222 protein-coding genes, 3 tRNA genes and 3 pseudogenes (1 of these 228 only partly in view) are annotated in these 223,532 nt (G+C 71.3%); 138 read left to right on the top strand and 90 right to left on the bottom strand.

All coding sequences use genetic code 11. The features are described from left to right. Positions 1-739 precede the first annotated feature (739 nt). Both nrdR and AB0J88_RS19220 read left to right on the top strand, forming a co-directional pair. Entirely contained in the window at positions 740-1,243 is a 504-nt protein-coding gene (nrdR, locus tag AB0J88_RS19225; RefSeq protein WP_364342480.1) for a transcriptional regulator NrdR, read from the top strand. Between the two features lie 38 nt (positions 1,244-1,281). Then, positions 1,282-4,185: a vitamin B12-dependent ribonucleotide reductase gene (locus AB0J88_RS19220; RefSeq protein ID WP_364342483.1), complete on the top strand. Its 2,904-nt coding sequence runs from the start codon at positions 1,282-1,284 to the stop codon at positions 4,183-4,185. 314 nt (positions 4,186-4,499) lie between these two features. Here AB0J88_RS19220 and AB0J88_RS19215 read toward each other — a convergent pair whose 3' ends face one another. Further along, positions 4,500-4,802: a DUF6582 domain-containing protein gene (locus tag AB0J88_RS19215; protein WP_364342486.1), complete on the bottom strand. Its 303-nt coding sequence runs from the start codon at positions 4,800-4,802 to the stop codon at positions 4,500-4,502. A 29-nt stretch (positions 4,803-4,831) separates the two neighbouring features. Then, the gene (locus AB0J88_RS19210; protein ID WP_364342489.1) at positions 4,832-5,131 is read right to left on the bottom strand and encodes a hypothetical protein; all 300 of its coding nucleotides are present in this window, start codon (positions 5,129-5,131) and stop codon (positions 4,832-4,834) included. A 163-nt stretch (positions 5,132-5,294) separates the two neighbouring features. On the opposite strand from AB0J88_RS19210, the gene AB0J88_RS19205 reads away from it, so the two are divergent. The 3 genes from AB0J88_RS19205 to AB0J88_RS19195 all read left to right on the top strand — a co-directional run bounded on the left by AB0J88_RS19205 (position 5,295) and on the right by AB0J88_RS19195 (position 7,384). Then, positions 5,295-5,474, top strand: coding sequence for a DUF5522 domain-containing protein (locus AB0J88_RS19205; RefSeq protein ID WP_364344516.1), 180 nt, complete (start codon positions 5,295-5,297; stop codon positions 5,472-5,474). 10 nt (positions 5,475-5,484) lie between these two features. Next, positions 5,485-6,669 carry an L-2-hydroxyglutarate oxidase gene (lhgO, locus tag AB0J88_RS19200; RefSeq protein ID WP_364342491.1) on the top strand — a complete coding sequence of 395 codons (1,185 nt, stop codon included), beginning with the start codon at positions 5,485-5,487 and terminating at the stop codon, positions 6,667-6,669. Positions 6,670-6,841: 172 nt separating this feature from the next. Further along, positions 6,842-7,384 (top strand): hypothetical protein, encoded by a 543-nt coding sequence (locus AB0J88_RS19195; protein WP_364342494.1) that lies wholly within the window; start codon positions 6,842-6,844, stop codon positions 7,382-7,384. 728 nt (positions 7,385-8,112) lie between these two features. Here the strand turns inward: AB0J88_RS19195 and AB0J88_RS19190 are convergent. After that, positions 8,113-8,796, bottom strand: a complete 684-nt coding sequence (locus tag AB0J88_RS19190; protein WP_364342497.1) for a metal-dependent transcriptional regulator — start codon at positions 8,794-8,796, stop codon at positions 8,113-8,115. Positions 8,797-8,886: 90 nt separating this feature from the next. Between AB0J88_RS19190 and AB0J88_RS19185 the strand changes: the two genes are divergently transcribed. The 3 genes from AB0J88_RS19185 to AB0J88_RS19175 all read left to right on the top strand — a co-directional run bounded on the left by AB0J88_RS19185 (position 8,887) and on the right by AB0J88_RS19175 (position 13,544). Continuing rightward, positions 8,887-9,729, top strand: a complete 843-nt coding sequence (locus tag AB0J88_RS19185) for a sulfurtransferase (RefSeq protein ID WP_364342500.1) — start codon at positions 8,887-8,889, stop codon at positions 9,727-9,729. Between the two features lie 25 nt (positions 9,730-9,754). After that, on the top strand, positions 9,755-10,933 hold the full coding sequence (locus tag AB0J88_RS19180) for an acetoin utilization protein AcuC (protein ID WP_364342503.1): 1,179 nt from the start codon (positions 9,755-9,757) through the stop codon (positions 10,931-10,933). 67 nt (positions 10,934-11,000) lie between these two features. Next, positions 11,001-13,544 carry a GNAT family N-acetyltransferase gene (locus AB0J88_RS19175; protein ID WP_364342506.1) on the top strand — a complete coding sequence of 848 codons (2,544 nt, stop codon included), beginning with the start codon at positions 11,001-11,003 and terminating at the stop codon, positions 13,542-13,544. A gap of 22 nt (positions 13,545-13,566) precedes the next feature. On the opposite strand, the gene sigB is transcribed toward AB0J88_RS19175, so the two are convergent. Beyond that, positions 13,567-14,523, bottom strand: a complete 957-nt coding sequence (gene sigB / locus AB0J88_RS19170; RefSeq protein WP_364342509.1) for an RNA polymerase sigma factor SigB — start codon at positions 14,521-14,523, stop codon at positions 13,567-13,569. Between the two features lie 198 nt (positions 14,524-14,721). Between sigB and AB0J88_RS19165 the strand changes: the two genes are divergently transcribed. After that, a complete protein-coding gene (locus AB0J88_RS19165; RefSeq protein ID WP_364342512.1) occupies positions 14,722-15,510 on the top strand; it encodes a sporulation protein in 789 nt (262 codons plus the stop codon). Here the strand turns inward: AB0J88_RS19165 and dtd are convergent. Further along, positions 15,507-15,929 carry a D-aminoacyl-tRNA deacylase gene (dtd, locus tag AB0J88_RS19160; protein ID WP_364342515.1) on the bottom strand — a complete coding sequence of 141 codons (423 nt, stop codon included), beginning with the start codon at positions 15,927-15,929 and terminating at the stop codon, positions 15,507-15,509. The two genes, AB0J88_RS19165 and dtd, sit on opposite strands and share 4 nt — an antisense overlap. Next, on the bottom strand, positions 15,926-17,386 hold the full coding sequence (locus AB0J88_RS19155; protein ID WP_364344519.1) for a methyltransferase: 1,461 nt from the start codon (positions 17,384-17,386) through the stop codon (positions 15,926-15,928). Before AB0J88_RS19155 ends, dtd begins: the two co-directional genes overlap by 4 nt. 76 nt (positions 17,387-17,462) lie before the next feature. Here AB0J88_RS19155 and AB0J88_RS19150 point away from each other — a divergent pair, with 76 nt between their 5' ends. After that, positions 17,463-17,828 carry a VOC family protein gene (locus AB0J88_RS19150; protein ID WP_364342518.1) on the top strand — a complete coding sequence of 122 codons (366 nt, stop codon included), beginning with the start codon at positions 17,463-17,465 and terminating at the stop codon, positions 17,826-17,828. Between the two features lie 39 nt (positions 17,829-17,867). Here the strand turns inward: AB0J88_RS19150 and AB0J88_RS19145 are convergent, their stop codons facing one another. Continuing rightward, positions 17,868-19,484: a M28 family peptidase gene (locus AB0J88_RS19145; protein WP_364342521.1), complete on the bottom strand. Its 1,617-nt coding sequence runs from the start codon at positions 19,482-19,484 to the stop codon at positions 17,868-17,870. A gap of 113 nt (positions 19,485-19,597) precedes the next feature. Continuing rightward, positions 19,598-20,026: a cupin domain-containing protein gene (locus tag AB0J88_RS19140; RefSeq protein ID WP_364342524.1), complete on the bottom strand. Its 429-nt coding sequence runs from the start codon at positions 20,024-20,026 to the stop codon at positions 19,598-19,600. Between the two features lie 58 nt (positions 20,027-20,084). Between AB0J88_RS19140 and AB0J88_RS19135 the strand changes: the two genes are divergently transcribed. Beyond that, positions 20,085-20,726, top strand: a complete 642-nt coding sequence (locus AB0J88_RS19135; protein ID WP_364342526.1) for a PadR family transcriptional regulator — start codon at positions 20,085-20,087, stop codon at positions 20,724-20,726. Further along, positions 20,726-21,391, top strand: a complete 666-nt coding sequence (locus AB0J88_RS19130) for a class I SAM-dependent methyltransferase (protein ID WP_364342529.1) — start codon at positions 20,726-20,728, stop codon at positions 21,389-21,391. The genes AB0J88_RS19135 and AB0J88_RS19130 overlap by 1 nt, the downstream gene beginning before the upstream one ends. Here AB0J88_RS19130 and AB0J88_RS19125 read toward each other — a convergent pair. Continuing rightward, entirely contained in the window at positions 21,383-21,670 is a 288-nt protein-coding gene (locus AB0J88_RS19125) for a hypothetical protein (protein ID WP_364342532.1), read from the bottom strand. The genes AB0J88_RS19130 and AB0J88_RS19125 overlap by 9 nt on opposite strands. 136 nt (positions 21,671-21,806) lie before the next feature. Here AB0J88_RS19125 and AB0J88_RS19120 point away from each other — a divergent pair, with 136 nt between their 5' ends. Next, on the top strand, positions 21,807-22,379 hold the full coding sequence (locus AB0J88_RS19120; protein ID WP_364342535.1) for an HhH-GPD-type base excision DNA repair protein: 573 nt from the start codon (positions 21,807-21,809) through the stop codon (positions 22,377-22,379). A 311-nt stretch (positions 22,380-22,690) separates the two neighbouring features. Next, positions 22,691-22,936: a hypothetical protein gene (locus tag AB0J88_RS19115; protein WP_089248483.1), complete on the top strand. Its 246-nt coding sequence runs from the start codon at positions 22,691-22,693 to the stop codon at positions 22,934-22,936. Between the two features lie 99 nt (positions 22,937-23,035). Here the strand turns inward: AB0J88_RS19115 and AB0J88_RS19110 are convergent, their stop codons facing one another. The 3 genes from AB0J88_RS19110 to AB0J88_RS19100 all read right to left on the bottom strand — a co-directional run bounded on the left by AB0J88_RS19110 (position 23,036) and on the right by AB0J88_RS19100 (position 26,658). Beyond that, positions 23,036-24,784, bottom strand: coding sequence for a DEAD/DEAH box helicase (locus tag AB0J88_RS19110; RefSeq protein ID WP_364342538.1), 1,749 nt, complete (start codon positions 24,782-24,784; stop codon positions 23,036-23,038). Positions 24,785-25,735: 951 nt separating this feature from the next. Next, positions 25,736-26,368, bottom strand: a complete 633-nt coding sequence (locus AB0J88_RS19105) for a TRIC cation channel family protein (protein ID WP_364342541.1) — start codon at positions 26,366-26,368, stop codon at positions 25,736-25,738. A 14-nt stretch (positions 26,369-26,382) separates the two neighbouring features. Beyond that, complete coding sequence (locus AB0J88_RS19100) at positions 26,383-26,658, bottom strand: DUF3039 domain-containing protein (protein ID WP_364342543.1); 276 nt, start codon at positions 26,656-26,658, stop codon at positions 26,383-26,385. Between the two features lie 58 nt (positions 26,659-26,716). Here AB0J88_RS19100 and AB0J88_RS19095 point away from each other — a divergent pair, with 58 nt between their 5' ends. Together AB0J88_RS19095 and AB0J88_RS19090 are read left to right on the top strand one after the other, a co-directional pair. Continuing rightward, the gene (locus tag AB0J88_RS19095) at positions 26,717-27,616 is read left to right on the top strand and encodes a pseudouridine-5'-phosphate glycosidase (protein ID WP_364342546.1); all 900 of its coding nucleotides are present in this window, start codon (positions 26,717-26,719) and stop codon (positions 27,614-27,616) included. Between the two features lie 14 nt (positions 27,617-27,630). Further along, positions 27,631-28,854, top strand: a complete 1,224-nt coding sequence (locus tag AB0J88_RS19090; RefSeq protein WP_364342549.1) for a carbohydrate kinase family protein — start codon at positions 27,631-27,633, stop codon at positions 28,852-28,854. 155 nt (positions 28,855-29,009) lie between these two features. On the opposite strand, the gene AB0J88_RS19085 is transcribed toward AB0J88_RS19090, so the two are convergent. The 3 genes from AB0J88_RS19085 to AB0J88_RS19075 are packed head-to-tail and all read right to left on the bottom strand — an operon-like array spanning position 29,010 to position 30,273. Beyond that, positions 29,010-29,675, bottom strand: coding sequence for an NAD-dependent epimerase/dehydratase family protein (locus AB0J88_RS19085; protein WP_364342552.1), 666 nt, complete (start codon positions 29,673-29,675; stop codon positions 29,010-29,012). Beyond that, entirely contained in the window at positions 29,675-29,986 is a 312-nt protein-coding gene (locus AB0J88_RS19080; protein ID WP_364342555.1) for a hypothetical protein, read from the bottom strand. Before AB0J88_RS19080 ends, AB0J88_RS19085 begins: the two co-directional genes overlap by 1 nt. Before the next feature lie 2 nt (positions 29,987-29,988). Then, entirely contained in the window at positions 29,989-30,273 is a 285-nt protein-coding gene (locus AB0J88_RS19075; RefSeq protein ID WP_364342557.1) for a hypothetical protein, read from the bottom strand. Positions 30,274-30,346: 73 nt separating this feature from the next. On the opposite strand from AB0J88_RS19075, the gene AB0J88_RS19070 reads away from it, so the two are divergent. Next, a complete protein-coding gene (locus tag AB0J88_RS19070) occupies positions 30,347-30,706 on the top strand; it encodes a DUF3099 domain-containing protein (RefSeq protein ID WP_364342560.1) in 360 nt (119 codons plus the stop codon). A gap of 11 nt (positions 30,707-30,717) precedes the next feature. Here the strand turns inward: AB0J88_RS19070 and AB0J88_RS19065 are convergent, their stop codons facing one another. Then, positions 30,718-32,298 carry an RNA polymerase sigma factor gene (locus AB0J88_RS19065; protein ID WP_364342563.1) on the bottom strand — a complete coding sequence of 527 codons (1,581 nt, stop codon included), beginning with the start codon at positions 32,296-32,298 and terminating at the stop codon, positions 30,718-30,720. 269 nt (positions 32,299-32,567) lie between these two features. On the opposite strand from AB0J88_RS19065, the gene AB0J88_RS19060 reads away from it, so the two are divergent. Then, positions 32,568-33,389, top strand: coding sequence for an inositol monophosphatase family protein (locus tag AB0J88_RS19060; protein WP_364342566.1), 822 nt, complete (start codon positions 32,568-32,570; stop codon positions 33,387-33,389). A gap of 28 nt (positions 33,390-33,417) precedes the next feature. On the opposite strand, the gene AB0J88_RS19055 is transcribed toward AB0J88_RS19060, so the two are convergent. Next, positions 33,418-33,933 (bottom strand): LytR C-terminal domain-containing protein, encoded by a 516-nt coding sequence (locus AB0J88_RS19055; RefSeq protein ID WP_364342569.1) that lies wholly within the window; start codon positions 33,931-33,933, stop codon positions 33,418-33,420. Between the two features lie 403 nt (positions 33,934-34,336). Between AB0J88_RS19055 and AB0J88_RS19050 the strand changes: the two genes are divergently transcribed. Further along, complete coding sequence (locus AB0J88_RS19050) at positions 34,337-34,633, top strand: DUF4193 domain-containing protein (protein ID WP_089248459.1); 297 nt, start codon at positions 34,337-34,339, stop codon at positions 34,631-34,633. A gap of 120 nt (positions 34,634-34,753) precedes the next feature. Beyond that, positions 34,754-35,587, top strand: coding sequence for a hypothetical protein (locus AB0J88_RS19045; protein WP_364342572.1), 834 nt, complete (start codon positions 34,754-34,756; stop codon positions 35,585-35,587). Here AB0J88_RS19045 and AB0J88_RS19040 read toward each other — a convergent pair. After that, positions 35,565-36,038, bottom strand: a complete 474-nt coding sequence (locus AB0J88_RS19040) for a DUF3093 domain-containing protein (RefSeq protein WP_364342575.1) — start codon at positions 36,036-36,038, stop codon at positions 35,565-35,567. The genes AB0J88_RS19045 and AB0J88_RS19040 overlap by 23 nt on opposite strands. A gap of 89 nt (positions 36,039-36,127) precedes the next feature. Between AB0J88_RS19040 and dut the strand changes: the two genes are divergently transcribed. From dut to AB0J88_RS19020, 4 genes are all read left to right on the top strand, one after another. Next, on the top strand, positions 36,128-36,616 hold the full coding sequence (gene dut, locus AB0J88_RS19035; RefSeq protein ID WP_364342577.1) for a dUTP diphosphatase: 489 nt from the start codon (positions 36,128-36,130) through the stop codon (positions 36,614-36,616). Continuing rightward, positions 36,613-37,383 carry a DUF3710 domain-containing protein gene (locus AB0J88_RS19030; RefSeq protein WP_364344522.1) on the top strand — a complete coding sequence of 257 codons (771 nt, stop codon included), beginning with the start codon at positions 36,613-36,615 and terminating at the stop codon, positions 37,381-37,383. The genes dut and AB0J88_RS19030 overlap by 4 nt, the downstream gene beginning before the upstream one ends. A 123-nt stretch (positions 37,384-37,506) precedes the next feature. After that, entirely contained in the window at positions 37,507-37,887 is a 381-nt protein-coding gene (locus AB0J88_RS19025) for an OB-fold nucleic acid binding domain-containing protein (protein WP_364342580.1), read from the top strand. Then, on the top strand, positions 37,884-38,564 hold the full coding sequence (locus tag AB0J88_RS19020) for a DUF3159 domain-containing protein (RefSeq protein WP_364342583.1): 681 nt from the start codon (positions 37,884-37,886) through the stop codon (positions 38,562-38,564). Before AB0J88_RS19025 ends, AB0J88_RS19020 begins: the two co-directional genes overlap by 4 nt. On the opposite strand, the gene AB0J88_RS19015 is transcribed toward AB0J88_RS19020, so the two are convergent. Further along, positions 38,527-39,828, bottom strand: a complete 1,302-nt coding sequence (locus AB0J88_RS19015) for an MFS transporter (protein WP_364342586.1) — start codon at positions 39,826-39,828, stop codon at positions 38,527-38,529. The genes AB0J88_RS19020 and AB0J88_RS19015 overlap by 38 nt on opposite strands. A gap of 95 nt (positions 39,829-39,923) precedes the next feature. On the opposite strand from AB0J88_RS19015, the gene AB0J88_RS19010 reads away from it, so the two are divergent. Beyond that, positions 39,924-40,802, top strand: coding sequence for a LysR family transcriptional regulator (locus tag AB0J88_RS19010; protein ID WP_364342589.1), 879 nt, complete (start codon positions 39,924-39,926; stop codon positions 40,800-40,802). Here the strand turns inward: AB0J88_RS19010 and AB0J88_RS19005 are convergent. Both AB0J88_RS19005 and AB0J88_RS19000 read right to left on the bottom strand, forming a co-directional pair. Then, entirely contained in the window at positions 40,795-41,487 is a 693-nt protein-coding gene (locus AB0J88_RS19005; protein ID WP_364344525.1) for a TrkA family potassium uptake protein, read from the bottom strand. The genes AB0J88_RS19010 and AB0J88_RS19005 overlap by 8 nt on opposite strands. Then, the gene (locus AB0J88_RS19000) at positions 41,484-42,149 is read right to left on the bottom strand and encodes a TrkA family potassium uptake protein (protein WP_364342592.1); all 666 of its coding nucleotides are present in this window, start codon (positions 42,147-42,149) and stop codon (positions 41,484-41,486) included. The genes AB0J88_RS19005 and AB0J88_RS19000 overlap by 4 nt, the downstream gene beginning before the upstream one ends. A 118-nt stretch (positions 42,150-42,267) precedes the next feature. On the opposite strand from AB0J88_RS19000, the gene AB0J88_RS18995 reads away from it, so the two are divergent. Together AB0J88_RS18995 and AB0J88_RS18990 are read left to right on the top strand one after the other, a co-directional pair. Then, entirely contained in the window at positions 42,268-44,373 is a 2,106-nt protein-coding gene (locus AB0J88_RS18995) for an APC family permease (protein ID WP_364342595.1), read from the top strand. Continuing rightward, positions 44,370-45,572: a TRAM domain-containing protein gene (locus AB0J88_RS18990; protein WP_364342598.1), complete on the top strand. Its 1,203-nt coding sequence runs from the start codon at positions 44,370-44,372 to the stop codon at positions 45,570-45,572. Before AB0J88_RS18995 ends, AB0J88_RS18990 begins: the two co-directional genes overlap by 4 nt. 51 nt (positions 45,573-45,623) lie before the next feature. Here the strand turns inward: AB0J88_RS18990 and AB0J88_RS18985 are convergent, their stop codons facing one another. Further along, positions 45,624-45,845, bottom strand: a complete 222-nt coding sequence (locus AB0J88_RS18985) for a hypothetical protein (RefSeq protein WP_364342601.1) — start codon at positions 45,843-45,845, stop codon at positions 45,624-45,626. A 469-nt stretch (positions 45,846-46,314) separates the two neighbouring features. Here AB0J88_RS18985 and dxs point away from each other — a divergent pair, with 469 nt between their 5' ends. The 7 genes from dxs (at position 46,315) to AB0J88_RS18950 (ending at position 54,401) form a co-directional block, all read left to right on the top strand. Beyond that, the gene (gene dxs, locus AB0J88_RS18980; protein ID WP_364342604.1) at positions 46,315-48,276 is read left to right on the top strand and encodes a 1-deoxy-D-xylulose-5-phosphate synthase; all 1,962 of its coding nucleotides are present in this window, start codon (positions 46,315-46,317) and stop codon (positions 48,274-48,276) included. Between the two features lie 12 nt (positions 48,277-48,288). Continuing rightward, positions 48,289-49,542 carry a PQQ-binding-like beta-propeller repeat protein gene (locus AB0J88_RS18975; protein ID WP_364342607.1) on the top strand — a complete coding sequence of 418 codons (1,254 nt, stop codon included), beginning with the start codon at positions 48,289-48,291 and terminating at the stop codon, positions 49,540-49,542. Between the two features lie 6 nt (positions 49,543-49,548). After that, positions 49,549-50,934: a PQQ-binding-like beta-propeller repeat protein gene (locus AB0J88_RS18970; protein ID WP_364342610.1), complete on the top strand. Its 1,386-nt coding sequence runs from the start codon at positions 49,549-49,551 to the stop codon at positions 50,932-50,934. 44 nt (positions 50,935-50,978) lie between these two features. Continuing rightward, positions 50,979-51,650: a response regulator transcription factor gene (locus AB0J88_RS18965; protein ID WP_364342613.1), complete on the top strand. Its 672-nt coding sequence runs from the start codon at positions 50,979-50,981 to the stop codon at positions 51,648-51,650. Further along, positions 51,647-52,858: a HAMP domain-containing sensor histidine kinase gene (locus tag AB0J88_RS18960; protein ID WP_364342615.1), complete on the top strand. Its 1,212-nt coding sequence runs from the start codon at positions 51,647-51,649 to the stop codon at positions 52,856-52,858. The genes AB0J88_RS18965 and AB0J88_RS18960 overlap by 4 nt, the downstream gene beginning before the upstream one ends. A 31-nt stretch (positions 52,859-52,889) precedes the next feature. Next, the gene (locus AB0J88_RS18955; RefSeq protein ID WP_364342618.1) at positions 52,890-53,270 is read left to right on the top strand and encodes a VOC family protein; all 381 of its coding nucleotides are present in this window, start codon (positions 52,890-52,892) and stop codon (positions 53,268-53,270) included. Positions 53,271-53,378: 108 nt separating this feature from the next. Continuing rightward, complete coding sequence (locus AB0J88_RS18950) at positions 53,379-54,401, top strand: hypothetical protein (protein WP_364342621.1); 1,023 nt, start codon at positions 53,379-53,381, stop codon at positions 54,399-54,401. A gap of 52 nt (positions 54,402-54,453) precedes the next feature. Here the strand turns inward: AB0J88_RS18950 and AB0J88_RS18945 are convergent, their stop codons facing one another. Next, the gene (locus tag AB0J88_RS18945) at positions 54,454-56,451 is read right to left on the bottom strand and encodes a 3-hydroxyacyl-CoA dehydrogenase NAD-binding domain-containing protein (RefSeq protein WP_364342623.1); all 1,998 of its coding nucleotides are present in this window, start codon (positions 56,449-56,451) and stop codon (positions 54,454-54,456) included. 73 nt (positions 56,452-56,524) lie between these two features. Beyond that, the gene (locus tag AB0J88_RS18940) at positions 56,525-57,718 is read right to left on the bottom strand and encodes an acetyl-CoA C-acyltransferase (protein WP_364342626.1); all 1,194 of its coding nucleotides are present in this window, start codon (positions 57,716-57,718) and stop codon (positions 56,525-56,527) included. 105 nt (positions 57,719-57,823) lie between these two features. Here AB0J88_RS18940 and galE point away from each other — a divergent pair, with 105 nt between their 5' ends. Next, on the top strand, positions 57,824-58,825 hold the full coding sequence (gene galE, locus AB0J88_RS18935; RefSeq protein WP_364342629.1) for a UDP-glucose 4-epimerase GalE: 1,002 nt from the start codon (positions 57,824-57,826) through the stop codon (positions 58,823-58,825). A gap of 11 nt (positions 58,826-58,836) precedes the next feature. On the opposite strand, the gene AB0J88_RS18930 is transcribed toward galE, so the two are convergent. Then, on the bottom strand, positions 58,837-60,174 hold the full coding sequence (locus tag AB0J88_RS18930) for a ribonuclease D (RefSeq protein ID WP_364342632.1): 1,338 nt from the start codon (positions 60,172-60,174) through the stop codon (positions 58,837-58,839). A gap of 271 nt (positions 60,175-60,445) precedes the next feature. Here AB0J88_RS18930 and AB0J88_RS18925 point away from each other — a divergent pair, with 271 nt between their 5' ends. The 5 genes from AB0J88_RS18925 (at position 60,446) to hemQ (ending at position 65,349) form a co-directional block, all read left to right on the top strand. After that, entirely contained in the window at positions 60,446-61,417 is a 972-nt protein-coding gene (locus tag AB0J88_RS18925) for a trypsin-like peptidase domain-containing protein (RefSeq protein ID WP_364342635.1), read from the top strand. A 92-nt stretch (positions 61,418-61,509) separates the two neighbouring features. Further along, complete coding sequence (hemE, locus tag AB0J88_RS18920; protein WP_364342638.1) at positions 61,510-62,550, top strand: uroporphyrinogen decarboxylase; 1,041 nt, start codon at positions 61,510-61,512, stop codon at positions 62,548-62,550. Positions 62,551-62,642: 92 nt separating this feature from the next. After that, a complete protein-coding gene (locus tag AB0J88_RS18915) occupies positions 62,643-63,206 on the top strand; it encodes a DUF3000 domain-containing protein (RefSeq protein WP_364342641.1) in 564 nt (187 codons plus the stop codon). 25 nt (positions 63,207-63,231) lie between these two features. Further along, entirely contained in the window at positions 63,232-64,632 is a 1,401-nt protein-coding gene (gene hemG, locus AB0J88_RS18910; protein ID WP_364342644.1) for a protoporphyrinogen oxidase, read from the top strand. A 15-nt stretch (positions 64,633-64,647) separates the two neighbouring features. Beyond that, positions 64,648-65,349 carry a hydrogen peroxide-dependent heme synthase gene (hemQ, locus tag AB0J88_RS18905; protein WP_364342647.1) on the top strand — a complete coding sequence of 234 codons (702 nt, stop codon included), beginning with the start codon at positions 64,648-64,650 and terminating at the stop codon, positions 65,347-65,349. On the opposite strand, the gene AB0J88_RS18900 is transcribed toward hemQ, so the two are convergent. From AB0J88_RS18900 to AB0J88_RS18890, 3 genes are read right to left on the bottom strand one after another with little or no spacing between them, the layout of a single operon-like run. Further along, entirely contained in the window at positions 65,346-65,807 is a 462-nt protein-coding gene (locus tag AB0J88_RS18900) for a group II truncated hemoglobin (RefSeq protein WP_364342650.1), read from the bottom strand. The two genes, hemQ and AB0J88_RS18900, sit on opposite strands and share 4 nt — an antisense overlap. A 10-nt stretch (positions 65,808-65,817) precedes the next feature. Next, a complete protein-coding gene (locus tag AB0J88_RS18895) occupies positions 65,818-66,261 on the bottom strand; it encodes a GNAT family N-acetyltransferase (protein WP_364342653.1) in 444 nt (147 codons plus the stop codon). A 15-nt stretch (positions 66,262-66,276) separates the two neighbouring features. Next, positions 66,277-66,537: a Prokaryotic metallothionein gene (locus tag AB0J88_RS18890; protein WP_364342656.1), complete on the bottom strand. Its 261-nt coding sequence runs from the start codon at positions 66,535-66,537 to the stop codon at positions 66,277-66,279. 186 nt (positions 66,538-66,723) lie between these two features. Here AB0J88_RS18890 and AB0J88_RS18885 point away from each other — a divergent pair, with 186 nt between their 5' ends. Then, the gene (locus AB0J88_RS18885) at positions 66,724-67,008 is read left to right on the top strand and encodes an isoamylase early set domain-containing protein (protein WP_364342659.1); all 285 of its coding nucleotides are present in this window, start codon (positions 66,724-66,726) and stop codon (positions 67,006-67,008) included. A 23-nt stretch (positions 67,009-67,031) separates the two neighbouring features. After that, a complete protein-coding gene (locus AB0J88_RS18880; RefSeq protein ID WP_364342662.1) occupies positions 67,032-67,940 on the top strand; it encodes an aminoglycoside phosphotransferase family protein in 909 nt (302 codons plus the stop codon). Here AB0J88_RS18880 and msrB read toward each other — a convergent pair. Continuing rightward, complete coding sequence (gene msrB, locus AB0J88_RS18875) at positions 67,927-68,358, bottom strand: peptide-methionine (R)-S-oxide reductase MsrB (RefSeq protein WP_364342665.1); 432 nt, start codon at positions 68,356-68,358, stop codon at positions 67,927-67,929. The two genes, AB0J88_RS18880 and msrB, sit on opposite strands and share 14 nt — an antisense overlap. A 68-nt stretch (positions 68,359-68,426) precedes the next feature. Here msrB and AB0J88_RS18870 point away from each other — a divergent pair, with 68 nt between their 5' ends. The 7 genes and pseudogenes from AB0J88_RS18870 to AB0J88_RS18840 all read left to right on the top strand — a co-directional run bounded on the left by AB0J88_RS18870 (position 68,427) and on the right by AB0J88_RS18840 (position 75,032). Beyond that, positions 68,427-68,966: a hypothetical protein gene (locus AB0J88_RS18870; RefSeq protein ID WP_364342668.1), complete on the top strand. Its 540-nt coding sequence runs from the start codon at positions 68,427-68,429 to the stop codon at positions 68,964-68,966. Positions 68,967-69,077: 111 nt separating this feature from the next. Continuing rightward, entirely contained in the window at positions 69,078-69,788 is a 711-nt protein-coding gene (locus tag AB0J88_RS18865; RefSeq protein ID WP_364342671.1) for a chaplin family protein, read from the top strand. 208 nt (positions 69,789-69,996) lie between these two features. Then, positions 69,997-70,173, top strand: a pseudogene (locus AB0J88_RS18860) (GNAT family N-acetyltransferase); the annotation flags it as partial. Between the two features lie 141 nt (positions 70,174-70,314). Beyond that, complete coding sequence (gene dgt / locus AB0J88_RS18855) at positions 70,315-71,826, top strand: dGTP triphosphohydrolase (protein WP_364342674.1); 1,512 nt, start codon at positions 70,315-70,317, stop codon at positions 71,824-71,826. A gap of 16 nt (positions 71,827-71,842) precedes the next feature. After that, entirely contained in the window at positions 71,843-72,343 is a 501-nt protein-coding gene (locus AB0J88_RS18850) for a DUF456 domain-containing protein (protein ID WP_364342677.1), read from the top strand. A gap of 20 nt (positions 72,344-72,363) precedes the next feature. Next, entirely contained in the window at positions 72,364-73,482 is a 1,119-nt protein-coding gene (locus AB0J88_RS18845) for an ATP-dependent DNA ligase (RefSeq protein ID WP_364342680.1), read from the top strand. Continuing rightward, positions 73,479-75,032 (top strand): alpha/beta hydrolase, encoded by a 1,554-nt coding sequence (locus AB0J88_RS18840; RefSeq protein ID WP_364344528.1) that lies wholly within the window; start codon positions 73,479-73,481, stop codon positions 75,030-75,032. The genes AB0J88_RS18845 and AB0J88_RS18840 overlap by 4 nt, the downstream gene beginning before the upstream one ends. Here the strand turns inward: AB0J88_RS18840 and AB0J88_RS18835 are convergent. After that, positions 74,986-75,438, bottom strand: coding sequence for a potassium channel family protein (locus tag AB0J88_RS18835; RefSeq protein WP_364342683.1), 453 nt, complete (start codon positions 75,436-75,438; stop codon positions 74,986-74,988). The genes AB0J88_RS18840 and AB0J88_RS18835 overlap by 47 nt on opposite strands. A 77-nt stretch (positions 75,439-75,515) precedes the next feature. On the opposite strand from AB0J88_RS18835, the gene AB0J88_RS18830 reads away from it, so the two are divergent. Continuing rightward, positions 75,516-75,974 (top strand): GNAT family N-acetyltransferase, encoded by a 459-nt coding sequence (locus AB0J88_RS18830; RefSeq protein WP_364342686.1) that lies wholly within the window; start codon positions 75,516-75,518, stop codon positions 75,972-75,974. Here AB0J88_RS18830 and ligD read toward each other — a convergent pair. Beyond that, a complete protein-coding gene (ligD, locus tag AB0J88_RS18825; protein WP_364342689.1) occupies positions 75,971-77,005 on the bottom strand; it encodes a non-homologous end-joining DNA ligase in 1,035 nt (344 codons plus the stop codon). The two genes, AB0J88_RS18830 and ligD, sit on opposite strands and share 4 nt — an antisense overlap. A gap of 107 nt (positions 77,006-77,112) precedes the next feature. Between ligD and AB0J88_RS18820 the strand changes: the two genes are divergently transcribed. Next, positions 77,113-78,303 carry a hypothetical protein gene (locus AB0J88_RS18820; RefSeq protein ID WP_364342691.1) on the top strand — a complete coding sequence of 397 codons (1,191 nt, stop codon included), beginning with the start codon at positions 77,113-77,115 and terminating at the stop codon, positions 78,301-78,303. A gap of 7 nt (positions 78,304-78,310) precedes the next feature. Here the strand turns inward: AB0J88_RS18820 and AB0J88_RS18815 are convergent, their stop codons facing one another. Further along, complete coding sequence (locus AB0J88_RS18815; RefSeq protein ID WP_364342694.1) at positions 78,311-78,682, bottom strand: carboxymuconolactone decarboxylase family protein; 372 nt, start codon at positions 78,680-78,682, stop codon at positions 78,311-78,313. A 165-nt stretch (positions 78,683-78,847) separates the two neighbouring features. Beyond that, a complete protein-coding gene (locus AB0J88_RS18810) occupies positions 78,848-79,360 on the bottom strand; it encodes a hypothetical protein (RefSeq protein ID WP_364342697.1) in 513 nt (170 codons plus the stop codon). A 104-nt stretch (positions 79,361-79,464) separates the two neighbouring features. On the opposite strand from AB0J88_RS18810, the gene AB0J88_RS18805 reads away from it, so the two are divergent. From AB0J88_RS18805 to AB0J88_RS18795, 3 genes are all read left to right on the top strand, one after another. Continuing rightward, positions 79,465-80,076, top strand: coding sequence for a TetR/AcrR family transcriptional regulator (locus AB0J88_RS18805; protein ID WP_364342700.1), 612 nt, complete (start codon positions 79,465-79,467; stop codon positions 80,074-80,076). An 82-nt stretch (positions 80,077-80,158) separates the two neighbouring features. Continuing rightward, positions 80,159-80,956 carry a YndJ family transporter gene (locus AB0J88_RS18800; protein ID WP_364342703.1) on the top strand — a complete coding sequence of 266 codons (798 nt, stop codon included), beginning with the start codon at positions 80,159-80,161 and terminating at the stop codon, positions 80,954-80,956. Beyond that, a complete protein-coding gene (locus AB0J88_RS18795; protein ID WP_364342706.1) occupies positions 80,953-81,441 on the top strand; it encodes a DUF1990 domain-containing protein in 489 nt (162 codons plus the stop codon). The genes AB0J88_RS18800 and AB0J88_RS18795 overlap by 4 nt, the downstream gene beginning before the upstream one ends. Here AB0J88_RS18795 and AB0J88_RS18790 read toward each other — a convergent pair. Next, positions 81,438-82,349 (bottom strand): DNA-3-methyladenine glycosylase 2 family protein, encoded by a 912-nt coding sequence (locus AB0J88_RS18790; protein WP_364342709.1) that lies wholly within the window; start codon positions 82,347-82,349, stop codon positions 81,438-81,440. The two genes, AB0J88_RS18795 and AB0J88_RS18790, sit on opposite strands and share 4 nt — an antisense overlap. Continuing rightward, complete coding sequence (locus AB0J88_RS18785) at positions 82,346-83,218, bottom strand: fused MFS/spermidine synthase (protein ID WP_364342712.1); 873 nt, start codon at positions 83,216-83,218, stop codon at positions 82,346-82,348. The genes AB0J88_RS18790 and AB0J88_RS18785 overlap by 4 nt, the downstream gene beginning before the upstream one ends. Before the next feature lie 62 nt (positions 83,219-83,280). On the opposite strand from AB0J88_RS18785, the gene AB0J88_RS18780 reads away from it, so the two are divergent. Both AB0J88_RS18780 and AB0J88_RS18775 read left to right on the top strand, forming a co-directional pair. After that, positions 83,281-83,784: a SigE family RNA polymerase sigma factor gene (locus AB0J88_RS18780; protein ID WP_364342715.1), complete on the top strand. Its 504-nt coding sequence runs from the start codon at positions 83,281-83,283 to the stop codon at positions 83,782-83,784. Then, a complete protein-coding gene (locus AB0J88_RS18775; RefSeq protein ID WP_364342718.1) occupies positions 83,781-85,097 on the top strand; it encodes a hypothetical protein in 1,317 nt (438 codons plus the stop codon). The genes AB0J88_RS18780 and AB0J88_RS18775 overlap by 4 nt, the downstream gene beginning before the upstream one ends. On the opposite strand, the gene AB0J88_RS18770 is transcribed toward AB0J88_RS18775, so the two are convergent. After that, positions 85,082-85,840: a pyrimidine reductase family protein gene (locus AB0J88_RS18770; protein ID WP_364342721.1), complete on the bottom strand. Its 759-nt coding sequence runs from the start codon at positions 85,838-85,840 to the stop codon at positions 85,082-85,084. The genes AB0J88_RS18775 and AB0J88_RS18770 overlap by 16 nt on opposite strands. A 92-nt stretch (positions 85,841-85,932) precedes the next feature. On the opposite strand from AB0J88_RS18770, the gene AB0J88_RS18765 reads away from it, so the two are divergent. The 6 genes from AB0J88_RS18765 to AB0J88_RS18740 all read left to right on the top strand — a co-directional run bounded on the left by AB0J88_RS18765 (position 85,933) and on the right by AB0J88_RS18740 (position 93,506). After that, entirely contained in the window at positions 85,933-86,478 is a 546-nt protein-coding gene (locus AB0J88_RS18765) for a plasmid pRiA4b ORF-3 family protein (protein ID WP_364342724.1), read from the top strand. A gap of 86 nt (positions 86,479-86,564) precedes the next feature. Continuing rightward, positions 86,565-88,328, top strand: a complete 1,764-nt coding sequence (locus AB0J88_RS18760) for an ATP-binding protein (protein WP_364342727.1) — start codon at positions 86,565-86,567, stop codon at positions 88,326-88,328. Between the two features lie 12 nt (positions 88,329-88,340). Then, the gene (locus AB0J88_RS18755) at positions 88,341-89,486 is read left to right on the top strand and encodes an exonuclease SbcCD subunit D (RefSeq protein WP_364342730.1); all 1,146 of its coding nucleotides are present in this window, start codon (positions 88,341-88,343) and stop codon (positions 89,484-89,486) included. Beyond that, on the top strand, positions 89,483-91,960 hold the full coding sequence (locus AB0J88_RS18750) for an SMC family ATPase (RefSeq protein WP_364342733.1): 2,478 nt from the start codon (positions 89,483-89,485) through the stop codon (positions 91,958-91,960). The genes AB0J88_RS18755 and AB0J88_RS18750 overlap by 4 nt, the downstream gene beginning before the upstream one ends. Continuing rightward, positions 91,957-92,922 (top strand): hypothetical protein, encoded by a 966-nt coding sequence (locus AB0J88_RS18745; RefSeq protein WP_364342736.1) that lies wholly within the window; start codon positions 91,957-91,959, stop codon positions 92,920-92,922. The genes AB0J88_RS18750 and AB0J88_RS18745 overlap by 4 nt, the downstream gene beginning before the upstream one ends. 29 nt (positions 92,923-92,951) lie before the next feature. Then, positions 92,952-93,506, top strand: a complete 555-nt coding sequence (locus tag AB0J88_RS18740; RefSeq protein ID WP_364342739.1) for a Uma2 family endonuclease — start codon at positions 92,952-92,954, stop codon at positions 93,504-93,506. On the opposite strand, the gene AB0J88_RS18735 is transcribed toward AB0J88_RS18740, so the two are convergent. Beyond that, positions 93,503-94,987, bottom strand: a complete 1,485-nt coding sequence (locus tag AB0J88_RS18735; protein WP_364342742.1) for an NAD(P)/FAD-dependent oxidoreductase — start codon at positions 94,985-94,987, stop codon at positions 93,503-93,505. The genes AB0J88_RS18740 and AB0J88_RS18735 overlap by 4 nt on opposite strands. 96 nt (positions 94,988-95,083) lie before the next feature. Here AB0J88_RS18735 and AB0J88_RS18730 point away from each other — a divergent pair, with 96 nt between their 5' ends. Continuing rightward, positions 95,084-96,280, top strand: coding sequence for a PucR family transcriptional regulator (locus AB0J88_RS18730; protein ID WP_364342745.1), 1,197 nt, complete (start codon positions 95,084-95,086; stop codon positions 96,278-96,280). Here the strand turns inward: AB0J88_RS18730 and AB0J88_RS18725 are convergent. After that, the gene (locus tag AB0J88_RS18725) at positions 96,277-97,101 is read right to left on the bottom strand and encodes a DUF6745 domain-containing protein (protein ID WP_364342747.1); all 825 of its coding nucleotides are present in this window, start codon (positions 97,099-97,101) and stop codon (positions 96,277-96,279) included. The two genes, AB0J88_RS18730 and AB0J88_RS18725, sit on opposite strands and share 4 nt — an antisense overlap. A 135-nt stretch (positions 97,102-97,236) precedes the next feature. On the opposite strand from AB0J88_RS18725, the gene AB0J88_RS18720 reads away from it, so the two are divergent. After that, positions 97,237-97,851 (top strand): zinc-ribbon domain-containing protein, encoded by a 615-nt coding sequence (locus AB0J88_RS18720; protein ID WP_364342750.1) that lies wholly within the window; start codon positions 97,237-97,239, stop codon positions 97,849-97,851. Here the strand turns inward: AB0J88_RS18720 and AB0J88_RS18715 are convergent. Genes AB0J88_RS18715 through AB0J88_RS18705 form a run of 3 tightly spaced genes read right to left on the bottom strand, consistent with a single transcriptional unit; the run spans position 97,848 to position 101,915 of the window. After that, a complete protein-coding gene (locus tag AB0J88_RS18715; protein ID WP_364342753.1) occupies positions 97,848-98,588 on the bottom strand; it encodes a GNAT family N-acetyltransferase in 741 nt (246 codons plus the stop codon). The genes AB0J88_RS18720 and AB0J88_RS18715 overlap by 4 nt on opposite strands. A 28-nt stretch (positions 98,589-98,616) precedes the next feature. Next, positions 98,617-99,327 (bottom strand): SDR family oxidoreductase, encoded by a 711-nt coding sequence (locus AB0J88_RS18710; RefSeq protein ID WP_364342756.1) that lies wholly within the window; start codon positions 99,325-99,327, stop codon positions 98,617-98,619. Positions 99,328-99,365: 38 nt separating this feature from the next. Further along, on the bottom strand, positions 99,366-101,915 hold the full coding sequence (locus AB0J88_RS18705) for a DUF4062 domain-containing protein (protein WP_364342759.1): 2,550 nt from the start codon (positions 101,913-101,915) through the stop codon (positions 99,366-99,368). Positions 101,916-102,198: 283 nt separating this feature from the next. Between AB0J88_RS18705 and AB0J88_RS18700 the strand changes: the two genes are divergently transcribed. From AB0J88_RS18700 to AB0J88_RS18675, 6 genes are all read left to right on the top strand, one after another. Further along, entirely contained in the window at positions 102,199-103,494 is a 1,296-nt protein-coding gene (locus AB0J88_RS18700; protein ID WP_364342762.1) for an extracellular solute-binding protein, read from the top strand. An 84-nt stretch (positions 103,495-103,578) separates the two neighbouring features. Continuing rightward, positions 103,579-104,544, top strand: coding sequence for a sugar ABC transporter permease (locus tag AB0J88_RS18695; RefSeq protein ID WP_364342765.1), 966 nt, complete (start codon positions 103,579-103,581; stop codon positions 104,542-104,544). An 11-nt stretch (positions 104,545-104,555) separates the two neighbouring features. Beyond that, complete coding sequence (locus tag AB0J88_RS18690) at positions 104,556-105,398, top strand: carbohydrate ABC transporter permease (protein WP_364342768.1); 843 nt, start codon at positions 104,556-104,558, stop codon at positions 105,396-105,398. Beyond that, a complete protein-coding gene (locus AB0J88_RS18685; protein ID WP_364342771.1) occupies positions 105,395-106,759 on the top strand; it encodes a GH1 family beta-glucosidase in 1,365 nt (454 codons plus the stop codon). The genes AB0J88_RS18690 and AB0J88_RS18685 overlap by 4 nt, the downstream gene beginning before the upstream one ends. A gap of 23 nt (positions 106,760-106,782) precedes the next feature. Beyond that, a complete protein-coding gene (locus AB0J88_RS18680) occupies positions 106,783-107,829 on the top strand; it encodes a LacI family DNA-binding transcriptional regulator (RefSeq protein ID WP_364342774.1) in 1,047 nt (348 codons plus the stop codon). Beyond that, positions 107,829-108,359 carry a GrpB family protein gene (locus tag AB0J88_RS18675; RefSeq protein WP_364342777.1) on the top strand — a complete coding sequence of 177 codons (531 nt, stop codon included), beginning with the start codon at positions 107,829-107,831 and terminating at the stop codon, positions 108,357-108,359. The genes AB0J88_RS18680 and AB0J88_RS18675 overlap by 1 nt, the downstream gene beginning before the upstream one ends. 4 nt (positions 108,360-108,363) lie before the next feature. On the opposite strand, the gene AB0J88_RS18670 is transcribed toward AB0J88_RS18675, so the two are convergent. From AB0J88_RS18670 to AB0J88_RS18650, 5 genes are all read right to left on the bottom strand, one after another. Then, positions 108,364-109,158 carry an arginase family protein gene (locus tag AB0J88_RS18670; RefSeq protein ID WP_364342779.1) on the bottom strand — a complete coding sequence of 265 codons (795 nt, stop codon included), beginning with the start codon at positions 109,156-109,158 and terminating at the stop codon, positions 108,364-108,366. Between the two features lie 9 nt (positions 109,159-109,167). Next, a complete protein-coding gene (locus AB0J88_RS18665; RefSeq protein ID WP_364342782.1) occupies positions 109,168-109,482 on the bottom strand; it encodes a hypothetical protein in 315 nt (104 codons plus the stop codon). Continuing rightward, on the bottom strand, positions 109,479-109,643 hold the full coding sequence (locus tag AB0J88_RS18660) for a GNAT family protein (RefSeq protein ID WP_364342785.1): 165 nt from the start codon (positions 109,641-109,643) through the stop codon (positions 109,479-109,481). Before AB0J88_RS18660 ends, AB0J88_RS18665 begins: the two co-directional genes overlap by 4 nt. Before the next feature lie 2 nt (positions 109,644-109,645). Beyond that, complete coding sequence (locus AB0J88_RS18655; RefSeq protein WP_364342788.1) at positions 109,646-110,194, bottom strand: Uma2 family endonuclease; 549 nt, start codon at positions 110,192-110,194, stop codon at positions 109,646-109,648. 98 nt (positions 110,195-110,292) lie between these two features. Beyond that, positions 110,293-110,874, bottom strand: coding sequence for a GNAT family N-acetyltransferase (locus tag AB0J88_RS18650; RefSeq protein ID WP_364342791.1), 582 nt, complete (start codon positions 110,872-110,874; stop codon positions 110,293-110,295). A gap of 63 nt (positions 110,875-110,937) precedes the next feature. Here AB0J88_RS18650 and AB0J88_RS18645 point away from each other — a divergent pair, with 63 nt between their 5' ends. Beyond that, on the top strand, positions 110,938-111,666 hold the full coding sequence (locus tag AB0J88_RS18645; protein ID WP_364342794.1) for a glyoxalase: 729 nt from the start codon (positions 110,938-110,940) through the stop codon (positions 111,664-111,666). Here AB0J88_RS18645 and AB0J88_RS18640 read toward each other — a convergent pair. Then, positions 111,659-112,873, bottom strand: a complete 1,215-nt coding sequence (locus tag AB0J88_RS18640) for an acyl-CoA dehydrogenase family protein (RefSeq protein WP_364342797.1) — start codon at positions 112,871-112,873, stop codon at positions 111,659-111,661. The genes AB0J88_RS18645 and AB0J88_RS18640 overlap by 8 nt on opposite strands. Beyond that, positions 112,873-113,901: a phosphotransferase family protein gene (locus tag AB0J88_RS18635; RefSeq protein ID WP_364342800.1), complete on the bottom strand. Its 1,029-nt coding sequence runs from the start codon at positions 113,899-113,901 to the stop codon at positions 112,873-112,875. The genes AB0J88_RS18640 and AB0J88_RS18635 overlap by 1 nt, the downstream gene beginning before the upstream one ends. 127 nt (positions 113,902-114,028) lie before the next feature. Here AB0J88_RS18635 and AB0J88_RS18630 point away from each other — a divergent pair, with 127 nt between their 5' ends. From AB0J88_RS18630 to AB0J88_RS18610, 5 genes are all read left to right on the top strand, one after another. Beyond that, positions 114,029-114,736, top strand: coding sequence for an amino acid-binding protein (locus tag AB0J88_RS18630; protein WP_364342803.1), 708 nt, complete (start codon positions 114,029-114,031; stop codon positions 114,734-114,736). A gap of 41 nt (positions 114,737-114,777) precedes the next feature. Then, positions 114,778-115,818 (top strand): GNAT family N-acetyltransferase, encoded by a 1,041-nt coding sequence (locus AB0J88_RS18625; protein WP_364342806.1) that lies wholly within the window; start codon positions 114,778-114,780, stop codon positions 115,816-115,818. Positions 115,819-116,234: 416 nt separating this feature from the next. Further along, complete coding sequence (locus AB0J88_RS18620) at positions 116,235-116,735, top strand: GNAT family protein (protein ID WP_364342809.1); 501 nt, start codon at positions 116,235-116,237, stop codon at positions 116,733-116,735. A gap of 34 nt (positions 116,736-116,769) precedes the next feature. Then, positions 116,770-117,507, top strand: a complete 738-nt coding sequence (gene bioD, locus AB0J88_RS18615; protein WP_364342812.1) for a dethiobiotin synthase — start codon at positions 116,770-116,772, stop codon at positions 117,505-117,507. Further along, on the top strand, positions 117,507-118,151 hold the full coding sequence (locus tag AB0J88_RS18610) for a 50S ribosomal protein L11 methyltransferase (RefSeq protein WP_364342814.1): 645 nt from the start codon (positions 117,507-117,509) through the stop codon (positions 118,149-118,151). The genes bioD and AB0J88_RS18610 overlap by 1 nt, the downstream gene beginning before the upstream one ends. Before the next feature lie 133 nt (positions 118,152-118,284). Here the strand turns inward: AB0J88_RS18610 and AB0J88_RS18605 are convergent, their stop codons facing one another. The 5 genes from AB0J88_RS18605 to AB0J88_RS18585 are packed head-to-tail and all read right to left on the bottom strand — an operon-like array spanning position 118,285 to position 123,110. Beyond that, the gene (locus AB0J88_RS18605) at positions 118,285-119,340 is read right to left on the bottom strand and encodes a zinc-dependent alcohol dehydrogenase family protein (RefSeq protein ID WP_364342817.1); all 1,056 of its coding nucleotides are present in this window, start codon (positions 119,338-119,340) and stop codon (positions 118,285-118,287) included. A 49-nt stretch (positions 119,341-119,389) separates the two neighbouring features. Beyond that, positions 119,390-119,965 (bottom strand): TIGR03086 family metal-binding protein, encoded by a 576-nt coding sequence (locus AB0J88_RS18600; RefSeq protein ID WP_364342819.1) that lies wholly within the window; start codon positions 119,963-119,965, stop codon positions 119,390-119,392. 50 nt (positions 119,966-120,015) lie between these two features. Next, a complete protein-coding gene (locus AB0J88_RS18595) occupies positions 120,016-121,029 on the bottom strand; it encodes a DUF695 domain-containing protein (RefSeq protein WP_364342822.1) in 1,014 nt (337 codons plus the stop codon). 8 nt (positions 121,030-121,037) lie between these two features. Beyond that, positions 121,038-122,240, bottom strand: coding sequence for an MFS transporter (locus AB0J88_RS18590; RefSeq protein ID WP_364342825.1), 1,203 nt, complete (start codon positions 122,238-122,240; stop codon positions 121,038-121,040). 6 nt (positions 122,241-122,246) lie between these two features. Then, entirely contained in the window at positions 122,247-123,110 is an 864-nt protein-coding gene (locus tag AB0J88_RS18585; protein WP_364342828.1) for a hypothetical protein, read from the bottom strand. A gap of 280 nt (positions 123,111-123,390) precedes the next feature. Between AB0J88_RS18585 and AB0J88_RS18580 the strand changes: the two genes are divergently transcribed. Continuing rightward, complete coding sequence (locus tag AB0J88_RS18580) at positions 123,391-123,681, top strand: helix-turn-helix transcriptional regulator (RefSeq protein WP_364342831.1); 291 nt, start codon at positions 123,391-123,393, stop codon at positions 123,679-123,681. Here AB0J88_RS18580 and AB0J88_RS18575 read toward each other — a convergent pair. Continuing rightward, positions 123,678-124,130, bottom strand: a complete 453-nt coding sequence (locus tag AB0J88_RS18575; protein WP_364342834.1) for a zinc-binding dehydrogenase — start codon at positions 124,128-124,130, stop codon at positions 123,678-123,680. The two genes, AB0J88_RS18580 and AB0J88_RS18575, sit on opposite strands and share 4 nt — an antisense overlap. Before the next feature lie 4 nt (positions 124,131-124,134). Here AB0J88_RS18575 and AB0J88_RS18570 point away from each other — a divergent pair, with 4 nt between their 5' ends. Further along, the gene (locus AB0J88_RS18570) at positions 124,135-124,425 is read left to right on the top strand and encodes a hypothetical protein (protein ID WP_364342837.1); all 291 of its coding nucleotides are present in this window, start codon (positions 124,135-124,137) and stop codon (positions 124,423-124,425) included. Between the two features lie 48 nt (positions 124,426-124,473). On the opposite strand, the pseudogene AB0J88_RS18565 reads toward AB0J88_RS18570, so the two are convergent. Next, a pseudogene (locus tag AB0J88_RS18565) lies at positions 124,474-124,641 on the bottom strand (alcohol dehydrogenase catalytic domain-containing protein); the annotation flags it as partial. A 415-nt stretch (positions 124,642-125,056) separates the two neighbouring features. Between AB0J88_RS18565 and AB0J88_RS18560 the strand changes: the two are divergent. From AB0J88_RS18560 to AB0J88_RS18530, 7 genes are all read left to right on the top strand, one after another. Further along, positions 125,057-126,670, top strand: a complete 1,614-nt coding sequence (locus tag AB0J88_RS18560) for an ABC transporter substrate-binding protein (RefSeq protein ID WP_364342840.1) — start codon at positions 125,057-125,059, stop codon at positions 126,668-126,670. Next, positions 126,663-127,763, top strand: coding sequence for an ABC transporter permease (locus tag AB0J88_RS18555; protein WP_364342843.1), 1,101 nt, complete (start codon positions 126,663-126,665; stop codon positions 127,761-127,763). The genes AB0J88_RS18560 and AB0J88_RS18555 overlap by 8 nt, the downstream gene beginning before the upstream one ends. After that, positions 127,760-128,596 (top strand): ABC transporter permease, encoded by an 837-nt coding sequence (locus tag AB0J88_RS18550; RefSeq protein WP_364342846.1) that lies wholly within the window; start codon positions 127,760-127,762, stop codon positions 128,594-128,596. Before AB0J88_RS18555 ends, AB0J88_RS18550 begins: the two co-directional genes overlap by 4 nt. Then, the gene (locus AB0J88_RS18545; RefSeq protein WP_364342849.1) at positions 128,593-129,588 is read left to right on the top strand and encodes an ABC transporter ATP-binding protein; all 996 of its coding nucleotides are present in this window, start codon (positions 128,593-128,595) and stop codon (positions 129,586-129,588) included. Before AB0J88_RS18550 ends, AB0J88_RS18545 begins: the two co-directional genes overlap by 4 nt. Continuing rightward, positions 129,585-130,568 (top strand): oligopeptide/dipeptide ABC transporter ATP-binding protein, encoded by a 984-nt coding sequence (locus AB0J88_RS18540; RefSeq protein WP_364342852.1) that lies wholly within the window; start codon positions 129,585-129,587, stop codon positions 130,566-130,568. The genes AB0J88_RS18545 and AB0J88_RS18540 overlap by 4 nt, the downstream gene beginning before the upstream one ends. 1 nt (position 130,569) lies before the next feature. After that, on the top strand, positions 130,570-131,514 hold the full coding sequence (locus tag AB0J88_RS18535) for an NAD(P)-dependent oxidoreductase (protein WP_364342854.1): 945 nt from the start codon (positions 130,570-130,572) through the stop codon (positions 131,512-131,514). 64 nt (positions 131,515-131,578) lie between these two features. Further along, positions 131,579-132,412, top strand: a complete 834-nt coding sequence (locus AB0J88_RS18530; protein ID WP_364342857.1) for a metal-dependent hydrolase — start codon at positions 131,579-131,581, stop codon at positions 132,410-132,412. Here the strand turns inward: AB0J88_RS18530 and AB0J88_RS18525 are convergent. Beyond that, positions 132,400-133,326: an SMP-30/gluconolactonase/LRE family protein gene (locus tag AB0J88_RS18525; protein ID WP_364342859.1), complete on the bottom strand. Its 927-nt coding sequence runs from the start codon at positions 133,324-133,326 to the stop codon at positions 132,400-132,402. The two genes, AB0J88_RS18530 and AB0J88_RS18525, sit on opposite strands and share 13 nt — an antisense overlap. Positions 133,327-133,386: 60 nt before the next feature. Between AB0J88_RS18525 and AB0J88_RS18520 the strand changes: the two genes are divergently transcribed. Beyond that, positions 133,387-133,827, top strand: coding sequence for an Lrp/AsnC family transcriptional regulator (locus AB0J88_RS18520; RefSeq protein ID WP_364342862.1), 441 nt, complete (start codon positions 133,387-133,389; stop codon positions 133,825-133,827). A gap of 50 nt (positions 133,828-133,877) precedes the next feature. Then, entirely contained in the window at positions 133,878-135,062 is a 1,185-nt protein-coding gene (locus tag AB0J88_RS18515; RefSeq protein ID WP_364342865.1) for a hypothetical protein, read from the top strand. Positions 135,063-135,065: 3 nt separating this feature from the next. On the opposite strand, the gene AB0J88_RS18510 is transcribed toward AB0J88_RS18515, so the two are convergent. Together AB0J88_RS18510 and AB0J88_RS18505 are read right to left on the bottom strand one after the other, a co-directional pair. Then, on the bottom strand, positions 135,066-136,085 hold the full coding sequence (locus tag AB0J88_RS18510) for an SRPBCC family protein (RefSeq protein ID WP_364342867.1): 1,020 nt from the start codon (positions 136,083-136,085) through the stop codon (positions 135,066-135,068). Continuing rightward, on the bottom strand, positions 136,082-136,408 hold the full coding sequence (locus tag AB0J88_RS18505) for a hypothetical protein (RefSeq protein WP_364342870.1): 327 nt from the start codon (positions 136,406-136,408) through the stop codon (positions 136,082-136,084). Before AB0J88_RS18505 ends, AB0J88_RS18510 begins: the two co-directional genes overlap by 4 nt. Positions 136,409-136,523: 115 nt before the next feature. On the opposite strand from AB0J88_RS18505, the gene AB0J88_RS18500 reads away from it, so the two are divergent. The 8 genes from AB0J88_RS18500 (at position 136,524) to AB0J88_RS18465 (ending at position 144,793) form a co-directional block, all read left to right on the top strand. Next, positions 136,524-137,201, top strand: a complete 678-nt coding sequence (locus AB0J88_RS18500) for an HAD-IA family hydrolase (protein WP_364342873.1) — start codon at positions 136,524-136,526, stop codon at positions 137,199-137,201. Between the two features lie 42 nt (positions 137,202-137,243). Continuing rightward, positions 137,244-139,001: a cellulose binding domain-containing protein gene (locus AB0J88_RS18495; protein WP_364342876.1), complete on the top strand. Its 1,758-nt coding sequence runs from the start codon at positions 137,244-137,246 to the stop codon at positions 138,999-139,001. A gap of 93 nt (positions 139,002-139,094) precedes the next feature. Next, positions 139,095-140,822 (top strand): PHP domain-containing protein, encoded by a 1,728-nt coding sequence (locus AB0J88_RS18490; RefSeq protein WP_364342879.1) that lies wholly within the window; start codon positions 139,095-139,097, stop codon positions 140,820-140,822. 1 nt (position 140,823) lies between these two features. Continuing rightward, on the top strand, positions 140,824-141,333 hold the full coding sequence (locus tag AB0J88_RS18485) for a hypothetical protein (RefSeq protein WP_364342882.1): 510 nt from the start codon (positions 140,824-140,826) through the stop codon (positions 141,331-141,333). A 103-nt stretch (positions 141,334-141,436) separates the two neighbouring features. Beyond that, the gene (locus AB0J88_RS18480) at positions 141,437-142,180 is read left to right on the top strand and encodes an ABC transporter ATP-binding protein (protein ID WP_364342885.1); all 744 of its coding nucleotides are present in this window, start codon (positions 141,437-141,439) and stop codon (positions 142,178-142,180) included. Next, the gene (locus AB0J88_RS18475) at positions 142,170-142,916 is read left to right on the top strand and encodes an ABC transporter permease (protein ID WP_364342887.1); all 747 of its coding nucleotides are present in this window, start codon (positions 142,170-142,172) and stop codon (positions 142,914-142,916) included. Before AB0J88_RS18480 ends, AB0J88_RS18475 begins: the two co-directional genes overlap by 11 nt. A gap of 9 nt (positions 142,917-142,925) precedes the next feature. Next, positions 142,926-144,167: a sensor histidine kinase gene (locus AB0J88_RS18470; protein WP_364342890.1), complete on the top strand. Its 1,242-nt coding sequence runs from the start codon at positions 142,926-142,928 to the stop codon at positions 144,165-144,167. Then, positions 144,164-144,793: a response regulator transcription factor gene (locus AB0J88_RS18465; RefSeq protein WP_364342893.1), complete on the top strand. Its 630-nt coding sequence runs from the start codon at positions 144,164-144,166 to the stop codon at positions 144,791-144,793. Before AB0J88_RS18470 ends, AB0J88_RS18465 begins: the two co-directional genes overlap by 4 nt. 118 nt (positions 144,794-144,911) lie before the next feature. Here AB0J88_RS18465 and AB0J88_RS18460 read toward each other — a convergent pair whose 3' ends face one another. From AB0J88_RS18460 to AB0J88_RS18450, 3 genes are read right to left on the bottom strand one after another with little or no spacing between them, the layout of a single operon-like run. Further along, positions 144,912-145,277: a DsrE family protein gene (locus AB0J88_RS18460; protein WP_364342896.1), complete on the bottom strand. Its 366-nt coding sequence runs from the start codon at positions 145,275-145,277 to the stop codon at positions 144,912-144,914. A gap of 38 nt (positions 145,278-145,315) precedes the next feature. Then, entirely contained in the window at positions 145,316-147,901 is a 2,586-nt protein-coding gene (locus tag AB0J88_RS18455) for an AAA family ATPase (protein ID WP_364342899.1), read from the bottom strand. A 32-nt stretch (positions 147,902-147,933) separates the two neighbouring features. Continuing rightward, the gene (locus AB0J88_RS18450) at positions 147,934-148,647 is read right to left on the bottom strand and encodes an aldo/keto reductase (RefSeq protein WP_364342902.1); all 714 of its coding nucleotides are present in this window, start codon (positions 148,645-148,647) and stop codon (positions 147,934-147,936) included. 75 nt (positions 148,648-148,722) lie between these two features. Here AB0J88_RS18450 and AB0J88_RS18445 point away from each other — a divergent pair, with 75 nt between their 5' ends. Next, a complete protein-coding gene (locus AB0J88_RS18445; RefSeq protein ID WP_364342905.1) occupies positions 148,723-149,736 on the top strand; it encodes a LysR family transcriptional regulator in 1,014 nt (337 codons plus the stop codon). A gap of 385 nt (positions 149,737-150,121) precedes the next feature. Here AB0J88_RS18445 and AB0J88_RS18440 read toward each other — a convergent pair whose 3' ends face one another. After that, the gene (locus AB0J88_RS18440) at positions 150,122-150,460 is read right to left on the bottom strand and encodes a VOC family protein (protein ID WP_364342907.1); all 339 of its coding nucleotides are present in this window, start codon (positions 150,458-150,460) and stop codon (positions 150,122-150,124) included. An 84-nt stretch (positions 150,461-150,544) separates the two neighbouring features. On the opposite strand from AB0J88_RS18440, the gene AB0J88_RS18435 reads away from it, so the two are divergent. Continuing rightward, on the top strand, positions 150,545-151,348 hold the full coding sequence (locus AB0J88_RS18435; RefSeq protein WP_364342909.1) for an AraC family transcriptional regulator: 804 nt from the start codon (positions 150,545-150,547) through the stop codon (positions 151,346-151,348). A gap of 111 nt (positions 151,349-151,459) precedes the next feature. On the opposite strand, the gene AB0J88_RS18430 is transcribed toward AB0J88_RS18435, so the two are convergent. Genes AB0J88_RS18430 through AB0J88_RS18410 form a run of 5 tightly spaced genes read right to left on the bottom strand, consistent with a single transcriptional unit; the run spans position 151,460 to position 156,350 of the window. Continuing rightward, the gene (locus tag AB0J88_RS18430) at positions 151,460-152,116 is read right to left on the bottom strand and encodes a hypothetical protein (RefSeq protein WP_364342911.1); all 657 of its coding nucleotides are present in this window, start codon (positions 152,114-152,116) and stop codon (positions 151,460-151,462) included. Then, entirely contained in the window at positions 152,113-152,946 is an 834-nt protein-coding gene (locus tag AB0J88_RS18425; protein WP_364342914.1) for a carbohydrate ABC transporter permease, read from the bottom strand. Before AB0J88_RS18425 ends, AB0J88_RS18430 begins: the two co-directional genes overlap by 4 nt. After that, positions 152,946-153,929, bottom strand: coding sequence for a sugar ABC transporter permease (locus AB0J88_RS18420; RefSeq protein ID WP_364342917.1), 984 nt, complete (start codon positions 153,927-153,929; stop codon positions 152,946-152,948). The genes AB0J88_RS18425 and AB0J88_RS18420 overlap by 1 nt, the downstream gene beginning before the upstream one ends. A gap of 3 nt (positions 153,930-153,932) precedes the next feature. Continuing rightward, entirely contained in the window at positions 153,933-155,291 is a 1,359-nt protein-coding gene (locus AB0J88_RS18415; RefSeq protein WP_364342920.1) for an extracellular solute-binding protein, read from the bottom strand. Between the two features lie 6 nt (positions 155,292-155,297). Then, positions 155,298-156,350 (bottom strand): LacI family DNA-binding transcriptional regulator, encoded by a 1,053-nt coding sequence (locus AB0J88_RS18410; RefSeq protein WP_364342923.1) that lies wholly within the window; start codon positions 156,348-156,350, stop codon positions 155,298-155,300. A gap of 213 nt (positions 156,351-156,563) precedes the next feature. Here AB0J88_RS18410 and AB0J88_RS18405 point away from each other — a divergent pair, with 213 nt between their 5' ends. The 8 genes from AB0J88_RS18405 (at position 156,564) to AB0J88_RS18370 (ending at position 167,878) form a co-directional block, all read left to right on the top strand. Further along, the gene (locus AB0J88_RS18405; protein WP_364342926.1) at positions 156,564-157,871 is read left to right on the top strand and encodes a Gfo/Idh/MocA family oxidoreductase; all 1,308 of its coding nucleotides are present in this window, start codon (positions 156,564-156,566) and stop codon (positions 157,869-157,871) included. A 14-nt stretch (positions 157,872-157,885) separates the two neighbouring features. Further along, the gene (gene uxaC, locus AB0J88_RS18400; protein WP_364342929.1) at positions 157,886-159,292 is read left to right on the top strand and encodes a glucuronate isomerase; all 1,407 of its coding nucleotides are present in this window, start codon (positions 157,886-157,888) and stop codon (positions 159,290-159,292) included. Continuing rightward, positions 159,289-160,575: an enolase C-terminal domain-like protein gene (locus AB0J88_RS18395; RefSeq protein ID WP_364342932.1), complete on the top strand. Its 1,287-nt coding sequence runs from the start codon at positions 159,289-159,291 to the stop codon at positions 160,573-160,575. Before uxaC ends, AB0J88_RS18395 begins: the two co-directional genes overlap by 4 nt. Continuing rightward, complete coding sequence (locus AB0J88_RS18390; protein WP_364342935.1) at positions 160,566-162,047, top strand: mannitol dehydrogenase family protein; 1,482 nt, start codon at positions 160,566-160,568, stop codon at positions 162,045-162,047. Before AB0J88_RS18395 ends, AB0J88_RS18390 begins: the two co-directional genes overlap by 10 nt. Beyond that, a complete protein-coding gene (locus tag AB0J88_RS18385; RefSeq protein WP_364342938.1) occupies positions 162,044-163,180 on the top strand; it encodes a Gfo/Idh/MocA family oxidoreductase in 1,137 nt (378 codons plus the stop codon). Before AB0J88_RS18390 ends, AB0J88_RS18385 begins: the two co-directional genes overlap by 4 nt. Before the next feature lie 156 nt (positions 163,181-163,336). Continuing rightward, entirely contained in the window at positions 163,337-164,647 is a 1,311-nt protein-coding gene (locus tag AB0J88_RS18380; RefSeq protein WP_364342941.1) for a pectate lyase, read from the top strand. A gap of 68 nt (positions 164,648-164,715) precedes the next feature. Continuing rightward, positions 164,716-166,317 carry a family 16 glycoside hydrolase gene (locus tag AB0J88_RS18375; RefSeq protein ID WP_364342943.1) on the top strand — a complete coding sequence of 534 codons (1,602 nt, stop codon included), beginning with the start codon at positions 164,716-164,718 and terminating at the stop codon, positions 166,315-166,317. 10 nt (positions 166,318-166,327) lie between these two features. Further along, positions 166,328-167,878, top strand: coding sequence for a right-handed parallel beta-helix repeat-containing protein (locus AB0J88_RS18370; RefSeq protein ID WP_364342946.1), 1,551 nt, complete (start codon positions 166,328-166,330; stop codon positions 167,876-167,878). Positions 167,879-167,891: 13 nt separating this feature from the next. Here AB0J88_RS18370 and AB0J88_RS18365 read toward each other — a convergent pair whose 3' ends face one another. The 5 genes from AB0J88_RS18365 to AB0J88_RS18345 are packed head-to-tail and all read right to left on the bottom strand — an operon-like array spanning position 167,892 to position 172,759. Then, on the bottom strand, positions 167,892-168,836 hold the full coding sequence (locus AB0J88_RS18365) for an inositol-3-phosphate synthase (protein ID WP_364342949.1): 945 nt from the start codon (positions 168,834-168,836) through the stop codon (positions 167,892-167,894). Further along, complete coding sequence (locus AB0J88_RS18360; protein ID WP_364342952.1) at positions 168,833-169,696, bottom strand: PmoA family protein; 864 nt, start codon at positions 169,694-169,696, stop codon at positions 168,833-168,835. Before AB0J88_RS18360 ends, AB0J88_RS18365 begins: the two co-directional genes overlap by 4 nt. Continuing rightward, positions 169,693-170,493: a sugar phosphate isomerase/epimerase family protein gene (locus tag AB0J88_RS18355; protein WP_364342955.1), complete on the bottom strand. Its 801-nt coding sequence runs from the start codon at positions 170,491-170,493 to the stop codon at positions 169,693-169,695. The genes AB0J88_RS18360 and AB0J88_RS18355 overlap by 4 nt, the downstream gene beginning before the upstream one ends. Next, positions 170,490-171,611: a dihydrodipicolinate synthase family protein gene (locus tag AB0J88_RS18350; protein WP_364342957.1), complete on the bottom strand. Its 1,122-nt coding sequence runs from the start codon at positions 171,609-171,611 to the stop codon at positions 170,490-170,492. Before AB0J88_RS18350 ends, AB0J88_RS18355 begins: the two co-directional genes overlap by 4 nt. Continuing rightward, on the bottom strand, positions 171,608-172,759 hold the full coding sequence (locus tag AB0J88_RS18345) for a Gfo/Idh/MocA family oxidoreductase (protein WP_364342960.1): 1,152 nt from the start codon (positions 172,757-172,759) through the stop codon (positions 171,608-171,610). Before AB0J88_RS18345 ends, AB0J88_RS18350 begins: the two co-directional genes overlap by 4 nt. A gap of 87 nt (positions 172,760-172,846) precedes the next feature. On the opposite strand from AB0J88_RS18345, the gene AB0J88_RS18340 reads away from it, so the two are divergent. Beyond that, positions 172,847-173,839 (top strand): LacI family DNA-binding transcriptional regulator, encoded by a 993-nt coding sequence (locus AB0J88_RS18340; RefSeq protein ID WP_364342963.1) that lies wholly within the window; start codon positions 172,847-172,849, stop codon positions 173,837-173,839. Here AB0J88_RS18340 and AB0J88_RS18335 read toward each other — a convergent pair. Both AB0J88_RS18335 and AB0J88_RS18330 read right to left on the bottom strand, forming a co-directional pair. Beyond that, complete coding sequence (locus AB0J88_RS18335) at positions 173,836-174,354, bottom strand: GNAT family N-acetyltransferase (protein ID WP_364342965.1); 519 nt, start codon at positions 174,352-174,354, stop codon at positions 173,836-173,838. The two genes, AB0J88_RS18340 and AB0J88_RS18335, sit on opposite strands and share 4 nt — an antisense overlap. 72 nt (positions 174,355-174,426) lie before the next feature. Further along, complete coding sequence (locus AB0J88_RS18330) at positions 174,427-175,008, bottom strand: DinB family protein (protein WP_364342968.1); 582 nt, start codon at positions 175,006-175,008, stop codon at positions 174,427-174,429. A 59-nt stretch (positions 175,009-175,067) separates the two neighbouring features. Here AB0J88_RS18330 and AB0J88_RS18325 point away from each other — a divergent pair, with 59 nt between their 5' ends. Beyond that, positions 175,068-175,550: a hypothetical protein gene (locus AB0J88_RS18325; RefSeq protein ID WP_364342971.1), complete on the top strand. Its 483-nt coding sequence runs from the start codon at positions 175,068-175,070 to the stop codon at positions 175,548-175,550. Here the strand turns inward: AB0J88_RS18325 and AB0J88_RS18320 are convergent. After that, positions 175,547-177,025, bottom strand: a complete 1,479-nt coding sequence (locus AB0J88_RS18320; protein WP_364342974.1) for a GGDEF domain-containing protein — start codon at positions 177,023-177,025, stop codon at positions 175,547-175,549. The two genes, AB0J88_RS18325 and AB0J88_RS18320, sit on opposite strands and share 4 nt — an antisense overlap. A 248-nt stretch (positions 177,026-177,273) precedes the next feature. Here AB0J88_RS18320 and AB0J88_RS18315 point away from each other — a divergent pair, with 248 nt between their 5' ends. Both AB0J88_RS18315 and AB0J88_RS18310 read left to right on the top strand, forming a co-directional pair. Next, positions 177,274-177,507 carry a DUF397 domain-containing protein gene (locus AB0J88_RS18315; protein ID WP_364342977.1) on the top strand — a complete coding sequence of 78 codons (234 nt, stop codon included), beginning with the start codon at positions 177,274-177,276 and terminating at the stop codon, positions 177,505-177,507. A 103-nt stretch (positions 177,508-177,610) separates the two neighbouring features. Further along, a complete protein-coding gene (locus tag AB0J88_RS18310; RefSeq protein WP_364344531.1) occupies positions 177,611-178,477 on the top strand; it encodes a helix-turn-helix transcriptional regulator in 867 nt (288 codons plus the stop codon). Between the two features lie 2 nt (positions 178,478-178,479). Here AB0J88_RS18310 and AB0J88_RS18305 read toward each other — a convergent pair whose 3' ends face one another. Further along, positions 178,480-180,660: a tetratricopeptide repeat protein gene (locus tag AB0J88_RS18305; protein WP_364342980.1), complete on the bottom strand. Its 2,181-nt coding sequence runs from the start codon at positions 180,658-180,660 to the stop codon at positions 178,480-178,482. After that, the gene (locus AB0J88_RS18300; protein ID WP_364342983.1) at positions 180,657-181,079 is read right to left on the bottom strand and encodes a hypothetical protein; all 423 of its coding nucleotides are present in this window, start codon (positions 181,077-181,079) and stop codon (positions 180,657-180,659) included. The genes AB0J88_RS18305 and AB0J88_RS18300 overlap by 4 nt, the downstream gene beginning before the upstream one ends. Before the next feature lie 120 nt (positions 181,080-181,199). On the opposite strand from AB0J88_RS18300, the gene AB0J88_RS18295 reads away from it, so the two are divergent. After that, positions 181,200-181,817: a TetR/AcrR family transcriptional regulator gene (locus AB0J88_RS18295; protein WP_364342986.1), complete on the top strand. Its 618-nt coding sequence runs from the start codon at positions 181,200-181,202 to the stop codon at positions 181,815-181,817. 43 nt (positions 181,818-181,860) lie between these two features. Further along, positions 181,861-182,949, top strand: coding sequence for an aldo/keto reductase (locus AB0J88_RS18290; RefSeq protein ID WP_364342989.1), 1,089 nt, complete (start codon positions 181,861-181,863; stop codon positions 182,947-182,949). Between the two features lie 58 nt (positions 182,950-183,007). Here the strand turns inward: AB0J88_RS18290 and AB0J88_RS18285 are convergent, their stop codons facing one another. From AB0J88_RS18285 to AB0J88_RS18270, 4 genes are all read right to left on the bottom strand, one after another. Continuing rightward, entirely contained in the window at positions 183,008-183,649 is a 642-nt protein-coding gene (locus AB0J88_RS18285) for an HNH endonuclease family protein (protein ID WP_364342992.1), read from the bottom strand. 79 nt (positions 183,650-183,728) lie between these two features. Continuing rightward, positions 183,729-184,220 (bottom strand): pyridoxamine 5'-phosphate oxidase family protein, encoded by a 492-nt coding sequence (locus AB0J88_RS18280; RefSeq protein WP_364342995.1) that lies wholly within the window; start codon positions 184,218-184,220, stop codon positions 183,729-183,731. 63 nt (positions 184,221-184,283) lie between these two features. Beyond that, positions 184,284-184,895: a hypothetical protein gene (locus AB0J88_RS18275; protein ID WP_364342998.1), complete on the bottom strand. Its 612-nt coding sequence runs from the start codon at positions 184,893-184,895 to the stop codon at positions 184,284-184,286. Positions 184,896-185,461: 566 nt separating this feature from the next. Further along, positions 185,462-186,820 carry an aromatic acid exporter family protein gene (locus AB0J88_RS18270; protein ID WP_364343001.1) on the bottom strand — a complete coding sequence of 453 codons (1,359 nt, stop codon included), beginning with the start codon at positions 186,818-186,820 and terminating at the stop codon, positions 185,462-185,464. Positions 186,821-187,101: 281 nt separating this feature from the next. Here AB0J88_RS18270 and rpmJ point away from each other — a divergent pair, with 281 nt between their 5' ends. Beyond that, positions 187,102-187,224 carry a 50S ribosomal protein L36 gene (rpmJ, locus tag AB0J88_RS18265; protein ID WP_089248164.1) on the top strand — a complete coding sequence of 41 codons (123 nt, stop codon included), beginning with the start codon at positions 187,102-187,104 and terminating at the stop codon, positions 187,222-187,224. Here rpmJ and AB0J88_RS18260 read toward each other — a convergent pair. After that, positions 187,205-187,945 (bottom strand): class I SAM-dependent methyltransferase, encoded by a 741-nt coding sequence (locus AB0J88_RS18260; protein ID WP_364343005.1) that lies wholly within the window; start codon positions 187,943-187,945, stop codon positions 187,205-187,207. The genes rpmJ and AB0J88_RS18260 overlap by 20 nt on opposite strands. Before the next feature lie 148 nt (positions 187,946-188,093). On the opposite strand from AB0J88_RS18260, the gene AB0J88_RS18255 reads away from it, so the two are divergent. From AB0J88_RS18255 to lepB, 13 genes and pseudogenes are all read left to right on the top strand, one after another. Next, a tRNA-Gly gene (locus AB0J88_RS18255) sits at positions 188,094-188,166 on the top strand. A gap of 21 nt (positions 188,167-188,187) precedes the next feature. After that, positions 188,188-188,258, top strand: a tRNA-Cys gene (locus AB0J88_RS18250). A gap of 17 nt (positions 188,259-188,275) precedes the next feature. Continuing rightward, positions 188,276-188,347 (top strand) — tRNA-Val (locus AB0J88_RS18245). Between the two features lie 899 nt (positions 188,348-189,246). Next, complete coding sequence (locus AB0J88_RS18240) at positions 189,247-190,794, top strand: glycosyltransferase family 39 protein (protein ID WP_364343008.1); 1,548 nt, start codon at positions 189,247-189,249, stop codon at positions 190,792-190,794. Further along, positions 190,794-192,113 (top strand): glycosyltransferase family 2 protein, encoded by a 1,320-nt coding sequence (locus AB0J88_RS18235; protein ID WP_364343011.1) that lies wholly within the window; start codon positions 190,794-190,796, stop codon positions 192,111-192,113. Before AB0J88_RS18240 ends, AB0J88_RS18235 begins: the two co-directional genes overlap by 1 nt. Further along, complete coding sequence (locus AB0J88_RS18230) at positions 192,106-193,239, top strand: glycosyl hydrolase (protein ID WP_364343014.1); 1,134 nt, start codon at positions 192,106-192,108, stop codon at positions 193,237-193,239. Before AB0J88_RS18235 ends, AB0J88_RS18230 begins: the two co-directional genes overlap by 8 nt. A gap of 12 nt (positions 193,240-193,251) precedes the next feature. After that, positions 193,252-194,505 (top strand): hypothetical protein, encoded by a 1,254-nt coding sequence (locus tag AB0J88_RS18225; RefSeq protein WP_364343017.1) that lies wholly within the window; start codon positions 193,252-193,254, stop codon positions 194,503-194,505. A gap of 11 nt (positions 194,506-194,516) precedes the next feature. Beyond that, complete coding sequence (locus AB0J88_RS18220) at positions 194,517-194,678, top strand: hypothetical protein (protein WP_364343020.1); 162 nt, start codon at positions 194,517-194,519, stop codon at positions 194,676-194,678. After that, the gene (locus AB0J88_RS18215) at positions 194,675-196,192 is read left to right on the top strand and encodes a hypothetical protein (RefSeq protein WP_364343023.1); all 1,518 of its coding nucleotides are present in this window, start codon (positions 194,675-194,677) and stop codon (positions 196,190-196,192) included. Before AB0J88_RS18220 ends, AB0J88_RS18215 begins: the two co-directional genes overlap by 4 nt. 727 nt (positions 196,193-196,919) lie before the next feature. Further along, positions 196,920-197,270, top strand: a pseudogene (locus AB0J88_RS18210) (hypothetical protein); the annotation flags it as partial. A gap of 568 nt (positions 197,271-197,838) precedes the next feature. Beyond that, a complete protein-coding gene (locus tag AB0J88_RS18205; RefSeq protein WP_364343026.1) occupies positions 197,839-198,489 on the top strand; it encodes a response regulator transcription factor in 651 nt (216 codons plus the stop codon). Next, positions 198,486-199,691 (top strand): ATP-binding protein, encoded by a 1,206-nt coding sequence (locus AB0J88_RS18200; RefSeq protein ID WP_364343029.1) that lies wholly within the window; start codon positions 198,486-198,488, stop codon positions 199,689-199,691. The genes AB0J88_RS18205 and AB0J88_RS18200 overlap by 4 nt, the downstream gene beginning before the upstream one ends. Before the next feature lie 217 nt (positions 199,692-199,908). Continuing rightward, the gene (gene lepB / locus AB0J88_RS18195) at positions 199,909-200,400 is read left to right on the top strand and encodes a signal peptidase I (RefSeq protein ID WP_364343032.1); all 492 of its coding nucleotides are present in this window, start codon (positions 199,909-199,911) and stop codon (positions 200,398-200,400) included. Positions 200,401-200,521: 121 nt separating this feature from the next. Here lepB and AB0J88_RS18190 read toward each other — a convergent pair whose 3' ends face one another. Next, entirely contained in the window at positions 200,522-201,748 is a 1,227-nt protein-coding gene (locus tag AB0J88_RS18190; RefSeq protein WP_364343035.1) for an endo-1,4-beta-xylanase, read from the bottom strand. A 194-nt stretch (positions 201,749-201,942) separates the two neighbouring features. On the opposite strand from AB0J88_RS18190, the gene AB0J88_RS18185 reads away from it, so the two are divergent. The 5 genes from AB0J88_RS18185 (at position 201,943) to AB0J88_RS18165 (ending at position 208,152) form a co-directional block, all read left to right on the top strand. Then, entirely contained in the window at positions 201,943-203,232 is a 1,290-nt protein-coding gene (locus AB0J88_RS18185; RefSeq protein WP_364343038.1) for an extracellular solute-binding protein, read from the top strand. Positions 203,233-203,324: 92 nt separating this feature from the next. Next, positions 203,325-204,263 carry a sugar ABC transporter permease gene (locus AB0J88_RS18180; RefSeq protein WP_364343041.1) on the top strand — a complete coding sequence of 313 codons (939 nt, stop codon included), beginning with the start codon at positions 203,325-203,327 and terminating at the stop codon, positions 204,261-204,263. A 3-nt stretch (positions 204,264-204,266) separates the two neighbouring features. Next, a complete protein-coding gene (locus tag AB0J88_RS18175; protein WP_364343044.1) occupies positions 204,267-205,124 on the top strand; it encodes a carbohydrate ABC transporter permease in 858 nt (285 codons plus the stop codon). A gap of 262 nt (positions 205,125-205,386) precedes the next feature. Continuing rightward, positions 205,387-207,474, top strand: coding sequence for a M14 family zinc carboxypeptidase (locus tag AB0J88_RS18170; protein WP_364343047.1), 2,088 nt, complete (start codon positions 205,387-205,389; stop codon positions 207,472-207,474). 84 nt (positions 207,475-207,558) lie between these two features. Continuing rightward, on the top strand, positions 207,559-208,152 hold the full coding sequence (locus AB0J88_RS18165) for a fasciclin domain-containing protein (protein ID WP_364343050.1): 594 nt from the start codon (positions 207,559-207,561) through the stop codon (positions 208,150-208,152). Between the two features lies 1 nt (position 208,153). Here the strand turns inward: AB0J88_RS18165 and AB0J88_RS18160 are convergent, their stop codons facing one another. Next, positions 208,154-208,801: a pentapeptide repeat-containing protein gene (locus AB0J88_RS18160; RefSeq protein WP_364343053.1), complete on the bottom strand. Its 648-nt coding sequence runs from the start codon at positions 208,799-208,801 to the stop codon at positions 208,154-208,156. A gap of 79 nt (positions 208,802-208,880) precedes the next feature. Beyond that, positions 208,881-209,498 carry a VOC family protein gene (locus AB0J88_RS18155; RefSeq protein WP_364343056.1) on the bottom strand — a complete coding sequence of 206 codons (618 nt, stop codon included), beginning with the start codon at positions 209,496-209,498 and terminating at the stop codon, positions 208,881-208,883. A gap of 127 nt (positions 209,499-209,625) precedes the next feature. On the opposite strand from AB0J88_RS18155, the gene AB0J88_RS18150 reads away from it, so the two are divergent. Then, positions 209,626-210,918 carry a DUF1800 domain-containing protein gene (locus AB0J88_RS18150; RefSeq protein ID WP_364343059.1) on the top strand — a complete coding sequence of 431 codons (1,293 nt, stop codon included), beginning with the start codon at positions 209,626-209,628 and terminating at the stop codon, positions 210,916-210,918. Between the two features lie 11 nt (positions 210,919-210,929). Next, the gene (locus tag AB0J88_RS18145) at positions 210,930-212,132 is read left to right on the top strand and encodes a DUF1501 domain-containing protein (protein WP_364343061.1); all 1,203 of its coding nucleotides are present in this window, start codon (positions 210,930-210,932) and stop codon (positions 212,130-212,132) included. On the opposite strand, the gene AB0J88_RS18140 is transcribed toward AB0J88_RS18145, so the two are convergent. Both AB0J88_RS18140 and AB0J88_RS18135 read right to left on the bottom strand, forming a co-directional pair. Then, a complete protein-coding gene (locus tag AB0J88_RS18140) occupies positions 212,119-212,940 on the bottom strand; it encodes an alpha/beta hydrolase (protein ID WP_364343064.1) in 822 nt (273 codons plus the stop codon). The genes AB0J88_RS18145 and AB0J88_RS18140 overlap by 14 nt on opposite strands. A 33-nt stretch (positions 212,941-212,973) precedes the next feature. After that, positions 212,974-214,569 carry a serine/threonine-protein kinase gene (locus AB0J88_RS18135; RefSeq protein ID WP_364343067.1) on the bottom strand — a complete coding sequence of 532 codons (1,596 nt, stop codon included), beginning with the start codon at positions 214,567-214,569 and terminating at the stop codon, positions 212,974-212,976. Between the two features lie 112 nt (positions 214,570-214,681). Here AB0J88_RS18135 and AB0J88_RS18130 point away from each other — a divergent pair, with 112 nt between their 5' ends. The 3 genes from AB0J88_RS18130 to AB0J88_RS18120 all read left to right on the top strand — a co-directional run bounded on the left by AB0J88_RS18130 (position 214,682) and on the right by AB0J88_RS18120 (position 217,257). Next, entirely contained in the window at positions 214,682-215,167 is a 486-nt protein-coding gene (locus AB0J88_RS18130; protein ID WP_364343070.1) for a hypothetical protein, read from the top strand. A 53-nt stretch (positions 215,168-215,220) separates the two neighbouring features. After that, complete coding sequence (locus tag AB0J88_RS18125) at positions 215,221-215,994, top strand: hypothetical protein (RefSeq protein ID WP_364343073.1); 774 nt, start codon at positions 215,221-215,223, stop codon at positions 215,992-215,994. A gap of 93 nt (positions 215,995-216,087) precedes the next feature. Continuing rightward, complete coding sequence (locus AB0J88_RS18120; RefSeq protein WP_364344534.1) at positions 216,088-217,257, top strand: threonine synthase; 1,170 nt, start codon at positions 216,088-216,090, stop codon at positions 217,255-217,257. Here AB0J88_RS18120 and AB0J88_RS18115 read toward each other — a convergent pair. Together AB0J88_RS18115 and AB0J88_RS18110 are read right to left on the bottom strand one after the other, a co-directional pair. Continuing rightward, positions 217,243-218,145 carry an AraC family transcriptional regulator gene (locus AB0J88_RS18115; protein ID WP_364343076.1) on the bottom strand — a complete coding sequence of 301 codons (903 nt, stop codon included), beginning with the start codon at positions 218,143-218,145 and terminating at the stop codon, positions 217,243-217,245. The genes AB0J88_RS18120 and AB0J88_RS18115 overlap by 15 nt on opposite strands. A 10-nt stretch (positions 218,146-218,155) precedes the next feature. Then, positions 218,156-218,752, bottom strand: a complete 597-nt coding sequence (locus tag AB0J88_RS18110; protein WP_364343079.1) for an isochorismatase family protein — start codon at positions 218,750-218,752, stop codon at positions 218,156-218,158. 136 nt (positions 218,753-218,888) lie between these two features. Between AB0J88_RS18110 and AB0J88_RS18105 the strand changes: the two genes are divergently transcribed. The 3 genes from AB0J88_RS18105 to AB0J88_RS18095 are packed head-to-tail and all read left to right on the top strand — an operon-like array spanning position 218,889 to position 222,711. After that, positions 218,889-220,547 (top strand): FAD-dependent oxidoreductase, encoded by a 1,659-nt coding sequence (locus tag AB0J88_RS18105; RefSeq protein WP_364343082.1) that lies wholly within the window; start codon positions 218,889-218,891, stop codon positions 220,545-220,547. Then, a complete protein-coding gene (locus AB0J88_RS18100) occupies positions 220,544-222,037 on the top strand; it encodes an ATP-binding protein (protein ID WP_364343085.1) in 1,494 nt (497 codons plus the stop codon). Before AB0J88_RS18105 ends, AB0J88_RS18100 begins: the two co-directional genes overlap by 4 nt. Next, positions 222,034-222,711 (top strand): HAD family hydrolase, encoded by a 678-nt coding sequence (locus tag AB0J88_RS18095; RefSeq protein WP_364343088.1) that lies wholly within the window; start codon positions 222,034-222,036, stop codon positions 222,709-222,711. The genes AB0J88_RS18100 and AB0J88_RS18095 overlap by 4 nt, the downstream gene beginning before the upstream one ends. Here the strand turns inward: AB0J88_RS18095 and AB0J88_RS18090 are convergent. Next, positions 222,697-223,532 carry the 3' portion of a hypothetical protein gene (locus AB0J88_RS18090; RefSeq protein WP_364343091.1) on the bottom strand. Its footprint extends 262 nt past the window's final position, so only the last 836 of its 1,098 coding nucleotides appear in the window; its start codon lies beyond the right edge, outside the window — the gene reads right to left on this strand; its stop codon occupies positions 222,697-222,699. The genes AB0J88_RS18095 and AB0J88_RS18090 overlap by 15 nt on opposite strands.

Genomic DNA, 223,532 nt, shown 5'->3' with positions numbered 1-223,532 from the left:
GCGCCTGTGCGGGTTCGTGTGGCGGCCCTGCGGGCCTTGCTGCCGTGCGGCTCTGCGGGACCGTGCAGCCCTGCGGCCTTGCTTGCCGTGCGGCCCTGAAGGGCCTTGCAGCTGCGGCGCTCGAGGCTCGGCCTAGGCGGCTACATGGCTTCGGCTGTCTCGCTGTTTCGGCGCCATGTCCTGTCGGGGAGGCGGCGCTAGTTGCCGCGAGGGCTGAGTGGAGTTGTTCTGGGTGGTCGTTTCGCTGGATTGGGGGTCCGCGTCGCTTGATCGGGTGCTTCGGCCCGATGTTTGCGTCCGCCCGCGGAAGGGGCTCATGATGGGCGGCTTGCGGGCCTCCCGAGGGGTGCTCGCTCGGGTCGGAAACGTCCGCTTCCGGCAGCCGCCGGACCCTCTCGCGGCGAGTCACAGGAGCCACTCCAACCACGTTGAGACAGAAACGTGGCAGGAGCGACACGCCCGCCCAACTTGACCCCGGGACGTGGGCGGCCTACGGTCGAACCCCTAGATGTAGTAGTTACAGCTCTGTAAGTTGTCCACAGGTAGGGGTAGACTCAACCGAGTTACCCACACCTTTCCCACAAGTTGTGCACAGCGGCACCCGCCGGAGGTGGTTTGCCGTTGTCCACAGGCGTGCGCGGAATCGGCTGCGGGAGCGGCGTGTCCGCACCACCAAAAAAGTGTCAGAGGGTCGCACTAGCGTGACCCGCGAGATCAGTTCAGGAGAGGAGGGTCGGCGATGCGCTGTCCTTACTGCCGACACCCCGACTCGCGGGTCGTCGACTCGCGCGAGGCCGACGACGGCCAGCTGATCCGGCGGCGACGCTCGTGCACCGAGTGCAGCAAGCGGTTCACCACCGTTGAGGAGGCGGTCCTCGCGGTGGTCAAGCGCAGCGGTGTGACCGAGCCGTTCAGCCGCACCAAGATCGTCACTGGCGTGCGCAAGGCCTGCCAGGGGCGGCCGGTCGATGACGACTCCATCGCGCTGCTGGCTCAGAAGGTCGAAGAGACCGTTCGGGCCAAGGGGGCCGCCGAGGTCCCCAGCCACGATGTGGGGCTCGCCATCCTCGGCCCGCTGCGCGACCTCGACGAGGTGGCCTACCTGCGCTTCGCGAGCGTCTACCGCTCGTTCGAGTCGCTGAGCGACTTCGAGCGCGAGATCGAGACGCTCCGCGCGGCCGCCGCCGCGCGACTAGAGGGCACCGCCATCGCGGCTGTCAACGCGGAAACGCGTACCAAGTAAAGCTTTTGTTTGTGTTCGTAAACGAGGGGGCGGGTGACATGGCGGGCGACGTTGCCGCTGGCAAGAGTCGAGCACGGGCCGTGGGGGCGACCGGGCTCAAGGTCGAGCGGGTGTGGACGACCGAGGGTGTCCACCCTTACGACGAGGTGGCGTGGGAGCGCCGCGACGTGGTGATGACCAACTGGCGTGACGGCTCGATCAACTTCGAGCAGCGTGGCGTCGAGTTCCCGGAGTCGTGGAGCGTCAACGCGGCCAACATCGTCACCACGAAATACTTCCGCGGCGCGGTGGGCACCGCGGAGCGTGAGTGGTCGCTCAAGCAGCTCATCGACCGCGTCGTGAAGACCTACCGCAAGGCGGGCGAAGACAACGGCTACTTCGGCAACGCGGCCGACGCCGAGCTCTTCGAGCACGAGCTGACCTACATGCTTCTGCACCAGGTGTTCAGCTTCAACTCGCCGGTGTGGTTCAACGTCGGCACGCCGTCGCCGCAGCAGGTCAGCGCCTGTTTCATCCTGGCCGTCGACGACTCGATGGACTCGATCCTCGACTGGTACAAGGAAGAGGGTCTGATCTTCAAGGGTGGCTCCGGCTCCGGGGTCAACCTGTCGCGCATCCGCTCGTCCAAGGAGCTGCTCTCCTCCGGCGGCACCGCGTCCGGGCCGGTCAGCTTCATGCGCGGCGCCGACGCGTCGGCAGGCACGATCAAGTCCGGTGGCGCCACCCGCCGTGCCGCCAAGATGGTCATCCTCGACGTCGACCACCCCGACATCGAAGAGTTCGTGCAGACCAAGGCCCGTGAGGAAAACAAGATCCGGGCGCTCCGCGACGCCGGCTTCGACATGGACCTCGGCGGCTCCGACATCGTCAGCGTGCAATACCAGAACGCCAACAACTCGGTGCGGGTCACCGACGAGTTCATGCGCGCTGTCGAGGAGAACGGCTCGTTCGACCTGCGCGGGCGGCTCGACGGCTCGGTGATCGAGTCGGTCGACGCCGGCAAGCTGTTCCGCACGATCGCGCAGGCCGCGTGGGAGTGCGCCGACCCCGGTCTGCAGTACGACGACACGATCAACGACTGGCACACCTCCCCCGAGACCGGTCGGATCACCGCGTCCAACCCCTGCTCCGAATACCTGCACCTCGACAACTCGTCCTGCAACCTGGCGTCCCTCAACCTGATGAAGTTCCTCCGTGCCGACGGTGGCTTCGAGGTCGAGCGGTTCGTCAAGTCGGTCGAGTTCGTCATCACGGCGATGGACATCTCGATCTGCTTCGCCGACTTCCCGACCGAGAAGATCGGTGAGACCACCCGCGCCTACCGCCAGCTCGGCATCGGCTACGCCAACCTCGGCGCGCTGCTGATGGCGTCCGGCCTGCCCTACGACTCCGAGGGCGGCCGTTCGCTGGCCGGGGCGATCACCTCGCTGATGACGGGCACCGCCTACCGCCGCTCGGCCGAGATGGCCGGCGTGGTCGGCGCCTTCGACGGCTACGCCCGCAACGCGGAGCCGCACAAGCGGGTCATGCGCAAGCACGCCGCCGCCAGCGACGACATCAAGCCGTCCGGTTCGGTCGCGACCGCGATCGCCCGCGAGGCGTCGAAGCAGTGGCAGCAGGGCATCAAGATCGGCGAGAAGTCGGGCTGGCGCAACGCGCAGGCCTCGGTGCTCGCCCCGACCGGCACGATCGGCCTGATGATGGACTGCGACACCACCGGTGTCGAGCCCGACCTGGCGCTGGTCAAGTTCAAGAAGCTGGTCGGCGGCGGCTCGATGCAGATCGTCAACCAGACCGTGCCGCGCGCGCTGCGCAGCCTCGGCTACCCCGAGGAGCAGGTCGAGGCGATCGTCGAGCACATCGCCGACCACGGCCACGTCGTCGACGCGCCGGGCCTCAAGCCCGAGCACTACGCGGTGTTCGACTGCGCGATGGGCGAGCGCTCGATCGCGCCGATGGGCCACGTGCGGATGATGGCGGCCGTGCAGCCGTTCATCTCGGGCGCGATCTCCAAGACGGTCAACATGCCGGAGTCGGCGACCGTCGAAGACGTCGAGAAGATCTACTTCGAGGGCTGGAAGCTCGGCCTCAAGGCGCTCGCGATCTACCGCGACAACTGCAAGGTCGGCCAGCCGCTGTCGGCGGCCAAGCCGGCCAAGGCTGCGGCCGAGGTGCCCGCGGTGGTGGAGAAGACGGTCGAGAAGGTCGTCGAATACCGTCCGGTCCGCAAGCGCCTGCCGAAGAAGCGCCCGTCGGAGACGGTGTCGTTCTCGGTCGGCGGCGCCGAGGGCTACCTCACCGCGTCGTCCTACCCCGACGACGGCCTGGGCGAGGTCTTCCTCAAGATGTCGAAGCAGGGCTCGACCCTGGCCGGCGTCATGGACGCGTTCTCGGTGGCGATCTCGATCGGCCTGCAGTACGGGGTGCCGCTGGAGACCTTCGTCGCCAAGTTCACCAACATGCGGTTCGAGCCGGCGGGCATGACCGACGACCCGGACGTCCGCATGGCGGCGTCGGTGATGGACTACATCTTCCGCCGGTTGGCGCTCGACTTCCTGCCCTACGAGCGCCGTGCCGAGCTCGGCATCTTCACCGCCAAGGAGCGCGCGGCCCAGATCCGCGCCGAGGCGGAGGCCGAGGCCGCGATCGACCTGACCCAGATGGCGTCGTCCGCTCCGATCGAGGCCAAGCCGACCGTGGCCGACGCCGAGGACAAGGCAACGGAAGAGAAGACCGAGGCGGAGCCGACGGCCAAGGCCGACGACATCCCGGTCCAGATCGCGGCCCCGTCGCCGCGGGTCGGCTCCTCGACCGAACTGCTCGAGGCCGTGATCGGGAGGTCCGCCGACGCGCCGCTCTGCTTCACCTGCGGCACGAAGATGCGCCCAGCGGGCAGCTGCTACGTCTGCGAAGGGTGCGGCTCGACCTCTGGCTGCAGCTGATCACGAAAGACGGCCGCGACTGATCGCTTTGTAAACGATCGAGTCTGAGCAGCAGCGACCGCCCGGTCCTCGCGGGACCGGGCGGTCGCTGCTGCTCCGGCCCCGACGGCGAAAGCCGCCGACTACCGGTTTCACCACCGTCAGGGCGGGTCGGTTCCGAGACCGAACTGCTCGAAGGGCCCGGCGGGCCGGCGGTGATGCTGACCTTCGCTGACGGGTCCTTGATCGGCAACGGCCGCGACCGATCGCACGGCGGGCAATCTGAACAGCGACCACGCACACCGCAGCCGGTCGCGGTCAGCCGGACCGCGTCGCTACTGCTTCGGGTTGTCGGTGTGGGGCCGCTTGCCCAGCTGATGCCAGTCCGTCTCCGCCATGTCGATGTCGAAGTGCTTCGCGGCCTTCTTCAGGTTCGCGAACGCCTGGTCGCGTTCCTTGTCACTGACGCCCTTGACCTGGTCGAAGCGCGCGATCGCGTTTCGGACGTGGTCGGCGTCCGTGAGCGGCTCCTTGCGCGACTCGGGAAAGGCGAACGCCGAATCTGGGAGGCTGCGCTTCTCGCCACTCGACAGGGTGCCGCTCTCGTCCTCGTTCACAGGCTTCCAGGTGGTCTCCATACGACCACCGTTACCCAGCCAACCTGCGGCTATGCGGCGCAGGCGGTCCAGTCGACCAGGACCCGATCCGGACGTTGGGGGTCGATTCGGGCGGCGAACGCCAGGCCGTCCTGAGCGCGGGCAAGGAAGGGCTCGGCGATCGGTCCCAGGTACATGGCCGGGTACGGCGGCCCGCCGTCCACCCGCCGGACCGACATCAGCACCTCGAGCACCGGCTCCCGGTCGACGAACGCGCCGGTCTCTCGCAGGTCGAACGGCTGGGCCTGGCCCGGTACGCCGCTGCTCGCGAGGTCGGTCAGGTCGTCGCGCTGGAGCTCGGTGGTGGTCATGCCGGTGGCGCCCTCTCGTCGTGCGGATGATGCCTCTTGGGATATAACCGGCGAAGGTCATTCAGGCAGCGGACGACAGGTCCGATAGGTCCGATAGGGTACGGGTGGTGGCGTGGCGACAGCAGACAGTGAACGCGGACTGCGTGAACCGCACCCCAGCCGGATGCCTGCCGATCCCGCGTACCAGGCCGAGATCCTCAAGGTCCACGACGGCGCGCTCGCTGCCGGTTCGGCGGGATATCTCGACCCGCGGACGGGGTTGTTCGTCCTTTCGGCCGGGTTCCTCGCGGCGCGCGGCACGTGTTGCGGTCGTGGCTGCCGGCACTGTCCATATGTGAAATAGGGTTCGCGCCATGACTCGGTATGTCGTCATCGGGGCTGGCATCGTCGGCCTGGCCACCGCGCATCGGCTCACGCTGGATCACCCGGATGCGTCGGTCACGGTGATCGACAAGGAGCCGCGGGTCGCCGCGCACCAGACCGGCCACAACTCGGGCGTGATCCACGCGGGGGTCTACTACAAGCCCGGCAGTCTCAAGGCGCGGCTGTGCTCGGCCGGGCGGGCATCCATGGTCGACTTCTGCGCCACCCACGGCATCCCGCACGAGGTCTGCGGCAAGCTCATCGTGGCGGCCGACGAGTCCGAGGTGCCCCGCCTGCACGCGCTGCACGAGCGCGCGGTCGCCAACGGCCTGCCGGCGCGGTTGGTCAGCGCGGCCGAGGCCAAGGAGTTCGAGCCGGAGCTGCGCTGCGTCGAGGCGTTGCGGGTCGAGTCGACCGGCATCGTCGACTTCACCGCCGTCTGCACCACGCTCGCCGACCTGGCCGAGAAGGCGGGGGCCACGCTGCGGCTGGGCACCGCGGTGACCGGCATCGAGGCGCGCGGCAGCGAGCAGATCGTCCGCACGACGGCCGGCGAGGTGGTCGCCGACGTCCTGATCAACTGCGCGGGGCTGCACGCGGACCGGGTGGCACGCCTCGCGGGCGTCGAGCCGCCGGCGCGGATCGTGCCCTTTAGGGGTGAATATTATGAATTGACGCCAGAGCGGCGCGGTCTGGTCCGCGGGCTGATCTACCCGGTGCCGGACCCGCAGTTCCCGTTCCTGGGCGTCCACCTGACTCGCATGATCGACAGCACCGTCCACGCCGGACCCAACGCTGTGCTCGCGCTGGCCCGCGAGGGCTACCGCTGGAGCAAGATCAACCCGAGGGACATCGCGGACTTCATGGCGTACGCAGGACTGTGGCGCCTGGCTCGCCGGCATTTCCGGTACGGGCTGACCGAGGTGCGCCGCTCGCTGAGCCGCCGCCTGTTCGCCGAAAGCCTGGCCCGCCTCGTGCCCGCGGTCACAGCGGCCGACCTGGTGCCGGCCGGCGCCGGCGTACGGGCCCAGGCGATCGCCCGCGACGGCGCCCTGGTCGACGATTTCCTGATCGTCGCTCGCGACCGCCAGGTGCACGTGCTCAACGCACCGTCACCCGCGGCGACCAGCTCGCTGGAGATCGCGAAGCACATCGTGGCCCAACTCCCGGCCTGACCGACGGACAACCCGGACTTCCGCGCGCCCCGACGAAGCCGTATCTTTTCGGGCGGCGCACTCCTGTGCTGATCCGAGCGTCGATCGAGGAGTTGTTGTGGTCCTGCCGCGTAGCCGCCACAGCGACCGACCGTCCAGGGTGGATGGCCGCCGGGCGTACCGGCTGCTCTGCGTGGGCGCGGCCCTGATTCTCACCGGCGGCATCGCGGCCTGCGACGAAGAGCCGGCCCCGGTGCAAACCCTCCCGCCGGCCCGCGCGGACTTCCCGGCCGCGACCGCCGGCGGCGCCTGCGTGTACTTCGACTACGAGGCCATCGAGAAGGCCATCGGCGTGCGGTTCGGCATCTCGGCCGCGAGCCGCAGCGGGCAGACCAACACCTGCGTGGTCCAGCCGGAGGAGGGCGAACTGCCCGACCTCGCCCTGACGATCACCAAAACCACCGCCGACGCCGCCGTCTTCAAGGAGGACGTGGTCCCCGACAAAGGCGCGACGGCGGTGAAGGGTCTGGGGTTGGCGGCCTACCAGGCACCGTTCGCGGCGACGGAGAAGGCCGGCCCGGGGCTCGAGCTCTGCTGGCTCACGAAGGACAAACGCCTCATGTCGCTGCGCTTCACCGACCTCCTGGACGCCCCAGCGCCGGCGAAGGAACTGGCCACGCAAATGGTCGCGCTCGCCAAACACGTCGAATCGGTAAAGCCACCCAAGAAGTCCTGATCGACGCGGTACGCCATTCGGCGGCCGCCGATCGCGGTCGAACACGAGGGATTCGGGCTCCAGCCGTCCCGCGAAGAAGAGGCCGCCTCAGCCGAGTCTGGCGCGGTCGAGACGCGCGGTCTCCAGCTCAGCGAGCCCTTCCCGCCGAGATCCCGATAGATCGTTCGGTGCTGGACCAATCGCTCCGCGATGGCGAAATTCACCGCTTGGAGTGACGAGGCAACACGAAGGACTGGCGGCAACGCACCGCGGAGGCCCATATCTGAAGGCCAACCGAAAATAGGCCGCCGTGCGACGCGTCGGCCGAGGATGGAAGCCGGCCTTCGGAAGGCCTGACCCGCGGCGGAGGCCGGTGTTGGAAGGACCTGACGGGCGGGGAAGCCGGTGTTCGAGGCCCTGACTGGCATCGAGAGCCGGCGCGCGGAAGGGTCAACCAGCGGCGGAGGCCGGAAACTCAGCAGGGTCGCCCCGGGGAGAAGCCGGCGTCCGGGAGGGTTAGCCGAAGACTAAGCAGCGGCCTTAGCCTGGTCCGATCACCCGGCGAGGATTGTCCGGGGATCGCCAGCCGCGTAGGCAGGCGTCCTGGAGGGCCGGCCGACGGAGCTAGGCGCCGTCGCAGGGCCAATGGACGAAGAACAGCGGTGTCCGGAGAAGGCCGACCAACGACGAAGGCCGACCAACGACGACGGCCGACCCCCGAAGGAGCCGGCCTTTCGAAGATCCAGAGGTCAGTGAGCCGCGACGAACACCCGGGAGGCGACCTCGCGCGGCAGGCGAACCCGATCGCCCGACCGGTCGATCATGACGCCGTCGCGCTCCTGAGCCACAGTCACCGTCGCGCCGGGGTCGACCCCAGCCGCGTGGAGCTGACGGAGGACATCGGCGTCGGTCTGGACGCTCTCGCAGATTCGGCGGACGATCACCTGGCCCGTCAGGCCCGGGAACGCCAGGTTGCGCTCCTTGTTGTCGAAGCCGTCGGCCTCCGCCGGCAGGTCGCCCAGGGCGTCCAGGCCCGGGATCGGGTTGCCGTAGGGCGAGCGGGTCGGGCGGTTGAGCAGGTCGTAGACCTTCTGCTCGACCGCGTCGCTCATCACGTGCTCCCAGCGGCACGCTTCCTCGTGGGCCTCTTCGTAGGGCATGCCGATCACGTTGACCAGCAGCAGCTCGGCCAGCCGGTGCTTGCGCATCACGGAGACCGCCTGCTCGCGGCCCAGACCCGTCAGGTGCAGGTGGCGGTCGCCCTCGACGGTGAGTAGTCCGTCACGCTCCATGCGGGCCACGGTCTGGCTCACGGTCGGGCCGCTCTGGTGCAGCCGCTCGGCGATGCGGGCGCGCAGCGGCGGCACACCTTCCTCTTCCAATTCGAGGATGGTGCGCAAATACATCTCGGTCGTGTCGACAAGGTGATTCACGGCAGAAGGCCCTCCTAGCTGTCGATATTACCTCGCCACACCGACAACCCGGCGCCGCGAAAGGCGTCGGGCGGGTGTTCACTGGAGCGCGTGGTTTCCGCCGATGATCTCACGATCGACCCTGATGAGTTGCGCTCCGGCCTCGAAGGCCCCGCCGGCATAACCGTGCTCGATGCCCGCTGGCGGCTCGCCGGCCGGCCGGGCCGTGAGGACTACGTCGAGGGTCACATTCCGGGCGCCGTCTTCATCGACCTCGACACCGAACTGGCCGGCGCACCCGGCCCCAACGGCCGCCATCCGCTGCCGGACCCCGCAACGCTCCAGAGCCGGCTGAGGGCCAAGGGCGTCACAACCGACAAACCAGTCGTCGTGTACGACGCCGGCGACGGACAGGCCGCCGCCCGGGCCTGGTGGATCCTCCGCTGGGCCGGCCACCGCGACACCAGAGTCCTCGACGGCGGCTTCGCGGCCTGGACCAAGCTGGGCTATCCGGTGACCACGCGGGAGCCAACCATCGAAGAGGGCGACATAGAGGTCAAACCCGGCAGCCTGCCGAGCCTGACGGCCGACGAGGCCAACGAGACAGCACAGAAAGGCACCCTGGTCGACGCTCGCGTCGCACCGAGGTTCAGGGGTGAGGTCGAGCCGATCGACCCCGTCGCCGGCCACATCCCAGGCGCTGTCAACCGCCCGACCACCGAGAACGCCGACAGCGACGGCCGGCTGAGAACGGCGGAGGAGATCAGGGCCGGCTTCGCCAGGCTGGGCGTCCGCGACGACGCACCCGTTGGCGCGTACTGCGGCTCCGGCGTCACCGCCGCGCACACCGTGCTGGCCCTGCACCGCGCCGGGCGTACCGACGCCGCTCTTTATGTCGGATCTTGGAGCGATTGGGTGACCGACCCCACCAGGCCCGTGGCGACCGGCGACTAGCCTGACCGCATGGCACGATGACGCCATGCCGGACGGCGCCGTAGTGGTGTGGGACGAAGACCTGCTCGGGTACGACCTGGGTGATCATCCGTTGAACCCGGTCAGGGTCGAACTGACCATGGCACTGGCCCGTGAGCTGGGCGTTCTCGACCGAGCCGGTGTGAAAGTGGTCAAGCCCACCCCGGCCGACGACGACGCGCTGGCCCGGGTGCACCGTGCCGACTACATCGACGCCGTGAAGGTCGCCCCCCACGACCCGTTCTTCCGGGGGTACGGCTTCGGCACCCCGGACAACCCGGTCTTCGACCACATGCACGAGGCTTCCGCCCTGGTCGCCGGCGCCACGGTCACAGCCGCGGAGGCGGTCTGGCGGGGTGAGGCACGACACGCCGTCAACGTCGCCGGCGGGCTGCACCACGCGATGCCGGGTCGGGCCTCGGGTTTCTGCGTCTACAACGACCCGGCCGTCGCCATCGCCCGGCTGCTCGACCTGGGCGCCGAGCGGATCGCGTACGTCGACATCGACGTCCACCACGGCGACGGCGTCCAGGCGATCTTCTGGGACGACCCGCGGGTGCTCACGATCTCGCTGCACGAGTCGCCGCTGGCGCTGTTCCCCGGCACCGGCTTCCCGGACGAGATCGGTGGCCCCGGCGCCGAGGGGAGTGCGGTCAACGTCGCACTGCCACCGGGTACGGGCGACCGCGGCTGGCTGCGCGCCTTCCACGCCGTGGTGCCGGGCGTGCTGCGCGCGTTCCGTCCGCAACTCCTGTTCAGCCAGTGCGGCGCCGACAGCCACCGGCTGGACCCGCTCGCCGACCTGCGCCTGACCGTCGACGGCCAGCGGGCCGCACACCTCGCGATGCGCGACCTGGCCGAGGAGCTGTGCGAGGGCCGCTGGGTGGCCACGGGCGGCGGCGGCTACGCCCTGGTCGAGGTGGTCCCGCGCACCTGGACCCACCTGCTCGCGACCGCCACGGGAGACCCGCTGGACCCGTTGCTGCCGACCCCGGCCGGCTGGCGCGCCCTGGCGGCGACCCGGCTGCCCGGCCGGGAGATCCCGCTGCGCCTCACCGACGACGGCGACACCGACTTCGAGCCCTGGCAGCCGGCCAGCGAGGACGCGGTCGACCGGGCGGTGACCCAGACCCGCATGGCGGTCTTCCCGCTGCTCGGCCTCGACCCGCTCGACCCGCGCGACTGAAGTTCACGAGCCGAACCGGCCCAGCCCATAGGGTGGGAAACGGGAGACCGAGTCAACCGGAGCCGACGTGACCGACAGAGCGGCGGACGTCCTGCTGAGTGACGGCACCACCGTCCATGTGCGACAGATCGAGCCGACCGATGCGCCGGCGATCGTCGAGACCCATGCGCGTTTCTCCGAGCGGACCCGGTATCTGCGCTACTTCTCGCCGTACCCCCGGATACCCGAACGTGATCTGCATCGGTTCGTCACCGTCGATCATCGCGACCGGGAGGCCTTCGTCGTCGAGGTCGGCGGTCGGATCGTCGCGATCGGGCGGTACGACCGGCTCGGCCCCGACGCCGGTGACGCCGAGGTCGCGTTCGTGGTCGAGGACGCGTACCAGGGCAGGGGCATCGGCCCGCTGTTGATGGAGTATCTGGCCGCGGCGGCACGGGAGACCGGCATCACCCGGTTCGTCGCGGAGGTGCTGCCCGCCAACGCGACCATGCTGCGCGTCTTCAGCGATTTCGGGTACGAGGTCGAGCGCAGGTACGCCGACGGTGTCGTGCACCTCGCGTTCCCGATCGCGCCGACCGAGAGCTCGCTCGAGGTGCAGTGGCGGCGGGAGCACCGCACCGAGGCGCGGTCGATCGCCCGGCTGCTCGCGCCGCGCGGCGTCGCGGTCTACGGTGCCAGCTCCAGCGGCCACGGCGTCGGCGCGGCCGTGCTCGGGCACCTGCGCGACGGCGGGTTCGCCGGGCCGGTGGTGCCGGTGCACCCGAGCGCGCCTCGGGTCGGTGGCCTCGCGGCGGTCAGCCGGGCGTCGGACGCCGGGGTGCCGCTCGACCTGGGCATCGTCACGGTGCCGCCGGAGAAGATCGACGAGGTCGTCGACGACGCGGCCCGGGCGGGGCTGCACGCGCTGGTCGTCGTCAGCGCGGGGTTCGCCGAGGCGGATCAGGCCGGCGCCGCGGCGCAGGCGGAGCTGATCCGCCGGGCACACGCGGGCGGCATGCGGGTGGTCGGGCCGAACTGCCTGGGCATCGCCAACACCGACCCGGCCGTGCGGCTCAACGCCACGCTCGCCCCGCGGCTCCCGGCGCCGGGCCGGATCGGCTTCTTCAGCCAGTCCGGTGCGCTCGGGGTCGCGCTGCTCGCGGAGGCGGACCGGCGCGGGCTGGGCCTGTCGACCTTCGTCTCGGCGGGCAACCGGGCCGACGTCTCGGGCAACGACCTGCTCCAGTACTGGCGGGACGACCCCGGCACCGACGTGATCCTGCTGTACCTGGAGTCCTTCGGAAACCCGCGCAAGTTCGCCCGGCTGGCCCGCGGCATCGGCCGGAACAAGCCGATCGTCGCGGTCGCGTCGCCGGTACGCCCGCCGGGCAGCACCGAACGCGGCCTCGACCCGGCGTCGGTCCGCGCGCTGTTCGCCCGCAGCGGCGTGATCCGCGTCGACACGGTCGGCGAACTCTTCGACGTCGGCGCGCTGCTGGCGACCCAGCCACTGCCCGGCGGCCCCCGGGTCGGCATCGTCGGCAACTCGCCCGCGCTGACCACCCTGGCCGAGGCCGCCTGTGTGGCCAACGGACTGGTGGTCGCCGACGGCTACCCGCGTGACGTAGGGCCGGTGGCCGGCGCGCACGAGTTCGGCGACCGGCTCGCCGAGGCCTCCGCCGACCAGGGCGTCGACGCGCTGGCCGTGGTGCTCGCTCCGCCGCTGCCGGGCCAGCTCCAGGCTGACGACGCCGACTTCGCCGCGACGATCGCGGGTGTCGCGCTGACCGGGGACAAGCCGGTGGTGGTGACCTCCCTTGTGGACCGGGTGCCGCTTGGGATTCCCGCGTACCCGTCGGTCGAGGAGGCGGCCCGCGCGCTCGGCCGGGTCGCCCACTACGCCGAGTGGCGCCGGCAGCCCCCGGGCACGGTGCCGCCGCTGTCCGGAGTGGACACCGACGCGGCGGCGGCCGCGGTGGGCCACGACGATCGGGAAGGGCTGCTCGCCGCGTACGGCATCCCGCTCGTGCCCGACGCCCTGGTCGACTCGGCACCGGAGGCGGTGGCCGCGGCGCGCCGGCTCGGCCTGCCGACCGCGCTCAAGGCCGCGGGCATGTCGCTGCGCCACCGCATCGACCTCGGAGCGGTCCGCCTGGACCTGCGCGACGAGGAGGCGGTCCGGGTGGCGTACCGCGAGCTCGCCGAGTCGTTCGGCCCGCAGGTGCTGGTGCAGCCGATGGTCCCGGCCGGGGTGGCGTGCGTCGTCGAGATGATGGAGGACCCGGCTTTCGGGCCGGTGGTCGGCTTCGGCCTGGCCGGCGTGGCCACCGAGCTGCTCGGCGACCGGGCCTGGCGCCCGGCCCCGCTCAGCGACCGGGCCGCCGCGGCGCTGGTCGACGAGCCGCGGGCCGCCCCGCTGCTGAAGGGCTACCGGGGCGCCGCGCCGGTCGACCGCGACGCCTTGGTCGACCTGCTGCTGCGGGTCGGCCGGCTGGCGGACGAACAGCCGAGGGTGCGGTCGCTGTCACTGCACCCGGTGCTCGCCCGCCCCGACGGACTCTCGGTCCTCCACGCCACGATGACCTTCGGCGACTCGGGCACCCGCCCCGACACCGGACCCCGCCACATCTGACGGAGGCCCGGTGGGGAGGGGTTCAGCAGGCGTACGCCTCGAGGCGCTGCGCCCGCGACGGGTGGCGGAGCTTGAGGAGCGTGACCTTCTCGATCTGGCGGATCCGCTCGCGGGACAGGCCGAACTCGCGGCCGACCTCGTCGAGGGTGCGCTGGCGGCCGTCGTCGAGGCCGAAACGCAGCCGGATCACCGCCTGTTCGCGTGAGGAGAGCGTGGACAGCACGATCTCGACCTCGTTGCGCAGCATGCCGTTGGAGACCTCGTCGGCCGGCTCCTGCCGGGCGTCGACGCCGACGACGAAGTCGCCGAGGGCGCTCTCGCCGTCCTCACCGACCGCCTGGTCGAGGCTGACCGGCTCACGGTCGTACGAGATGAGCTCGATGACCTGGAACTCGGGCATGCCGACCGCGGCGGCGACCTCGGCGACGGTGGGCTCCCGGCCGAGCGTGACGGCCAGGTCGCGGCGCGCCCGGACCATCCGGTTGACCTGCTCGACCATGTGCACCGGGATGCGGATCGTGCGCGACTGGTCGGCCATCGCGCGGGTGATCGCCTGGCGGATCCACCACGTCGCGTACGTCGAGAACTTATAGCCCTTGGCGTAGTCGAACTTCTCGACGGCCCGGATCAGACCCAGGTTGCCCTCCTGGATCAGGTCGAGAAAGGCCATCCCGCGGCCCGTGTAGCGCTTCGCGATGCTGACCACGAGCCGCAGGTTGGCCTCCAGCAGGTGGTCCTTCGCGGCGTGCCCCTCCAACGCGATGATGTCCAGATCGGCCCGGAGGCCATCCGGTGTGTCCGCCCTGGCGAGCTTCTCCTCGGCGAACAACCCGGCCTCGATCCGCCGCGCCAGCTCGACCTCCTCGACGGCGGTCAGCAGCTTGGTGCGGCCGATGCCGTTGAGGTACGCACGTACGAGGTCGGCGGAGACGCCCCGTTCATCGGTGGCGTCAAGGTCGATCTGGTCGTAGTCGTTCATTTCTAGCTACCCCGCTTCCCGGCAACGCTCCGTGGTGCCGTGCGAAGAGCTTCTCGCAATGGGCGTGAAGCGGGGGTGAGGAGAATCGTCGGGTGGCATGAATCCGGGAGGGCCTTCGCCCGACTCGCCCGTTTTGCGAGGCAACCCGTTGCAGCCTGTCGCTAGTCTGCTCGCAACTCCACACCAGAAAGGCACGTCGTGGTCTTCAAGCGAATGATGCAGGCGTTGGGCGTCGGCGGCCCGTCCGTCGAGACGGTGCTAAGCAACCCCAACTGCCGCCCCGGCGGTTTCCTCGAGGGCCAGATCCACGTCGTCGGCGGCGACCACCCGGTCGACATCGAGTACGTGGCCCTCGGCATGGTCACCCGGGTCGAGGTGGACAGCGGCGACTCCGAGTACGACTCGACGACCGAGTTCCACCGCCAGCGCGCCACCGGTGCCTTCCGTCTGGAAGCGGGGCAGCGCTACGACGTCCCGTTCCGCTTCGACGTGCCCTGGGAGACCCCGATCACCGAGGTGTACGGGCAGCACCTGCACGGCATGACGATGGCCCTGCGCACGGAGCTCGAGGTGGCCCGCGCGGTCGACAAGGGCGACCTGGACGCGGTGGCCGTGCACCCGCTGCCGGCCCAGGAGCGCATCCTCGAGGGCCTGCTCCGGCTCGGCTTCCGGTTCGCCCGCGCCGACGTCGAGAGCGGCCGGCTCTACGGCGTGCAGCAGAGCCTGCCGTTCTACCAGGAGATCGAGTTCCACCCGTCGCCGCAGTTCGCGTCGGCGATCAACCAGCTCGAGGTGACCTTCGCGGCGACGCCGCAGCACCTGCAGGTGATCCTGGAGCTGGACAAGCGCGGCGGCCTGTTCGTCGAGGGCCGCGACGCGTTCGGGCACTTCAACGTCGACTACGCGTCGGCCGAGCAGACCGACTGGGCCGCCCAGCTGCACAGCTGGCTGGAGCAGTCCCTCCGCAAGCGCGGCCTGTTCCGCTAGAGCTCCAGCAGCACGGTTCGCGGGCCCACGTTGACGCTCTCGACGAGCATGTGGGCCCGGAACGTGCCCGTCTCGACCTGAGCACCGCGAGCCCGGAGGGCGTCGGCGAAGGCGGTCACCAGCGGCTCGGCCACCTCGGCCGGCGCCGCGGCGGACCAGCTGGGCCGGCGCCCTTTGCGCGCGTCCGCGTACAACGTGAACTGGCTGACGACCAGGACCGGCGCACCGACGTCGCTGGCCGACTTCTCGTCGTCCAGGATGCGGAGCTCCCAGACCTTGCGGGCCAGGGTGTCCGCCAGTGTGGCCGTGTCGGAGTGGGTCACGCCGAGCAGCACCAGCAGGCCGTCGGAGATCTCGCCGACGACGGTGCCGTCGACGGTCACCGACGCGCGGGAGACCGTCTGGACCAGCGCCCTCACGCGACCGGCTCCACGATGCCGCGCTCGACCAGGTGCGCGACGATCGGCCCGGCGGCGTCGGCGAGGTCGTCCTCCGCCACCTCGTGCGCGGCGGCCAGCAGGGCGAGCTGGTCCCGCAGCGGCACCTGCCCGTCGGCGCCGCTGACCAGGGCCAGCACCAGCGGGTCGACCTCCTCCGACCAGCGCAACCCTTCCGGCATCACCAGCACCTGGCGGTCGACGGCCCAGCCCTCGTCGCCGAGCGTCGCCTCCTGTTTGAGCTGGAGCCCCGGCGCGGTGCGGTAGCGGGCGGCCAGCAGGTCGGCGTCCCGCACGAAGTCCTGCCGGTCGAACCAGCCGGCGATCTGCTCGCCGAGCGGCTGCTGGACCTGCTGGCGGAGGTCCTCCACCCGTACCACCGGATCGTCGTGCCCACCGCGACGCAGCGTGACGAGGCCGAAACCGATCGCCTCGACGTCGTTGGCGTCGAACCAGTCGAGCCAGGCCGCGGCCCGGGCGGGGTCGCCGTCCTCGTTGGCGTCGGCCAGCCAGAGACCGACGTACGACATCGGGTCGGCGACCTCGCGCTGGATCACCCAGGCGTCCAGTCCGGTGCCCTCGAACCAGCCCGCGACCCGGTCACCCCAGTCCTCGCCGGTGACGTGCTCCCAGTTGGCCAGGAACTGCATCACGCCGCCCTCGTTGAGCAGCCCCGGGGCGGCCGCGGCGAGCTCCGCGCAGACGGCGTCGCCGGCCCGGCCGGAGTCGCGGTACGTGTGCGTCGTGGTGCCCGGCCCGATCACGAACGGCGGGTTGCTGATCACGAGGTCGAACCGCCGGTTCTTGACGGGTGCGACCAGGTCGCCGCGCAGCATCTCCCACTCCTGACCGCTGAGCGCGGCGGTGGTGGCGGCGAACCGCAGCGCCCGCTCGGAGAGGTCCGTCGCGGTGACCTCGCCGGAGTGGGTGGCGAGATGCAGCGCCTGTACGCCACACCCGGTGCCGAGGTCGAGCGCCGTGGCCACGGGCCGGCGGATCGCGGCGCCGACCAGGGTCGACGAGGCCCCACCGATGCCGAGCACGTGGTCGGGCCGCAGCGGCTCGTTCGGCCGGACCGAGGAGGGCACGTCGGAGAGGACCCACCAGCTCTCGCCGTACGGCTCGAGGTCGACACCCTGCCGCACCAGCCCGCCGGGAGCCGCCTCGACCAGGCCGGCGTCGAACGCCTCGGCGAAGTCGAGTGGCGCGAGCGCGGCCGCGACCGCCTCGACCTCCTCGCTCTGCGCGCAGACGAACAGCCGGATCAACGTGGCGAGCGGATCCCGGTCCTCGGTGATCCGCAACGCGGCACGAAAGTCGTTGCGGGCGACCGCGGCGGTGGCCGCCGGCCCGAGCCGTTCGGCGATCCCCGCCGAGGTGAAGCCGGCGGCCCGGAGCGCGTCCCGCAACCGCGCGACACCATCGGGGGAGAGGAGCATGTCGGACACGTACGGCATCCTGCCATGGCGCCCCCGCCACCCAGTGATCATGGTGTCCCGGTGTCAGGCTGACGGGATGGTGAGCCGCTTCGCGCAATGGACCCTGGACGTGCGCAACCCCTCCCGAATGGCGGCGTTCTGGTCGGCCGCCCTGGGCTACGAGATCGACGAGGACGGACAGCACCTGCGGCCACCGCGGGACGCACCGCCCGGATCGCTGACGGTCTGGCTCCAACCGTCGGCCGGCGTCAAGGAGAAGAAGAACCGCACCCACCCGGACCTGTACGCCCCATCGGGTGACGTGGCCGCGGAGGTGGATCGCCTGCTCACCCTGGGCGCCATCCGCACCGACATCGGCCAGACCGGAGACGAGGGCTTCACGGTCCTGGCCGACCCGGAAGGCAACGAGTTCTGCCTGATCCACCACCCCTGGCACCGCTGAAGACCCCGCCCACGTGGACGGGGCCTTCAGGCAGCGGTGCTAGATCGAGCCTTCCTTGCCGATGTACGTCGGACCCGCGCTGCGGGCCGTGGCGGCTGTCGTGCGGGCCGGGAGGGACGACGTGTCGAGGGCGAACGTGAGGACCGCCGTCGCGATCGCGTCGGAGTTCACGTCCAGGGCCTCTAGGTTGAGGTTGCCGAACATGTCGTACTGCCGGTCCAGTTCCTTGTAGAGGGCCGCGTCCGCTCCGTCGCGGACCGGGAACAGGCTGTCGCACGGCTCGTGGTAGCACGGGTCGTACTGCTCACCCTCCACGCCGCCGTAGTCAGCCACGTCCTGTGCCGTCTTCAGGACCTCCGCGCCGGTGAAGAGGCCGCCCGACGGGATGTCGACGCCGGCCGCGATGAACGGGCCGTAGTCGGACCTGCCGGTGAAGTCGGCCGCCCGGGTGGGCAGGCCACGGTCGGCGAAGAAGTCCTGGAAGACCGCCTCGATCTCGGCCGATCCCGGCGGACCCGCGGGCGAGCCCTGGGCGGCCGAGTCGTCGCCGTCGTACACGCCGAGGATGTAGTTCGGCGACGCGATCATGTCGAAGTTGAGGTAGAGCGCGATGTCGGCCCGCTGCTCGGGAGTGAGCGAGTTGACGTAGAACGTCGAGCCGACCAGGTTGGCCTCCTCGGCGCCCCACCAGGCGAACCTGGTCTTGTTGGGCGTCTTGGTCTTGGCCAGCTGCAACGCGATCTCGAGCAACGCGGCCGAGCCGCTGCCGTTGTCGTTGATGCCGACGGTGTCGGGCTCCGCGTCGAGGTGCGCACCGGCCATGACGACGCTGCTCGCGTCGCCCTTGCGGGACTCGGCGATCACGTTCTCGGTCTGGCGTACCTCCGACGTGGTGTCGGCGGTGATCCGCACCGTCAGGCCGGGCGTGTTCGCGAGCGCCTCGCCGGTGGCGTAGGAGACGCCGATCGCGGGGATGCCGACCGGCGCGCCCAGCGTGCCGAGCAGCAGGTTGTAGCGGTCCGGGTTGGCTTCCGGCGTGCCGTTGCCCTGGTTCATGATGATCGCGGCGGCCGCGCCGGCGGCCTCGGCGTTCGCCACCTTGATCCCGAACGAGCAACCGGTGCCGCCGCGCTGCATCAGCACGACCTTGCCGGTCACCGCGGCCGGGTCGAAATCGCTCGCCTCGCATCCCGACGTCGACGCGCGTGGTGGCACGAGCGCCAGGTCGACGGGTACGACCTGGGCCGTCACGTCGCCGCTGCCGGAGTAGTCCATGAGGTCGTAGTCGGTGCCGTCCACGTACGTCGTCGGTGTCGGTGCTGTCTGTGCGAACGACGAGCCGAACTCTTCGAAGAAGTTGAAGGGGAACGGTTGGCGGGTCACCTGGTAACCGGCCAGCTTCAGCAGCGTCGCGACATAGTCGGCGCTGCGGTCGTGGCCGGCCAGACCGGAGCCTCTGTTGCCCCCGCTCAGGCTGCCGATGGCCTGGAAGGCGATCTCGTGCTTGAGCACGCCGCCGACCGTGACCGCCTTGGTGAGCTTGCGGACGGAGTTGTTGTTTCCGGTGGCCTGCGCCGGGTTGGCCAGCGCCAGGGCACCCACAAGACTGGCCGCGCCTATCGCCGCCAGGGTTTTGCGGACGGTGCGGAACACCACGATGTGCACTCTCCTCGCCGTTCGCCGCGCCCGGCCTCACTTGCCCCCGTGCCGGGCGCCCCGACCATCGCATAGACGGACGAAGATCGACACGGACCGTTCGGTCGAGCGGATCACACCATTCTGAAATCGGCGAAGTCGAATCCGGGAGCTACCACGCAACTGACCAGGACCGGGTCGTCGGTCAGTGGTGCCGCTGACTGCCACACCCCACCGGGTACGCGCAGCTGCGGCCGCGCGCCGCCGGCCAGGTCCGGGCCGAGCACTGTGGACTCCACCGTCGCCGCGGGCTCGTCGCCGTCGCCGCCGAGGTGCAGGGCCAGCGGGCCGCCGGCGTGCCAGAGCCAGAGCTCGTCGGAGCGGACGACATGCCAGGCGGACTCCTCGCCGGGGAACAGCGCGAAGTAGATGCCGGTGGCGGCCGAGCGCGGGCCGGCGTACCCGCTGGGCACGAAGGTGTGTGCGGACCGCCAGGTCTCGGCGAACCAGCCGCCCTCGGGGTGGGGCTGCAGGCCGAGCTCCGTGATCCAGGGATGCCTCATGGTTCCATATTATTTACTCGCGTGCGTATACTAGCTTGCGAGTAAAGGAGTCCCGACCATGCCGCCACGCAAGATCACCAATCTGCTCGCCCTCGCCGTCCTGGCCACGCTGATCGAGCGACCGATGCATCCCTACGAGATGGCGTCGCTGATGAAGGCCCGCGGCAAAGAGCAGGACATGGAGATCAAGTGGGGCTCGCTCTACCGGGTCGTGGAGAACCTGGTCAAGCACGGCTTCATCGAGCCCGTGCAAAGCGAGCGGCGGGGCGGCCGGCCCGAGCGCACCGTCTATCGGATAACCGACGCCGGCCGGGCGGAGCTCGTCGACTGGACCCGGGACCTGGTGGCGGTGCCGGACCGCCGGCCCGGCCCGTTCACCGCCGGCCTCTCCGTGCTGGGGGTGCTGGCCCCGGACGACGTGGCCGTGCTGCTCGGGGAGCGGGCCGACCGGCTGGCCGCTGAGATCGCGGCGTCCGAACGCGAGCTGGCCGGCTACGACGTCCCGCGGCTGTTCCTGGTCGAGGGGGAGTACGAGCTGGCCATGCGCCGCGCCGAGCTGGCCTGGGTGCGCTCGTTCCGGGCCGAGATCACCGAAGGCACGTTGCCGGGCGTCGCCGAGTGGCGCGCCTATCACGAGACCGGCGAGCTGCCGCCCGATGTCGCGGAGCTGGCCGCCCGAGGCAGGGAGGAATCGCAGTGATGGAGACCAAGAGGCGCAAGATCGTCCCGGAGATGGAAGGACCGATGGCCCGCTGGTACGCGAAGCAGCGCGGCTCGGAGCCCCAGCTGGCCCAGTGGCGGCGGCAGGCTTCGTCGCTCGCCGCCGATTTGGCACCCGGCGCTTCGGTGCTGGAGGTCGCCCCCGGTCCCGGTTACCTGAGCATCGAGCTGGCCCGGCTCGGGTTCGCGGTGACCGGCCTGGACATCAGCCACACCTTCGTCTCGCTGGCCGCCGCGCGAGCCCGGGCCGAGGGTGTCACCGTCGACTTCCGCCACGGCGACGTGGCCGACCTGCCGTTTGCCGACGACAGCTTCGACCTCGTGGTCTGCCAGGCGGCGTTCAAGAACTTCAGCAGCCCGGTGACCGCTCTCGACCAGATCCACCGGGTGCTGCGCCCGGGCGGGCAGGCCGTGATCCACGACATGAACCGCGGCGCCACCGGTGACGACATCCGGGCCGACGTGGCCGGCATGCGCCTCAACGCGTTCAACAGCTCGGTGACGCGGCTGACGTTGGGCTGGCTGCGTCGCCGTGCCTACTCGGCCGCCGACTTCGAGCGGGTCGCCGCCGACAGCGCCTTCGGCGGCAGCGCGGCCCACGCCGACGGGATGACCCTGGAGGTGCGGCTGACCAGGTCAGCGTGATCCGCCCCGGAGCTGGTCGGCGGCGACACGGACATCACGGAAGTCGACGACCGCCGCGAGCGCTACGTGGACGAGCGTCCTCAGGTCGCCCTCGGAGCAGAGCAGCACATCGTCGACCACGTCGGGCGGGATCGCGAGGTCGCGGGGGCCGTAGCAGTCGTGCCAGGCCATGTCGGCCAGGTGCAACAGGTCGAGGGCGGCCTCCATGTCGGCCGCCCCGAACCGGTCCACGACGGCGGGACGGCGCTCTTGGCGGCGGGCCGCGCTACCGATGGCCATGGCGTACCTCCGTCGTCGTGGGGTTCCGCTCCGACAGTGACATCGGGCCGCCACCCCGACCGGGTGGCCGCGGCTTTGTGGCGAGAGCGGGTCCGGCGATTTCGTGCACCGGTGGCGGTCGGCCAAGATGGAACGCATGACGTTCTCGCTGCCCATCGCACCGGAGGCCAACGCGCTGCTCGATCGCGACCCGTTGGCGCTCCTCGTCGGCATGGTGCTCGATCAACAGATTCCGCTGGAAAAGGCGTTTTCGTCCCCGTACGTGCTGGCGCAGCGGCTGGGGCACGAACCGACCGCGCAGGAGCTCGCGGAGTTCGATCCCGAGGAGCTGTTGAAGATCTTCGCGACGCCGCCGGCGTTGCATCGGTTTCCGAAGGCGATGGCCGCCCGTACGCAGGAGGTCTGCCGGCAGATCGTGGCCCGCTACGACGGCGACACCGCGCGGCTGTGGAGCGAGGCGACCGACGGCCGGGACCTGTTCCGCCGGGTCGCCGAGCTTCCCGGGTTCGGGCGGCAGAAGGCGCAGATCTTCGTGGCCCTGCTGGGCAAGCAGTACGGGGTGCGCCCGGAGGGTTGGCGCGCCGCGGCGGGGGCATATGGAGACGAGGGATCCCACATGTCGGTGGCCGACATCGTCGACGAAGCGAGCCTGACGAAGGTGCGCGACTACAAGAAGTCGGTGAAGGCGGCTGCGAAGTCTGTCGGGTAACCGCCGGATCCCTCGTTTGGGCGTGTCTGGCCGGTGCCACACAGGCGCTGTCAGGATACCGTGGCAAAGGCGCTCAGCCCAACGCTGAGTCATCTTTTCGACACGTAGCGTCAATAGATCCACGTCAGAAGCGGGTTGTCCGACCGAGATCATTGACGCGGACCCCTTGGGTGCCGGCACACTGTCATCAACCAAGGTGTGACCTGGGTCCCCCGGGGGCACAGTGGGAAGGCCGCAGCACCTGCGGGTGTTGCACGATAGGTGAGCAAAGACCGAAGAAGGATGTTCATCGGTGACGAAGGAGGAAGGCGATGACCCCCACTCTCACGCCGCCGCCTGGCACGGTGGTTCCCCCAGCAACCGATGAACGGTGCGATCGGTGCAACGCGGCCGGCAAGCTCCGCATCACGATGGCTGGCGGGGGCGAGCTCGTGTTCTGCGGGCACCACGCGAACAAGTACGCCGACGACCTGGTGAAGATCACCGTTCAGTTCGCGGCGGACCCGGACTTCGAGTGGCGCGGCGCCGACCTCATGGCGTCGAACTCGTCCAACTGATCCGACCACTTACGTAACCGGCCGGAACCCCGCGAGGGGCTCCGGCCGGTTCTTTTCGCCCGAGCGCCGGCCGGAAACCCCGAGCCGGCGCTTTCGGGCTCAGAGCGTCTGAACGGTCGCGATCCGTTCCTCGAGCTGCTCGATCGTGGCCTGGGCGCTGGGCGGACCCCCGCAGATTCGCCTCAGCTCCGCGTGGATCTTGCCGTGGGGCTGTCCGGTGCGGTGATGGTGCGCGGCGACCAGAGCGTTGAGCTGACGGCGCAGGACGACCCTTCGCTCGCCGGCCGAGACGGGTCCCGGCGGTGCCGCGGTCATTCCGGCCACCCGGGCCCCACCGGCCCCGTCCGCCTGCGCCGGGGCCACCGACCGCCGCTTCTGCGCCGCGAGTTGGTCAGCCTGACGCTTGTTGAGCAGCGTGGCCACCTGTTCGGCCGTGAGCAGGCCGGGCAGACCGAGGTACTCCTCCTCCTCGGGCGTGCCGGCCAGCGCCCCCGTGCCGAACGAGGCGCCGTCGAAGATCACCTGGTCCAGCTCGGCCGTCGCCGAGAGCATCTCGTGCCGCTTGGTCAGCTCGCCGCTGGCGTCCTCGGTCTGCTGCGCCCGCTCGAGCAGCGCGTCGTCGAGGCCGTCGTCCTCCTTGGGCGCGCCGAGCACGTGGTTGCGCTCGGCCTCCATCTCGCTGGCCAGCCCGAGCAGGTGCGGCACGCTCGGCAGGAAGACGCTGGCCGTCTCGCCGGGGCGGCGAGCGCGGACGAACCGGCCGATCGCCTGCGCGAAGTAGAGCGGGGTCGAGGCGCTGGTCGCGTACACGCCGACGGACAGCCGCGGGATGTCGACGCCCTCGGACACCATCCGGACCGCGACCATCCAGCGTTCGTCGGACGCCGCGAAGGACGCGATCCGGGCTGACGCGCCGGCGTCGTCGGAGAGGACCACGACGGCCTTCTCGCCGGTCACCCGCTCGATCAGCTTCGCGTACGAGCGAGCGTTCTGCTGGTCGGTCGCGATCACCAGACCACCGGCGTCGGGCATCCCACCGGCCCGCTTGACCTGGAGCCGCGCGTCAGCGGCCCGCAGCACCTGGACCATCCAGTCGCCGGTCGGGTCGAGCGCGGTGCGCCAGGCCTGCGCCACGAGGTCCTGGGTCATCGGCTCGCCGAGGCGGGCTGCGAGCTCGTCGCCGGCGCTGGTGCGCCAGCGGGTCTCACCTGAGTAAGCCAGGAAGATCACCGGTCGTACGACACCGTCGCGGAGCGCGTCGGCGTAGCCGTAGACCGAGTCGGCCCTGGACCGCTGGAGGCCGTCGCCGCCGCGCTCGTACGTGACGAACGGGATCGGGTTGTCGTCGGACCGGAACGGCGTGCCGGTCAGCATCAGCCGCCGCGTGGCGTTCTCGAACGCGGCCTTGACCCCGTCGCCCCACGTACGCGAGTCACCGGCGTGGTGGATCTCGTCGAGGATGACGAACGTGCGCCGGGTCATCGTGCGCCGGCGGTGCACCTGCGGTGCCATGCCGACCTGGGCGTAGGTGACCACCGCACCGTGAAAGTCAGCCGACGAGTGCAGATCGGCGTTGCGGAAGGCGGCGTCGAGCTGGATGCCGACCCGTGCCGCGGCCTGCGCCCACTGGGTCTTCAGGTGCTCGGTCGGCGCGACGACGGTGACGGCGTCGACGGTCCCGGCGACCAGCAGCTCGGCGGCGAGCCGCAGGGCGAACGTCGTCTTGCCGGCGCCGGGCGTCGCGACCGCCATGTAGTCCTCGGACGGCCGCCGCAGGTAGCCGACCATCGCCTTGCGCTGCCACGACCGCAGCGGCGGGAACGCCTCGAGCGACGGCTTCGCCACCAACCTTGTCGCCCCCCTCGCGTCACGAAAAACGCCCCCGCCGCGAGGCGAAGGCGATCCTCAGCATAACCACGCGCACACCGTGATCCCCAGCAGACACAAGGGTGATGATTGTCCTGCCGCGAAGCGGTCAACCCCGATGACTCGGGTCCGCGCCGTTCCTCCCGCGAGAGACCGCTCCGCTGCCAAGTCCGCGGTCGACGCGCCGCAAACCCCGCACCGGCGACCGATCGGGCCGGGATCATCCCCCGGTTGTGCGGTGGGGATGTCAGCGGCCTGGGTTGGCCCTCAACGCCGCGGACGGCCGGCCTTGTGCGAGGTGGGCCAGACCGCGTCGGCGTGCCGGTTTGGAGCTGCTGGTTGGCCTGACCTCGATCCGAAGCAGCCAATGTCGTGGGACGCGGTAGACGGCGTGGCGGACAAGATCGCCCGACCGCGAGCAAACGGTCAACCGCGGGCGTCGCGCCGGGGTCGGTTGGGCTGCCGGCATCGCAGCGGCGACGCGAGCGGCAGCCGGAGGCGGCGTCGGTTGGGCTGCGGGCACCGCGGCAGCGACCCGCGAGCGGCAGCCGGAGGCGGCGGCGGTTGGGCTGCGGGCACCGCGGCGGCGACCCGCGAGCGGCATGACGACGTGGACGTGTTCGCGTTCGGGCTGGCCGGCGCGCGAGCAGGGCGCGTGCGGCTCGGCCGGCGTACAGAGAGAGCGGTCCGATCGTCATGATCGTGTGCGTCTCGTCAACAAGCTGAGCCGCTTTTGCCATGATCGGGTGCACCTGGTCTGGGAAACCATCGGAGTGTCGCCCAGACCTACTGCACCCGATCATGTTCTGGCTGCCCCACATACCTGATGGGCCGCACACGATCATGACAGCGGCGGTGCACCGAGCTCATGCGTCACGGCGACCTGCAGGTAATGGACCGAGCCCGGTCCGCGCCGCCGTGGCGTCGGGTGCGTTACGCCGGGAGGTCGTGGCGGTCGTCCGGTCTCGGGGTCGCGTTCCAGTTTCGGCGCAGGGCCACCAGCCGGATCGCGAAGACCAGGACGCCCGCGCCGACCATCGGCCAGCCGGTCATGCCGGCGCGGTGCAGGGCCATCACCAGGACCGCGCCCGCCAACGCCGCGACCGCGTAGATCTCTCGGCGCAGGACGATCGGGATCTCGCCCAGCAGCAGGTCCCGGGCGACGCCTCCGCCGATCGCGGCGATCATGCCGAGTAGGCAGGCGCCGACCGGCGGTACCCCGGCGCGCAGCGCGACCAGGGTGCCGGTGACGGTGAACAGCGCCAACCCCGCCGCGTCGAGGACGACCACGACGCGGCGGAGGCGGGCCAGCTGAGGGTGGAAGAAGAAGACGGCGACCGCTGTGAGAGCTGCCACAACCGCGTAGCGCCAGTCGTCGAAGGCCAGCGGAGGCGCCTGGTCGACGACGAGGTCACGGACGATGCCGCCACCGAGAGCCGCGACAAACCCGACAAAGCACACGCCGAACAGGTCCAGTCGCTTGACCACTGCGGCGGATGCGCCGGATGCGGCGAAGACGGCTACGCCGAGGAGGTCGGCGAACAGGAGTGCGGCGGTGGCTGACACCGCCGAACTCTAGATCACCCCTCGGGCTTGGGCTCCTTGTCGTAGAACCGGTTGTCGTCTTCGAAGATCTCTTTGCACTCGGGGCAGACCGGGAAGCGGCTCGGGTCGCGCGAGGGGACCCAGACCTTGCCGCACAGTGCCTTGACCGGGGTGCCGAGGACCATGGCCTCGGTGATCTTGTCGCGGTCGGCGTAGTGGGAGAACCGCTCGTGGTCGCCCTGCTCGAACGGCGTCTCGACGGGACGCTCGAGAATCGTGCCGCTGGTGTCGGGAGCCATAGGACTGGTCACCAATCAAGTCTGCCAGGTAGGTGCGGTTGCCGCACCTGGCCACCCGTACGGTGACAACGTGAACGACTTGGTATTAGCGCCGGACGTGGCGGAAGCGCTCGCCACCGGAAAGCCCGTGGTCGCGCTGGAGAGCACGATCATCGCGCACGGGCTGCCCCGCCCCGAGAACCTCAAGGTCGCCCGCGAGATCGAGACGACGGTACGGGCGGCCGGCGCGGTTCCGGCGACCATCGCCGTGCTCGGCGGCCGCGTGCACGTCGGGCTCGACGACGCCCAGCTGACCCGGCTCGCGGAGGCCGACGGGGTGGCCAAGCTGTCGGCGCGGGACCTGGCGGTGGCGGCCGCGAAGGGCATCGACGGCGCGACCACGGTCGCCGCGACCAGCGCGGTGGCGGCGGCGGCCGGCATCCGGGTGTTCGCCACCGGGGGGCTCGGCGGCGTCCACCGCGACGCGCCCTATGACGAGTCGGCCGACCTGGTGACGCTCGCGCGTACCCCCATCGCCGTGGTCTGTGCCGGGGTCAAGTCCATCCTCGACGTCGGTGCCACGCTCGAACGCCTGGAGACCCTCGGCGTCGCGGTCGCCGGCTACCGCACCCTGCGCTTCCCCGGGTTCTACCTGACCGACAGCGGCTTCCCGGTGGACTGGTCGCTGGACTCGCCCGAGGAGGCCGCCCGCGCGGTCACCGCCAGGGCCGCCCAGGGCGTGCACCGCGGCGCGCTGGTGGTGGCCAACCCGCTGCCCGCGAACGAGCAGCTAGACCCGGCCCTGCACGACCGCACGCTGGCCGAGGGCATGGCCGCGCTGGAGGAGCAGGGTGTGACCGGCAAGGCGGTCACGCCGTTCCTGCTGGGCTGGTTCCACGAGCACACCGGCGGGGCCAGCCTGGAGGTCAACGTAAAGATCATCCTGCGCAACGCCGACCTGGCCGCCCGGATCGCCGCTGCGGCCGCATGAGCAGGAGCGGCGGCGTGCCCGTCCGGGTCGCCGTGGTCGGGGACGCGGTCACCGACGTGGTCGCCGTGCTGGCCGGCCCGCCGGCAGCGGACACCGACACCGCGGCCGCGATCCGCTTCACCGGTGGCGGGCAGGCGGCCAACACCGCGGCCTGGCTGGCGGGGCACGGCGTGCCCGTCACGCTGCTCGCGTCCGTCGGCGCCGACGAGGCGGGCGCTTCGCGGCTGGCCGAGCTACGCGCGGCGGGCGTCGACTGCCCGCTCCCGCCACGCCCGGAGGCGCCGACCGGCACGGTGATCGTGCTGGCCGAAGGCGGCCGGCGAACGATGGTCACGGACCGCGGCGCCAGCCTGCTGCTCGACCCGGACGAGGTGGCTCTGGCCCTCGCTGCGGCGGGTGCGGGCCACCTGCACCTGTCGGGCTACCCGCTGCTCGACGACCGCTCCCGCCCGGCCGGGCTGCGCGCCCTCGCGGCGGCCCGCGAGCTCGGCCTGACGATCAGCGTCGACGCGGCGTCCGCGGCCCCGCTGCGGGAGGTGGGCGGTCCGGCGTTCCGCTCCTGGGTAGGCGGAGTCGACCTACTGCTGGCCAATGCGGACGAAGCCGCCGTGCTCGCCGCCGACCTCGCTGTGGACTCCGCCGATTCGGGTCGTTCGTTCCAGTCCGACGCGGGCTCCGCCGCCCGGTCGGGGCGGCCGCCGGCCGAGGTCGGAGCGCAACCGGCTCGCCAGGCGGCGGTCGAGGGCGCGCCGGCCTCCGGTCCTCGGCCAGGGTTGGCGGCGACCGGGTCCGGAGCGGTTCCGGGTCGCGCGGCGGCGGACCCCGCTCACGGGGCGATGGTGGCGGCGGCCGATGGCGCGCCGGAGTTCGGCCCTCGGTCAGGGTTCGCGGCGACCGGGGCCGGAGCGGTCTCGGCTCGCGCGGCGGCGGACCCCGCTCACGAGGCGATGGTGGCGGCGGCGGACGCCGCCCGCCAAGCGCAGGCGCTCGCGGCGGAGCTCGGCGCGGTCGTGGTGGTCAAGCTTGGTGCCGCCGGTGCGGTCTGGGCCGAGCCGGACGGCACGGTGGTCACGGCACCGGCCGTGACCGCCGTCGTGGTCGACCCGACCGGAGCCGGTGACGCGTTCGCCGCCGGCCTGCTCGCCACCCGCCTGGCGGGCGGCGACCCCGAGGCCTGTCTGAAGGCCGCAGCCGCCGCCGGTGCCCGCGCCGTGGTCGCCGTAGGCGCCCGGCCCTGAACCGCGCCTGACGGCGCCTACGCGCCGCACGCGCGCCGCACGCCTGATGGCGCCTACGCGCCGCACGCTTGACCGCGCCCTGGGCGCCGCACGGGCGCTGCACACGGTGCGCCGCACCGGCGCCGCACGCCTGACGGCGCCAAGGCGCGCCGTGGCTAGGCGCCGGCGCGGGCCAGGGCTGCGATGTCAGGGTTGTTGAGGACGTGCTTGGGTGCGCCCGACCGGGCGACCTGCAGCATGGCGAGGCCGACCTCCTCGGTGGTGACGACCTGGTTCGGCGCGAGGCGCCGGAAGATCGGGATCAGGAAACCGCCGACCGTCAGCGCGATCCGGTAGCCGCGGCTCGACGGGCGGATGCCGTGCAGCGGCTGGATGAAGCCCGGCCGGAACATGTAGCCCTTCGGGAAGCGTTCCATGAGCTCGCGCTCCGTGCGGCCCTTCACCTGCGCCCAGCGTTGCCGGGAGGTCTCCGAGGTGCCGGCGCCCGAGACGTAGACGAACGTCGGGTCGGGGGAGTGCGCGGCGAGCGCGTCCGCGACACCCATCGTCAGGTCGTGCGTGAGCCGGAAGTACGTCTCGGCGCTCATCCCCACCGACGACACACCGAGGCAGAAGAAGCAGGCGTCGATGCCGACCAGCGCCTCCGAGGCGCCGTCGAGGTCGAACAGGTCCGTCACCACGATGGAGCGCAGCTTCGGGTGTTCGGTGTTCAGCGGCGAACGGCCGAGCGAGACCACTTCGGACACGTCGGGCGCGAGCAGGCACTCGCGCAGCACCCCTTGGCCGACCATCCCGGTCGTGCCCGTGAGCAGGACGCGCATCAGGCCGCGTTGTTGCGGGGCAGGGTGGCCAGCGCGCGCCGCAGGTCGGCCAGCGACACCGTCGCCGAGTCGTCGAGGTCGGCCAGGCCGGCCTCGATCCACTGGCGCATCAGCGTGGTGACGCCGATGCCGCGCGCGTCGGCCGCGGCCCGGACCCGTTCGTAGGTGTGCAGCGGGAGCCGCACCGACCGGCTGACCATGGGCTGCTCGGTGTCGGGCACCGGCAGGTCACCCGGCGTGCCCTCGCTGATCAGGTCGGCGAAGTCGTCGCCGCCTTCGTGGAACCGCTTGATGGCCTGGTCTCTGTCCACGGCTATCGCCTCCACCCACGAAGCACCTCTTCGTAGCGTTTCACTTCGCTGTCGCTCATGTCGCGCGCCGAGAGGATGTCGAAGTCGTGGTCGCCGTGGCCCGGCTCTCCGAGCAGGACCACGAGCCGCCGGCCGCGCCGGCTGACGGCGTAGACCACGGTGAGCTCGCCGAGGTGCCGGATGACCCGCCGGGAACCGTGCAGGGCCTCCCAGACCTCGCCGGGCGTCACGTCGTAGACCGCGAGATTGCTCAACGCGTCGTCGGTGAAGCTGTACCGGCGGCCCACACCTGCAACGTACCACGCACGTAACACGGGCAGCCGCTGCGCATTCACGACGAGCTGGTGACAGGATGGAAGGGTGAAGCGTTCGGCGGATCGACCCGTACTGATCACCGACGCCGCGCGCAGCCAGGACGACCAGCTGCGTAGCAGGACCCGACGCTACGTGCTGATGATGATGGTCCGGGCCGTCTGCGTGGTGGTCTTCGCCGTGCTCATCACGACCCGGCCCCCGCTGCTCTGGCTCTGGCTCGTGCTCTGTGGCGCCGGCGCTGTCGTGATCCCGTGGTTGGCCGTCATCCTCGCCAACGACCGCCCGCCGAAAGAGAAATACCGGCACTTCCACAAGGGCGAGAAAACCCCGCAGCCGAGCCTGCCGACCCAGCCGATGCCCGAGGGTTCGGCGCCGCCGCACAAAACAATCGACGCCGAACCGTAATAAAAAGCCGGTCAGTCCAGGTAGTCGCGGAGCACCTGGGAACGCGACGGGTGGCGCAGCTTCGACATCGTCTTGGACTCGATCTGGCGGATCCGCTCGCGGGTCACGCCGTAGACCTGGCCGATCTCGTCGAGCGTGCGCGGCTGGCCGTCGGTGAGGCCGAACCGCAGCCGGACCACGCCCGCCTCGCGCTCGGACAGCGTCTGCAGCACCTGCTGGAGCTGGTCCTGGAGCAGCGAGAACGAGACCGCGTCGACGGCCACGACCGCCTCGGAGTCTTCGATGAAGTCGCCGAGCTGGCTGTCGCCCTCGTCGCCGATGGTCTGGTCGAGCGAGATCGGCTCCCGGGCGTACTGCTGGATCTCGAGGACCTTCTCCGGCGTGATGTCCATTTCCTTGGCGAGCTCTTCGGGGGTGGGCTCGCGGCCCAGGTCCTGGAGCAGCTCACGCTGGATGCGGCCGAGCTTGTTGATGACCTCGACCATGTGCACCGGGATGCGGATGGTGCGTGCCTGGTCGGCCATGGCCCGGGTGATCGCCTGGCGGATCCACCACGTCGCGTACGTGGAGAACTTGTAGCCCTTGGTGTAGTCGAACTTCTCGACCGCGCGGATCAGACCCAGGTTGCCTTCCTGGATCAGGTCGAGGAAGGCCATGCCGCGGCCGGTGTAGCGCTTGGCCAGCGAGACGACCAGTCGCAGGTTGGCCTCCAGCAGGTGGTTCTTGGCGCGCTCTCCGTCGCGGGAGATCCAGCCGAGGTCGCGGTGCATCTGGATCGCGAGCTTCTCCTCGCGCTCGTCGGCGGCCCGCAGCTGCTCGGAGGCGTAGAGGCCGGCCTCGATCCGCTTGGCCAGCTCGACCTCCTGCTCGGCGTTGAGCAGCGGGACCTTGCCGATCTGCTTGAGGTAGGCACGGACGGAGTCGGCGGAAGCGGTGAGCTCCGCGTCGCGGCGGGCCTGCTTGAGCGCCTCGGACTCTTCGTCGTCCCACTCGAAGTCGTTGTCGGTCGCGGTGGAGGCGGCATCGCTCGCGGCGGCCCGGACGAGCTCGGCCGGCTCCTCGACCACCACGTCCTCGATCTCGGCGGCCAGTGCCTCGGGATCGAGCTCTTCGCCGTCGGGGCCGTCACCGGGCTCGGCGGCGCCCTCGTCGCCCTGCTTGCCCGTGGCCTTGGTCGCCTTCGCGGCGGTCTTGGCGCGGGTCGCCTTCGCCGGGGCGGCCGGCTTGGCGGCGCCCGCCGCCACGGGCGCGCCGTTGGCCGCAGCGGCCTCGTCGGCGGCCGGAGCCTGCTTGGGGGGTGCCGCCTTCTTGGCCGCGGTGGCCTTGGCGGTGGTCGCCCGCGAAGCCGGCGTGGTCGAGCGGGCCGCGGTGACCTTGCGCCGGGTGCTCGCCGAGCCGTCGACGACCACGGTGATGCCGGCATCGACGATCGCGCGGATGATCTTCTTGGCCTGGGCCGGGGTCACATCGGCCGACTCGACCGTGCGCTGGACCTCCGCCGACGTGATGTGGCCGCCTCCGCGCTGGGCGTGGGCGATCAGAATCTCGGTGATCGAGCGTACGTCTGCGCCGGTTTGGCGTGGCTCTGTCACGAATGACCTTCCGGAGGCGATCGAGCGGGCATAGCCGGCAAAAAACCAGCGATGCGGTGGGCCAGGTTTCAAAGGTAGTGGGCCCCCGAGCCACGAACCGGCCTGCGCGGGAAGTTCGTGACAGGTGGGCAGGCGTGAATTGTAACGCCGTCTGCGGCGAAACATCGCGCGGCGCACGCCGTCTGACGGCCTGGCCGCTCGTGGCGGCTGCCGGAGGAAAGCAAACGATGGACTTTGTCAGAATCGTAACCGGAGAGAAGGGGGACCAAATGACCGACACGACGCCTGATTTCGGGGCTCAGCCGGACGAGCTTCTGGCCATCGCGGTGACCGTCGCCAGGGAGGCCGCCGACACCGCCCGGAGCATGCGAGCGGAGGGCGTCTCCGGTGTCACGACCAAGTCGACCGACACCGACGTGGTCACCGCCGCGGACCGCGCGGTGGAGCGCCAGGTGATCGCCGCGCTGGGCGCGTTGCGGCCGGGCGACACGGTCCTGGGCGAGGAGTACGGGGGCACCGAGGGCGATTCCGCGGTCCGCTGGGTCGTCGACCCCATCGACGGGACGGTCAACTACCTTTACGGTCTCCCGCAGTACGCCGTCTCGCTGGCCGCCGAGGTCGACGGGGTGGCTGTGGCCGCTGTGGTGCGCAACGCCGCGACCGGCGACGAGTGGACCGCGACGCGCGGGGGCGGCGCGTTCCACGGCAAGCGGCGCCTGAGCGGCTCGGCCCAGACCGACCTGGCACAGGCGCTGGTGGCCACGGGCTTCGGCTACGACGCGAAACGCCGGGCTCACCAGGCGGAAGTGCTGACCCGGCTGATCACCCGGGTCCGGGACATCCGCCGGTTCGGCGCGGCGTCGCTCGATCTGTGCCTGGCGGCCGACGGCGGTGTCGACGCGTACTTCGAGAAGGGGCTCAACCCCTGGGACCACGCGGCCGGCGGCCTGATCGCGGCCGAGGCGGGTCTCGTGGTGGGTGGCCTGGACGGACAACCGGCGGGCCTCGACATGCTCGTCGCGGCACCGCCGGCGCTCTTCGGCCCGCTGGCCGACCTGTTGTCCGAGTTCGACGCCGCGGGCGGTCCGTAGCGGGCCTGCGGCGACGGCCCGGTGCCCGTCAGGGCGCCGGGCAGGTCTGCGGCGGCAGTTTCGGCTCACCGAGCGAGGCGAGCTCCACAAGCGACTGGTTGACCTCGGTCGTGGTGGCGAGCTGCTTGAACTGGTCGCCGATGACGACGTCGACGATGTCGTCGGTGCGGGCCGGGTCGTACACGGGGTCGGCCTCGTCGAGGAAGTAGGCCCGGATCACGTGGGCGCTGGCGACCGCCTTCGGTCCGAAGCGGATCTGCGCCACCCCGTCGACCGCGGTCTTCGAGTTGCCCTTCTTCAGGACCTGGAACTTGCGGTTGGCGAAGTCGCTGCCGACCGACTCCGCGCGACCCACCGCGTCGGTCGCGTTGAAGACATTGATCTTGATGTCTTCGGCCTTCTTCAGTGTCAGATCGACGACCGGCCAGCCCTCTGGACACTGCGCCGCGAGGGTGCGGCCCTTCTGTGAGTCGTCGACGAGCGCGTAGACCACAAAGGCCACGGCCAGCACGGCGAGCGCGCTCACGACAACGAGCGCTCGCACTCGCGCAAAGGTCATAGTTCCGCTCCCGTGCAGGTGACGGCGGAGGTGCACGGTTGGCATGCCGTCTGGCGTGGCCTCGGTCACCCGGTCTGCGACCGAGGTTAACGGTTGTCCGCTGCGCGCGCGGAAACACCCGTGACATCCCCGGCGCGCCGAACGTGATCGACGGCGTCGGACACCTATCTTCGTGTCGCCTGAGTCACATCGGGAACAACTTCGGGCCAAAGAGCGTCTTAGTGGGCCACGAGGGCGGTATACATGCCTCCCGCAGGGGCAGGTAAGGTACCGCGCTCGCGGGCGCCCGTCGTGCCCGCGCCCGAATGTTTCGCGGCCGACCGGGAACCGAAACACCGTCGTCTGGCGTTACACCTAGGCGACTTATCGATACGGGAGAGTGAGACCGATGGCCACCGACTACGACGCCCCGCGTCGCGACGAGGTCGACCTCGGCGAGGACAGCCTGGAAGAGCTCAAGGCCCGGCGGACCGACGCACAGTCGGGCGCTGTCGACGTCGACGAGGCCGAAGTGGCCGAGAGCTTCGAGCTGCCCGGCGCCGACCTCGCCGACGAGGAGCTGACGGTCAAGGTGCTGCCGATGCAGCAGGACGAGTTCCGCTGTGCGCGCTGTTTCCTTGTCCACCACCGCAGCCAGCTCGCGTTCGAGCGCAATGGCGATCTGATCTGCCGGGAATGTGCCTGACCGGCGATCGATGAACCCAGGGCGGCGGCCCGACCGGGTCGCCGCCGCCGACTTCGACCTGCGGGCGTGGCCATGACCTGCTTGACTCGTGAGTGACGAAGACGAGTTGGAGGGGCACAGATGAGCCACGCCGACCGGTCCGCGGGCGAGTCGGACTCCGCGGCCCCGCCGGAGTCCGTCCCCGAGACCGACGCACCCATCGCGAAACCCAGCAACTCCGAGCTCGGCGACACCGTCGCCAAGCTCACCGCCGAAGACCTCGAGCCGGGCCAGCGGAACCGCCTGCTGGGCCGGCTGGTGGCCCAGGTCCGCGCCCGCGGCGTCGGAGACCTGTTCAAGCCCCGCGCGGCCGTGAAGTGGATCGCCGACGCGGTCGGCGACATCGCCCCCTACGTGCCCGTGCGTGACCTCGAGACCCTGCGCCGGCACCACCCAGGCCTCGACGGCGACCGGCTCGCCGAACGGTTGGTGCGCAACGCCAGCCGGGCCTCGGCCGGGGTCGGTGCGGCCGGCGGTGGCGTCGCGGCGATCGAATGGGCCGCCACACCCACCCTGCTGTCGGCCCCGGTGCTCCTGGCCGCCGAGACCGTCACCGTCGTGGCCATCGAGATCAAGCTGATCGGCGAGCTTCACGAGGTGTACGGCCAGCCGGTGCCCGGCACCGGCGCGCAGCGCGCGATCCCGCTCGTGATGGCCTGGTCGCAGCAGCGCGGCGTCAACCCGATGGTGCCGGGCGTCGGCATCGGCGCGGTGCTCGGCACCGCCGCCCGCAAGGAGATGCGCGACCGGCTGCTGCGCCGGCTCGGCCGCAACCTGACCACCCTCGGCCCGTTCCTGACCGGCGCCGCCGTGGCCAGCTATCTCAACCGGCGCGCCACGAAGGCGATCGGCGACCAGGTGATCGACGACCTGAAGAAGCGTCAGCGCAAGGTCATCGAGGGCGAGGCGCGCTGATCGGCGCGTGGGTGGCGATGGCCGCGGCCAGCTTCACCGGGTCGCGGGAGCTGACCAACCAGTAGGGCGTCGGGTCCGCCGGGTCGTCGATGACCACCTGCACCGCGCCGGAGATCCACGGCCGCTGCACCACGAAGGCCAGGTCGTGGCTGCCGACGCCGAGCAGCTCGCGCTTGCCGGCCGCGTCCAACGGCACCGCGTCGGTGACGAACGAGAGCGGGATGTGCGCGTCGTCGACGGTCAGCTCGCCGCCCGCGACCGCGACCCGGATCCGGCCGGCCCGCCACAGCCCCGCCAGGGTCAGCGGGATCAACACCACGAACGGGAGCCACGCGCGCACGCCGCCGGCGCCCATCCACACCTCGAGGGCCAGCAGCGTCGCGACGGCGAGCCCGCACAGCCACAGCCACCAGGGGAGCCGTAACCGCTCGGCGTAGTCATCGGTAGCCACGATGTCCGAGGGTACGGCGCGCCGTACCCTCGGCAACCGGCAGGATAGGAGGGGCCGCTTCCCGCGGACCCAGACAGAAAGCTGACACCGTGACCGACGCCGTCGTCCGGGTGGCCGTGCGCCAGCTCGACCCGGACCTCCCGCTTCCGTCGTACGCCCATCCTGGTGACGCGGGTGCCGACCTGTCGGCGGCCGCCGACGTGGAGATCCCACCCGGTGGCCGGGCGCTGGTGCCGACCGGCGTCGCGATCGCGCTGCCCGCGGGCTTCGTCGGCCTGGTGCACCCACGCTCGGGCCTGGCCACCCGGATGGGCGTGACCGTGCTCAACGCGCCCGGCACGGTCGACGCCGGATACCGCGGCGAGATCCTGGTGAACCTGGTGAACCACGACCCCGCGGCACCCGCGAAGATCTCCCGCGGCGACCGGATCGCTCAGCTTGTCGTGCAACGCGTCGAGCGGGCAGACTTCCACGTCGTCGAGGAACTTCCCGGATCCGTGCGCGGATCGGGTGGCCACGGCTCCACCGGCGGCGTGGCGGCATCTTCGGCAGGAACGTTGGAAGGACGGGCGGACTGATGTTCTCGCGAGGCGGATCCGGGCGGCACGCCCGCGACGACGGAGATGGCCGCACCGACCGCCGGGGCGGTGGCGAGAGCAGCCGGTCCGAGCGGCCGGCCCGGGGCAGTGCGCGGGTGCCCCAACCCGACGAGCGGCGCTACGGGCCGTACGACGTGTCGGAGGCACCGTCCGGAGTGGAGCGGCTCGACCTGGGCAGCCTCCAGATCCCGGCGATCCCCGAGGTCGAGATCCGGGTGCAGGCCAACCCCGAAGGCAACGTGCAGCAGGTCGTGCTGGTCAACGGGGAGAACGCCCTCCAGATCGGGGTGTTCGCCGCCCCCCGCACCGAGGGCATCTGGGACGAGGTCCGCGACGAGATCCGCAAGTCGCTGTTCAGCGAGGGTGTCGCGGCGGAGGAGACGCAGGGCGAGTACGGCGTGGAGCTGCGCGCCCGGGTGCGCACCGCGGACGGGCTGACCGACCTGCGCTTCCTCGGCATCGACGGGCCACGCTGGATGGTCCGCGGCGTGTTCCAGGGCCCGGCGGCCACCGACCCGTCGCGGGCCGGCGTGCTGGTCCAGTGCCTGCACGGCCTGGTGGTCGACCGCGGCCAGGAGGCCAAGCCGGTGCGCGAGCCGCTGCCGCTGCGGCTGCCCAAGGACGCCACCGAGCAGGTGCACCAGCAGCAGGCCGAGCCCGAGCCCCCGGCGCCCCCGGCTCCGCCGACCAACGGGGCCGGCCCCGGCCCCGCGCCGCGCCGCCGCCCGTCACCGCGGCCTCGCTGAGCGCATCGACGCACCTCCCCACGCCGGCCCGGCCGGCGTGGGGAGGTGCGTGACCGCCGTCACGCGTACGCTGAAAGGGGCGTGCGCCCGGCCGGGGCGTCGAGAGAGTGGAAGCCGCAGGTCATGGCAATCGACCAGAGCCGCACGTCGTTGCGGCGCTTCCTAGCCAGGTTGACGGCTGACGAGGAGACGCTGGAGGCCGAGAGCCTGCAGCGCGAGAGCGCCAAGTCGGGCTGCATGCCGGCGGGGCTGTGCATGCGGGGGCAGGTCGTGGCGCTCACCGGGCGCCTCAAGACCGTCGTCTACACCCCGCGCACCAACCTCCCCACGCTGGAGGCCGACCTCTACGACGGCAGCGACGTGGTGACGCTGGTGTGGCTGGGTCGTCGGCACATCGCCGGGATCGAGCCCGGGCGACAACTCACCGCGCGTGGTCGCGTCGCGGTGCGGGATGACCGTAAAGTCATCTACAACCCGCACTACGAGCTGGAAGCCACCAGATGACCTCTTCTCCGCGTGCCGCCGACGAGTCCACCCGCGACCCCGACGGCGAGGAGCCTCTGCCCCCGTTCGGTGAGATGGTGTCGCAGCAGCTCGGCGGCTGGCGGGGGCTGGTCGAGTCCAGCATCCCGGTCATCGTCTTCGTCGTCGTCAACATCGTCTGGGAGCTCAACCCCGCGCTGATCGCCTCGGTCGGCGTCGCCCTGGTGATCGGCGGCATCCGGTTGGCCCAGCGCCGCCCGATCCGGCACGCCGTCAACGGCCTGTTCGGCATCGGCCTCGGCGCGCTGATCGCCTGGCGCACCGGCGAGGCCCGCGACTTCTACCTGCCGGGCATCATCCAGAGCTACGTCTTCGCCGCCGCGCTGCTGATCTCCGCGGCGGTCCGGCAGCCGCTGGTCGGCTGGGGCTGGTCGGTCATCATGGCCGGCGGCAAGTCGGACTGGCGTGAGGACCGCCGGCTGATGCGCACGTTCATCTGGCTCACCGTCGTCTGGGCCGTGGTCTGGATCCTCAAGGTGAGCGCGCAGGCCTGGCTCTGGTGGGACAAGCAGGACGACCTGCTTGGCATCGCCCGGCTGGTGCTGGGCACGCCGCCCTACGTGCTGCTGGCGCTGTTCACGGTCGCGGTGGTCCGCCGGGTCACCCGCGACCGGCCGCCCGCGGTCGAGAGCGCCTGAACACCAGCCACGCGGCCGCACAGCAGGCGGCCGACAGCGCGAAGGCCCAGCCCGGGCCCGCCGCGCCCATCACCGCGACGCCGAGCGTGGCACCCACCTGGCGGACCGCGTTCAGCAGCCCTCCGACGGAGCCCGGCGCGCCCGCGCTCACCAGGGCGGCGACCAGCGCCGGCAGAACGAGCGAGACGCCGACACCGGTCGACAGCAGGCCGGGCACGAGCCACGGGTAGCCGCCGCCGACGAGGACCGCGCCGGCCAGTGCCGTGCCACCGGCCGTCAGCAGCGTGAGCCCGGCCAGGATCGGCGCGCGCGGCCCGATCCGAGCCACGATCCGGCCGGTCGTCGGCGGGTTGGTGACGAACGGGACGGTGAGCGGCAGCAGCGCGGCGCCGATCGCCAGCGGTCCCAGGTGCCACTGCCGCTGGAGGAGCAGCGGCAGCACGAACAGGCCGCCCGTGAGCGCGAAGGTGACCGCCGCGGCGGACAGCAGGCCGGCCCGCACGGCGGGGGAGCGCAGCAAGGTCCGGTCGAGCACCGGTGCCGGGCTGCGCCGCTCGAGACCACGGAACAGCAGCGTGACGCCGGCCAGCGCTGCGGCCGAACAGCCGGCATGGCTCCAGGACCGGCCGCCGGCGGCGATCACGGCGTCGGTCGCCAGCGCGAGCCCGGCCGCGGCGGTGAGCTGCGCCGGCCAGTCGATGCGACGGTCGCCGCGCGGGCCGGACGGCGCACCCCGGGTCAGCGCCAGCACCGCCAGGCCGATCGGCACGTTGACCAGGAACACCGCCCGCCAGCCGGCGGCCGCCACCAGCGCGCCGCCGACGACCGGGCCGAACGCCACGGCCGCGCCGCTGATCGCGGCCCAGGCCGAGATCGCCCGGGTGCGCGCCGCGGGTGACGGGTAGCGCAGGGCGATCAGCGCGAGCGAGGCGGGCACGCACGCGGCCGCCGCGACGCCGGCGACCACCCGCAGCGCGACCAGCGCCGGCAGCCCCGGTGCGGCGGCGCTCAGCGCAGAGGCCAGCGTGAAGCCGGCGATGCCGACGCGGAACAGGCGGTCGGCGCCGTAGCGGTCGGCGGCGGCACCCGCCGACAGGAGCAGCGCGGCGAACGCCACGGTGTAGCCGGTGGTGGTCCATTGCAGGCCGGCCAGCGAGGCGCCGAGGGAGGCGGACAGGTCCGGCTCGGCGACCGCGAGCACGGTCAGGTCCAGCAGCACCATGAAGTAGCCCAGCGAGACGCCGGTCAGCAGGGGAGGAAGCACGGCCGCAACGGTGCGCTGCGGCCGGCTCCGGCTCCACCGCGTGCGCCGTACGCCGCGTTCGGAATTTCCGCATGCCACGCCGGCTTGCTCCCGGCGTGGAGCTCACTCACCTGCGGACCTTCGAAGCCGTCGTGCGGCACCGGACGGTCACCGAGGCCGCCGCCGCGGTCGGCCTGGCCCCTTCGTCGGTCTCGCAGCAGATCCGGACGCTGGAGGGCGACCTCGGCGTCGTGCTGTTCGAGCGCGGCCCCCGGGGAATGACGCTGACTCCGGCCGGCCGGCGGCTGCGGGGCTGGGCGCGATCACTGCTCGACCAGGCCGAGCAGGCCAGGCTCGACGTGCGCGGGGAGCGGCAGCGCGTGCGGCTCGGCGCACTGGAGACGCTCGCCGGCTCGCACCTGCCGCGGGTGGTCTGCCGGCTCGCGGAACGCCGGCCGGACCTGGAGGTCGAGCCGCACACCGACGGCAACCGCGGCGGGCTCCTCGCCGACGTTGTCGACCAGCGCCTCGACGCCGCGCTCCTGCTGGACGTGGGCGGCGGGCTCGGCGGGCTCGGCTTCCCGGCGCCGGCCGAGTCGCTCAGCTTCGTCGACCTCGAGGCGGTCCCGCTCGACCTGGTCGCCGCACCCGACCACCCGCTCGCCGACCGCGGCGGGCTGGCGCCGGCCGACCTGGCTGCCGAGCGGCTGCTGGTCAACGTGCCGGAGTGCTCGTTCGCCATGGCCGCCGACCGCGTCCTGGGCTCCGGACCCGAGCGGTTCCGGGTCGGTGGCGTGCCCGTCATGCGGGCCTGGGCCGAGCAGGGCCTCGGCATCGCGCTGCTGCCGAGGTTCGCGGTCGACGAGAGCCTGGGCGCCGGCCGGTTGGTGCGGCTCGACCTGTCGGTGCCGGACCTGAGCCTGCGCCTGGTCTGGCGGGCCGACCGGGAACGGCTGCCCGGCCTGCGCGACGTCCTCTACGCGGCGGCTAGCTGAGCGCGCGGCGCCCGGCCGCTTCCGGGCCGAGGATGACTCCGCGCACCGCGTCCTCCACCTCGGCCGTGCAGACGAAGATGAGCTCGTCGCCGGCCTCCAGCGGGTCGTCCGGGGTGGGCACGAGCACCCGGCGGCCGCGCAGGATGGCGACCAGCGCCGAGTCGCGGGGGAGTGGCACGTTGCGCACCGGCAGGCCGACGTAGGGCGCGGTCGGCGGCAGCGTGATCTCGACCAGGTTGGCCTCGCCCTGCCGGAAGGTCATCAGCCGGACCAGGTCGCCGACCGTGACCGCCTCCTCGACCAGCGCGGCCATCAGCCGCGGCTTGCTGACCGAGACGTCGACGCCCCACTGCTCGGTGAAGAGCCACTCGTTCTCGGCGCGGTTCACCCGGGCGACCACGCGCGGCACCGCGAACTCGGTCTTGGCCAGGAGCGAGACGACCAGGTTGACCTTGTCGTCGCCGGTGGCGGCGACCACCACGTCGCAGCTCGCGACGTTGGACTCCTCGAGGCTGGCGAGCTCACAGGCGTCGGCCAGGATCCACTCGGCGGCCGGCACGCGCTCCGGGCGCAGCATCTTCGGCGAGCGCTCGATGAGCATCACCTCGTGGCCGTTGCCGACGAGCTCCGCGGCGATCGAGCGGCCCACGTTGCCCGCTCCGGCGATGGCGACCCGCATGGTCAGTGCCCCCCTTCCGGCGCGGCGCCGGCGACCTCGGTCACCGACGTGGCGATGTCGTCGGTGACCAGCATGAACAGCTGGTCACCCTCCTGGATCACGGTCGAGGCAGTGGGCAGCGTGCCGATGCCGAACCGCATCAGGTAGCCGGTGCGGGCGCCGACCGCGTCCTCCAGGGAGCGCAGCAGGCGGCCGATCCAGTCCTTGTGCACCGGCACCTCGATGATCGAGACGGTGCTGGTGGGGTCACGGAAGATCTCGACGTGCCCCTCGGGGATCAGGTGCCGGATCATCCGGTCGGCGGTCCAGCGCACCGTGGCCACCGTCGGGATGCCCAGGCGCTCGTACACCTCGGCCCGCTTCTGGTCGTAGATCCGGGCCGCGACCCGGGACACGCCGAACGTCTCGCGGGCCAGCCGGGCCGAGATGATGTTGGAGTTGTCACCGCTGGAGACGGCGGCGAAGGCGTCGGCGCGTTCGATGCCGGCCTCCCGCAGGACATCGCGGTCGAAACCGACACCGGCGACGATCACGCCGCCGAACTCCGGGCCGAGCCGGCGGAACGCGTCCGGGTTCTGGTCGATGACGGCCACCGAGTGGCCACGGTCTTCGAGAGTGTGCGCGAGCGTCGAGCCGACGCGACCACATCCCATGATCACGACGTGCACCGGTCACACCCCTTCCACGGCGGATTTACGGCCGATTGACCGTACCCCTTGAGCGCGGATCCGCGGCGCCTGCCTACCGGACGACGCCGCTGATCAGCCCGCCGTACCCTTACCCGTTGTGGCCCGCCCCGCCTCGGTGATGAAGCGACTGCTGCTCGGTCGACCGTTCAGGTCCGACCGGCTGCAGCACACGCTGCTGCCCAAGCGGATCGCGCTGCCGGTCTTCGCCTCCGACGCGCTCTCCAGCGTCGCGTACGCGCCCGACGAGATCCTGCTGACGCTGTCGATCGCCGGCGCCTCCGCCTACGTGTTCTCGCCCTGGGTGGCACTCGCGGTGGTCGTGGTGATGCTCACCGTGGTGGCGAGCTACCGGCAGAACGTCCACGCGTACCCGTCCGGCGGCGGCGACTACGAGGTGGCAACCGTCAACCTCGGTCCCAAGTTCGGCATCGGCGTGGCCAGCGCGCTGCTGGTCGACTACGTGCTGACGGTCGCCGTCTCGGTCTCCTCCGGTGTGGCCAACCTCGGCTCCGTGGTGCCGTGGGTCGCCACGCACAAGATCCCCGTCGCGGTCGGCGCCGTGGTCCTGCTGACCGCGATGAACCTGCGTGGCCTGCGGGAGTCCGGCACCGCGTTCGCCATCCCGACGTACGGCTTCATGATCGTCATCATCGGCATGCTGTTGACCGGCTTCTTCCGGATCTTCGTGCTCGGTGAGGACCTCCGGGCGCCCAGCGCCGACCTGCACATCGCGGCCGAGCATTCGGTGACCGGCTTCGCGATGGTGTTTCTCTTACTGAGAACGTTCTCGTCCGGTGCCGCGGCCCTGACCGGCGTCGAGGCGATCTCCAACGGCGTCCCCGCCTTCAAGCCGCCGAAGAGCCGCAACGCGGCCACCACGCTGCTGCTGCTCGGCGTGGTGTCGGTGGGCATGCTGGTCGGCATCGTCACCATGTCGCGGCTGACCCACCTCCAGTTCATGGAGGACCCGGGCCGGCAGATCATCGGCGGCGCCGGCGACTACGTGCAGAAGACCGTCACCACCCAGCTCGGCGAGACGGTGTTCGGCAACGGCTCGATCCTGCTGTACGTGGTGGCCGGCGCGACCGCGCTGATCCTGTTCCTGGCCGCCAACACGGCGTTCAACGGCTTCCCGGTGCTCGGCTCGATCCTGGCCCAGGACCGCTACCTGCCCCGCCAGCTGCACACGCGCGGCGACCGGCTGGCCTTCTCCAACGGCATCCTGTTCCTCGCCGTCTGCGCCATCGTGCTGATCATGGCCTTCCAGGCCGAGGTCACCCGGCTGATCCAGCTCTACATCGTCGGCGTCTTCGTCTCGTTCACGCTTTCGCAGGCCGGCATGATCCGGCACTGGAACCGGCTGCTGCCCCGCGAGCGCGACCCCGAGGCCCGCCGGCGCATGCAGCGCGCCCGGGCGATCAACACCTTCGGCGCGTTCCTCACCGGCACGGTGCTGGTCATCGTGCTGATCACCAAGTTCCTGCTCGGCGCGTGGATCGCGATCGCGGCGATGCTGGTGATCTACGTCGTGATGCTGGCCATCCGCCGCCACTACGACCGCGTCTCGCGCGAGCTGGCCCCCGATGAGGGCCGGCCGATCCTGCCGGCCCGCAACCACGCCGTGGTGCTGGTCTCCAAGGTGCACATGCCGACCCTCCGGGCGGTGGCGTACGCGCAGGCCACCCGCCCCGACACGATCACCGCGGTGACCGTCAACGTCGACGACAAGGACACCCGCGTCGTCCAGGCGGAGTGGGAGCGCCGCCAGGTGCCGGTGCCGCTGACCGTCATCGACTCGCCGTACCGCGAGATCACCCGGCCGATCATCGACTTCGTCAAGCGGGTCCGCACCGACTCCCCGCGCGACGTGGTCACCGTCTTCATCCCCGAGTACGTCGTCGGCCGCTGGTGGGAGAACTTCCTGCACAACCAGAGCGCGCTGCGGCTCAAGGGCCGGCTGCTGTTCGAGCCCGGCGTGATGGTGACCAGCGTGCCGTGGCAGCTCGCGTCGAGCCAGAGCCGCGACCTCGACCGGCTGGACGCGACGCTGATCCGGGGTCCGGCGCGCGGCCCGCGCACCCGCGGATCGGTCAAGCTCGACGCCTCGCGCCTGCCCGGCCCGAACGGCCCGGCCGCGCCCAGCTCGCCGGGACCCGACGACGGCGAGGTGCCGGCGCAGACCGGGCCGGGTGACCGTCCGTGAGCGAGGATGGCGTCACCGAGGAGGAGCTGGTCACCCTCACCGTCGGGCCGCCGGCACACGGCGGGCACTGCGTCGCCCGCCTGGACGGCCAGGTGGTGTTCGTCCGGCACGCGCTGCCCGGCGAGCGGGTCACCGCCCTGGTCACCGAGGTGCACAGTGGATACCTGCGGGCCGACGCCGTCGAGATCCTCGAGCCGTCGCCAGACCGCGTCGCGCCGCCGTGCCCGTACGCCGGACCGGGTCGTTGCGGCGGTTGTGACCTCCAGCACGCGTCAGCGAAGGCGCAGCTCGACTGGAAGACCGCGGTGCTCCGTGAGCAGCTCGTCCGGCTCGGCAAGCTGACCGAGGACGAGGTCGACACGCTCGGCGTCACGGTGGCGGCGCTGCCCGGCGGCCTCACCGACTGGCGCACGCGGGTCCGCTACGCGGTCGACGCCACGGGCCGGCCCGGGCTGCTCAAGCACCGGTCGCACGAGGTCGTGCCGATCGACCGCTGCCTGATCGCCCACCCCGCCGTGCGGGCGCTGCCGGTGCTCGACCGCACGTGGCCGACGGCCGACGCGGTGGAGGCGGTGGCGACCTCGACCGGCGACGCCACGGCCTGGGAGCTTCCGGGTGAGGACCGGCCGATCGTGCGGGAGCGCGCCGGTGGTCGCACGTGGACGATCGACGCCGAGACGTTCTGGCAGGTGCACCCGGCCGCGCCGGAGACGCTGGTCGGCGCCGCGCTGGAGCTGGTCGACCCGCGCCCGGGCGAGCGCGCCTGGGACCTCTACGGCGGTGCCGGACTGTTCGCGGCCGCTCTCGCCGAACGCGTGGGGCCGGGCGGCCGGGTGACGCTGGTCGAGTCCGCGCCCGACGGCGTCGCGGCGGCCCGCGACAACCTCGCTGACCTGCCATGGGTCGAGGTGGTGGCGGCCCGGGTGGAGACCGCGTTGAGTCGGCGCCGGGTGGCCGGGCCGGTCGACGTGGTCGTGCTCGACCCGCCGCGCACGGGCGCCGGTGCCAAGGTCGTGGAGGCGCTGACGCGGTCGGGTGCGCGCGCGGTCGGTTATGTGGCGTGCGATCCGGCGGCATTCGCGCGGGACGCGCGCACCTTCCGGGAGCACCGTTGGCGCCTGGCGGAACTGCGCGGCTACGACTGTTTTCCGATGACGCACCATCTCGAGTGCGTCGGGCTGTTCACGCCGGAATTGTGAACCCGACTTGTTTTCGGAATTAGTTTTCGAGAATTGACGGCCGAACGGGGGTCACCGTTGGGCCGCGGCCATCGGGCGAGCGGATGTGGCCACCGGACTGCCCTCCGTGTCGCGCTCGGCCGCGCGCGACGCGGCGCGCCGGTCGCGGAGCCGGATCCAGCCGATGACGAGCAGGATCAGGGGAAGTAGCGGTAAGGCGATGATCGCCACGACGATCAGAGCGATCACCTGGCCCGCCGCGTACCTCCCGGAAACGCGCGATGAACCAGCCATGTCACATACCTTTTTGGGGAGGGAAGAATCGCTGTCGCCATCGTACGACTTCCGCCCCATTCGTGACGCGGAGCCGAGGACCTCGCGGGACCTTTCTCCGAATAACTTTCGAGGCATTGATCATGGCCTTATCGTGCGGTGATGAAGATCGCCGGCGGGTGAAGTCGGCCGGTTTCGAGACCCGCCGGAGCGCGAAAGTGTCCCGGTCCCGTCAGCAAGACGTGCCTGATCGGCCTGGCAGCTCACCCGAACGGGCGGGCATCCCGTGCACGGGAGTGCCATGGGCGGCTGACAGCCGATCGGCGATCACCGAGCGCGCGTGCCGGGTCGCGCACCGTCCACATGGTGGAGAACGCGGCTACCGACGGTGATCGCGCGGTGCGTGGCACGCGCCGCGGAAAGGGAGATTCGGTGAAGACGATCTCGGATCGGGGTGCGGCAGGTGTGTACCCCGATACACTTGCCGGTCATGAGCGTTGAAGAGGGTCGGGCCAGTCTGTTGTCCGCGATCCGCGGCCCGCAGGACCTCAAACGGCTCTCTGTCGAGGAGCTTGTCCTGCTCTCCGCGGAGATCCGTGACTTCCTCGTCGCGAAGGTCTCCCGCACCGGCGGGCACCTCGGTCCCAACCTCGGCGTCGTCGAGCTGACGCTGGCGATGCACCGGGTGTTCGACTCGCCGCGGGACAGGTTCCTGTTCGACACGGGCCACCAGTCCTACGTTCACAAAATCGTTACCGGCCGCCAGGCCGGCTTCGACCAGCTCCGCCAGCGCGGTGGGCTCTCCGGTTACCCCAGCCGGGCGGAGAGCGAGCACGACATGATCGAGAACTCGCACGCGTCGACCGCGCTGAGCTACGCCGACGGCGTCGCCAAGGCGTTCGCGCTCCGCGGCGAGGACCGCGCCGTGGTCGCCGTGGTCGGCGACGGCGCGCTGACCGGCGGCATGTGCTGGGAGGCGCTCAACAACATCGCGACCGCCCGCAACCCGCTGGTCATCGTGGTCAACGACAACCAGCGGTCCTACGCGCCGACGATCGGCGGCCTGGCGGACCACCTGTCGTCGCTGCGGCTCAACCCGGGCTACGAGCGGGTGCTCGACCTCGTCAAGGAGTCGCTGGGCTCGACGCCGCTGGTCGGCAAGCCGCTCTACGAGGTTTTGCACGCGGTGAAGAAGGGCATCAAGGATGCCGTGGCGCCGCAGGCCATGTTCGAGGATCTCGGCATCAAATACGTCGGGCCGGTCGACGGCCACGACATCGCCGCCGTGGAGTCCGCGCTTCGGCGGGCGAAGGGCTTCCGTGGCCCCGTCATCGTGCACGCGGTGACTCGCAAGGGCTATGGCTACCGCCCCGCCGAGGAAGACGACGCCGACAACCTGCACGGCCCGAGCAGCGCGTTCGACGTCGAGACCGGCAAGCTGCTGGCCGCGCCGAGCGTCAAGTGGACCCACGTGTTCGCCGACGAGCTCGTCGCGATCGCCGACGAGCGCCCCGACGTCGTCGGCATCACCGCCGCGATGGCCGAGCCGACGGGCATCTCCGCGCTCGCGCGCAAGCACCCCGAGCGCGTCTACGACGTCGGCATCGCCGAGCAGCACGCCGCGACCTCGGCGGCCGGCCTGGCGATGGGCGGCCTGCACCCGGTGGTGGCGGTCTACGCGACGTTCCTCAACCGCGCGTTCGACCAGGTGCTGCTCGACGTCGCGATGCACAAGCTGCCGGTGACGTTCGTGCTCGACCGCGCCGGCATCACCGGCCCCGACGGCCCGAGCCACTACGGCATCTGGGACATGTCGGTCTTCGGTGTCGTGCCCGGGCTGCGCATGGCCGCGCCCCGCGACGCCGCCACGCTGCGCGAAGAGCTGCGCGAGGCGATGGCCGTCGACGACGGCCCGACCATCCTGCGCTTCCCGACCGGCTCCGTCGCCGCCGACCTGCCGGCCGTCCGCAAGGTCGGCCCGGTCGACGTGCTCACCGAGCACCGCCAGAAGGACGTTCTGCTGGTCGCGGTCGGCGCGTTCGGCCACCTCGGCGTCGAGGTCGCGACCCGCCTCGCGGAGCAGGGCTACGGCGTCACCGTGGTCGACCCGCGCTGGGTCCGCCCGGTGGCCGACGAGCTCGTCACGCTGGCCGCCGCGCACCGCCTCGTCGTGACCGTCGAAGACGGCGTGCGCACCGGCGGTGTCGGCGACGCCATCGCCAAGGCCATGCGCGACGCCGACGTGCGCGTCCCGCTGCGGGACCTCGGCGTGCCCGTCGCGTGGCACCCCCACGGCAACCGCGCGCAGATCCTGGGCGACATCGGCCTGACCGCGCAGGACGTGGCCCGCGAGGTCACCGGCTGGATGTCCCGGCTCGACGACACCACACCGGCCGAGCAGCTGCGCGCCACCACACCGGCGCCGCGCGACAACGTCGGTCCGGGTCGCTAGGCAACAACGCCGATGTCCGAGCGGCCGGGCGAGTGGGTGGTGATCGACCTCGGCACCGCCCACGGCTCGGTCGCCGACGACCAGGCACCCACGTCGCGGCAGCTCCGGCGCTCCAGGCGCTGGCGGCTCGCCGCGGCGGCCGCCGGGCTCCTGCTGGTCTGCGGCGGCGCCGCCACCGCGAGCCCGCCGTTCCGGCCCACCGCGGCCGTGCCGGTCGAGCCCGGTTCGAGCGTCTCGGTGGCCGGTGACCTGCTGGTGGTCGCCGACCCGGCACCCCAGTCGGTCTCGTCCGGAGCTGGCGCCGGCGGTGCCGCGACCGACCCGGGCCTCGCCGAGCTGCGCGGATACGACCTGCCGGCCGGCACCGAACGCTGGCGGCTGCGGCTGCCGGCGGCGATGTCCCAGTCCGCCACCCGGGTCGGCGACCTGGTGCTGCTGGCCTCCCGTGACTCGATCCGCCGGCAGACCGGCACCACCGCCGTCGACGCCGGCACGGGCGCGGTGCGCTGGAGCCGGGCAGACGCCGTCCTGACGGCACCGGGCGTCACCGCCGGCCTCGCGGTCGACGAGGTGCGCAGCGCGAGCGGCGCCGGGCGGCGGGTGTCCGGCCGGATCGACGCGGTCGACCTGGCCACCGGGCGCTCGCTGTGGCACCAGCGGGTGCCCTCGACCGCCGTGGCGCACGTGCTGGCCGGCGACCCGCCACTGGCGGTGCTGCTGCTGGACTCCGGCCGCATCGAGGTGCGCGACCTGGTCACCGGTGCGTTGCGCGGGGCCGGCTCGCTGCCGCCGGCCGACTACGCACCCGACAACCCGCGGCTGACCGGGCACGGTTTCGTGCTCCGCCACCCGGACGCCCGGCCGGGCCACCGTTCCGCCCTCAGCGCCTACGACCTCGACGACGTCGGCCTGCGCTGGAGCCGTCCCGACCGGGCGCAGGACGTCCAGTGGGCCGAGTGCGCCGGCGACCTCTGCGCGCGTACCCGTGACGGGATCTGGACCCTCGACCTCGACAAGGGCGGCCAGCTCTTCGCGGCCGGCGACGGGTTGCCGTGGCTGCCCGTCCGGGGCAGCGCCGACGAGCTCGTCTACCGGCTGTTGCCCGACGAGCGGGTCGCGGTGGCCGACAGCGGCACCAGCACGACGCCGCGGCCGATCGGCACCCTGCCGGTCGGCAGCCGGGACTGCCGGGTCGGCGAGACGGCTCTGGTCTGCCGGGGCGGCGACGGCCGCCACCTCGCGATCTTCACCCTCCCACGGACGTAGGCAGCGATGCCGGGCGGGACGATCGAGCTCGGTCCGGTCACCGTGCCCCAGCCCGATGCCGTCGAGCGGGACCTGCCGCGCCGGCCGCCGCTGCGGACCTTCGTCGCCGTGCTGGCCGTCGCGCTGGTCGCGCTCGGCGGCTCGCTGGTGCCACAGCCGCCGCTGACCGCGACGGCCACCCGGTTCGGCGGGGCCGGATCCTCGTTCGCGGTCGCCGGCGACCGGCTCTACGTGGTCCGCCGGGTCAGCGAGGTGGCGCGCACGCTGACCGCGATGCGGCTGCCCGGCGGCGAGGAGCTCTGGACCACGGCGTACGCGCCGACCGGCGAACGGATCATCCGCATCGACCTCGCGGGTCCGGTGGTGCTGGTCTCCGGCGGCGAGACGACCGGGCGGATCCGGCGCACGGACGCGTACGACGTCGCCACCGGCCGGAAACTGTGGTGGGTGCCGGCGGAGCTCGTGGTCGACGCCGACGCCAACACCGGCTACGCGAGCGATGCCGACCCACCCCGGCTGCGCGCGCTCGACCTGGCGACCGGGCGCGAGCTCTGGTCGGCGGAGCCCCAGGACCGGTTCACCTTCACGGCGATCGGCGGCGCGTCGCCGGTGACCGGCCGGGTCCCGCCGCGGGTGGCACCGGAGTCCGAGTCCAACGCCGTCAGCGGCGCCGGGACGGCGACGGTGGCCACCGGCACGTCCGGGTCCGGTGCGGGGCTGCCCGGGCGGCTCGCGATATTCGTCCGGTCCGGCCGGATCGAGCTGCGCGACGCCCGCGCCGGCACCGTGCTGCGCCAGGCCGCGCCGCTCGGCGACGAGGTGCTGCCGCTGTCCGGGCTGAGCATCGGCGCCACGCTGGTCCTCTGGTACGCCGACCACGGCGGCACCGGCATCGTCGGCCTCGACCCCGACACCCTCGACGTGCGCTGGCGGATGCCGTACGACGTCGACGGCGGCGGCATCAGCCGGTGCCTCGCGCTGGTCTGCGTGAGCAGCCAGGGCGACGTGCTGGCCCTCGACCCGACCAACGGCCGGCTGCGCTGGCGGGTGCCCGACGCCAGCTACGTGGTCGAGGCGCGCGGGCAGCTGATCGCCCTCGGCTCGGTGCCGGGCGGGCTCGGCCCGATCCGCACGGTCGACCCGGACACCGGCGCCGAGCTCGCCGACCTGCACGGCTGGCGCACCGGCGGCCGGGGCGACCCGGTGGTCACCCGCATCCCGCTCGGCGCCCCGCGCACCGTGCTCGGCCTGGTCGGCCCGCCGACCGGCACGCTGCGTCCCCTCGGCACCGCGGCCGAGGTCCTGCTCACCTGCCAGTCGAGCCCCACCGCCATCGTCTGCCGCACGGCGAACGGCACACTGCGGATCTGGGCCCTTCGCCGCGGGCGCTAGTTTTGCTCACACGGGCTTGACGTGGGGTGAGGGAGGCTAATCCGGTGCGGGTGCTGGTGGTCGAAGACGAGCGCAACCTGGCCGACGCGATCGCGCGTGGGCTGCGCCGGCACGGGCTGGCCGTGGACGTGGCCTACGACGGCACGTCCGGGCACGAGATGGCCTTCGTGACCCGCTACGACGTGGTGGTGCTCGACCGTGACCTGCCCGGCGTGCACGGCGACCAGATCTGCGCCGACCTGGTCTCATGGGGCGCCCTGACCCGGGTGCTGATGCTGACCGCGAGCGGCACGGTCGCCGACCGGGTCGACGGCCTCCAGCTCGGCGCCGACGACTACCTGCCCAAGCCCTTCGCCTTCGACGAGCTGGTGGCCCGGGTGCGGGCGCTCGGCCGCCGGGCCACCCCGCCCGCACCGCCGGTGCTCGCGTTCGCCGACCTGGTGCTCGACCCGGCCCGCCGGGTGGCCACCCGGGCCGGTGCGCCGGTCGACCTGACCCGCAAGGAGTTCGGCGTGCTGGAGGAGCTGCTCAAGGCCCGCGGCGCGGTGGTGTCCAGCGAAGAGCTGCTGGAGCGGGTCTGGGACGCGAACACCGACCCGTTCACCACGACGGTGCGGGTCACGGTGATGACGCTGCGCAAGAAGCTGGGCGAGCCGCCGCTGATCGAGACGGTGGTCGGCGCCGGCTACCGGATGCCGGGGGAGCTGGTCACATGACGGTTTATGCGGCTGCCCGCCAACGGGCGCCACGGCCGACCCTGCGACTGCGGCTCACCCTGCTCAACGGCGTGGTGGTGGTGGCCACCGGGCTCGTGCTGATCCTGCTGGCCTGGCTGCTGGTGGGCGAGGCGATCCACCCGGCCGACCAGCTCCAGCCGGGAGCGTTCGTCGACCTCGCCGACGGCCGCCGGCTCGACGCCGCCGCGTGGCAGGCCCAGGTGGTCGACTCCGCGTCGCGCGAGCTGCTGGTCAAGGGCCTGCTGGCCCTGCTGGTGACGAGCCTGGTCGGGGTCGCGGCGGCGTACGCCGTGGCCGGCCGGGCACTGCGCCCCCTGCATCAGGTGACGGCGACCGCCCGCCGGCTCGGAGAGCAGACCCTCGACCAGCGGATCCGCTACACCGGCGCCGACGACGAGATCGCCGAGCTGGCCCGCACCTTCGACGCGATGCTCGACCGGATCGGCTCGGCGTTCGAGGCCCAGAAACGCTTCGTCGCCAACGCCTCGCACGAGCTGCGCACGCCGTTGGCCGTGATGCGCACCGAGATCGACGTGACGCTGGCCGACCCCGAGGCCGACGACGAGGAGTTCCGCCGCATGGCCACCGTGGTCCGCGACGCCTCGGAGCGGGCCAACGGGCTGGTCGACGCCCTGCTCGTGCTGGCCCGCAGCGAGTCCCAGCGGGGCCGCCGGCTGGGCCGCAAGGTGCCCGCCGACCTGGCCGACGGGCTGCGCTCGGCGATGTCGGCGATCCGCGGCGAGGTCGACCGGTTGGGCCTGTCGGTCACCACCGACCTGGCGCCGGCCCCGGTGGTGGGCGACCCGGGCCTGCTCGAACGGCTGGCCGGCAACCTGGTCGAGAACGCGGTCCGCTACAACCACCTGCACGGCCGGCTGTGGGCGCGCACCGGCACCGACGGCGACCAGGTGTTCCTGGTGGTCGGCAACACCGGCTTCGAGGTCGACGCGACCGACGTGCCAGGCCTGTTCGAGCCGTTCCGGCGCGGCGGCCGGGAGCGCACCGGCGCCCGCGGCTCGGGCCTGGGGCTGTCGATCGTGCGCGCGGTGTGCGACGCGCACGGCGGCAGCGTGACCGCCGAGCCGCAGGAGGACGGCGGCCTCGAGGTGCGGGTGACGCTGCCGGCCGCGAGCATCACTCCGGTCGCCGCGGGCACGGCGACGGTCGCCGAGCCGAAACCGCGTTGATCACCGCCGGATCCGCTGGCATGGTGGCGCGATGAGCAACCGCATTCACCACCTCAACATCGACAGCCATGACCCGTACGAGCTGGCGGGGTGGTGGTCGAAGGTGCTCGGCTACGCGCGCTCCGACGAGGACTTCCCGGGCGACCCCGAGGCCATGTTGATCGCGCCCGAGGGTGCCGGTCCCGGCGTGCTGTTCTGTCAGATCCCGGACGAGAAGACCGTCAAGAACCGACTCCACTTCGACCTGCAACCGACCGAGCGTACGCGCGACGAAGAGGTCGAGCGGCTGCTCGGCATCGGCGCCACCCTGGTCGGGGACCACCGCCGCCCGGACGGCACGGGCTGGGTGACGCTGGCCGATCCCGAGGGCAACGAGTTCTGCGTCGAGCGCAGCGCGGCCGAGCGGGCCTAGTCACGATCGGGATACACGTTGTGTCCCCTGCCCGACGCTGGGCAGGCGGCGTGTGCGTGTGCTCGCTACGATCCGGCAAGTCCACAAGGAGTAACTCCGGGAGCCGTGATGTCCGATCCATACGCCCAGCCACCGTCGTACGGCTCCCAGCCGCCCCACGGCCAGCAGCCCCCGCAGCAGCCGCAGTACGGCCAGCCCTACGGTGAGCAGCAGCCGCCGCAGCAGCCGAACTACGGGCAGACGTACGGGTCGCCGCAGCCCGGCACCTACGGCCAGCCGCCGCAGCAGCCCGACTACGGTCAGCAGCCTGGTTACGGTCAGCAGCCTGGTTACGGTCAGCAGCCCGACTACGGCCAGCAGCCGGGCTACGGCAGCGACTACGGGCAGCAGCCGCCCGCCTATGGCCAGCCCTCGTCGCCGGCGCCCTACGGGCAGCAGCCGGCCTACCCGCAGCAGCAGGGCTACGGCCAGCAGCCGCAGCAGGGCGGCTACGGCGACCAGTTCGGTGGGCCGCCGATGCCCCCCACCGCACCGCCGAAGAAGAGCCGGGCCGGCAAGATCGTGCTGATCGTCCTGGCGTCCGTGCTGGTGCTCTGCCTCGGTGGCGCCGCGGCGCTCTACTTCGGGCTGAAGGACACGGTCAAGGACGTCGTCGAGGCCACCAACACCCGCGTGACGGCGCCCGCGACGCTCGGCGGCCAGCCCCGGATCCAGGACCCGGACCTCCAGACCGCGGTCGACGAGATGAAGACCCAGCTCAACGCCGACCTGCCCGACGCGAGCAGCACGGCTGCCGCGTTCTACGGCAACATCGAGAAGAAGCAGCTGATCATGCTGGTGGCGGCGTCCGGCCTGATCGCCAACCCGGGTTCCGAGCTCGAGAAGACGTTCGCCGACCTCAACAAGGCGCCGTTCGCGATGAAGAACATCAAGACGGTCGACCCCGGCCCGCAGGGCGGCGAGGCCCGGTGTGCCGACGGCACGATCTCCGAGGGTGGCGCCGAGATCCCGCTGGGCCTGTGCGCCTGGGCCGACAAGGGCAGCGTGGGCATGATCGGCGTCTACAACGTCGACGGCAACGCGGCCTACAAGAACTTCGTCGCCATGCGCGCCGAGGTCGAGACCCAGTAAATCGGCAGACGAGAAAGGCCCCCGGGACAACCCGGGGGCCTTTTCGTTGCCGTCAGCGGCGGCCGGTCGCCGCCAGGTACGGCGTGATGCCGCCCAGGTGGAACGGCCACCCGGCGCCCAGGATCAGGCACAGGTCGATGTCCTTGGCGTCGGCGACCACGCCGTCGGCCAGCATCGTGCGCACCTCGTTGGCGATCGCGTCGAGCGCCCGGTCGCGCACCTGCTCGGCGGTCAGCGGCGCGTCGCCGACCTGGAGCAGCGCGACCACGGACTCGTCGACGTTGCCCTCGCGGTCGGTCAGCGGCTTGCCGGCCTCGACGATGCGCGCGAGGTTCTCGCTGACCCCGAACCGGTCCGGGAACGCCGCGTGCATGGTCTTCGAGACGTGCAGCGCGACCGCCGGTCCGACCATGGTGAGCAGCGCGAGCGGCCGCATCGGCAGGCCCAGCGGGTCGAGCGCGGTGTTGGCCACCTCGACCGGCGTGCCGGCGTCGATCGCCGCGTAGATCTCGCCGAGGAACCGGGTCAGCAGCCGGTTGACCACGAACGACGGCGCGTCCTTGACCAGCACGCAGGACTTCTTGAGCTGCTTGCCGACCGCGAACGCCGTGGCCAGCGCCGGGTCGTCCGTCTTGGCGGCCCGGACGATCTCGACCAGCGGCATCACCGACACCGGGTTGAAGAAGTGGAAGCCGACGACCCGCTCCGGATGCTCGAGGTCGGCCGCCATCTCGGTGACCGACAGCGACGAGGTGTTGGTGGCCAGCACCGCCTCCGGCGAGACGATCTTCTCCAGTTCGGCGAAGACCTGCTTCTTGACGCCCAGGTCCTCGAACACCGCCTCGATGACGAAGTCCGCGTCGGCGAAGGCCGCCTTGTCGACAGAGCCGCTGACCAGGCCGCGCAGCTTGGCGGCCGTACCCTCGTCGATCCGGCCCTTGCCGTGCAGCTTGTCGATCTCGCCGCGCACGTAGGCGACGCCCTTGTCGACCCGCTCCTGGTCGAGGTCGGTCAGCACGACCGGGACCTCGAGCCGGCGGGCGAACAGCAGCGCCATCTGCCCGGCCATCAGACCAGCGCCGACCACGCCGACCTTCGTGACGTCGCGGGCCAGTGCCTTGTCCGGAGCGCCGGCCGGCCGCTTGTCACGGCGCTGCACCAGGTCGAACGCGTAGAGGCTGTTGCGCAGCTGCGGGCCGGTGACCAGGTCGCCGAGCGCCTCGTCCTCGGCGGCGGTGCCGGTGGCGAAGTCGGCGTCCTTGGCCAGCGCGAGCAGCTCCAGCGCCTTCTCGGCGGAGGCGACCGCGCCGTGCAGCTTCTCGTCGAGCTGCATCTTGGCGAAGTAGAGGACGCCGTCCCACATGTCGCGATCGATCTCCGGCCGCGGGGCGGTGATCTCGCCCGCGACCACGCCGGCAGCCCACTCCAGCGACCGTTCCAGGAAGTCGGCCGGCTCCAGCAGCACGTCGGCGATGCCCAGCTCACGGGCCTGGGGCGGGCGCAGGGTCTTCTGCGTCAGCGGGTTCTGGATGATCACCTGCGCGGCCGGCGCGATGCCGATCAGGTTGGGCAGCAGCTGCGTGCCACCCCACGCCGGCACCAGGCCGAGCGAGACCTCGGGCAGGGCCAGGGCGCCCGCGCCGCCGGACAGGGTCCGGTAGTGGCAGTGCAGTGCCACCTCCAGGCCGCCGCCCATGGCCACGCCGTTGACGAACGCGAACGTGGGGATCGTCGACTCGCGCAGGCGGTTGAACACGCGGTGCCCGAGCCGGCCGAGCTCGACCGCCTGCTCGCGCGACGCGACCCGCGGCATGCCCGTGATGTCCGCACCGACCGAGAAGATGTACGGCTTGCCGGTGATCGCGATGAACGCGGGCTCCAGCGCCTGTGCGGCGGTGATCGCCTTGTCCAGGCTGGCCAGGCCGCCGGGGCCGAACGTGTTGGGCTTGGTGTGGTCGAGCCCGTTGTCCAGGGTGATCAGGGCGGCCTTGCGGCCCTTGACGGTGACCGCGCGCACCAGCGCCCGAGTCACGATCTCGTCGGTGCTCACGCGCCCTCCCCGCTTCGCGGGGAAACGCGTGCGCACAGGCTGCTGAGCCGACTGGTTCGTTCGCTTCGCTCTCTCACTTGCCGCCCTCCCAGTTCGGGTTCTCCCAGATGACCGAGCCGCCCATGCCGATGCCGATGCACATGGCGGTGATGCCGTACCGCACCTCGGGGTGCTCCGCGAACTGGCGCGCGAGCTGGGTCATCAGCCGCACGCCCGAGGAGGCCAGCGGGTGCCCGACCGCGATCGCGCCGCCCCACGGGTTGACCCGCGGGTCGTCGTCGGCGACGCCGAAGTGGTCGAGGAAGGCCAGCACCTGCACGGCGAACGCCTCGTTGAGCTCGAACAGGCCGATGTCGGCGATGTCGAGGCCGGCGATCCGCAGCGCCTTCTCGGTCGCCGGGATCGGGCCGACGCCCATCACCTCGGGCTCGACGCCGACGAAGCCGTACGACACCAGGCGCATGGCCACCGGCAGCCCGAGCTCGCGGGCGGTGTCCTCGGCGGCGATGATGCTCGCGGTCGCGCCGTCGTTGAGGCCGGCCGAGTTGCCCGCCGTGACCCGGCCGTGGGGGCGGAACGGGGTCTTCAGCGTGGCGAGCTTCGCCATGCTGGTGTCGCGTGGCGCCTCGTCGACCGTGGCCAGCCCCCAGCCGTTGTCCGGGTCGCGCAGGGCGACGGGCACGAGGTCGTCCTGGAGCTTGCCGTTCGCGTACGCCTTGGCCGTCCTGACCTGGCTCGCGAGCCCGAACGCGTCGGCCCGCTCGCGGGTGACCGCCGGCAGCCGGTCGTGCAGGTTCTCCGCGGTCTTGCCCATCACCAGCGCGGACGGGTCGACGAGCTTCTCGGCCAGGATCCGCGGGTTGGGGTCGACGCCCTCACCCATCGGGTGCCGGCCCATGTGCTCGACTCCGCCTGCGATGGCGACGTCGTACGCGCCCATCGCGATCCCGCCGGCGACGTTGGTGACGGCGGTCATCGCGCCCGCGCACATCCGGTCGATCGCGAAGCCGGGCACGGTCTTGGGCAGGCCGGCCAGCAGGGCGGCGGTGCGGCCGATGGTCAGGCCCTGGTCGCCGATCTGGGTGGTCGCGGCGATGGCGACCTCCTCGACCCGCTCCGGGGGCAGCTGCGGGTTGCGCCGGAGCAGCTCGCGGATGCAGCGGATGACCAGATCGTCGGCGCGGGTGTGCGCGTACATGCCACCCGCCTTTCCGAAGGGGGTGCGGACGCCGTCGACGAACGCGACGTCGCGGACAGAACGGGGCACGGATGGGCCTCCTCGGTACGGGGTCTGAGTCGAATGCTACTCGCCGGTAACCTCGCACGGAGCGTGGAGTGGGACACAAGCACGCGGTTGGTAGGGTCCAGACCCATGAAGGTCTTGATCGCGGGCGGGGCGGGGTTCATCGGCAGCACGGTGGCCTCGGCCTGCATCGACTCCGGCATCACCCCGGTGATCGTCGACAACCTGGTCACCGGCCGCGCCGAGTACGTCCGTGATCGCCTCTTCTACGAGGGCGACATCGCCGACGGAGCCCTGATCGACCGGATCTTCGCTGACCACCCGGACATCTCGGCCGTGGTGCACGCCGCCGCGCTCATCGTGGTGCCCGAGTCGGTGGCCGAGCCGGTGCGCTACTACCGCGAGAACGTGGCGAAGTCGCTCGAGCTGATCTCGCACGTGACCCGCAACGGCTGCCAGCGTTACCTGTTCTCGTCGTCGGCCTCCATCTACGCCCCGGGCGCCGACTTCACCGTCGACGAGTCGTCGGCGTTGCGCCCGGAGTCGCCGTACGCGCGGACCAAGGCCGTCATGGAGTGGGTCCTGGAGGACTGCACCAACGCGTACGACCTGCGGGTCATCTCGCTGCGCTACTTCAACCCGATCGGCGCGGACCCGAAGATGCGCACGGGCCTGCAGCACGCACAGCCGACGCACCTGCTCGGCCGCCTGATCACCGCCCTGGAGGCCGGCGAGGAGTTCCGGATCACGGGCACGGACTGGCCGACCCGCGACGGCAGCGGCATCCGCGACTTCATCCACGTCTGGGACCTGGCCCGCGCCCACGTCGAGGCCCTGCGCCGGTTCGACGAGGTGCTGCCGGCCGGCGGTTCGCGCTGCTACGACGTGCTCAACCTGGGCACAGGCACGGGCACGACGGTCCGCGAGTTCGTGGCGGCCTTCCAGCGGGTGGCAGACCGCCCCCTGCGGGTATCGGACGCCCCGTCCCGCCCGGGCGACGTGGTGGGTTCCTACACCCGCACGGACAAGGCCCACGCGGCCCTGGGCTGGACCCCGGACTACACGGTCGAGGACGGCATCCGCCACTCCCTGGAGTGGGCCGCCCTCCGCCCCTCGGTCCTGGGCGAATAGGCGGCTCTCCCTCAGGCCTTCGGGTCGTCCAGGGCCGCGGCCAGGTCCGGGGCGATCAGGCCGACCTGCCAGGCCCGGGCGCCGTAGCCCCGTAGCGTGGCCGAGACCGTTTCCGGGGTGACGTCTTCCGGTGGGGTCCAGGCCAGGCGGCGGATCGAGTCCGGGGCGATCAGGTTCTCCGGCGGCAGCTTGTGGGCCGCCGCCGTCGTCGTGACCACCTCGCGGCACCGCGACAGGCGGCCCGCCGCCACCGGGTCGCGCTCGGCCCAGCGGTGCGGTGGTGGCGGCCCGTCGATCGGCGGGTTGGTCGGCAGGGCGTCGTCCGGCAGGCCGCGGGCCGTGTCCAGGGCGTCCAGCCAGATCCGGGCCAGCCGGCGCACCGACCGACCGCCGAAGCCCGGCAGCGAGAGCAGCGTGCGCTCGTCCTTCGGGTCGATCTCGGCGGCCGCGATGATCGCCGAGTCGGGGAGCACCCGGCCCGGTGCCGAGTCGCGGCGGGCGGCGACGTCGTCCCGGGCGTACCACAGCGCGCGGACCCGGGCCTGCGCCCTTGCCCCGCGGATGCGGTGGATGCCGGACGTGCGGCGCCACGGGTCGGGGCGGTTGCGTGGCGGCTGCGCGCCCCACGCGACCAGCGCCGCGAACTCCTCGGCCGCCCAGTCCTGCTTGCCCTGGGTGATCAGCTCGGACGCGAGCGCGTCGCGGAGGTCGACCAGCAGCTCGACGTCCAGCGCCGCGTAGCTCAGCCACGAGTCCGGCAGCGGGCGGCTCGACCAGTCGGCGGCCGAGTGGTGCTTCTCCAGCGCGTAGCCGAGCAACTGTTCCGTCAACGCCGCCAGGCCGACGCGTTCGAAGCCCGCCAGCCGGCCGGCCAGCTCGGTGTCGAAGAGGCGGCGCGGCCGCAGGCCGAGGTCGGACAGGCACGGCAGGTCCTGGCTGGCGGCGTGCAGCACCCACTCGGCGTCGGCGATGGCGGCGTCGAGCGTACGCAGGTCGCCCAGCGGCAGCGGATCGATCAGCACGGTGCCGGAGCCGCTGCGCCGGAGCTGGACCAGGTAGGCCCGCTGGCTGTAGCGGTAGCCGGACGCGCGCTCGGCGTCGATCGCCACCGGACCCGTGCCGCCGGCGAAGCGGGCCACGGCGTCGGCGAGGTCGTCGGGCGACTCCACGGGCGCGGGCGTGCCTTCCCGGGGCGCGGTGAGCAGCTGCGGCGTGGGGCCCGCGAGGGGTTCGGGAGCCGCCGGGCCGTCGGGGGAGCCGGTGGAGGGGCCGTCCGCTTCGGGGGAGGTGGGCGACTCGTCCCCCGCTCGGCGTGCGGCCCGACGGCGCAGGGGTGGTTCGTCGGTCACCTGCCAACCCTAGTAGGCGCGCCGTCACGCATCGGACAGCCGGGTCGGCGCGTCGGGTGGTGCGGTACGGTCCTGCGGGGGTCCAGTCCGGTGCGACTGAGGGGAGCGGAGAATGTCCGCCGGGGACGAGCGCACAACCTGGCCCGAAACTTCACCCGGGTACGGCGATCCACCGCCGCCGGAGGGCCCGATATACCTGCCGGTCGACCGCGAGTTCCCGCCGGCCGACCTCGGACCACCGCACTACGCCCCACCAGGGCCGCGAGGCCCCATGGAGCCGCCCGTCTCGTGGGCGCCGCCGCCCGATTTCAGCCCACCGGCACCGCGCGGCCCGATCGACTCGGCGCCCTTGCGCCCGGTGCCGCCGCGGCCCGGTCCCGTCTTCGCGCCGCCGGCGCCGCGCCATCCGGGGCAGGCCGGCTTCGAGCCGTTCGCGTCCCCTGCGGCGGACACCCGTAAAGGTGAAAAGCGTCGATGGGTCGTCGGTGCCACCCTCGGCCTCGTCGTGGTGCTGGCCGGTGTCCTCGCGTACCAGGCGGTGCGCATCGAGCAACTCGGCGACCGGCTCGCCACCAACGAGCGCGTGCAGGCCGACGAGCGCGCGCAGGCCGCCGGCCGGCTCGACGGGCTCGACGGCCGGGCGACCGACCTGGAGAAGCGCCTCGGGGCGGCCTTCAACCCGGAGGCGATCTCCAGCGCGGCGCTGCCCAGCGTGTTCCGCGTGGCGGCCGGCAACGTGACCGGCACGGCGTTCGCGGTGGGCAAGCCGGCCAGCGGCGGCAAGACCAACATGATCACCAACTTCCACGTCGTCGAGGACGTGTACGAGGCGGGCGGGCGTCAGGTGTTCCTGGAGCGCGACAGCAAGCGCTACGCGGCCACGATCGTCGACGTGGACAAGTCGGCCGACGTGGCGCACCTGCGTACCAGCACCAAGATCAATGGTCTGGTCACCGCCAAGGGTGCGGTCAAGTCGGGCCAGCAGATCGTGGTGGTCGGTGCTCCGCTGGGCCTGAGCGACTCGGTCACCACGGGTGTGGTGAGCGCGGTCCGCGAGCTCCCGGAGAGCGACGGGCCGATGATCCAGTTCGACGCGCCGATCAACCCGGGCAACTCCGGCGGCCCGGTGATCAACTCGGCCAAGCAGGTGGTCGGCATCGCCACCGCGAAGGCGCAGGACGCGGAGGGCATCGGCCTGGCCGTACCCATCAAGGTCGCCTGCGACGCTTTCAAGATCTGTTGACCGGAGTGCGGCCGCCGCGATCCCTTCCGGGGCGGCCGCACACGGCGGCGCCGGAGATCGGCTCGTCGGCGCAGCGTGAAACGATGGGCTCGATGACGACGACGACCCACACCGACTCCGCCCTGGTCCGCGCCGCCCGGGGCATCGAGACCCCGCACACTCCGGTCTGGTTCATGCGCCAGGCCGGGCGCTCCCTCCCGGAATACCGGGAGCTGCGCGCGGGCATCGGCATGCTGGACACCATCCGCCGGCCCGACCTGGTCGCCGAGATCACCCTGCAGCCGGTGCGCCGGCACGGAGTCGACGCCGCGATCCTGTTCAGCGACATCGTGGTGCCGGTCGCGGCGGCCGGCGTCAACGTCGACATCGTCGCGGGCACCGGCCCGGTGGTCGACGAGCCGATCCGGTCCGCGCAGGACGTGGCCCGGTTGCGCCGGCTGGACCCGAACGACGTCTCCTACGTCGACGAGGCGGTCCGCCTGACCATCGCGGAGCTCGGCGACACCCCGCTGATCGGCTTCGCCGGCGCCCCGTTCACGCTGGCCAGCTACCTGATCGAGGGCGGCCCGTCACGGACGCACGCGAAGACCAAGGCGCTGATGTACGGCGACCCCGACACCTGGCATGCCCTCTGCGCGCGGCTGGCCGAGAACGCGCTGACCTTCCTGCGCGTGCAGATCGGGGCCGGAGTGGCGGCCGTGCAGCTGTTCGACTCCTGGGCCGGAGCGCTGTCCGAGGCCGACTACCGCCGGTTCGTGCTGCCGCACTCGACCACCGTGCTGACCGGGCTGGCCGACGCGGGGGTCCCGCGGATCCACTTCGGTGTCGGCACCGGCGAGCTGTTGGGCGCGATGGGTGAGGCCGGCGCCGACGTGGTCGGGGTCGACTGGCGTACGCCGCTGGACGTCGCCACCCGTCGGATCGGTCCGGACAAGGCCGTGCAGGGCAACCTCGACCCGACCACGCTGCTGGCGCCCTGGGAGGTCGTCGAGGCGGAGGTGCGCCGGATCCTCGAGCAGGGCCGGGCCGCGCCGGGCCACATCTTCAACCTCGGCCACGGTGTGCTGCCGGAGATCGATCCCACGGTGCTGACCCGCGTCACGGAGCTGGTGCACACGCTTACTACCCGATAGGTCGTTTTTGTCGCTCGCCGCCGGCCGATCATGCTAGGGCGACCGGCGTGCCCTTCCCCCATGGCGCACCGCGGAATGCATAGGCTGCGGTCATGGCTCCGACAGCGGTTCCCGACGTCTTCGCGAACGCCGTCGCCAGCCTTCGCGCCGCGACCCCGCGGGCCGAGGTCCTCCTCGAAGAGGTGGGCGCACCACAGCGTCTCGCGCCTTTCACGTTCGCCCTCAGCGCCTCGGTCACCAAGGCCGACGACGACGAGATGGCGACCGGCCGGCTGATCCTGCTCTACGACCCGGCCGGCCACGAGGCGTGGGAGGGCACGATGCGGTTGGTCACCTACGTGACCGCCGAGGTCGACGTCGACATGGCCGCCGACCCGTTGCTGCCCACGGTGGGCTGGACCTGGCTGACCGACGCGCTCGACGCCCAGGACGCCCACTACCGGGCCATCGGCGGCACGGTCACCCAGACCATGTCGACCCGCTTCGGCGACCTGGCCGGCCCTCCGACGGCGGCCGACATCGAGATCCGCGCGAGCTGGACGCCGACCGACGACGACCTCGGCGCCCACCTGCTCGCCTGGTCGGTGCTGCTGGCCTCGACCGCCGGCCTGCCGCCGCCCGGCGTCACAGCGCTGCCCGGTCGCCGCAGCGCCTGATCCGGCCCGCCATATGGTGGGTCTCATGCAGAAGCGGGTCGCCGTGATCGGCGGAGGGATCGCGGGGCTGGCCGCCGCGGTGCGGATCCACGACGCGGCGCCGGGCACCGCCGTCACGATCTTCGAGCAGGGCGCCACGCTCGGCGGCAAGCTGCGCACCGGTGAGCTGGCCGGGTCGCCGGTCGAGCTCGGCGCCGAGGCGTTCCTGGTGCGCGACACGGCCACCGGCGAGGACTCGCCCGCGATCAAACTGGTCCGGCGGCTCGGCCTCGGCGACGAGCTGGTCAACCCCGCCGTCGGCGCCGCAGCGCTGGCCGTCGACGGCAAGCTGGTGACGATGCCCCGGGGCACGCTGACCGGCGTGCCGGGCGACCTCGGCGCGCTGGCCGGGGTCGCGGCGGTGGACGACCACGACCTCGACGCCGGCGCGCCGCTGCTGGCCGAGGGCGAGGATGTCGCCGTGGGCGCGCTCGTCCGCCGCCGGCTCGGCGACCAGGTCGTGGATCGGCTGGTCGACCCCATGCTCGGCGGCGTGTACGCCGGTCGCGCCGACCGCCTCTCCCTCGCCGCCACGATGCCGGCGCTGGCCCGACAGGCCCGGCGCGAGAGCACGCTCACCGGCGCGGTGAAGGCGGCCCAGGCCGCGTTCCCCCGGGTGCCGGGCGGCGCCGTGTTCGCCACGGTCCGGGGCGGGGTGAGCCGGCTGGTCGAGGCCGCCGCGGCGGCCAGCGGCGCGGAGATCCGGCTCGGTGCCACCGTCCGCGAGCTGACCCGGACGCCGGACGGGGCGTGGCGGCTCACGGTCGGCCCGACCCGGGACCCCGAGTACGTCACCGTCGACGCCGTCGTCCTCGCCGTGCCGGCCCGGCCCGCGGCCCGGCTGCTCCAAGCCGTCGAGGCCGACGCGGCCCGTGTTGTCGGGGAGCTGGACTACGCCAGCGTGGCGCTCGTCACGCTGGCGCTGCCGCGGCCCGAGCTGCCGGAGCTGTCCGGCTTCCTGGTGCCGGCCGAGAACGGCACCGCGGTCAAGGCGGCCACCTTCTTCTCGACCAAGTGGGCGCACCACCGCCGGCCGGACGGGGTCGCCCTGATCCGCGCGTCCGTGGGCCGCTACGGCGACGAGCACGTGCTCCAACGCGACGACGCCGAGCTCGCCAGCATCGTCCACAGGGAACTGTCCACCTTGGTCGACCACAGCCTGCCCAAGCCGGTCGACACCAAGGTGCGGCGGTGGGGCGGCGCGCTCCCGCAGTACGCGCCCGGCCATCTCGACCGCGTCGCCGCGGCCCGGGCGGCGCTGGCTCCGACCCTGGCGCTCGCCGGGGCGGGCTACGACGGGGTGGGCATCCCGATCTGCGTACGTTCCGGCGAGTCCGCGGCCGACGCCGTGCTCGCGGCCCTGCGGGACCGGCCGCAGGCCGGCTGAGAGAGGATGGTTCGCATGACCGAGCAGACCAACGCCGCCCGGATCCGGGAGCTCAACGACACCATCCGCTACACGATGTGGTCGGTCTTCCGGGCCGCCGAGCCGTTGCCCGAGTCCCGCAGCGGGCTCGCCGCCGAGGTCGACCGCCTGTTCGCCGACCTGGCGAGCAAGGACGTCACGGTCCGCGGCAGCTACGACGTCTCCGGGCTGCGCGCCGACGCCGACCTGATGATCTGGTGGCACGCGGCCTCCAGCGACGCTCTCCAGGAGGCGTACGCCCAGTTCCGCCGGACCGCCCTCGGCCGGCACCTGGCCCCCGTCTGGTCGCAGATGGCGCTGCACCGCCCGGCCGAGTTCAACAAGAGCCACCTGCCGGCGTTCCTGTCGGGCGAGGAGGCACGGGCGTACGTCTGCGTGTATCCGTTCGTCCGCTCCTACGAGTGGTACCTGCTGCCCGACGAGGACCGGCGCGACATGCTGGCCGAGCACGGGCGGCAGGCGCGCGGCTTCCCCGACGTGCGGGCCAACACGGTGGCCTCGTTCGCGCTCGGCGACTACGAGTGGATGCTGGCCTTCGAGGCCGACGAGCTGCACCGGATCGTCGACCTGATGCGTGAGTTGCGGGCCTCGCGGGCGCGCCGGCACGTGCGCGAAGAGGTCCCGTTCTACACGGGCCGCCGGCGCTCGGTGGCCGAGCTCGTCGAGGCCCTGCCCTAAGGCTGGTAGGGCGGGGCTACGCCCCAGCCCCAGTGCGGCACCGGGGCGTGCTCGACCGGGGTCGCTCCCGGCTGGGAGTTCTCCATCGCGATCCGGGTGCCCCACTCCAGGTAGCCGACCAGCGCCGCCCGGAACTCCGGGTCGGCCGGCAGCCCGGCGTCGTCGGCGGCGAGGCTCATCAGCGACGCGAACCGGAAGCGGTGCTCGGGCGTGATGCCCAGGTTCTTGTGGTGGGCGAGCATGTTCTCGTAGCCGCCGAGCTCGTCGGTGTAGTCCGACGGCCCGCCGAACACCTCCGACCACCAGGTGGTGACGTGCTCGCGGTGCGCCACGCTGACACCGCCGGGGAAGAACGGGCTGAGCAGCTCGTCCCGCTCCACCCGGTCGTAGAACGCGTTGATCATCCGAGCGATCGCCGGCCGGCCGCCGGCCCACTCGTACAGCGTCGGGGTCGTCATGATCTAAAAGCTATCCCCGCGCCATGGGTACGTGCGGGATGCCGTCCTCGAGGAAGCCTTCGCCGCTGACCGTGTAGCCGTAGCGGCCGTAGAAGCCCTCCAGGTGGGCCTGCGCGTCGAGGACCGACGGCCGAGCGCCGACGATCTCGAGTGCCGCGTCCATCAGCCGGCCGGCCACCCCGGACCCGCGGGCCTCCTTGGCGACGACCACGCGGCCGACCCGCATGCCGTCGTCCGGCTCGGCGAGCACTCGCAGGTAGGCCACCGGGACGCCGTCCCGCGCGATCCAGACGTGCCGGGTCGCGGGCTCGAGGTCGCGGCCGTCGATGTCGAGGTACGCGGCCTCCTGCTCGACGACGAACACCGCGCACCGCAACTCGAGGAGTCGGTAGAGCGTGGTCGTGTCGAGGTCGGCGAAGGACGCCACCCGTAGCTCGTCGGTCTGCGGCCGCATGGCCACCGAGCATAGTCAGCCCGGGTGGGCGCCCACGGTGTCGGTGATCGCCGCGGCCTCGGCACCGGCCGTGGCCCGCGCGCAGTGCGCGCAGCAGAAGAACCGGCCGCCCACCTCGACGCCGTGGCCGACGACCTTCACGCCGCAGTGCTCGCAGATCGGGGCGAGCCGCTGGATCGCGCATTCGAACGAGTCGAAGACGTGCCGGTCGCCGCTGATCGTCTTCACCTCGAACGCCAGCCAGTAGTCGTTGCCACAGGTCTCACACACCGCCATGGTGCCCGCCCCCAATCGGTTACCCGCAGCGTGACCCGGAAGCGGACCGGCCGGCAACCGAAACGCCTGATAAGAGCAACATTCGCGACCCATGAATGTCATGTAACGCGCGGTGTGTCGGTCCGCCCATGTCCGGTTCCGGCAGGGAAGCTCCATGAGGTTGTGTCCTTACCGGGAGGAGCCGACATGATCAAGAGAAGTAAGTTGTTCGGCAGCAAGACCCGCGTCACGTTCTGCCTGCCCAAGGACAACCCGGTCGGGCAGGTCAGCGTCGTGGGCTGCTTCAACGACTGGGAGCCCGGCCGGCACGAGCTCCAGCCGAGGCGGGACGGCACCCGCACGGTGACGCTCACCCTCGGCCCGGGCGAGTACACCTTCCGCTACCTCGCCACCGGCGGTGTCTGGCTCGACGACGAGCAGGCCGACGGCATCGACGGGCGTGGTGGACGCATCGTCGTGGGACAGCACTGAAAGAAGCGGTTTAACCTCAGCGAATGACCGCTGAGGAGATCGTCGTACCCCCGGCTCTCGTAGCCGCCCAGGTCCGGTTCCGCGGCGACGCGGGCCGGGCCTGGGTGGACGGGGTCGCCCGCACGGCGGCCGAGTTCCTCGACCGTTGGCGGTTGCGGCGCGACGGCGACCCGCGCAGTGGGGTGGCCGGTCTCGTGCTCCCGGTCGTCACCGACGACGGCACGCCGGCGATGCTCAAGCTCCAGGACACCGACTGGGACCACCCGGGCGAGGGTCTCGCGCTGCGCACCTGGAACGGCGACGGCGCGGCCCGTGTGCTCCGCGAGGATCCTTCGACGTGGACCCTGCTGCTAGAGCGCCTGAATCCGTCCCGGGACCTGCGGTCCATCGAGGACGACACCGCGGCGGTACGGGTGATCGCCGAGCTGCTCGACAGGCTCAACGCGTACGCCGCGCCGCCGGAGATCCCCCGGCTGGCTGACAGGGCCGCTGCGATGATCGCGGACACCCCGGCCGCCGCGGCGCTGTTGACGGACCCGGCCGAGGGCAAGCTCATCCAGCGTTGGGCCGACCAACTAGCCGAGGTGGTCGGCGAGGCCGGTGACCGGCTGCTGCACTGGGATCTGCACTACGAGAACGTGCTCGCCGCCGACCGCGAGCCGTGGCTGGCCATCGACCCGAAGCCGCTGGCCGGCGACCCGGGCTTCGAGCTCTGCCCGGCGCTGTGGAACCGGTGGGACAAGGCGGCGCCGGAACGCACGATCCGGCGCCGGTTCGACGTCATGGTCGAGGCGATGGGCCTGGACCGGCAGCGTGCGGTTGTCTGGACGCTCGGCCGTACGCTGCAGAACTCGATCTGGTCGGTCGAGGACGGCGACCGCGTCCTCGAACCCGAACAGGTGGTGGTGGCCGCCGCGGTTACGCGGGGATGAGCCGCATGCTCACCGAGTTGATGCAGTAGCGGGCGTCCTTGGCCGTGTAGCCCTCGCCGTCGAAGCGGTGGCCGAGGTGCGAGTCGCAGTGTGCGCACCGGACCTCGACCCGGACCATGCCCAGCGACCGGTCCTCGATGTAGCGGATCGCGCCGGGGATCGCCTCGTCGAACGACGGCCAGCCGCAGTGCGAGTCGAACTTGGTGCCGCTCTCGAACAGCGCCGCGTTGCAGGCCCGGCAGACGTACGTGCCCGGAGTCTTCGTGTCGACGTACTCGCCGGTGAACGGCCGCTCGGTGCCGGCCTGGCGCAGCACCCGGAACTCTTCGGGGTTGAGCCGGACCTGCCATTCGGCCTCGGTCTTCGGCAACTCGTCGGTGGGGATTTCGGCCACGGGGGAGGGCTTCTCGGGTGCCATGGGTCAACCGTACGACCCGTCTGGCGGAAGAGCCGATTACCTGGGTGTGACCTCGTCGTTAGCAGTGCATGCGAACACCGGTCAGGGTGGTCAGCGCGGCTCAGGAGCCATTACCGGGCGATCCGCTGCGCTTCCGGCCGACCTGGCGACAGGCGCTGGGGCGGGGCATGTGGATCGGCGTGCTGGTGTCGGGCGCGTTGGCGCTGACGGGACTGGCGGCGGTGCTGGCGCCGGAAGTGGCGCACTGGCTGACGGACGCCGAGCTCTACCGCACGGTGCCGCACCAGCTCTGGTGGCTGCTGGTGCCGCCGGTCCCGGTGGGCGCGGTGCTCGGCCTGCTGCTGCGGGGACGCGTAGGCGCGGACCTGGACGCGGCGGGCGCGTGGGCTGTGCCGGGCGCGCTCGGCGACTCGGCGCCCTGGCACCGGGTGGTCGAGGTGCGGATGGAACGCCGCGGCCGGCGAACGGTCGTAGCGCTGCCGCTGTTGGACGGGTCGATCGTCCGGCTCCGGGCGCCCTACGACGGGCACCTGCTGAGCCGCGACCCGGACTTCGAGCGCAAGCAGTTCCGTATCCGACTGCTCTGGGAGACCCACCGGTACGGCTGACCCTGGCCGGGTGATCCACCCGCGGTCGCTTGGGCGTTTTCGGACATAGCGCTCTACGCTCCCACAAATGCTCCTTTCGACACGAATTCTCCGGACGACAGGAACAGAACGATGACGAACAAACGACGGCGACGACTGGCCGGCGCGGCCGCCCTGCCGGCCGCGGGGCTCGCGGTGGTGGCCGGGGCGCTCGCGCTGAGCGGCCAGGCCGCCAGCGCGGCGGCGCTCGGCGACGGGCCGGCTGTTGGCGACGGCGACGCGGCCGCGGCCGCCGTGGACCGGGCGCAGGAGATCACGGACGGCGCCATGGCCGACGTGGTCACCGACGGGGCGCCGGTCGCACTGCCCGACGCGGCACCGTCCGAGGACGACGAAGACCAGGACGAGAAGGGCCCGGCCGACCTGCCGGCCGCGGCGAAGTACGGCAGCGGGGTGTCGCACATCGCCAGCGGCCAGAACGCCGGCATCCTGAACGGGACGCAGGTGGTCGTACCGATCACGATCGACGTCGACGTGTGCGGCAACAGCATCGCGGCGGTCGGCGGCGTCGCGTCGTCGTCCTGCGGTGACGACGACGGAGAAGAGCCGCCGCCGCCTCGTCCGCCGGTGCGCGAGGAGCCGCCGACGGCGCAGGAACCGCCTCCGGCTCCCGTCGAGGAACCGCCAGTGGCCGAGCCCGAACTGCCGAAGACGGGGCTGCCGGTGGGATCGATCGCGGGCATCGGCGGGGTACTCACGGCGGGCGGCGCAGCGATGCAACTCGCGGGCGTCCGCACGAACCGCTACATCGGCCGCCACCGGAGAGGCCCCCGCCCGTCCTGACACACGCCACTGCACCGCACCCGAATACGCACCACCTCCGTCGCGGGGTGGTGCGTATTTCGGGAAGCGGCGAGGGCCGCTTTGTCGCTGTCAACCCATGGTTTGAGGGATCCACAATGGTCTCCCGAAGTTCGCGGGGATCTCACCTGGCGGGACTTGTGCACGGGCGCCGATGGGCCGCGTGGCGGGGACCGATGCACTGCTGGGCATGGTCGAGATCGAACGGGCCGAGCCCGCGGATGCCGGCGAGGTGCTGACGCTCCAGCGCGCCGCCTTCCTCATGGAGGCCCAGCGCTACGACAACCCCCACCTGCCGCCGCTGACCGAGACCCTGGCCGAGCTCGCGGCCGTGCTCGACGGCCCGAGCACCGTGCTCGTCGCGCGCAACCCACGCGGCCGGCTGGTCGCCGTGGGCAGGGGTCGGCTCGACGAGCGCAACGGCTACACGATCTTCGACCGGCGACCGCTGGAGCGTGGGCCGGGGCTCGTTTACCTGGACAAACCCGCGGTGCGCTAGCGTCGGATCATGACGGACCCGGTCGATCCTCGTGCACAGCGTCTGTTCGACACCGGGCGCACCGGGTCGGGCGACCTGGCCGCCAGTCCGTTCAGGGCCGACCGCGACCGGATCGTCACCTCGCCCTTCTTCGCCCGGCTGGGCGGTGTCACCCAGGTGATCAGCCCCGGCGGCAGCGGCCTGCTGGTGCACAACCGCCTGACGCACAGCCTCAAGGTGGCCCAGGTCGCGCGGGCCATCGCCGAGCGGCTCACCGCCGACCCCGCCAACCTGGCCCTGCTCGACAAGCTCGGCGGCTGCGACCCGGACGTCGTCGAGGCGGCCGCCCTGGCCCATGATCTCGGTCACCCGCCGTTCGGGCACCTCGGCGAGGCCGTGCTCGACCGGCTGGCCCGCGAGCGGCTCGGGCTGCCCGACGGGTTCGAGGGCAACGCGCAGTCGTACCGCATCGTCACCAGCACCGAGATCCGCGGCGCCGCGACCATCGGGCTCAACCTGACCGCCGCGGTGCGTGCGGCGATCGTCAAGTACCCGTGGACCCGGCTGGGCTATCCGGAACCGCATCCGCGCCGGATGAGTCCGCCGCCGCGTGGTGCGTCCGCGCCTGACTGGGACCCGACCAGCGGGTCGGCCAAGTTCGGCGCCTACACGACCGAGGTCGACGACCTGCGCGAGGCCCGCGCCCCGTTCGCCGGGAAGATCCCCGACTGGCAGCAGACCGTCGAGGCGTCCATCATGGACACCGCCGACGACATCGCGTACGCGATCCACGACGTCGAGGACTTCCACCGGGTCGGCGTGCTCCAACAGGGGACGGTGGCGGCCGAGCTGATCGGGTGGCAGCGCGAGACCAAGCGGCTCGGCGGGCTCACCGACGCGGCCCTGGACACGGGCAGCCGCCAGGCCGGTGTCGCGATCGAGAAGCTGCGCCGCCGGCTGCATCGGCGCGACCGCTGGATCAGCGACGACGACGCCTTCGCCGACGCCGTCGAGCAGGTCCGGCACGACCTGGTCGACGGGTTGCTGGCCGACCCGTTCGACGGCTCCGTCGCGGCCGAGCAGTACGTCGCGCGGTTCTCGGCCCGCTGGACCCGGCGGCTGGTCGACGCCGTCCGGCTGACCGACAGCCCGGCCGTCCGCTCCGGCTACGTGCTGCTCGACCGGCCGCAGTGGCACGAGGTCCAGGTGCTCAAGCTGATCCACCACCGGTTCGTGCTGGACCGCCCCGACCTGGCCCTGCACCAGCGCGGTCAGGCGCGCCTGCTGGCCACCCTCGTCGAGGCGCTGCTGGCCTGGATCGTCGACCCGGCCGAGGAGGCCCGGCTGCCGCAGCGCCTGCACGACCTGGTCGAGTTGGCCGAGGCCGAACTGCCCGCCGGAACCCCCGACCGGGCCGCCCGTGCCCGGGGCCGGGCGATCGTCGACTTCGTGGCCGCCCTGACCGACCAGCAGGCGGTGGCGCTCCTCGATGCCTTGTCAGGTCGGTCGGGTCAGCTCTGGACGGACGCGTTCGTTCTCTGACCAGTACAGTGCGCCAATGGATCTGACGCAGACGGACACCAACATCACGATCCTGTGCGGGGTCGCCATGGTGATCGGTGTCTTCGGCGTGGTGATCCCGTTCCTGCCCGGCCTGCTGCTGACCTGGGCCTCGGCGACCGCGTGGGCCATCTTCGTGGGCGAGGGTGCCACGCGCTGGGGGCTGCTCGCGCTGGTCACCGTGATCGCGATCCTCGGCATCGTGGTCAAGTACGCCTGGCCCGGCCGCAACCTGAAGCGCAGCGGCGTACCCAACAAGACTCTTCTGCTCGGTGGGGTCCTCGCCATCGTCGGCTTCTTCGTAATCCCGGTGGTCGGCCTGGTGATCGGCTTCGTGGCCGGTGTGTGGCTGGCGGAACTGGCCCGGCTCGGCGACACGAAACAGGCCTGGCCATCGACCAAGCACGCCATCAAGGCCGCCGGCCTGGCCATGCTGGTGGAGCTCGGCGCGGCGCTGGCGATCGCGATCATCTGGGTCGCGGCCGTCGTGGTCAGCTGACGTCTGGAAGACTCTGAGAGATGGACCTGCCGATCAACCCGCCGGTCGAGCCGATGCTCGCCAAGAGCGTGCCGCAGATCCCCGAGGCCGACGGCATGAGCTACGAGCCGAAATGGGACGGCTTCCGGTGCATCGTGTTCCGCGACGGCGACGAGGTCGAGCTGGCCAGCCGGGGCGGCAAGACGCTCACCCGCTACTTCCCCGAGGTGGTCGAGCAGGCCAAGGCCCAGCTCCCGCAGCGGTGCGCCGTCGACGGCGAGATCGTGGTCATCCACCGCGAGGAGGGCCAGCAGCCCAAGCTCGAGTGGGACTGGTTGACCCAGCGGATCCACCCGGCCGCGTCCCGGGTCAAGCTACTGGCCGAGAACACCCCGGCCGACTTCGTGGCCTTCGACCTGCTCGCGCTCGGTGACGAGTCGCTGGTCGACCAGCCCTACTCGACGCGGCGCGCCAAGCTGGAGAAGGCCCTGGCCAAGGTCACGTCGCCGGTGCACGTCACGCCGACGACCCAGGACATCGAGACCGCGCGGCGCTGGTTCGAGATCTTCGAGGGCGCCGGGCTCGACGGGCTGATCGCCAAACCGGCCGACATCGCGTACGAGCCCAACAAGCGCCTGATGTTCAAGATCAAGCATGCGCGTACGGCCGATGCCGTGGTCGCCGGTTTCCGCTGGCACAAGTCCGGCCCGGTGGTCGGCTCGCTGCTCCTCGGCCTCTACGACGACGAAGGGACCCTGCACCACATCGGCGTCTCGTCGTCGTTCAGCATGGCCCGCCGGGCGGAGCTGCTCGACGAGCTCGCCGACTACCGCGAGCCCGCCGAGCACCCCTGGATCGACCCCGACAGCGACGAGCAGCAGGTCGGCCCGACCTCGGCGACCGGCCAGCGCCGCCCCGGCGGGGTGAGTCGCTGGACCGGCGGCAAGAACCTCGCCTGGGAGCCGCTTCGGCCGGGCCTGGTGGTCGAGGTCGGCTACGACGCGATGGAGGGCGACCGGTTCCGGCACACGGCCCAGTTCGTCCGCTGGCGTCCGGATCGCGATCCGCGCTCCTGCGGTTACGACCAGCTGGACCGGCCGGTGCGGTTCGACGTCGACGAGGTGCTCGGCGGCGACCCGGCCGCTGGAACGGGAGTCTGAACGTGCGCTTGCGGTTCGTCCTGCTCGGCCTGCTCGCCGGCCTGCTCGTGCTGACCGGCTGCACGGTGCCGGTCGTCTCACCGAACGCGGCCGACAACAACAACGCGGCTCCCGCCCCGGCCGCGTCCGGGCAGCCCGCCTGGACCCCCTGTCCCGATGTGCCGAACCAGCTCGTCGGGCGGGGCGCCTCGGGGATGAAGTACGACTGCGCGACCATCAAGGTGCCGCAGGACTGGTCCAACGCCGGCAACGGACAGACCTTCGACGTCGCGCTGATCCGGGTACGCAACACCAAGCAGCACGACCGCATCGGCTCGCTGCTGGTCAACCCCGGTGGCCCCGGCGCCTCCGGCGTCAACCTGGCCGTCTACCTCTCGTTCGGCGCGGCCTTCCAGGGCATCCCCGACGAGGTGACCCAGCGCTTCGACATCGTCGGCTTCGACCCGCGCGGCGTCGACCGGTCCAGCCCGGTCGAGTGCATCACCGACGCCCAGCTCGACCAGAGCTTCGGCTACGTCCCCGACCCGGAGACCCAGGCCCAGTTCGACGGGCTGGTCGACCTCAACACGACCATCGGCAAGGAGTGCGACGCCAAGTACGGCGACAAGCTCAAGCTGTTCTCCACCGTGCAGACCGCCAAGGACATGGACGCGATCCGCAAGGCCGTCGGCGACGAGAAGACGACCTACCTGGGCTACTCGTACGGGACGCTGCTCGGCGCCACGTACGCCCAGCTGTTCCCGAAGAACGTGCGGGCGCTGGTGCTCGACGGCGCGGTCGACCCGCGGCAGAGTTTCGTGGCCGGCTCGGAGAGCCAGGCCAAGGGCTTCGCGCTGGCCTTCGACAACTTCGCCAAGTGGTGCGACTCGACCCCCGACCGGTGCCCGATCGCGCCCGACGCCAAGGCGGCGGTCAACGCCCAGATCGACAAGGCCGAGGTGTCGCCGGTGACCGGGGCCGGCGGGCGCAAAGCCACCTCCGGCTGGGTCTTCTACGCGGTGATCTCGTCGCTCTACACCCAGTCGGGCTGGCAGGCTCTGGGCAGCGCGATCAAGGAGCTGGAGGGCGGCAACCCGGCTCAGGTGTTCCAGCTCGCCGACGCGTACGCGGAGCGGGCGCCCGACGGCACCTACTCCAACCTGTTCGACGCGAACATCGCCGTCAACTGCGCCGACGCGAAGTCCGTGCCCGACGTGAAACAGGTCCGCACGCTGCAAGGGCAGTGGCGCTCGCAGATCCCGATGTTCGGTGCGCCGCTCGCCGTCGGCATGCTGACCTGCGGGGTCTGGCCCGGCGGGCACGACCCGTTCCCGACCGGTCCGGCCACCGGCTCCGCGCCGATCCTGGTGGTCGGCACGACCGGCGACCCGGCCACGCCGTACGCGCAGGCGCCGGCCCTGGCCAACATGCTCGGCGTCGGTCGCCTGCTGACCTGGGAGGGCGAGGGTCACACGGCCTATCCCCAGACGAGCTGCATCACCGATGCGGTCGATGCGTACCTGCTCAATCTGACCGTTCCGCCAGAGGGGAAGCGCTGCCCGGCGAAGTAATCCCCTCCCGGGCCGCCAGTTCCTCCAGCAGTCGGCGCACGACGCGCAGGTTGTTCTTGAGCTCTTCCTGCTCCTCGTGGCGGAACGCGTCGGTGTCGACGATCAGCTTGCTGGCGAAGTGCGCGGTGATCAGCGGGATCACCAGCAGGACCATCGTCGAGATCAGCACGACCGCGATGGCCCGCGCCTGCCAGGTGTCCGGCGAGATGTCGCCGTAGCCGACCGTCGACGCGGTGACCACCGCCCACCAGAGCGAGTCGCCGACGTTGACCCTCTCGAAGACGCTGTAGAGCGCCGCCGCGATCAGGATCATCAACGCGTACGACATCATCAGCGTCCGTGGCGAGTTGGCGAAGTAGACCAACCCGCGGTAGATCGCCTTGAACGGCAGCAGCAAGGCCTTCATGGCGCATCATCATGCCCCGGATGTCACCCGTCGTGCGGCACGCACGGCTGCAATTTCGATGTGCGAGGCTGCTCCGCGTGACTGATCTGATCTTCCGGTCCGCTTTGCGGTCCGATGTACCGGCGATTGTCGGCCTTCTGGCAGACGACCCGATCGGCGCCGGCCGTGAAACGGTCGCGGAGGAGGTCGACGCGGCCTATTGGCGGGCGTTCGACGCCCTCGACGGCGACCCGCGCAACACGGTCGTCGTGGCTTTGGTCGGCGACGAGGTCGTGGGCACCATGCAGCTGATCCTGATCCCGTCGCTCACCCGCCGGGGCGGGTTGCGGATGGAGATCGAGGGGGTACGCGTCGCGTCGGGTCAGCGCGGTGCCGGTCTCGGCCGTCGGATGATCGCGTGGGCCGTGGACGAGGCCCGGGCGGCCGGTTGTTCGCTGGTGCAGCTCACCACCGACAAGCGCCGGTCGGAGGCGCGCCGGTTCTACGAGTCGCTGGGCTTCTCGGCGACCCACGAAGGCATGAAGCTGGCTCTCTAGCCGTCGGTCCAGTTGGCCGGGTTCTTCTTGCTTGGCTGCACCCTAGGAGGCTCGCCGGGCATCTTGGGGTGGTCGGGCGGGTAGGGCATGTCGCCCTGTCCGTTGCGCTCGTCGGCCGCCGACCACTCCAGCAACGGCGTGATGTCGAACGGGGTGTCGTCGATACCGGCGTGCGGGTCACCGACCTTCGCGAACCGCTGCGGCAGCGTACGCAGATCGAAGTCGTTCGGCTCGACGTCGGGCAACTCGTCCCAGGTCACGGGAGTCGAGGCGGTGGCCCGTTGGTTGGCCCGCAACGAGTACGCGGCGGCGATGGTGCGGTCGCGGGCCATCTGGTTGAAGTCGACGAACACCCGCTCGCCGCGCTCCTCCTTCCACCAGCTCGTGGTGACGAGGTCGGGCCGGCGGCGCTCGAGCGCACGGGCCAGCGCGATGGTCGCGCGCCGCACCTCGACGAACGTCCAGCGGGGCTGGATCCGCAGGTAGACGTGCACACCCCGGCCACCAGACGTCTTGGGCCAGCCGATCGCGCCGAGCTCGTCGAGCACGGCCCGCAACTCACCTGCGGCCTCGGCCGCGTTGCCGAAGTCGGTGCCGGGCTGCGGGTCGAGGTCGATCCGCAGCTCGTCGGGGTGATCGGGATCCTTGGCGCGCACGGGCCAGGCATGGAAGACGACGGTGTTCATCTGCGCGGCCCAGGCGACGTGGGCGAGGTCGACCGGGCAGAGCTCGGTCGCCTTGCGCCCGCTGGGGAAGGTGATCTCCGCGCCGTTGAGCCAGTCCGGGGTGCCGCGAGCGGGCAGTCGCTTCTGGTAGAACGCCTCGCCGTCGATCCCGTCGGGAAAGCGCTGGAGGGTGGTGGGACGGTGGTCGAGCGCGCGCGCAATCCCGTCGCCGACGGCCAGGTAGTAGTCGAACACGTCCTGCTTGGTATAGCCGGCCTGGGGAAACATGACCCGGTCAGGACTGCTGAGCCGCACGGCGTGCCCAGCGACCTCGACCTCGACAGCGGCGGCCTTCTTCGACGGCATGACCACGACCCTATGCCCCTGAACCAAAGGCCGGCGTCCGCTTGTGGCGCTGGTCGGCCGATTCTAGTCTTGGGCGAAGCGTCGTCCGGGTTGCCGAGTGAGGGTCGATGGATTCGCAGCTGCCGACGTTCTGCCACATCAGCGATTTCGGTGAGTACGGCTACCGACGCCTGCACCGGATGATCGCGATCAGTTTGCCGCTCATTCTCTGGTCTCCGTCGAGCGCCATGTTGCGGTCCAGGGACTGCAGGGTGAAGCCCAAGGACTTTCTCGCGCTCGTCGAGATGGGCGCGATCCAGATCGCGGGCCGCGAGTCCTGGTTGACCGACAAGGCGTTCCGGAACAACCACTACTGGGGTGAGCCCGCCCGGTGGGACGACGAGATCGACGGTGAGATCAAGCGGATCTACGACCAGGATCGCTACGGCGGCGGTGGTGATCGGCCGCGGGTGGTGGTTGTCCCCGAGGCGCTGGGCAAGGACTGGGCGGACAACTTCCTCAGCGAGCACCCCGAGCAGCTGGACTTCTGGACCGGGGCGCTGGCCGGAGACCGGCTTGCCGAGCGGATCCCGGCGGGCACGCTGGAATCCATCGACAAGGGGCGATGGGAGCCGCGCGAGGCCGTGGCGTATCTGCTCGGTTCCGCCTACAACCACGGGCACGCGGCCGCGGCCGTCGGGGCGGAGATGGACTTCCTCCTCAAACCGGCAGACGCCGAGTTCATGCAGGTCATGTCGCAGGCGGGGATCGACGGCGCCGCCGATCGCCGTGTGCCGGGACCGCGGCCGGCCCCGACGCAAACGGCGCAGATCCTCGCCGAGCAGCTGATCCACATCCTGGGCCGGTTCGACGACGTACGCGGGCGTGGTGGACTGCTGCGGTTCGTGCGCGGCGACGGACACCGGGAGCTGGTCAGCTGGTTCAAGACCATGTCGGACCTGGTGAAGGCCACCGACCCGCAGGAGCTGGACGGCACCGTCCTGCGTCACCTCCAGGAGGAACTGCGCAAGGGGCATCACCCGGGGCTGGCGTCGGTGTTGGACAGCCCGGTCGCCGCTGCGGTCGGCACGGTCGGCGCCGCCATCGGCGGGGTCCAGGCCGTGCAGGACCCCGATCCGATGAACCTCCTCGGCGTCGCGGTCGGTGCGTTCGCGATCGGCTCCGGGCTGTGCCAACGGCTGGGCTGGGTCAGCGGGTCCTTCACCGGTGTCCAGTGGCCGTACCTGTACACCTACGGCCGGACCAGCAACAACGCGCGGCAAGGCAAGCTGCTCGACGTGCTCGCCAACATCGACTAGGGCGCGCTCACGGCGTCACGAGTGGGAAGTCGACGTCCGTGGCGTTGGTGTTGTTGAAGAAGTTGGTGAATACGCTCAGCGCCACGTTGGCGACGACCTCGGCGATCTCCTTGTCGGTGAGGCCGGCGGCACGGGCGGCCGCCACGTCGTCCTCCGCGGCCCCGCGCTTCTCGTTGACCGCCAGCGCCAGCGCGAGAACGGCTTGGGCCCTCGGATTCGCGGACGTCCCCTTGCGGGCCGCGGCGATCTCCTCAGCGCTCAGGTGCAGCGCATGCTCGGCGCCGTAGGCGTGCGCCGACAGGCAGTACTCGCAGTTGTCGGACTGCGCGACGGCGAGCGATATCAGCTCGCGGGTCTTCGCGCTCAGCGTCGAGCGCAAGGTGCGCGACAGGTCGAGGTAGGACGGCTGGGCTGTTGGCCATCGCCCTGGTCATGTTGGGCGTCCTGCCCAGCTGCTTGCGGACGTCGTCGAAGAGCTCCGGGGCGGCATCCGGATCGACAAGGGGTAGCTGGCTCATGGCGTATTCCTTCGCAGTCGGTGGAACTAGAGACTCTTCGGTGCGCGGCCAAGACGGATGGCGGCGATGAGGAAGAAGATGGCGCCGGGGATGGCGTAGCCGATCGCGCTCGTCAGCGCCGGGTCATCGGCGGAGGCGGCCGCGACGAAAGACCCGCCCGCGAGCACGGAGAGGCCGCCGCTGATGATCATTGGCCACTGACCCGGCATCCCGCGGCGGGTGACGCCCACGATCAGCTGCACGAGACCGGCCACCACCGCCCAGGCGCCCCACACGCGCAGGACCGCCGGGATGCCGGACGTGGCCGCGACCGCCAGGCCGATCGCGGCGAGCAGGCTGATCGCGATGTTGACGTACAGCAGGGTGGACCGCGACGAGCGAAGGTCGACGACCGCGGCTGCCGCGTCGACCAGCGGATAGATCACGAAGAGCGTGGCCGCGAGCGGGTTGAGGTCGTCGGCGATCGCGAACGTCACGACGGCCCAGACGATGGCGAAGGCGAAGCGGGCGAAGTAAAGCCGCCGGAGCGCGGTGGTCATGGTCAAGCCTTCCGAGGGGAAGAACGAACGTTCTGTCTCGCCCACCATGACAATCACTGGGCCACGTTGTCAAGACAGAACGTTCTATCCGGTACGCTGGACGCATGGCTCGCAGCGAACCCGGGACCCAACCGTCCGAGGCGCGACTCCGCCTGCTGACGACGGCGAGCCGGGTGTTCTACGCGGAAGGCATCCACTCGGTCGGCGTCGACCGGATCATCGCCGAGGCGCAAGTGACCAGGGCCACGTTCTATCGGCACTACCCGGGCAAGGAAGACCTGGTCCTCGCCTACCTCCGCGCCGCCGACCAGGCCATCCGCGGCCAGGTGGAAGCGGCCGTCGCCGGCGGCACGTCACCGAGTGACACCGTCCGGGCCGTCGCGGCGGCGATCGCCGAGGGCATCCAGTCACCAGGTTTTCGCGGATGCGCCTTCCTGAACGCGGTCGCCGAATATCCCGACGTCGACCATCCGGTGCACCAGGCCGTCCTGGCGCACCGGGAGTGGTTCCTCGACACGATCAACACCCTGATGGCCGGCCTGGACGAGACAGGGTCCGAGGCGGCCGCGCGGCACTTCGTCATGCTCCGCGACGGCGCCATGGCGGCCGGCTGCCTGTTCGATCCGGCCGCGATCTGCGAGACCTTCCTCCGTGGCGTCGACGGCCTCGTCGGGGCGCTGACGGTCGGCGGAGAGAAGGTCGGAGACGGCGCGTAGCTCGCCCGCTGGCAACCCGGCCGGCCGCTTCTCGCACCGGCACGGGTCGACAGGGGGCATTTGAACGTGTTCAAATGATCTCGTGATCGTGTTGCTGAACCTCGTCGACGCGCTCGCCATGCTCTTGCTCGTGCCGACGGCCCTGGGACTCGTCGGGGCACCCGACACGATCCGGCGGGTTTGGCCCTGGGTGGCGCTGCCGGCCGCGGCCGCGCTCTGGCTTCCCCGCGGAGCCACGGCCGCCCTGCTCGCCACCCCCTACCTCCTGCTGACCGCGGCGCTCGCCCTGGTCGCGGTGCGGCGGACCCGCCGGTTCGCGGCCGCCGACGTCGCCGTGGCCACCGGACTGGCGGCTCCCTTGGTCGCCGCCGCGGCGCTGGTCGCCGAGCGGGCCGGCTACCGGCTGTTCGGCTTCTCGCTGGAGACGCTGGCACTGACCGTGCCGCACCTGCACTACGCCGGGCTCGTCGCCGCGGTGGTCGCCGCGCTGGTCTGTCGGGCGACCGGGGACGGGCCGCTCGGTCGCGCCGCCGCCTGGTGCGTGCCCGCCGGCACCGGCCTCGTGCTGGTCGGCTACTTCATCGGCGACGAGATCGAGTTGGTCGGGGCCGCGGTGCTGACCGCCGGCATGTGGCTCGTCGGCGCGCTCACCGTGACCCGCATCGGGCCGCGGGCGCCGCGTTGGGTCCGCGCGCTCTTCGTCACCTCGTCCGGCATGCTGGTGGTGACCATGGTGCTCGCGCTCGACTGGGCGGCCGGGCACGTGTTTCCCGTGCCGCACCTGTCGATCTCCTGGATGGTGGCGACGCACGGGCTGCTCAACGCGGTCGGCTTCGCCCTGTGTGCACTGCTGGCCTGGCGACGGATGGAGACGACGTGAAGCCCCTGACCTACGCCGAGGTCGGCGCGACCGAGACCGGTGCGCTGCCGCCCGGCTACCGGCACCTGCGTTACCGCACGGCCATCGGACACGACGTGTTCACGGTCGCCGCGGAGGCGGTGTTGACCTGGCGGATGCACCGGGCGGCGGGCATCAAGGTCGACACCGCGGCGGAGCGGGCGGCGCCGGGCGTCGACGTGACCATGCACGTCGGCCCGCTCCCGGCGCCGTGCCGGGTGGTGTGGGCGGTGGACCAGCCGAAGAGAGCCGGCTGGGGGTACGGGACGCTGCCCGGGCATCCGGCGCGCGGCGAGGAGGCGTTCGTCGTCAGCCAGGGCGACGATGGCACCACCTGGTTCGAGGTGATCGCGTTCAGCGTGCCGGCCGGGTGGCTGATGCGGTCGGCCGGTCCGGTGGGCCGGTTGTTCCAGCGGACCTATGCGATGTGGTGTGCGCGAGCGCTCCGTCGGCTGGCGAACGCCTAGAACCGGGCGAACGAGCGGATCGGCATCCGCGGGCCGAACTTCGGCGCCATGATGCCGCTCGCCTCCAGCAGCATGCAGACCCGGCCGCGGTGGCCGCGGAAAGGCTCCAGCAGCTCCAACATCCGGGCGTCGTCTCCGCGGGCCTCGCCGGCCAGGCTCCACGCGACCGTGTTCGGGATGTGGAAGTCGCCCACGCTGACCGCGTCGGCGTCTCCGTACGCGATCCGGACCACCTCGGCGGCCGTCCAGACACCGATGCCGCGGATCGCGCGCATGCGGGTGGTCGCCTCGGCCGCCGTCTCGCAGCGCTCGATCCGGTCGGCCTCGGCCGCGGCCCGGCGCAGCGTGTCGGCCCGCTTCTGCTCGACGCCGAACGGGTGGAACACCCAGTAGGGCTGGGCGGCGATCACCTCGGGCAGCGGCGGCAGGGTCAGCCCTTCGAGCGGGCCGGGTGCCGGGGTCCCGAAAGCGCGTACCGTGCCGGCATAGCCCTTGTAGGCCTCCTTGCCGGTCACCTTCTGCTCGAAGATGGCCCGCATCAGCCGGGGGAAGACGACCCCGGTGGCGGGGATGCGGCGGCCCCGGTGCACCCGGGCGAGCTCGCGGACCACCGGATGGGCCGCCGCGAGCTCGGCGAACCCGGTCAGGTCGTCGCGCAGCCCCGCGACCGCGTCCGCGTGCGAGACCACCCAGTCCTGGCCCGGCCCGTACCCGATGGCGGTCAGCTCCTGGCCCTGACGGCTCAGGGCCAGCGTCGCCGGACCGTCCGGGGTGTGCGTCGCCCACCAGAAGGTGTCGCCGGCGAACCGGGCACACGGGTCCCAGCGGCTCATCGGGATCGGACCCACCGAGCCACCGAGGTGGTAGCCCTCCGGAACCCGCATCACCCGCCGCACGCCGTCCATCATTCCTCGACCTCCGCGCGAGGTCCGAACATCCCGACCGGGGGCGGGGCGGACGGGGTGGCGGCGGCGTCCGTGACCACCGTCTCACCGCTGGCGAAACGGGTCAGGTCGTCGCCCGTCAGCAGGCGGCCCGGGAACCAGTCGCCGGCCACCCGGCGGGCGAGGGCGGCGGTCGGCAGCGGGGTGTTGGCCGCGGTCAGCACCAGGTTGCCGAACCGCCGGCCGCGCAGCACCGACGAGTCGGCCACGAGGGCGACCTGCGGGAAGACGGCCGAGACCGTGGCCACCTGGGCGCGGGCCAGGCCGAGCGGCGGTCCGTCGGTCATGTTGACCAGGTAGCGCCCGTCCGGGTGCAGCACCCGGGCCGCCTCGTGCACGAACTCGACCGAGCGGACGCTGGCCGGCGTGCGGGCACCGGCGAACACGTCGACGATCACCACGTCGAACTCGTCGTCGCGGGCCTTCTTCAGCTCCGTGCGGGCGTCGCCGATGCGCAGCTTGAGCTTCGGGTCGCTCGGCCACGGCAGGTGCTCGCGGACGAAGTCGACCAGCTTGGCGTCGGCCTCGACCACCCGCTGCCGGCTGCCCGGGCGGCTGGCGGCCACGTAGCGGGCCAGGGTCAGCCCGCCGCCGCCGAGGTGCAGCACCCGCAGCGGCATCGACGGCGGCGCGGTCAGGTCGAGCGAGGCGGCGATCCGGCGCACGTACTCGAACTCGAGGTAGGTGGGGTCGTCCAGGTCGACGTGCGACTGCGGTGCGCCGTCGACCAGCAACGTGTACGCGTGGGGCCGGTCATGGTCGGGCAACAGCTCGGCGACTCCCGACCCGATCTGGGCGACCACTCGCCGCCCCTGCCCCCGCTGCCGCCCCACACCCGCAAACTTAGCCTCCCGACCACCCCTCCGAACGAGCCCCGGGAAGCGTGTAAGCAGATATGGCGGCTGAGGACTCGTTCCGCGACTACGTCGCGGCGCGGCTGGTGGGTCTGTCCCGCGCCGCCTACCTGCTGACGGGGGACCGGCATCTCGCGGAAGATCTGGTGCAGCAGGCGCTCGTCCAGGTCGCCAGCCGGTGGGAGAAGATCTCCGCCGGCGGCGACCCGGACCCGTACGTCCGCCGGGTCCTCTATCACCAGCACGTCTCCTGGTGGCGCCGGCGCCGGCTGGTGGACCGGCCGCACGCCGAGCCGCCCGAGATGCCCGTCCCGGACCAGGCCGCCGACATCGACGTCGAGATCACCGTGCGCCAAGCGCTCCGCAGGCTGACTCCCAAGCAGCGCGCGGTGCTGGTGCTGCGCTATTTCGAAGACCTCACCGAGGCGCAGACGGCCGAGGTGTTGGGCTGCTCGGTCGGCACCGTGAAGAGCAACACCCGGGACGCGCTGGCCCGGTTGCGATCCACCGCCCCGGAGCTCGCCGACCTGCGGGAGGCGCGATGAGAGAGCTCAAGGAGCTTGCCGACGAGATGACGGCCGCTCGGCTGCCGGACGACCTCTGGAGCGTGGGACGCAAGCTACGCCGGCGGCGCCGGGTCGGGTACGCCTTGGCCGCGGTGCTCGTGCTCGTCCTCGCGGTGACGCTGCCGGAGTGGGCCGCGCATCGCCGGGCCGCCATCGTGCCCGCGGACCGGCCCGGTGCGGTGCCGTCCCGGGTCGAGATCCCGCACCTCTGGCAGGCGGCGGTCGGCCAGTTCCCGGCGGGGGCGGGTGGGCCGGCGGCGCTGGTGTTCTTCACCGGGAAGACCCGTTACCTCGAGGGCACCGGGGTCGCAGTCGGCGTGAACGGCAGCTACCGGCTGATCTACCAGGACATCGGCGAAGGGGACGGCGTGCTCGCGCCCGACGGGCGTTCCTACGTCAGGCCCGGGATGCGGATGCTCGACCTGACCACGGGCGACGAGCGGCAGCTTTCCGGTGCGCCCACCCGGGGCTACCCCTTGGCCTGGTCGCCGGACGGTGCCGAACTGCTGATCGGCGTCAGCAACGACTCGGAAGGGGTCCTGTACGGCGACGACGCGATTCCCGACGAGGACCCGGAGAAGCCCGACGACCTGGTGGCGATCGACGTCCGCACCGGTGAACGGCGGTTCGTGGCGGTCGGCCGGCTGAACAGCTACACGACGGCGGCCTGGTCGCCGGACGGCACCCAGATCGCGGTCGACGGACCGACGGGCCGCGGCGACGTCGGGCGCCGGCTGTCGGTCATGGACGCCCGCACCGGCGCGCCGCTCTGGACCGTCGACAACTTCGCGCCGGACCGCAAGCTGGCCGGCCGGGCCGCCTGGACCCCCGACGGAGGCCTGCTGGCGATTCTCGGTTTCGAAGGCTGTGCGAACGCCTGTGACCAGGCGGCGGAGGACGCCCGGCGGTGGCGGCTGGACCTGGTCGACGCCGGCACCGGCGACATCGTCGCGCAGCCGGTGCCGATCGACGGTGTGCCGGACGAGGTCGTCGGCTGGCGCGGCGGTCGTGACGCGGTGCTCACCTACACCCCGAACCGGGCCGAGCGGGACCGCCGGACGATCGTGGCGCTCGGCCCGAGCGGGGTGGTCGACACGCTCGTGGACACCCCGCCCGGCGTCTACAACCTGGAGGTCGCGGAAAGCCTACTCCGCTCCGGCTCCTTCGGAGGCGCACCGGCGACGCCGTCGATCTGGGCCGCGCCGGCCTGGGCGTATGTGATCGCCGCGGCGCCGTTCCTGCTGTTGCTCTGGGTCTTCAGGCGACGGCGCCGCCGTCATCGCCGGGTGTAGCGGAGCAGCAGCAGGTCGTCGGCGAGCAGCGAATGGTGCAGCCGCAGCTCCAGCGGCCCGCCCTCGCGGTGCGGGCCGGCGGTGATCCGGCCCGCCTTGGGGCCGGCCAGCAGCGGCGAGACGGTCAGGCACAGCTCGTCGACCAGGTCGGCGGCGGTCAGCGTGCCGAGCAGGTGAGGGCCGCCCTCGCAGAGGATCTGGTCCAGCCCGCGCTCGCGCAGCACGGCCAGTCCGGCGGTGATGTCGATCTCGCGCTCGCCGACGCGTACCACGTCTGCGACCTGGTCCAGACCTTCCGGCGCGGCGGCGACCTCGGTGGTCAGCACGATCGGCCGGGCCGGCGCCTCGGTGAACACCGGGGCCGTCGGGTCCACGGCCAGGCTCCCCGAGACCACCACCAGCGTCGGCACTTCGGGCAGGCCCTGGGCCGACCGCCAGGCGCGCCGCGGCTCGTCGAGCTTGATCGCGCGGTAGCCCTCGTGGCGCATGGTGCCGGCGCCGACCAGCAGGCCGTCGCAGACCTTGCGGAGGATGCCGAACACCCGCTTGTCGGCCGGCCCGGACAGGCCCGCCGAGTAGCCGTCGACCTCGACCGCGCCATCGACGCTGGTCACGAAATTGACACGAACGGTCGGCGCCGCGCCGCGGGCATAACACCACGTCAGTGCCTCGTCGTCGAGCTCGGCACCTGGGGCCTGAGCTGCGTCGACGCTCCACAACGCCCGGATCGGCGGCGTGCTCATCCGGCCACCGCGGCCCGGGTTGCGGGGTCGTTCGCGGGGGTACGGTGCTGACAGTCCCAGCTCATCCGGCCACCCTATGCGAGGGACCACGCATGACCCGGCAGATCTTCCAGCTCAAGGTGACGCTGGCCGACGTGCTGCCCGAGGTGTGGCGTCGGGTCGAGCTGCCGGGCGCGTACACGCTCGACCGGGTGCACCGGGTGGTCCAGCACGCGATGGGTTGGCAGGACTACCACCTGCACTCGTTCGAGGTCGACGGCGTGCAGTACGGCGATCCCGACCCCGACGGCGAGCTCGCGGTGCGTGACGAGATCGACGTGCGGCTCGACGCCGTGGCGCACAAGGGCACCCGGTTGCTCTACACCTACGACTTCGGCGACTGGTGGGAGCACGACCTGCTGGTGGAGGACGTCTTCGCCGCCGAGCCGGACGAGCGCTACCCGCGCTGTGTCGCGGGAGAGCGGGCCTGCCCGCCGGAAGACGTCGGCGGCGCGTTCGGCTACGCCGAGCTGTTGGTGGCCCTGCACGAGGTCGACCATCCGCAGCACGACGAGCTGCGGAGCTGGGTCGGGCCGGGGTTCGCGCCCGACGCGTTCGACCCGGCGCGCGCGACCACACTGTTGCGCCGCCTTACATAAGCGTCCTAAAAGGGTGAAACAGTCTTTCATCCCATCTGGCACCGCCCCGCGCGTCGGCTGTGAGCCGGTCGTACGGATGTTGCAAGATGCGAGTCGTGGGAGTGGAAGCGTTGGGTGAACAGACCGCGGTCGGCCGGGTGCTCGGCACCTCCGACGCCACCCCGTTGCAGTTCTGGACGGCCGTGGCTCCGGGCAGCTACCTGCAGCTCGACGACGTGGTGGTGACCACCCGTGAGCTGCCGGACCGGCCACCCGTGCGGATCGCCGGGGTGGTGACCCAGGTGCGCGCCCGGCACGAGGGCGCGGTCTTCGACAGCGACGTCTTCTCGATCGCCGACGGCACGCTGCCCGCCCAGGTGCAGGAGGCCGCCGAGATCACCGTCACCCGGGTCGACCCCGAGCTCTACGTGCCGCCCGCGCCCGGCGCGATCGTGCACCGGGCCACCGGCGACCTGCGCGCCGCCGCGCTGCACTTCGACCGGATGGAACGACAGATCCCGATGGGCACGGGTCGCGACGGCATCCCGGTCTATCTCAACGCCGACTTCCTCGACGGCACCCGGGGTGCGCACGTGTCGATCTCCGGCATCTCCGGCGTCGCCACCAAGACCAGCTTCGCGACCTTCCTGTTGTACGCGGTCTTCAACTCCGGCGCGCTGGGTGGCGACGCGGTCAACGCCAAGGCACTGATCTTCAACGTCAAGGGCGAGGACCTGCTCTTCCTCGACCACCCCAACGTCAAGCTCGACGAGAGGACCGTCGCCGCGTACGCGGGCCTGGGGTTGCCGGCCAAGCCGTTCGACGACGTGCGGGTCTACGCGCCGCCGCGGATGGGTGACGCGTCCGGCACCCCCGACGTCAACAGCCGCCTGTCCGGCGTCGACAGCTTCTACTGGACGCTCGAGGAGTTCTGCGCCGGCTCGCTGCTGCCCTACGTCTTCGCCGACGCCGACGACGAGCGCCAGCAATACACCATGGTCGTGCACGCGGTCACCGCGCACCTGGCCCGGCACGCGGTGCCGGCCGACGGTGGAGTCGCGATCGACGGCACCCGCTTGAGCTCCTACGCCGACCTGGTCGACTTCGTGGTCGCGCAGCTCTCCGACGACGAGACCCGGTTCGCCTGGACGGGCAGCGCGGTCGGGCTCGGCACCGTCAACGCGTTCGCCCGTCGCCTGATCGCGAGCAAGCGCGACCTCGGCCGGCTGATCCGCGGCGACCTGGCCACCCGCCGCCCGCACGCGATCAACACCGACGAGAGCGCCCAGGTCACCGTCGTCGACCTGCACAACCTGCCCGACCGCGCCCAGCGGTTCGTGGTCGGCGTGACGCTCAAGAAGGAGTTCGAGCGCAAGGAGAAGAAGGGCACCGCCAAGCCGCTGCTCTTCGTCGTGCTCGACGAGCTCAACAAATACGCGCCCCGCGAGGGCTCCTCGCCGATCAAGGAGGTGCTGCTCGACATCGCCGAGCGGGGCCGCTCGCTCGGCGTGATCCTGATCGGCGCGCAGCAGACGGCCAGCGAGGTCGAGCGCCGCATCGTCACGAACTCGGCGGTGCGGGTGGTCGGCCGGCTCGACCCGGCCGAGGCGTCGCGCCCGGAATACGGCTTCCTCCCGCCCGCGCAGCGGCAGCGGGTGCTGCTGGCCAAGCCCGGCACGATGTTCGTCAACCAACCCGACATCCCGGTGCCGCTCTGCCTGGAGTTCCCGTTCCCGTCCTGGGCCACCCGCCATTCCGAGGCCGGCGCCGCGCCGAGCGGCTCGCTGCGCTCGGTCACCCAGTCCGCCGACCCGTTCGCGGTGGTCGGCTCGCGGTCGGGCGCGCTGTCCGACGACGACATCCCGTTCTAGGAGGCTGATCCGGTGCGCGTCCTGCACACCTCCGACTGGCACGTAGGCAAGGTCCTCAAGGGACAGTCGCGGGTCGAGGAGCACGTCGCCGTGCTCGCCCAGGTGGTCGAGATCGCCCGCGCCGAGCAGCCCGACCTGGTGATCGTGGCCGGCGACCTCTACGACACCGCGGCGCCCTCGCCGGAGTCCACCCGGCTGGTCACCCGCGCCCTCTCGGCGCTGCGCCGCACGGGCGCCGACGTCGTCGCGATCGGCGGCAACCACGACAACGGCGCCGCGCTCGACGCCCTGCGCCCCTGGGCCGACGCGGCCGGCATCACCCTGCGCGGCAGCGTCCGCGACAACCCGGCCGAGCACGTCATCGAGGGCACCACGCAGGCCGGTGAGCGGTGGCGGCTGGTCGCGCTGCCATTCCTGTCGCAGCGCTACGCGGTCCGCGCGGTCGAGATGTACGACCTGACCGCGGCCGAGGCGACCCAGACCTACGCGGACCACCTGGCCCGGCTGCTCGGCAAGTTGACCGAGGGGTTCAGCGAGGCGGGCGTGGTCAACCTGGTCACGGCGCACGTCACGGTGGTCGGCGCCAGCCAGGGCGGCGGGGAGCGGGAGTCGCAGACGGTGCTCGGCTACGCAGTCCCGGCCACCGTCTTCCCGACCAACACGCACTACGTGGCGCTCGGTCACCTGCACCGCGCCCAGACGGTGCTCGGACCGTGCCCGGTCCGCTACAGCGGCAGCCCGCTGGCCATCGACTTCGGCGAGGGTGAGAACGTGCCGGCCGTCTCGGTGGTCGAGGTCACCGCCAAGACCGCCGCGAAGGTACGCGAGGTGCCGGTCACGGCGGCCGCCGCGCTGCGCACCGTTCGGGGCTCCCTCGAACAGCTCGCTTCGTTGAAGACCGGCGACGCCTGGCTGCGGGTCTACGTGCGCGAGTTGCCTCGGGCCGGCCTGCGCGAAGAGGTCCAGGAGATGCTGCCGAAGGCGCTCGAGGTGCGGATCGACCCGGACATGATCGCGTCGACGCCCGGCCCACGGGCGGAGGAACGCGCCGGGCGCTCACCGCGCGACCTGTTCGCCGACTACCTTGCCAGCCGCGGGGTTTCCGACGAGGGCGTGCAGGAGTTGTTCGACGAGCTTTATGAGGAGACATCCGCATGAGGCCGCTGCGCTTGGACATGGCCGGGTTCACCGTCTTCCGCGACGAGACCACCGTCGATTTCATGGACGCCGACTTCTTCGCGTTGGTCGGGCCGACGGGGTCCGGGAAGTCGACCGTGCTCGACGCGATCTGTTTCGCCCTGTACGGGCAGGTCCCGCGGTGGGGGAGCAGCCGGGGCATCGCCAACGCACTGTCGCCCTCGGCGACCGAGGCCCGGGTGCGGCTCGTGTTCGAGTCCGGCGGCGCTCGCTACGTCGCTACCCGGGTGGTGCGCCGCGACAGCCGGGGCAACGTAAAGACCGGTGGCGCCGGACTCCAGCAGATGCCCGACAACTTCGACGTGTCCAAACTCGACACGGGAATGACCCCGGAGGACCTCGGCGACGTGCTGGCCGGCACCCCGGCCGAGATGGACGAGGCGGTGCTGCACGCCGTCGGGCTGCCGTACGAGCAGTTCACGAGCTGCGTCATCCTGCCCCAGGGGCAGTTCGCCGACTTCCTGCACGCCAAACCCGCCACCCGCCAGCAGATCCTGGTCAACCTGCTCGGCCTGCACGTCTACGAAGAGGTGCAGAAGCTCGCCACCGCCCGCGCCCAGCAGGCGGACGCCGACCTGCGGGCCGTCGACCAGCTCCTGGCCGGGCTCGACGACACCTCCGACGAGGCGCTGGCCGAAGCGGCCGAGCGGGTCGAGGCCATGCTGACGCTGGCGACCCGGGTCACCGACGAGATGCCCGCACTCGACGAGGCGCGACAGACGGCCCTGTCGGCGGCGGCCGGGCTGTCGGCGATCGACGACGAGATCGCGCTGCTCGACCGGGTCCGCGCTCCGCGCGGGGTGGCCGCCCTGGCCTCGGCGGCCGCCGAAGCCCGAGACGCCGCCGAGGCGGCCGCCGACGCGGTGACCGCCGCCGAGGAGCACGAGGAGAAGCTGCGCGGCGAGCTCGCCGCGGCCGGCGACGCGTCGGCGCTGCGCCTGTTGCTGCGCGCGCACGAGGAGCACGACGCGGTCGTCGCCGAGTCGACGTCCCTCCACGACGGACTCGAGGCCGCCACCACGGAGCACCGCACCGCGGCGGCGGCGCTGGAGAAGGCCCGTGCGGCCGCGCTGCGCACCGCCAGCGAGCTCGACGCCGCCCGGCGCGCCTACCAGGACGCCCAGGCTGCCGACCGGGCTGGGGCGCTGCGCGTACACCTGCATGCGGGTGCACCCTGCCCGGTGTGCGAGCAGCCGGTGACGGCGGTGCCGGCGGTCCCGGCGACCTCGGCGGTGCCCGCCGCGGAGCAGGCGGGGCACGCGGCCAAGGCCGCCGACGAGAAGGCACAGGCCCAGGTGGTGGAGCGGGAGAAGGCGGCCCGGGCGCTGGAACGCACGCTCGACCGGGCGCGCGCCCAGCACGAACAGCTCGCGTCCCGGCTGGCCGCCCTCGACGCCCAGCTCGCGACGTCGCCCGGCGTCGCCGCCCTGCGGCGGGAGCTGACCGCCCTGGCAGGGCTCCAGAAGTCGCTGGACGCGGCGGTCGCGGCGCTGAAGTCGGCCCGCGAGCAGGCGCGCACCGCGGTGGCCGCGCGCGCCGCGGCGGAGCAGCGGTTGACGCGCGGGTGGCAGGAGTTCGACGCCGCCCGCGACGCGGTCGCCCGGTTCGCGCCACCGGCGGCGGCCCGCGACGACCTGGCCGAGTCGTGGTCGGTCCTGGCCGACTGGTCGGTGTCCGAAGTGGAGAGCCGTCGCACCGCTCGCGCCGCGCTGGCGGCCAGCGCGGCCGACGCCGACGCCGCCGTCGAGGTGGTGCGGGCGCGGCTCGACGCCGCCTTCGTCGAGGCCGGGCTCCCGGCGCCCGACGACCACGTCCGGGCCGCGACGGTCGCCGTCGAACGGGCCACGGCCGCGCACGACCGGGTCGAGGAGCGGCGGGCGCAGGTGCGCGGGCTGCTGGACAAGCGGGTGACGCACGAGCGCGACGGCCAGGTGGCCAAGGCGTTGGCCGGCCACCTGCGGGCGAACAACTTCGAGCGCTGGCTGCTGGAGGAGGCGCTGGACCTGCTGGTCGAGGGCGCCTCGCGGATCCTCCGGGAGTTGTCCGGCGGACAATACGATCTCGTACACGAGAAGGGCGAGTTCTCGGTCGTCGACCACCACGACGCGGGGCTGCGCCGGGGCGTCCGCACGCTGTCGGGCGGCGAGACGTTCCAGGCGTCGCTGGCCCTGGCGCTGGCGCTGGCCGAGCAGCTCGCCGGGATGTCGACCTCGGCCGCCAGCCTGGAGTCGATCCTGCTCGACGAGGGTTTCGGCACACTGGACGCCGCGACGCTGGACACCGTGGCCGCGACGCTGGAGGGCCTGGCCGCCCGCGGCGACCGGATGGTCGGCGTGGTCACCCACGTGCCGGCGCTGGCCGAACGCGTCCCGGTGCGGTTCGACGTCAGCAAGGACGCCCGGTCCGTCGCGCACATCACCCGGAGCGGGATATGACGGAATACTTCATCGACAACTGGGACCCGGCGTACGGCGCGTCCTTCGAGGCGGCGCCGGTCTCGCAGAGCACGGCCCAGGTCAACACCGACGTGGAGCTACCGGCGGCCGCCTGGCGACCGCTGACCGCCCCGCCGACGGTGCGGGCGCCGGACGTGGTGCTGCTGGTCGACGGCGTGCGCCGGATCGACGCGACACTGTGGACCCGCGAGGAGGACGGCACGTCGCATCCGGGCCTGGCTGCCTCCTACGCGGCGGGCGTGGTCCGCTGCGACCTGCGCGCGGGCGCCGCGACGCTGGCCGGCACGCTGGTCGAACGCGGTCTGTTCACCACGTCTCCGACGGCGACGGACATCGTGGCGGGCTCGGTCCGATACGGCGTGCGCCAGATCAACGGCGCTCCGGACCCGGCCCGGCTGGTGCCGGCGGTGCAGGGGCCACTGACCGCGCTGGAGGTGGCGATCTCGACGTCGGTCCGCGGCGAGTCGGAGGACCTGCTGGTCCTGGACGGCCCGCTGCGCAACCGCCGCCAGCTCAGCCGCACGATCGGCTACGTGAAGACGCAGCAGAGCCAGTACCTCGACGCGGCCCTGACCAACGTCGTCACGGCGCTGCGCCCGGGCGAACGCTCACCGGTCTTCCTGATGGGCACGGCGTGGGGCGGCTACTCGTGGTACCTGCGGCTCCCCGGCCCGGCCGGCGCACCGTGGGCGGGCATCGTGCGGGTCGAGTGCACGACCGAGATCCCGGCACAGGAGGCGATCGAGCTGGCCGACCTCTCCCTGGTCACGCTGCCGCGGTTCGCCTCGAACCCGTACAAGGACCCGCGCGCACCCCAGAACCTGATCCCGATCGCAGGCCTGGAACGCCGCCTACGAGCCCTACTCGGCGACTCCCGCCTTCTGCACCGCGCCCTGACCCTGGCCGCCGCCCGCAGCGCCGTGGTACCCGCAACTCTGTAATCATGCGAAACTGGACGCGGAGGTGAGTGATGACGGTGGCAACGCTCGACTGGGCTTCCCTAGGGCCGTGGAATGAGGACGACTTCTTCCAGCTAGGCGAGACCCCCAACCGCATCGAACTCATCGACGGGAGCCTTCTGGTGAGCCCCGCGCCGACCATCCGCCATCAACATCTGAGCTACCTGCTCACGCAGGCTCTCACCGGTGCGGCTGGCACTGTCGATCTAGCTGTTTACCAGGCCGTGAATGTGCGCCTCAAGACGGACCGGATCGTCATTCCGGACCTTGTGGTGACCGATCCCGACGTCAGCGGATTGGTTGTGGAGGCGGCTGAGGTCAAGCTGGTCTGTGAGATTGTTTCGCCCAGCAACGCAGTCGCTGACCGGGTCACCAAGATGCGGCTCTACGCGGTTGCCGCTATTCCGTGGTACCTGCTCGTAGAGAACGACGAGTCTGGATTGTTGCTGCGCCTCTTCCAGTTGCGGGCCGAACACTACGTCTTGACCGCCGAGGCGCGGACCGGCCAGGTCCTGCACCTCAATGACCCGGTCGTCGCCGATCTAGTTGTCGATCAGCTCGCCTAGGCAGCACCGCGTGCCGCTGGCGCCGGACGTACCGCGTGCTCGAAGTGCAGTTCTGGGTCGACGACGTGGTCGGCCCTGAGGATTTTGACGTCGGTGTGGTAGTTCATCGAAGTCAGCCACGGTAGGCGGTCGCCCTGGCGGGGCAGTTGGTCGATCACCCGGCGGATGTAGCCCGCTCCGAAGTCCAGGAACGGGCGCGTGGGCATGTTCGGGTCGGCCGGCTCCGGTCGGCAGAGGTCGTAGCCGTGCTTGTCCATGTGGGCCAGCAGCAGGCAGAAGTGTTCGCACAGCAGCCCGACCTTGAGCGTCCACGACGAGTTGGTGTAGCCCACGATGAACGCGAAGTTCGGCACCCCGGACAGCATCATGCCCTTGTACGCGATCGTGTCCGCGACGGCGACCGGCGACCCGTCGACGGTCAGCGGTATGCCGCCCAGCGCCTGGACCTGCAGGCCCGTCGCGGTGACGATGATGTCGGCCGGCAGTTCCTCGCCGCTGCCCAGCCGGATGCCGTTCTCGGTGAACGTCTCGATCCGGTCCGTGACCACCGAGGCGGTGCCCGCGCGGATCGCCTTGAACAGGTCGCCGTCCGGGACCAGGCACAGGCGTTGGTCCCACGGGTCGTACGGCGGCCGGAAGTGCTCGTCGACCGGGTAGCCCTCCGGCAGCTGGCGGGCGTTGAGCCAGCGGATCACCCGGCGCGCCCGCTCGGGGTGGCGTTGGCAGAACTTCCAGATCGAGCGCTGCATCGCGATGTTCTTCCGCCGGGTCAGCGCGTGACCGCGGACCGGACCCAGGTATTTCTTCAACGCGTTGCCGATGGCGTCCCTGGTCGGCATCGACAGGATGTAGGTCGGGGTGCGCTGGAGCATCGTCACGTGCGCGGCGGTGTCGGCCATCGCGGGGACGATGGTGACCGCGGTCGCGCCGCTGCCGATCACCACGACCCGCCTGCCCGCGTGGTCCAGGTCGGCCGGCCAGTGCTGCGGGTGCACGATCGTGCCGCGGAAGCGCGAGCGGCCCGGGAACTCCGGCGTGAAGCCCTGCTCGTAGCGGTAGTAGCCGCCCGCGCAGAACACCCAGTTGGCGGTCATCGTCACGGGCTCGCCGGCGCGGTCCACCGAGACTGTCCACAGTGCCGTTCCGGAGTCGAACGCCGCAGCGCGTACCCGGTGGTGGTAGCGGATGTGCGGGTCCAGGCCGTTCTCCGTCGCCGTCTCCCGCAGATAGGCGAGGATCCGCGGCGCCGAGGCGATGGCCTCCTTGTCGCGCCAGGGCTTGAACGCGTACCCGAAGGTGTGCAGGTCGGAGTCCGACCGTGTGCCGGGATAGCGGAACAGGTCCCAGGTGCCGCCGGACGCGCCGCGGGCCTCGAGGATCGCGAACGTCTTGCCCGGAAGCTCCGTCTTGAGGTAGCGCCCGGCCCCGATGCCGGAGATCCCGGCACCGATGATCAGCACATCGAAATGCTCCACCGCCATCTGTTCATGGTCGACCGTGCTCGCCGCCCACGCGCCGGACGATCTGCACCGTTATCGAGGCTGGCCAGGTGCGAACTGCACCACTAGCGTGACGGCATGTCGTGGGACCCGCCGTCGCCCCGGGTGCGGGAGCTGATCCGTCAGGGCGCCGAGATCGCGCTAAACCCGCGCCCCGAGTGGCTGGCCGAGATCGACGCGGCGACGTTGGCCGGTGAGGCGCGCCGGGCGATCGCCGGTGACCCGGTGCTGGCCGCGGCCACCCGTCGCACCAACCGGTCCAACCTGCTGTTCTGGGCGGCGGCCAACGTACGCGCGCCCGGCCAGCCCGTGCCGGCCAACGACGACGCGGCGCCGCTGGCGATCGCCCGTGACCTCGTCCGTCGCGGGCTCGACGAGTCGGCGCTGGACTCCTACCGCGTCGGCGAGGCGGTCGCGGCCCGGCTGTGGACCCAGATCGCCTGCACGCTGACCACCGACACGACCGAGCTCCGGGAGGTGCTCGACGTCTCGCTGCGGTCGATCGCCGCCTTCGTCGACGCCACGGTCGCCGCCATCTCGCTGCGGATGCGCGCCGAGCGGGCCGCGCTCACCCAGGGCAGCCACGCCGAGCGGCGCGAGACGGTCATCCTGCTGCTCGACGGCGCACCGGTGACAAGTGCCGAGACCCGGCTCGGGTACGCCCTGGACCGCACCCACACCGCCGCGGTGGTCTGGACCGACGACCCCGACGCCGACCTGCGCCAGCTCGACCGGGCCGCCGACGCGCTGGCCGGGGCGGCCCGGCCGCTGAGCGTCATCGCCAGCGCCGCGACCCGCTGGGTGTGGGTGCACGGCCGGCCCGACCCGGGCGACCTGCGCGTGTCCCTGGACCGGCTGCCGGCCGTGCGGGTCGCGCTCGGCTCACCGGCGGCCGGCGTCGACGGTTTCCGTCGCAGCCACCACGACGCGCTGACCACCCAGCGCCTGCTGGCCCGGCTCACGCCGGCCCATCGGCTGGCGGCGTTCGACGAGGTCGAGTTGGTCGCGCTGGTGACCCAGGACGCGGAAGGCGCCGACCGGTTCGTGACGCGCACCTTGGGTGCGCTGGAGACGGCGCCGGTGGAGCTCCGGGCCGCCGTGCGGGCCTTCATCGCCGAGCAGTGCAACGCATCCCGGGCCGCTGCCCGCCTGTTCACCCACCGCAACACCCTGCTGCGGCGGCTGGCCCGGGCCGACCGGCTGCTGCCCGCCCCGCTCGCGGGCCGCGCCGTGGAAGTCGGCGCGGCCCTCGAGATCCTGCACTGGCGGGGTTAGAAGGGCGTCCAGCCGTCGCGGTACGCGACGGAGGTGAGGGCGACTTCCTCGTGCAGGCCGCCGGGCACGGGTTCGACCCGCAACCGGGCCGGCCGATCGACCAGCACGCACATCTGCTCGCCCGGCCACCACCAGCCGCACGAGCGGGCCAGGTCGGCCCACACTCCGAAGTGGTCGGTGGCGCCCGGAGACCAGTCGGCCAGGTCGAGCCGCCGCAGCGTGTCGTAGTAGCCGATCCAGCAGGCGTCCTGCTGTCCGTACCAGCAGACCGGTGTCGCCTGGCCCAGCGTGGCCCGCACTTGTTGCCGGAATCCGCTGCCCAGACTGCGATGCAGGGCTCCGCGGACCGACTGATGGAGCACCACGGCCAGCGGTACGCCACGGGCCAGCGCGTCCAGCGGCGGCAGCTCGGGCCAGGGTTCCTTGCTCTTGCCGGGTTTGCGGGCCGGTGACAGTTCCGGGTCGGCGTACCCGACCCCGGCGCTGAGCGCGGCCCGCAACCGGGACGCCACCGTGGCCAGGTCGCTGGCCAGCGACGGACGGCCCCGCGGGTCGCGGATCCACCGGTAGAGGTCGTCCAGGGTGGGCCAGCCGTCGACCAGGGCGAGTGCCTTGGCGGGGGAGTCGACCCACTCGAACCGGGGACGCGGTCGGGACATCCGGGCGTAGATGGCGGTTACGGACCGCTGCGCGGTCTCCCGGTCGGCGGGCACGGTCGACAGGCCGTGTTCGAGCCATTCCCGGCGGATCAGAGAAGCTTCCCGCCAGACCTCGGCGGCAGAAGCGAGGGCGGCGTCTTTGCGCCGCACCGGCGCGGTCATCGCGCGAGGGCGTCAGCGCCCTTTCGGTTGGAGATCATTCGCATATGGTCCACCACCGCGCGACCGGCCCGCAAGAGGGGTCTCGCGTTGGTAAGGTCCCCCAGGTCACAGCCGTCCCCTCAGCTCGGAGTCGCAATGATCATTTTCGGTGTGTCGGTCTTCTACATCTTCGGCCTGATCGGCACCGGGCAGTTCCACTGCCCACATTGCGGCGGCGACCGGGAATACGAGCACCGCACCGCCCGCCGGTTCTTTACGCTCTTCTTCCTGCCGGTGATCCCGCTGGACAAGGTCGGCGAGATCGTCAAGTGCAAGACCTGCCGCACCAAGTTCGATCCCGTCGTGCTGCACCGCGCGACCACCGCGCAGCTCGCGAGCGCGCTCCCGGCGGGCATGCGGGCGGCCGCCGCCCTGGTGCTGCGCGCCGGCGGAGCCAACGAAGCCGCGATCCGTGCGGCGGTCGACGCGGTCCACGAGGCCGGTGAGCCGGGCTACGACGCCACGCAGCTGATGGCCGACGCCCAGCAGCCCACCGAGCTCGCGGTCGAGCCGCTGCGTGGCCTGGCTGCCAACTTCACCCAGGACGCGTGCGAGCGCCAGCTGGCCAACGCGGTCCGGGTCGCCCTCGCCGATGGTCCGATCAACCAGTCGGAGCGCGAGGCGATCGGCTGGATCGCCGGCCAGCTCGGCATGACCCCGGCCCACGCGACCGGTGTCATCTCCACGGTCGAGCAGTCCATCAACCGCTAGAGGTCGAAGACCTCGATCACCCGGGTCGTCGGGGCGGCCTCGCCGATCGCTTCGCGGTGGGCGAGCCGCTCCGGGTCGGCCATGAAGGACTCCAGGCCGGCGCGCGACGTGAAGCGGATCAGGTGCACCTCGGCCGTGCCGTCGCTGCTCCGGGTGCGGCGTTCGAGCGTGCCGCCGTGGCGGCCCAGCAGCGCCAGCACCGCGTCCTCGTAGCGCTGGCCGGTCTCCGGACGGCCCTCGACGAACTCGACGACGGCGGCCAACAGCAGGCCGGAACCGGGCCGCTCCAACCAGACCTCGCCGGGCCACCCCGGCCGGTCCGGCTCCTTGAGATGGTGTTCGGCGAAGCCGTGCCGCGCGTAGAAGCCGGCGGCGCGGTCGTTGCCGGCCAGGTACGACAGCCGCACCGGCCGCCCTCCGGCCCGCTCGACCAGGCTGGACAGCAGCGCTGAGCCCACGCCGGTGCCCTGCGCCCCGGGCCGCACGTAGAGCTTCCACACGATCGGCACCGCACCGCGCACGTCGAGGTTGCCGACCCCGACCAGCTCGTCGCCCTCCGCCGCGACGAGCAGGACGGTGGTCTCCAGCGAGCGCACGACGGCCTCCGGCGACCACCAGGTCGCGAGCCCGTGTGCGATGTACTCCTGGCCGGCGAACGCGTACGTCGCCGGCCAGGTCTCGTGCCCGATCGCGACGATCCGCTCGACGTCTCCGGGCTGGGCGTCTCTGATCTCCATAGCGACCCAGCCTGCGCCACCGGTCGGCTCAGATCAACAGCCCACCGGTGGCCCGGATGTTCTGGCCGGTGATCCAGCCCGCGTCCGCGGTGGTCAGGAACGCCACGACGGCGGCCACGTCGTCCGGCCGCCCGAGCCGCCCGAGCGCGGCCTCCGCGGCCGACTGGGCCAGCGCCTCCGCGCTGTTGTTGGCCCGCAGCAGGTCGGTGTCGGTGGCACCCGGCGAGACCGTGTTGACGGTGATCCCGCGCGGTCCCAGCTCACGCGCCGCCACCGCCGTCACCTGCTCCAGCGCGGCCTTGCTGGCGCAGTAGAGGACGTTGCCCGGCGCCGCCGCGATCGTGTTGATCGTGGAGATGTTGACGATCCGGCCACCGTCGCGCAAGAGCCTGGAGGCGCGGGCGATCGCCAGCAACGGGACCTTCGTGTTGGCCGTCATCGCACGGTCGAACTCCTCGGACGTGACGTCGGCGATCGTCGCGGGCACGATGACGGCGGCGTTGTTGACCAGGATGTCGAGTCCATCGTGGACAGGAGCGAACATCGCGTCCAGACAGGAGACGTCGGTCTGGTCGGCCCGCACCGCGACCGCGCCCGGGCAGCGTGCGACCACCTCGTCGGCGGCCACCTTGTCCCGCAGGTACGTGAAGACGACGCGATGGCCGGCCGCGGCCAGCCGCTCGACGATGGCGCGGCCGATGCCGCGGGAGCCGCCGGTGACGAGTGCGGTGGACGTCATGCCCTTCGACGTTACGCACCGGACGGCCGCGCGGGAACCTAGCGCCCGTCCTCCAGCGCGTACGCCACGGCCGAGCCGAAGTTGTCGGCGGTGCCAAGAGCCCAGGCCTCGGGGTGCAGCCGGGCGTCGAGCTCCGGTCCGCCGCTGTCGGGCCAGGCCGGCACGTACGCCCGCATCCATGCGGCTCCGGTCACGGTCTGCAGCTTGCGGGCCGCCGAGACCAGCCTGACCGCCCGTTCGGTGTCGCCGCCGCGCGCGGCCAGGTTGGCCATCGCCTCCAGGAAGAGGCCCGCACCGGGCTCGTCGCCGGCCTTGGCCGAGACGCGCAGGCCGGACGCCAGGTTGGTGGCCGCGGTCTCCGCGTCGCCACTGGCGAGCGCCGCGACGGCCAGGCTGTAGAGCGCGACGACCTCGCCGAGGTGGTCGTTCGTCTTGCGGGCCAGCCGCAGGCCGTCGGCGAACTGCTCGGTGGCCGCCGCGAAGTCGCCTTCGCTGAGCGGGACCAGACCGAGCCGGGTGTAGTAGAGCGCGATCATCCACTCTTCGCCCAGCCGCTCGCTGATCTGCCGCGTCTCGTCCAGCAGATCCCGGGCCAGGTCGTAGTCGCCACGGGCGAGGGCGAGCTGGCCCAGCATCCCGGCCGTTCGCGCGGTGGCGTCCTCGTCGCCGATTTCGCGCAGCAGCGGCAGGGCCTTCTCGAGCTGAGCGCGGCCGCGGACGAGCTGCCCGGTGATGAACGACATCGCGCCGTCGCCGAAGATCAGCCGCGCGTACGCCTTCGGCGAGAGCATCTCCGCCTTCTCCATCACCCGCTCGATGTTGCGCGCGCCCTCGTCGCTGCGGCCGCGCAGCCACCAGAGCGCCCAGACCACCCAGCCCAGCCGCACCGCGTCCTCGAGCTGGTCGGTGTCGATGAACCAGGTCATGGCCGCGCGTAGGTTGTCCTGCTCGCCTTCCAGGATGTTGAGCGACTCGGGATCGGTCGCCGTGCGGCCCAGCGGCGGGGAGGTGCGCTCGGCGAACTCCAGGTAGTGCCGGGCGTGCCGGTCGTGGGTGTCCTTCCAGTCGCCGGCCTGACGGAGCTGCTCGAGCGCGAAGTCGCGGATGATGCCGAGCATGGTGAAGCGCGGCTCCCGGTCGCCCGTCTCCTGCTTGACCAGGCTGCTCTCGACCAGCGAGGTGAGGGCGTCCAGGCCCGCGTAGCGCTCGGGCACGCCGGCGACCGCGCGCGCGGCGTCGAGGTCGAAACCGCCGGCGAACACCCCGAGCCGCGCGAACAGCTCCTGCTCGCGCCGGGGGAGTAGCTGGTAGCTCCAGGCGATCGCGTCGCGCAGGGTGCGCTGGCGGGTGGGCAGGTCCCGGGCGCCGCCGGTCAGTGTGCCGAGGCGGCTCGTCAGCCGGTTGAGCAGGGCCTGCGGGGTGAGCACCCGCACCTTGGCGGCGGCGAGCTCGACGGCCAGCGGCAGGCCGTCGAGCCGGCGGACGATCTCGGCGATGGCCACCGCGTTCTCGGGGCTGACGGCGAAGTCGGCCTTGACGGCACGGGCGCGCTCGACGAACAGGCGGGCTGCGCCGTCCCGGCGGACCGCCGTCGTCGGGTCCTCGTTCAGCGTCGGGACGGGCAGCGGCGGCACGGCGAACACGTGCTCACCGGTGAGCCGCAGCGGCACCCGGCTGGTCGCCAGCACCGTGACGCCGGGAGCCGCGCTGAGCACGGCGCCGAACACGGGCGAGGCCTCCGCCACGTGCTCCATGTTGTCGGCGACCAGCAACAGCGAGCGGTTGCGCAGGTAGGTGACGATGTCCTCGATCGGGGGGCGGTTCGGCACGGTACGCAGCCCGAGCGACTGCGCCAGCGCGGCGGGCACCACGTCGGGGTCCGTGACCGCGGACAGGTCGACGAACCGCACGCCGTCGGCGAAGGTGTCGCGCAGCTCGGAGCCGAGCTCCATCGCCAGCCGCGTCTTGCCCACGCCGCCCGGGCCGATCAGGGTGACCAGCCGCACGTCGTCCTCGGTCAGCAGCTCGCGCAGCGCACGCTGCTCCGTGGTGCGGCCGAGCAGCGGGTTCGGCGGGATGGGCAGCTCGTCGCGCGGCAGCGCCTCGGGCTCGGCCTGCTGGACGGGCCGGGGGTTGAACCGCTCGGTGAGCAGTAGCGCGATGTCCTCACCGACCACCCGGCGCAGCTCGTCGGCCGAGCGGAAGTGGCGGTAGCTGACGCGGGCGTCGTCACGGATCCGGTCGAGCAGAGCGGTCAGCCGGGGGTCGCGATTCGGTGCCGGCGACTTGACGTAGATCAGCTTCGGCAGGTGGCCGGACATCAGGTACTCGTCCTCGAGTCCGGAGAAGGTGGCGTCGGGCGCCGTCCAGCCGTAGCTCTCCCAGTAGACGCCGATGAAGAGCTGGCTCTGCTCGAGGTACGCGCGGTAGACGTCGCGGGGAGCGTGTGGCCGAGCTCCCAGCTCGAACATCACGGGCACGAGCCGCATGCGGGAGATGGCGTCGCGGACGGCGAGCCGCTCAGGCTCGAGCTCCTCCAGCGTCGACGAGACGAACACCCGCAACCGGCGGTCCGGTGTATGGATCACGTTGCGCGCAGTGGAAACCGGCTCGCCAGAGCTTGCCATGAAAAACCATCACTTCCCCCCGTACGGTCACCGAACGTACCTGCCAACAGTGGCAATCCGTAGAACGGGTCTCAAGAGAGCGCTCCCATAACGATATGGGAACGCTCCCATCGATTGGTATTGACGCCGACGAAACGTGTCGGCAATCTCGTGGGAGCGCTCCCGGGAACCGTGGAACACGACGCATCCGGGTTTCGCCGACCAACCCCACCACTTGCATCTCCTGACCTGAGAGGGGTCCTGGATGAGCGTCAGCGGACGCGGAAGCAAGCTGGTCGCGCTCGCCGCAAGTGCCGCACTCGTACTCGGAGTCGCTGCCTGTGGCAGTGACGACGGCGACAGTGGCACCAGTGCCGGCGGCAAGCCCGACAAGCTGGTCCTCGAGACCTTCAGCGAGTTCGGTTACGACGAACTGGTCAAGCAGTACGAGAAGGACACCGGCATCAAGGTCGAGCTGCGCAAGACCGCCCAGCTCAACGAGTACCGTCCCAAGATCGTGCGCAGCCTGGCCACCGGCAAGGGTGTCGCCGACGTCGTCGCGCTCGAAGAGGGCATCCTCAACGAGTTCAAGACCAACCCGGCCAACTGGGCCGACCTGACGCCGCTGGTCAAGGACCACAGCACGGAGTACCTGCCGTGGAAGTGGGAGCTGGGCAAGGCAGCGGACGGCCGGCTGATCGGCCTGCCGACCGACGTCGGCAGCCTCGCGGTCTGCTACCGCACCGACCTGTTCAAGGCGGCCGGCCTGCCGGTCGAGCGCGACGCCGTCACCGCGCTCTGGCCCGACTGGCCGGCGTTCATCGAGACCGGCAAGAAATACCGCGAGAAGACCGGCAAGGGCCTGCTCGACTCGGTCACCACCGCGGCCAGCGCGATCACCATGCAGATCGGCGGCGACATCTTCTACGACGCCGAGGACAACATCGTCGCGGACAAGAGCGCGTCGGTGAAGGAGGCGTGGGACACCTCGCTGAAGATGGTCGACGCCAACATCACCGCGAAGACGGCCACCTGGTCGCCGGAGTGGAGCGCCGGCTTCAAGCAGGGCACGTTCGCCGCGACCTTCTGTCCTTCGTGGATGCTCGGCATCGTGCAGGACAACTCCGGTCCGGAGAACAAGGGCAAGTGGGACGTCGCCGGTGTGCCCGGCAAGTCCGGCAACTGGGGTGGCTCGTGGCTCGCTGTGCCTGAACGAGGGAAGCACAAGGCCGAGGCCGCCAAGCTCGCCGAGTACCTGACCAGCGCCACCAGCCAGGTGGCGGCGTTCAAGCTCAAGGGCCCACTGCCGACCAACCTGGAAGCGCTGAAGAACCCGGACTTCCAGTCGTACACGAACCCGTACTTCAACAACGCGCCTACCGGCAAGATCTTCGGCGGCAGCGTCGAGGGCATCAAGCCCGTCCACCTCGGCCCGAAGCACCAGGCCGTGAAGGAACAGGCGATGGAGCCCGCCTTGCGGGCGTACGAGAACGGCGAGGCGAGTGCCACCGCCGCCTGGGACCAGTTCATCAAGGACGCCGCGACACAGGGCGCCTTCTGACGGAACCCGACCGGAAGGGCCCTTCTGTGCGAAGGGCCCTTCCGCACGGTCGTCCGGGCTCGACGGTCCAGAAAGGACACCCTCATGGCACTCGCCACGCCCGCGCGCCCGGCGGCGCCCGCGCCGACCGGGCCGCCCCGGCACCGGAACACCGGCAGCGCCAAGCGCGCCCGCTGGGACATGAAGTACTCGCCGTACCTCTACATCGCCCCGTTCTTCATCGTGTTCGGCATCTTCGGGCTCTACCCGATGGTCAAGACCGCCTGGATGTCGCTGCACGACTGGGACCTGATCGGCGATCACACGTTCATCGGCTTCGACAACTACGTCGAGCTGTTCAAGGACGACTACTTCTGGAACGCGCTCGTCAACACGCTCGGCATCTTCGTCGTCGCGACGGTCCCGCAGCTGATCCTCGCGCTGTTCCTCGCCAACCTGCTCAACCGCACCCGGCTGCGCGGCAAGACGTTCTTCCGGATGGCCATCTTCGTACCCAACATCACCTCCGTGGCGGCGGTGGCGATCGTCTTCGGGATGCTCTTCCAGCGTGACTTCGGCGTCGTCAACTGGCTGCTCGGCCTCGTCGGCGTCGACGCGATCGACTGGGACGCGCAGCGGTGGAGCTCGTGGATCGCGATCGCGTTCATGGTCGACTGGCGGTGGACCGGCTACAACGCGCTGATCCTGCTGGCCGGCATGCAGGCGATCCCGCGCGACCTCTACGAGGCGGCCTCGATCGACGGCGCCAACCACTGGCGGCAGTTCTGGCGGATCACGCTGCCGATGCTGACGCCCACGTTCGTGTTCGTCGTGCTGCTGTCGACGTTCGGCGGCCTGCAGCTCTTCACGGAGCCGCTGCTCTTCGGCAACGGCAACATGCGCGGTGGCACGCAGCGGGAGTTCCAGACGCTCGCCATGTACATGTACGAGAAGGGCATCAACAGCCTCAACACAGCCGGATACGGAGCCGCGATCGCCTGGGCTCTCTTCGTGCTGATCGGCATCATCGCCGCGATCAACCTGGCCGTCGTCCGCCGTACCGTGAAGTGAGGGAGCCCACGATGGTCGCGGCCTCCGCCCGCCTGTGGAAGACCAGCCCGCTGACGTACATCGCGCTGGTCATCGCCGTTCTGGCGTCGATCTACCCGTTCTACTACATGTTCGTCATCGCCACCCGCAGCCTCGACGCCATCAACTCGGTGCCGCCGCCGATCACGCCAGGGGAGGCGTTCGGCGCGAACTTCGAGCGGGTGCTCGACAACGCGAACGCCAACTTCTTCAAGGGCGTCGTCAACTCGGTCATCGTGTCCTCGGTGGTGACCGTCGCGGTCGTGCTGACCGGGACGCTGGCCGGGTTCGCCTTCGCCAAGCTGCGGTTCAAGGGCCGCAACGGGCTGCTGCTCGCCATCGTCGTGACGATGATGGTGCCGACCCAGCTCGGGCTGATCCCGCTCTGGGAGATGATGCAGGACCTGCGCTGGTACGACACGCTGTACGCCGTCACGGTGCCGTTCCTGGTCAGCGCGTTCGGCGTGTTCATGATGCGCCAGTACGCGACCCAGGCCGTCTCGGACGAGCTGATCGAGGCCGCGCGGGTCGACGGGTGCAGCACGTTCCGGATCTACTGGAACGTCGTGCTGCCCGCGTTGCGCCCGGCCGCCGCGGTGCTCGGCCTGCTCACCTTCATGGACACCTGGAACCAGTTCCTCTGGCCCTTCGCCGCGCTGACCAACGAGAACCCCACCCTCCAGGTGTCGCTGGCCTTCCTGTCCTATGCCTACTACACCGACTACTCACAGGTCTTCGCCGCCACCGCGGTCGGCACCATCCCCCTGTTGCTCGTGTTCGTTCTCTTCGGCCGTCAGATCGTCGGCGGCATCATGGAAGGCGCCGTCAAGTCGTGACAACGTTCCCACCGGATTTCCTCTGGGGCGCCGCCACCGCGGCTTATCAGATCGAAGGAGCGGCCGACGAAGACGGGCGTACGCCCTCGATCTGGGACACCTTCAGCCACACCCCGGGCCGGACCGCGGGCGGCGACACGGGTGACGTCGCGTGCGACCACTACCACCGCGTCCGCGACGACGTGAAGCTGATGGCCGACCTGGGGCTGCGCTCGTACCGGTTCTCGCTGTCGTGGCCGCGGATCCAGCCCGGCGGCACCGGCCCGGCGAGCCAGCGGGGGCTGGACTTCTACCGCGGTCTGGTCGACGAGCTGCTGGAGAACGGCATCGAGCCGTGGGTCACGCTCTACCACTGGGACCTGCCGCAGCAGCTCGAGGACGCGGGTGGCTGGCCGTCGCGGGACACCGCCCGGCGGTTCGCGGACTACGCGGCGCTGGCCCACGAGGCGCTCGGCGACCGGGTGAAGTTCTGGACGACGTTCAACGAGCCGTGGTGCTCGGCCTTCCTCGGCTACGGCTCGGGCGCGCACGCTCCAGGCCGCACCGACGCGGCCGACTCGGTGCGGGCCGCCCACCACCTGCTGCTCGGGCACGGCCTGGCGCTCCAGGCGATCGGGTCGGCGGGGATCACGCTCAACCTCTACGCGATCTCGCCGGAGTCGTCGTCGGCGGCGGATCGTGACGCGGCTCGGCGGATCGACGGGCTGGCCAACCGGATCTTCCTGGACCCGTTGCTGTGCGGTACGTATCCGGCCGACGTCGTGGCCGATCTGTCCGACGTGACCGACATGTCCCACGTACGCGATGGGGATCTGTCCGTCATCTCTTCACCGTTGTCGCTCCTGGGCGTCAACTACTACAGCCGGCACGTGGTCGGGGCGCCGGTCGCCGGGGTCGAGCCGTCGCCGTACTGGCGGAAGCAGACCTGCTGGCCCGGCAGTGAGGATGTCCGGTTCGTCACCCGTGGGCTACCGGTCACCGATATGAACTGGGAGATCGACGCGCCCGGTCTGGTCGAGACGCTGACCAGGCTGCGCGCGGAGTACCCGGCGGTGCCGCTCTACGTGACCGAGAACGGTGCCGCGTTCGTCGACGAGGTGGTCGACGGGGAGGTGTCCGACCCCCAACGGGTGGCGTACTTCGACGCCCATCTGCGCGCCTGCCATGAGGCGATCGAGGCCGGAGTGCCCCTGCGGGGCTACTTCGCCTGGTCGCTGATGGATAATTTCGAATGGGCGTGGGGCTACACGAAGCGTTTTGGCATGATCCATGTCGATTACGCGACGCAGCTCCGCACGCCGAAGACCAGCGCCAGGTGGTACGCCGACGTGATCCGACGTAACGGACTGGCCGCAGAATAAGGCCGCCTGCGGAGGAGTTAACGATGACGACCCAACGAACCCGGTCCCTCGGCCGCCCGACCCTCGACGCGGTGGCCGCGCGGGCCGGGGTCGGCCGGGGCACCGTCTCCCGGGTCGTCAACGGCTCGCCGCAGGTCAGCCCCGAAGCCCGGGCGGCGGTGCAGGCGGCGATCGCCGAGCTCGGCTACGTGCCCAACCGCGCGGCCCGGGCGCTGGTCACCCAGCGCACCGACTCGGTCGCCCTGGTCGTCTCGGAGTCCGAGGAGCGCGTCTTCGGCGAGCCGTTCTTCGCGGCGATCGTGCGCGGCGTGAGCTCGGGCCTGCTCGACACGTCGATGCAGCTCTGGCTGGCGATGGCGCAGTCGCCGGCCGAGCGCGAGCGGATCGAGCACCACCTGACCAACCAGCACATCGACGGCGTCCTGCTGTTGTCGTTGCACGACGCCGACCCGCTGCCGACGCTGCTGGAGCAGCGCGGTCTGCCGGCGGTGCTCGGTGGCCGGCCGGCCCGGATGCTGCAGCCCGACGCGCAAGAGGCGTACTACGTCGACGTCGACAACGCGGGCGGCGCCCGGCAGGCGGTTGAATACCTGTTCGGCCGGGGCCGCCGCCGGATCGCCACGATCGCCGGCCCGCAGGACATGGGCGCCGGCGTCACCCGGCTCGCCGGTTACCGCGAGGCGGTCGCGGCCACCGGCGCGCAGGTCGACGAGAAGCTGATCGCGTACGGGGACTTCAGCGAGGCCAGCGGCACGGCGGCGATGCGCCGGCTGCTCGAGGACAACCCGAACCTGGACGCGGTGTTCGCGGCTTCCGACCTGATGGCGTACGGGGCGGTGCGCGCGCTCCAGGAGGCGGGCCGTTCGGTGCCATCGGAGGTCTCCGTGGTGGGATTCGACGACGCCCCGATCGCGCGCCAGGCCAACCCGCCGCTGACGACGGTGCACCAGCCGATCGAGGAGATGGGCCGCGAGATGGCCCGGCTGCTCGTGGCTCGCATCCGGCGCGAGGAGATCGCCGAGCCGCACGTCCTGCTCGACACGTGGCTCGTCGAGCGGGAGAGCGCGTAGTGGTGGTCGAGGTCCGCGAGTACGACCCGGCCTGGCCTTCTTACGCCCTGGTGGCTCTTGACCAGGTGCGGGCGGCGCTGCCGGGGTTGCTGGTCGCCGCGGAGCACATCGGCAGCACGGCGGTGCCTGGGTTGGCGGCGAAGCCGGTGATCGACCTGATGGCGGCGACGGACTCGCTGTCGGCGGTGGCGGCGGAGTCGGCCGCGCTCGCGGCGATCGGGTTCGTCCGGACTGGGACGATCATGCCGCAACGACTGTTCTACGTGCGGGAGGGCGAGCCGGTCGGCTATCACCTGCACATCGTGACGGCGGCGTCCTGGGCGACCCGCAACCAGCGGATCCTGCGGGACCACCTGCGCGAGACCTGCGCCGACCGGGACGCCTACGGCGCGCTCAAACAGTCGCTGGCTGCCGCGCCTGACCAGGACCGCGACGCGTACACCAGGGCCAAGACGGCCCTGATCCAGCGCATGGTCGACACGGCTCGCACGGCCCGCGGCCTGCCGCTGGTCTCCGTCTGGGAGGAATGACCTCTCAGAACCGCAGGGCGGTGGCGAGGCGGTGGATGATCGCCTCCTCCGCGGCGTTGCCGGGGCCGTCGGGCGGGGCGTGCTCGGTGATGGCCGCGCCGACCACGTTGTCGATGCCGGCGAGCAGGTCGACCAGCCGGTCCGGCGCGACGCCGTCGGGTTCCGGGTAGCCGACCGAGGTGAACGCCGTGGGGTCGAGGACGTCGAGATCCACGTGTACGTAGACCGGGCCGGTGATGCCGTCGACCGCGCGTTCGAGGTCGGCGACGCCGTGGCCGCGGATTCCCGCGCTGTGGAGGTAGGCGTGCTCGCTCGGGTCCCCGGCCCGGAGGCCGGCGATGACCACCTGCGCCGGGCGCAAAGGCTCGTCCGGCAGCAGCGGCGCGGGGCCGTCGCCGAGCAGGGTGCGCAGGATCATCCCGTGGAACGACCCGGACGGCAGGGTACGCGGCGTGTAGAGATCGGGATGCGCGTCGAACCACAGCACGGTGAGCTCGTCGCCGTAGCGTTCGCGCGCGGCGGCGATCGGAGCGAGGTCGACGCCGCACTCGCCGCCGGCGGTGAGCACCGGACCGTCGATCGCGGCGAGCGCTTCCCGGGTCAGGGCCAGGTTGTCGACGAGCACGTCGAGCGCGCGCACGCCCTGGTCGAACTCACCGGCGTCGTCCCGAACCGGCACGGTGACCACCGCGCCACCCGCCGAAACCCGCGCCGCCGTGCGCCGCGCCCCGACCGCCAACCGCCGAGCATTGCCGGCACTCGACCCCTGCCACTGCGGCACACTCAAGACCGTCACCATCCGGCGACGCTACCGACGTTCGTCCGGCAGGTCGAGTGCGGCTAGTCGGGTCAGGACGCCGACGACGTGGGTGAGGTCGTGCCAGACGTAGACGCCTTCGTCCGGATCGCGGCTCAGCAGCTCACGGACGGACTCGACGTCGTCGGTCAGGTCCCCGACGGTGACCTGCGGGGGTTCGCCGTCGAACCGGTGGGCCTTGCCCGGCCAGACCGTCCAGTAGAGGCCTCCGTCCAGGTCGACCTGCGGCCCGTGCCGCCGCTCGACCTCCCGCAGCAGCAGGTCCAGCGCGGACCGGAGCTCGGCGACGGAGACGACGGGTGTCACTGCTGGGCTCGCCATTCGTCGGCCAGCATGGCGAAGTCGACTTCTGTGGTCCACTCGCCCTTGAACCATTCGTTCTGCACCAGGCGGGCCGCGCTCCGCATGCCCAGGCGGCGCAGGACCTTCACCGTCCGCGGCCGATCGAGGTGGCTTGCGCCGGACACACCTAGGCGAGTCCAGCTACCGAGATGTCCAACGGCAGGGGCTCGGTGGTGGAGAGGTGCCCGCCCGGTCCGGCCTCGGCCGCGAGCACGTAATGCTCGCCGTGGAGCACGAACAGCCGAAGCACCGGCGTCGTGGCTTCGGTCTCGACCAGGAGATATGCCGGGATCCCCGCCATCGCGTAGAGCTGCATCTTCAGGACCCGGTCAGCGATGGCGTTGCTCGGTGAAACGATCTCGCCGACCAGTCGCACCTCGGAGGCTTCGACCACCGAGCCTTCTTCGTCGGTGTCGGCGACCACGAGGTCTGGAATGACAACACGATTGGCCTTGAGACGGAGGTTGACAGCCTCGTAGACGATCAGCCCAGCGGGCTCGGCGGTGTTGTCGAGCATTGCCGCCAGCTTGCGGCTCACCCGCTGGTGGCGCTTGCTCGGGGCCGGACTCACGAGAAGGCTCCCGTCGAAGAGCTCGATGCGCTGGAGGGTCTCACCAAGGTCGAAGTACTCGTGTTCGGTCCAAGGCCCGACATGTTCTAGGGATGGCGCCGTCACGGCTGGTGCACCTCCCGCCCCTTCTCGTAGTCCTCGTCATAGTTTGGCACGCGCCTCGTCAGCGTGGCGTGCCCGAAACGGACGTCGACGTCCCGAGGTCAACCCTGGGCTCGCCACTCCTCGGCCAGCATGGCGAAGTCGACCTCTGTGGTCCACTCGCCCTTGAACCATTCGTTCTGCACCAGGCGGGCCTCCTGGCGCATGCCCAGGCGGCGCAGGACCTTGGCTGACGGCTCGTTGCGTTCGTCGATGCGGCCGATGACGCGGTGCAGGCCGAGGTCTTCGAAGGCCAGCCGCAGTACGGCGCGGGAGGCTTCCGTCGCGTACCCCTTGCCCTCGAACTCGGGGTTGACCACGTAGCCGAGCTCGCCGCGGCGGTGCGTGCGGCTGTGGAAGAACAGGACGACGTCGCCCACGAGTTGGCCGGTCTCGGCCAGTTCCGCGCCCAGGGTCAGCGCCTGGCCCTCGTCGGTCAGGGAGGTGACGGCCCACATCCCGGCCAGCCGGTCGGCGATCACCTCGCGGTCCATCGGCTCGAACGGCACGTAGCGGCAGACGTCCGGCAGGCTCCGGTAGGCCAGCAGGGCATCCGTGTCGGCGGCGGTCAGGGGGCGCAGCAGCAGGCGCTCGGTCCGGACGGGGTAGGTCGGGTGCAGCTCGAGCTTCGGTTCATCCAGCACCACGCCATGGTGCCAAGCCCGAGCCGGGCTCGCATCCAGGTAAAACCTGGCAGACTGCTGCCGATGCTTGACGAAAGCGTTCCGGCCAACGAGACCACCGTTCCGTTGCTGCCCTGCCTCGCGCCGCAGGAGACGCTCGCGTTCTGGCGCGGCCTCGGCTTCGAGACGATCTGGGAGCAGCACAAGCCTTACCTCTATCTGGCCTTCCGGTGGCGCGGCTTCGAGCTGCACTACGGGCGCGCGGCCAGCGGGGTCGATCCGGCGGAGGAGACCACGGGCGGCGCGCTGGTGATGGTCGACGAGGTCGCGCCCTACCACGCGGAGCTCACCGCGGCCATGCGCCGGGAGCACGGCAAGGTGCTCGCCAAGGGACTGCCGCGGATCACCCGGTATCGGGCCGGCGCCTCGCGGTTCACCGTCATGGATCCGTCCGGCAACTCGATCGTCTTCATCCAACGGGACGAGCCGGCGGAGCTCGAGTACGGGGGCGACAGGTCGCTGACTGGGCTCGCCCGGGTGCTGGACAACGCGCGGATCCTGCGTGAGTTCAAGGACGACGACAACGCCGCGTACCGGGCGCTGAACTCCGGGCTGCGCCGCCACGGCGAGGCCGCGTCGATCCTCGATCGGGCGACGGCGCTGGCTCAGCTCGTCGAGCTGTCGACGGCGCTGGACGAGCCGGTGGCCCGATGGGGCGGGCGGCTGCGCGAGCTCGACCTGAGCCCGGCGGAGAGAGAAAGCGTGAGGTCGGCCGTCGCCGACCCCACGCTGCTCGACGGGTGGCTCAGTTAAGCGACCACTTGCGCAGCTCGCGGCGCGCCAGGGAGGCGCGGTGCACCTCGTCCGGGCCGTCCGCTAGGCGGAGCGTGCGGGCCGAGGTCCAGAGCGCCGCCAGCGGGGTGTCCTGGCTGACGCCGGCCGCGCCGTGCGCCTGGATCGCCTTGTCGATCACCCACTCGGCCATCGACGGCGTCGCGATCTTGATCGCCTGGATCTCGGTGTGCGCGCCCTTGTTGCCGACCGTGTCCATCAGCCAGGCGGTCTTGAGCACGAGCAACCGGGCCTGCTCGATGCGCACCCGGGACTCGGCGATCCAGTCGCGCACCACGCCCTGCTCGGCCAGCGGCTTGCCGAACGCCGCGCGCGACGCCACCCGCGAGCACAACAGCTCGAGGGCGCGCTCCGCCATGCCGATCAGCCGCATGCAGTGGTGGATCCGGCCCGGGCCGAGCCGCGCCTGGGCGATGCCGAAGCCGTCACCCTCGGTCGCGATCAGGTTGTCGGCGGGTACGCGTACCCCCTCGAACGAGATCTCCGCATGGCCGCCGTGCGAGCCGTCGGTGAAGCCGAACACCGTCATGCCGCGGTGCACCGTCACGCCGGGGGTGTCACGGGGCACGAGGATCATGCTCTGCTGCTTGTGGCGCTCGGCCGACGGATCCGTCTTGCCCATCACGATGAAGATCTCGCAGCGGGGGTCCATCGCGCCCGACGACCACCACTTGCGGCCGTCGATCACGTACGAGTCGCCGTCGCGGCGGATGGTCGTGGCGATGTTGGTCGCGTCGGACGAGGCGACGTCGGGCTCGGTCATGCAGAACGCGGACCGGATCGTGCCTTCCAGCAGCGGGCTGAGCCAGCGCGCCTGCTGCTCCGGCGAGCCGAACTCGGCCAGCAGCTCCATGTTGCCGGTGTCGGGCGCCGCGCAGTTGAGCGCCTCCGGCGCCAGGTGCGGGCTGCGGCCGAGGAGCTCGGCCAACGGCGCGTACTGGAGGTTTGTCAGGCCGGCGCCCCGCTCCCCGGGGAGGAACAGGTTCCACAGGCCGCGCCGGCGGGCCTCCGCCTTGAGCTCGTCGATCACCGGCGGCCGCGTCCACGGGTTGGTGGCCTGTTCCATCTGCACCGTGAACACCGGCTCGGCCGGGTAGACGTGCTCGATCAGGAAGTCGTTGACCGCCTCGTGCAGTTCGCCGGTACGTTGATCGAACCCGAAGTCCATCAGCCCTCCACGGATGCGAGTGCGGCGAGCCCGTGCGCGGTGAGCGGAGCGGCCATGTCGGCGAACCGCTCGAAGCCCTCGCCAACGGTCTGGCCGAGTGTGAACCGGTAGTAGATCCCTTCGGCGATCACGGCCAGCTTGAAGCAGCCGAGCGCCACGTGCCAATCGAGTGGGCCGACGTCGACGCCGCCGGCAGCCCCGTACCGGTCGATCAGCTCGGCGCCCTTGGGGAAGCCCGCGCGTGGGCCGATCCCGTCGGAGACGACGCCCGCCGCGCCGGCCGTGGCCGGACCGCCGAGCACGTCCCAATAGGTCAGCAGCAGGCCCAGGTCGGTCAGCGGGTCGCCGAGCGTGGCCATCTCCCAGTCGAGCACCGCGCGGATGGCGCTGCCGTCCGGCGCGACGATCAGGTTGTCGAGCCGGTAGTCGCCGTGCACGATCGCGCCCGGCCCGACCGGGTGGGGGATGCTCGCTGCCAGCTTGTCGCGCAGCGCGTCGACCTCGGGCAGGGGGCGGCTGCGGGACTTGTCGAGCTGCCCGCTCCACCGCCGCACCTGCCGGGCGAGGAAGCCCTCGGGGCGGCCGAAGTCGCCGAGCCCGACCTCGTCGGGCTTGACGGTGTGCAGCGCGGCGAGGGTGTCCATCATGGCGAACGCGAGGTCGCGGCGGCGGTCCGCGCCCAGCGGGTCGGTCTGCGTGTGGCTGCGGAAGACCGCGCCGTCGACGCGGCGCATCAGATAGAACGGCGCGCCGATCACCGTCTCGTCAGGACAGAAGCGGATCGTCTCGGGTACGGGCACCGGCGTCGACGCCAGCGCGGAGATGACCCGGAACTCGCGGCCCATATCGTGCGCGGTGGCCAGCACGTGGCCGAGCGGTGGGCGGCGCAGCACGAGGTCTTCGCCCGCCGCCACCACGTGATAGGTCAAGTTCGACCGGCCACCGGGGATCAGCGTCGCTGACACCGGGGCGCCCAGGTAGCCGGACAGACTACGCAGATCGAGCCCAGCCGGCCCCTCCGAGGTCATCTGAACAGTTGAGGGCACGCCGTTCACGGTGTCAAGCCGAGGTTGTATCTGCCGGGACATGGCTCGGCAACAGGGACGAAATGGTCAGCCGGCAGTCTTGCTTCCAACGCGAGCGAGGGAGACGGGGATGTTGTTGCGGTTGCGGGTGACCCTTCCCGACCGGCCCGGGGCGCTCGGTCAGGTGGCGCGCACTCTCGGCGTCTCCGGTGCCGACATCGTCCAGGTCGTCGTGCTGGAACGGATGGGTGGCCGCGCCGTCGACGACTTCACCGTCGTATGGCCGGGCAGCAACCGGCTGGAGCGGCTGCGGGCCGGGCTCGGTGCGATCCCGGGCGTGCACGTCGACGGCATCTGGCGGGCGATCGGCGCGCCCACCACCAGCGGCCACGACGCCGAGCTGCTCGGCCAACTCGCCGCCAACCCGTCCGACGGCCTGGCCACCCTGGTCGACGCCGTGCCGGGGTTGCTGGCCGCGGACTGGGCGGCCGCCGTGGTGGTGCCCGCCGACTGGGCGGCCCGGGCCGGTTCGGCTCCGGGTGCGGCCCCGGCGGTCGCCTGCGCGAGCTGGCGGGCGCCGGAGCCGCCGCCACTGCCGGAGGTCACTCCGCTGCGGGCGCGTCCGTTGGAAGGACCCCAGGGCATGCGGTACGTGGCCGCGCCGTTCGGCCGGGCCGGCCTGGTGCTGGTGGCCGCCCGCGGTGCCGGTGAGGAGCTGCCCGCCGCCGCGTTCCACATCAGCGAGGTCGACCGCCTGGCCCAGATCGTCCGGGCCGCCGCCGTCATCCTCGGCGACCGGCTCGACCTCGTCAGCGCCCCGCCGGTTCCGGCGGCGTGAGCCGCTCCGCGGACTGACCTCGAATACGTAAGGAGGACGGCATGACACTTTGGCGGATCCGCGCGACGGTCGACGACCGTCCGGGCTTTCTTTCCGTGCTGACCGCGAGCCTCGCGCTCAAGGCGGTCAACATCCTCGCCGTGCAGGTGCACACTACCGAGGCCGGTGCGGTCGACGAGTTCCTGGTGGACGCTCCGCACGTGATGACCGAGGCCGACCTGCGCGCCGCCGTCGAGCGCGGCCGGGGCCGGGACGCCTGGATCGCGCCGGCCGAGGCGCAGGGCCTGGCCGACCAGCCGACCCGGGCGCTGGGCCTCGCGGCCCGGCTGGTCCGCGACCCGGACGCGCTCGGTGACGCCCTCCGCACCTTGCTGAACGCCGACGAGGTCACCTGGCGGCCGGCCGGGCCGAGCCGGGCCGGCATGCGGGCCGACGCGATGGTGCTGCCGGACCCGACCGGCGGCCGCTACGACGTGGTCAGGGCGGAACCCGACTTCACCCCGGCCGAGTACGCGCGTGCCCAGGCGCTGGTCGAGGTGGCCGCCGCCGCGGCGCCGTCGGCCGACTCCGCCACGCTGCTCCTGCCCGACGGCGTGGAGCTCGCGCTGCGACCGGCGACGCCGGACGACCTGCCGGCCCTCATGGCGATGCACGAGCGCTGCTCGGCGGGCACGAGACGGCACCGCTACCTGACCGGCGACGGCGTGCCCGGCCCGGCTCAGCTGGGCCGGCTGCTCGATCAGAGCCGCGTGCGTACCCTGCTGGCGGTCGTGCCGGGGGTCACCTCCGGGGATCCCGTCGTCGCGATGGCCAACCTGGTCGTGGAAGGCTCCCTGGCGGAGCTGTCAGTGGTCGTCGAGGACGGGTGGCAGCGCAGGGGCGTCGGCACGGCGCTGGTGCGGCGGGCGCTGGCCCACGCCGAGCGGCTCGGCTGCGCGGCGGTGCTGGCCCACACGACCGCCGACAACGTGGCCATGGAACGCACGCTGCGGCGGCTCGGCCACCCGGCGCCGGTGCGGCGCGACGGTGCGGTCGCGAGCACGACAGTGCCCTTGCGACACGGAACTTCGGCGTCCGCCTGACGCCGAGAGATGCTCCGACGGGGTCGGTCCTGATGCGGGACCGGATTCGCCGGGGGTAGGGGATGGGTCCGGGTCCCTTCCCGTGGGACGGCGGGAAGGGGCCCTTCCTCGCGGGCGCGATGCCGGTTCGGCGTCGCGCCCGCAGGTATTTGCGGTCTTTCAGGTCTTGGGCGCGAAAAAAGGGGGCGGATGCGCCCACATCCGCCCCCTCGTGTCCTCCGCTGCGCGTAGTCGCGCGCGGCTCCACGGACAGCGTTGAGTTTAATGCCCGATAACACCTATGCGTCCCGGCCGAAAGGCCAAAGGCGCTGGTACCACCGTGTGGTGACGACCGCCGCGTCGGCCCTTGTGATGGTCCTGTTGCGGGAGGGAAAACTGTCTCGTTCCACCATTCCGCCAGCGATAGCCTTTCAAGAATGACGACGTTGACCGGTGCGCTGGTGCTTCTCCGTCCGGCGACCGACGCCGATATCGCACCGCTCGCTGTGATCCGGTCGGCTCCCGAGGTGACCCGCTGGTGGGGCGACGAGGAGGACTATCCGGCGGCGGTGGCCGAAGACCTCGACCGGACCTTTGTCATCGAGGTCGACGGCCGCATGGTCGGGGCCGTGCAGACCTACGAGGAGGAGGACCCCATGTACCGGCACGCCGGCATGGACATCTACCTCGAGCCGTCGTCGTACGGGCGGGGGATCGGCACCGACGCGGTCCGCACCATGGCCAAGCACCTCATCCGCACCGTCGGCCACCACCGCCTGGTGATCGACCCCGCCGCCGCCAACGCGGCCGCGATCCGGGCGTACGAGAAGGTGGGCTTCCGGCGGGTCGGTGTGTTGCGCCGATACGAGCGGGGTCCCGACGGCACGTTCCACGACGGTTTGCTCCTCGACCTGCTGCACGACGACCTGATCGACTGAGACGTTTTGACCGGGCCTGGCGAGTTGTGGTGAAGTGCGCGGCGTGAGCGACGCGTGGACCGGCCCGGTTCTGGTCACCGGCACCGACAGCGGGGTGGGCAAGACCGTCCTGACCGCGGCGGTCGCCGTGGCCGCGCAGTCCGCCGGGCTACGGGTGGCCGTGATCAAGCCCAGCCAGACCGGGGCTGCGGCGGGTCAACCGTCCGACGTGGACATGGTCCGGCTGCTGGCGGCACCGGCGACCGCCCGCTCGCTGGCGTCCTACCCCGAGCCGCTGGCGCCGCTGACCGCGGCCCGAATCGCGCAGGAGGAGCCGCTCGAGCTCTACACCGTGGTCGACGCGGTCCGCGAGGAGGCGTCGAAGCACGACGTGGTCCTGGTCGACGGCGCCGGCGGGTTGCTGGTGCCGATGGGGCTGCGCCCGTCCGGCGAACCGTGGACCATGGCCGATCTCGCCGTGTCCCTGGACGCGCCGGCCGTCGTGGTGGCCCGCGCCGGCTCGGGCACCCTCAACCACATCGCGCTCACCCTGGAGGCGCTGTCCCGGCGGGCGGTGACGGCCGGCGTGGTGCTCGGAGCCTGGCCGGCCGAGCCGGAGCTCGCCCACTGGTCCAACCTGACCGACCTGGTCGACAACCTCGTGGGCGTGCTGCCCGAGGGCGCAGGCTCGATGGAACCGGGGGTGTTCGGCCGATCCGCGCCCGGCTGGCTCACCCCGACCCTGCACGGGGTGCTCGACGACTGGCGCGCCTGGGCGGAGAACATCGACTGATGACCACCGACCTCGCCGACGCGTTCGTACGGTTGCACGCCCGGCTGGCACCGGTGCCGCTGACCCCGGAGATCGTGCTGCACCAGGCCGACGAGCCGATCGGGCTCTGGGAGCTGACCGAGGGCGAGTTCCGCAGCGAACAGCCGCCGCCGTTCTGGGCCTTCGCCTGGGCCGGTGGCCAGGGGCTGGCCCGCTACGTGCTGGACAACCCGTCGGTGGTCGCCGGCCGCCGCGTGCTGGACGTGGCCTGCGGCTCGGGCCTGGTCGGCATCGCCGCGGCCAAGGCCGGCGCCGCGTCCGTGCGGGCCGTCGACATCGACCCGCTGTCGATCGCCGCGGTCGGCGTCAACGCGGCCGCCAACGGGGTGACGGTGAAGGCCGACCTCGCCGACATCCTCGACGGCCCGGCCGACGCCGACGTGGTCCTGGCCGGCGACGTCTTCTACAGCCAGGCGTTCGCCACGCGGATGTTCGGCTTCCTCCGCCGCGCACGCAAGGCCGGCGCGGACGCCTACGCGGGTGACCCAGGCCGAGCCTTCCGCCCGGGTTCGGCCGGCACGGAGGTCGCCACCTACGAAGTGCCGACGACGATGGCCCTGGAGAGCGTGACGAAGAAGCAGACGTCGGTCTGGCGCCTGCCCTGATGGCGGCGGCCGCCGCGTGTTGGGCGCGGCGCGCCCGGGGCTGACCAACGACGGACCTGGCAAGCGGAGCGCAGCGGAGCGGTCCCTCGCGGGAGGAACGGTCCGGACCACCGCGAACCCGAGTGATGATCGGTTATGACGAGGGTCTGATGAGGCGAATGCCGTTGACCGGGGCACGGACCATGGACATGAGCGCGGCGGGGGCCTCGTCGAGGGTCAAATTGTCCGTGACGAGCTCGTCCGGGCGCAGGGTGCCGGCTTCGATGAGGCGGAGCATCTCCGGGTACGCGTGTGCCGGCATGCCGTGGCTGCCGATCAGCTCCAGCTCGTAGGCGATCACCCGGTCCATCGGCAGCGCCGGGCGCCCGGTTACCGCCGGCAGCAACCCCACCTGGACGTGGCGGCCCCGGCGGCGCAGGCACTCGATCGAGGTGACGCAGGTGACCGACGAGCCGAGGGCGTCGAGTGACAGGTGTGCGCCGCCGCCGGTGCGGTCGCGGACGGCTGCCGCCACGTCGGCCGGGCCGCCCGTGATGGCCGAGGCGTCGACCAGCTCGGCGGCGCCGGCCGCGGCCGCCAGCTCCAGGGCGCGCGGTGAGATGTCGACGGCGACCACGCGCGCGCCCGCCGCCGCGGCGACCATCACGGCCGAGAGGCCCACGCCGCCGCAGCCGTGGACCGCCACCCATTCGCCGGGTGCCACCCGTCCCTGGTGGACGACCGCGCGGAAGGCGGTGCCGAAGCGGCAGCCGAGGCTGACCGCGGCGGCGTCGCTGACGGTGTCCGGCAGGCGCACCAGGTTGACGTCGGCGTGCTCCACCGCGACCAGGTCGGCGAACGAACCCCAGCGGGTGAAGCCCGGCTGGCTCTGGTTCTCGCAGACCTGCTGGTCGCCGGCCAGGCAGCTCGGGCAGTGCCCGCACGCGCAGATGAACGGCACCGTGACCCGGTCGCCGGGCTGCCAGCGGGTCACGCCCGTGCCGATCTCGGTGATCACGCCGGTGAACTCGTGGCCCGGCACGTGCGGCGTCACGATGTCGGGGTCGTGGCCGCGCCAGCCGTGCCAGTCGCTGCGGCACAGGCCGGTCACCGACACGCTGATCACCGCACCGCCCGGCGGCGGGGTGGGGTCGGGGACCTCGCACACCTGAGGCGGGGACCCGAAGGCTTCGTAGTACACGGCGCGCACGCGGTCAGGTTACGCCCTTGGGTGAGCCGTCCTCAGCGGTCGGCTTCCCTCACGAGCTCCACCTCGGGTCGCGGCCGAAGGCGGCGATGAGCTTGTCCTGCGCCGGCGCGTCCCCGGCGACCTCGACCCGCTCGGCGATGGCGCCGCCCGCGCGGTAGGCGTCTTCGTTCGCCGGGAACCAGGCCGCCACCTCGCGGACCAGCTCGTCGTCCAGGTCGCGGTCCTGGCCGGTCGCGGCGGCGAGGTCCCAGCCGTGGACGACGTGGTCGGCGAGCAGTTGCCGCACGTACTCCTCGGCCGGTGTCACCCCGAACGACAGCTCCACCGTGCGCGACATCGCACCCGGGGCGTGCACCGCGGCCACCGACTCGGCCGAGGCATCCTGGGCGGCGCGCACCGGGTCGGCGCCGAGCAGGTCGCCCTCGAACTGGGTGCCGACCGAGCCCAGGCTGGCCCCGTTGATCAGCGGCACGGACCAGCGGTCCTCGTAGACCAGGTGGTTGACCAGTTCGCGTACGGTCCAGTCGGTGCACGGGGTGGGCGCCGACCACTGGTCGGGACGGATCCGCGCCACCTGGTCGGCGAACCCGCGCAGCGCCCGCTGGTACGCGGCGGTGAGCTCCATGAGGCCGATTCTGCTGCCGGCCGCCGCGTCGGGTACGCCGATCGGCGAACTCAGGCACTCAGGTGGCGCACGCGCTCCCAGGTGGGGTCGGCCCGTACCGTCAACTTGATCTTGCCTTCCCGCCACGACGACACGATCGGCTCCAGCACGTCGGCGGCGTTCGGCCGCTCGGCGTACAGGTGATAGGTCCGGATGCCGTCGGAGGTCTCGTGGGCGACCAGGACCGGGCCGTCGGCGTACGCGAAGATCCGGTCCTCGAGCTCGTGCAGCGCGGCCAGCGAGCCCTCGCCCGGCAGACCCGCCTCGGTCCTGTCCCGGAACGGCACCGCGAGCTCGACGTGGGTGTCGGCGGCCGGCCACCGGGCGGCCTTCAGCGGCACCTGGATGGTGGCGATCAGCGGTCGCCCCCGCCGCTGGCCGCGCAGCAGCGCCCACTGCCCGGACAGCTCGGCCGCCCGGGAGTTCACGAGGTCGGCCAAGTCGCCCGCGGTCAGGGTCGGCGCCGGGCCGGTGGTCACGTCGATCGAGCCGAGCCAGATCTCCACGCCGTCCTCGCCGAGCAGCCAGTCGAGCGCCAGGAACGCCACCTGGAGCCGGCCCTCCTCGGACACGTCGGCGAACGCCGGGTGCCACACCCGCACGTCGACCGCGTGCTCGGCGACGTCGGCGGCGAACCGCAGCGCGGTCAGGTCGAGCGTATGGCCGTCGAACTGAAGCTTGGCCTCCAGCGCCTCGGGGCTGGGTTGGCGCGCGGACGCGTACCCGAAGGTCTCGTCAGGCTCCGGACCGGCGCGGCGCCAGCGCTCCGCGGTGGCCCGCAGCGACCGGTCGGCGTTGGAGGTCACCACCAGCAGGTGCCGCGACGTCGTGCCGGCGCTGAACTCCCAGCCCAGCCCGGCGTCGATCGCCGAGACGAGCCGGTTGATGTCGTCGACCACGCCACCGTCCCAGCGGCCGTCGGCGATCGCCTTCTCCACCTCGGGGCGGGCGGTCTCCCACCAGGACCAGAACGCCGCGATCGCGGCCGCCTGGCCGTCCACTTTCGGCCGTCGCTTGAAGATCACGCCGGACCTTATCGCGTACGGAGCGCGCCGCGTGCCCCCCAAGCGATCAGGGCGCCGAGCGCGACGACCCCGACCGCGCAGGTGCCGGTGACCAGGAGGCCGTCGGCCGTGCCCAGCACCGACGAGAGCGCCGTGCCGGCCAACGCCGAGCCGGCCGCGAAGCCCAGGTAGACCGCGGTGTTGGCCCAGGTGAACGCCTCCGCGCGGGCCTCGTCCGGGGTCAGCTGGGCCACCAGCGTGAACTCGAGCGTGGTGGTCGGCGCGATGAACAGCCCGGCGAAGAGCAGCAGCACGGCGAGCGACCACAGGTTCTGCTGGAGCAGGATGACGCCGAAGCCGACGACGTTGCCGAGCATGAGGATGCCGTACTGGCGCCACGGCGGGGTGCGGAAGGTCCGGCCGGCGTACCAGAGCCCACCGGCGATCGAGCCGGCGCTCCACACGGCCACCAGCAGGCCGGCCTGGTCGGCGTGCCCCTCGACGGCGGCGTGGGCCGGGATCGCGACCTCCATCAGGCCGTACGCGACGGAGGCCAGCCCGGCGACGACGAGCACCACCAGCATCCCGGCCGACCGCACCGGGCTCACCCGGTGGCGCGCGGGCGGTGGCGCGGGCCAGCCTCGACGGACCGGTGGCGCGGTGGCGAGGCCGATCGAGCCGGCCGCGGTGACGGCGGCCGCGACGAGCGTCGCCACGTACGCGTCGGCCAGCGCGGTGATCAGGCCGACCAGGGCCGGCCCGACCACATAGGTCAGCTCGACGGCGATGGCGTCCAGCGCGTACGCCGTGTGGACGTGTCTCGGCGCGATGCGGGGCAGCACGGCCCGGGTGACCGGGTCGATCGGCGGGTTGACCGCGCCGGCCAGCCCGGCCAGCAGGATCGCCGACCACGCGGGAGCGCCGGCCCGCAGCGCCAGCACGAGCGCGACCAGCAGCGCCGCCTGGGCGAGGCCGCACCAGACCAGGACGCCCACGGCCCGGCCACGGTCGGCCAGCCGGCCCAGCACCGGGCCGACCAGCGCGGTCAGGGCCGAGTTGGCGGCGGTGGCCAGGCCGGCGGCGCCGTACGAGCCGGTGCCTTTCGCGACGACCAGCACGAACAGCAGCGTGAGCATGCCGATCGGCAGCCGGCCGACCAGGGACCGCACGGCGATCCGGACGACACCCGGGGTGCGGAGCAGGTCGCGGTAGCGACGAAGAGCGTGACCCACGCTCGCTCAGCCGGCGAGGTTACGCAGGTGCAGCAGCTCGTCGACGGCGCTGTCCAGCAGGTCGCCGGGGTGGTCGCGGAGGATCCGCGGGGTGGCGAGCAGCGTGTCGTGCCGGCCGGGCGGGCCGACCAGCACGGGCCAGAGGCCGACGTTCGCGCAGTCCTCGGCCGCGTCCGCCGCCCAGCCGGGCGGGTCCACCATGGAGACGAACGCACCGTTGTCGACCGACAGGATCAGGTGGCCGGCCACCAGGGCCGTGGTCAGCGCGACCTCGTGGCCGTCGGCGCCGGCCCGGGTGCGGTTCTCCACCCAGACCCGCAACCGCAGCGCCGAGCGCGGTGCCGGCACCGGCTGCGCGCTGACGTTGAGCATCGCGCACAGCGGTCGGCGATGCCGGACCACCTGGCCGACCAGGGCGCCGTGGGCGTCGTGCAGCTCGGTGCGGTCGAACCCGCCCGGCACCCGGATCGTGTGCCGCGCCCCGGCGCCGCCCAGCGTCGCCTCGTCGACCTCGAAGAGGAGCTCGTGCTCGACGGGCTCGTCGCAGGACGCGATCGTGCTGCCGTCGACGCCGAGGGAGCCCACCGGCTTGAACCGCCCGCGGTCGGGCAGCCAGCGGTAGACGGTGCGGCGGCGCACCTGGAGAAACCGCAGGAGCACCCGCAGCCGTACGCCGGACTCGGCCTCGACCAGGCACTCGGTCTGCGCGGTGGCCGACAGCGACTCGTCGCCGGCCGCGAGGTCGGCCGGCATCAGCATGCCGAACTGCCACCGGCCGGGATCCCGATCGCTGGCCGCACGGTAGGGGCGGAGCACGGGACCGGCACTGAGGACGGTGTCGGCGACGATTCGCGCCGCGTCGATGTCCATGAGCGCTGCTGCACCTCGGCTTCTTGGCTGGGCCTGGAGCGGGCGGATCCCACGGGGCAGCGCGTGGCGGTGCGGTGGTGCTGGCGGGCATCGGGCAAAAGCGATCATGTCGACCGTTTCGGCCAGCATATGCCGGGTGACCCTTGCCGCTCAAGACCGCTGTTCCGTGTCGTCCGCGCGGCCGTTCACCCGCATGGATGACCAGCGCTGTCACCGCTTGCGGCACTCCGTGATGCCGCGAAAACTAGGCCTTCGCCCCCAACATTCGTGGAAGGCGGCGATGGCTGTGAGTGCGCCCGACGACCTGTCGAGTGACCGCACCGCCGAGCGGGCGTGGATCTGCGCCCGCCGGATCCGTGAGCGCCGGCGCCAACTCGACCTGACGCAGTCCGATCTGGCGAACCTGCTGGCCCGGCGAGGCCTCGCGCTCACCAATCGCACGGTGAGCGCCATGGAGAACGGCCGGCGGCTCGACCTGGGCAAGCTGCCGGACCTGGCCGCGGCCCTGACCTGCTCGGTCACCTACCTGCTCGGGCTGACCCGCGATCCGACCCGGTGGGATCCGGACTAGAACAGCACCACCTGTCGGGTCGTGGTGGCTGCGGCGAGGGTGTCGAAGCCGGCGTTGATCTCGTCCAGCTTCAGCCGGCCACCGAGCAGCAGGTCGGCCGGCAGCAGTCCGGCCTGGTGGAGGGCGATGTACCGCGGGATGTCCCGGCCGGGCACGGCGCCGCCCAGATATGACCCGCGCAGGGTGCGTTCCTCGGCCACCAGGGAGACCGCCGGGATCGACAGGGTTTGCCGGGGATCGGGCAGCCCGACCGTTACCGTGGTGCCGCCACGTCGGGTGGCCGCATAGGCCGTGGCGAGCACCGCGGCGCTGCCGACCGCCTCGACCGCGACCTCGGCGCCACCGTGGGTGAGGTCGCGTACCGCGTCGACGACGTCCGGACCGCCGGTCAGCGTGTGGGAGGCGCCGGCGGCCACGGCGACGGGGTGCTTGGCGGTCACCGGGTCCACGGCGATGACCGGATGGCAACCGGCGGCGCGTGCGCCCATCACCGCCGCGAGCCCGATGCCGCCCGAGGCCGAACACCGCCGCGGCGGTGCCGGGCCGGGCCTGTGCGGTGTTGACGACCGCGCCGACGCCGGTGAGCAGGGCACAGCCGAACAGCGCCGCCCGCTCCAGCGGCAGCGAGCGGTCGACCGGTACGAGCGACTCCGCCGCCGCGACGGTGTACTCGCTGAACGCGGAGACGCCGAGATGGTGGTGCACCTCGCGACCGGCCCGCCGGAACGGCCGTCGGCCGCGTAGCAGCGTGCCGGCGGTGTTGGCCGCGGCGCCGGGCTCGCACAGGGCCGGCCGCCCGGACTGGCACGGCGGGCAGCCGCCGCAAGCGGGCACGAACGCGAACACGACGTGGTCGTCGACGCGCACGCCGCGTACGTCCGGGCCGACCTCGACCACCACGCCGGCGGCCTCGTGGCCGAGCACCATCGGCAGCGGGCGCGGTCGGGAGCCGTCGATCACCGACAGGTCGGAGTGGCAGAGGCCGGCTGCCGAGACGCGGACCAGCACCTCGCCGGCGCCGGGCGGGCGCAACTCGAGATCGCCGACGGTCAGCGGCCGGCTGTGCGCGTAAGGCCCTGGTCGGCCGCTCTCCTCGAGGACGGCCGCACGGGTCGTGATCACGGTCGGCAACTACGACGCATTGGCCACCACCAGTGGATGGAACGACATTTCATGTGGACGCTAGGCAGGACATCGTTCCATGTCAACAGGTCGCGCGAAGGATTCCAGCGGCACTGAGAGTCTCTTGTGGACGTTCTCGGATCGACTCTTGACAGGGAGTTGTCCCGCCGCGAATGATCCCGGGTCACAACATGAAATGAAGTTCCATTCAACTCGGTCGTGCCTCTCTATCTCCGCTCACCTGGGGGCAGCAATGCGCCGTGTCATACCGCTTCTAGCCATTGCCACGCTGTTGGTCACAGCCGGCGGCTGCGGCAACGACAGCACGTCCGGCGATGCCGGTGACGCGCGGTCCAAGACGCTCGTCTACGGGGTCAACCTCAAGTCCCAAGGCCCGTGGGACCCGCACGTCGGCGCCGTCGGCCTCGACCGCGTGGTCAACCGGGCCGCCTACGACACCCTCGTCGCGTACGCCGGCACGGACTACGCCAAGGTCGTCCCCGACCTGGCCAAGGAGTGGACCGTCGCGCCCGACGCGAAGACGTTCACCTTCACCCTCGACCCCGCGGCCAAGTTCGCCACCGGCCGCACCGTCACCGCCGAGGACGTGCGGTGGAGCTTCACCCGGTTGAAGAACCTCGCCGGGCCGCCGTCCTATCTCGCCGGCCCGATCGAGTCGGTCACCGCGCCGGACCCGGCCACCGTGGTCGTCACGCTGAAGAGCCCCGACGTCTCGTTCCTGCGGCAGTTCGTCGACGGACACTTCTCGGTGCTCGACAAGGAGACCGCGACGGCGAACGGCGCCACTGACGCCGCCGACGCGGCGAAGACCGACACCGCGACCAACTGGCTGTCCGCCAACAGCGCCGGGTCGGGACCGTACAAGATCGAATCCTGGAGTGCCGGCTCCCGGCTGGTGATGGTGAAGAACCCGAACGCCTGGCGTCCGACGGCGTTCTTCGAAAAGATCATCCTGCAGGACGTGCCGACGCCGGACGCGCAGCTCGCGGCCCTGAAGCGCGGCGAGATCGACCTGACCCAGCCGCTCGGCAAGAGCCTGCTGGAGCCGCTCTCGTCCGAGAGCAAGGTGCAGATCGCGGGATCGCCTGGCCTCACCTGGTTCCTGCTCGGCATGACCAGGGCGCCGAAGACCGACCCGAACCTGGCCAAGCAGCAGGTCCAGGAGGCGATCCACCTCGCGCTGGACTACAAAGGCATCGGTGAGCTCGCCGCCGGCGTACAGCAGTGGTACGGGATGATCCCGCCGTTCATTCCCGGCGGAGTCACCGAGCAGGAAGCGCCGAAGCAGGACGTCGAGAAGGCCAAGGAGCTGCTCGCCGCCGCCGGGCTCAGCGGCGGCTTCGACACCGAGCTGTGCACCACCACCTCGACCGACCACCAGCCGTCCGCGCTCGACCTAGCCCAGAAGGTGCAGGCCGACCTGAAGAACGTGGGCATCCGGGTCAAGATCGACGGCCAGGAGAACTCGGCGTTCCTGACTAAGTACCGGGCCGCCGAGTGCAAGATGGTGCTCACCATCGACGGGCCGGCCTTCCCGGATCCGTCGCACATCGTGCCCTATCTGCCCGACGGAGCCCGGGCGCTGCGGATGGGCTGGTCGAGCGAGAATCCGGGCTGGGACGGCGCCGGCTATTCGGCGGCGGCCAAGGAGGCGCTGACCCAGAGCGACGAGACGCGGCGGGTCCAGCTCTGGCACGACATCGCGGCGGGGATGAACACCGACGGGCCGTGGGTCGGCCTCGCCTCGGTGCCCTACAGCTTCGCCGCGGACGCCCGGATCAAGGGCCTCGACCAGGCCACGAACCAGGTCACGCTGCTGGACATCGCGGCGCTGCGCCGTGACTGACCAGGTGGTCACCCCGGCGCCGCCGGACGGGGCGGCCGCCGAGACCCGGCGCCCGCTTCGTCGCGGGCGCCGGGGTGGCCGCGGCCGGTCGATCACCCGCAGGCTGGTCACGCTGCCGTTCCTCCTGCTCGGCATGACCTTGCTGATGTTCCTGATCAGCAGGTTCCTGCCGGCCGACCCCGCCGTCGCGTTCCTCGGCAACAACGGGGCCGACAACCAGCAGGCCGTCGACGCGTTCAACGCCAAGTACGGCCTCGACCGCCCGCTGTGGGAGCAGTACTGGATCTACCTGGACCGGCTGCTGCACGGCGACCTCGGCACCTCGATCTCCACCAGCCGCCCGGTGGCCGACGAACTGGCCGCCGCCTTCCCGGCGACCCTGGAGCTCGCGGTGGCCGCCCTCCTGGTCTCGCTGCTCGTCGGCATTCCGCTGGGCGTCCTGGCCGCGGCCCGCCGCTCCTCACTGTTCGACCGGCTCACCGGTGGGGTCACCCTGCTCGGGGTGTCGATGCCGCCGTTCGTGTTGGCCCTGCTCGCGCTCCAGGTGCTCTACCTGCGGCTCGGCTGGGTGGCGGGGCCGGGCCGGCTGGACCCCTTCCTCGACCCGCCGCCGACGGTCACCGGCCTCATGACGGTCGACGCCCTGCTGGCCGGGCAGCCCGCCGTCGCGCTCGACGTGTTGCACCACCTGGTGCTGCCGGCGGTCGTGCTGGGGATCATCCACGGCGCCTTCTTCGCGCGGGTGGTGCGCTCCACGATGGTCGACGCCCTGCGCGGTGACTTCGTGCGGACCGCGCGGGGCAAGGGCCTGCCCGGGCGGCTGATCGTCGGCCGGCACGCGTTCCGTTTCGCGCTCATCCCCACGCTTAGCCTGGTCGGCCTGACCTTCGGCGAGCTCTTCGCGGGGGCCATCACGGTGGAGACCATCACCGGCTGGCCCGGCGTCGGGCGCTACATGTACAACGCCGCGACCAAGCTGGACTTTCCGGCCGTGATGGCCGGCACGTTGCTGATCGGCGTCGCCTACGTCCTGGTGAACCTGGTCGTCGACCTGCTGTACGGGGTCGCGGACCCGCGGGTGGAGGCGTCATGACGCGTACGGTCGAATCGGCACCGGGCCTGCGCCTGCTGCGGCCCGTCTCGCCCGGTCAGTGGGTGGGCCTGTCGATCATCGCGGCCTGGGTGCTGCTCGCCGTGCTCGCGCCGCTGGTCAGCGGCGACCCGCTGGCGCAGGAGACAGCGGAGCGCCTGTCGGCGCCGAGCCTCGCCCACCCGTTCGGCACCGACCAGCTCGGCCGCGACGTGCTGAGCCGGGTGCTGCACGGCGGGCGGGCCACGCTGCCCATCGGGGTCACGATCGTCCTGCTGGCCACGCTGGTCGGCGTGCCCCTGGGCGCGCTGGCGGGTTTCGTCCGCGGCTGGCTCGACGAGGCGGTGATGCGGTTGGCCGACCTGTTGTTCGCGCTGCCGGCCCTGGTCCTCGCGCTGGCCATCGCGGCCGCCCTCGGCCCGAGCGTCAGCAGCGCGGTCATCGCGATCGCGGCCGTCATGTGGCCCCGCTACGCCCGGTTGGCCCGTGGCCAGGTGCTGACCCTTCGGCAGCGCGAGTTCGTGCTCGCCGACCGTGCTACCGGTGCATCACCCGCGCAGGTGCTGTGGCAGACCGTGCTGCCGAACGCGGCACCGGTGGTCACCCTGGTCGCGGTGCTCGACCTGGGCACCGCGACGTTGGCGGGCGCCACGTTGAGCTTCCTCGGCCTGGGCGTCCAGCCGCCGACACCGGAGTGGGGCGCGATGGTCTCCACCGCGGTGCAGACGCCGGAGGCCTGGTGGGCGAGCCTGTTCCCCGGCTTCGCCCTGGTCTCCTTCGTGGTGGCGGTGAACCTCTACGGCCAGGTCTTCGACCGGAAAGGGCTGGGCCGATGACGCTCCTGCGGATCAGAGAACTCTCCGTGGACTTCCCGGGCGGCGTCCGCGCCGCCCGCGGTGTCAGCCTCGACGTCCACGCGGGCGAGACGCTCGCCGTGGTCGGCGAGAGCGGTTCCGGCAAGAGCGTCACCGCCCTGTCGGTGCTCCGGCTGCTGCCCGAGGAGGCCCGGGTGACCGCGGGGGTGGTCGAGTTCGACGGCGTCGACCTGCTCAGCTGTCCGCCCCGGCGGCTCGACGAGTTGCGCGGTGGAGCGATCGGGATGGTCTACCAGGACCCGCTGACCGCGTTGAACCCGGTGCTCCCGATCGGCCGGCAGATCGAGGAGGCGATCCAGCGCCATCTCGGGCTGCGCCGGCGGGCCGCCACCCGACGCGCCGCGGAGCTGTTGGACCTGGTCGGGATCCCGCAGGCGGCGCGCCGCCTGCGGGACTATCCGCACCAGTTCAGCGGGGGGATGCGCCAGCGGGTGGTGATCGCCATGGCGATCAGCTGCGACCCGCGCCTGATCATCGCGGACGAGCCCACGACCGCGCTCGACGTCACCATGCAGGCGCAGATCCTGCACCTGCTCCGCCGGCTCCGCGACGACCTCGGCACCAGCCTGATGGTGATCAGCCACGACGTGGGCGTCGTGGCGGGGCTGGCGGACCGGGTCGCCGTCATGTACGCGGGCCGGATCGTCGAGAGTGGCTCGGCGGCGGACGTGATCGGCGCGCCCAACCACCCGTACGGCCGAGGGTTGCTCGCCTCCGTGCCCCGCCTCGACGCGCCGGCCCGCACCCGGTTCGCCGCGATCCGGGGCAATCCACCTGATCCGTCCGCGCTGCCGGGTGGTTGCGCCTTCGCGCCGCGCTGCCGGCACGTCGTCGATCGGTGCCGGGACGCGGATCCACCGCTGCTCGACGCGTTCGGCCCCCGGCTCGTCGCCTGCTGGCGCCATGCCGAACTGGCCGAAGCGACACCGGAGACCCCGGGAGGTGCCCGATGACCAACGAGCCGTTGCTGGACGTGCACGGGGCGGCCGTCTCCTACCGGACCCGGGCCGGTACGGTGACCGCGGTCGACGGGGTCGACCTCACCGTGCGGCGCGGCGAGATCGTCGCGCTGGTCGGCGAGAGCGGGTGCGGGAAGAGCTCGCTCGGCCGGGCCGTGCTCCGGCTGGAGCCGTTGGCCGCCGGCGAGGTGCGGTTCGACGGTGTCGACCTGGGCGCGTTGTCCGGCCGCCCGCTGCGGCAGGTCCGGCGCCGGTTGCAGATGGTGTTCCAGGATCCGCAGTCCTCGCTGGACCCGCGGCGCACCGTCGGAGCGATCGTCGAGCGGCCGTTGCGGGTGCACCGCGTCGGCACACCGGCGCAGCGGCGCGAGAAGGTGGCGACCACACTGGACCTCGTCGGGCTCGGCGGCCGTTTCGTCGACCGCTATCCCGCCGCCCTCAGCGGCGGGCAGCGCCAGCGGGTCGGCATCGCCCGGGCGCTGGTCCTCGACCCCGACCTGCTGGTCTGCGACGAGCCGGTGAGCGCCCTGGACGTCTCGATCCAGGCGCAGATCCTCGAGCTCCTGCTCGACCTGCGGGACCGGCTCGGCCTCGCCCTGCTGTTCATCGCGCACGACCTGGCCGTGGTGCGACACCTCGCCGACCGGGTCGCGGTGATGTACCTAGGCCGGATCGTGGAGCGCGGCTCCGTGGACGAGATGTTCGCGCGCCCGAGGCATCCGTACACCCAGGCGCTGTTGTCCGCCGCCCCCGTGCCCGACGTCGCGGTCCAGCGGGCGCGCACCCTGCCGCTGGCAGCCGGTGACCTGCCGGATCCGCTGGCCCCGCCCTCGGGCTGTGCCTTCCGCACGCGGTGCCCCCACGCCCGCCCGGTGTGCGCCGAGGTGAGCCCGGCACTTGTCGACGGTGTCGCCTGCCACCGGCAGGACGAGCTGCCGCCGTTCGTCAGCCATGTCCGCCACAGTGGAGGATGAGATGGTCGAGCCGCCGGTGGTCGCTGTCTTCGACCCGTTGCCGCACTTCAGCTACCGCGAGGAGCGGGAGATCCTGGAGGGGGGCGGCGTCCGCCTGGTCGTCCCGGCCACGGACGCGGAGGCGACCGCCGCGATCGCCGACGCCGATGTCGTCGTGGTGACCGGTCGCCGCCGGTTCACCGCGGTCGAGGTCGCCGCCCTCACCCGGTGCGTCGGGGTGCAGACCTCGAGCGTCGGTGCTGACTATGTCGATCCGAGCCTGCACGATCGCGGCATCCCGCTGCGGACGGCGGCCGGCTACTGCACCGACGAGGTCAGCGACCACGCGATCGCGTTGCTGCTCGCGGCCTGGCGGCGGATCCCGATGCTCGACCGGGCCGGCCGCCGTGCCGGGTGGACCGGAAGCTCCGCGCTCACGGCGCCGCTGCGGCGACTTCGCGGACGTACGGTCGGCGTCGTCGGCCTGGGGCGGATCGGCCGTGCGGTGGTGGCGAAGGCACGCGGACTCGGCCTCGAGCCGATCGGGCACGACCCGTTCCTGACCGGTGCCGAGGTGGCGCCCATGCCACTGGTCGCGCTCGACGCGCTGGTCGCCGCGGCCGACGCCGTGGTGTTGTGCGCGCCGGCGACGTCCGCGTCCCGGCACCTGATCGACGCCCGGCGGCTCGCGCTGGCGCGGCCCGGCGTCGTCCTGGTCAACGTGGCCCGCGGCGCGCTCGTCGACGAGGCGGCGCTGGTGGCCGCGCTGGACAGCGGCCAGGTCGCCGTGGCCGCGCTCGACGTGCGGGCGACCGAGCCGCCACCCGACGACGACCCGCTCGCCGGTCGGGCCGACACGATCCTCACGCCTCACGCGGCGGCGAGCTCCGTCGAGGCGGTCGCGGAGCTGCACGAATGGACGGCGCGCGGAGCGCTCGATCTGCTGCGCGAGGCGGGACGGCGATAACCGCGAGTGGATCTCACGTGTGTCGCAGTCCGGGGTGGTGGCGCCGCCCGCTGATACTGACTCCATGATGGGCAAGTCGCACGCGCTCTCGGGCGCTGTCGGTTGGTTGGGCGGGTGTGCCGGGCTGGTCGCGGCCGGGCATCCGGTGGCGCCATTGTCGATCGTGGCCGGTGCCGCGGTCGCGTCCGGCTTCGCGCTGTTGCCCGACATCGACCACCCGAGCTCGACGGTCTCCCGCACCCTCGGCCCGATCACCCGGCTGATCTCCCAAGGCGTCTCCGGTGCCGCGGCGGCGTTCGGCAAGGCCACCTGTGACCACTGTGAACGCCAGCGCGGCCAGGGTGGACACCGGCTGGTCACGCACACCGTGCCGTTCGCGATCCTGATCTTCCTCGTGACGGCGCTGGCCGGCCGGTACGGGGGCGTGACCGCCAGCATCGTGATCGTCGGCTTCGCCGTCTGGCTGGCCAGCCACTCCGCGCTGCGATCGCACACCCGCGCCGAGATCGTCGACGCGCTGATCCCGGGCCAGGTGCGCGGCAAGCGGGCCCGGAAATACACGGCGGCTCTCGGTTCGGTGATCACGGCCGCCGCGTTCGCGTACGCGGTGCGCTACTTCGCCGAGCCGGGCGCGAGCTGGTGGTGGGTGGGTATCGCGGCGGGTTGGGGCACGCTGGCCCACACGCTGGGCGACTCGATCACCCACTGGGGCAGCCCGCTGTTCTGGCCGGCCAGGATCCGTGGTTGCACCTGGCGCACGGTGGGCACGCCGAAGTGGATGCGGTTCCGGGCCGGCGGTCCGGTCGAGCGATGGCTGATGGTCCCGGCCATGGCCCTGATCGGCCTGGGCGCGGCCTATCTGCTGCTGGCGCCGGTCGCCCGGGGCTATCTCGGGTAGGCCGCGCCGGTGAAGTTGACCCGCAGCGTGTAGAGCGACGTCGTGGCCGTGATGAACAGGTGGTTGAGCTGTGGGCCGCCGAACGCCAGGTTGCTGACGATCTCGGGGACCAGCAGCTTGCCGAGCAGGTCGCCCTCGGGTGAGAAGCAGTGCAGGCCGTCGTGGGCGGCGGCCCAGACCCGGCCCTTGGCGTCGACCCGGAGCCCGTCGAACGAGCCGTTGTCGCACGTCGCGAACACCTCGCCGGCCACCAGGTTGGTGCTGTCGGCGACCGTGAACTTGCGGATGTGCTTCTGCCGCGTGTCGGCGACGTAGAGGGTCTGCTCGTCGGGGCTGAACGCCAGCCCGTTGGGGCGCTCGAAGTCTTCGGCGACGGCCCGCACCTCGCCGGACGGGTCGATCCGGTAGACGTGGCAGCCGTCGATCTCGGGCTCGGCCTGGTGCCCCTCGTAGTCGGTGGTGATGCCGTAGCTCGGGTCGGTGAACCAGACCGTGCCGTCGGCCCGCTCGACCACGTCGTTGGGGCTGTTGAACCGCTTGCCCCGGTAGCGCTCGGCCAGCACGGTGAGCCGGCCGTCGGCCTCGGTGCGGGTGACCCGGCGGTTGCCCTGCTCACAGCTGATCAGCCGGCCGGCCCGGTCGACGGTGTTGCCGTTGACGTAGCTCGCCGGTTGCCGCAACGCGCCGACCGCGCCGGTGGTCTCGTCCCAGCGCAGCAGCCGGTCGTTGGGGATGTCGCTGAAGGTCAGGTAACGCCCGGCGGGGAAGTAGGCCGGACCCTCGAGCCAGCGGCCGTCGCCGAAGAGCCGCTCCAGGAAGGCGTCGCCGTCGGTGCGGCCGAAGCGCTCGTCGAGGGACTCGAAGCGCGCCGGCACCCGATCAACAACCCGGCGGACGTCGTGTGGCGTTTGCATAAGATGACCGTATCGTGTTCGGTATTGGAGAAGAAAGCCCGGATAGAAGTCGGAATTTGGATGGATCAAGTGGACGCCATTCTGCTGGCCGAGCTGCAACGCGACGCCGCGCAGCCCTACACCGCGCTGGCCGCTGCCGCTGGGTTGTCAACGGCGGCGACCCATGAGCGGGTACGCAAGCTGCGCGAACGCGGTGTCATCCGGCGCACCACGATCGAGGTCGACCCGGCGGCGGTCGGCCGCCCGGTGCTCGCGTTCGTGCTGGTCCGCAGCGAGCGCTGGGTCGGCGACGACGACACCCGGGCCGCCTTGGCGGCGATCGAGGAGATCGAGGAGGCGCACGTTATCGCCGGCACCGCGTCGCTGCTGGTGAAGATCCGCACGAGCGGCACCCCGGAGCTTCAGGACGTGCTGCGCCGGCTGCACGAGGTGGGCAGCACCGAGACGATCGTGGTCCTGGAGTCGTTCTTCGCGCGCCCCGTGCGCATCACTGGTCCCTAAACTGGGCCGAAGCGGGGCGGATGGTGGTCCGGCCCTGAAATGCTCCAATCATGGCAGAAAATGGGGTACGTCCGCCCGAGCCCTCGCCCAACGGCCACGAGCAGAACGGCCACGGCAACGGACGCGGCGATGCTCCCGTCGCGCGCCAGGACGACGTCTTCCTCGACATCCCCAAGCTCCAGGTGGACAAGATCGAGGTGAACGTGGCCAACCTGCGCGCGCGGGTCTCGCTCAACGCCGAGGTCCTCAGCCTGCTGCGCCTCAACGTGGGCGTGGACGCCGCGATCGACCAGGTCCACCTGCTCATCCAGGGCGTGGAGGCGGAGGCCCAGCTTCGGGTCCGGCTGGACAACGTCGCCCACATCATCGACCGCGTCCTGACCACGCTCGACCACAACCCGGAGATCATCAAGCCGCTGGTGGAAGGCGCCGGCCAGGCCGTCAGCGCGGCGGGCCGCGGAGCCGAGTCGGCGATCACCGACGTGGGCGGCGGCGCCGGCCACGCGGTGAGGGAGGTCGGCAGCGGCACGGGCGGCGCGGTGCGCGACGTGGGCGGCGGCGCGGGCCACGCGGTGCGCGACGTCGGCGGCGGCGCGGGCGAGGCCGTGCGGGAGGTCGGAGGCGGCGCGGGCGCCGCGGCTCGCGACGTGGGCAGGGGAGCCGGTGAGGCGACCAGCCAGGTCGGCGGCGGTGCCGGTGACGCGGCCCGCGACGTGGGCAGGGGAGCCGGTGAGGCGACCAGCCAGGTCGGCGGCGGGGCCGGCGACGCGGCTGGCGACGTGGGCAGAGGAGCCGGCGAGGCGACCGGCCAGGTCGGCGGCAGTGCCGGTGAGGCGGCCCGCGACGTGGGTGGTGGCGCTGGCGAGGCGGCGCCGGAGGTCGGCGGTGGCGCTGGCGGGGCCGCCCGGGACGCCAGTGGTGGCGCTGCTCAGGCCGCCCGGGACGTGGGCGGCGAAGCTGGTGAGGCGGCCGGTGAGTTCGGCGACTCGGTAGGCGAGGGTGCCGGTGACGCCACCCAGGATGTCGGCGGGAGGGCGAAGCGGACGACCGGGCAGACCGGCAAGCAGGTCACGGAGCACGCGGCCGAGGCCGATGTGGGTGGGGACGACGAGCCTGACATCTCCGCCGAGTCCACCGTCGCCGCGGACAGCGAGGAGGACATCGGCGACGACGAGCCGCCCGCGCGCCCGAAGCGCCGGAACGGGCTGCCCCGGCGCAAGCCGCGCCGTTGGTAGGCGCTAGCTCCGCGACCGGGAGGTCGCCTTGCGGGGAGCGGTCTTCTTGGCCGCGTTCTTCGCGGCCTTCACCGGCTGCGCCGCCTCGTCCTCGTCGTCAGAGTCCTCCGAGTCCTGGTCCTCCGACTCCTCGTCGGTGTCCTGGCCCTCGGGCTGCTCGTCCTTGGCTTCCTGGTCCTGCTCGCCCTCGTCGTCGCGGTCGTCCTCCTGGACCACCTCGCCGTCGCGGATCTCGCCGCGCCAGCCCTTGACGTCGTCCGGGTTGAGGATCGTCTCCCGCATCACGTGCCGGACGAAGTGCTTGAGCTCCAGCCTGGCCCGCCGGCCGGGCGCCCGCCACAGGTTGCCGGTCTGCTCGACGAAGCCCTGCGGGTGGTACTCGAGGACCACCAGGATCCGGGTGAGGTCCTGGGTGACCTCGTGGAAGGTGACCGTGCCGTCGACGGAGCCCTTCTCACCCTTGGAGGTCCAGACGATCCGCTCGTCAGGCACCTGCTCGGTGATGGTCGACTCCCACTGACGGTGCGACCAGAACACCTGGGCCTTCCACTTCATCTTCTCTTCGGACTCCTGCTCGATGTCCTCCACCTTCTTCATGAAGCTGGGGAAGGACTTGAACTCGGTCCACTGGTTGTAGGCCACCGTTACCGGCACCCCCACCTCGATCGACTCGACGATGTTGGTGACCTTGAGGCTGTTCTTCTTACCGCCACCGCCACCGCCCTTGCCGAACGCCTGCTTGACCTCTTCCTTGCCTCCGGTGACCCCGGCGCCCAGGACGGCCTTGACCGGCGAGTCACCCTGCTGGAGGCTTTCCAGCCCCTTGGCCAACGCCGCCTGGCGTGGACCACCGTCGCCGCCCTTCGCCGACTCGGTGAGCCGCTCCGTCAGGTCGCCGAGCCGCTCGTTGAGGGCGGACATCGCTCGGTCGGCCATCGCGCCGGCGACGTCCTTCAAGCCTTCGACGAGCTTCCCGGTGACCGTGCCGCCGCCGTTTCCGTTGCCGTTCGCACCCTGGCTCACTTGTCATCCCCTCCGGAGCTCCCCCGCAGCGACGCGGCCCGCTCCGCGAGGCGGTCACCGATCTTGTCCGCGGACCGGGTGACAGCGGCGATCGCGGCTGTCCGGCCGGCTCCGCCGAGCTTGCCCAGCAGACCCGATCCGCCACGGCCGCCGCCCTGGCCGCTCTGTTCGCCGCCGCTCTTCCCGTTGCCACCGCCACCGCCACGCATCATCCGTCCGGTCGCGGCTCCCGCGGCCAACAGGGCGGCGGCCCGCAGCTTGTGCTGCCGACCCAGGATGTAACCGGCGCCGATCGCCAGCGCCGCACTCCCACCTGGCTTCATGATCTTGCCTCCGTCATCACGTCTTGTTTGCGCGTACCCGTCGAGGATCCGACAAAACGTGAATAGCCGTGTATGTCTGTTACGGGGTTCCTGAGGCCAGCGGTACGGTGCTCGGGTGCCACGTACCGCCGTCGTCTTCGACCTGTTCCACACGCTCGTCCCGGGCGCCGACGCCGCCCGCGACCGGGGGATCGAGGAGATGGCCGCGGTCGTCGGCGTCGATCCGGCGGCGTTCGTCCGGGTGTTCCACGAGAGCTGGCCGGACCGGCTGGTCCGCTGGGACCCGGCCGAGACGGTACGCATCCTGGCGGGGCGGCTCGGCGCCCATCCGACGGACGCCGCGGTGGCCGAGGCTGTCCGCATCCGGTGCGCGCTCGGCGCCCGGCTCCTCGACGACGTCAAGCCGTCGACGCTCGACGCGCTCGACGCGTTGCGGGCAGACGGTTTCCGGCTGGCCGTGCTGAGCAACACGACGGCCGAGACCACCCACCTGTGGCCGGCGACGAGGCTGGCCGAGCGGTTCGACGTGGCGGTCTTCTCGCCCGAGGTGGGGCTGGCCAAGCCGGACCCGCGGATCTACCAGGTCGCCGCGGACCGGCTCGGCGTGCGCACCGTCGACTGCTGGTTCGTCGGCGACGGCGCCGACGGTGAGCTCGCGGGCGCGGCGGCGGTGGGCATGGCGGTGATCCGCACGACCGAGTTCCAGGACACCGACCCGAGCTGGCCGGGGCAGCGGATCGGCGAGATCGGCGAGATCGGCGAGTTGACAAGAGGGCTTTACAGCAACAGTTAACAGTCTTAATAATTGGGCATCCATCGATATGTGGAGGCCCGCATGCGTCGTACCAGATCGATCGTCATGGGTTTGGTCGCGGTCCTGGCTGCAGCCGGCGGGGCCGTCGCCTTCGCCGGCAGCGCCGCCGCCGCCGGCCCCACGGCCACCTTCACCAAGGTGTCCGACTGGGGTTCCGGCTGGGAAGGGCGCTACACGGTCGCCAACGGCGGCACGAGCGCGATGACGTCGTGGACGGTCGTCTTCGACCTGCCGTCCGGCGCCAACATCAACACCTTCTGGGACGCGGACATGACGCGGTCCGGGCAGCGGTTCACCTTCCGCAACAAGTCGTGGAACGGCTTCGTCGCGCCGGGCGCCTCGGTCTCCTTCGGTTTCAACGGCTCCGGCGCCGCGACGCCGACCAACTGCACGCTCAACGGCGCCTCCTGCGGAGGAGGCGGGCCGACCACGCCGCCGACCAGCAACCCGCCGACCTCGAATCCGCCCAACCCCACGGTCCCGGGCGCACCCGGAACGCCGAGCATCACGGGCACGACGAGCAGCTCGATCTCGCTGAGCTGGGCCGCCGCCTCCGGCACGGTCACCGGCTACCGGGTCTACGAGGGCAGCACCGTGCGGGCCACCGTCACCGGCACGAGCGCCACGATCGGCGGGCTCGGCGCGAGCACCACGCACACGTACGCCGTCGCGGCGTACAACAGCGTCGGTGAAGGCGCGCGCAGCGCGAGCGTGACCGGCACGACCGGCACGACCACCCCGCCGCCGAGCGGGCTGCCGAAGCACGCGCTGATCGGCTACCTGCACGCCAGCTTCGCCAACGGCTCCGGCTATCTGCGGATGGCCGACGTGCCGGCCGACTGGGACATCATCAACCTGGCCTTCGGCGAGCCGACCAGCGTGACCTCCGGCGACATCCGGTTCCAGCTCTGCCCGGCCGCCGAGTGTCCGGGCGTGGAAAGCGAGGCCGAGTTCATCGCCGCGATCCGGGCGAAGCAGGCAGCCGGCAAGAAGGTGCTCATCTCGATCGGCGGCCAGAACGGCCAGGTGCAGCTCACCACGACCGCCGCCCGCGACCGCTTCGTAAGCTCCGTCGCCGCCATCATCGACCGGTACGGGCTCGACGGGCTGGACATCGACTTCGAGGGCCACTCGCTGTCGCTCAACACCGGCGACACCGACTTCCGCAACCCGACCACGCCGGTGATCGTCAACCTGATCTCCGCGGTGCGGACCCTGAAGCAGCGGTACGGGTCGCGCTTCGTGCTCACCATGGCGCCGGAGACGTTCTTCGTGCAGCTGGGCTACCAGTACTACGGCTCCGGGCCGTGGGGCGGGCAGGACCCGCGCGCCGGCTCGTACCTCCCGGTGATCCATGCCCTGCGCGACGACATCACCGTGCTGCACGTGCAGGACTACAACTCCGGGCCGATCATGGGGCTGGACAACCAGTACCACACCATGGGCGGCGCCGACTTCCACATCGCGATGACCGACATGCTGCTGGCCGGCTTCCCGGTCGCGGGCAACACGGCCAACGTCTTCCCGCCGCTGCGGGAGGACCAGGTGGCGTTCGGGGCGCCGTCGTCGGTGAGCGCCGGCAACGGCTACGTGGGACCGGCGGGCATCCAGCAGGCGGTCAACTGCCTGGTCCGCGGCCAGAGCTGCGGTGGCTACACCCCGCGCAGCGGCACCAACCCGAACTTCCGCGGACTGATGACCTGGTCGATCAACTGGGACCGGTTCTACAACTGGGAGTTTCGCCTCAACCACGAGCCGTTCCTTAACTCGTTGCCATAGCTAAGAATTCACGTAAGGAGCGTTCAGGAAACACCCGACGTTCTCCGTCCTCCGTGATCTTGGCCGACGGCACGCCAATTACAGGAGGACCGCATGGGTCACAGCCATGGGCACGACCATGGGCATCACCACCACGACGAGGTCGGTATCGGCGGCAGCGACCTGCCCGCCGCTCTCGACCTCTCGACTCCGGACGAAGAGCTTCGCCCCGAGGACCGGAGCCGCCGCGCGTTCCTGCGCCGCGCCGGCCTGCTCGGTGCGGGCGTAGCGGCCGCGGGCGCGCTGGCGGGTGCCGGCGCCAGCGCGCTCCCGGCCGCCGCGCACGGCAAGGACGACGACGAGCACGACGAGGGCAAGGGCGGCAGCTTCAAGTGGCTGGCCGGTGACCACCACATCCACACCCACTACAGCGACGACGGCCTCTACCGGGTGATCGACCAGGTGCAGCACGGCCGGGCGTACGGCCTGGACTGGATGGTCATCACCGACCACGGCAGCAACGCGCACGCGAAGATCGGTGTCGACAAGGTCAACCCGGAGATCCTGGCCGCCCGTGAGGCGTTCAAGGACACGCTGGTCTTCCAGGGCCTCGAGTGGAACATCCCGGCGGCCGAGCACGGCACCGTGTTCGTGCACCCGGGCAAGAACGAGCTGTCGGTGCTCAAGCAGTTCGAGAACGACTACGACGCGAACGTCAACGGCACCGGGGCGTCGACCCCCGGCAACGAGGCGCTCGCGATCGCCGGCCTCAACTTCCTGACCGACGCGGTCAAGCGCCGCAAGGTCGAGCACGCGCTGTTCCTGGCCAACCACCCGGCCCGCAACGGCATCGACTCGCCGCACGAGATCCGTGGCTGGCGTGACGCCGCCCCCGGCATCGCGATCGGCATGGAGGGCGCGCCGGGTCACCAGGCCGGCGGCATCTCCAAGGACAACGGCGGCCCGGGCGCGGCCCGCGGCTCGTACGGCAACAGCCCGTCCGCGAACTCGTTCCCGTACCCGCTGGAGAGCTACCGCACGTGGGGCGGCTTCGACTGGTTCACCTCGACCGTCGGCGGCCTCTGGGACAGCCTGCTCGCCGAGGGCAAGCCGTGGTGGATCACCGCGAACTCGGACGCCCACACCGTCTTCCTGGAGACGGCGGTCCGGGGCAACAAGGACTTCAACGAGCTCGGCTACTGGGCCGACCCGGTGCACGGCGGCAAGATCACCAGCACGTACGTCGACTTCTTCCCGGGCTACTACAGCAAGACCCACGTCGGTGCGGCTTCCGACTCGTACCTCGCGGTGATGGACGGCCTGCGCCTGGGCCGGGTCTGGGTGGACCACGGCGGCCTGATCGCCGGCCTCGACATGCGGGTCCGCAAGGCCGGCGACCGGTCGAAGGACGGCGGCACCCCGCTCGGCGGCACCATCAGCGTCAAGAAGGGCACGGCGCTGGAGCTGGTCGTCACCGTCGACCTGGCCACGCTGCCCAACTGGGCGCAGTTCGTGCCGAAGCTGGCGCGGGTCGACGTCATCACCGGCAAGGTGACCGGCAAGCCGCAGGACAAGGACACCTTCACCGCCCCGAACACCCGGGTGGAGAAGTCGTTCGAGGTCGGCAGCGGCCAGAAGAAGGCCACCTTCACGTACGCGCTCGGCCGCGCCGACCACTCGTACTACGTGCGGGTCCGGGGCACCGACGGCAACCGCACGGCTCCGGGCTACCTCGGCGCCTCGGTCGACCCGCACGGACCGGCGATCGACGTGGTCGGCAACACCGACCCGTGGACCGACCTGTGGTTCTACACCAACCCGATCTGGGTCGAGACCCACTGAGATGGGTGTGCACGTCGGATTCGACCGTGGTGACAAGGATGTGCGGGCGGCGGAGCACTGGTTCGTCGAGCTGCTCGGCGACCGACGGGACCGCGTCGTCGCCTGCACCCACCTGTTGCGCGTGCCGAGCCCGCACGTGGCGTTCAGCATCGCGTTGCCGTCGGGGGTCGAGGTGGACCTGCCACCCGTCCCCGACGGCCTCGCGGCCGCGGCGGCCCTGGCCCGGGAGGAGCACCTCTCGCGCCAGGGCGGCCGGGCCTTCGCCTTTCCGGGGCGGGACGCCTGCGTCGGTGTGCTGAGCGTCGCGGAGCTCCTGTCGCGGAGCGCGATCGAGCGCGTCACGGTGATGGGCGGTGCGCCCGCCTCGCCCGACACGTTGGTCGAGACCCGCGACCACGTGCGTCCTTTGTGGATGGCCGGGCAGCTGACCCTGGTCACCCTGCCGCACACCGGTGGCCGGATCGCCCCGTTCGAGATGCCCGAAGAGATCCCCTGCTGCGGCCTGCACTAGCTCTATCCACCGATCGGTTGACCGCCGAAATCCACCGCCGGCGGCAGCCGCGTCGCCAGCTGGTCGGTGCCCGTGCGGCGCCCACGCGCCGAGGCTTAGTGGCATGACAGCGGTTATCGAAGTGCAGGAGTTACACAAGAGGTACGGGGAGAAGGTCGCCGTCGACGACGTCTCCTTCCGGGTCGAGGAGGGGGAGATCTTCGGGATCCTCGGGTCGAACGGCGCCGGCAAGACCACCACGGTCGAATGCGTCGAAGGGCTGCGCCGGGCCGACGGGGGCACGATCCGGGTGTTCGGGCTCGACCCGGCGCGCGACCGGTCCGAGCTGACCCAACGGCTCGGCGTCCAGCTCCAGGGTGCCCACCTGCCCGAGAAGCTGCGGGTCGGGGAGGCACTGGACCTCTACCGGTCCTTCTACCGGCGGCCGGCCGACCAGGCGGCGTTGATGGGGGCGCTGGGGCTCGAGAGCATCCGGAAGACCCGGTTCGGCAAGCTCTCCGGCGGCCAGCAGCAGCGACTCTCGATCGCGCTGGCGCTGATCGGCAACCCGCGCGTCGCGGTGCTCGACGAGCTCACCACCGGGCTCGACCCGCGCGCCCGGCGGGAGACCTGGCGACTGATCGAGGACGTGCGGGCCAGCGGGGTCACCATCCTGCTGGTCACCCACTTCATGGACGAAGCCGAGCGACTCTGCGACCGGGTCGCGGTGATCGACGCCGGCCGCGTGGTCGCCCTCGACACTCCGGCCGCACTGACCAAGCGGGCCGCGGCCGACCTCGGCGTCGAGCGGGCCTCGCTGGAGGACGCCTTCGTCGCACTGACCGGGGAGCACGCCGATGTCGACTGAGACCATGCGGCGGCTCACCGCCACCGAGTTCACCTTGTTCCTGCGCGACAAGGTCGGTCCGATCTTCGGCGTGCTGTTCCCGACGGCTCTGCTGTGCGTCTTCGGCAACATCGACTTCTTCACCGATCCGGCGAACGGCGTCGACGGGCAGCCGCTGCTCTACACGTACACGCCGATCCTGGTGGGCTTCGTGATCGCGATGTTGGCCCTCAACACCCTCCCGCCGACGCTGGCGAGCTACCGGGAGCAGGGCGTGCTGCGCCGGTTGCGCACCACTCCGGTCGGCCCGGCGCAGGTCCTCGGCGCCCAGTTCGCGATCTGCCTCGGCACGGCGCTGGTCTCGGTCGTGCTGCTGCTCACGGTGGCCCGGCTGGCCTTCGACGTGCCCCTGCCCCGGCTGCCGGTCGCGTTCGCGCTCAGTGCCGTGCTCGCCGCCCTGGCCCTGATCGGCGTCGCGGTCGTGGTGGCCGCCGTCACGCCGACCGCGAAGGCGGCCAACGCGATCGGGTCCGTGCTGTTCTACGTGATGATGTTCTTCGCCGGGCTGTGGCTGCCGATCGAGGCCATGCCGCCCGCGCTGCGCCACGTGAGCGTGGCCACACCGCTGGGCGCGGCGGTCCAGGCGCTGGCCGACTCCACCGAAGGCCACTGGCCACCGGTCTGGCGGCTGCTGCTGCTCGCGGGGTACGTCGTCGTGACCGCGCTGGTCGGTGTCCGCCTGTTCCGGTGGGAGTAGGTTCCAACAATGCCGAACGCGATGCCGTGGGAGGACGTCGACACCCGCGAGATGCGCTGGGTGCCCTACGCGAACCTCGCACCGTACGTGCTCCTGGCGATCCTGGCCGGCATCAGCCCGCTGCTGGCCGACTCGACCCGCGAGACCCTCGTGATCATCGGGCTGTGCGCGTTGGCCGCGGTCTGGGTGTTGTGCCTCTACACCCTGCGGCCGGCCTGGCGCGTACGCCCGGTGCTCATGGCGGTGTTCTTCGTCGGGTTCCTGGCGATCCTGCTGGCCCTCGTCCTGATCGCGCCGTGGTTCGGGTTCCTGACCCCGGCCGGCTACTTCTTCGCGTTCGGCGTGCTGCGGTGGCCGTGGCGGATCGCCGGTGTCGCTGCGGTCGCCGTGGCGGCCGGCCTGGCCCAGGCCTCCGGCATCACGTTCGACTCCGGCCAGGGCGTCATCTGGTACGCCGCCATCATCCTGATCAACGCGGTGCCGATGTGCGGGTACGCGTGGATCGACTGGGTCGGCGACCAGGAACGGGAGGAACGCCGGCGCGCGCTGAACGAGCTGAGTGAGGCCAACGAGCGCCTGGAGGCCACGCTCGCCGAGAACGCCGCCCTGCACGAGCGGCTGTTGACCCAGGCCCGGCAGGCCGGTGTCCACGACGAGCGGCAGCGGATGGCCGGGGAGATCCACGACACCCTGGCACAGGGGCTGACGGGCATCATCACCCAGCTCCAGGCGGCCGAGCAGGCGGCTTCGGAGGTGGACCGGTGGCGGCGGCACCTGTCCGCCGCCACCGACCTCGCCCGGGAGAGCCTGCGGGAGGCGCGCCGGTCGGTGCACGCCCTGCGTCCCGAGGCGCTGCGGGACGCCCGGCTGGCCGGCGCGCTGGCCGAGGTCGCCCGGAGCTGGTCGACCCGGCACGGCATCCCGGTCGAGGTGACCACGACCGGCAGCGAGCGGCCGATGTCGCAGGAGGCGGAGCTCGCGCTGTTGCGTACCGCCCAGGAGGCGCTGGCGAACGTCGCCGCGCATGCCGGCGCCCGACGGGTCGGCCTCACATTGTCCTATCTGGACGAGTCGGTGGCGCTGGACGTGCGGGACGACGGGTGCGGCTTCGACCCCTTGGTGCCACCCGTGTCGGCCGGCGGTTATGGCCTCGTCGCGATGCGGCAGCGGATCGAGGGGTTGTCCGGGACCCTCCAGGTCGAGTCCGAGCCGCGGGCCGGCACGGCGATCTCGGCGGCGGTGCCGGCATGATCACGCTGCTGGTGGTCGACGACCATCCGGTCGTCCGCAACGGGCTCACCGGGATGTTCGCCAGCGACCCGGACTTCGACGTGGTCGGCGAGGCTGGCGACGGTGACGAGGCGGTGCGGCTGGCCCGGGCGCTGCGGCCCGACGTGATCCTGATGGACCTGCGGATGCCGGGCACAGACGGGGTCACCGCCATCGCCTCGCTCTCCCGGCTGGGGGTCGAGAGCCGGGTGCTGGTGCTGACGACGTACGACACCGACAGCTACGTTGTGCCGGCGATCGAGGCGGGCGCGACCGGCTACCTGCTCAAGGACGCACCGCGCGACGAGCTGCTGCGGGCGGTGCGAGCGGCGGCGCGCGGCGAGTCGGTGCTGGCACCCGCGGTGGCCGGCAAGTTGATGAACCGTGTCCGCGCGCCCGGTGCGGGACCGCTGAGCCAACGCGAGCTTCAGGTGCTCGAACTGGTCGCGGCCGGTCGCAACAACCGGGAGGCGGCAGCGGCGCTGTTCATCAGCGAGGCGACCGTGAAGACGCATCTGCTCAACATCTACGCCAAGCTCGGCGTCGGAGATCGGGCGGCCGCGGTGGCGGAGGCGTTCCACCGCGGCCTGCTCACGCCCAACGGATAGCTGGCTGGTCGGTGCGCGCCGCCTCCTGGGGGAGAGGCGGCGGCGCACCCGGTGGTCGCTCGGCTTTGCGGAGAGAAGCGACCGCCGACCATGGGTACGGGCGGCGGTCGTCAAGGGTTCAGTAGCTGAACGTCGTCGCGCCCTCGTCGCCGATCCACTCCCACATCGGCACCGTGCCGCCGATCTCGGCGTTCTCGACCAGGTCGCCCTTGTCGAGCTTGCGGGCGTCGAAGCAGATCGGGCAGACGAGCAGCTTGCCGCCCGCCGCCGCGTACCGCCGGGTCAGGTCGGCCAACGGCGGGCAGCCGTCGCAGGCCACACCGACCGCGATGCCGTCGAGCGCCAGCCGGGTGGCCTCCTTGGTCAGGAACATGAGCGTCGGCCGCCCTGACTCGGCGGCGCCGACCGCGACCAGGAAGGCGACGGTCACCTTCTCCGGGTCCTCCAGGCCGGTGATCAGGCTGACAACGGCTTTACCAGGCATGGTTTTCTCCCCCTCGGGTTCGGTTCACGCCCTGGACGTTAGGCAGCCGGACCATCCGAGGAATGGGGAGAAATCCCTAACTTGTGTGCGCGGGCGGCCGCCTGGCCCCGGCTGGTCACACCGAGCCGGGCCAGCACTGCCGACACGTGGTGGTCGACGGTCTTCGGCGCCAGCCGCAGGCGCAGGGCGATGTCGGCGTTCGACATGCCGTCGGCGATCAGGCGCAGCACCTCAGCCTGGCGCGCGGTCAGGCCGGCCGGGTGGCCGGCGGTGGTCTGCCGTGGGCCGCGGGGGATCTTGCTGATGCCCTTGTGCCTGAGGTCGGCGCGCAGCCAGGCGGCCGCGCGGGTGGCGCCGAGAGCGTCCAGGCCCAGCACCGCTTCCGTCGCGGCGCTCGCGTCGCCGAGGGCCAGTGCCTCCAGGCTCAGGAACCGGCCTCCTCGTCCGTGCCATTCCGCCGCTGCTTCCCGCCAGTCACCGTCGATCATCCAGCGGAACGCGTCGAGCGCGTCGACGGGCGCGTGGGCACCGCCGCCGGCCTGCCAGAGGCGCAGCGCCAGCTCACCGCTGTGTGGGGCGGCGTGCTGCCCGGTCGCGCGGCGCAGGGCGTCGCGCACCTCGGCCGCCGCCTGCTCCGGTTGTCCGTACCAGCGGAAATGTTCGGCCCGGGCGCTCTTCGTGGGGCCGACCCACTGCATCTCCCTGGCCGGGCCGGCGTGGCGGTCGGCCTCGTCGAGGTGGTCGAGAGCGCGCTGCCGGTCGCCGCGAGCGCCGTGGATGCGCCCGAGCGTCACCAACGCGGGGACCCGCCCGACGCCGCCCTGGGCGGGGAGCCGCAGCGACTCCTCGGCGTCCTCGACCGCGCCGGCCCAGTCGCCGGACTGGAGCTTGACGCCGGCCCGCGTGCCCAGCAGGCATTGCAGGTAGCCGTCGAGATCCTGATCCCGGGCGTACGCGACGGCCCGGTCCAGCGCCGGCCCGGCCGCCGTGAACCGGAGCTGCTCGGCCAGCCCGCCGGCGAGGTTGAGCAGTGCCCGGGTCGCGTGGTCGGCGTAACCGTGTGCGGCGGCGGCCGCGTGCGCGTCTTCGAGGGTCTGCCGGCCGCCCGGGCGTTCCAGCTGCATCTCCGAGCTGCCCACGTTGATCGCGGCGTGGATCGCGGTCTCGTCGTCGCCGAAGTCCTCGGCGAGGGCGCGGGCTTTCCTCCCGAGGTCGATCGCGCCGAGGAAGTCGTAGTCGAGCATGCGCAGCTGCGACAGGTTGCTCCAGGCCATCGCCAGCTCCCGGCCCGGCGGCTGCGCGGCCAGGACCGCGACCGCCGTGTCGGCCGCCGTGCGGGACTCGGCCGCGTCGCCCGCCCACCAGGCGATCCGGGAGAGCCAGCGCCAGCTCGCGCCGAGGGGCTCCGGTGCGGCCAGCCGCTGCCGGATGGTGATCGCGGCCCGGCGCGGCGCGAGGCCGTCCTTGGCGGTGCCGGCGAGGTAGGCCGCCGTCGAGTAGCGCTCCAGCAGGTCAGCCCGCTGCTGTGGTTCGAGCCGGTCGGCGTGTGTCGCGGCGGCGCGGTAGTGGTCAGCCGCTTCGCGCCGGGCGCCCTGGCGTGCGGCGGCCGCGGCTGCGATCTGACCCCAATGGAGCACCGCGTCGGCGTCGCCGGCTCCACGTGCGTGGTGGACCAGCCTTCCCGGGTCGGCGCCGTGGCTCGTGGCCAGCGCTTCGAGGGCGATCGCATGCAGGGCGGCGCGTTGGCGGGGTGGGAGGGAGTCCTCGACGGCGGTGCGGAGGAGCTCGTGGCGGTAGGAGACGCCGTCGTCGGCGGGCACCAGGACTCCGCCGGCCACGCAGGCGTCGATCTGGTCGTCGCGGCCGGCGAGCAGGGGCTTGTCGGCCCGGCCGGGGACGACGGCGACGAGCCGGGCCAGGTCGGCGGCCGCTTCCGGCAGGGCACGGATGCGCTCCAGGATGAGGCCGCGTACGGTCTCCGGCGCCCGGTCGCCGGCCGCGGTGCGCAACAGCTCGGTGAGCAGCAGGGGGTTGCCGCCGGTCAGGGCCAGCACGGTGGCACCGTCGCGGCCGGCCCTCGCGGCCTCCCGCTCGACCCGGTGTGCGGACAGCGGCGCGAGGGGGATCCGTTTGCCGCGCAGCGCGGCGAGCACCCGGTGCAGCGGGTGGGCGGCGCTGACCTCGTCGTCGCGGTAGGTGAGCACGAGCAGGGCCCGGGTCCGGGCGATCCGCCGGCCGAGCAGGACCAGCAGGTCGAGGGTCGCCTCGTCGGCCCAGTGGGCGTCCTCGATGACCAGGACCGATCTGCCCGCCGGGTGGTCGAGCTGGTCGAGCAAGCCGGCGAGGATCTGTTCCGGGGGTGCCCCGGCGGCGAGGCTGTCGGCCAGCGGGCCGCTCGTGTGCCGCGCGACGTCGTGGAGGGGGCCGAGCGCGCGCGGGGTGACCAGCGGGTCGCACCATCCCCAGTGGAACCGCTGGGGTCTGTTGCGGGCGAACTCGGTGACCAGCGCGGACTTGCCCACGCCGGCCTCGCCCGCGACCAGCGCGACCCGGCCGCCGGTCGCGCTCGCCCGCAGCAGGTCGTCGAGCACGGCCAGCGGGGCGGCCCGCTCCCACAGCTCCACCTGCCGATGGTCCCATCACGAGGCGTCGTCGGTCATCCACCGACCGCGTTCTTCTCGAGGTGGGCCAGGCGGGAGGTCCCGGGGATCGGCAGGATCATCGGTGAGCGGTCCAACAGCCACCGCAGGGCGTCCCGCGGGGGCACGCCGGGCGCCAGCGGAGCCCAGGGGATGAAGGCGATGCCGTGCTCCGTGCAGTAGTCGACGACGCCGTCGTCCTGCCGCTCGCGCACGTTGTAGCGGTTCTGCACGCTCACGATCGGGGTGATCGCGCGGGCGACCTCGATCTGCTCGACCGTCACCTGGGACAGGCCGACGTGCCGGACGACGCCGTCTTCCCGCAGTTGGCGCAGGGCGCCGATCTGGTCAGCCAACGGGATGGTCGGGTCGACGCGATGCAACTGGTAGAGGTCGATCCGGTCCCGGCGCAGCCGCTTGCGGCTCAGAAGCGCCTGCTGGTACAGGTATTCGGGGCGGCCGAGCGGTATCCACCGGCGGCCGAGGTTGACGTGGCCGCCCTTGGTCGCCACGACCACCGGCTCGTGTGCGCCGATCGTGTCGCCGATCAACGTCTCGTTCTCGCCCAGGTCGTACGAGTCCGCGGTGTCGACGAAGTCGATGCCGAGCTCGACCGCCCGACGGAGGATCTTCCGGCCCTCGGCGGGGTCGGATCCCGGGCCGGTCAGTCGCATCGCGCCGAACCCGAGACGGTGGACGGTCAGGTCGCCGCCGATCGTGATGGTGTCCATGACTGTCGACCCTGCCGGCGGCCATCGTTCAGCACAAGCGACTGTTTCTTAAGCCGATCGCGTAGCATCGCTACGATGTTGGTCCTGGAGCGACTGCGCGTCCTGCACGCGGTCGCGGCCGCCGGCTCGGTCGTCGGCGCCGCGCGTGCGTTGCACGTGACCACGTCGGCGGTGTCGCAGCAGATCGCCCGGCTCGAACGTGAGGTCGGCCAGCCGTTGGTCGAGCGGCAGGGCCGGGGCATCCGGCTGACCGGCGCGGGCGCCGTACTCGCCGGGCACGCGGGCGACCTGCTCGACCACGCGGAGCGGGTGTCGTCGGCGCTGGACGCGTTGCGTGGGGCGGTGACCGGCCGGCTCACGGTGGCGGCGTTCGCGACCGCGGCCCGGGGGCTGCTGCCGGGCGCGCTGGCCGCGCTGCGGGCCGCGTACCCGTCGCTGGTGGTCACGCTGGCGGAGCACGAGCCGCACGAGGCGCTGCCGTTGCTGGTCCGGGGCCGGATCGACGTCGCCGTGGTGCAGGACTGGACGGAGGAGCCGCTGGTGGTGCCGGCCGGGCTGGTCCGGCGTGACCTGCTCGACGATCCGTTCGACGTCGCTCTGCCTTCCGCTCATCCGCTGGCCCGTCAACCGGCGGTGTCCCTGGCCGAACTGGCCGATGTGGACTGGATCGGGTGGAGCAGCGGGCAGATCTGTCATGACTGGCTGGTGGTGGTGCTGCGCGGTCTCGGCGTGGCGCCCCGCCTGGTGCATACCGCGTCGGAGCACGCCACCCAGGTCGCGCTGGTCCGGGCCGGGCTCGGTGGGGCGTTGATCCCGCGGCTCGGGCGCGAGCCGGCGCCGCCCGGAGTGCGGTTCGTGCCGATCCTCTCGCGGCCGAGCCGGCGGGTCTTCGCGCTCTGGCGTGCGGCCACCGCCGTGCGGCCCTCAGTCGTCGCGCTCGTCGACGGTCTGCAGCAGGCCGTGGGTGAACCAGAGGCGGTGCCGGGCGGTCTCGACCAGCCAGCGGGAGGGCACGTCGGGGTTGACCTGGCGGGAGTCGGGCCAGCGGTCGAGGGTGTCGGCGACGACGCAGGACCACGGCTCGGGTGACTCGGGCAGGTCCGGTGCGGGTGTGTCCGGCGCCCGCACCAGGGTGCCGTCGATGACGACGTTGGCCGCGCCGACGATCGCCTGCCAGCGCAGGTCGGGCCAGAGGGGGAGCCGCCAGTGGCAGACGGTCGCCGTGACGTCGCCGGCGCGTACGGCCTCCACGTGATCCTCCGGTCCCAACACCGCGTGCAGCAGGTCGAGGCCGCCCGGCGCGCGCCGCGAGTGCAGCATCGTCTGCCAGCGGTTGAAGGCTCTCAGGTAGTCGGTCTTGGTGGCGCCGAGCCGGGTGTACGCGTTCCTGACCAGTTCAGGCTGGTAGTCGGCCATGCGCCGCAGGAGCGTCAAGGTGAACTCCCGGCGCGCGAACCCGTACACCCGGTCGACGCTACGTGGTCAGACAGAAGGGGTGGCCGTCCGGGTCGGTGAGCACGACCCAGGTGTCGCCCGGTTGGAACTCGGGCTTGCCGGCGCCGAGGCTGATCGCCCGCTCGACGCCCTCCTGGAGGTCGGGAACGCTGAAGTCGAGATGGGCGTGCTTGGCGGGGTCGGGCCAGTCGGGGCCTTCGTAGCCTTCGACGCGTTGGAAGCCCAGCTTGATCGGGCCGTCACCCAGCGAGTGGAAGTCGTCGTCCTGGTAGCCGGGCGCCCAGCCCGTGAGCTCGGCGTAGAAGGCGGCCAGCTTGGCCGGGTCGGCGGTGTCGAAGGTGATCGCGGTGAGGTTCATGCGTCCCAGGGTCCCCCCGGTCCTCGGCCCCTTGCTTGTAGATCCTTGCGTTTCTTGTCGTACGGCGGTCTTAACGTGCTTCGCATGCGGACTTGGCGCACGTCGGCGGTGGGGCCGGGATTCACGGTCGGGGTGGTGACCTGCACCGACGACCACAGGGGTTGGTCATCGGTCGAGCCGACCCGTGGGCACGGGGTCGTGCTGCCCCGCCGTGGCCTGTTCCGCCGCATGGCCGACGGCGTTGGCGTCGACCTGGACGCGACGGTCGGCTACGTCTCGGCGCCGGGGGCGGAGGAGCGCTTCGCCCACCCTCGAGGCGGCGACGTGTGCACGTCGATCTCGGTGTCGGCCGCGCTGTGGCGAAGCGTGTTCGGTGACCGCCTACCGCGGTCGGCGATCTATGTCGACGGGCGATTGGATCTTTCCCACCGCCGCCTGATCTCGGCGGCGTCGTCTGCGGACCGCGACTATCGGCTGCCGGAGGCACTGCTGGCGCTGCTGGGGGTGGTGGCCTTCCGCTCGTCATCCGCTCCGGTGCCGGCCGCCGACGGAGGCTCGGCCGCGGACCGACTGCTCGTGGCCCGGGCCCGCGCGGCGATCGCTGCTGACGAGCCGGCGGCGCGGGGGTTGCTGCCGTTGGCGGGGTTGCTGTCGGTGTCGCCCTATCGGCTGAGCCGTGCCTTCAGCCGGGAGATGGGGGTGTCCTTGACCCACTACCGCAACCGGGTGCGCGTCGGCCGCGCCCTCGACCACCTGTCCCGAGGCGATACCGACGGCGCACGGCTGGCGTCGGACCTGGGCTTCGCGGACCAGGCCCATCTGTGCCGCACCATCCGCACGCACGTGGGCCACACCCCGACGGAGGTGCGCATGCTCCTGACCTCCTAACCCGGCGAGGCGTCCGCCCGCGGGCCGCCGCGGCGGGCGGCCCAATGCCGGTGGCGCGGCCCAACGTCTGTGGCGTGGCGCAAAGGCGGGCATGGGTCGTGGATGCCTGCGTTATGGCGTTGCCTGGGTTGCCGCGTTGGGGGTCAAGCGGCGGGTGACCACGTGGAGGGCGTACAAGGCGTAGCCGACCAAGCAGGCGGCCAGGATCGGGTGGACCAGAACCGCGAGCAGGCCGGCCAGGCCGATCACGCCCGCTGCCGCGCCGACGGTTGCCGGGCGCGCGCTCGCGGCGGCTTTCGCCGCCCATCGCCAGGCGCCAGCGGGTGCGGCCGGGCTGGAGTGCGCGTTCGCTGAGGGGTCGGCGTGGGCGTTCGCGGCCGCTACCGAGAGGCCCCGGCCGAGCGCGACCAGGGCGAGCGCCGCGTAGCCGCACGCGGCTGCCGCGATCACCCCGGTCAGTCCGGCCACCACCGCGCCGCCGGGCACCCGGCCGGTCGAGACGGCGGTGAGGTCGACCGTGACCAGCCACGCCGCCGTCAACACCACCGCGGTCGCCAGGGCGCCCGGCAGGAGGGCGCGGCGGAAGACGTGCCAGCAGGCGCGTGGAGCCGGCCAGCGGTCGTCGGTCAGGAACGTGTGCACCGCATAGCTGGCCGTGGCGAACGCCGCGCCGGTCGTGACGACCGGCAGCGACGTCGCCACCATCAGCAGGCCGAGCAGTGCGACGTCGGTCGCTACCCGCACCGTGTCGCGCCAGTCGGGTCTCATCCCTTGATGCCGCTCGTGTTGATGCCCTCCACCAACAGGCGCTGGAAGGCCACGAAGAACAGGAAGACCGGCACCAGGGACAGCAGCGACATCGCGAACATCGGGCCCACCGCGCTCTCGCTGGTCGAGTCGATGAACAGCGTGAGCGCCACCGGGACCGTGTAGTCCTGCAGATCGGACAGGAACACCAGCTGGCGGAAGAAGTCGTTCCACGTCCAGATGAACGAGAAGATCGCCGTCGTGACCAGGGCCGGGCGGCTCAGGGGCACGATCACGTGGGCGAACACCGTGTACGGCGACGCCCCGTCGATCTTCGCGGCCTCGTCCAGCTCGTAGGGGATCCCGCGCATGAACTGGACCATCAGGAAGACGAAGAAAGCCTCGGTGGCCAGGAACTGCGGGACCAGCAGCGGCAGGTACGGCCAGTCGCCGCCGACCCAGCCGAGCTGTTTGAACAGCACGTACTGCGGGATGATCAGCACGTGGCCCGGCAGCAGCAAAGTGCCGATCATGACCGCGAACCAGACCTTGCGCAGCCGGAACCGCAAGCGGGCAAACGCATAGGCGGCCAGCAGGCACGAGATCGCGTTGCCCACGACCGTCAGCAGGGCCACCATCGCGCTGTTGGCGAAGAACCGGCCGAAGCTCACGTCGAAGTTCTGCCAGCCCTCCCGGAAGTTGGCGGGAGTGAAGACCTCCGGCCACAGGCCGATGTTCGTGGCGATCTCCTCGCGCGACTTGAACGACGTGCCCAGCATCCACAGCAGCGGATACAGCACGACGGCCAGGATCAGCACCAGGACCACCACACGCCAGAAGCGCCTACTCATCACCGGTCCTCACCGTCGGCGTAGTGGACCCAGAACCGGCCCGTGCTGAACAGCACCACCGTGATCAAGGCGATCGCCACCAGGAACACCCACGCCAGCGCCGACGCGTAGCCCATTCGAAGCTCCGTGAAGCCCTTGATGTAGAGGTTGAGCGTGTACATCAGGGTCGAGTCGACCGGGCCGCCGGTGCCGTTCGACAGCACGAACGCCGACGTGAAGCCCTGAAAGCCGTTGATCGTCTCCAGCACCAGGTTGAAGAAGATGACCGGCGACAGCATCGGCAGCGTCACGGCCCGGAACTGGCGCCATGGCCCCGCGCCGTCCACCGAGGCCGCCTCGTAGAGCTCGACCGGGATCTGCTTCAGCCCCGCCAGGAAGATCACCATCGGCGCGCCGAACTGCCAGATGGCCAGCGCCATCAGCGTCTCCAGGGCGAACCGCGGATCGTTGACCCACGGGGCGCCCTCGATCCCGAACAGGCCGAGCAGCGAGTTGAACGCGCCGTCCCGGTTGAACATGTTGACCCAGACGATCGCCAGCGCCACGCTGCCGCCCAGCAGCGACGGCAGGTAGAACAAGCCGCGGAACAGCCCGACGCCCCGGAACGCCCGGTTGAGCAGCAGCGCGACTCCGAGCGCGGCGGCCAGCTTCAGCGGCACGGCGACCAGAGCGAAGGTGACGGTAACCCGGACCGCGTGCCAGAAGGACGCGTCCGCCGTGAACATCTCGCGGTAGTTGTCGAGCCCGATCCACTCGACCGCCGAGAAGTCAGAGAGAGCGTCGTAGTTCGTGAAGGACAGATAGAGCGAGAGCAGCATCGGGACGGCCGTGATGCCCATGAGCCCGAGCAACCAGGGCGACAGGAAGACGTACCCGGCGATGTTCTCTCGGCGGCGCGGGCCACCCCGGCCCCGCCGACTGGCGGGACCGGGGGAGGCGGAGCCGGCGGGCGGGGCCGCCGGCGGCGCGGTGCTGATGGCCAACGGTCAGGCCTGTCCGATCGCGGCCTGGGCGATGGCGAAGTACGCCTTGGCGGCCTCGGCGGGACTCTGGCGACCGAACTGCACCTCTTCGGCGGCCTTGATCAGCTCGGCACGGACCTTGCTGTGCCCCTTGAGCGGCACCTGCGGCGAGGCACCGAATTTCGCACCGAGCTCGGTCTGCACCTCGATGGCCACCTTCATGTTGGCGTCGGAGACGGTGGAGGCGACCGCCTTCCTAATGTCCAGGTTGGACGGCAGCCCGCGGTCGGTGCCGAGCACCGCCGCCGCCTCCGGGTCGTTCGACAGGAAGTTGATGACGTCGACCGCGATGTCCTTCTTGTCGCTGCCCCGGAACACCGAGAAGTACATGGACGCCCTGGCCCACTGCGCGCTCGGGTCACCCGGGTACGCGACGACACCGAGCTCGTCCTTGGTGTTCTTCTTCAGCTCGGGCATCTGGTTGGCCCACACCCAGGAGGTGCCGGCCTTGCCGGTCACGACGAGCTGCTTGCTGATGTCGGTGACGTTGCCCTCGTGGATCACGTCGGCGGTCGGGGTGGCGCCGCGGTCGCGGGCGCCCTTCCACAGCTCGAACCACGCGGCCACGTCCTGCTCGGTGAACCCGAGCGCCTTGTCCTTGTAGAGGTCCTTGCCCTGCTGCCGCAGCCACACCCAGAACGCCTTGTAGTCGGCGCTCGGGTCCTGCGTGCCGGGCACCTTGGCGGTCTTGGAGACGTTCTCCGCCCAGGTGATGAAGTCGGCCCAGGTCATCCCGGTCGTCGGCGCGGGCAGCTTGTTCTTGTCGAGCAGCGTCTTGTTGTAGACCAGGCCCTGCGTGTTCTCCCCGAAGGCGACACCGGCGAGCTTGCCGTCGACGATGCCGTAGTTGACGAGGCTCGACGGGAACTTCGAGAGGTCGAGCTTTCCACCGTCCTTGTAGGACGTGAGGTCAAGCGTCACGTTCCGCGACGCGTACTCGGTGAGGTAGTTGTCGTCGATCTGGAAGATGTCGGGCGCGTCGCCGCCGGCGGTCAGCGTCGCCAGCTTGTCGAAGTAGCCCTGGTTGGCCTGCCAGGTCTTCTTGAAGGTCACGTTGGGGTGCTTCTTGGTGTAGAGCGCCAGCGCGTCCTCGGTCAGCTTCGCGCGGCCCTCCGCGCCCCACCAGAAGATGGACAGTTCGACCGGCTTGTTGGGGTCGCTGGCGGAATCGCCGCCATCGTCACCGCAGGCCGCGGCGGCCAGCGCGAGGGGAATGGTGACCAGGGCCGCGAGCAGGCGTCGCCGCAGGCCAGGCCCCGAAAAGGCGGTACGGTGGTGGCGCGTGGTCGGCTCGACCGCACGCGGGGATGGTGCGCGGTGCATGTGCGCTCACTCCTTGGCGTAGGAGGCGACCTCTCCGGGGGCGGTGGCGACCACGCCGCCCGGGTCCGCATGGCTGTGCGGACCCGGGCCCGGCCCCGTCGAGTCGCGGATGACCAGCTCGGTCTGAAGGGTTATCTGTGCGGTGGTGCGACGGTCGTCGCCGTGCGCGAGGAGCATGTCGACGGCCGCCCGTCCGGCGGCGGCGGTTGGGGTCGCCACCGTCGTCAGCTTGGGGCGGGTGAGGCGGCTCAGCGCGATGTCGTCGATGCCGACGACGCTGATGTCTTCCGGGACGCTCCGGCCCAGGGTGGACAGGCCCTCGATCAGGCCGATGGCCATGAGGTCGTTGTAGGCGAGGACGGCGGTGACGCCGGCGCGCACGATCTGCTCGGCGACGGCCATGCCACCGTCTTCGGTGGGCTGGTTGGGCCCGATGACGGCCAGTTCGGCGTCGTTGGCCCGGGCGGCCGACATCGCCGACCGGCGGATCTCCCGGCTGGTCCACGACCCGCGCGGCCCGGCGACCAGGGCGATCTGCCGGTGACCGAGCCCGCTGAGGTGGTCGATGGCGAGCCGGGCGCCCTGCGCCACGTCCATCACCACGGTCGGCAGGCCGGTCAGCTGGCGGTTGACGACCACCAGCGGCACCTCGCGGCTGAGCTGTTCGATCAGGCTGTTGCTCATCCGCGGGCTGCACAGCAGGACCCCGTCGACCTGCTTGGCCAGCGCGCGGACCAGTCCTTCCTCGACGCTCGCGTCCTCGTTGGTGTCGGTCACGAAGATGTGGTAGTCCCGTTGCCGGGCCTGGCTCTCCGCCGCTTTGATCAGCGGAGGGAAGAACGGGTTGGCGATGTCGGCCACGATCAGGCCGATGTTGTGCGTGCGCCCGGTGATCAGCGCCCGGGCCGCCCGGTTGGGGCGGTAGCCGAGGTGCTCGGCACAGGCCAGCACCCGGCTGCGGGTCTCCGGGTTGACCAGGTGCGGCGCCGAGAACGTGCGCGAGACCGTGGAGATGTGCACCCCGGACTCGCGTGCGACGTCGCGGATCGTGGCTGGCACGCGAATAGCCCCTTTGGCTGTGGTGGCCGTCACTCAAGTGCGCCAATTAATGCAAACGGTTGCGTGGCTGTCAACGGTCTGTTGTTGCGACTCGGTTGCGGCCACGGTCTCATCCACCGGAAAACCCGAAGATAACGGACAAGACATTGACGAGTGCGAGGAGAGCATGCTTAGTTTTCTGCAAACGTTTGCACTCCGCGAAGGGGTTGGTCGATGTCTGACGGGCGACGTCGCTACGCGTTGGTCGGCGCCGGAGCACGGGCCGGGATGTTCCTGCGCGCCCTCGCCGTCGAGCACGCCGACCGGGGGGAGCTGGTCGCTCTGGCCGACGTCAACCACACGCGGATGGCAGCGCACAACCGTTGGCTGGAGGACCTTGGCGCCAGTCCCGTGAAGACCTACGGAGCGCACGACTTCACCACCATGCTCGCCGCCGAGCGCGTCGACGAGGTGCTGGTCACCACCGTCGACGCGACCCACGCCGACTACATCGTCGCCGCCCTGGAGAACGGCTGCGACGTGGTCACCGAGAAGCCGATGACGACCGACGTCGATGGCTGCCGGCGCATCCTGGCCGCGGTGCGGGACACCGGCCGCCGGGTCCGGGTGGCGTTCAACTACCGCTACAACCCGTTGCACGAGGCGTTCAAGAACGAGCTCGGCGAGCTGGGGGAGATCGGCTCCGTCCACTTCGAGTGGTTGCTCGACGTGCGGCACGGCGCCGACTACTTCCGCCGCTGGCACCGCGACGCGGCCAACTCCGGCGGCCTGCTGGTGCACAAGTCCGGCCACCACTTCGACCTGGTCAACTGGTGGCTCGACGCCACACCGACCACCGTCTACGCGCAGGGCCGGCGGTTCTTCTACGGCGCCGAGGGGCGGCGGCACGGCTATGCCCGCGACTACGCCCGTGGCGAGGATGCGCCCCGGGACGACCCGTTCGCCCTGCGCCTCGCCGACAACCCGCAGCTGCGCGCGCTCTACCTCGACGCCGAGGGGGAGGACGGCTACCTGCGCGACCAGAACGTCTTCGCGCCCGGCGTCACCATCGAGGACGACCTGGCCGTGCTCGTGCGCTATTCGACCGGGGCGACGATGACCTACCACCTCACGGCGTACGCGCCATGGGAGGGTTACCGGGTCATGGTCAACGGCAGTCGTGGCCGGCTGGAGCTCGAGGTCGTCGAGAGCGACCACGTCAGCCCCGCCGGCGCCAGCGAGGTCAAGGGCGCCGCCGTGCACGGCGAGGTCGCCGCGGCCGAGCACGGCCATGCGCGGTTGACCGTGCACCCGTTCTGGGCGCCGCCGCGCGAGGTCGCGGTCGACGGCTATGCCCGCGGCGGCCACGGCGGCGCCGACGCGCGGATGACCGGGGTGCTCTTCGGCGGCAGAGACGACCCGATGGACCGCTCCGCCACCGCCCGGGACGGCGCCCTCGCGCTGCTGACCGGGCTGGCCGCCAACCGCTCGATGGCGACCGGTGCGCCGGTGACCGCCACCGACCTGCTCGATCCGACCTGACCGCGAGGGAGTTCATGTCCGACCTGCTGTTTCCGGCCGAGCCGGGTCAACGGGCGATCGCCCGCGAGCTCTACGGGCTCGCGCGCGACCTGCCGCTGATCTCCCCGCACGGCCACGTGGACCCCGCCGTCCTGGCCGACGACGAGCCGTTCCCCGATCCCGCCCGGCTGATCATCGTGCCGGATCACTACCTGACCCGGATGCTGCTCAGCCAGGGCATCCCACCGTCGAGGCTGGGCGTGCCGACCCGCGACGGCGAGCCCAGCGAGACCGACGGCCGGGCCATCTGGCGCCTGTTCGCCGAGCACTTCCACCTGTTCCGGGGCACGCCGTCGCGGCTGTGGCTGGAGCGCACGTTCGAGACCGTCTTCGGCGTCACGCCCCGGCTCTCGCCGCAGACCGCCGACGAGGTGTACGACGCGCTGGCAGAGAAACTCGCTCAGCCGGACTTCCGGCCCCGCGCGCTGTTCGAGCGTTTCAACATCGAGGTGCTGGCCACCACCGAGTCGCCGCTGGACGACCTCGCGGCCCACGCCAAGCTCGCGGCCGACGGCTGGGGCGGCCGCGTGGTCACCACCTTCCGTCCCGACGACGTGGTCGACATGGAGTTCGAGGGCTGGGCGGACCGGGTCGGCCGGCTCGGTGAGGTGGCCGGCGAGGACACCGGCACCTACATGGGCTACCTGGCCGCGCTGCGGTCCCGTCGGGAGGCGTTCATCGCCGCTGGTGCGACCTCGAGCGACCACGGCCACCCGACCGCCCGCACGCTGCGCCTGAGCCCGGCGGAGGCGGCCAGCCTGTTCGCCAAGGGGCTGCGCGGCGAGGCGGACGCGGCCGACGCCGAGACGTTTCGCGCGCACATGCTGGTCGAGTTCGCTCGCATGTCCATCGAGGACGGTCTGGTGATGCAGCTCCACCCGGGTGCGGTGCGCAACCACAACCGGTGGCTGCACGCGACGCACGGCCGGGACGTGGGCGGCGACATCCCGCAGGCCACGGAATACCTGCACGCGCTGACCCCCCTGCTCGACGCGTACGGCAACGACCCGCGCCTGCGGTTGGTGGTCTACACCCTCGACGAGTACACGTTCAGCCGCGAGCTGGCCCCCATCGCCGGCGGCTACGCGGCGGTCTACCTCGGCGCGCCGTGGTGGTTCCTGGACTCGCCGGAGGTGCTGCGCCGGTTCCGCGAGGCGGTCACCGAGAGCGCCGGCTTCTACAACACCGCCGGCTTCGTCGACGACACCCGGGCCTTCTGCTCGATCCCGGTGCGGCACGACGTGTCCCGTCGGGTCGACGCCGGTTTCCTGGCCCGGCTCGTCGCCGAGCACCGGCTGCCCTTCGACGAGGCAGCGGAGACGATCGTCGACCTCGCGTACCGCCTGCCCAAACGGGTCTTCCGACTGGAGGGTGACAAGTGACGACGATCCGCGCCGTCGACGTGCACGACGTGCGGTTCCCGACCGCGGCGGCGGGCGACGGCTCCGACGCGATCAACCGCGGCGACTACTCGGCGACCTATGTGGAGCTGCACACCGACGGGACGTTGGTCGGTGCCGGCTTCACCTTCACCAACGGCCGGGGCAACGAGCTGACCTGCGCCGCCGTGCGCGCGCTGGCGCACCACGTCACGGGCCGGACGCTCGAGGAGATCGCCGCCGAGCCGGTGGCCTTCTGGCGGTCGCTGACCGCCGACCCCCAGCTGCGCTGGCTCGGCCCCGAGAAGGGCGTCATCCACATGGCGACCGGAGCGCTGGTCAACGCGGTCTGGGACCTGCGCGCCAAGGCGGCCGGCCTGCCGCTCTGGCAGCTGCTGGCCGAGATGTCGACCGAGGAGCTCGTCGCGAACGTCGACTTCCACCACATCACCGACGCGCTCACCCCGGACGACGCGGTGGCCATTCTCGACAAAGGCCGGCACGGGTACGCCGAGCGGCTGGCCCAGGTGCGGGCCGAGGGCTTCCCGTCGTACACCACCTCGGTCGGTTGGCTCGGCTATCCGGACGAGAAGGTCCGGGACCTGACCCGGGCCGCGTACGCCGAGGGTTGGCGGGCCATGAAGATGAAGGTCGGCGGCGACCTCGAGGACGACGTGCGGCGCGCGCGGATCATCCGCGAGGAGATCGGGCCGGACGCGCTGCTGATGATGGACGCGAACCAGGTGTGGGACGTCGACCAGGCGATCGAGGCGATGGAACGGCTCGCCGAGGTCGACCCGTACTGGATCGAGGAGCCGACGCACGCCGACGACGTGCTCGGCCATGCCCGCATCCAGCGCGCCGTCGCACCGGTCCGGGTGGCGACCGGCGAGGTCGCCGCCAACCGGGTGATCTTCAAGCAGCTCCTCCAGGCCGACGCGATCGGTGTCATGCAGATCGACGCGTGCCGGGTCGGCGGCGTCAACGAGGTGCTCGCGGAGCTCCTGCTGGCGGCCAGGTTCGGCGTGCCGGTCTGCCCGCACGCCGGCGGCGTCGGGCTCTGCGAGCTCGTGCAGCACCTCGCCTTCTTCGACTACCTGCGGGTCGGCACGTCGCTCGACGGGCGGATGGTGGAGTACGTCGACCACCTGCACGAGCACTTCGTCGACCCCGTGCGCACCCGCGGCGGGCGCTACCTGCTGCCCACGGAGCCCGGCTATAGCGCGACGATGAAGCCTTCGTCGGTGGCCGAGTTCTCGTTCCCGGAAGGACCGGTGTGGCGATGACCCCGACGACCCCGCGACTCGGGCTCGGTGAGCTTCGCCGGCTGCCCACGGAGAGCCGGCCCCTGGTGCGGCCCGGCACGGTGCCGGCCGGCATCGTGCACATCGGACTCGGTGCCTTTCACCGCGCCCACCAGGCCGTCTACACCGAGGAGGCGGTGGCCGCCGCCGGGGGCGACTGGGGGATCGTCGGCGTGGCACCGCGCTCGCACGACGTGGTGGCGGCCCTGAGGGAGCAGGACAACCTCTACAGCGTCTCCGAGATGTCGGCGGAGGGCACCCGGGCACGGGTGGTCGGCGCCCTGGCCGGGACCCACGTGGCCGCCGCCGACCCCGAGCGGGTGGTCGCGCTGCTGGCCGACCCGGCGATCCGGGTGGTCACGCTGTGCGTCACCGAGAAGGGCTACAAGCTCGACCCGGCGACCGGGCAGTTGCTCGACGACCCGGCGTTGACCGCCGACCTGCTCGGCGACGGCTCGCCCACCACCGTTCCCGGGCTGCTGGTCCGCGGACTGCTCGCCCGGGCCCGCGCCGACGCCGGACCGATCGCGGTCGTGAGCTGCGACAACTTCTCGGCCAACGGCCGCCGGGTGCGCGGCATGCTGGCCGGCGCGTACGCCCTGGCCGGGCACGACGACGCGTGGCTGCGGGCCAACGTGAGCTGTCCCGGAACGATGGTCGACCGGATCGTCCCGGCGCCGACCGCCGCGACCCGGGCGGCCGCGGCCACGTTGCTCGGCGTGCGTGACGAGGTGGCGCTGTCCGGCGAGCCCTACCGGCAATGGGTGATCGAGGACGACTTCCCCGGCGGGCGGCCCGCCTGGGAACTGGCCGGCGCCGTGCTGACCGACGACGCCGGCCCCTGGGAGCGGCTCAAGCTGCGCGCGCTCAACGGCGTGCACTCCGGGATGGCCTATCTCGGTGCGCTGGCCGGACGGGAGACCATCGTGGACGCGTACCGGATGCCCGGTCTGGTCGACGCGATGCGCCGGTTCGTGGCCGAGGACATCGCGCCCAGCTTCACCCCGCCGGACGGCATCTCCGTCGTCGACTACGGCGAGCTGTCGCTGGCGCGGTTCGCCAACCCGGCGATCGCCCACCGCACCACCCAGGTCGCGATGGACGGCTCGCAGAAGCTGCCACAGCGGGTGCTGGAGACGGTCAGCGGCCGCCGGGCAGCGGGCGGCGAGCCGCGCTGGGCCGCGCTGGTCGTGGCGGCCTGGATGCGGTACGCGCGAGGGGTCGCCGACGACGGCCGAGCGCTGCACCTCGACGACCCGCTGGCCGACCGGATCCGCGCGGCGATCGCGGCCGCGCCGGACAGCCCCGAGGGCCTCGCCGGCGCGCTGTTCGGCCTGACCGAGGTCTTCCCGGTGGAGCTCGCGGCCGACGAGACCGTTCGCACGCTGGTGGTCGACTGGCTGACCGAGCTCGACAAGCACGGCGTCGAGTCCACTCTGGCCGGTGCGGGATGACCCGCGTCGCGCTGGTCGGTGCCAACGGCCACGGCCGTTGGCACCGGCGGCGGCTGGCGACCCGGCACGACGTCACCTTCGTGGGCATGGCCGAGCCGAACCCGGTCGACCCCGACCCGCCGGTGCCGCCGGGCACGCCGGTGTTCCCTGACCACCATGACCTGCTCGCCGCGACCCGGCCCGACGTGGTGGTCATCTGCACACCGCCGGGCACCCACCTGCCGATCGCCCTGGACGCCCTGGCCGCCGGCTGCGACCTGCTGCTGGAGAAGCCGCCGCTGCTGTCGCTGGCCGACCATGACCTGCTGTCGGCCGCGCTGGCCGAGGCCGGGCGGTCCTGCCAGGTGGGCTTCCAGGCGCTGGGGTCCGCCGCGCTCGACGAGCTACGCGCGGCGATCGCGGCCGGGGCACTGGGCACGGTCACCGGCGTCGGCGCGCTGGCCGCGTGGCAGCGCGACGACGCCTACTACGCGCGGACGCCGTGGGCGGGCCGCCGGGGCGTCGACGGTGCCCTGACCAACCCGCTCGCGCACGCGGTGATGCAGGCCCTGGCGGTGGCGAATGAACCATTGACGTCGCTGGAGGTCGAGCGCTACAGGACCCGTGACATCGAGAGCGACGACACCGCCGTGCTCCGACTGACCGTCCAGGGTGGACCATCCGTGGTCGTGGCGGTCACGCTCGCGGGCGAGGAGTTCATCGCCGGCGAGCTCACGGTCACCGGCACGCGGGGGAGCGCGACGCTCGAGTACCCGACCGACCGCCTGCGGTTGCCCGGCGACACCGGGCCGCGCGAGGTGCCCGGCCGGGTCGACCTGCTCGACAACCTGCTCGCACACCGCGCCGACCGGGCCGGCGTGCCGCTGCGGGCACCACTGTCGGCCACCGCGGGCTTCACGGCGGTGGTCGAGGCACTGGCCGCGGCGCCCGTGCCGGTGGCGCTCGGCGACGCGCTCGTCGACGACATCGGCACCGGGCCGGGGCGGATCCGCTCGATCCGGGGCATCAACGCGGTGCTCCGCCGGGCCGCCGACGGGCTCGCGCTGCCGTCGGAGCTCGGCGTGCCGTGGGCCCGGCCGCCGCACACGGAAAACAGCTTGCAAACAACGGGGTCAGTCGCCCACCAGAAATAGGGCTAATAGGTATCCTACTCGGCCGTTCCGACGGTCGAGTAATTCGCTGTTCCCGCATTTCTCTGCAACATAACTGCACATCGATGGCATTGACACTCATAATGATCGATACCTATCTTTCAAAATAGGTATCCGGATTGTGATCGGAGTGTCCCAATGCGATTTCGAGGTCTCGCCGCCAGCGTGGCCGGCGTGCTTGTCGTCGCCGTCGCGGCACCCGCCGCGGCAGCGACCGCATCGCCGAGCGAGCGCCTGGCCAGGCAGTTTCTTCCCGCCGGCGACGGTTGGGCGGCCGAGGGTGCCGGCACGACAGGCGGCGCCGCGGCCACACCGGAAAACGTCTTCCAGGTCGACACGCGTGACGAGCTCGCGGCCGCCGTCGCCGGCACGACACCGGCGATCGTCATCGTCCGCGGCACCATCCGCGGAAATACCGACGCGAGCGGCACACCGCTTTCCTGCGAGCGATTCGCCGACCCGGCGTACACGTTGGACGCGTTTTTGAGCGCCTATGACCCCGCCGTCTGGGGCCGGGTCGCGCCGAGCGGCCCGCTGGAGGAGGCGCGGGCGCGTTCGGCCGCCAACCAGAGCGCCCGGGTGCGGGTCAACGTCGGCTCCAACAAGACCATCGTCGGTCTGGGCGGCGCCACCCTCAACGGCGTCTTCCTCCGGCTCGACGGCAGCTCGAACGTGATCATCCGGAACATCACGCACGAGGACAGCCGCGACTGCTTCCCGGTCTGGTCGCCGACCGACGGCGCGACGGGCAACTGGAACGCGGCGTACGACAACATCTGGATCCGGAGCTCGCACCACGTCTGGGTGGACCACAACACGTTCACCGACGCCGACAACCCGGACTCGGCGCAGCCGCTGCACTTCGGGCGGCCCTACCAGGTGCACGACGGGCAGGTCGACATCACCAACGGCAGCAACTACGTGACGGTGTCCTACAACCGGTTCACCAACCACGACAAGACGATGCTGATCGGCTCGACCAACACGCCCGGCGTCGACGTCGGCGCGCTCAAGGTGACCGTGCACCACAACGAGTTCGAAGGCAGCGTCCAGCGTGCGCCGCGGGTCAGGTTCGGCCAGGTCGACGTCTACAACAACCTCTATCGGGTGCCGGTGGACGACCCGTACGAGTACAGCTGGGGCGTCGGTGTGCAGTCCGCCATCTACGCGGAGAACAACTACGTCGCGTTCGGCGCGTCCGTGCCGCCCGACTCGTTCGTCTTCGACTGGGGAGGCACGATGCTGACCGAGAAGGGCACCTGGGCGCGGTCGGGCCGGTCCCTGCCCAGGCCCGTCAACCTGCTCGCGGCCTACAACGCGACCCACGACCCCGACCTCGCGCCGGACGCCGGCTGGACGCCGACCCTGCGCGCCGGCCACGTGCTGCCCGCACCGGCCGCCGCGCTCGTGGTCGAGCTGTGTGCGGGCGCCCGCCACCTAGGCATCTGAGGAACGGGCGTCTCAGCCCGGGTCTCCCGTACCTCAGAGATCGACAAACATCGATCAGAGGAGGATCCGTGTCACCCCCCAACCCAGCCCGGCGATCACGTCGCCGCGGCCTGCTGCTGGCCCTCGGGGCCACGGTCGCCGCCGCGGCGCTGGTCCTCGGCATGACCACCGGAGCCAGCGCGGCCACGCTGTTCTCCGACGACTTCGAGGACGGCAACTCGTCAGGGTGGACGACGAACGGGGGCAGCTGGTCGGTGACCACCGACGGCTCCCGCGTGCTCCGCCAGAGCAGCACCAGCAGCGACGCCCGCGCCCTCGCGGGCACGGCGAGCTGGACCGACTACGCCGTGCAGGCCCGGGTGAAGCCGCTGGCCTTCAACGGCAGCAACCGCTTCGTCGCGGTGCTCGCCCGGGTGCGGAGCAGCACCAGCTACTACTACCTGGCCCTGCGCTCCAACAACACCGTCGAGCTCAAACGGCTGGTCGGCGGTTCGTCGACCACACTGGACACCGCCTCCGTCGGCGTGAGCGCGGGGTCCTTCTACACGCTGCGGCTGGAGGTGGCGGGCTCGACGCTGCGTGGCTACGTCAACGGTGCCCTCCTCACCGAGGCCAGCGACGGATCGTGGAGCAGCGGCCGGGTCGGCGTGGCCACGTTCTACACCACCGCGAGCTTCGACGACGTGGCGGTGACGACAGGTGGCGGCACGGAGCCGACCCCGACCCCAACGCCCACGACCGAGCCCACCAACCCGCCACAGCCCAACGTCGCCGACGGCTGGGCATCCGTGAACGCCTGGGGCCAGAATGGCACCAGCGGCGGCGCGGGCGGTCCGACCGTGACGGTCACCACCGCCTCGGCGTTCCTGTCGGCGATCGCGCAGGCCGGCCCGCGGGTCATCCAGGTGCAGGGGATGCTCACCCTGCCCGGCCCCATGCACGACGTGACCTCCGACAAGACGATCGTCGGGCTCGGCTCCGGATCAGGTCTCACCGGCGGCGGCCTCACCATCGGGCTGCCCATCGACGACGACGTCACGGCACCGCCGACCGATGCGGTGCACAACGTCATCGTCCGGAACCTGAACTTCCGGGGCTGGCCCGACGACGCCATCAACGTGCAGATGTTCAGCCACCACGTCTGGATCGACCACAACACGTGGACGACCGGCACGGACGGCGGCGTCGACGTCAAGCGCGGCTCGTCCTACGTGACGATCTCCTACAACCACGCCGACGGCACCGACAAGAACATGCTGCTCGGGCACGACGACGACAACGGCGCGCAGGACACCGGCCGGTTGAAGGTGAGCTACCACCACAACTGGTTCGACGAGACCAACCAGCGCAACCCGCGGGTCCGGTTCGGCGACCAGGTGCACGTCTACAACAACTACTACAACGACACCGGCAACTACGGCGTCGCGTCGACCGAGAACGCCGGCGTGATCGTCGAGGGCAACGCCTTCGTGAACGTCGACGACCCCTTCCACCTCGGTGAGGCGTCGTCGGGTCCCGGCCGGATCGTGGCGAGGAACAACTGCTTCACCAACTCGGGTACGGGCGAGGCCGGCGGCAGCGTGTCCGCGGTGCCGTACCCGTACACCCTGCTGCCCTGTGCCCAGGTGCAGTCGACCGTGTCCGCGCAAGCCGGCGCCGGCCGGATCTGAGGAGGAAGTGATGAGCAGAACGGCACGTCGAGGCTTGCTCGCGGTCGTCGCGGGCGCACTCGCCGCCATCGTGGTCGCCTTCGGGTTGGGCGGTGTCGCGCAGGCGGCGACGCTTTTCTCCGACGACTTCAACGACAGCTCGGCCGATGGCTGGTCCAAGTCCGGCGGCGACTGGTCGATCGTGAGCGACGGCTCGCCGACGTTCACTCAGTCGAAGACCGACAGCGAGCTGGCCCGCCAGTTCGCGGGGTCGACGAGTTGGACGGCGTACTCGGTGCAGGCCCGGGTCAAGCCCCTCGGCTTCAACGGCAGCAACAGGCTCGTGGCCCTGGCCTCGCGCTCGTCGTCGGCCACCAAGATGTACCGGCTCGCCCTGACGAACGCCAACCGCGCCGAGCTTCAGGCGGTCGACGGCTCGTCGGTCACGGTGATCGGGTCGGCGTCGCTGACCGTGTCCACCGGCACCTGGTACACGCTGCGGATCGACGCCAACGGCAGCACCATCTCGGGCTTCGTCAACGGCACCCGGATCGCCTCGGGCAGTAACAGCGCCCACAGCGCCGGCCGGGTCGGCCTGGTGACCGCGTACGCGTCGGCGCGCTTCGACGACGTGGTGGTGAGCACGGACGGCTCTGTCCCGCCCACCGGGAACCCGACGAACCCGCCCACCAGCAACCCGCCGACGGGCGGTCCGACGACCCCGCCGCAGACCGGGCTGGTCGGCTGGGCGACCCAGAACGGCGGCACCAGCGGCGGTGGCAGCGCATCGGCCACCACCGTCACCAGCGCCTCGGCCCTGACCAGTGCGGTCGGGGCGAGCGGAGCCGCGGTGATCCGGGTCAGCGGCACGATCTCGTGCTCGGGCATGATCCGGGTGCGATCGAACAAGACGATCCTCGGCAACTCCGGCGCGACCATCTCCGGGTGCGGCTTCACCATCAACGGTGACCGCAACGTCATCATCCGGAACCTGTCGTTCCGCGGCTGGGACGACGACGCCGTCAACGTGGAGCAGTCGGCCACGAACATCTGGGTCGACCACAACAGCTTCACCGACGGGTACGACGGTGCCGTCGACATCAAGCGCGGCTCCGACTTCGTCACCGTGTCCTGGAACCGGATCTACGGCCACGACAAGTCGATGCTGCTCGGGCACTCCGACGACAACGCGTCGCAGGACGTCGGGCACCTGCGGGTGACCTACCACCACAACTGGTTCGACGGATCCGGCACCCGCCACCCGCGGGTCCGCTTCGGCAACCCGGTGCACGTCTACAACAACTACTACTACAACAACGAGTACGGCGTCGCGTCCACGATGGACGCCGGCGTGCTGGTCGAGGGAAACTACTTCGAGAACGTCGACGAGCCGACCCTGGTCGGGTACGCGGACTCGGACCCGGGCACCCTCGTGCAGCGCAACAACGTGTTCGTCGGCTCCGGCTCTCCGCAGAGCGCCGGCAGCACGGGCAGCATCCCGTACTCGTACCAGCTCGACAACGCCAGCGGCGTCAAGGCGAGCGTCACCTCGGGTGCCGGCGCCGGCCGGATCAACCCCTGACCGACCGCCGGCGTTAGATCGCCGTCCCGGCAGGTGACTTGAACAGCGGCGCCGCCTCGTCGACGTAGCCCTTCCGTCCGCTCCGCAACGCACCGCACGCGATACGGACCAGGTCGATGTTGACGCCGGCGGCGCCGCTGGGGTCGTGCACCTTCAGCTTCACGTCGAGGCTGACGGTGGTCTCGCCCCAGCCCTGTGCCTCGAGGTTGAGGTGGGCCACCTTCTGCGAGCCGAGCTGCGACAGGTAGCCGAGCGGCGCCAACTGCACCTTGTCGGCCGTCGACAGGGCGTTGAGCTTCGACTGCTTCTTGGTGTTGGGGTTCTCGACCAGGTTGCGGAAGTCCTCGGTGCCACCGAGGTTGACCTGGTAGGAGCTGACCAGCGTGAGGCCGCGCTCCGCCAGGAGCCGCAGCAGCGTGTCGTGCAGCACCGAGGTGCCGAACTGGCTGGTCAGGTCATCACCGAGCAGCGGCAGGCCGGCCGCCTCGAACCGGTCGAGCTCCGCCTGGTGTCGGGCCACCGGGTCGGAGGTGGTGTTGACGAACGCGACACCGGCCTCCCGGGCGGCCCGGGCGTAGGCGAGGGCGGTCTCCGGCCGGCCGCTCGGCGCGGAGTAGAGCAGCACCTCGGCTCCAGCCAGCGCCTTCGCCACGCGGTCCGCCTCGGTCGCGTCCGTCAATCCCCTGGTGACGGCGACGCCCGCCTTCGGCAGGTCGCAGTCGAGCCGGGGGAAGTTGTTCGGTGGCAGGAAAATCGCCTCGGTCAGGTCCCGGCCGACCTTCTCGGGCGACGTGGCGAAGGCCGCGACGATGTCGACGTCACCCACGCCGAGCCCGTCGATCGTGGGCCGGTGCACGCCGGCGAGGCTGCCGGTCTGGCGGTAGAAGGCGATGCCCTGCACGAGTGCGGACGTGTTGTTGCCGACACCGACGACCGCGACCCGCGCTGGTTTGATCATGAAGCCGAGGCTACCTGCTCTCGCGTGAGAGCGCCGTCCGCGACGAGAACGGTGATGCGCCGGGAGAGCGGCGCTTCCGGAGTGACCAGCAGCGGGTGCTCGAAGGCAAGGGCCGCGCACACGCCCGGATAGATCCCGGTCCGCACGAACCAGCGGTCGTCACCGGCGAGACCCCGAAACACAAGGGTGTACGGCCCGGGGCCGGTCAGCGCCAGCCATGGCGCCGCGCTGCCGTTGACCTGCTCCTCGCCCTCGGCGTCGGCGGTAAAGGTGTGCGTCTCGCCCGGCGCGGCGCGCCAGAAGAAGCCGCCGTAGCCGGCGCCACCGGGCCGCCCGTTCGTGGCCGGGCTGCCCAGAGACACCGTGCTCGTCGCGGAGAGGGTGAAGTCGACCGAGAGCTCCCAGCCGTGGGGGGCCTTCGTCGCGCTGAGCCGCCGCTCCTCGGTCAGCAGCACCCTGCCGTCCTTGTCGCGCCAGTCCATTCGGTTGCCCAGGCCTTGGCCGGCGGGGACTTCCTCGCCGGTGAGGTCATCCTCGCTGAGCAGCACCGAGCCCTTCCGCGGGCCGTGGTCGGTGGGCAGCCAGCCCGTGTGCACGATCTCGCCGTGGTCGTCCAGCCAGGTGTAGCCGCGGTCGCGGACGTACGTGCGGCCGCCCCAGAGGTTGGCCCCGGCGACGTCCTGCATAGCTACCGAGACGCCCAGGTGCCAGAGGTGGTCCTCGGGGGCGAAGTCGGTGACGGTCGTGCCGCCCAACGTACGTACCGGATGCAGATAGGGCCTCGGTCCCTGGATGAGGTCGACCTTCTCGTCCACCACATAGGACGCGACCGGAACGCCGTCGACGGTGAGGTCGGTCATCCCTCGACCGTCTCGCGGTAGCCGCGCAGCGCCGCGTCGAGCACCTCGTCGCCCGGCCGCGCCCACACCTCGGCCGAGAACACCTCGACCTCGACGGGACCCGTGTAGCCGGCCGCGTCGACCGCCTGGCGGAACCGGCGGTTGTCGACGCACCCGTCGCCGGGCAGCCCGCGGCCGAGCAGCACGCCGGCCGGCAGGGGAGTGACCCAGTCGGCGACCTGGAAGCAGGCGATCCGGCGCTGGCGGCCGGCCCGCTCGATCTGCGCCCAGACCTGGTCGTCCCACCAGAGATGATAGGTGTCGACCACGACGCCGACCGCGTCGACGGGGTGCGGCGCGGCCAGGTCGAGCGCCTGGCCGAGGGTGGACACCACGCAGCGGTCGGCGGCGAACATCGGGTGCAACGGCTCGATGGCCAGGCGGACGCCGGCCGCCTGGGCGTGCGGCACGAGTCTGCCGATCGCCTCACCGACGTGGGCGCGGGCGCCGTCGAGGTCGCGGCTGCCCTCGGGCAGGCCGCCGGAGACCAGCACCAGCACCGGTGCGCCGAGGGCGGCGGCCTCGTCGATGGCGCGGCGGTTGTCGTCCTCCCAGCCGGGGTCGGAGAAGAAGCCGCCCCGGCACAGCGACGTGACCTCGAGGTCCTTCGTGAGCGCTGCCGCCTTGTCGAGCCCGTACGCGGCGACCTCCTCCCGCCACAGGCCGACCTTGTCGACTCCGGCGCGTACGCAACCCGCGACCAGGTCGGGCAGCGGCCAGTGCTTGGTCGTGGCCGAGTTGAGCGCGAACCTGGTCATTGGGCCACCCCCACGGTCGTGAGCCAGGCCCGCGCGCGGGATGCGGCGAGGTCGGCGTCCGGTAGCACACCCGCCGCGTCGGCCAGCCGGACCAGCGTGGCCAGGTGCTGCGGCGACCGGCCGTTCTGCAGGCCGCCGACCATCGTGAAGTGCGTCTGGTGGCCGGCCAACCAGGCGAGGAAGACGATGCCGGTCTTGTAGTAGAAGGTGGGTGCGCCGAAGACGTGCCGGGCCAACGGCACGGTGGGCGCGAAGATCTCGTCATAGCCTGTTTCGTCACCGGCGTCCAGGGCGCGCAGCGCGGCCGCCGCCGGGGCCGCGATCGCGGCGAAGATGCCGAGCAGCGCGTCCGAGTAGCCCTCGTCGTCGCCCTTGATGAGCTGCGGGTAGTGGAAGTCGTCGCCGGTGTAGAGCCGGACGCCGGGCGGGAGCTTCCGGCGCAGGTCGACCTCGAAGCCCTCGTCGAGCAGCGACACCTTGATGCCGTCGACCTTCGCGGTGTGCGCGCCGATCAGGCTTTCGACGGTTGCCACCGGGTCGGCGCCCCAGTAGCCGGCCAGCGCCGGGTCGAACATCTCGCCGAGCCAGTGCAGCACCACCGGCCCGTCGGCCTGGCGCAGCAGGTCGCCGTAGACGTCGAGGTAGTCGTCGGCGTGCCGGGCGGCGGCGGCGAGGTGGCGGCTGCACATCAGCACCGGTGTGGCACCGGTTTCCTGCACGTCTTTCAGCTGCTCCGCGTAGGCCTGGCGGACCTCGTCGAGCGTGGCCGGCCCGGGCGGCAGCTGGTCGGTGGCGACTCCCGCGACGATCGGCCCGGCCGCGTCGCGGGTGCTGCGCCGGATCAGCTCGCGGGTCGCGGCGTAGTCGAGGCCCATGCCGCGCTGGGCGGTGTCCATCGCCTCGGCCACGCCGAAGCCGTGCGACCACAGGTGGTGACGGAAGGCGAGCGTGGCGTCCCAGTCGAGCGTGGCCGGCCGGCCCGGGGTGTTGTCGGCCAGCGGGTCGGCGACCACGTGCGCGGCGGCGTACGCGATGCGGCTCGTGAACGGTCTTCGCCGATAGCTCGCTCCGGCGCCGCTGAAGGTGAACGGGCCGTCGGGCAGCACGACGGTGGTCACGCGCCCAGCTCCGGCACCTCGATGCGCCGGCCCTCGCGGGCGGCCTGGGCACCGAGCTCGGCCAGCTGCACGCCGCGGGCTCCGGCCCAGAGATCCCAGGTGTACGGGGCGTCCTCGACCACGTGCCGCAGGAACAGCTCCCACTGCTCCTGGAAGCCGTTGCGGAACTCCTCGTTGTCCGGCACGACCTGCCACTGCTCGCGGAACCGCTCGGTGGCCGGCAGGTCGGGGTTCCAGACGGGCTTGGGGGTGGTCGACCGGTGCTGCACCCGGCATTCGCGCAGACCGGCGACCGCGCTGCCCTCGGTGCCGTCGACCTGGAACTCCACGAGCTCGTCACGGTAGACGCGGACCGCCCACGAGCTGTTGATCTGCGCGACGATGCCGCCGTCGAGCTCGAAGATGCCGTACGCCGCGTCGTCGGCCGTCGCCTCGTAGGGCTGGCCGGTCTCGTCCCAGCGGCGGGGGATGTGGGTCGTGACGTGCGCGGTTACCGCGCGGACGGGCGCGAAGATCTGCTCCAGCACGTAGTGCCAGTGCGGGAACATGTCGACCGTGATCCCGCCGCCGTCGGCGGTGCGGTAGTTCCACGATGGACGTTGGGGCGGCTGCCAGTCGCCCTCGAAGACCCAGTAGCCGAACTCGCCGCGGACGCTCAGGATGCGGCCGAAGAAGCCGCCCTTGACCAGCCGGTCGAGCTTGCGCAGGCCGGGCAGGAATAGCTTGTCCTGCACGACGCCGTGCTTCACGCCGGCCGCGTCGGCCAGCCGGGCGAGCTCGACCGCGCCGGCCAGGTCGCCGGCCGTGGGCTTCTCGGTGTAGATGTGCTTGCCGGCCGCCACCGCGGCGCGGATCGCCTTCTCCCGGACGTTGGTCACCTGCGCGTCGAAGTAGATCTCGACGTCGGGCCGGGCGAGGGCCGCGCCCAGGTCGGTGGTCCACTCGGTCAGGCCGTGCCGGTCGGCGATGGCTCGCAGCCGGGCGTCGTCGCGCCCGACCAGGACGGGCTCCGGCCAGAGCAGCGTGCCGTCCCGCAGCGGGAGGCCACCGCCCTCGCGGATCGCGAGCAGTGAGCGGACCAGATGCTGACGGTAGCCCATCCGGCCGGTCACCCCGTTGAGGACGATCCCGATGGTTCTGCGATCCACGACCTTGACCTCCCCAGGTAAGCGCTTTCCCGGGCAACGTATCCATCGGGATGGGTTCAGGCAAGGGCTTTCCCGTATGATCTCGACGTGGCCACGCTGGACGACGTCGCGCGCCGGGCGGGCGTCTCGACGGCGACCGCATCGCGCATCATCAACGGGAGCAGCAAGCCGGTCAGCGCCGCCCTGCGCGACCGGGTCGAGGCCGCGGTCGCAGACCTGCACTACGTGCCCAACGCGCATGCCCGCCAGCTCGCCGGGTCCGGCCGCACCGCCGTCGGGGTGGTCGTCCACGACGTCTCCGACCCGTACTTCGCCGAGATCACCCGCGGCCTGCAACGGGTCGCCACGACCGACGGCCGGCTCGTCATCATCTGCAACACCTACCGGGACCCGGCCCGCGAGCTCGACTACGTGGAACTGCTGCGCGCCCACCAGGTGGCGGCGATGGTGCTGGCCGGCTCGGGCTACCACGACGCGGCCTTCGCCCGCTCGCTGCGCGGCAAGCTGCGCGCCTACGAGCTGAGCGGCGGCCGGGTCGCGGTCATCGGCCGGCACGACCGCGCCGGCGACGCGGTGGTCCCCGACAACGAGGCCGGGGGCTTCATGGCGGGCGAGCACCTCTACGCGCTGGGCCACCGCGAGATCGGTGTCATCGCCGGCCCCCGCAACCTGACGACGACCACGGACCGGTTGACCGGCATCCGCCGTGCGGCCCGCACCCACGGGCGGCCGGCTCCGAAGGTCGTATATGCCGACTTCGACCGGGACAGCGGGGCCGCCGCGACCGGCGACCTGCTGTCGGCGCACCCCCGCCTCACCGCGATCGCGGCGCTCAACGACTCGATGGCGGTCGGCGCGCTGGCCTTCCTCCGCGACGTGGACCGCCGGGTCAGCGTGATCGGCTTCGACGACATGCCGATCGCCCGCGACGTCACGCCGGCGCTGACGACGATCCGACTGCCGCTGGCCGACATGGGCGCCCAGGCGATGTCACTGGCCCTGTCGCCGGCGTCGCCTGACCCGCGCGTGGAACGCGTGCCGGCGTCGCTCGTCGAACGGGCCAGCACGTTTCCGCCCTAGGCCAGGGTGACCCAGTAGCGGCGTACCTTGAGCTGGCCCGTGTCCCGGATGCCTTCGAGGACGCCGCCGTTGCGCTCGATCGTGCGGGCCGAGGCCACGTTGTCGGCGAGGCAGGGGATCAGGACGCGGTCCAGGCCGAGGGTGGTGCGGGCCTCGCGCAGCATCTGGGCCAGCGCCCAGGTCGCGAGCCCGCGGCCGCGCGCCGACGGGCGCACGCCGTAGCCGATCTGACCCAGGTCGTCGTCGTACCGGTGCCGCAGGGCGATGCCACCCTGCACCTTGCCGTCCTCGACGATCCAGCGGAGTGAGGCGTGCTGGTGCTCCGGGCAGGGGGTGCCGACGGGGTGGGTGTTCTCGAGGCGCCGGCGCACCCAGGCCGCGAAGCCCTCGGCGGAGTGCACGTCGTCATCCTCGCCGAGGCCGAAGCCGTCCTCGTGAGCGCCCGGCCCCCAGTCGTCACGACACTCGACGAAGGCGGCGTGCAGGCGGACGGTCGGCGCGATCAGTTCAGGCATGTGGCCACGCTAGGCGCGACCCGCCCGGCCCGCGACCCGCGCCGCGCTCCCTCAGCCATCGAAGTCGTAGCCTCACTGGCCGATGCGGCCGTCGATTCGCTCACGCAGTAGGTCGACGTGGCCCATGTGGCGGCCGTACTCCCAGACCATGCCGACCATGGCCTCGCGTAGTGACATCGCGCCGCCGCCGGTGCCGTGCTGGTTCAACGGGTCGTCACCCGTGGCGTCGAGGCTCGCCGCCTCAGCCACGAAGCGGGTGGAGAAGTCGACCTCCGCGCGCCAGGCCGTCCACGCTTCCTCGACCACCGCGGGGTCGGCCACCGCGCCGTCGAAGTCGCCGTCGCGGTTCGTGTCCGAGACGTAGAGGCGGGGGACGTCCTGGGACGCCATCATCTTCCGGAACGTCGCGCGCTCGACCTCGGCCAGGTGCCGCACGAGGCCGAGGAGCGACATGGTCGACGGCTCGACGGACCGCCGCGCCATCTGCTCCGCGTCGAGCCCTGCGCACTTCATCTCCAACGTGAGGCGGGCGCTGCGCAGGGCTTCGGCCAGCGTCGTGCGCTCGTCGCCCAACGTGGGCCCGTGCTCGCGGGGGTCGTCGTCGGAGGGCTTGCCGTCCGCGGTGAACATGTCGGCGCGTCGAGAGGTAGCCATGGCCGCATCATCGACTGCGGTCTTGCCGGCCGACAACTCATTTGTTTAGGTTGCCGTCCATGAGCCGGGTGCTGCGCATTGTCCTGGCGTTGGCGCTCCTCGCCGCCTGCGACCCGGGCCAGCGTGCGCCGTTACCGCCCGCCCTGGCCGCCGAGCTCGCGACCGTCGTGGTCGACGTCTTCGAGACCGACCCGACCGCGGCGTACGCGTTGATGTCGAATGCTCGCTTGGTGTGCGTCGCCGAGCCCTTCGGCGTCGAACCCGCCGATGCCACCACGGCCGCCGACGTCACCACCGTCTACGCCGCGCTGTTCTGCGTGGAGCGACAGGCCGGCGTCGCGTTCGACGAGAGCCCAGGAGTCAGCACGGTGGTCGCCGTCCGGGGCGCGACGGTGGAGGTCCCGGGCGACGGTGCGGCCCACCGGCCGGACATCGAGCGAATCTTCCCGGAGGATCTTCGCGAGCGCGCGTTCGAGGGCTACCGCGACCCGAGCGCGGCCGAGCGCGAGCTCGCGCGCCGCTTCGCGGAGCAGAACCGCTAGCTCAGATGGACGCTCAGCTCGGAGGAGGGCGCCACCTGGGCCGGTTCCACGACGGCCGGGCGGGGCTCGTAGGCGGCGACGCCACCACCGCGCCGCTTGGCCACGTACATGGCGATGTCCGCGGTTCGGAGCAGTTCGCCGGAGCCCGCGTCGGCCAGGTGCGTGCCGGATACGCCGATGCTGACGCCAAGTCGGATCTGCTTGTCGCCCAGGTGGGACGGGCAGGTCACCGCCACGTGGATGCGCCAGGCCAGGTCCGCCGCCTCGGCCAGGGTGGCGCCCGGCAGCAGGATGGCGAACTCGTCGCCGCCCAGCCGGGCCAGCACCTGCTGCGGGGTCAGCACGACCTTGATGCGGTCGGCGGTCTGGGCCAGCACCTGGTCGCCGGCGGCATGGCCGATGCTGTCGTTGACCTCTTTGAACCCGTCGAGGTCGAGCAGCAGCAGCGTGGCCGGCGTCGCGAGCGCGTCCAGGTGCTCGTAGAGCGCCCGCCGGTTCGGCAGGCCGGTCAGGTCGTCGGTGCGGGCCTGCTGGTGCACGTCGCGCAGATCGCGTAGTTCCTTGAAGGTCAGGCTGGCCCGGCCGAGCGCGGCCAGCACGCATGCCGCCGCCAGCGTGGTGCTCAGCGCCGGTAGCCGGCCGGACTGGCCGATGGCCAGCAGCAGCACGCTGCTGACCGCGAAGAACGCGGGCACGGCGAGAGTCGCCCAGCCCACGATGGTTGGCGTGGTCGCCGCGTCGGACCGACGGCGAGGGGTTGCCGCCACGGGGGCGAACGCCAGCAGGACCGGCAGCGCGAGGGAGAGCACCACCAGCGAGCCGGGTTCGGCGAGCGTGCCGCCGGCGTGACCGAGCATCGCGAGGCCGTCCGCGATGCTGGCCGCACCGAACGCGGCGACCACGAGCACATGGGTGCGGTTCAACCGGCGGCCGCCGAGGCTGCCTCCGATGACCACCAGCAGGATCAGGACCAGATAGACCAGGACACCAGCCAGGTGTACGCCGATGCGTCCGTTGCCGTCACGACCGGGCGCGCCGAGGCAGGCCAGCGACGCGATGCCCAGACCGGCGACGACCCCGTCGAACCAGACGCCACTGTTGAAGGCCGGACGGTCCGACCGCAGCAGCAGGCCGACGAACAGGTAGAGGAGCACGAAGCCGACCACCGCGAGCGCGTCGCTGGTCGTCGTGTGGATCGGTTCGCCGCGGTCGGCGGGGGAGAGGGCGGCCCAGCCGGCGCCGGCGACGGCGGCGGTCATCGCGGCGCCGGCCGCGGCCCAGGTCGCCCGCTGGACGCCACCGCACCGCGCGCGCCGGAAGCAGATGGCGGCGCAGGCCGCGTAGGGGACCGGCATCAGGACCGCGACGATCGGGCTCGGCGCCCCGGCCGCGACCAACAGCGCGACCAGCAGCAGGGCGGCGCCGGCGGTGATGCGGAGCGCCTGGTCCACGCGAGGGCCGGGCGACTCAGGCATCCGGCCACCACCATCGCGGGACATATCGAGCATCCTCCTCGCGTGCACGGCCATGCCGCAAGAGCAAATGCACGTGCAAATGCGCTTGGTCCCAACCAGCGCGAGACGGCACGGACGGCATCAGCAGCGAATGTGGACATTCCACACCAGAGGTTTAGGCGTACGTGCATCTTCCCGTGAGAATGCACGTGCATTAGGCTCCCGATCGCGGGATGGACCCCCGTCGAACTCAACCGTCGAAGGTGGACATGAAGATCAAGAATGGCGTCGCCGCACCTGACCTCGGCGACGTGACCTGGGTGAAGAGCCGCCGCAGCGGCGCGCAGGGCAACTGCGTCGAGCTGGCCCGGCTGGCGGACGGCGCGGTCGCGGTGCGCAACTCGCGTGACCCGGAAGGCCCGGCGCTGATCTTCACCCCGGCGGAGATGACTTCGATGTTCCACGGTGTCACCGCCGGGGAGTTCGACCACCTCGTCGACTAGACGCATGATGGACCGGTAACCGCGGGGTCACGTAGGCTACCGAGCGATCTCGTCGATGCGACCGCAGACCGCCGACCGCAGACCGCCGACCTCGAAGGACGACATGACCGCGCCGGACGCCGCCGCTGGCCCCACGGCCAGACGGATCGTCGTGGGCGCACAGCTGCGCCGGCTCCGCGAGGCGGCCGGCGTGTCCAGAGAGGACGCCGGTTACCACCTGCGCGGTTCGGCGTCGAAGATCTCGCGCATGGAGCTGGGCCGGGTCGGCTTCAAGGAACGCGACATCGCTGACCTGCTCACCCTGTACGGCGTCGTAGACGAGGCCCAGCGCGAGCCGTTGCTCGCGCTGGCCCGCGACTCGCGCACCGACGGCTGGTGGCACCGCTACGACGACGTGCTGGAGAGCTGGTTCGGCACGTACGTCGGCCTCGAGGAGGCGGCCACCACCATCCGCGCGTACGAGGTGCAGTTCGTCCCGGGCCTGCTCCAGACCGCGGATTACGCCCGTGGTGTGGTGGTGTCCGGGCTCCCCGAGACGGCACCGGCCGAAGTGGACCGGCGCGTCAAGCTGCGCCTGGAACGCCAACGGATCCTGGACCGCATCCCGCCGGCCACCTACTGGGTGGTGATGGACGAGGCCGCCCTGCGCCGGCCGGTCGGTGGGCAGGCGGTGATGCGGGCTCAGCTCAAGCACCTGCTCGACCTGAGCGAGCGGCCCAACATCACGCTCCAGGTGATGCCGTTGCGCCGCGGCACCCACACGGCCGACGGCGGCGCGTTCAGCATGCTGCGGTTCGCCGACCCGGACATCCCCGACATCGTCTATGTGGAGCAGCTCGTCAGCGCTCTCTACCTGGACAAGCCCGAGCACGTCGAGCGCTACCGGCAGGCGATGGAACGGCTGACGGTCGCGGCCCTGTCGCCCGCGGACACGACGGACTTCCTGACGAAGCTGCGGACGTCCGGCTGACGTCAGCGCGTCTGGGGTTTCGCCGACACCGCTTGGTTGATGGCTTCAGCCCTAAGGCGCAGCTGCACAACCTCGTCGCCGCGCCCGAGCGTCTCCAGGGTGCGCGCGAGAAGCCGCTGGGCAATGGCAGTGTTGGGATGGTCGGCCCCAAGTGTCGCCTCAGCGATCGACAACGCCCGCCACTCCAGCGGCTCGGCCCGGTCGGCTCGCCCGAGCTGCAGCAGGGTGGACGCCAGGTTGCCCAGGCGGACGACCATAGTCGGGTGATCCGGGCCGAAAGCCGCTTCGGTGATCGCCAGCGCACGTCGTTGTAGCGGCTCGGCCTCGTCCGATCGCGCGAGCGCGTTCAGGGTGAGCGCCAGGTTGTCTAGGCTCGTCGCGAGTAACGGGTGGTCTGGTGCGAACGCGTTCTCGGTGATGGCCAGCGCCCGACGGTGCAGTGGTTCCGCCTCATCGGCGCGGTCCAGTACCAGGAGGCTGTAACCGAAGTTGTGAAGGTAGCGAGCGGTGATCGGATGCTCGGGACCCAGCGATGCCTCGGCGATGGACACCGCCCGCCTGTGCAGCGGTTCCGTCTCGTGGGTCCGGCCCAGATGCCGCAGGGTGAGCGCGAGGTTGTTGAGCCCAATTGCGATGGTCGGGTGATCGGGACCGAGCGCCGCTTCGCTGATGGCCATCGCCCGGCGCTGCAGCGGTTCGGACTCCGCCTCGCGGCCTAGGTATTTCAGGATGCCCGCGAGGTTTCCGATGATGGCGGCGGTCTGGAGGTCGTCGTCGCCGAGCGATGCCTCGGCGATGGTCAATGCCCGCCGCTCGAGGCGCAGTGCTTGCTGGAAACGGCCCTGGACGATGTCGAAGCCCACCATCGAGTCGAGCAACAGGGCCACGTGGCCGCCGCCGACCGTGTCGGGGCAAGCGGTGACCAGGGCGGTGACGTGTGGGGTCAGCGCGGCCCAGCGCGGCCAGCCCGCGACGTCCGTCTCCGGGCTCTCGGACGGCAGTGCGGCTCTCAGGAGTTCGATGGCGGTCAGTAGGATGCCGTCGAACTCGACCGCGGAACCCTGCTTGAGCTGGGTCGCGGTGACGCTTTGCACAAGTCGGTGCACGGCCACGGTGCCGTGGGTGAGCGTGATCATGTTGTACGACGCGAGCATTCCCAGTGCCTGATCGACGTCGTCGACGTCGGCGAGGGGGTGCAAGACGTCCCGTGGCAGGTCGTCCGGCGCAAGACAGGACAGGACCCGGAGCACCCGCATGGCGAGTGGGTTCTGTTGTCCGATGGTCTTGGTGGTGACCGCCCAGACCCGGGCGACGGCCTGCTGCGCGTCGTCGCCGGCCGCCACCAAGTCGAGGACAGTGGCCGGGTCGGACCGCAGGCGCCGCAGATAGCGCTCGATGCCGGTGCGGGTCTGCCGCAGGTACGCACCGGCTTGCCGCAGCGCCAGAGGCAGGTAGCCGAGCTCAGCTGCCAATCTCTCGGCGGTGGCGGCGTCGGCCTCGCCGGACAGTCTGAGCAGCAGGTCGACGGCCGCAGGTGGGGCAAGCACGTCCAATCGCAAGCAACCGTCGGTGATGTCGTCCCAGCCGACATCGCGCCGGGTCGTGATCAACACATGTCCCCGTCGCAGCTGTCCCAACAGCGGTTCCGCCAACAGCCGGTCCTCGACGTTGTCCAGGACTAGCAGCCAGCCGTCATGGGCCTGCAGCCACGCCAAGGTCCAGTTGGCCGCCTCGTCTTGAGTCGCGACGATCTGCAGCTCTGTGTGCAGCCGGAACGCCAGGTCGGCCAGACCCGCCCGGATCTTGTCGGCGTCCTCGGCGACGATCCACCACACCACGCCATATCGGTGCCGGTAGCGGGCGACATACTGCAGCGCCAGCTCGCTCTTGCCCACGCCGCCCAAACCGTGCACCGCTTGGGCGACCACGCCCGCACCGGCACGGACGAGCCCGTCGAGGGCGTCCAGCTGCTCGTGGCGTCCGACGAAGTCCCGGACCCCGGGCTTAGGCATCCCGAGGATTCCACCCTCTGGAACGGTGATCTGCGCCGGGACGCCGAGCGCTACGGAATTGTGGATGGCTTTCGCGCCCGCACCCGTCTGGACGATGCCCTGGTTGGTCGCCACCGCCGCCGCGTTTCTACCGGCCGCACGCACGCCGGAATCGCGCTCGGGCGCAGTCACGAGCCGTGCTGACTCGCGTGGCTGCCCCGTCCGGTCTGCACGATGCCCGAGTTGTGCTGCACGGCGACCGCTCCCTCCCCGGTGGCGTTGATAGCGACACCGGACCGCGCCACCAGGTGTGCCACGTCGCTGGCCAACTGCGGATCGGCCACGAGTGCCTTGCGTATCTGGAGGCGCAGCGCCGACACGCGGTCCGGGTCCGCTGGATCCGCGACGATGTCCTGCACCGCCTCGCTGACGGCATCCGCCGATTCCTGCCGGCCCAGAATGCGGCTCAAGAGACGCCTGCCCAAGCCGACGGAGGCGTCCGCTGTCGCGTCCGCCGCCGAGTCCCGCACCCGATCCAGCACGGCCGTCCCATAGGCCGCGGCCGCCGCTGTCAGGTACGGCACCACCGTCGTTGCCAGATCCGCATCCATCGGGTCACCTTCCACCTTCGACGGTCCCAACTATCCCTACCACGGGCGCGATCCGTTCGCCGTCACCCGGATGGATGCCCGTGGCCGGAATGGGCACAGGTCCCGCGCTAGAATGGACTCGTGAGTCCAAAAACCGGAATCTCGGGTACGGAACGCTCGTTGACCCGGAAAGGGGTCGCGACCCGGCAGCGGATCGTCGAGGGTGCGGCTGCCGAGATCCGGGAGCGCGGTGCCGTGGCGACCACCCTCGACGACGTGCGCGCCCGCACCGGCACCAGCAAGGGGCAGCTCTTCCATTACTTCCCGGACGGTAAGGACGAGCTGCTGCTCGCCGTCGCCAAGCACGAGTCCGAGCGCGTCCTCTCCGACCAGCAGCCCCAGCTCGGCGATCTGACGTCCTGGCCCGCCTGGCAGGCCTGGCGCGACCGGGTCGTCGCGCGCTATCTCGCGCAGGGCACCGAATGCCCGCTCAACAGCCTGATGTCGCAGCTCGGCCGCGGCACTCCCGGCGCGCGGGCCGTGACCACCGAGCTGATCGACCAGTGGCAGCGTGAGATCGCCAACGGGATCCGTCACATGCAGGGCATCGGCGAGGTCGACGGCGCCCTGGACGCCGATCGGTCGGCGGCCGCGCTCCTCGCCGGGATCCAGGGCGGCGTCGGTGTGATGATCGCTACGGGCCGGATCGAGAACCTCGAGGCCGCTCTCGACGTGGGCATCGCGAACCTGCGCCGATAGTTTTGGACTTGCAGGTCCATTTTCCCGCGCCACGGTTGCCGGCATGAATGACTACTACCTGCTCGGCCGGTCAGGACTGCGGGTGAGCCGGCTCGCGCTCGGCACGATGAACTTCGGTGTCGCGGGCTTCCACGCCGCCTATGGCAGGACCGAGGCGGAGGCGGAGCCGATCTTCCGGCGCTACCTCGAGGCCGGCGGCAACTTCGTCGACACCGCGGACTTCTACACGGCCGGCGAGAGCGAGACCATCCTCGGCAAGCTCATGGCCTCCGCCGGCGTACGCGATCGCCTGGTGTTGACCAGCAAGTTCACCAACACCGTCGACCGGACGGACCCGAACGCCGGCGGGAACGGGCGCAAGCACATGATCCGTGCCGTCGAGGCGTCGCTGAAGCGGCTCGGGACCGACTACCTCGACCTGTACCTGCTGCACACCTGGGATCGCATCACGCCCGTCGAGGAGGTCGTGCGGACCTTCGACGACCTGGTCCGCGCCGGCAAGATCCGCTACGCGGGCCTGTCCGACGTGCCCGCCTGGTACGCCGCCCGCGCCCAGACCTTCGCCGAAGCCAACGCGCTGACCCCGATGGTCACCGTGCAGCTGCCGTACTCGCTGGTGGCCCGTGACATCGAGGCCGAGTTCACCGCGATGGCGCAGACCCTCGGCATGGGGTTGACGGCGTGGAGTCCGATCGGCGGCGGCCTGCTCACCGGCAAGTACCGCCGGTCCGCTGACGGCCTGACCGGCGACGGCAGGCTCGGCGGCAGTGGCGGCCAGCGCCCGGTCAGCGAGCGCGAGTGGCGGGTGATCGACGAGCTCGAGAAGGTCGCGGCCGAGCTCGGTCGACCCATGGCCGAGGTGGCGGTCAACTGGGTGGCCACCCAGCCCGCCGTCGGTTCGGTCATCGTCGGTGCGAGCAGCGCCACCCAGTTGGACAGCAGCCTCGGGGCGCTGGACTTCGAGGTTCCAGCGGACCTGCGCGCCCGCCTCGACCGGGCGAGTGCACCGCAGTGGGGCTTGCCGTACCCGATGTTCACACCCGAGTACCAGTCCTGGATCGTCAGTCCCGGCCTCGGAATCGGCGACAAGCCCGCGGGCTACCAGCCTCCAGTGTGGAACGCCGCGGCTTAGGTGCGGGCGCGACCGCGCGTGGCCCGGGAACTCCGCGGGCCACGCGCGGCACGGTGGCTCAGGAGCTGCAGGTGTTCAGCATCGTCTGCAGCGCCGACTTCTCCGACGACTGGAGGCGCAGGCCCCAGTAGTACTTGCTGGCGATCCACATCTTCGCGTACGTGCAGCGGTAGGCGGTCCGCGACGGCTGCCAGGTCGACGGGTCCTGGTCGCCCTTGGACTGGTTGACGTTGTCGGTCACGGCGATCAATTGCGGGTGGGACAGGTCGTTGGCGAACGACTGGCGACGGGCCGTGGTCCAGCTGCTGGCGCCGGACCGCCAGGCCTCGGACAGCGGCACCACGTGGTCGATGTCGACGTCCGCCGGATCGGTCCAGGTGGCGCCGTCGTACGGGCTGTACCAGCTCCCGGAGGTGGCGGTGCAGGAGCTGTTGGTCACGACGTTGCTGCCGTCGCGGCGGAGCACCGTCTCGCGGGTGTTGCAGGCGCCGGAGATGGTGATCCAGTGCGGGAACAGGTCCCGGGAGTAGCCGCTCGACGAACCTTCCGCGGCCACGGTAAGGGCGTTGAGCTGGGACTGGGCGCTGGCCTTCGACGGGATGCCGGGCGGGGTCGCGTTGGCCGGGGTGGCCGTCAGGGTGACGACGGCGACGCCGGCCAGGATCGCCGCGGTCAGGGTGCGCCGGCGGGATCGGATCATGATGCCTCCAAGACGGGGGTACGGAGACATCGATAATCAGCGATGATGATGGCCGGGCGATAGAGGCGAGGTTAATTGATCAACTCTTCCGGACGACCCGTTCGCCCTGGCCCGGCTTCCAGATCGTGATGGTCAGCCGGCCGTCGTCGATCGTGACCGACGAGCCGCTGGTGAGCTCGGCGACCCAGAACGGGTCGAACTTCTGGCCGCGCAGGTCGAAGCCGTTCTCCGCGAACAGCGCCTCGGCGAACCGCTGGTGCAGCGCCGGATCCTGCTCGTTGCGGACGGCGCCGAACAGCTTGACGTCGCCCTCGCCGACGTGCGGGTCCACCGTGGCCGTGTGCAGGCAGAACCGGCCGTCCCGGGCCAGGTCGGCGAACTTCGTGGTGTGCGGCATGCCGACCAGCAGCAAGCGGCCCTCGAAGACCCTGGGCTCGATCGGGCTGATGCGTGGCGAACCGTCGGCCCGCACGGTGGCGAGCAGGCAGAGGTTGCCGGTCGCGGCGTGCCGCCGCTGGAAGATCTCGGAGATCCGGGGCGCTTCCGCGACGAAATCCCGCCAGGTGGCCATGCCGGGCATCCTATCGGTGGTCGGCCGGCCGACGGGCCGACCGACCACCATGGAGCGAGGGCGTCAGTCGACGACCGGCGGTGCGGTCCGGGCAGCTTCCTTCAAGGCCGCCGCGGCGCCGGCGTACGAGTTGTAGGTGTGCGCGCGGGAAACGCCACCGGGAATCGTGAAGTACGCGGAGACCACCTTCGCCGGGTCGCTGGCGAGCTCGCCGCGGCCTGGCAGGTCGTCGCCGTCGTCCCTGCCCCACGGCGCGTTCGCGGAGTTGGTGGAGCAGCCCCACGTGCCGGAGCCACAGCCGCCCGAGGTGTCACCGGCGAACGTGCCGAGGCTCGCGAACAGGGTCGGGTTGGCCCGCTGTGCCCAGAGACCGCCGGCCGCGAAGACGTCCACCAGCTTGTAACGGACGTCGCGGTCGTTGCCACTCGTCGGCTCGTCGGCCACTGTGGACGGATGGTGGACCAGGCCGCCACCGTTGATGGCGTACTGCGGGAAGGCCTTGAGGCCGTGCCCCTGCGCCTCCTGAGCGGTCACCGGATGCGTGAACGCGTCGTGTGGCGACGTCTGGAGCTGGAGGGTGCCGTCGACCGTCTCGCGGCCGCTGGTCCAGGTGCTGCCCGCCGGCGTGTACGAGTAGAAGTCGCTGTGCGCGACGGTGACGGCGCCGCGCAGCACGCCGTACGCGGTCGGTCCAGTCGCGGGGATGGAAGAACAGGTAGGTGAGGTACCAGTGGGTGCTGGTCTCGACCACGGAGTAGTAGGCGTGTGCCGGCAGCGCCGCGGTCGCGGCTCGATCCCAGTTGTCGTGCCCGTCGAGGTTGCCGTCGAAGTCGACGGCGGCGATGTAGTCGGCCCGCCCACCCAGAGCATGACTGCCCGTGGCATCGACGTCCTGGTGATGAATGGGCGCCCACCGCAACGCGAGCTCCGCCCGGCTGACGGCGGCCGAGGCTGCCGGGGCCGGGACGGTCACCAGGGCAGCACTCAAAACCAGGGCGGCGGTGGCGGCGATGAACCTGCTTCTGTCGAGCATTCTGTTGCTCCCGCGTCCGAAGTGGTTGAACCACCACGGATCCTGCTGCGCGCCGGCGTCCGGCCGGCAACATAAAGATAGACGTTGCTCAAAGTCATCGCGACGCGGACCCGGCTCGCGCGAAGCGCGTTTGCGCGCGGGAGCAAACGGTCGTGCCCCCGACGAACGTGCGTGAAACACGAATCCTGATCTTGCGCTTCGGGTCTGACTATCGTCTGATCCGTCGTCTCAACGACCTAGCGCTGTCGTCGAGTTGGCGGCGGATGACGGAGGGGGTGAAGCGGCGCAGCGGGCGCACGGGCTCGGGGCGGGGGCGGTTGATCGCGGGGGAGACCGACTCGGTGTCCGGGTCCAGGTCGTTGATCAACCGGTCGATGTGGCCGACGAGCGCCCCGTTGACGCGCCAGATCGCCGGCTCGGTCTTGGCGTCCTCCTGGAGCTGGAACGTGGTCTCGTCGCGAAGGAAGCGGGCGCGGCGCAGGGCGTGTCGCAGTGGCTCGGGGCTCGGCGGCGCCACGTTCACGTCGGAGGCGATCACGATGCCGAAGGCGAAGACCGCGTCGGCGATCGCGTCGAGCAGGCGCGACATGCTGAGTGCCACCCACGGGCCGGGCGGGTGCTCGGAAGCCTCCCCGGAGCGGCGGTCGAGCAGTGCGCGGGCGAGGCCGCGCTCCGAGATCGCCGAGAACTCCAGCGCGGTGAGGCCGGGGCGCATGGTGACCGGGATGTGCGCGGTGCGGGTGGCGCGCGGGTTGAGGCGCACGCTGTCCTCCGCCTGCGCCAGGGTGTCGCGGGCCTTGCTGATCAACGCCTCCACGTTGCGGGCGCGACGGAGCCCCTCGGCGGCCCGCTCGGCCGTCCAGTCGGACTGCACCCACCCCGCCATGTCACGTAGCTGTTTGCCGATCTCGGCGGCGAGGCTGCCGATGGCGTTGCCCGCGGGCTGCACATAGACCCGCGGCAGGGCGACGCTCACGAGCACAGCGACGGCGGCGCCGATCAGGGTCTCGTAGACCCGTTCCATCCCGACGTTCGTGCTGCCGGCGACCGCGAGCACGAGCATCGCGGAGATCGGCACTTCCAAGGCATGGTCACCGAGCCTCAGCGCGTACGCGATGGTCATCGACGCGGCCACGGTGACGCCCAGGCTCCACCAGTGCAGGCCGAAGACGCTGGACAGCACGACGGCGAGCAAGACGCCGGCGATCACACTGAAGATGCGCTCCCAACCGGAACGGATGCTCTTGATCGGACTGACCTGGACGACCAGCAGGGCGGTCAGCGCCGCGACGATCGGGGGTTCGGTGTCCGGCAATCCCTCGGCGAAGACGAAGGCCAGGACCGTGGCGAGCACGGCCTTGATCGTCCGGAGGCCGGGGACCGGCTCCTGCCCGCGGATCTTGGCCCACAGGCGGCGCTTGCGGGACGCGGTGGGGGCGACGTCCTCGGGCTCGGCCGGGGCCAGCAGGTCACCGGTGATCCGGACGCTTTCGGTCGCGATCCGGCGTGCCTTCGCCGTGGGTCGCGCGACCGCGCCCGAACGTCCGTGCCGCGAGCCCCTCGACATAGTCCTCCCGACCAGCCGCTACAACTGATCGAGTTTACCGGCGGGGCCCCTTTCCCGCTCCGTGCCCGCAGGAGAGGGGCCCCTGAGATGCGGACTGCCGGAGGCTCAGCCGCAGTGGCCGGGTATGGCCGGGTGCGGCCCAACGGTACGGTCCGTGTCAGAGTGACGCAAGAAGTTTATCTATGCGTTGCAAGAATCGAACTGCACTTGCGTTCTGGAATGCGCCGGCTGGTCGTTGCGTTGCACACGCTGCACGTCAACGAACGGGAAGAAGGCTCCTCATGAAGGTCCGAACCTCGCTGCGCTCCCTGGCCCGCAAGCCCGGCGCGAAGATCGTCCGGCGCCGCGGCCGGATCATGGTGCTCAACCGGAAGAACCCGCGCTTCAGCGGCCGTCAGGGTTGATCTTTTCGCCTACGAAGAACGTTCGCGGAAGGCGGTCCTCCGAGGTCTCCTCGGTGACCGCCTTCGGCGTGAAACCGGCCTCCCGCAACAGTTCTAGCCACGTTGCTGTCGGATACAGGCCTGTCTCGTGGGTCTCGTGGGTCGTGTCCGTCCTGCCGTCGGCTTCGCGGAGCAGGAACGCGTACTCGGTCACTGTCGTCGTGTCGTTCGGGTCGGGGTCGTAGGACCAGCTCAGGTAGCGCGCGGCCCGGCCGTCGGGTGCGTCCGTGCCGCCGTGGTCGGTGCTCGGCTCGAAGGTCTCGGTGGTCGCGTCGGGCACGAACAGGGCTCGCCCATTGGGCGTCGTGTGCACGAAGGCGGTCGTGATCGCCCGTCGTAGGTCTTCCTCGGTGGTCATGTAGTCGATCGCGTCGTGCACGAAGACGGCGTCGAACTGCTGCCTGTCGAGCCGGAGGGTGCGCATGTCGCCCTGGCGGTGGGGCAGCTCGGGGTTGATCTTCTCGGACTCGGCGAGCATGGCCGGCTCGAGGTCGACGAGCGTGAGGTCGAAGTGCTCTTTGAGGTGGGCGGCGTTGTGGCCGCCGCCGCTGCCGAGCTCGAGGACGGTGCGCGCTCCCCGCAACAGCGCGGCCGCGAAGGCGGCCTCCTCGGCGTAGTCGGCGACCGGCGAGATCAGCGGCCACCAGGGCGCCAGATCCCGGTAGAACCGATGCCCACCCACCCCTTGATTGTCGGCCCGTCGTCACGCGATTTTCAGGCTGTCTGATTTGCCCGGTTCGTCGCTTCGACGCGCCGGGGGTACCCCGAGTTGGCATGTGCCGGGAGGCTCGGCTAAAGTTCTCATCCGTCGCCAGGAAACACAGCGACATGCGGACGTAGCGCAGTTGGTAGCGCATCACCTTGCCAAGGTGAGGGTCGCGGGTTCGAGTCCCGTCGTCCGCTCGGCACGTTGACGGAGAACACGGTGGAGTGGCCGAGAGGCGAGGCAACGGCCTGCAAAGCCGTCTACACGGGTTCAAATCCCGTCTCCACCTCGCGAGACCAATAGCAAGGGCGATTGGCGCAGTGGGAGCGCGCTTCCTTGACACGGAAGAGGTCACTGGTTCAAACCCAGTATCGCCCACCCGAAACGCGTATCAGACGCGGTCTGTGAAGGCGGTAAACGCCTGATCAGGCCGCGTTTTCGCTTGGTTCGCACAGGCCCGGCTGGGCGTGGTGGGCGCGCCACGGGCACGACTGTCGGGCCGCATATCGACTCTGACCAGAACGAACATCCGGCGGCGTCGGCTGACCAATTCAAGTCGAAATCCGTTCTACGGAGCGATGACGGCGGTCCCGGCCGTAGCTGGGCTCGGCTTCGCCGGACCGGCCGCGGCGGGTATCCGAGCAAACCGACCGTGGTGCTGGGGGCGCGTTCGCGGATGCGGCGGCCTGGACCGCGGCAGTGCTCAGCAGGCTGCCGGGTACGGGTGGTCGCGCCGGCGAATCCGCTACGGGCGCTGGCCTCCGACGTGGATTACCTGGAGGCGTTGCCGGCGCCCGTCACCGGTCGGTGACGGCGGCATGCCTGCTCCGCATTGACGTTACTGCGCGGTACGTGGCAAGGCGGGGCGCTCATGATCTTGTCGTCGCGGCGCGTCGGTCCTCCCGGCGCCGATGGCGTCGGCGTGCCGACGTCACGCCGCACGAGGCGGCATCGTTGGCGAAAGCTTTGTAAACAGTTGGAGTCGAAACGGTGGCCGAATCGTGTAGACGTCGGGATCGAAATTCGGCGTCGATGGTTCATTCGGCCCACAACGATCGCCGAGTGGGGCGGTGGGTTTACGCATCGAGATCCTGCGGGTGCCTGAAGTGATCATGGAGGGCCGGTGCCTCGCTGGCCGTGCACGTGCCGCCAGCTAACATCCCTCCGGCTCGACCAGGCCGCGCGCTGCCCTCCGCGATGGAGGTGGGCGCCGCGAGCCAGGTCGGCCGTTTCCTGTCGGCGGGCTGTTACGGGGGCCCCGCTCTGCAAAGGTGGCCATGCACAACAGCGATCAGCAGACCGCACTCATCCCCCGGCAACGACTGTCGGACTTCGACCCGGACGCGCGTCGTGATGCGTGGACCGAGCCGGAGGACGGTGCGGCGACCCAGCAGGGTCAGGCGGCCGCCCTGACGATGATCGCGTGGATCCTGCCAACCGTCATCATGGGCGCGCTCGGCACGGTCCGACTGACCTGGAGCAGCCTGTCCGCTTCCGAGCTGGACTACTGGGCGTTCGTGGTCACGCCCTGGGACCGTGCGACCGGGATCCTCGGCGAGCTGGACTCCGGGACCGTGCCCTACCATGTGGCGCTCAAGGGCTGGGCTGCCCTGGTCGGCAGCTCCGACCTCATGCTGCGCCTCCCATCCCTGATGTTCATGGCGTTCGCCGCCGGCCTGGTCGCGGCGGTGGGCGCGAAGCTGACGCGGCCGCGGACGGGCTTCACCGCCGGCATCATCTTCGTGATCGTGCCGGCCGCGACCCGGTTCGGCCAGGACATCGGCCCGACGGGCGCGGCTGTCTTCTTCACCGCGCTCAGCACCTACCTCCTGGTTCTGGTCCTGGGCAAGGGCACTGGCCCGCGGTACGTCGGCTACGCGTTGGCGGTCCTCGGCCTGGGCCTGGTCCAGCCCGTGTCGCTGGTGGTCCTGGTCGGCCACGGCATCGCGGTCGTGATGATGCGGCGCGGCGCGATGCTCGGCTGGCTGCTCGCGGCTGTCGTCGGCGCCCTCCCGGCCCTCGGGGCCGTCGTGTACTTCGGCCTGCCGCCCGTGCACATCGGCCTGGACGCGTCCAGCGAACTGCTGGACGTCAACGAGGTGGCGGGCGGACTCTTCGGCGCGGCGCTGCTCGCCGGCGCGGTGATCGGGCTGAGCCTGCGGAGCGTCTCCCTCCGCAAGCCCTCGGTCATCTACACCTGCTGGGCCCTCGTCCCCGTCGTGCTGCTCTACGCGCTGAGCCGGATCGGCCTCGGCTGGGAGGCCCCGGCGCTGGCGTTCACGCTTGGTGGCTGGGCGCTGCTCGGTGCGCACGCGCTGCACCATGCGCCGGTGTTCCGCGGCGTGGTCGCCGGCCTGACCCTGGCCGCGTTCTGCGTGCCGGGCCAGATCGACGTCCGCCAGCGCGACGGGCACGGCCTGGCCAGCGCGGAGCTTGGCGCGATCATCTCCGGTCAGGCGGAGAAGGGCGACGTCGTGGTCTACGGCCCGGGCCCCAAGGGCGCGGCCGTCGGCCGGGACGTCGTGTCCCGCTACGTGCCCGCCGACATCCGGCCGAAGGACGCGCTGGCCCTCGCACCGCCGCGGACCGATGGCAAGATCCTCGCCGACGAGTGCGTCCAGGTGGAGAAGTGCCTGAACGGCGCGCTGCGGGTCTGGCTAGTCCGCACCGACCGGGTCGACGCGCCGCTCTCCGGCTTGTCCCCGGAGAAGGCGGAGGCGCTCAGCAATCTCTACGACGTGGACAAGGCCTGGTATCTGCCTGGTCTGATGCTGGTCCGCCTGACGCTCAAGCCCACCGGTCCCGACCAGGTGCGGGTCGGCTGATGCTGGCCTTCCTGCTCCAGATCAATGCTTGGGCGACGACGGGGAAGCTGTTCCTGTTCGCCCTGTTCATGATCATGATTTGGTTCCTGTGGCTGCTGCGCGTGACCCTCGCGTCGTACTACAAGCCGTGGACCAAGCCGTATCACACCAGCACCGCGGTGATCATCCCAGTCGTGGACGAGCCGGAGGACCTGTTCCGGTCGGTGCTGTGGCGGATCATCGAGCAGCGGCCGACCGAGCTCATCGTCGTCATCAACGGCCCGCGGAACGAGACGCTGGAGAAGATCTGCGCCTCGATGGGCGTCCGCTGGGTGTGGACCGACATTCCCGGCAAGCGCAACGCGCTCCAGGTCGGCGTCGGCCTGATGGCTTCGGACATCGCGGTCCTGGTCGACTCGGACACGGTATGGACCAAGGACACGCTCTCCGAACTGATCAAGCCGTTCGCGGATCCGCGGGTCGGCGGCGTCACCACCCGGCAGCGGATCCTCGACCCGGACCGCAACGCGCTGACCCGCTGGGCCGACTGGCTGGAGAACGTGCGCAACGAGTACTCGATGCCCGGCATGAGCGTGCTCGGCACGATCGGCTGCCTGCCCGGCCGGACCATCGCGTTCCGCCGGTCGATCCTGGTCCGGTCGATGGACAAGTTCCTGCACGAGAAGTTCCTCGGCGTGTTCCTGGAGGTCAGCGACGACCGGACGCTGACCAACTACACGCTCAAGGCCGGCTTCCGCACGGTGTACCAGTCGACCTCGCTGGTCTACACGGACGCGCCGCTCCAGCTGAAGAAGCTGGCCAAGCAGCAGTACCGGTGGGCGCGCGGCTCGCAGTACAACACGCTGCGCATGCTGCCCTGGATGCTGCGGCACACCCCGCTTCTGGCCGTCTTCTACATCGCGGACATCGTCGTCCCGTTCGTGCTGGTCGGCTCGTTCATCTCGTGGGCGATCGCCCTGGTGGTCGGGCGCCAGCACGAGATCTACGACGCGCTGCCGCTCCCCGACACGCCCTGGCTGGCGCTCGTCTCGATCCTGCTGCTCAGTGGCGTGCTGACCGTGGTGTCGCTGGCCATCCGGTTCGGCAAGCACTTCGCGTACCGGGTGAACGACCTGCCTTATCTCCCGTTCTTTATGATCATCAATACTTTCCTGCTCATGCCGATCCGGGTGCTGGGCTTCTTCCGGCTGGCCCACAACGCCGGCTGGGGCACGCGCGCCGGCGGGTTCGCAGGCGAGAAGGAGCGCAACCCGCTGGAGACGGTGCCGTACATTCTGGGGAGCGTGCTGCTCGTGGCGTCGGTGATGATCGGTGTCTGACACGATGCGGGTCCGGAACGGCAAGCGCTCGGGCAAGCACAAGAACACGCTGGAACAGGGCGGCAGCCGCATCCGGTTCCGGGTGTGGATGACCATCAACTCGGTCATCCTGCTCGGCCTCACCGCCTGGATCCTGCTCCCCGACTCGACCGGCTCGGACCTCCCGGCGGTCGACTCCCCGCAGTCGCAGGTGGGGGCATCGGCCCTGCCGGAGGCGAGCGACGCGCCGCCGCCGACCAAAGAACAGGTCATGGCGATCCCGGGCGTACGGTTCGGGCTGAGCGCACCGCAGGTCCCGTACTCGTCGGAGGAGCTGAACCGGCTCAGCAACGCGGCCGGGGCCAGGCCGTCGATACTCCAGTTCTTCGTCAAGTGGACCGAGCCTTTGCGTCCCGAGGCGATCGGGCTTTCGTACGACCAGAACGCCCTGCCGCTCATCTCCTGGGAGCCGTGGGCGGGTTCGAGTGGCGGTGAGAGCCAGCCGAAGTACGCACTGGACACGATCACCGCCGGTGATCACGACAAGTACGTCCGCGCGTTCGCCACCACGATCAAGGACCTGGGCTACCCGGTCGCGCTGCGCTTCGCGCACGAGATGAACGGCAAGTGGTACCCGTGGTCGGAGAGCCGCTCCGGCAACGACAGGGGCGACTACGTCAAGGCGTGGCGGCACCTGCACGACGTCTTCGGCGAGGTGGGCGCGACCAACGTGATCTGGGTGTGGAGCCCGAACATCCTCCGCCCGGTACCGAACGTCAGCATCGAGAAGCTCTACCCCGGCGACAAGTACGTCGACTGGGCCGGCTTCGTCGGCTACGCGGTGGACGAGACCACGGCGAAGGCGGTCTTCCAGCCGACGATCACCGCCATCCGCAAGTTCACGAAGAAGCCGCTCCTGATCACCGAGACCGGCGCCCAGCCCGGCTCGAAGAAGCTCGGCTTCATCAAGGACTTCTTCGAGTGGCTCCCCGAACAGAACGGGCTGGTCGGCTTCGTCTGGTTCGAGTTCAGCGAGAAGCAGGGCGGTAGCGCCGACTGGCGCTACAGCGCCGACACTCGCTACGCCAAGGCCTTCAAGCAGGGCATGTCCAAGCTGAAGCTGGCCGCCCCACCCGTCCACCGATAAAGGAGCAGCCCGATGAGACGACGCTTTCTGCTGACCGGCGCCGCGGGCGCCGCCGTCGGTACGGTCGCGACCCTAGCGGTGCCGGGCACCGCCCAGGCCGCGGACACGACCATCGACGGCGACCTGACCGTGGGCACCGGCGCGGTCAGCAACGAACTGACCGTGATGTCATCGTTCGCGGGCGGTGACGACATTCCGGGCAGCACGACGGCGTTCGACTCGACCGGCCGGATCAACCTGCTGTCTTACCAGCGGGCCTACGTGCACCAGTACGGCGAGACGGTCCGCAACTTCCTGATGCGTAAGGATGCCAAGGCGATGACCGCCTGGTACGGCCCGGACGACCTGTACGACGCGAACCGCGACGCGATCGGCGACTGGCGCGACGCGAACGACTTCTCGCCGTGGGTCTGGACCGGCGCGCACTACGAGGCGAACGACCAGGGCTCGTTGCACGCGCACTGGGAGATCGAGGTGCCGGACAGCAACGGCGCGCTGCAGGGCCGGTTCGAGGTGCTCTTCGCCGACCAGGCCACCGGGAAGATCGGTCTGGACACCACGAAGATCCTCACCAACCTGGCTCACTTCGTCGTCCGCTGCTCGAACAACCAGCAGCTGCGGTTGCAGGCGGGTGCGGGTTCGGAGAAGGCGTTGGTCTTCACGAACGACACCGACGCGAAGAAGTCCCGGTGGAAGATTCGGACCACCAGCGAGGCCGAGTCCGGGGCGAACGCGGGCAGCAACTTCGAGGTGGCCCGGTACAACGACAGCGGCACTATGATCGACCAGCCGTTGATCGTGAACAGGGCGTCCGGTCAGATCACACTCTCCGGCCGGTCCGGCACCGGCGGCGGCGTGGTGATCAACCGGAACACCGGGGTCGCCCTGGCCGTCAACACCACCGGCGCTGCGGGCCAGGCCGTGGTGGTGACTGGCGCGGACACCGCGTCGGCGGCATACCAGACGAAGATCACCGGCGACACGACCAACCGGTTCCGGGTGCTGGTCGACGGCAAGATGGAGTGGGGCAACGGCACCGCCGCCCGTGACACGAACCTCTACCGCTCCGGCGTCGACACCCTCAAGACCGACGACACCCTGCACGTGGGCTCGTACTTCCGGCACCTCGGTGCGGGCCTCGGCTTCTTCGGCGCGGCCGCGGTCACCAAGCCGACCGTTTCCGGCTCCCGCGGCGGCAACGCGGCCCTGACCTCTCTCGTCACGGCGCTGGCCTCGCTCGGTTTGATCACCAACTCGACCAGCTGAACAGGACGATCATGGATCTGACCATCGAGGACTTCCAGCAGGTGCTGTTCGAGCTGTACATGGCGCAGCGGGAGAACAACCAGCTCCGGGCGGAGCTGGCCCGGCTCAAGGCCGGCGCGGGCGAAACCCCGCACGGCCATGTTCACCCGCACACGCACGACGGGGACGAGTGAGCCGCCGCCTGCTGCGCGTGGCGGTCCCGGTGGCCGCGGTCGTGCTGGCCGGCGCCCTCGCGGCGGTCGCGGTCGTCGCCACCTCCGGCGACGGGACCACGCCGCCGACCCAGCAGGCGACGACGCCGGCCACGCGGAAGGTCCCGGAGCGACCCGGGACCGTCACCGTGGACGTATCCCACGACCTCGGGCCGCTTTCCAACCCGGCCGATTTCCAGAATCAGAGCGGTCCCGCTTACCCCCTCGGCCCGAAGGACTTCGAGCGGGTCGCGGCCCTCGATCCGAAGGTGGTCCGCGCCTGGTTCAAGCCCGACCACTACTACGACCCCGAGACACGCGAGTTCGACTTCGACTATCCGACGATCGACGGCACGACCGACTACGACTACCTCGACCAGGTCGCCGCGCAAGGCACGATCCTCGGCAACTTCGACCAGTGCAACCAGAAGCTGATGCGGCTGGACGACCCCGCCGAATGCCGGTGGGTGCTCAAGGCCGGACTGCTGCACTACAAGAAGCGGTACCCGTCGCTGCGCTACATCGAGTTGTTCAACGAGCCGGACAAGACCTGGAAGCCGACCTCGATCGAGCAGCCGGCCGTCCCACTGGACGACTACTACAGCTGGTACCAGATCGGGTACGACGTGGTGAACGAGGTCAACGCCGAGCTGAAGCCAGGCGTGCCGCTGGAGCTGGGCGGCCCATCCTCCTACACGTTCAACACCAGCTTCCTCAAAGGCTTCCTCGACCGTTACCGGGCCGACACGAACCCGGCGAAGAAGCTCGCCTTCCTCTCCTACCACCAGTACAAGCAGCGGGAACGCCCGGCGGACGTGGCGAATGAGCGGGACCAAGTCCGCTCCTGGCTGCGTGAACGGAAGCTGGACGAGAACCGGCCCGTCTTCGTTACCGAGTACGGGGTTTTCCCCGGTCCGAACACCGGCACGACGTTCGAGGCGGACCTGCTCACCCAGGCGGCGGGGATGGCCACGATCGGGCGGTACTACGCGTACAGCGGCATGGACATGTACCTGCACTGGGTATATGACCACTTGGACAACGAGCGCAAGTCAATGCTGGTCGACGAGGTGGACGGTGACGTCTACCCGTACTACAACCTGGTCCTTATGCAACGGATGCTCGGCCCACGCCTGATCCCATCCGAGTCCACGATCCTCGACGAGGCAGGCATTGGCGTCTCGGCACTGGCGACCGCGAGCGACGACCGGATCGCGGTGCTACTCACCAACTACCAGTGGACGAACGGCACGGACGCGCACGACGTGACGCTCGCCCTGCGGAACCTGCCGCCCGCACTGACCGGCGGCGAGGTCAGCGTCGAGCGATATCTCGTGGACGCGGTGACGAGCAACCGCACCCACGACCCGGCCACCCAGGGCCTCCAGAAGGTCGAAGACTACGACGCCGTGCTGGGGCGATCCCCCGACCTGAGCCTGCACCTCGGTGTCAACGCCATGTCCCTGGTCGTGATCTCACGGCAGGCGGCGAGCTAGCGCCCCACGTAAGTGCGTTCTTTCAAACCTGGACGACTCACGGAGCGGCACGACCACCACCCGCGCGGCACTTGGGTTCAGGCGTTCTTCCGCCGCAGGCGCGACTGCGGCTCACGCTGAGGTGACGGATCCTGCCCGGAGCGGCGGTGACATGTCTGCGCCGCATTGAAGTAACTCCGTGTAACGCGGCATGGCGAGGCGCTCATGATCTTGTCGTCGCGGCGCGGCGGCGAACGGCCGCGACCGCCACGGATGGGACCTGAACTGGGAAACGCGGTTCTTATTCTCCCACGTCGGGTCCACCCGAACGCGTACCCGAACGCGCCCTGAGCAGACGGCAAACGCCTGGTCAGGTCGCGTTTTCGGTTAGTTCGCACAGGCCCGTTCGGGCGTGGTGGGGCCGCCGCCACAGGCAAGGCTGTCGGGCCACAGTTTTCTCTGGTGTAACCCGTCCGTGCTCGTGCTCGCCTATCTCCATGGCCTGGCCACTTCGGCAAGCCGTCACCGCGTCCTCGGTGGCGTGCGTCGTGAGGGGCCCCAGAAAACGACTCGTTGCGCCAACCACAGCGGTGTCCGTCGGATCTTGGACTGACTCCCTGCGTGTCGCTGCACATCCACTCATGTCGATGAGCGGATTGTCGGCCATGCCGGCGAGAGCGACCTTTGGGGTGCTGTGGTGCACCGATTATCCAGGCCGTTCCTGTCCCTCGGCTTCTACTGTCGTGGGATGACCTTTCCTGCTCGTCCGTCGTTGCCGCCCGACGTTGACCCGAACCTGTGGTTCGACACCGAGGGATGCGGACGGCACTACCTCCTTGATGGCAACCCGCACACGTTCGCCGGACGCATGTTGGCCTACTGCGCGGAGAGCGGCATTCGTATACGGGTGTCGAAGGGAGAGATCGGCGACTGCTCCGAGCAGACCAGGTACTTCGTACGCGGGTTCCTGTCCGGTAGTGAGTTGGCCCCGCCTGCATCGGGCGGCGGCGCCGAGCCGGCGTACCTCGCTTGGCAGGGGGCGGCCGCTCGTTTTCGGGACACCGGTCACTGGCCCGACGTCGACTCCGCCGCCCTTGTTGAGGTCGACGTTCCCGTTGGCTCCGGGGTCGGGGAAGTGCTCTACCCCGTGCTGACGCATGCATTGGGAGTACTGGCGCAGCGCCTCGGTCTTGTCCGCCGCCGGCGCACCGCCGTTGCCGCCGCCCTGGTACTGGCCGCACGCCGCTTGTGCCTTGTCCTGGGTGGCCTGGTCAATCCCCCTCGGGAGGTCGAATTCGACGTTGTCGCCGTTGAAGACCGGGTCCGACATGAGTACTCCGTGCTCGCGCATGCACTGCGCGTACTTGAACTGTCGGTCCCGGGCGCTCAGGCTGGGCGTCGGGCTCGCCGTGGCCTTCGGCTGGCCGGAGCCATCCACCGACGCCACCCCTTTTTCGGGGGTCGTACCGCAGCCGACCGCGAGTATCAACATCAGCGGCAGGGCGCTTACGATCGGCAACCATTTCCTCATCGGTCTCTCCCTCTTTTCCGTAACCGGGTTCGTGGGCAACCGCTTTGCCCGGGTAACAGGAGACCAGGGGCGCCGTGACGCTGCGGTGACCTTGGCTGTCACGCCGGTGTCACACGGGCTGGGAGAGACTGGGACGATGCGGGTACTGCTGATCGAGGACGAAGCGCTGCTGGCCCAGCGGGCCGCCGAGGGCCTGCGCGACCGGGGCTTCGCCGTCGATGTCGCGCTGGATGGCATCGACGGCCTACACAAGGCCGGAGCCAACCGGTACGACGTCGTGGTGCTCGATCGCGACCTGCCGCTTCTGCACGGCGACCAGGTGTGCACCGCGCTGACGGCGGGCGACGGCGGCGCGCGGATCCTCATGCTCACCGCCGCCGGCGAGGCGGCCGACAGGGTCGCCGGCCTGACTCTGGGCGCCGACGACTACCTGCCCAAGCCGTTCGTCTTCGACGAGCTGGTGCTGCGGATCCGGGCGCTGGGGCGCCGCGCCAACAACGCACCGCGGGTCCTCCAGCGCGCCGGCCTGACCTTTGACACCCCCCGCCGCGTGGTCACGCGCGACGGCCGGTTCATCCCGCTGACCACAAAGGAGCTGGCGGTGCTGGAGATCCTGATGACGGCCGACGGCGCCGTGGTGAGCTCCGAGGACCTCCTGGAGCGGGCCTGGGACGAGCATGCGGACCCGTTCACCACGGCGGTGCGGGTCACCATCGGCCGGCTGCGCCGCAAGCTCGGCGAGCCGACGCTGATCGAGACGGTCGTCGGCGCGGGGTACCGGCTGTGAGCGCCCCAACCCGCCGGTGGCACCCGTCGATCCGGCTGCGGCTCACGCTCACGTACGCGGTGATGCTGGTCGTAATCTGCGCGGCGCTGCTCGCACTCAACTACGCCATGCTCTACCACAGCCTGTACACGGAGATCGGACCACCCGCGAACGTGCAGGTGGAGTCCGGGACCACGCCGGGCGAGGAGACGCAGGAGCGCGTCGTGAAGGTCAAGCGGCAGGCCATGGCCGAGTTGCGCGCCAGCACGCTGCTGGACACCGCCGGTACCTCGGCCATCGCGCTGGCGGTCATCGCCGTGTTCGGCCTTGGCGCGTCCTGGCTGCTGGCCGGCCGCATGTTGCGGCCACTGCAGAAGCTCACCGCCACCACGCGTCGGATCTCTCAGGACCGGCTCCACGAGCGCATCGCGCTCACCGGACCCAACGACGAGCTCAAGGAGTTGGCCGACACGTTCGATGACATGGTGGCGCGGTTGGAAAACTCCTTCGCCAGCCAGCGCCGGTTCGCCGCCGACGCCGCACACGAGCTGCGCACCCCGCTCGCCATCGTCCGTACCGGCACCGAGGTGCTGCTCACCAAGCGGCACAGCACGGTCGAGCAGTGGGAGGCCATGGCGGCCCACACGCTGACCGCAACCGGCCGAGCCGAACGGTTACTGGACGGTCTGCTGGCGCTGGCCCGCAGCGACCGCGGAGCGCTCGTCCACGAGGCACACGACCTGGCGGCCATCGCGGCCACCGTGCTGGGCGAGGCGGACCACACGGCCGAGGCCGGCGACGTGACGATTACCAGCGACCTGCGCTCGGCGCCGGTCGACGGCGACCCGGTCCTGTTGGAGCGGCTGGTGCGAAACCTCGTGGACAACGCGATCCGGCACAACCACCGGGGTGGCTGGATCGAAATGACCACCCGCCATAGGCCCGACGTTGCGCTCGTCGTCGTACGCAACAGCGGCGAAACTATCCCGCCGGCCGAGATCGACCGGCTGTTCGAGCCGTTCCAGCGACTCGACCCGAACCGCCTCACGGCAGCCGGATCCAGCGGCCTGGGCCTAGCCATCGTGCGGTCGATCGTCCACGCACACCGTGGCACCGTCGTGGCCGCGCCGGAGCCCTCCGGCGGCCTGACGATCACCGTGGCCCTACCCGTGACCCCCCCGATCGGACGCGGATCGAACTCGCACGCACCTGACACCCGATGAGCAAAATGGGCTCGTGCCTTTCGTCGACGTCGCGCGACAGGCGCTCCCGTGAGTCAGGAACTTGCTATGGTCGGCCGCAGCTGTGCATGCTCGTGTCCGCGTAGGGCACGGTCCTTTCCTGCTCCTCCCGGGCCGCGACCGCCGTCGCCGTGATGTCCGCGAGTGCGACCGAACCGCCTGCCGCGGTTGGCGCGGCGCGGGCTGGCATGATCCGAGCGTGCGAAAGACTGTCGTCCTAGTCGGACTTGTAGTTTCGCTGACGGCCTGCACGCCGTTCAGCGATGGTGTCCGGCACGAGCGCTACCAGGCCAGCTCCGTTTCGATGGAGCCGACGATCGGGGAAGGTTCGATCGTCACCGCCGAGGTCGTGAAGCGGGGCGAGTACCAGCCGCGTACGGGCGATGTCGTCGTGTTCGATCCACCGGCAAGCTACGGCTGGAATCCCGATGGACGGCCACGGATCTATCGAGTGGTGGCGGTCTCGGGCGACACCATCGCCTGCTGCGACGCTCAGGACCGGATCATCCGTAACGGCACCGCGCAGGACGAGCCCTACATCATGGATGCCCGCATTCAGAAAGAATTCGAGCCCATCACCGTGCCCACCGGCGAGGTGTACCTCCTCGGCGACAACCGAGAGGCGGCCAACGACTCCTCGCTGAACGGAACGGTGCCGGTGGGAAACGTGATCGGCGTCGTCAAGCTCTGAGCATGCGGCCCGGCGACACCGGCGGTACAGGATGACCTACCGAAGCCGAGCCCTCGCGGGTCTAGGTGACGCGGGGGTGCCTCAGCCGACCGTGGACACGGGACGGTCGTTTCCGTCCGAGTCATGTCGGCTGTTCCGCCAGGCGAATCGTCTGACTGCCCTCGGGTGCCGTGATGGCCACGGAGGCGGTGCGGCCGGCGTGATGGACGACGTACTCGCCGAGGAAGCCGCAGATGGTGACGCGTCCGGCGTTGTCCGTTCGCAAGCTCGTCGGAGACAACCACCACTCCTGCTTCACCAGGGCGCGCAGCGCGTCGTAGGCCGGCTTCGGTGTGCCGTCCGCGCGGACGAGGCCGGACGGCGCGCCGAGCCAGGCTCCCGCGTCCGACAAGCCCCAGTACGTGATCGCCTGGATCGAGGGGTGTGAGAGCAGCGTGCGGTAGTGCCGCACGAGCTCCTCGGCCTGGCGTTGCTCGCCGGCTGGGGTCGAGGGCCACGACCGCACCTGGTAGTCGTTCAGGTCTTCGATCTCCGGCGGCATGAGAGCGCCCGAGACCAGCGACGTCTCGGTCATGTGGATCGGGAGTCCGTAGCGGCCGAACCGGTCCAGGATCGCCAGCGTTCGCTCCTCGCCCCAGTAGCCCTGGTGCATGTGGGTCTGCAGGCCGATCGCGTCGACCTGGATGCCGGCCTCCAGGACGCCCTCGATCAGGCACTCGTACGCCGTCGTCAGGTCGAAGTCGTTGATCAGGAGAGTCGCCGCCGGGTTGGTCGCGCGGGCCTCCTCGAACGCGAGTCGGACCGTCGCGATCCGGCCCCGCTCCCACGCCAGCCGGGTGATCGCGTTGCGCCGCTCCTCGTTGCGGAACACCGGCATGATCACCGCTTCGTTGATCGCGTCCCACGAGTCCACGACGTCCGCGAAGTCCGCTACCTCGCGCCTGATGCGCGCTCGGACTGCCGCCTCCACCTCATCGGTCGAGGCTTCGAGCAGCCAGTCGGCGGTCAGTGTGTGCCACACCAGCGGGTGCCCCTTCACCCGGCAACCCCGCTCGACGAACCACTTCGCCGCCCGGTGCAGCCGCTCGGTGTCGGGGCGGCCGCGCTCCGGCTCGAAGGGGCCCCAGTAGAACGGCAGCGTCGCCGTGTTGAAGACGTCCAACCACAGGTCGGCCAGGCCCGCCGCCGCGGACGACACGTCGATCAGCTCGAAGCCGATGTTGCCGAAGGAGAAGGCGTGGGCGCGCTGCTCGATGGTGACGTCGCTGTCGCTCAGCGGCTGGCCGTCGACGTCGAGCACGGTGACCAGGACTTCGCCGTAACGGTGATTAAGGTCGATGTCCGTCACCTCGGGACTCCTGTCGCATCAGTCGGGTTCGTCGCAACTTCCACGCAGTTTCGGAGACTTTCGCCGCTCAGGTCTTTAGATCGTGGCCTCCGAGCAGCTAGGCGAACATCTTGACATGCACATGGATCTGTTCCTAGTTTTGGCGACACATTCCGGAAAACATTCCGAAACTTTCGGTCCGAGAGGTGAGCCTCATGGCACCCAAAAAGACCTTCGCGATGGCTGCCGTGGTGGCGTTGGCCGCCGCGAGCTTGGCCGCCTGCGGTGGCGGCGACGACGACAACGGCGGCTCGGGCGGCAATGTCACGATGCAGCTCTGGATCAACGCGACGACCGGTCCCGGCAAGGCGTTCTGGGACAAGGCGGCCGCCGACTTCCACACCGCCAACCCGAACGTCACCATCAAGGTCCAGTCGATTCAGAACGAGGACCTGGACGGCAAGCTCCAGACCGCGCTGAACTCCGGCTCCGCGCCCGACATCTTCCTGCAGCGCGGCGGCGGCAAGATGGCCGCGATGGCCGAGGCCGGCCAGCTCAAGGACATCACCGCCGACATCACCGACGCGACCAGGGACGCGGTCGGGGACGCAGCGCTGAAGACCGGACAGATCGACGGCAAGGCGTACGCGGTGCCGATCTCGATCCTGCCCGGGGGCCTCTGGTACAGCAAGGACCTGTTCCAGCAGGCCGGTGTCACGGCGCCGCCGACCACGCTGGACGAGCTCAACACCGCGGTGACCAAGCTCAAGGCCAAGGGCACGCCGATCGCCCTTGGCGGCAAGGACGCGTGGCCGGCCGCCCACTGGTACTACTTCTTCGCTCTGCGCGCCTGCAGCCAGTCCACACTCGACGCAGCGGCCAAGAGCAAGACCTTCGACGACGCCTGCTGGACCAAAGCCGGTGAGGACCTCAAGGCGTTCGCCGACACCAAGCCGTTCAACGAGGGCTTCCTGACGACCTCGGCTCAGCAGGGTGCCGGCAGCTCGGCGGGCCTGCTGGCCAACCACAAGGCGAGCATGGAGCTCATGGGCGCCTGGAACCCGGGCGTGATCGCCTCCTTGACGAAGGACACCAAGCCGCTGCCCGACCTGAGCTTCTTCCCCTTCCCGGCGGTCCCCGGTGGGCAGGGTGACCCGGCCGCGATCATGGGCGGTGCCGACGGCTACTCGTGCTCGGCCGGCGCGCCGAAGGAGTGCTCCGACTTCCTCAACTTCATCCTGACCAAGGACGCGCAGGAGGAGTACTACAAGGCCTTCAACGCGCTGCCGGTCAACAAGCAGGCGCAGGGCGCGGTCACCGAGGACTACCTCAAGGCGGTCCTCGACGCCTACAACAAGGCACCGTACGTGTCGCAGTGGCTCGACACGGTGTACGGCCAGAACGTGGGCAACGCGCTCAACGTCAGCGTCGTGAACCTGCTCGCCGGCAAGGGAGACGTCGCCGGAATCATCAAGGACGTGAACGAAGCGGCCAAGAAGGGCTGAGAGGTAACCCGACGATGAGCAGCAGCTTCGGTGGCGAAGGCTCAGCGGTCACTGAGGATGCGCCCGGCAGTCGCGTGCGGAACGGAGGTGGCGTGCAGGCGCCGCCTCCGTCCCGTCCCCGCCGGCGCGGAATCGGATGGGCGCAACGCCTGGAGATCACGGCACTGTCCGGTCCCGCGATCGTGATGTTCGTCGGCTTCGTGATCTTCCCGGTCCTGATGGCCGCGTACTACGGCTTCTACCGGTGGAAGGGTTTCGGGGTACCGACCAACTTCGTCAACTTCGACAACTACCAGACCATCCTGCAGGACAAGGACTTCCTCGAGGCGCTGTGGCACAACGGCCTGATCGTCGTGCTGTCGCTCGTCATCCAGGGTCCCATCGCGATCGGCCTCGCCCTGCTGCTCAACCAGCGGGTGCGCGGCCAGTCGGTCATCCGGGTGCTCATCTTCGTCCCGTTCGTGATCGCCGAGGTCATCGCGGGCACGGGCTGGAGCCTGATGCTCCAGACCAACGGCGCGGTCAACGGCATCCTGCGGTCGATCGGCCTGGGCTCGCTGGCCGAGGACTGGCTGGCGAACCCGAAGCTCGCGCTCTGGAGCCTGATGGCGATCCTGACCTGGAAGTACATCGGGTTCGCCGTGATCCTGTTCCTGGCCGGAATGCAGAACATCCCCGAGGAGCTGTCCGAGGCGGCCGCGGTGGACGGCGCCTCGTACTGGCAGACCCAGCGGCGGATCACCCTGCCGCTGCTCGGGCCGACGATCCGGATCTGGGCGTTCCTGTCCATCATCGGCGCGTTGCAGTTGTTCGACCTCGTGTACGTCATCTGGGGCCAGTACGTCGCGGGAACGGCCGGCACCTCGACGATGGCGACGTACATGGTCGTCGAGGGCCGGAACGCGGGCAACTACGGCTACGGCAACGCGGTGGCGGTCGTGCTGTTCGTCATCTCTTTGATCATCGCGCTCGTGTACCAGCGCTTCGTTCTGCGCCGGGACACCGAGGGCGCGCTCACCGAAGGACGGTAGGACATGGCCAGAGGCACTCTTTCCCGGCGCCGGCCGAGGAAGAAAAGCGGCTGGGGCAACCCGATCGTCTACCTGGTGGCCCTGCTGCTGATCGGTCTCATGCTCGGACCCGTCCTCTACATCATCCTCGGCGGCTTCCGGACGAACTCGCAGATCACCGTCGACCCCGCGGGCCTGCCGAACCCGTGGGTGTTCAGCAACTACACCGAGGTCATGAAGAGCGAGACCTTCTGGCGCCAGGCGACCAACTCGACGATCGTGGCCGTCGCCACCACCGTCGGGGTCGTCGTGCTGGGTGTGATGGCGAGCTACGTACTGGCCCGGTACCGGTTCCGCGGCCGCGGGGCGATGTACGCGTTGTTCGCCGCCGGTCTGATGTTCCCCATCACGGTCGCCATCACGCCGCTGTACATCCTGATCAAGGACCTGGGCCTGGTGAACACCCTCCCCGGCATCATCCTTCCCCAGATCGCCTTCGGACTGCCCACGACGATCATCATTCTGGTCCCCTTCCTGCAGGCGATCCCGAGGGAGATCGAGGAGGCCGCCGCCATCGACCGCTGCAGCCGGCTCGGCTTCTTCTGGCGGATGGCGCTGCCGCTGTCGGTGCCGGGCCTGATCACCACCGGGATCCTCGCCTTCGTCGGCAGCTGGAACAGCTACCTCCTGCCGCTGTTCATCCTGAACAGCGAGGACACCTTCACGCTGCCGCTGGGGGTACGGGCGTTCGCGTCGCAGTACTCGGTCGACACCGCGCGGGTCCTGGCGTTCACGTCGCTGTCGATGATCCCGGCGCTGGTCTTCTTCAGCCTGTTCCAACGCCGCATCGTCGGCGGCCTCACCGGCGCGCTGAAGGGGTGAGTGTGCTCTTACCGGCCGGGAGGTAGGCGACGGCGTGCGCCATGTTTCCTTTCTGTAACCGCGCTGGCTCCGCTTGAAGATCAAATGCCAGGTTCGTTCAGGTAACGGGTTGGCGAAAGCCTCAAGACTTACTCAAGATCGTTGCGATCGCCCCATGAGGACAGTCAGGCTGACGGGCACCGATGTCTTGATCAAGACAGGGTCCCCCCACCTGGAGGTTCCATTGAACCAACGGCGGTCGACAGTAATAGCAATCTCCGCCTTGCTGGCTGCCACGTTCGCCCCCGTCGTGACGTCGACCTCGGCGTTCGCGGCTCCTCTGCCGGCCTTCGCGGCGGCCGAGCCCAACCAGGTCACCGGCCTCTCCGTCACCCAGGCTGACGGGTTCGCCACCGTCGCCTGGACGCCGGTGGAGGGTGCCACCGACTACCAGATCGAGCGCACCGCGGTCGACGCCTCGAACGCTCCCACCGGCACCCCCATGGTGGTCGGCGTGTGGCGGCCGAACCGGCAGATCAACAACGAAGAGCCGACCTTCGCCGACGCGGGCTTCAACCCCGGCAGCCGCTTCCAGTGGCGGGTGCGTGCCCGGATCGGCACCGCCGAGCAGCCGTACTCGGCCCCGATCTTCGACACCACCAAGGCGCCGTGGGGTGACCCCGCCGTCGCCGGGCAGAACCTGCGTACGCAGTGGGAGACCACCCAGGCCGCGCAGTACACCAGCGACGCCAACGAGTACGCCTACACGGCGGAGGTCGACCGGCTGAGCGAGCGGGTGCGGGTGGTCGAGATCGGCCGTACCGTGCAGAACCGCCCCATCAACATGTTCGTCATCGGCTACCCGACCCCGCCGGCGACCCCGGCCGCGGTGGCCGCCACCTCGCCGCTGGCCGTCAACTGCAACGTGCACGGCAACGAGCCGGGCGACCGCGAGGCCTGCCTGATCATGGCTCGCCAGCTGGCGTTCAGCGACGACGCCCGTACCCTCGGGCTGCTCAAGAACACCACCGTCCTGATCGTTCCGACGATCAACGGTGACGGCCGGGCCGCCAACACCCGCGGCAACGTCACCGGTCAGGACCTCAACCGCGACTACTCGCTGATCCGCCAGCCGGAGACCGCGGCGTACGTGCGCATGCTGCGCGACTACCGCCCGGTGGCCGGTTACGACGGTCACGAGTACGGCAACAGCCAGGCCGGCGACCTGCCGATGCTGCCGCCGCGCCACCAGAACGTGGCTCAGCAGATCTTCGACGAGTCCCTCGACATGATCGAGAACCACATGTACGTCGAGGGCGCCAAGGACGGCTGGTGGGCCTGCCCGTACGGCTGCGCCAACGGCAGTGGTGTCGGTCTGTCCGAAGAGACCATCCTGCGTAACACCCTGGGCCTGAAGAACACCGTGAACTCGCTCTTGGAGCTCCGCAGCTCCGGTGGCGCGACCCGGCCGGACGAGGGCAACACGGCGAACAACCGTCGCCGCAAGACCTTCTCCGCGCTGTGGACGTTCAACCAGTTCATGGACTACCACCACAACCAGCTCACGGACATCAGGAAGGCCCGTGGCGAGGCGATCGAGTTCCAGGCCGGCAACAACGGCCGGATCGTCTTCCGGGGCTCGCGGGTCATCCCGCTGCACCCGGCGCCGCACCCGGGTGAGGCCGGCCCCCGCGAGGACCTGCCGACGCCGGACATGATCCTGGACGACGCCCCGTGTGCCTACAAGCTCACCGAGGCGCAGTACAACGGCGCGCGTACCGACGGTCCGAACGACATCGGTGCCACGGTCGCCGAGCGGATCGCGGCGCACGGCTGGAAGGTCGTCAAGGTCGCCGACGGGTACGTCGTGCCGCTGGCCCAGCCGGAGCGCGGTCTGATCCCGCTGCTGCTGGACGAGCAGGGTGAAGAGGAGTGGGTGAGCGGCGAGCGGGTCTACCCGACCCTCACCGGTCGCCACAACGGCCCGCTGACCATCTCCGGCTTCGCCTGCCTGGAGGGTGCGACGGTCAACGGCCCGGTCAACCTGCGTCCGGGTGCGACCCTGGTCGCCACCAACACGACCATCAGCGGTCCGGTCAACGCCTTCAACGCCGCGGGTGTCTTCTTCGGCGACAGCACGGTGCGCGGTCCGCTCCAGGTCGCGAACACCAACGGCCCGGTCACCGTGATCGGCACGAGCGTGTCCGGTCCGGTCAACCTGGTCAACAACACCAACGGCGCTGCTCCGTACTTCGCCGGCAACAGCGTCAGCGGCCCGCTGAACTGCTCCGGCAACAGCGTCGCCCCGACCAACCTCGAGGTCCGCAACGTGGTCAACGGACCGCGGGCGGGTCAGTGCTCCACCCTGTGATCCACTGACGTAACACTGTCGTGCCGGCGGGCTGGACCGGGAAGCCCGGCCCGCCGGTACGCTTTTTCTTCTTGGAGGCCCTTGATGCGCACCCGGTTGCTGGCCACCGTCGTGGTTGCCGCGCTGGCGTTGACCGGCTGCACCGCCGACTCGTCGACCACCGCGGTGTCCGGCCCGCTGTGCGACGAACTGCCCAAGGGCGACGAGCCGGGCAACCCGACGGCGCTGGCGAGCGAGCCGGTCGACGAGGCGTTGCGCTGGATCACGGTGCTCACGACGTTCGAGGGCGCGATGCGGGCGTCGGAACTGGTGCCGGAGCTCGAGGGCAAGAAGGCCATCACGGTCCTGGCGCCGTCCGACGACGCGTTCGCGGCGAAGTTCTCCCAGGACAACCTCGACGAGCTGATGATCAAAGACAAGGACACGCTGCGTACGCTGCTCCGCGCGCACATCGTCGACCGCGCGCTGAGCCTGGCCGACCTGCGCGACACCGACTCGATCACGACGCTGGACGGCACGAAGGTGAAGGTCGGCGAGGCGGACAAGATGGCCCGGATCGGCGACGAAGCGACAACGGTCTGCGCGGACTACCGCATCGCGAACGGCCGCGTACACGTCATCAACCACGTCCTGGGCAACCTCCCGACCACAGCCGGCCAGGGCGACTCAGGCCACTGAGCTACCGGGGCGCTGACGCGACGACTGTGATGCCGAGGGCTCGGGCGAAGGTGTGTGAGAGGGCGACCAGGTCGTCGGCCGTGATGGTGGCGCCCGAGAGGCTCGTGACGCCGCCTATGCCCGACAGGTCGCAGTTCGTCAGGCGGGTGCCCGCGCAGTTGGCGTTCGAGAACTGAGCTCCGGTCAGGTCGCATCCCACGAACTCCGCGCGCCTCAGGTCGGCTCCTGTGAAGTCGGCTCCCGTCAGGTTGCAGCCGTCGAAGCGCGCGTGGGCGAACGTCGTGAAGCGGAACCCCGCCAGGTCGGCGCGGCAGTCGTCGAACGTCACGTCGCGCAGCGTGCCGGCCGTGCACTGGGCTCCCGTCAGTCGCACGCTGGTCAGCCTCGTGCGCAGCAGCGCCGGCTTGGTCAGGCGGGCGTTCGCCCAGTCGCACTGCGAGACCTCGCAGTCCGTGAAGCGCGGCTGGTCCAGGACCGCCGCCGCCAGCGTCGTGCGCTCGAAGCGGCACTGGTCGAACTCCACCGCTTCGGCCTCGCGGGCCGAGAAGTCCAGGCCGGTGTACGACAGCCGTCGTGACAACCCCTCGTGTTCGAGGTCCGCGGACCCCTCGGTCAACGGAGCGAGGCGGGGTTCTGCTGGCGCGTGCACGTCGTTCACCGTAGTCAACCCGCCATCGGCGGCGGTGTGCGACGTCCGGACGTCGAGGCGATCGCGAGCCGACCACCGGCTAGACGGGCGGTTCGGCGCCCGACTGTTCGCTGGCCATGTACGTCGCGTACCAGTCCGGCCAGTCCGGGTCTTCCTTGCCCGTGCGCTTCTCGTGCTCCCCGTGGGCCACCGAAGCCCTGCGCATCGCGGCGGCCAGGTCGCTGACCGACTCGTACGACGTGATTCCGGTGTCGACGCGGCCCGGCAGCCGGGTGACGATCTCCTGGAGCAGCCACTTGTTGCCGTCGGGGTCGCTCCAGGCCGCCAGGGAGTTGTAGCTGTTGCGGTCCGGGTCCGGCCCCTCCGCCTGGCCCGTGGCCGTGTTGTGGAAGATCGGCCCTACGTCGACCCCGTGGTTGATCAGGTCCTCGCGGGCCGCGACGATGTCGGTGACGATCAGGAACATCCCCGGCGGCGAGTCGACCGGTGTGGGTGGGTTGCCGATCCCGAAGTGGATGGACGCCGGTGAGCCCGGCGGTGTGAACTGAATGGCGCGCCGCCCGCCGAGCTCGAAGTCCGCGTCCAGGCGCCAACCGAGGCCGGCATAGAACGCCTTCGCGCGGTCCGGGTCCGATACGGGGATGGTGATCACTTCGAGCTTGGCATCCGAGTTTGCGGCGTTCTGGGCGCTTGGCATCACAGTCTCCCAGTCGTTGGCGTCCCCTCGTCGCCAGTATCGCCCGGCCACCCCCGCCCCCGGTGCGGAGATCGAGCCCTGACTAGGCACTTACGTTCCTCGTACACCGTTGGCCTAGCCTCGCCCCATGGCTGACCGCGCGAGGATCGCCCACCTGCTGCGCCGGGCCACCTTCGGCCCGACCGCGGAAGAGGTCGACGACGCCGAACGGGCCGGGTACGACGCGACCGTCCGACGGCTGGTCGATGCCCGGGGCGTCGACGCGGAACCACCCGTGTTCGCCGCGGTGGCGGCGGGTGACAGCCGTGAGGAGCGCCAGCGGGCCATGAAGGAGCGACGCGAGCAGGTCACCGCGGCGATCGAGTGGTGGCTGGACCGGATGGTCACCGCCGAGGACCAGCTCGCCGAGAAGATGGTGTTCTTCTGGCACGGGCACTGGGCGACCAGCGCGCAGAAGGTCAAGACCGCCTCGCTGATGCTCGGCCAGCTCGAGACCTTCCGGGAGTACGGCCGGGGCGAGTTCACCGCGTTCGTCACCAGGATGGTCCGCGACCCGGCGCTGATCCTGTGGCTCGACGGCCAGAAGAACACCGTCAAGGCGCCCAACGAGAACCTCGCTCGCGAGCTGATGGAGCTCTTCACGCTCGGCATCGGCAACTACACGGAGGACGACGTCAAGGCCGGCGCCCGCGCGCTGACCGGCTGGACCGTCGACCGCCGCGCCGGCACCGTGCGGTTCGCCCCGCGCCGGCACGACGAGGGCACGAAGACGATCCTCGGCCGCACCGCCGCCTTCGACGCCGACGGACTCGCCGCGCTGGTCGCTGCGCAGCCGGCCGGGGCGGCGTTCCTCGCCGAGCGCCTCTGGTTCCGGTTCGCCAGCGGCGAGCCCATCGCCGCCGAGGTCCGGGACCGGCTCGCGGCCGCCTTCGCCGCCCGCCGCGACGTCGACGCTGCGCTGCGGGCGATGTTCACGGACCAGGCCTTCGCCGGTACGCGCGGCCAGCTGGTCAAACAGCCCGTGGAGTGGGCGGTCGGCGCGCTCCGCCAGCTCGGCATCCGCCCCGCCCGGCTCACCGACCAGCAGCGCAAGCAGTTGCTGAGCGGACTCAACGGGCTCGACCAAGTGCCGTTGCGGCCGCCGAGCGTGGGTGGCTGGCCGGCCGGTGCCGCCTGGCTGACCACCAGCTCGCTGCAGGCCCGGGTGCGGCTGGCCGAACTGCTGGCCGCGCGGGCGGCACCGGCCGTGGTCGAGCGGCTCAAGGCCGCCCCGACGGCCGGGCGGCCGGACGCACTGGCCCGGTTGCTGGTGGTCGACGTCTGGACCGACCGCACCCGGTCGGTGCTCGCCGAGGCGGCCGCCAAGCCCGAACGGCTGCTCCAGCTCGGTCTGGTCAGCCCCGAGTACACCGTCCACTGAGGAGCAGACCCATGGATGTCCTGACCCGGCGCAAGTTCCTGCTCGCCAGCGGCGTCGTGGGAGCGGGCGCGCTGGCGGCCGGCGCCACGGCGTACACCCTGGCCGACCTTCTCGACACGGCCGGTGACCGGCCCGCGGACGCCGGCACACTCGTGCTCGTGACGCTCTACGGCGGCAACGACGGGCTCAACACCGTGGTGCCCTACGCGGACGCGTCCTATCAGGACGCTCGGCCGGATATCGCCTACGACGCCGGCGAGGTGCTGCGTCTCGACGACAGCACCGGCCTCAACCCGGGCCTGAAGGGCTTCCAGCGGCTGTTCGCCGACGGGCGGCTGGCGATCGTCCGAGGGGTCGGCTACCCCAAGCCGGACCGCAGCCACTTCCGCTCGATGGACATCTGGCAGACCGCGGACCCGGTCCGGCCCGGCACCACCGGCTGGCTCGGCCGCTGGCTCGACACCGTCGGCGGCGACCCGCGCCTCGCGGTCAGCTTCGAGCCGGCGCTGCCGCCCCTGCTGGCCGGCGCCACCAGTGCCGGCGCCGCCGTGCCGACCGGCGCCCGGCGCCAGGTCAAAGGGGTGACCGGGCTTGGCCTGCCAGCGGCGGGGGAGCCGCCGTTGCAGGCCCGTGCCGCCCGGTGCTTCGCCGACCTGGAGCGGGTCGAGACGATGATCACGGGGGTACGCGACGCGCAGCCCGAGGACGCGGACGACGAGGACTCGGCCACCGGCACCGGCGGCCGTGGCGACCTCGGCGCGCAGCTCGACCTGGTCGCGCAGTGCGTCGAGGCCGGCGTGGCCACGCGGGCCTTCTCGGTCTCGCTCGGCGGCTTCGACACGCACGCCGACGAGAAGCAGCTTCAGGAGATCCTGCTCGCCAAGGTCGACAAGGCGGTCACGGCGTTCGTCGACCGGATGGCCGGCCGCCCGGTGACCGTCGCGGTCTACTCGGAGTTCGGCCGGCGGGTGCGCGCGAACGCCAGCGACGGCACCGACCACGGCACGGCGTCGAACGTGTTCGTGCTCGGCACCGGGGTGCGCGGCGGCCTGCACGGCGAGCAGCCGAGCCTGACCGACCTGGACGACGGCGACCTGAAGCACACGGTCGACTTCCGCGACGTGTACGCGGGACTGCTCACCGACGTGCTCGCGACCGACCCGGCCGAGGTGCTCGGCGGCTGGACCGGCCGGCTGTCGCTCACCGGCTCGTGAGCCACTCCATGGCCGCCGGGAACCGCCGCAGGATCGACACGTGGCCATCCACATCGGACGGCTGGTAGCTCGCGCCTGGGATCCTCTGGGCGAGCCAGGCGCTGTGGGTGGGCGGCACCATCCGGTCGCGCGTGCCGGCCAGCAGCAGCGCCGGTGCGGTGACCGAGGCGGGGTCGAAGCCCCACGGCGCCAGGTAGGCGAGGTCGTCGTCCGCCGCGGGCAACGGGCCCTGGGCCACCGCCGGCCGCACCACGTCCATCACCCAGGACCAGTCTGTGGCCAGGGCGTCCTCGTCCGCGTCTACGAAGCCGATGTCGGGGTCCGTGGACGGGTTCGCGCCGAAGTCCTCCCGGGCCTCACGGCCGGCGAGCGCCGCCTGCAGCGACGCGGCGGCGCCCGGGGCCATCCCGCCGAACCAGTCCAGCCCGTCGGCGCCCCACGGCGCGAGGCTGGACCCAACCAGCACGGCCGTCACCCGGTCGGGCAGCAGCGCGGCCACGGCCAGCGCGTGCGGGCCGCCGCCGGAATGCCCGACGACCGCGAACCGGTCGAGTCCGAGCAGGTCGGCGATCGCCACCGTGTAGCGCGCCGCGGAGGCGACGTCGCGGCCCGGCATGCGGGTCGAGCCGCCATATCCGGGCCGGTCGTACGCCACCCAGCGGATCGCGTCGTCGAACAGCGGCTCCGGGGGCGCGCCGAGGTTCGGGGTGCCGTGGTGCCAGAAGACGGTGTGCTCGGCGGCCTGGCCGGTGTCGTACACGTGGAGGTTCTGCCCGCCGCCCAGGTCGAGATCGAACTCCTTTGTCACCCGGCCGACCCTACCGCCGGCGGTCGCCGGCCGTCAGACCAGGCTTGGCACGCCGTTGCGGCAGACGAGGCTCGCGCTCAGGCCCAGCACCGTGATCGTCACCTTGTCCTTGGGGCCGGACGCGTGCTCGGCCGGTGAGACGACCTCGACCTGGTCGCCGACGCAGCGCGCGTCGACGCTGATGCCGAGCAGACCGATCTCGACCGTTCGGCCGGGGGTCGGGCCGGGGTTCGCCGGGGGTTCCGGATCGTCCGGGCCGTCGTCGCCGCCCTGGTCGGAGCCGGAGTCCGGGTCGCGGGTCGCTTCCGGCGCGTTGCCCGTGCCTGGTCCGTCGCCGCTCGTGTCGCCTGACCCCGATCCCTGCCCGAGGTTGCCGCCGGCCGGCGCTGTGGTCGGCGGGCCACCGGGCTGGTCGCCCGGCGAGCCACCCGGCGAGCCACCCGGCGAGCCACCCGGTGTGCCGCCCGGTGTGCCGTTCGGCGCGGAGGAGGCCGTGACGGAGGGCGTGCCGGCGGCGTCGGCGCTGACGCCTGGGTCCTCGCCGGGCAGCACCAGCGCGGCGACCACGGCGGCGGCGACGAGCACGGCGCCCGCGGCGGCGAGCAGGGCCGTGCGGCGGCGGTCGGGCCGACGCACGGGCTTGGCCGAGACCGGCACCACCTCGGTGGTCAGCTCAGGGTCGATCTTGGGTCGCGCCGCGTCGACCACGTCGTCGGCGACGGGCGCTGCGGCCGCGGCGTGGGTGGTCGCGTCCATGGCGGCGACCAGGCCGGCCAGCGCGGGGTCCTCGTCCTGCGGTGGCGGCACGATTCCGGCGGCCGTGGCCAGCACCGCCGCGACCTCCGTGGCGGCCGGTCGGTCGGCGGGCTCCTTCGCCAGGCACCGGTCGCAGATCTCGTTGACCTCGGACGGAATGCCGGGCAGTGGCGGCAGCGGTTCGGGTTCGACGTACACGTGTGCGTCGATCATCTGGGTCGTGGTGTCGGCCAGCCAGGGCAGCCGGTTGGTCAGTGCGCGGTAGATCAGCAGGCCGAGCGCGTAGATGTCGGACGCCGGCGAGACCTGGCCCAACGTGAGCCGCTCCGGCGCCAGGTAGGCGGGCGTGCCGAGGAGCAGGCCGTCGGCCTCGAGCTCGTCGCGGCCGACGACGGCGGCGATGCCGAAGTCGACGACCTTGGCGCCGGACGGGGTCAGCATCACGTTGGACGGCTTCACGTCGCGGTGCACCAGGTCCTGGGCGTGCGCGGCGGCCAGGGCGGCGGCGACCTCCGACAGGGTCCGCAGCGCGACCCGCGGCGGCAGCGGGCCGTCTTCGAGGCGCTGCGCGAGGGTGCGTCCGGGCAGCAGTTCCATCACGACGTACGGAACCTTCGCGCCGTCGTCGTCGGTGGCCTCGCCGTAGTCGAAGACGCCGGTCACGTGTGGATGCCAGAGCCGGGCGGCGGCCCGGGCCTCGGCGCGGATGCGCTGGCGGGCGGCGACGCTGACGGCGTGCCGGGTGGCGAGCACCTTGACCGCCACCGGCCGTTGAAGCACCAGATCGTGCGCGCGCCAGACGACGGACATGCCACCGGCGCCGAGTCGATCGTCGAGCCGGTAGCGCCCGTCGAGGACCTGTTCGGTGCGCACCCGCACAGCTTGCCAACATCGCGTCGAAATGGCATCCCGGCGACGGGACCGCCATCGACGGCCGTGATGACCGTATCGTGCCCCCTTGGGACGGACGAGGTAGGTTGGCCAGGTGCATCGCGACGTGCTGATCCGGCCGCTCCGCCGGGTCGTGCGCGGTTCTGTGCGCATTCTGACCGGTTTGGCGGCTTTGGCGCTAGCTGTAGGCATCGGCGTGTCGACGGCCGCCACGCCGACGGGCGCCACCGCGTCCCCGACGTCCGGGGGCGCCGAGGTCCGAGCGTCAGACGTCGTCGGGGTCGCTGAGGTAGCCGCGTCCGCGGTCGCCGAGGTCGAGACGCCGGGCGCCGTCTCGGTCGAGTCGCCCGCGGCCGGTGAGGTCGAGACGCCGGCCGCCGTCGGGGTCGACGCGCCCGCGGCCGGTGAGCAGCCCCCGGCCGTCGCCGAGCGTGTCGTCCCCGCCCAGCCTGTCGTTGGTGACACCGGCGGCGGCGTCGTGCCGGTGCCGGCCGCCGTCCGCACGATCAAGACCTCACCCCAGCCTGAGCGATCCGCACCACGCGCCCCACCGGCAGACGACGACACCGCCGCCCGCTGAGCATCGCTCGGCACCCCGTCGTCCCCTCGTAGTCCCAACCGGTGAGGTGTCCCGTGCAAACGGTCCTTGAGCTCTTCTACGTCGGCGTTCCCCGCGCCGCCGCCATCTGGTCGATCCTGCTGTGCCTCGCGGTCTTCTCGATCACGGGCCTGCAACTGGTCGGTCCGCGCGGACCGCGGCGGCCCGGTGTGCGTACCCGGCTCCGCGCCGCCCGCATCCGCCGCGAGCAGCGCGCCACGGCCGCCGCCGAGGTCGTCCGGTTCGCGAGCGAGGTCGGCGTCGCGGCCGACCGTGCCGACGCCACCGCCCGGCGCCGGCACGAAGCCTGGCTGGCCGCGCAGGAGGCGGCCGAGCGGGCCTGGGCGGCCTTCGAGTCGGCCGACCAGACCGCCAGCCGGATGACCGCCGCGGCGCTGCTGCCCTCTCCCGCCACCCCGCAGACCCCGACGGAGTACGCCGAACGCGAGCAATGGCTGCACCGCGCGGCGATGTCGGCGTGTGCCCACAATGAACTGTCCGTATTGGACCTGAACGACGCGCTGGCCCACCGCAACGGCTGGGACCCCCGGCGGCACCCGGTGGAGCAGGAGACCATGCTGCGCCGGGCGATCCGCGACACCCTGCGCGCCGCCGAGCGCATCGCCGCCCGCGAGGAGCGGATCGCCTGGGAGGCCGCCGAGTCCGCCGCGGCGGCGGCGCGTAGCCTGCGGGCCGAAGCCATCGCCGCCGACGAGCGTGCGCGCGGCGTCCGGCACCTGGTGCGGCCCGACCTCACGGCCGGTGCGCAGCCGCGCCGCCAGCGCCTGCGTACCGCCGTCGCGCGTTAAGAGGGAGCACGAGTGTCCTATCCGGATCCGACCTACTTCGGTGACGCCGGCGAGGTGTCCGGTGCGTTCCGTCCGGCCGGCGCGGAACCCCTGGTGTTCCTGAGCCACCTCTCGTGCCCGCGATGCGGCGCCCGGCACGACTCGGAGGCGCTGACCAACCTCTGCGACTGCGGCTCGCCGTTGCTGGCCCGCTACGACCTCGACGCCGTGCGGGCCGCGGTCACACCCTCGTCGATCGCCGGCCGGAGCGCGGACCTCTGGCGCTACCGGGAGCTGCTGCCGGTGCGCGACGACGCGCACCGCGTGACGCTGGGGGAGGGCTGGACTCCACTGTGGTCCGCCGACCGCTTCGGGGCCGCCATCGGGCTGGATCGGTTGCTGGTCAAGGACGAGGGTCTCGTGCCGACCGGCTCGTTCAAGGCGCGCGGCGCCGCCGTCGGCGTCTCGCGGGCTCGCGAGCTCGGCGCCCGACACGTCGCGATGCCGACCAACGGCAACGCGGGGGCGGCCTGGGCCACGTACGCGGCGCGGGGTGGTCTGCGCTCGACGATCGCGATGCCGCTCGGCGCGCCGCTGATCACCCGCGACGAGGTGGTCGCCGCGGGCGGTGAGCTGATCCTGGTCGACGGGCTGATCGGCGACGCCGGGAAGCTGATCGCGGAGGTGGTCGCGGCCGGCGGCGTCTTCGACGCGGGCACCCTGCGCGAGCCCTATCGGCTCGAAGGCAAGAAGACGATGGGGTACGAGATCTGCGAGCAGCTCGGCTGGCGCGTACCCGATGTGATCATTTATCCGACCGGAGGCGGGGTCGGGCTGATCGGCATCCACAAGGCGCTGGGTGAGCTTCGGGAACTGGGCTGGATCGGTGACAAGCTGCCGCGGTTGGTGGCCGTGCAGTCGACCGGCTGTGCGCCGATCGTGCGAGCCTTCGAGGCCGGTGCCCGGCGGGCCGAGCCGTGGCCCGACGCGCGCACGGTCGCGTTCGGCATCACGGTGCCGGCGCCGCTCGGCGATGAGCTGATCCTCGACGCGCTCGTCTCCACGGACGGCACCGCGATCGCCGTGGACGACGCCGAGATCCTGGCCGACCTCCGTGCCTTCGGCGCGGCCGAAGGGCTGCTGCTGTGCCCGGAGGGCGCCGCCTGCCTGACCGCCGCCCGCCTGCTGCGCGAGCGCGGCTGGCTCGCGGCCGCCGACGAGGTGGTGGTGCTCAACACCGGAGCGGGCATCAAGTACCCGGAGACCGTGTCAGCGGGCGCGTAACCGGCGGAGCATCCGGGCGTCGTCGAACCCGACCGCCCGGGCGGCCGCCTGCATCGTGCTGCCGTGACCGATCAGGTGCTCGGCCCGTTCGAGGCGCAGGGCCTGCTGGTAGCCCAGCGGGGTCAGCCCCGTCGCCCGGCTGAACTGGCGGGTCAGCGTGCGCTCGCTGACCCCGCCCTCGTCGGCCAGGGCGGCCAGTGGCAGGCGCTCCGCGTACCGCTGGTCGATCAGGTCCTGGATCCTGTGCACCGCGTCGCTGAGGTGGCCGCGGTGCCGGAGCATCGCGCTGCTCTGCTGCTCGTCGCCGTTGCGGCGGGCGTAGACGACCATCTCGCGGGCGATCCGCGCCGCGGCGGCGGGGCCGTGTCGCACCGCGATGAGGTGGAGCGCCAGGTCGATGCCGCTCGCGATGCCGGCCGAGGTGACCACCCGGCCGTCGACCACGTAGAGCACGTCGCGCACGACCGTCGCCCGCCGGTAGCGCCGGGCGAGCTCCTCTTGCAAGCCGTGGTGGGTCGTGCAGCGGCGGCCGTCGAGCAGGCCGGCCCGGCCGAGCACGTCGGCACCGGAGCAGACGCTCGCGACGGTGCCGCCCGCGCGGTGGTGGGCCGCCACCCAGTCCAGCGTCCGCCGCTCCAGCCGGCCGGTGCCACGCAGGGTCGGAGAGCGCCAGCCGGGTACGACAAGCAGGTCGCTCGGGCTCAGCGCGGGGAGCTCCGGGTCGGCGTGCAGCGGCACGCCCTGTGCGGTCGGGACCTCGGCCTGCTCGGAGACATAGGCGAGCGTGTAGTCGTGGCCGAAGTCGCGGGCCGTGGAGAACACCTGCGCGGGCCCGGCCAGGTCGAGCAGGTGCAGGCCGGGCACGAGCAGAAAACCGACGGTGCTCATGATCTGGTCATCATGCCACCAGCGCGGCCCCGATGAGCTCCGCTGTCGTGCGCACGGTGGCGAACCGGCCGTCGAGGACCCGCTCGGTGCGCTCGACGATCGCCTCGACGCCGAGCGTGCGGGGGTCGGCCAGGATCTCCTCGACACCGGCGTCGGCGGCGTCGCGGTGTGGGATGGGGAAGGTCAACGTGGCGTCGGTGACGAACGTGACGGCGTACCCCAGATCGCCTCCGACCCTGGCGGTCGTCTCGACGCACTGCTCGGTGCGGATGCCGGAGACGGTCAGGTCGAAGATCCGTCGCTCCGTCAGGAACTGGCCGGCGTTGGTGGTGGTGAAGACGTTGTGCGAGGTCTTGATCAAGGTGGGCTCGTCCGGTCGCGGCGTCCGGATGCCGTCGAGGAGGCGGACGTGGCCGTTGGTCGGGTCGAAGACGCCGCCGGTGCCCGGCTCGCTGTGCAGCACCCAGATCACCAGGTCGCCGTTCGCGCGGAAATAGTCGACCAGGCTGTTGACGTTGGGTACGAAGTCGGGGTTGGAGCCGGCCCGCCAGATCTCCCGCTGGTGGAACGACTCTTGGGCGTCGATGACGAACAGTGCGCGGTTCATACCCCGATCGTCGTCGTGCGACAGCTCGTCGCGGAAGGTCGGATCGAGTCCCTGGGCGGACGGATCCGGTCACCACGCCGCGGCGTTGTCCACAGGCGGCGACACCTTCGTACCGACTAGTGCTTTCATTGGTGGCATGGCGAATCCGGCGATCCTCACTGTTGACGACGACATTGCCGTCTCCCGCGCCGTCGCCCGCGACGTGCGACGTCAATACGGCGACCGTTATCGGGTCGTCCGCGCCAACTCCGGCTCCGAGGCGCTCGAAGCGCTCAAGGAGATCAAGTTGCGCGGCGACCAGGTTGCCGTGCTACTCGCCGACTTCCGCATGCCACACATGAACGGCATCGAGTTCCTCGAAGCGGCGATGGACCTCTTTCCGCGCGCCCGACGCGTGCTGCTCACGGCCTACGCCGACACCGACGCCGCGATCGACGCCATAAACCGGGTGGACCTCGACCACTACCTGCTCAAGCCGTGGAACCCGCCGGAGGAGAAGCTCTACCCGGTGCTCGACTCGCTGCTCGAGGCGTGGACGACCACACCCGAGGCGACCGCGAGCGTCACCCGGGTGGTCGGCCACCGCTGGTCGGCGCCGTCGTTCAAGGTCCGCGACTTCCTGGCCCGTAACCTCGTGCCCTACCGGTGGTATCTGTCCGACGAGCCCGAGGGCGCCCGGCTCCTGGCCGCGGCCGGTGTCACCGAGGTCGACGTGCCGCTGGTGATCACTCCTGAGGGCAAGTCGATGGTCCAGCCCTCCGAGACCGACCTGGCGACCCACGTCGGGCTGTCCACCACGCCCGCCAAGGAGTTCTACGACCTGGTGGTGGTCGGCGCCGGCCCGGCCGGGCTCGGCGCGGCGGTCTACGGCGCGTCCGAGGGGCTGCGCACGCTGCTGGTCGAGCGGCACGCCACGGGCGGGCAGGCCGGCCAGAGCAGCAGGATCGAAAACTATCTGGGCTTTCCCGACGGAGTCTCAGGCTCACAGCTGGCCGAGCGGGCGCGCCGTCAGGCGGTGCGGTTCGGCGCCGAGCTGCTGACCACGCGCGAGGCGGTCGAGCTCGACGTGCGCGGCGCGACGCGGGTGCTCAAGTTCGGCGACGGCAGCGAGGTCGCCTCGCACGCGGTCGTGCTGGCCACCGGCGTCTCCTACCGCATGCTGGAGGCACCCGGGCTGTCCGACTACCGGGGTCGGGGCGTCTTCTACGGCTCGGCGGCCACCGAGGCGCCGAGCTGTTCGGGGCAAGAGGTCTATATCGTCGGCGGTGCCAACTCGGCGGGCCAGGCGGCGGTCTACTTCTCCCGTTACGCCCAGCGGGTGCACGTGCTGATCCGGGGGGAGAGCCTGGCCCGCACGATGTCCCGTTATCTGATCGACCAGATCGAGAGCCACGAGAACATCGAGGTGCACCCGTTTACCGAGGTCGCCGAGGCCTCCGGCGAAGAGCATCTCGAGCAGTTGGTGCTCCGCGACACCCGCGACGGGGAGAGCCGCTCCGTCGACACCTCGTGGTTGTTCATCTTCATCGGCGCCGAGCCGCGCACCGACTGGCTCGACGGGGTGATCAGCCGTGACCGCCACGGCTTCGTGATCACCGGCCCTGACCTGATCGCGGGTGGCAACCGCCCGGTCGGCTGGACCATGCCGCGCGATCCCTACCACCTCGAATGCAGCGTCCCCGGCGTGTTCGCCGCGGGCGACGTCCGCTCCGACTCCGTCAAGCGGGTGGCATCGGCGGTCGGCGAGGGCGCGATGGCGATCTCCCTGGTGCACCGTTATCTGGAGGCGCAATGAGCACCGATCTCGCCGGTCACGCCGAGGGCGACCGGCTTTCCCCCGCGGAGCTGCGCAAGCTGTTCCTGTTCGAGAAGCTCGACGCCGAGCAGCTCGACTTCCTGGCCAGCCACGGCGCGGTCGAGCACTACGCGGGCGGCACCTACGTCTACCGCGAGGGTGAGGAGGCGACGTGTTTCTACGTGCTGCTCAGCGGCACCGTCGCGCTCAACCGCACCGTCCGCGGTGACGAGATCGAGACCACCCGCACCGACCAGGTGGGCGCCTATGCCGGGGCCACCCAGGCCTACATCGAGCGGATTCCCCAGATCTACCTCAACAGCATGGTCGCGATCTCCGACGTGGCGGTCTACCAGTTGCCCGCCGACGAGCTCGCCGCCGCGCTGCGCGACTGGTTCCCGATGGCGATGCACCTGCTCGAGGGCCTGTTCTTCGGCATGCGCTCGATGCAGACCATGGTCAGCGAGCGCGAGCGGCTGCTGGCCCTGGGCTCGCTGTCGGCCGGCCTGACCCACGAGCTCAACAACCCCGCTGCCGCCGCGGTACGCGCGACGTCGGTGCTCCGCACCCGCGTCACCGGCATGCGCCACAAGCTGGCCATGATCGCTGACGGGCGGGTCGACGGCACGCGCCTGCACAAGCTGGTGAACCTCCAGGAAGAGGCGATCAAGCGGGCGGCGAGCGCGCCGGAGCTGACGCCGATGCAGACGAGCGACGCCGAGGACGAGGTCGGCGAGTGGCTCGAAGACCACGACATCACCGGCGCCTGGGACATCGCGCCGACCCTGGTGTCGGGTGCGATCGACACCGCGTGGCTGGCCACCGTGCGCGACGAGATCGGCGCCGACAACTTCGAGAACGCGTTGCGCTGGCTCGTCTACACCCTCGACACCGAGCAGCTGATGACCGAGATCGACGACTCGGTCACGCGCATCTCGTCGCTGGTCGCGGCGGCCAAGCAATACTCACAGCTCGACCGGGCGCCGCACCAGACGGTCAACGTGCACGAGCTCCTGCACGCGACCCTGGTGATGCTGCACGCGAAGTTCCCCGCGGGCATCAAGCTCGTCAAGGAATACGACCGGTCGATCCCGGAGATCCCCGCCTACGCGGCCGAGCTCAACCAGGTCTGGACCAACCTGATCGACAACGCCATCGGCGCGATGGGAGAGTCCGGCACGCTGACCGTCCGCACGTCGCGCGAGGGCGACAACGTGGTGGTCTCGATCGGCGACACCGGGCCGGGCATCCCCAAGGACGTCCGACCACGGATCTTCGAGCCGTTCTTCACGACCAAGCCGGTCGGTGAGGGCACCGGGCTCGGGCTCGACATCTCCTACCGGATCATCGTCAACAAGCACCACGGCGACATCCGGGTCGACTCGAAGCCGGGCGAGACCTGGTTCCACGTGCTGCTGCCGATCGACCCCGACGAGTCGGTCGAGCCGCAGACCGGGGCCGCGCTGATCGACGGTGCCGGCTCCGAGTGAGCCACATCCTCTTCGACTTCTTCGGCACGCTGGTCGACTACGACGACGGGCACGCCCGGTCGCCGGTCCGCACGGCCGCGTTCGTGAGCTCGCTCGGCCGACCGATGTCGGCCTCCGAGTTCACCGTTCGGTGGGACGAGGTGTGGATGGCGTGGGAGGCGCGCTGCGCGCCGTCGCGGTCGGAGTTCTCGATGCTCGACGTGGCGCGGTCGTTCCTGCCGTCGGCGTCGGCTGAGGAGATCGCGTCGTTCGTCTCGGTCTACATCGACGAGTGGAACGCGGGCGTGCGCTACCTGCCGGGGATCGCCGACCTGTTGGGGTCCCTCTCCCGACGGCACCGGTTGGCGGTCGTGTCCAACACGCACGAGCCCGATCTGGTGCCGTCCCATCTGGCCGCGATGGGCGTGCTGGGCCTGGTGGACACGGTCGTCACCTCGGTCGAGGTGGGGGTGCGCAAGCCGGCGCCGGAGATCTACGCGGCGGCACTCGACCGGCTCGGCATCGCGGCGTCGTCGGCGGTGTTCGTCGGCGACAACCCGTCGGCGGACTACTTCGGGCCGCTGGCGCTCGGGATGCGAGCGGCGTTCCTGATCGACCCGGCGGCACGGTGGGATGCCGTACCGCCGGCTCATCGGTTGTCCTCGGTCTTCGACCTGCCGTCAGTGCTGTCCTGACGTCCATTCGTGGGCCGAGCCCTCGTGGAGGGCTTCGTAGACCCGGTCGCGGATGGCGTTCGCCTCCACTGTGGACAAGGTGCGGGTGAGGTCGCGGAGGACGAGTCGCAGGAGCACGTTCTTCTGCCCGGGTCCGAGGCCCATCCGTTCGCGGGCGGAGTGGGGGAGGTCGGCGTAGCCGGTCTCGCTCCGGACCTCGATCTCCTCGACGGCCGAGGCGTCGTCACCGAGGACGGCGCGTACCCGGTCGCCGAGCTGCTCGGCATCGGCTTGCTCGGCGACGGCCAGGGACAGGTCGCGGGTGGTGGGCGGCATCGCGGACACCGGGTGGTAGAGGCTCAGGTCCCGCATCTGCCCGGCCACGCGCGGGTCGGTGGCGCGGAGCAGCCGGATGTCGTCGATTCCCTTGACCAGCATGGCGATCCGGTCGAGCCCGAGCCCCATGGCCAGACCGGTCGTGGTCTCCGGGAGGCCGCTGCCGCGGAGCACGTCGGGGTGCGCCAGGCCGCACTCACCGATCTCGACGCCGTCCACGTAGATCTCGCGGCCGTCGAGTGTGTAGGGATGTTCGCTCGGCGGCGTCTCGATCTTCCTGTCGGGAAGCACCGCGCTCACAACCTGCTCGATCATGGTGGTCAGGTCGTGGGTCGTGAGCTGTCGGTGGGCGCTGATCCGCCAGAGATCAAGCTGATGTGGCTCCCCGACATGCTGGCGATCGATGGCGTCGCGGCGGTAGCACATACCGGGCACGCTGAGCACGACATCGTCTTCGGTGAGGTGGTCGAGCAGGGCGGGAATCCGCGCGGTGGTGTGCGACCGCA

Source organism: Asanoa sp. NPDC049475, from assembly GCF_040676915.1.
Classification (GTDB): domain Bacteria; phylum Actinomycetota; class Actinomycetes; order Mycobacteriales; family Micromonosporaceae; genus Asanoa.
Note: the sequence above shows the minus strand (reverse complement) of the source record. Positions and strands in the feature narration are given on the sequence as shown.

Coding starts and splice junctions, on each gene's coding strand:
- nrdR (WP_364342480.1), top strand. CDS start 740: ATGCGCTGTCCTTACTGCCGACACCCCGACTCGCGGGTCGTCGACTCG.
- AB0J88_RS19220 (WP_364342483.1), top strand. CDS start 1,282: ATGGCGGGCGACGTTGCCGCTGGCAAGAGTCGAGCACGGGCCGTGGGG.
- AB0J88_RS19215 (WP_364342486.1), bottom strand. CDS start 4,802: ATGGAGACCACCTGGAAGCCTGTGAACGAGGACGAGAGCGGCACCCTG.
- AB0J88_RS19210 (WP_364342489.1), bottom strand. CDS start 5,131: ATGACCACCACCGAGCTCCAGCGCGACGACCTGACCGACCTCGCGAGC.
- AB0J88_RS19205 (WP_364344516.1), top strand. CDS start 5,295: ATGCCTGCCGATCCCGCGTACCAGGCCGAGATCCTCAAGGTCCACGAC.
- lhgO (WP_364342491.1), top strand. CDS start 5,485: ATGACTCGGTATGTCGTCATCGGGGCTGGCATCGTCGGCCTGGCCACC.
- AB0J88_RS19180 (WP_364342503.1), top strand. CDS start 9,755: ATGCCGGACGGCGCCGTAGTGGTGTGGGACGAAGACCTGCTCGGGTAC.
- sigB (WP_364342509.1), bottom strand. CDS start 14,523: ATGAACGACTACGACCAGATCGACCTTGACGCCACCGATGAACGGGGC.
- AB0J88_RS19155 (WP_364344519.1), bottom strand. CDS start 17,386: ATGCTCCTCTCCCCCGATGGTGTCGCGCGGTTGCGGGACGCGCTCCGG.
- AB0J88_RS19150 (WP_364342518.1), top strand. CDS start 17,463: ATGGTGAGCCGCTTCGCGCAATGGACCCTGGACGTGCGCAACCCCTCC.
- AB0J88_RS19140 (WP_364342524.1), bottom strand. CDS start 20,026: ATGAGGCATCCCTGGATCACGGAGCTCGGCCTGCAGCCCCACCCCGAG.
- AB0J88_RS19135 (WP_364342526.1), top strand. CDS start 20,085: ATGCCGCCACGCAAGATCACCAATCTGCTCGCCCTCGCCGTCCTGGCC.
- AB0J88_RS19130 (WP_364342529.1), top strand. CDS start 20,726: ATGGAGACCAAGAGGCGCAAGATCGTCCCGGAGATGGAAGGACCGATG.
- AB0J88_RS19125 (WP_364342532.1), bottom strand. CDS start 21,670: ATGGCCATCGGTAGCGCGGCCCGCCGCCAAGAGCGCCGTCCCGCCGTC.
- AB0J88_RS19120 (WP_364342535.1), top strand. CDS start 21,807: ATGACGTTCTCGCTGCCCATCGCACCGGAGGCCAACGCGCTGCTCGAT.
- AB0J88_RS19115 (WP_089248483.1), top strand. CDS start 22,691: ATGACCCCCACTCTCACGCCGCCGCCTGGCACGGTGGTTCCCCCAGCA.
- AB0J88_RS19085 (WP_364342552.1), bottom strand. CDS start 29,675: ATGCGCGTCCTGCTCACGGGCACGACCGGGATGGTCGGCCAAGGGGTG.
- AB0J88_RS19060 (WP_364342566.1), top strand. CDS start 32,568: ATGACCGACACGACGCCTGATTTCGGGGCTCAGCCGGACGAGCTTCTG.
- AB0J88_RS19050 (WP_089248459.1), top strand. CDS start 34,337: ATGGCCACCGACTACGACGCCCCGCGTCGCGACGAGGTCGACCTCGGC.
- AB0J88_RS19045 (WP_364342572.1), top strand. CDS start 34,754: ATGAGCCACGCCGACCGGTCCGCGGGCGAGTCGGACTCCGCGGCCCCG.
- AB0J88_RS19025 (WP_364342580.1), top strand. CDS start 37,507: ATGGCAATCGACCAGAGCCGCACGTCGTTGCGGCGCTTCCTAGCCAGG.
- AB0J88_RS19020 (WP_364342583.1), top strand. CDS start 37,884: ATGACCTCTTCTCCGCGTGCCGCCGACGAGTCCACCCGCGACCCCGAC.
- AB0J88_RS18985 (WP_364342601.1), bottom strand. CDS start 45,845: ATGGCTGGTTCATCGCGCGTTTCCGGGAGGTACGCGGCGGGCCAGGTG.
- dxs (WP_364342604.1), top strand. CDS start 46,315: ATGAGCGTTGAAGAGGGTCGGGCCAGTCTGTTGTCCGCGATCCGCGGC.
- AB0J88_RS18975 (WP_364342607.1), top strand. CDS start 48,289: ATGTCCGAGCGGCCGGGCGAGTGGGTGGTGATCGACCTCGGCACCGCC.
- AB0J88_RS18970 (WP_364342610.1), top strand. CDS start 49,549: ATGCCGGGCGGGACGATCGAGCTCGGTCCGGTCACCGTGCCCCAGCCC.
- AB0J88_RS18960 (WP_364342615.1), top strand. CDS start 51,647: ATGACGGTTTATGCGGCTGCCCGCCAACGGGCGCCACGGCCGACCCTG.
- AB0J88_RS18955 (WP_364342618.1), top strand. CDS start 52,890: ATGAGCAACCGCATTCACCACCTCAACATCGACAGCCATGACCCGTAC.
- AB0J88_RS18950 (WP_364342621.1), top strand. CDS start 53,379: ATGTCCGATCCATACGCCCAGCCACCGTCGTACGGCTCCCAGCCGCCC.
- galE (WP_364342629.1), top strand. CDS start 57,824: ATGAAGGTCTTGATCGCGGGCGGGGCGGGGTTCATCGGCAGCACGGTG.
- AB0J88_RS18925 (WP_364342635.1), top strand. CDS start 60,446: ATGGAGCCGCCCGTCTCGTGGGCGCCGCCGCCCGATTTCAGCCCACCG.
- hemE (WP_364342638.1), top strand. CDS start 61,510: ATGACGACGACGACCCACACCGACTCCGCCCTGGTCCGCGCCGCCCGG.
- AB0J88_RS18915 (WP_364342641.1), top strand. CDS start 62,643: ATGGCTCCGACAGCGGTTCCCGACGTCTTCGCGAACGCCGTCGCCAGC.
- hemG (WP_364342644.1), top strand. CDS start 63,232: ATGCAGAAGCGGGTCGCCGTGATCGGCGGAGGGATCGCGGGGCTGGCC.
- hemQ (WP_364342647.1), top strand. CDS start 64,648: ATGACCGAGCAGACCAACGCCGCCCGGATCCGGGAGCTCAACGACACC.
- AB0J88_RS18900 (WP_364342650.1), bottom strand. CDS start 65,807: ATGACGACCCCGACGCTGTACGAGTGGGCCGGCGGCCGGCCGGCGATC.
- AB0J88_RS18895 (WP_364342653.1), bottom strand. CDS start 66,261: ATGCGGCCGCAGACCGACGAGCTACGGGTGGCGTCCTTCGCCGACCTC.
- AB0J88_RS18890 (WP_364342656.1), bottom strand. CDS start 66,537: ATGGCGGTGTGTGAGACCTGTGGCAACGACTACTGGCTGGCGTTCGAG.
- AB0J88_RS18885 (WP_364342659.1), top strand. CDS start 66,724: ATGATCAAGAGAAGTAAGTTGTTCGGCAGCAAGACCCGCGTCACGTTC.
- AB0J88_RS18880 (WP_364342662.1), top strand. CDS start 67,032: ATGACCGCTGAGGAGATCGTCGTACCCCCGGCTCTCGTAGCCGCCCAG.
- msrB (WP_364342665.1), bottom strand. CDS start 68,358: ATGGCACCCGAGAAGCCCTCCCCCGTGGCCGAAATCCCCACCGACGAG.
- AB0J88_RS18870 (WP_364342668.1), top strand. CDS start 68,427: ATGCGAACACCGGTCAGGGTGGTCAGCGCGGCTCAGGAGCCATTACCG.
- AB0J88_RS18865 (WP_364342671.1), top strand. CDS start 69,078: ATGACGAACAAACGACGGCGACGACTGGCCGGCGCGGCCGCCCTGCCG.
- dgt (WP_364342674.1), top strand. CDS start 70,315: ATGACGGACCCGGTCGATCCTCGTGCACAGCGTCTGTTCGACACCGGG.
- AB0J88_RS18850 (WP_364342677.1), top strand. CDS start 71,843: ATGGATCTGACGCAGACGGACACCAACATCACGATCCTGTGCGGGGTC.
- AB0J88_RS18845 (WP_364342680.1), top strand. CDS start 72,364: ATGGACCTGCCGATCAACCCGCCGGTCGAGCCGATGCTCGCCAAGAGC.
- AB0J88_RS18835 (WP_364342683.1), bottom strand. CDS start 75,438: ATGAAGGCCTTGCTGCTGCCGTTCAAGGCGATCTACCGCGGGTTGGTC.
- ligD (WP_364342689.1), bottom strand. CDS start 77,005: ATGCCGTCGAAGAAGGCCGCCGCTGTCGAGGTCGAGGTCGCTGGGCAC.
- AB0J88_RS18820 (WP_364342691.1), top strand. CDS start 77,113: ATGGATTCGCAGCTGCCGACGTTCTGCCACATCAGCGATTTCGGTGAG.
- AB0J88_RS18810 (WP_364342697.1), bottom strand. CDS start 79,360: ATGACCACCGCGCTCCGGCGGCTTTACTTCGCCCGCTTCGCCTTCGCC.
- AB0J88_RS18805 (WP_364342700.1), top strand. CDS start 79,465: ATGGCTCGCAGCGAACCCGGGACCCAACCGTCCGAGGCGCGACTCCGC.
- AB0J88_RS18790 (WP_364342709.1), bottom strand. CDS start 82,349: ATGATGGACGGCGTGCGGCGGGTGATGCGGGTTCCGGAGGGCTACCAC.
- AB0J88_RS18780 (WP_364342715.1), top strand. CDS start 83,281: ATGGCGGCTGAGGACTCGTTCCGCGACTACGTCGCGGCGCGGCTGGTG.
- AB0J88_RS18775 (WP_364342718.1), top strand. CDS start 83,781: ATGAGAGAGCTCAAGGAGCTTGCCGACGAGATGACGGCCGCTCGGCTG.
- AB0J88_RS18770 (WP_364342721.1), bottom strand. CDS start 85,840: ATGAGCACGCCGCCGATCCGGGCGTTGTGGAGCGTCGACGCAGCTCAG.
- AB0J88_RS18765 (WP_364342724.1), top strand. CDS start 85,933: ATGACCCGGCAGATCTTCCAGCTCAAGGTGACGCTGGCCGACGTGCTG.
- AB0J88_RS18760 (WP_364342727.1), top strand. CDS start 86,565: ATGCGAGTCGTGGGAGTGGAAGCGTTGGGTGAACAGACCGCGGTCGGC.
- AB0J88_RS18750 (WP_364342733.1), top strand. CDS start 89,483: ATGAGGCCGCTGCGCTTGGACATGGCCGGGTTCACCGTCTTCCGCGAC.
- AB0J88_RS18745 (WP_364342736.1), top strand. CDS start 91,957: ATGACGGAATACTTCATCGACAACTGGGACCCGGCGTACGGCGCGTCC.
- AB0J88_RS18740 (WP_364342739.1), top strand. CDS start 92,952: ATGACGGTGGCAACGCTCGACTGGGCTTCCCTAGGGCCGTGGAATGAG.
- AB0J88_RS18735 (WP_364342742.1), bottom strand. CDS start 94,987: ATGGCGGTGGAGCATTTCGATGTGCTGATCATCGGTGCCGGGATCTCC.
- AB0J88_RS18730 (WP_364342745.1), top strand. CDS start 95,084: ATGTCGTGGGACCCGCCGTCGCCCCGGGTGCGGGAGCTGATCCGTCAG.
- AB0J88_RS18725 (WP_364342747.1), bottom strand. CDS start 97,101: ATGACCGCGCCGGTGCGGCGCAAAGACGCCGCCCTCGCTTCTGCCGCC.
- AB0J88_RS18720 (WP_364342750.1), top strand. CDS start 97,237: ATGATCATTTTCGGTGTGTCGGTCTTCTACATCTTCGGCCTGATCGGC.
- AB0J88_RS18715 (WP_364342753.1), bottom strand. CDS start 98,588: ATGGAGATCAGAGACGCCCAGCCCGGAGACGTCGAGCGGATCGTCGCG.
- AB0J88_RS18710 (WP_364342756.1), bottom strand. CDS start 99,327: ATGACGTCCACCGCACTCGTCACCGGCGGCTCCCGCGGCATCGGCCGC.
- AB0J88_RS18700 (WP_364342762.1), top strand. CDS start 102,199: ATGAGCGTCAGCGGACGCGGAAGCAAGCTGGTCGCGCTCGCCGCAAGT.
- AB0J88_RS18695 (WP_364342765.1), top strand. CDS start 103,579: ATGGCACTCGCCACGCCCGCGCGCCCGGCGGCGCCCGCGCCGACCGGG.
- AB0J88_RS18690 (WP_364342768.1), top strand. CDS start 104,556: ATGGTCGCGGCCTCCGCCCGCCTGTGGAAGACCAGCCCGCTGACGTAC.
- AB0J88_RS18680 (WP_364342774.1), top strand. CDS start 106,783: ATGACGACCCAACGAACCCGGTCCCTCGGCCGCCCGACCCTCGACGCG.
- AB0J88_RS18670 (WP_364342779.1), bottom strand. CDS start 109,158: ATGGTGACGGTCTTGAGTGTGCCGCAGTGGCAGGGGTCGAGTGCCGGC.
- AB0J88_RS18645 (WP_364342794.1), top strand. CDS start 110,938: ATGCTTGACGAAAGCGTTCCGGCCAACGAGACCACCGTTCCGTTGCTG.
- AB0J88_RS18640 (WP_364342797.1), bottom strand. CDS start 112,873: ATGGACTTCGGGTTCGATCAACGTACCGGCGAACTGCACGAGGCGGTC.
- AB0J88_RS18635 (WP_364342800.1), bottom strand. CDS start 113,901: ATGACCTCGGAGGGGCCGGCTGGGCTCGATCTGCGTAGTCTGTCCGGC.
- AB0J88_RS18630 (WP_364342803.1), top strand. CDS start 114,029: ATGTTGTTGCGGTTGCGGGTGACCCTTCCCGACCGGCCCGGGGCGCTC.
- AB0J88_RS18625 (WP_364342806.1), top strand. CDS start 114,778: ATGACACTTTGGCGGATCCGCGCGACGGTCGACGACCGTCCGGGCTTT.
- AB0J88_RS18620 (WP_364342809.1), top strand. CDS start 116,235: ATGACGACGTTGACCGGTGCGCTGGTGCTTCTCCGTCCGGCGACCGAC.
- AB0J88_RS18610 (WP_364342814.1), top strand. CDS start 117,507: ATGACCACCGACCTCGCCGACGCGTTCGTACGGTTGCACGCCCGGCTG.
- AB0J88_RS18600 (WP_364342819.1), bottom strand. CDS start 119,965: ATGGAGCTCACCGCCGCGTACCAGCGGGCGCTGCGCGGGTTCGCCGAC.
- AB0J88_RS18585 (WP_364342828.1), bottom strand. CDS start 123,110: ATGGACATCGACGCGGCGCGAATCGTCGCCGACACCGTCCTCAGTGCC.
- AB0J88_RS18580 (WP_364342831.1), top strand. CDS start 123,391: ATGGCTGTGAGTGCGCCCGACGACCTGTCGAGTGACCGCACCGCCGAG.
- AB0J88_RS18570 (WP_364342837.1), top strand. CDS start 124,135: ATGACCGGATGGCAACCGGCGGCGCGTGCGCCCATCACCGCCGCGAGC.
- AB0J88_RS18560 (WP_364342840.1), top strand. CDS start 125,057: ATGCGCCGTGTCATACCGCTTCTAGCCATTGCCACGCTGTTGGTCACA.
- AB0J88_RS18550 (WP_364342846.1), top strand. CDS start 127,760: ATGACGCGTACGGTCGAATCGGCACCGGGCCTGCGCCTGCTGCGGCCC.
- AB0J88_RS18545 (WP_364342849.1), top strand. CDS start 128,593: ATGACGCTCCTGCGGATCAGAGAACTCTCCGTGGACTTCCCGGGCGGC.
- AB0J88_RS18540 (WP_364342852.1), top strand. CDS start 129,585: ATGACCAACGAGCCGTTGCTGGACGTGCACGGGGCGGCCGTCTCCTAC.
- AB0J88_RS18535 (WP_364342854.1), top strand. CDS start 130,570: ATGGTCGAGCCGCCGGTGGTCGCTGTCTTCGACCCGTTGCCGCACTTC.
- AB0J88_RS18530 (WP_364342857.1), top strand. CDS start 131,579: ATGATGGGCAAGTCGCACGCGCTCTCGGGCGCTGTCGGTTGGTTGGGC.
- AB0J88_RS18525 (WP_364342859.1), bottom strand. CDS start 133,326: ATGCAAACGCCACACGACGTCCGCCGGGTTGTTGATCGGGTGCCGGCG.
- AB0J88_RS18520 (WP_364342862.1), top strand. CDS start 133,387: ATGGATCAAGTGGACGCCATTCTGCTGGCCGAGCTGCAACGCGACGCC.
- AB0J88_RS18515 (WP_364342865.1), top strand. CDS start 133,878: ATGGCAGAAAATGGGGTACGTCCGCCCGAGCCCTCGCCCAACGGCCAC.
- AB0J88_RS18505 (WP_364342870.1), bottom strand. CDS start 136,408: ATGAAGCCAGGTGGGAGTGCGGCGCTGGCGATCGGCGCCGGTTACATC.
- AB0J88_RS18495 (WP_364342876.1), top strand. CDS start 137,244: ATGCGTCGTACCAGATCGATCGTCATGGGTTTGGTCGCGGTCCTGGCT.
- AB0J88_RS18490 (WP_364342879.1), top strand. CDS start 139,095: ATGGGTCACAGCCATGGGCACGACCATGGGCATCACCACCACGACGAG.
- AB0J88_RS18485 (WP_364342882.1), top strand. CDS start 140,824: ATGGGTGTGCACGTCGGATTCGACCGTGGTGACAAGGATGTGCGGGCG.
- AB0J88_RS18480 (WP_364342885.1), top strand. CDS start 141,437: ATGACAGCGGTTATCGAAGTGCAGGAGTTACACAAGAGGTACGGGGAG.
- AB0J88_RS18475 (WP_364342887.1), top strand. CDS start 142,170: ATGTCGACTGAGACCATGCGGCGGCTCACCGCCACCGAGTTCACCTTG.
- AB0J88_RS18470 (WP_364342890.1), top strand. CDS start 142,926: ATGCCGAACGCGATGCCGTGGGAGGACGTCGACACCCGCGAGATGCGC.
- AB0J88_RS18465 (WP_364342893.1), top strand. CDS start 144,164: ATGATCACGCTGCTGGTGGTCGACGACCATCCGGTCGTCCGCAACGGG.
- AB0J88_RS18460 (WP_364342896.1), bottom strand. CDS start 145,277: ATGCCTGGTAAAGCCGTTGTCAGCCTGATCACCGGCCTGGAGGACCCG.
- AB0J88_RS18450 (WP_364342902.1), bottom strand. CDS start 148,647: ATGGACACCATCACGATCGGCGGCGACCTGACCGTCCACCGTCTCGGG.
- AB0J88_RS18445 (WP_364342905.1), top strand. CDS start 148,723: ATGTTGGTCCTGGAGCGACTGCGCGTCCTGCACGCGGTCGCGGCCGCC.
- AB0J88_RS18440 (WP_364342907.1), bottom strand. CDS start 150,460: ATGAACCTCACCGCGATCACCTTCGACACCGCCGACCCGGCCAAGCTG.
- AB0J88_RS18435 (WP_364342909.1), top strand. CDS start 150,545: ATGCGGACTTGGCGCACGTCGGCGGTGGGGCCGGGATTCACGGTCGGG.
- AB0J88_RS18430 (WP_364342911.1), bottom strand. CDS start 152,116: ATGAGACCCGACTGGCGCGACACGGTGCGGGTAGCGACCGACGTCGCA.
- AB0J88_RS18425 (WP_364342914.1), bottom strand. CDS start 152,946: ATGAGTAGGCGCTTCTGGCGTGTGGTGGTCCTGGTGCTGATCCTGGCC.
- AB0J88_RS18415 (WP_364342920.1), bottom strand. CDS start 155,291: ATGCACCGCGCACCATCCCCGCGTGCGGTCGAGCCGACCACGCGCCAC.
- AB0J88_RS18405 (WP_364342926.1), top strand. CDS start 156,564: ATGTCTGACGGGCGACGTCGCTACGCGTTGGTCGGCGCCGGAGCACGG.
- uxaC (WP_364342929.1), top strand. CDS start 157,886: ATGTCCGACCTGCTGTTTCCGGCCGAGCCGGGTCAACGGGCGATCGCC.
- AB0J88_RS18385 (WP_364342938.1), top strand. CDS start 162,044: ATGACCCGCGTCGCGCTGGTCGGTGCCAACGGCCACGGCCGTTGGCAC.
- AB0J88_RS18380 (WP_364342941.1), top strand. CDS start 163,337: ATGCGATTTCGAGGTCTCGCCGCCAGCGTGGCCGGCGTGCTTGTCGTC.
- AB0J88_RS18370 (WP_364342946.1), top strand. CDS start 166,328: ATGAGCAGAACGGCACGTCGAGGCTTGCTCGCGGTCGTCGCGGGCGCA.
- AB0J88_RS18365 (WP_364342949.1), bottom strand. CDS start 168,836: ATGATCAAACCAGCGCGGGTCGCGGTCGTCGGTGTCGGCAACAACACG.
- AB0J88_RS18360 (WP_364342952.1), bottom strand. CDS start 169,696: ATGACCGACCTCACCGTCGACGGCGTTCCGGTCGCGTCCTATGTGGTG.
- AB0J88_RS18355 (WP_364342955.1), bottom strand. CDS start 170,493: ATGACCAGGTTCGCGCTCAACTCGGCCACGACCAAGCACTGGCCGCTG.
- AB0J88_RS18335 (WP_364342965.1), bottom strand. CDS start 174,354: ATGCCTGAACTGATCGCGCCGACCGTCCGCCTGCACGCCGCCTTCGTC.
- AB0J88_RS18330 (WP_364342968.1), bottom strand. CDS start 175,008: ATGGCTACCTCTCGACGCGCCGACATGTTCACCGCGGACGGCAAGCCC.
- AB0J88_RS18325 (WP_364342971.1), top strand. CDS start 175,068: ATGAGCCGGGTGCTGCGCATTGTCCTGGCGTTGGCGCTCCTCGCCGCC.
- AB0J88_RS18320 (WP_364342974.1), bottom strand. CDS start 177,025: ATGCCTGAGTCGCCCGGCCCTCGCGTGGACCAGGCGCTCCGCATCACC.
- AB0J88_RS18315 (WP_364342977.1), top strand. CDS start 177,274: ATGAAGATCAAGAATGGCGTCGCCGCACCTGACCTCGGCGACGTGACC.
- AB0J88_RS18310 (WP_364344531.1), top strand. CDS start 177,611: ATGACCGCGCCGGACGCCGCCGCTGGCCCCACGGCCAGACGGATCGTC.
- AB0J88_RS18300 (WP_364342983.1), bottom strand. CDS start 181,079: ATGGATGCGGATCTGGCAACGACGGTGGTGCCGTACCTGACAGCGGCG.
- AB0J88_RS18290 (WP_364342989.1), top strand. CDS start 181,861: ATGAATGACTACTACCTGCTCGGCCGGTCAGGACTGCGGGTGAGCCGG.
- AB0J88_RS18285 (WP_364342992.1), bottom strand. CDS start 183,649: ATGATCCGATCCCGCCGGCGCACCCTGACCGCGGCGATCCTGGCCGGC.
- AB0J88_RS18280 (WP_364342995.1), bottom strand. CDS start 184,220: ATGGCCACCTGGCGGGATTTCGTCGCGGAAGCGCCCCGGATCTCCGAG.
- AB0J88_RS18270 (WP_364343001.1), bottom strand. CDS start 186,820: ATGTCGAGGGGCTCGCGGCACGGACGTTCGGGCGCGGTCGCGCGACCC.
- rpmJ (WP_089248164.1), top strand. CDS start 187,102: ATGAAGGTCCGAACCTCGCTGCGCTCCCTGGCCCGCAAGCCCGGCGCG.
- AB0J88_RS18240 (WP_364343008.1), top strand. CDS start 189,247: ATGCACAACAGCGATCAGCAGACCGCACTCATCCCCCGGCAACGACTG.
- AB0J88_RS18235 (WP_364343011.1), top strand. CDS start 190,794: ATGCTGGCCTTCCTGCTCCAGATCAATGCTTGGGCGACGACGGGGAAG.
- AB0J88_RS18225 (WP_364343017.1), top strand. CDS start 193,252: ATGAGACGACGCTTTCTGCTGACCGGCGCCGCGGGCGCCGCCGTCGGT.
- AB0J88_RS18220 (WP_364343020.1), top strand. CDS start 194,517: ATGGATCTGACCATCGAGGACTTCCAGCAGGTGCTGTTCGAGCTGTAC.
- AB0J88_RS18205 (WP_364343026.1), top strand. CDS start 197,839: ATGCGGGTACTGCTGATCGAGGACGAAGCGCTGCTGGCCCAGCGGGCC.
- AB0J88_RS18185 (WP_364343038.1), top strand. CDS start 201,943: ATGGCACCCAAAAAGACCTTCGCGATGGCTGCCGTGGTGGCGTTGGCC.
- AB0J88_RS18175 (WP_364343044.1), top strand. CDS start 204,267: ATGGCCAGAGGCACTCTTTCCCGGCGCCGGCCGAGGAAGAAAAGCGGC.
- AB0J88_RS18165 (WP_364343050.1), top strand. CDS start 207,559: ATGCGCACCCGGTTGCTGGCCACCGTCGTGGTTGCCGCGCTGGCGTTG.
- AB0J88_RS18155 (WP_364343056.1), bottom strand. CDS start 209,498: ATGCCAAGCGCCCAGAACGCCGCAAACTCGGATGCCAAGCTCGAAGTG.
- AB0J88_RS18150 (WP_364343059.1), top strand. CDS start 209,626: ATGGCTGACCGCGCGAGGATCGCCCACCTGCTGCGCCGGGCCACCTTC.
- AB0J88_RS18145 (WP_364343061.1), top strand. CDS start 210,930: ATGGATGTCCTGACCCGGCGCAAGTTCCTGCTCGCCAGCGGCGTCGTG.
- AB0J88_RS18115 (WP_364343076.1), bottom strand. CDS start 218,145: ATGAGCACCGTCGGTTTTCTGCTCGTGCCCGGCCTGCACCTGCTCGAC.
- AB0J88_RS18110 (WP_364343079.1), bottom strand. CDS start 218,752: ATGAACCGCGCACTGTTCGTCATCGACGCCCAAGAGTCGTTCCACCAG.
- AB0J88_RS18105 (WP_364343082.1), top strand. CDS start 218,889: ATGGCGAATCCGGCGATCCTCACTGTTGACGACGACATTGCCGTCTCC.
- AB0J88_RS18100 (WP_364343085.1), top strand. CDS start 220,544: ATGAGCACCGATCTCGCCGGTCACGCCGAGGGCGACCGGCTTTCCCCC.